This window comes from Pseudomonas sp. LPB0260 (assembly GCF_013388395.1).
Map to the genome: position 1 here is coordinate 3,675,030 of NZ_CP058247.1, position 230,686 is coordinate 3,905,715.

Annotated in this window: 195 protein-coding genes, 4 tRNA genes and 5 pseudogenes (2 of these 204 only partly in view); 109 read left to right on the top strand and 95 right to left on the bottom strand. The window is 64.3% G+C overall.

Features of this window, described 5'->3' with window-relative positions; translation table 11 throughout:
• Together LPB260_RS16455 and LPB260_RS16460 are read right to left on the bottom strand one after the other, a co-directional pair.
• A protein-coding gene (locus tag LPB260_RS16455; protein WP_208706884.1) for a hypothetical protein crosses the window boundary here: on the bottom strand, positions 1 to 566 show its 5' portion. 136 nt of this gene lie to the left of the window's left edge; 566 of the gene's 702 nt are visible here — the first part of the coding sequence; its start codon is at positions 564 to 566; its stop codon lies beyond the left edge, outside the window.
• A 223-nt stretch (positions 567 to 789) separates the two neighbouring features.
• Positions 790 to 1,620 (bottom strand): tetratricopeptide repeat protein, encoded by an 831-nt coding sequence (locus tag LPB260_RS16460; protein ID WP_208706885.1) that lies wholly within the window; start codon positions 1,618 to 1,620, stop codon positions 790 to 792.
• A 178-nt stretch (positions 1,621 to 1,798) separates the two neighbouring features.
• Here LPB260_RS16460 and LPB260_RS16465 point away from each other — a divergent pair, with 178 nt between their 5' ends.
• The 5 genes from LPB260_RS16465 to umuC all read left to right on the top strand — a co-directional run bounded on the left by LPB260_RS16465 (position 1,799) and on the right by umuC (position 6,317).
• Complete coding sequence (locus LPB260_RS16465; protein WP_208706886.1) at positions 1,799 to 2,800, top strand: YafY family protein; 1,002 nt, start codon at positions 1,799 to 1,801, stop codon at positions 2,798 to 2,800.
• Positions 2,801 to 2,856: 56 nt separating this feature from the next.
• Positions 2,857 to 3,021, top strand: a complete 165-nt coding sequence (locus LPB260_RS16470) for a hypothetical protein (RefSeq protein WP_208706887.1) — start codon at positions 2,857 to 2,859, stop codon at positions 3,019 to 3,021.
• A gap of 14 nt (positions 3,022 to 3,035) precedes the next feature.
• The gene (locus LPB260_RS16475) at positions 3,036 to 3,899 is read left to right on the top strand and encodes a hypothetical protein (protein ID WP_208706888.1); all 864 of its coding nucleotides are present in this window, start codon (positions 3,036 to 3,038) and stop codon (positions 3,897 to 3,899) included.
• A 713-nt stretch (positions 3,900 to 4,612) separates the two neighbouring features.
• On the top strand, positions 4,613 to 5,050 hold the full coding sequence (locus tag LPB260_RS16480) for a LexA family transcriptional regulator (protein WP_208706889.1): 438 nt from the start codon (positions 4,613 to 4,615) through the stop codon (positions 5,048 to 5,050).
• On the top strand, positions 5,043 to 6,317 hold the full coding sequence (umuC, locus tag LPB260_RS16485) for a translesion error-prone DNA polymerase V subunit UmuC (RefSeq protein ID WP_208706890.1): 1,275 nt from the start codon (positions 5,043 to 5,045) through the stop codon (positions 6,315 to 6,317). The genes LPB260_RS16480 and umuC overlap by 8 nt, the downstream gene beginning before the upstream one ends.
• Before the next feature lie 95 nt (positions 6,318 to 6,412).
• Here umuC and LPB260_RS16490 read toward each other — a convergent pair whose 3' ends face one another.
• Together LPB260_RS16490 and LPB260_RS16495 are read right to left on the bottom strand one after the other, a co-directional pair.
• Positions 6,413 to 7,366 (bottom strand): inovirus-type Gp2 protein, encoded by a 954-nt coding sequence (locus LPB260_RS16490; RefSeq protein WP_208706891.1) that lies wholly within the window; start codon positions 7,364 to 7,366, stop codon positions 6,413 to 6,415.
• Positions 7,367 to 7,738: 372 nt separating this feature from the next.
• Positions 7,739 to 7,936: an AlpA family transcriptional regulator gene (locus tag LPB260_RS16495; protein ID WP_208706892.1), complete on the bottom strand. Its 198-nt coding sequence runs from the start codon at positions 7,934 to 7,936 to the stop codon at positions 7,739 to 7,741.
• Between the two features lie 688 nt (positions 7,937 to 8,624).
• Between LPB260_RS16495 and LPB260_RS16500 the strand changes: the two genes are divergently transcribed.
• Positions 8,625 to 9,482, top strand: coding sequence for a hypothetical protein (locus LPB260_RS16500; RefSeq protein ID WP_208706893.1), 858 nt, complete (start codon positions 8,625 to 8,627; stop codon positions 9,480 to 9,482).
• A 558-nt stretch (positions 9,483 to 10,040) separates the two neighbouring features.
• On the opposite strand, the gene LPB260_RS16510 is transcribed toward LPB260_RS16500, so the two are convergent.
• Positions 10,041 to 10,130: transfer RNA gene (locus tag LPB260_RS16510), tRNA-Ser, on the bottom strand.
• A 133-nt stretch (positions 10,131 to 10,263) separates the two neighbouring features.
• Here LPB260_RS16510 and LPB260_RS16515 point away from each other — a divergent pair.
• The 7 genes from LPB260_RS16515 (at position 10,264) to LPB260_RS16545 (ending at position 14,495) form a co-directional block, all read left to right on the top strand.
• Positions 10,264 to 10,929 (top strand): Bax inhibitor-1/YccA family protein, encoded by a 666-nt coding sequence (locus LPB260_RS16515; RefSeq protein ID WP_208706894.1) that lies wholly within the window; start codon positions 10,264 to 10,266, stop codon positions 10,927 to 10,929.
• Positions 10,930 to 11,039: 110 nt separating this feature from the next.
• Positions 11,040 to 11,432 (top strand): sulfurtransferase complex subunit TusD, encoded by a 393-nt coding sequence (tusD, locus tag LPB260_RS16520; protein ID WP_208706895.1) that lies wholly within the window; start codon positions 11,040 to 11,042, stop codon positions 11,430 to 11,432.
• 1 nt (position 11,433) lies between these two features.
• Positions 11,434 to 11,793, top strand: a complete 360-nt coding sequence (tusC, locus tag LPB260_RS16525; protein WP_208706896.1) for a sulfurtransferase complex subunit TusC — start codon at positions 11,434 to 11,436, stop codon at positions 11,791 to 11,793.
• Complete coding sequence (tusB, locus tag LPB260_RS16530) at positions 11,793 to 12,092, top strand: sulfurtransferase complex subunit TusB (RefSeq protein ID WP_208706897.1); 300 nt, start codon at positions 11,793 to 11,795, stop codon at positions 12,090 to 12,092. Before tusC ends, tusB begins: the two co-directional genes overlap by 1 nt.
• The gene (locus LPB260_RS16535; RefSeq protein ID WP_208706898.1) at positions 12,089 to 12,424 is read left to right on the top strand and encodes a TusE/DsrC/DsvC family sulfur relay protein; all 336 of its coding nucleotides are present in this window, start codon (positions 12,089 to 12,091) and stop codon (positions 12,422 to 12,424) included. The genes tusB and LPB260_RS16535 overlap by 4 nt, the downstream gene beginning before the upstream one ends.
• Positions 12,421 to 13,404 (top strand): glycosyl transferase family protein, encoded by a 984-nt coding sequence (locus tag LPB260_RS16540; RefSeq protein WP_208706899.1) that lies wholly within the window; start codon positions 12,421 to 12,423, stop codon positions 13,402 to 13,404. Before LPB260_RS16535 ends, LPB260_RS16540 begins: the two co-directional genes overlap by 4 nt.
• A gap of 89 nt (positions 13,405 to 13,493) precedes the next feature.
• The gene (locus LPB260_RS16545) at positions 13,494 to 14,495 is read left to right on the top strand and encodes a glutathione S-transferase family protein (RefSeq protein ID WP_208706900.1); all 1,002 of its coding nucleotides are present in this window, start codon (positions 13,494 to 13,496) and stop codon (positions 14,493 to 14,495) included.
• A 27-nt stretch (positions 14,496 to 14,522) separates the two neighbouring features.
• Here LPB260_RS16545 and cysG read toward each other — a convergent pair whose 3' ends face one another.
• The 6 genes from cysG to ftsK form a co-directional block, all read right to left on the bottom strand.
• Positions 14,523 to 15,917, bottom strand: a complete 1,395-nt coding sequence (gene cysG / locus LPB260_RS16550; protein WP_208706901.1) for a siroheme synthase CysG — start codon at positions 15,915 to 15,917, stop codon at positions 14,523 to 14,525.
• Positions 15,918 to 16,021: 104 nt separating this feature from the next.
• Positions 16,022 to 17,302 (bottom strand): serine--tRNA ligase, encoded by a 1,281-nt coding sequence (serS, locus tag LPB260_RS16555; protein ID WP_208706902.1) that lies wholly within the window; start codon positions 17,300 to 17,302, stop codon positions 16,022 to 16,024.
• Between the two features lie 16 nt (positions 17,303 to 17,318).
• Positions 17,319 to 17,693, bottom strand: a complete 375-nt coding sequence (gene crcB / locus LPB260_RS16560; RefSeq protein WP_208706903.1) for a fluoride efflux transporter CrcB — start codon at positions 17,691 to 17,693, stop codon at positions 17,319 to 17,321.
• Entirely contained in the window at positions 17,690 to 19,015 is a 1,326-nt protein-coding gene (locus tag LPB260_RS16565) for a replication-associated recombination protein A (protein WP_208706904.1), read from the bottom strand. The genes crcB and LPB260_RS16565 overlap by 4 nt, the downstream gene beginning before the upstream one ends.
• A 19-nt stretch (positions 19,016 to 19,034) precedes the next feature.
• Positions 19,035 to 19,661 carry an outer membrane lipoprotein chaperone LolA gene (gene lolA, locus LPB260_RS16570; protein WP_208706905.1) on the bottom strand — a complete coding sequence of 209 codons (627 nt, stop codon included), beginning with the start codon at positions 19,659 to 19,661 and terminating at the stop codon, positions 19,035 to 19,037.
• Between the two features lie 30 nt (positions 19,662 to 19,691).
• Positions 19,692 to 22,094: a DNA translocase FtsK gene (gene ftsK / locus LPB260_RS16575; RefSeq protein ID WP_256625440.1), complete on the bottom strand. Its 2,403-nt coding sequence runs from the start codon at positions 22,092 to 22,094 to the stop codon at positions 19,692 to 19,694.
• Positions 22,095 to 22,337: 243 nt separating this feature from the next.
• On the opposite strand from ftsK, the gene trxB reads away from it, so the two are divergent.
• The 4 genes from trxB to infA all read left to right on the top strand — a co-directional run bounded on the left by trxB (position 22,338) and on the right by infA (position 25,103).
• Positions 22,338 to 23,288 (top strand): thioredoxin-disulfide reductase, encoded by a 951-nt coding sequence (gene trxB, locus LPB260_RS16580; RefSeq protein ID WP_208706907.1) that lies wholly within the window; start codon positions 22,338 to 22,340, stop codon positions 23,286 to 23,288.
• Between the two features lie 53 nt (positions 23,289 to 23,341).
• Positions 23,342 to 24,022: a leucyl/phenylalanyl-tRNA--protein transferase gene (gene aat / locus LPB260_RS16585; RefSeq protein ID WP_208706908.1), complete on the top strand. Its 681-nt coding sequence runs from the start codon at positions 23,342 to 23,344 to the stop codon at positions 24,020 to 24,022.
• Between the two features lie 54 nt (positions 24,023 to 24,076).
• Complete coding sequence (locus LPB260_RS16590) at positions 24,077 to 24,784, top strand: arginyltransferase (RefSeq protein ID WP_208706909.1); 708 nt, start codon at positions 24,077 to 24,079, stop codon at positions 24,782 to 24,784.
• A gap of 100 nt (positions 24,785 to 24,884) precedes the next feature.
• A complete protein-coding gene (infA, locus tag LPB260_RS16595) occupies positions 24,885 to 25,103 on the top strand; it encodes a translation initiation factor IF-1 (RefSeq protein ID WP_002553999.1) in 219 nt (72 codons plus the stop codon).
• A gap of 56 nt (positions 25,104 to 25,159) precedes the next feature.
• On the opposite strand, the gene clpA is transcribed toward infA, so the two are convergent.
• Positions 25,160 to 27,430: an ATP-dependent Clp protease ATP-binding subunit ClpA gene (gene clpA / locus LPB260_RS16600; RefSeq protein WP_208706910.1), complete on the bottom strand. Its 2,271-nt coding sequence runs from the start codon at positions 27,428 to 27,430 to the stop codon at positions 25,160 to 25,162.
• 29 nt (positions 27,431 to 27,459) lie between these two features.
• Positions 27,460 to 27,822: an ATP-dependent Clp protease adapter ClpS gene (gene clpS / locus LPB260_RS16605; protein WP_208706911.1), complete on the bottom strand. Its 363-nt coding sequence runs from the start codon at positions 27,820 to 27,822 to the stop codon at positions 27,460 to 27,462.
• A gap of 228 nt (positions 27,823 to 28,050) precedes the next feature.
• On the opposite strand from clpS, the gene cspD reads away from it, so the two are divergent.
• A complete protein-coding gene (gene cspD / locus LPB260_RS16610; RefSeq protein ID WP_208706912.1) occupies positions 28,051 to 28,314 on the top strand; it encodes a cold shock domain-containing protein CspD in 264 nt (87 codons plus the stop codon).
• A 70-nt stretch (positions 28,315 to 28,384) separates the two neighbouring features.
• Here the strand turns inward: cspD and icd are convergent, their stop codons facing one another.
• Entirely contained in the window at positions 28,385 to 29,641 is a 1,257-nt protein-coding gene (gene icd, locus LPB260_RS16615; protein WP_208706913.1) for an NADP-dependent isocitrate dehydrogenase, read from the bottom strand.
• Positions 29,642 to 30,004: 363 nt separating this feature from the next.
• Between icd and LPB260_RS16620 the strand changes: the two genes are divergently transcribed.
• From LPB260_RS16620 to nuoN, 25 genes are all read left to right on the top strand, one after another.
• Positions 30,005 to 32,230: an NADP-dependent isocitrate dehydrogenase gene (locus LPB260_RS16620; RefSeq protein ID WP_208706914.1), complete on the top strand. Its 2,226-nt coding sequence runs from the start codon at positions 30,005 to 30,007 to the stop codon at positions 32,228 to 32,230.
• 116 nt (positions 32,231 to 32,346) lie between these two features.
• Positions 32,347 to 32,787 (top strand): NUDIX hydrolase, encoded by a 441-nt coding sequence (locus tag LPB260_RS16625; protein ID WP_208706915.1) that lies wholly within the window; start codon positions 32,347 to 32,349, stop codon positions 32,785 to 32,787.
• Between the two features lie 70 nt (positions 32,788 to 32,857).
• On the top strand, positions 32,858 to 33,991 hold the full coding sequence (mnmA, locus tag LPB260_RS16630) for a tRNA 2-thiouridine(34) synthase MnmA (protein ID WP_208706916.1): 1,134 nt from the start codon (positions 32,858 to 32,860) through the stop codon (positions 33,989 to 33,991).
• On the top strand, positions 33,988 to 34,608 hold the full coding sequence (gene hflD / locus LPB260_RS16635; protein WP_208706917.1) for a high frequency lysogenization protein HflD: 621 nt from the start codon (positions 33,988 to 33,990) through the stop codon (positions 34,606 to 34,608). Before mnmA ends, hflD begins: the two co-directional genes overlap by 4 nt.
• Positions 34,609 to 34,611: 3 nt before the next feature.
• Positions 34,612 to 35,469, top strand: a complete 858-nt coding sequence (locus tag LPB260_RS16640) for a DMT family transporter (RefSeq protein ID WP_208706918.1) — start codon at positions 34,612 to 34,614, stop codon at positions 35,467 to 35,469.
• Positions 35,470 to 35,556: 87 nt separating this feature from the next.
• Complete coding sequence (purB, locus tag LPB260_RS16645) at positions 35,557 to 36,927, top strand: adenylosuccinate lyase (RefSeq protein WP_208706919.1); 1,371 nt, start codon at positions 35,557 to 35,559, stop codon at positions 36,925 to 36,927.
• Positions 36,928 to 37,005: 78 nt separating this feature from the next.
• Complete coding sequence (locus LPB260_RS16650; RefSeq protein WP_208706920.1) at positions 37,006 to 38,172, top strand: cupin domain-containing protein; 1,167 nt, start codon at positions 37,006 to 37,008, stop codon at positions 38,170 to 38,172.
• Positions 38,165 to 38,596, top strand: a complete 432-nt coding sequence (locus LPB260_RS16655) for a GNAT family N-acetyltransferase (protein WP_208706921.1) — start codon at positions 38,165 to 38,167, stop codon at positions 38,594 to 38,596. Before LPB260_RS16650 ends, LPB260_RS16655 begins: the two co-directional genes overlap by 8 nt.
• A 7-nt stretch (positions 38,597 to 38,603) precedes the next feature.
• On the top strand, positions 38,604 to 39,245 hold the full coding sequence (locus LPB260_RS16660) for a histone acetyltransferase HPA2 (protein ID WP_208706922.1): 642 nt from the start codon (positions 38,604 to 38,606) through the stop codon (positions 39,243 to 39,245).
• Positions 39,242 to 40,051, top strand: a complete 810-nt coding sequence (locus tag LPB260_RS16665) for a secretin N-terminal domain-containing protein (RefSeq protein ID WP_208706923.1) — start codon at positions 39,242 to 39,244, stop codon at positions 40,049 to 40,051. The genes LPB260_RS16660 and LPB260_RS16665 overlap by 4 nt, the downstream gene beginning before the upstream one ends.
• A gap of 489 nt (positions 40,052 to 40,540) precedes the next feature.
• Positions 40,541 to 42,136 (top strand): isocitrate lyase, encoded by a 1,596-nt coding sequence (locus tag LPB260_RS16670; protein ID WP_208706924.1) that lies wholly within the window; start codon positions 40,541 to 40,543, stop codon positions 42,134 to 42,136.
• 219 nt (positions 42,137 to 42,355) lie between these two features.
• Positions 42,356 to 44,362: a PhoX family phosphatase gene (locus LPB260_RS16675; RefSeq protein ID WP_208706925.1), complete on the top strand. Its 2,007-nt coding sequence runs from the start codon at positions 42,356 to 42,358 to the stop codon at positions 44,360 to 44,362.
• A gap of 244 nt (positions 44,363 to 44,606) precedes the next feature.
• Positions 44,607 to 45,020: an NADH-quinone oxidoreductase subunit A gene (locus tag LPB260_RS16680; protein WP_208706926.1), complete on the top strand. Its 414-nt coding sequence runs from the start codon at positions 44,607 to 44,609 to the stop codon at positions 45,018 to 45,020.
• Between the two features lie 10 nt (positions 45,021 to 45,030).
• Complete coding sequence (locus LPB260_RS16685) at positions 45,031 to 45,708, top strand: NADH-quinone oxidoreductase subunit B family protein (RefSeq protein ID WP_208706927.1); 678 nt, start codon at positions 45,031 to 45,033, stop codon at positions 45,706 to 45,708.
• A 64-nt stretch (positions 45,709 to 45,772) separates the two neighbouring features.
• A complete protein-coding gene (gene nuoC, locus LPB260_RS16690; RefSeq protein ID WP_208706928.1) occupies positions 45,773 to 47,554 on the top strand; it encodes an NADH-quinone oxidoreductase subunit C/D in 1,782 nt (593 codons plus the stop codon).
• A 1-nt stretch (position 47,555) separates the two neighbouring features.
• A complete protein-coding gene (nuoE, locus tag LPB260_RS16695; protein ID WP_208706929.1) occupies positions 47,556 to 48,056 on the top strand; it encodes an NADH-quinone oxidoreductase subunit NuoE in 501 nt (166 codons plus the stop codon).
• Positions 48,053 to 49,408 (top strand): NADH-quinone oxidoreductase subunit NuoF, encoded by a 1,356-nt coding sequence (gene nuoF / locus LPB260_RS16700; protein ID WP_208706930.1) that lies wholly within the window; start codon positions 48,053 to 48,055, stop codon positions 49,406 to 49,408. Before nuoE ends, nuoF begins: the two co-directional genes overlap by 4 nt.
• Before the next feature lie 94 nt (positions 49,409 to 49,502).
• Complete coding sequence (nuoG, locus tag LPB260_RS16705; RefSeq protein WP_208706931.1) at positions 49,503 to 52,232, top strand: NADH-quinone oxidoreductase subunit NuoG; 2,730 nt, start codon at positions 49,503 to 49,505, stop codon at positions 52,230 to 52,232.
• Positions 52,229 to 53,221 (top strand): NADH-quinone oxidoreductase subunit NuoH, encoded by a 993-nt coding sequence (nuoH, locus tag LPB260_RS16710; RefSeq protein ID WP_208706932.1) that lies wholly within the window; start codon positions 52,229 to 52,231, stop codon positions 53,219 to 53,221. The genes nuoG and nuoH overlap by 4 nt, the downstream gene beginning before the upstream one ends.
• A gap of 11 nt (positions 53,222 to 53,232) precedes the next feature.
• Positions 53,233 to 53,781 (top strand): NADH-quinone oxidoreductase subunit NuoI, encoded by a 549-nt coding sequence (nuoI, locus tag LPB260_RS16715; protein ID WP_208706933.1) that lies wholly within the window; start codon positions 53,233 to 53,235, stop codon positions 53,779 to 53,781.
• Between the two features lie 10 nt (positions 53,782 to 53,791).
• A complete protein-coding gene (gene nuoJ, locus LPB260_RS16720) occupies positions 53,792 to 54,301 on the top strand; it encodes an NADH-quinone oxidoreductase subunit J (protein WP_208710009.1) in 510 nt (169 codons plus the stop codon).
• Positions 54,298 to 54,606 carry an NADH-quinone oxidoreductase subunit NuoK gene (gene nuoK, locus LPB260_RS16725; protein ID WP_208706934.1) on the top strand — a complete coding sequence of 103 codons (309 nt, stop codon included), beginning with the start codon at positions 54,298 to 54,300 and terminating at the stop codon, positions 54,604 to 54,606. Before nuoJ ends, nuoK begins: the two co-directional genes overlap by 4 nt.
• Positions 54,603 to 56,450: an NADH-quinone oxidoreductase subunit L gene (gene nuoL / locus LPB260_RS16730; protein WP_208706935.1), complete on the top strand. Its 1,848-nt coding sequence runs from the start codon at positions 54,603 to 54,605 to the stop codon at positions 56,448 to 56,450. The genes nuoK and nuoL overlap by 4 nt, the downstream gene beginning before the upstream one ends.
• A 39-nt stretch (positions 56,451 to 56,489) precedes the next feature.
• A complete protein-coding gene (gene nuoM, locus LPB260_RS16735; protein WP_208706936.1) occupies positions 56,490 to 58,019 on the top strand; it encodes an NADH-quinone oxidoreductase subunit M in 1,530 nt (509 codons plus the stop codon).
• A 22-nt stretch (positions 58,020 to 58,041) separates the two neighbouring features.
• Positions 58,042 to 59,520, top strand: a complete 1,479-nt coding sequence (gene nuoN, locus LPB260_RS16740; RefSeq protein WP_208706937.1) for an NADH-quinone oxidoreductase subunit NuoN — start codon at positions 58,042 to 58,044, stop codon at positions 59,518 to 59,520.
• 66 nt (positions 59,521 to 59,586) lie between these two features.
• Here the strand turns inward: nuoN and LPB260_RS16745 are convergent, their stop codons facing one another.
• A complete protein-coding gene (locus LPB260_RS16745) occupies positions 59,587 to 60,906 on the bottom strand; it encodes a Na+/H+ antiporter family protein (protein WP_208706938.1) in 1,320 nt (439 codons plus the stop codon).
• Between the two features lie 490 nt (positions 60,907 to 61,396).
• Between LPB260_RS16745 and LPB260_RS29425 the strand changes: the two are divergent.
• The 4 genes and pseudogenes from LPB260_RS29425 to LPB260_RS16760 form a co-directional block, all read left to right on the top strand.
• Positions 61,397 to 62,464, top strand: a pseudogene (locus tag LPB260_RS29425) (HAMP domain-containing protein); the annotation flags it as partial.
• 345 nt (positions 62,465 to 62,809) lie between these two features.
• Positions 62,810 to 63,322: pseudogene (locus LPB260_RS29430) on the top strand (methyl-accepting chemotaxis protein); the annotation flags it as partial.
• A 221-nt stretch (positions 63,323 to 63,543) separates the two neighbouring features.
• Positions 63,544 to 64,623: a patatin-like phospholipase family protein gene (locus tag LPB260_RS16755; protein ID WP_208706940.1), complete on the top strand. Its 1,080-nt coding sequence runs from the start codon at positions 63,544 to 63,546 to the stop codon at positions 64,621 to 64,623.
• 72 nt (positions 64,624 to 64,695) lie between these two features.
• On the top strand, positions 64,696 to 65,541 hold the full coding sequence (locus LPB260_RS16760; protein WP_208706941.1) for a hypothetical protein: 846 nt from the start codon (positions 64,696 to 64,698) through the stop codon (positions 65,539 to 65,541).
• 127 nt (positions 65,542 to 65,668) lie between these two features.
• Here LPB260_RS16760 and LPB260_RS16765 read toward each other — a convergent pair whose 3' ends face one another.
• Entirely contained in the window at positions 65,669 to 66,340 is a 672-nt protein-coding gene (locus tag LPB260_RS16765) for a hypothetical protein (RefSeq protein WP_208706942.1), read from the bottom strand.
• Positions 66,341 to 66,909: 569 nt separating this feature from the next.
• Between LPB260_RS16765 and LPB260_RS16770 the strand changes: the two genes are divergently transcribed.
• The 3 genes from LPB260_RS16770 to LPB260_RS16780 all read left to right on the top strand — a co-directional run bounded on the left by LPB260_RS16770 (position 66,910) and on the right by LPB260_RS16780 (position 68,904).
• Positions 66,910 to 67,179, top strand: a complete 270-nt coding sequence (locus tag LPB260_RS16770; protein WP_208706943.1) for a hypothetical protein — start codon at positions 66,910 to 66,912, stop codon at positions 67,177 to 67,179.
• A 176-nt stretch (positions 67,180 to 67,355) separates the two neighbouring features.
• A complete protein-coding gene (locus LPB260_RS16775) occupies positions 67,356 to 68,351 on the top strand; it encodes a GlxA family transcriptional regulator (RefSeq protein WP_208706944.1) in 996 nt (331 codons plus the stop codon).
• Between the two features lie 43 nt (positions 68,352 to 68,394).
• Positions 68,395 to 68,904 carry an HPP family protein gene (locus tag LPB260_RS16780; RefSeq protein WP_208706945.1) on the top strand — a complete coding sequence of 170 codons (510 nt, stop codon included), beginning with the start codon at positions 68,395 to 68,397 and terminating at the stop codon, positions 68,902 to 68,904.
• A 72-nt stretch (positions 68,905 to 68,976) separates the two neighbouring features.
• Here LPB260_RS16780 and LPB260_RS16785 read toward each other — a convergent pair whose 3' ends face one another.
• The 3 genes from LPB260_RS16785 to nfuA form a co-directional block, all read right to left on the bottom strand.
• Entirely contained in the window at positions 68,977 to 69,939 is a 963-nt protein-coding gene (locus LPB260_RS16785) for a sensor domain-containing diguanylate cyclase (protein ID WP_208706946.1), read from the bottom strand.
• 2 nt (positions 69,940 to 69,941) lie between these two features.
• Positions 69,942 to 70,943: a response regulator gene (locus tag LPB260_RS16790; RefSeq protein ID WP_208706947.1), complete on the bottom strand. Its 1,002-nt coding sequence runs from the start codon at positions 70,941 to 70,943 to the stop codon at positions 69,942 to 69,944.
• Positions 70,944 to 71,083: 140 nt separating this feature from the next.
• Positions 71,084 to 71,668: a Fe-S biogenesis protein NfuA gene (gene nfuA / locus LPB260_RS16795; RefSeq protein WP_208706948.1), complete on the bottom strand. Its 585-nt coding sequence runs from the start codon at positions 71,666 to 71,668 to the stop codon at positions 71,084 to 71,086.
• A 143-nt stretch (positions 71,669 to 71,811) separates the two neighbouring features.
• Between nfuA and LPB260_RS16800 the strand changes: the two genes are divergently transcribed.
• Complete coding sequence (locus tag LPB260_RS16800) at positions 71,812 to 72,567, top strand: thioredoxin family protein (RefSeq protein ID WP_208706949.1); 756 nt, start codon at positions 71,812 to 71,814, stop codon at positions 72,565 to 72,567.
• A 122-nt stretch (positions 72,568 to 72,689) separates the two neighbouring features.
• Complete coding sequence (locus LPB260_RS16805; RefSeq protein WP_208706950.1) at positions 72,690 to 73,106, top strand: universal stress protein; 417 nt, start codon at positions 72,690 to 72,692, stop codon at positions 73,104 to 73,106.
• A 16-nt stretch (positions 73,107 to 73,122) separates the two neighbouring features.
• Here the strand turns inward: LPB260_RS16805 and LPB260_RS16810 are convergent, their stop codons facing one another.
• Positions 73,123 to 75,402: a fatty acid cis/trans isomerase gene (locus tag LPB260_RS16810; protein WP_208706951.1), complete on the bottom strand. Its 2,280-nt coding sequence runs from the start codon at positions 75,400 to 75,402 to the stop codon at positions 73,123 to 73,125.
• Positions 75,403 to 75,525: 123 nt separating this feature from the next.
• Here LPB260_RS16810 and metH point away from each other — a divergent pair, with 123 nt between their 5' ends.
• Complete coding sequence (metH, locus tag LPB260_RS16815) at positions 75,526 to 79,287, top strand: methionine synthase (RefSeq protein WP_371926103.1); 3,762 nt, start codon at positions 75,526 to 75,528, stop codon at positions 79,285 to 79,287.
• Positions 79,288 to 79,449: 162 nt separating this feature from the next.
• A complete protein-coding gene (locus tag LPB260_RS16820; RefSeq protein ID WP_208706953.1) occupies positions 79,450 to 79,815 on the top strand; it encodes a RidA family protein in 366 nt (121 codons plus the stop codon).
• A gap of 71 nt (positions 79,816 to 79,886) precedes the next feature.
• Here LPB260_RS16820 and LPB260_RS16825 read toward each other — a convergent pair whose 3' ends face one another.
• The gene (locus tag LPB260_RS16825) at positions 79,887 to 82,010 is read right to left on the bottom strand and encodes a tetratricopeptide repeat-containing sulfotransferase family protein (protein ID WP_218281498.1); all 2,124 of its coding nucleotides are present in this window, start codon (positions 82,008 to 82,010) and stop codon (positions 79,887 to 79,889) included.
• Positions 82,011 to 82,408: 398 nt separating this feature from the next.
• Between LPB260_RS16825 and LPB260_RS16830 the strand changes: the two genes are divergently transcribed.
• Complete coding sequence (locus LPB260_RS16830) at positions 82,409 to 86,002, top strand: autotransporter outer membrane beta-barrel domain-containing protein (RefSeq protein ID WP_208706955.1); 3,594 nt, start codon at positions 82,409 to 82,411, stop codon at positions 86,000 to 86,002.
• Between the two features lie 147 nt (positions 86,003 to 86,149).
• Here the strand turns inward: LPB260_RS16830 and LPB260_RS16835 are convergent, their stop codons facing one another.
• Together LPB260_RS16835 and LPB260_RS16840 are read right to left on the bottom strand one after the other, a co-directional pair.
• Positions 86,150 to 88,051 carry a hypothetical protein gene (locus tag LPB260_RS16835; RefSeq protein WP_208706956.1) on the bottom strand — a complete coding sequence of 634 codons (1,902 nt, stop codon included), beginning with the start codon at positions 88,049 to 88,051 and terminating at the stop codon, positions 86,150 to 86,152.
• Between the two features lie 60 nt (positions 88,052 to 88,111).
• Positions 88,112 to 88,768, bottom strand: a complete 657-nt coding sequence (locus LPB260_RS16840) for a Fe2+-dependent dioxygenase (RefSeq protein ID WP_208706957.1) — start codon at positions 88,766 to 88,768, stop codon at positions 88,112 to 88,114.
• A 97-nt stretch (positions 88,769 to 88,865) separates the two neighbouring features.
• Between LPB260_RS16840 and LPB260_RS16845 the strand changes: the two genes are divergently transcribed.
• Complete coding sequence (locus LPB260_RS16845) at positions 88,866 to 89,519, top strand: hypothetical protein (protein ID WP_208706958.1); 654 nt, start codon at positions 88,866 to 88,868, stop codon at positions 89,517 to 89,519.
• Here the strand turns inward: LPB260_RS16845 and LPB260_RS16850 are convergent.
• The gene (locus LPB260_RS16850; RefSeq protein WP_208706959.1) at positions 89,509 to 90,894 is read right to left on the bottom strand and encodes a phenylacetate--CoA ligase family protein; all 1,386 of its coding nucleotides are present in this window, start codon (positions 90,892 to 90,894) and stop codon (positions 89,509 to 89,511) included. The two genes, LPB260_RS16845 and LPB260_RS16850, sit on opposite strands and share 11 nt — an antisense overlap.
• Positions 90,888 to 92,093: a cytochrome P450 gene (locus LPB260_RS16855; protein WP_208706960.1), complete on the bottom strand. Its 1,206-nt coding sequence runs from the start codon at positions 92,091 to 92,093 to the stop codon at positions 90,888 to 90,890. The genes LPB260_RS16850 and LPB260_RS16855 overlap by 7 nt, the downstream gene beginning before the upstream one ends.
• Positions 92,094 to 92,156: 63 nt before the next feature.
• Here LPB260_RS16855 and LPB260_RS16860 point away from each other — a divergent pair, with 63 nt between their 5' ends.
• Positions 92,157 to 94,655: an autotransporter domain-containing protein gene (locus LPB260_RS16860; RefSeq protein WP_208706961.1), complete on the top strand. Its 2,499-nt coding sequence runs from the start codon at positions 92,157 to 92,159 to the stop codon at positions 94,653 to 94,655.
• Positions 94,656 to 94,890: 235 nt separating this feature from the next.
• Here the strand turns inward: LPB260_RS16860 and LPB260_RS16865 are convergent, their stop codons facing one another.
• The 4 genes from LPB260_RS16865 to LPB260_RS16880 all read right to left on the bottom strand — a co-directional run bounded on the left by LPB260_RS16865 (position 94,891) and on the right by LPB260_RS16880 (position 97,782).
• The gene (locus LPB260_RS16865) at positions 94,891 to 95,745 is read right to left on the bottom strand and encodes an alpha/beta fold hydrolase (RefSeq protein WP_256625441.1); all 855 of its coding nucleotides are present in this window, start codon (positions 95,743 to 95,745) and stop codon (positions 94,891 to 94,893) included.
• On the bottom strand, positions 95,745 to 96,251 hold the full coding sequence (locus tag LPB260_RS16870; protein ID WP_208706962.1) for an invasion associated locus B family protein: 507 nt from the start codon (positions 96,249 to 96,251) through the stop codon (positions 95,745 to 95,747). The genes LPB260_RS16865 and LPB260_RS16870 overlap by 1 nt, the downstream gene beginning before the upstream one ends.
• 133 nt (positions 96,252 to 96,384) lie before the next feature.
• On the bottom strand, positions 96,385 to 97,314 hold the full coding sequence (locus LPB260_RS16875) for a ZIP family metal transporter (protein ID WP_208706963.1): 930 nt from the start codon (positions 97,312 to 97,314) through the stop codon (positions 96,385 to 96,387).
• A 165-nt stretch (positions 97,315 to 97,479) separates the two neighbouring features.
• A complete protein-coding gene (locus LPB260_RS16880) occupies positions 97,480 to 97,782 on the bottom strand; it encodes a DUF1883 domain-containing protein (protein ID WP_208706964.1) in 303 nt (100 codons plus the stop codon).
• Positions 97,783 to 97,978: 196 nt separating this feature from the next.
• On the opposite strand from LPB260_RS16880, the gene LPB260_RS16885 reads away from it, so the two are divergent.
• A complete protein-coding gene (locus tag LPB260_RS16885) occupies positions 97,979 to 98,857 on the top strand; it encodes an alpha/beta fold hydrolase (protein ID WP_208706965.1) in 879 nt (292 codons plus the stop codon).
• 255 nt (positions 98,858 to 99,112) lie between these two features.
• Positions 99,113 to 100,108, top strand: a pseudogene (locus LPB260_RS16890) (RNA methyltransferase); the annotation flags it as partial.
• 89 nt (positions 100,109 to 100,197) lie between these two features.
• Here LPB260_RS16890 and LPB260_RS16895 read toward each other — a convergent pair.
• Entirely contained in the window at positions 100,198 to 103,440 is a 3,243-nt protein-coding gene (locus LPB260_RS16895) for a DUF1631 family protein (protein WP_208706967.1), read from the bottom strand.
• Positions 103,441 to 103,642: 202 nt separating this feature from the next.
• Between LPB260_RS16895 and LPB260_RS16900 the strand changes: the two genes are divergently transcribed.
• Positions 103,643 to 104,110: an OsmC family protein gene (locus LPB260_RS16900; protein WP_208706968.1), complete on the top strand. Its 468-nt coding sequence runs from the start codon at positions 103,643 to 103,645 to the stop codon at positions 104,108 to 104,110.
• 110 nt (positions 104,111 to 104,220) lie between these two features.
• Complete coding sequence (locus LPB260_RS16905) at positions 104,221 to 104,445, top strand: DUF2970 domain-containing protein (protein WP_208706969.1); 225 nt, start codon at positions 104,221 to 104,223, stop codon at positions 104,443 to 104,445.
• On the opposite strand, the gene LPB260_RS16910 is transcribed toward LPB260_RS16905, so the two are convergent.
• Positions 104,446 to 105,498, bottom strand: coding sequence for an ABC transporter substrate-binding protein (locus LPB260_RS16910; protein WP_208710013.1), 1,053 nt, complete (start codon positions 105,496 to 105,498; stop codon positions 104,446 to 104,448).
• 533 nt (positions 105,499 to 106,031) lie between these two features.
• On the opposite strand from LPB260_RS16910, the gene LPB260_RS16915 reads away from it, so the two are divergent.
• Complete coding sequence (locus LPB260_RS16915; protein ID WP_208706970.1) at positions 106,032 to 107,690, top strand: nitrite/sulfite reductase; 1,659 nt, start codon at positions 106,032 to 106,034, stop codon at positions 107,688 to 107,690.
• Entirely contained in the window at positions 107,674 to 108,171 is a 498-nt protein-coding gene (locus LPB260_RS16920) for a DUF934 domain-containing protein (RefSeq protein WP_208706971.1), read from the top strand. The genes LPB260_RS16915 and LPB260_RS16920 overlap by 17 nt, the downstream gene beginning before the upstream one ends.
• Before the next feature lie 252 nt (positions 108,172 to 108,423).
• Here LPB260_RS16920 and LPB260_RS16925 read toward each other — a convergent pair whose 3' ends face one another.
• Positions 108,424 to 109,416: a YhdH/YhfP family quinone oxidoreductase gene (locus tag LPB260_RS16925; RefSeq protein ID WP_208706972.1), complete on the bottom strand. Its 993-nt coding sequence runs from the start codon at positions 109,414 to 109,416 to the stop codon at positions 108,424 to 108,426.
• A 27-nt stretch (positions 109,417 to 109,443) separates the two neighbouring features.
• Positions 109,444 to 110,463, bottom strand: coding sequence for a protease SohB (gene sohB, locus LPB260_RS16930; RefSeq protein WP_208710015.1), 1,020 nt, complete (start codon positions 110,461 to 110,463; stop codon positions 109,444 to 109,446).
• A gap of 212 nt (positions 110,464 to 110,675) precedes the next feature.
• Here sohB and LPB260_RS16935 point away from each other — a divergent pair, with 212 nt between their 5' ends.
• From LPB260_RS16935 to LPB260_RS16950, 4 genes are all read left to right on the top strand, one after another.
• The gene (locus tag LPB260_RS16935) at positions 110,676 to 111,386 is read left to right on the top strand and encodes a histidine phosphatase family protein (protein ID WP_208706973.1); all 711 of its coding nucleotides are present in this window, start codon (positions 110,676 to 110,678) and stop codon (positions 111,384 to 111,386) included.
• A 58-nt stretch (positions 111,387 to 111,444) separates the two neighbouring features.
• Positions 111,445 to 111,756, top strand: coding sequence for an SCP2 sterol-binding domain-containing protein (locus tag LPB260_RS16940; protein WP_208706974.1), 312 nt, complete (start codon positions 111,445 to 111,447; stop codon positions 111,754 to 111,756).
• Between the two features lie 208 nt (positions 111,757 to 111,964).
• Complete coding sequence (locus tag LPB260_RS16945; protein ID WP_208706975.1) at positions 111,965 to 113,032, top strand: phosphotransferase family protein; 1,068 nt, start codon at positions 111,965 to 111,967, stop codon at positions 113,030 to 113,032.
• Positions 113,033 to 113,066: 34 nt separating this feature from the next.
• A complete protein-coding gene (locus LPB260_RS16950; protein ID WP_208706976.1) occupies positions 113,067 to 113,834 on the top strand; it encodes an SDR family oxidoreductase in 768 nt (255 codons plus the stop codon).
• A gap of 63 nt (positions 113,835 to 113,897) precedes the next feature.
• On the opposite strand, the gene LPB260_RS16955 is transcribed toward LPB260_RS16950, so the two are convergent.
• Positions 113,898 to 114,545, bottom strand: a complete 648-nt coding sequence (locus LPB260_RS16955; protein WP_208706977.1) for a hypothetical protein — start codon at positions 114,543 to 114,545, stop codon at positions 113,898 to 113,900.
• 100 nt (positions 114,546 to 114,645) lie between these two features.
• Between LPB260_RS16955 and LPB260_RS16960 the strand changes: the two genes are divergently transcribed.
• Positions 114,646 to 115,431: a TSUP family transporter gene (locus LPB260_RS16960; RefSeq protein ID WP_208706978.1), complete on the top strand. Its 786-nt coding sequence runs from the start codon at positions 114,646 to 114,648 to the stop codon at positions 115,429 to 115,431.
• Here the strand turns inward: LPB260_RS16960 and nudC are convergent.
• From nudC to LPB260_RS16980, 4 genes are all read right to left on the bottom strand, one after another.
• Positions 115,399 to 116,229 (bottom strand): NAD(+) diphosphatase, encoded by an 831-nt coding sequence (nudC, locus tag LPB260_RS16965; RefSeq protein WP_208706979.1) that lies wholly within the window; start codon positions 116,227 to 116,229, stop codon positions 115,399 to 115,401. The two genes, LPB260_RS16960 and nudC, sit on opposite strands and share 33 nt — an antisense overlap.
• Positions 116,230 to 117,909 carry a ferrous iron transporter B gene (locus tag LPB260_RS16970; RefSeq protein ID WP_208706980.1) on the bottom strand — a complete coding sequence of 560 codons (1,680 nt, stop codon included), beginning with the start codon at positions 117,907 to 117,909 and terminating at the stop codon, positions 116,230 to 116,232.
• A gap of 50 nt (positions 117,910 to 117,959) precedes the next feature.
• Positions 117,960 to 118,772, bottom strand: a complete 813-nt coding sequence (locus tag LPB260_RS16975) for a crotonase/enoyl-CoA hydratase family protein (RefSeq protein ID WP_208706981.1) — start codon at positions 118,770 to 118,772, stop codon at positions 117,960 to 117,962.
• Positions 118,773 to 119,011: 239 nt separating this feature from the next.
• A complete protein-coding gene (locus LPB260_RS16980) occupies positions 119,012 to 121,279 on the bottom strand; it encodes an arginine/lysine/ornithine decarboxylase (RefSeq protein WP_208706982.1) in 2,268 nt (755 codons plus the stop codon).
• Between the two features lie 251 nt (positions 121,280 to 121,530).
• Between LPB260_RS16980 and LPB260_RS16985 the strand changes: the two genes are divergently transcribed.
• Entirely contained in the window at positions 121,531 to 122,628 is a 1,098-nt protein-coding gene (locus LPB260_RS16985) for a saccharopine dehydrogenase family protein (RefSeq protein WP_208706983.1), read from the top strand.
• A gap of 118 nt (positions 122,629 to 122,746) precedes the next feature.
• On the opposite strand, the gene LPB260_RS16990 is transcribed toward LPB260_RS16985, so the two are convergent.
• From LPB260_RS16990 to LPB260_RS17010, 5 genes are all read right to left on the bottom strand, one after another.
• Complete coding sequence (locus LPB260_RS16990) at positions 122,747 to 123,208, bottom strand: Lrp/AsnC family transcriptional regulator (RefSeq protein ID WP_208706984.1); 462 nt, start codon at positions 123,206 to 123,208, stop codon at positions 122,747 to 122,749.
• Positions 123,209 to 123,413: 205 nt separating this feature from the next.
• The gene (locus LPB260_RS16995; RefSeq protein ID WP_208706985.1) at positions 123,414 to 124,103 is read right to left on the bottom strand and encodes an ABC transporter permease; all 690 of its coding nucleotides are present in this window, start codon (positions 124,101 to 124,103) and stop codon (positions 123,414 to 123,416) included.
• Complete coding sequence (locus LPB260_RS17000; protein WP_208706986.1) at positions 124,100 to 124,795, bottom strand: ABC transporter permease; 696 nt, start codon at positions 124,793 to 124,795, stop codon at positions 124,100 to 124,102. Before LPB260_RS17000 ends, LPB260_RS16995 begins: the two co-directional genes overlap by 4 nt.
• 58 nt (positions 124,796 to 124,853) lie before the next feature.
• Entirely contained in the window at positions 124,854 to 125,606 is a 753-nt protein-coding gene (locus tag LPB260_RS17005; RefSeq protein WP_208706987.1) for an ABC transporter substrate-binding protein, read from the bottom strand.
• 17 nt (positions 125,607 to 125,623) lie between these two features.
• The gene (locus tag LPB260_RS17010) at positions 125,624 to 126,397 is read right to left on the bottom strand and encodes an ABC transporter ATP-binding protein (RefSeq protein ID WP_208706988.1); all 774 of its coding nucleotides are present in this window, start codon (positions 126,395 to 126,397) and stop codon (positions 125,624 to 125,626) included.
• A gap of 359 nt (positions 126,398 to 126,756) precedes the next feature.
• Between LPB260_RS17010 and gfa the strand changes: the two genes are divergently transcribed.
• Positions 126,757 to 127,335: an S-(hydroxymethyl)glutathione synthase gene (gfa, locus tag LPB260_RS17015; protein WP_208706989.1), complete on the top strand. Its 579-nt coding sequence runs from the start codon at positions 126,757 to 126,759 to the stop codon at positions 127,333 to 127,335.
• A gap of 231 nt (positions 127,336 to 127,566) precedes the next feature.
• Here gfa and LPB260_RS17020 read toward each other — a convergent pair.
• The 6 genes and pseudogenes from LPB260_RS17020 to LPB260_RS17045 form a co-directional block, all read right to left on the bottom strand.
• Positions 127,567 to 128,421: pseudogene (locus tag LPB260_RS17020) on the bottom strand (universal stress protein); the annotation flags it as partial.
• Positions 128,422 to 129,170: 749 nt separating this feature from the next.
• Positions 129,171 to 130,592 (bottom strand): VOC family protein, encoded by a 1,422-nt coding sequence (locus LPB260_RS17025; RefSeq protein ID WP_208706991.1) that lies wholly within the window; start codon positions 130,590 to 130,592, stop codon positions 129,171 to 129,173.
• 308 nt (positions 130,593 to 130,900) lie between these two features.
• On the bottom strand, positions 130,901 to 131,608 hold the full coding sequence (locus LPB260_RS17030) for a CTP synthase (protein ID WP_208706992.1): 708 nt from the start codon (positions 131,606 to 131,608) through the stop codon (positions 130,901 to 130,903).
• A 108-nt stretch (positions 131,609 to 131,716) separates the two neighbouring features.
• Positions 131,717 to 132,601 (bottom strand): sterol desaturase family protein, encoded by an 885-nt coding sequence (locus tag LPB260_RS17035; protein ID WP_208706993.1) that lies wholly within the window; start codon positions 132,599 to 132,601, stop codon positions 131,717 to 131,719.
• Positions 132,602 to 132,748: 147 nt separating this feature from the next.
• Complete coding sequence (locus tag LPB260_RS17040; protein ID WP_208706994.1) at positions 132,749 to 133,480, bottom strand: NAD(P)-dependent oxidoreductase; 732 nt, start codon at positions 133,478 to 133,480, stop codon at positions 132,749 to 132,751.
• A gap of 117 nt (positions 133,481 to 133,597) precedes the next feature.
• Positions 133,598 to 134,035 carry a GFA family protein gene (locus tag LPB260_RS17045; RefSeq protein WP_371926104.1) on the bottom strand — a complete coding sequence of 146 codons (438 nt, stop codon included), beginning with the start codon at positions 134,033 to 134,035 and terminating at the stop codon, positions 133,598 to 133,600.
• Positions 134,036 to 134,184: 149 nt separating this feature from the next.
• Here LPB260_RS17045 and LPB260_RS29075 point away from each other — a divergent pair.
• Positions 134,185 to 134,328 (top strand): annotated as a pseudogene (locus LPB260_RS29075) (IS110 family transposase); the annotation flags it as partial.
• Positions 134,329 to 134,425: 97 nt separating this feature from the next.
• On the opposite strand, the gene LPB260_RS17050 reads toward LPB260_RS29075, so the two are convergent.
• Positions 134,426 to 135,754: a mechanosensitive ion channel family protein gene (locus tag LPB260_RS17050; RefSeq protein WP_208706996.1), complete on the bottom strand. Its 1,329-nt coding sequence runs from the start codon at positions 135,752 to 135,754 to the stop codon at positions 134,426 to 134,428.
• A gap of 540 nt (positions 135,755 to 136,294) precedes the next feature.
• Positions 136,295 to 137,167: a hypothetical protein gene (locus tag LPB260_RS17055; protein WP_208706997.1), complete on the bottom strand. Its 873-nt coding sequence runs from the start codon at positions 137,165 to 137,167 to the stop codon at positions 136,295 to 136,297.
• Between the two features lie 152 nt (positions 137,168 to 137,319).
• Between LPB260_RS17055 and LPB260_RS17060 the strand changes: the two genes are divergently transcribed.
• Entirely contained in the window at positions 137,320 to 138,363 is a 1,044-nt protein-coding gene (locus LPB260_RS17060; RefSeq protein WP_208706998.1) for an IS110 family transposase, read from the top strand.
• Between the two features lie 270 nt (positions 138,364 to 138,633).
• Here the strand turns inward: LPB260_RS17060 and LPB260_RS17065 are convergent, their stop codons facing one another.
• From LPB260_RS17065 to LPB260_RS17085, 5 genes are all read right to left on the bottom strand, one after another.
• Positions 138,634 to 139,002 carry a hypothetical protein gene (locus LPB260_RS17065; protein WP_208706999.1) on the bottom strand — a complete coding sequence of 123 codons (369 nt, stop codon included), beginning with the start codon at positions 139,000 to 139,002 and terminating at the stop codon, positions 138,634 to 138,636.
• A 269-nt stretch (positions 139,003 to 139,271) separates the two neighbouring features.
• A complete protein-coding gene (locus tag LPB260_RS17070; RefSeq protein ID WP_208707000.1) occupies positions 139,272 to 139,769 on the bottom strand; it encodes a DinB family protein in 498 nt (165 codons plus the stop codon).
• Between the two features lie 276 nt (positions 139,770 to 140,045).
• Positions 140,046 to 141,278, bottom strand: a complete 1,233-nt coding sequence (locus LPB260_RS17075; protein ID WP_208707001.1) for a DUF3422 domain-containing protein — start codon at positions 141,276 to 141,278, stop codon at positions 140,046 to 140,048.
• Positions 141,279 to 141,421: 143 nt separating this feature from the next.
• Complete coding sequence (locus tag LPB260_RS17080; protein WP_208707002.1) at positions 141,422 to 142,672, bottom strand: aspartate aminotransferase family protein; 1,251 nt, start codon at positions 142,670 to 142,672, stop codon at positions 141,422 to 141,424.
• Between the two features lie 204 nt (positions 142,673 to 142,876).
• A complete protein-coding gene (locus LPB260_RS17085) occupies positions 142,877 to 143,788 on the bottom strand; it encodes a LysR family transcriptional regulator (RefSeq protein WP_208707003.1) in 912 nt (303 codons plus the stop codon).
• 156 nt (positions 143,789 to 143,944) lie between these two features.
• Here LPB260_RS17085 and LPB260_RS17090 point away from each other — a divergent pair, with 156 nt between their 5' ends.
• Positions 143,945 to 145,435: an aldehyde dehydrogenase family protein gene (locus LPB260_RS17090; RefSeq protein ID WP_208707004.1), complete on the top strand. Its 1,491-nt coding sequence runs from the start codon at positions 143,945 to 143,947 to the stop codon at positions 145,433 to 145,435.
• 656 nt (positions 145,436 to 146,091) lie between these two features.
• On the opposite strand, the gene dnaQ is transcribed toward LPB260_RS17090, so the two are convergent.
• The 3 genes from dnaQ to LPB260_RS17105 all read right to left on the bottom strand — a co-directional run bounded on the left by dnaQ (position 146,092) and on the right by LPB260_RS17105 (position 148,212).
• Positions 146,092 to 146,835: a DNA polymerase III subunit epsilon gene (dnaQ, locus tag LPB260_RS17095; protein WP_208707005.1), complete on the bottom strand. Its 744-nt coding sequence runs from the start codon at positions 146,833 to 146,835 to the stop codon at positions 146,092 to 146,094.
• Positions 146,828 to 147,280 (bottom strand): ribonuclease HI, encoded by a 453-nt coding sequence (gene rnhA / locus LPB260_RS17100; RefSeq protein ID WP_371926105.1) that lies wholly within the window; start codon positions 147,278 to 147,280, stop codon positions 146,828 to 146,830. The genes dnaQ and rnhA overlap by 8 nt, the downstream gene beginning before the upstream one ends.
• Before the next feature lie 170 nt (positions 147,281 to 147,450).
• Entirely contained in the window at positions 147,451 to 148,212 is a 762-nt protein-coding gene (locus LPB260_RS17105) for a class I SAM-dependent methyltransferase (RefSeq protein WP_208707006.1), read from the bottom strand.
• Positions 148,213 to 148,287: 75 nt separating this feature from the next.
• On the opposite strand from LPB260_RS17105, the gene gloB reads away from it, so the two are divergent.
• The gene (gene gloB, locus LPB260_RS17110) at positions 148,288 to 149,061 is read left to right on the top strand and encodes a hydroxyacylglutathione hydrolase (RefSeq protein WP_208707007.1); all 774 of its coding nucleotides are present in this window, start codon (positions 148,288 to 148,290) and stop codon (positions 149,059 to 149,061) included.
• A 100-nt stretch (positions 149,062 to 149,161) separates the two neighbouring features.
• Positions 149,162 to 150,730: a LysM peptidoglycan-binding domain-containing protein gene (locus tag LPB260_RS17115; RefSeq protein ID WP_208707008.1), complete on the top strand. Its 1,569-nt coding sequence runs from the start codon at positions 149,162 to 149,164 to the stop codon at positions 150,728 to 150,730.
• Here the strand turns inward: LPB260_RS17115 and LPB260_RS17120 are convergent, their stop codons facing one another.
• Positions 150,731 to 152,176: an HDOD domain-containing protein gene (locus LPB260_RS17120; RefSeq protein ID WP_208707009.1), complete on the bottom strand. Its 1,446-nt coding sequence runs from the start codon at positions 152,174 to 152,176 to the stop codon at positions 150,731 to 150,733.
• A 146-nt stretch (positions 152,177 to 152,322) separates the two neighbouring features.
• Here LPB260_RS17120 and LPB260_RS17125 point away from each other — a divergent pair, with 146 nt between their 5' ends.
• Genes LPB260_RS17125 through fabI form a run of 6 tightly spaced genes read left to right on the top strand, consistent with a single transcriptional unit; the run spans position 152,323 to position 160,529 of the window.
• Positions 152,323 to 154,152 carry an extracellular solute-binding protein gene (locus LPB260_RS17125; protein ID WP_208710019.1) on the top strand — a complete coding sequence of 610 codons (1,830 nt, stop codon included), beginning with the start codon at positions 152,323 to 152,325 and terminating at the stop codon, positions 154,150 to 154,152.
• Positions 154,149 to 155,993 carry an extracellular solute-binding protein gene (locus LPB260_RS17130; protein ID WP_208707010.1) on the top strand — a complete coding sequence of 615 codons (1,845 nt, stop codon included), beginning with the start codon at positions 154,149 to 154,151 and terminating at the stop codon, positions 155,991 to 155,993. The genes LPB260_RS17125 and LPB260_RS17130 overlap by 4 nt, the downstream gene beginning before the upstream one ends.
• A 1-nt stretch (position 155,994) precedes the next feature.
• Positions 155,995 to 157,068, top strand: a complete 1,074-nt coding sequence (locus tag LPB260_RS17135; protein ID WP_208707011.1) for a microcin C ABC transporter permease YejB — start codon at positions 155,995 to 155,997, stop codon at positions 157,066 to 157,068.
• 1 nt (position 157,069) lies between these two features.
• A complete protein-coding gene (locus tag LPB260_RS17140; protein WP_208707012.1) occupies positions 157,070 to 158,089 on the top strand; it encodes an ABC transporter permease in 1,020 nt (339 codons plus the stop codon).
• Between the two features lies 1 nt (position 158,090).
• Complete coding sequence (locus LPB260_RS17145; RefSeq protein ID WP_208707013.1) at positions 158,091 to 159,704, top strand: ABC transporter ATP-binding protein; 1,614 nt, start codon at positions 158,091 to 158,093, stop codon at positions 159,702 to 159,704.
• A 30-nt stretch (positions 159,705 to 159,734) separates the two neighbouring features.
• Positions 159,735 to 160,529, top strand: a complete 795-nt coding sequence (gene fabI, locus LPB260_RS17150) for an enoyl-ACP reductase FabI (protein WP_208707014.1) — start codon at positions 159,735 to 159,737, stop codon at positions 160,527 to 160,529.
• A gap of 62 nt (positions 160,530 to 160,591) precedes the next feature.
• Here the strand turns inward: fabI and LPB260_RS17155 are convergent, their stop codons facing one another.
• The 9 genes from LPB260_RS17155 to LPB260_RS17195 form a co-directional block, all read right to left on the bottom strand.
• The gene (locus tag LPB260_RS17155) at positions 160,592 to 162,457 is read right to left on the bottom strand and encodes a SurA N-terminal domain-containing protein (RefSeq protein WP_208707015.1); all 1,866 of its coding nucleotides are present in this window, start codon (positions 162,455 to 162,457) and stop codon (positions 160,592 to 160,594) included.
• Between the two features lie 224 nt (positions 162,458 to 162,681).
• Positions 162,682 to 162,954: a nucleoid-associated protein HU-beta gene (gene hupB, locus LPB260_RS17160; protein WP_003239952.1), complete on the bottom strand. Its 273-nt coding sequence runs from the start codon at positions 162,952 to 162,954 to the stop codon at positions 162,682 to 162,684.
• Positions 162,955 to 163,091: 137 nt separating this feature from the next.
• A complete protein-coding gene (lon, locus tag LPB260_RS17165; protein WP_208707016.1) occupies positions 163,092 to 165,488 on the bottom strand; it encodes an endopeptidase La in 2,397 nt (798 codons plus the stop codon).
• Positions 165,489 to 165,633: 145 nt separating this feature from the next.
• On the bottom strand, positions 165,634 to 166,914 hold the full coding sequence (clpX, locus tag LPB260_RS17170; RefSeq protein WP_208707017.1) for an ATP-dependent Clp protease ATP-binding subunit ClpX: 1,281 nt from the start codon (positions 166,912 to 166,914) through the stop codon (positions 165,634 to 165,636).
• Between the two features lie 107 nt (positions 166,915 to 167,021).
• Positions 167,022 to 167,663 carry an ATP-dependent Clp endopeptidase proteolytic subunit ClpP gene (gene clpP / locus LPB260_RS17175; protein ID WP_208707018.1) on the bottom strand — a complete coding sequence of 214 codons (642 nt, stop codon included), beginning with the start codon at positions 167,661 to 167,663 and terminating at the stop codon, positions 167,022 to 167,024.
• A gap of 91 nt (positions 167,664 to 167,754) precedes the next feature.
• On the bottom strand, positions 167,755 to 169,065 hold the full coding sequence (gene tig / locus LPB260_RS17180) for a trigger factor (protein WP_208707019.1): 1,311 nt from the start codon (positions 169,063 to 169,065) through the stop codon (positions 167,755 to 167,757).
• A gap of 124 nt (positions 169,066 to 169,189) precedes the next feature.
• Positions 169,190 to 169,274: transfer RNA gene (locus LPB260_RS17185), tRNA-Leu, on the bottom strand.
• Between the two features lie 54 nt (positions 169,275 to 169,328).
• Positions 169,329 to 169,404, bottom strand: a tRNA-His gene (locus tag LPB260_RS17190).
• 33 nt (positions 169,405 to 169,437) lie between these two features.
• Positions 169,438 to 169,514, bottom strand: a tRNA-Arg gene (locus LPB260_RS17195).
• A gap of 271 nt (positions 169,515 to 169,785) precedes the next feature.
• Between LPB260_RS17195 and folD the strand changes: the two genes are divergently transcribed.
• Positions 169,786 to 170,640, top strand: a complete 855-nt coding sequence (gene folD / locus LPB260_RS17200; RefSeq protein WP_208707020.1) for a bifunctional methylenetetrahydrofolate dehydrogenase/methenyltetrahydrofolate cyclohydrolase FolD — start codon at positions 169,786 to 169,788, stop codon at positions 170,638 to 170,640.
• A 60-nt stretch (positions 170,641 to 170,700) separates the two neighbouring features.
• Here folD and LPB260_RS17205 read toward each other — a convergent pair whose 3' ends face one another.
• From LPB260_RS17205 to LPB260_RS17230, 6 genes are all read right to left on the bottom strand, one after another.
• Positions 170,701 to 172,443: an ABC transporter substrate-binding protein gene (locus LPB260_RS17205; RefSeq protein ID WP_208707021.1), complete on the bottom strand. Its 1,743-nt coding sequence runs from the start codon at positions 172,441 to 172,443 to the stop codon at positions 170,701 to 170,703.
• Positions 172,444 to 172,527: 84 nt separating this feature from the next.
• The gene (locus tag LPB260_RS17210) at positions 172,528 to 172,800 is read right to left on the bottom strand and encodes a DUF2160 domain-containing protein (protein WP_208707022.1); all 273 of its coding nucleotides are present in this window, start codon (positions 172,798 to 172,800) and stop codon (positions 172,528 to 172,530) included.
• Between the two features lie 11 nt (positions 172,801 to 172,811).
• Positions 172,812 to 173,612, bottom strand: a complete 801-nt coding sequence (locus LPB260_RS17215) for a carbohydrate ABC transporter permease (RefSeq protein ID WP_208707023.1) — start codon at positions 173,610 to 173,612, stop codon at positions 172,812 to 172,814.
• Positions 173,613 to 173,620: 8 nt separating this feature from the next.
• Positions 173,621 to 174,487, bottom strand: coding sequence for a carbohydrate ABC transporter permease (locus LPB260_RS17220; protein ID WP_208707024.1), 867 nt, complete (start codon positions 174,485 to 174,487; stop codon positions 173,621 to 173,623).
• On the bottom strand, positions 174,484 to 175,596 hold the full coding sequence (locus LPB260_RS17225) for an ABC transporter ATP-binding protein (RefSeq protein WP_208707025.1): 1,113 nt from the start codon (positions 175,594 to 175,596) through the stop codon (positions 174,484 to 174,486). The genes LPB260_RS17220 and LPB260_RS17225 overlap by 4 nt, the downstream gene beginning before the upstream one ends.
• Entirely contained in the window at positions 175,596 to 176,690 is a 1,095-nt protein-coding gene (locus LPB260_RS17230; RefSeq protein ID WP_208707026.1) for an ABC transporter ATP-binding protein, read from the bottom strand. Before LPB260_RS17230 ends, LPB260_RS17225 begins: the two co-directional genes overlap by 1 nt.
• A 282-nt stretch (positions 176,691 to 176,972) precedes the next feature.
• On the opposite strand from LPB260_RS17230, the gene LPB260_RS17235 reads away from it, so the two are divergent.
• Together LPB260_RS17235 and LPB260_RS17240 are read left to right on the top strand one after the other, a co-directional pair.
• Positions 176,973 to 178,847, top strand: a complete 1,875-nt coding sequence (locus tag LPB260_RS17235) for a sigma-54-dependent Fis family transcriptional regulator (protein ID WP_208707027.1) — start codon at positions 176,973 to 176,975, stop codon at positions 178,845 to 178,847.
• Between the two features lie 127 nt (positions 178,848 to 178,974).
• The gene (locus tag LPB260_RS17240) at positions 178,975 to 179,376 is read left to right on the top strand and encodes a hypothetical protein (RefSeq protein WP_208707028.1); all 402 of its coding nucleotides are present in this window, start codon (positions 178,975 to 178,977) and stop codon (positions 179,374 to 179,376) included.
• A gap of 45 nt (positions 179,377 to 179,421) precedes the next feature.
• On the opposite strand, the gene LPB260_RS17245 is transcribed toward LPB260_RS17240, so the two are convergent.
• The gene (locus LPB260_RS17245; RefSeq protein ID WP_208707029.1) at positions 179,422 to 180,339 is read right to left on the bottom strand and encodes a LysR family transcriptional regulator; all 918 of its coding nucleotides are present in this window, start codon (positions 180,337 to 180,339) and stop codon (positions 179,422 to 179,424) included.
• Between the two features lie 141 nt (positions 180,340 to 180,480).
• On the opposite strand from LPB260_RS17245, the gene LPB260_RS17250 reads away from it, so the two are divergent.
• On the top strand, positions 180,481 to 181,917 hold the full coding sequence (locus LPB260_RS17250) for an MFS transporter (RefSeq protein WP_208707030.1): 1,437 nt from the start codon (positions 180,481 to 180,483) through the stop codon (positions 181,915 to 181,917).
• A gap of 415 nt (positions 181,918 to 182,332) precedes the next feature.
• Here the strand turns inward: LPB260_RS17250 and LPB260_RS17255 are convergent, their stop codons facing one another.
• Both LPB260_RS17255 and LPB260_RS17260 read right to left on the bottom strand, forming a co-directional pair.
• The gene (locus LPB260_RS17255) at positions 182,333 to 182,794 is read right to left on the bottom strand and encodes a hemerythrin domain-containing protein (RefSeq protein ID WP_208707031.1); all 462 of its coding nucleotides are present in this window, start codon (positions 182,792 to 182,794) and stop codon (positions 182,333 to 182,335) included.
• Between the two features lie 483 nt (positions 182,795 to 183,277).
• Complete coding sequence (locus LPB260_RS17260) at positions 183,278 to 184,165, bottom strand: LysR family transcriptional regulator (RefSeq protein ID WP_208707032.1); 888 nt, start codon at positions 184,163 to 184,165, stop codon at positions 183,278 to 183,280.
• A gap of 96 nt (positions 184,166 to 184,261) precedes the next feature.
• Between LPB260_RS17260 and LPB260_RS17265 the strand changes: the two genes are divergently transcribed.
• Complete coding sequence (locus LPB260_RS17265) at positions 184,262 to 184,762, top strand: lactoylglutathione lyase family protein (RefSeq protein ID WP_208707033.1); 501 nt, start codon at positions 184,262 to 184,264, stop codon at positions 184,760 to 184,762.
• An 84-nt stretch (positions 184,763 to 184,846) separates the two neighbouring features.
• Here the strand turns inward: LPB260_RS17265 and cysS are convergent, their stop codons facing one another.
• A complete protein-coding gene (gene cysS, locus LPB260_RS17270) occupies positions 184,847 to 186,232 on the bottom strand; it encodes a cysteine--tRNA ligase (RefSeq protein WP_208707034.1) in 1,386 nt (461 codons plus the stop codon).
• Positions 186,232 to 187,902, bottom strand: coding sequence for a glutamine--tRNA ligase/YqeY domain fusion protein (locus LPB260_RS17275; RefSeq protein ID WP_208707035.1), 1,671 nt, complete (start codon positions 187,900 to 187,902; stop codon positions 186,232 to 186,234). Before LPB260_RS17275 ends, cysS begins: the two co-directional genes overlap by 1 nt.
• 119 nt (positions 187,903 to 188,021) lie before the next feature.
• Here LPB260_RS17275 and LPB260_RS17280 point away from each other — a divergent pair, with 119 nt between their 5' ends.
• The gene (locus LPB260_RS17280) at positions 188,022 to 188,516 is read left to right on the top strand and encodes a peptidylprolyl isomerase (RefSeq protein WP_208707036.1); all 495 of its coding nucleotides are present in this window, start codon (positions 188,022 to 188,024) and stop codon (positions 188,514 to 188,516) included.
• The gene (gene lpxH / locus LPB260_RS17285; RefSeq protein WP_208707037.1) at positions 188,513 to 189,235 is read left to right on the top strand and encodes a UDP-2,3-diacylglucosamine diphosphatase; all 723 of its coding nucleotides are present in this window, start codon (positions 188,513 to 188,515) and stop codon (positions 189,233 to 189,235) included. The genes LPB260_RS17280 and lpxH overlap by 4 nt, the downstream gene beginning before the upstream one ends.
• A gap of 14 nt (positions 189,236 to 189,249) precedes the next feature.
• On the opposite strand, the gene LPB260_RS17290 is transcribed toward lpxH, so the two are convergent.
• The gene (locus tag LPB260_RS17290; protein ID WP_208707038.1) at positions 189,250 to 190,128 is read right to left on the bottom strand and encodes a LysR substrate-binding domain-containing protein; all 879 of its coding nucleotides are present in this window, start codon (positions 190,126 to 190,128) and stop codon (positions 189,250 to 189,252) included.
• Positions 190,129 to 190,259: 131 nt separating this feature from the next.
• On the opposite strand from LPB260_RS17290, the gene LPB260_RS17295 reads away from it, so the two are divergent.
• Positions 190,260 to 191,474 carry an MFS transporter gene (locus tag LPB260_RS17295; RefSeq protein WP_208707039.1) on the top strand — a complete coding sequence of 405 codons (1,215 nt, stop codon included), beginning with the start codon at positions 190,260 to 190,262 and terminating at the stop codon, positions 191,472 to 191,474.
• Between the two features lie 54 nt (positions 191,475 to 191,528).
• Here the strand turns inward: LPB260_RS17295 and LPB260_RS17300 are convergent, their stop codons facing one another.
• Positions 191,529 to 192,131: a tRNA-(ms[2]io[6]A)-hydroxylase gene (locus LPB260_RS17300; RefSeq protein WP_208707040.1), complete on the bottom strand. Its 603-nt coding sequence runs from the start codon at positions 192,129 to 192,131 to the stop codon at positions 191,529 to 191,531.
• Positions 192,132 to 192,295: 164 nt separating this feature from the next.
• Between LPB260_RS17300 and LPB260_RS17305 the strand changes: the two genes are divergently transcribed.
• Positions 192,296 to 193,159, top strand: coding sequence for a universal stress protein (locus LPB260_RS17305; protein ID WP_208707041.1), 864 nt, complete (start codon positions 192,296 to 192,298; stop codon positions 193,157 to 193,159).
• 238 nt (positions 193,160 to 193,397) lie between these two features.
• Complete coding sequence (locus LPB260_RS17310; RefSeq protein ID WP_208707042.1) at positions 193,398 to 194,303, top strand: universal stress protein; 906 nt, start codon at positions 193,398 to 193,400, stop codon at positions 194,301 to 194,303.
• A 23-nt stretch (positions 194,304 to 194,326) separates the two neighbouring features.
• On the opposite strand, the gene LPB260_RS17315 is transcribed toward LPB260_RS17310, so the two are convergent.
• Entirely contained in the window at positions 194,327 to 194,791 is a 465-nt protein-coding gene (locus LPB260_RS17315) for a DUF1289 domain-containing protein (RefSeq protein ID WP_208707043.1), read from the bottom strand.
• A gap of 407 nt (positions 194,792 to 195,198) precedes the next feature.
• On the opposite strand from LPB260_RS17315, the gene acnB reads away from it, so the two are divergent.
• The 5 genes from acnB (at position 195,199) to alaC (ending at position 202,705) form a co-directional block, all read left to right on the top strand.
• Complete coding sequence (acnB, locus tag LPB260_RS17320) at positions 195,199 to 197,799, top strand: bifunctional aconitate hydratase 2/2-methylisocitrate dehydratase (protein WP_208707044.1); 2,601 nt, start codon at positions 195,199 to 195,201, stop codon at positions 197,797 to 197,799.
• A gap of 181 nt (positions 197,800 to 197,980) precedes the next feature.
• Complete coding sequence (locus LPB260_RS17325) at positions 197,981 to 199,198, top strand: CmpA/NrtA family ABC transporter substrate-binding protein (protein ID WP_208707045.1); 1,218 nt, start codon at positions 197,981 to 197,983, stop codon at positions 199,196 to 199,198.
• Positions 199,199 to 199,219: 21 nt separating this feature from the next.
• Complete coding sequence (locus tag LPB260_RS17330; protein ID WP_208707046.1) at positions 199,220 to 199,798, top strand: ANTAR domain-containing response regulator; 579 nt, start codon at positions 199,220 to 199,222, stop codon at positions 199,796 to 199,798.
• A 350-nt stretch (positions 199,799 to 200,148) separates the two neighbouring features.
• A complete protein-coding gene (locus LPB260_RS17335) occupies positions 200,149 to 201,345 on the top strand; it encodes a pyridoxal-dependent decarboxylase (RefSeq protein WP_256625446.1) in 1,197 nt (398 codons plus the stop codon).
• Between the two features lie 121 nt (positions 201,346 to 201,466).
• On the top strand, positions 201,467 to 202,705 hold the full coding sequence (alaC, locus tag LPB260_RS17340) for an alanine transaminase (RefSeq protein ID WP_208707048.1): 1,239 nt from the start codon (positions 201,467 to 201,469) through the stop codon (positions 202,703 to 202,705).
• A 51-nt stretch (positions 202,706 to 202,756) separates the two neighbouring features.
• Here alaC and LPB260_RS17345 read toward each other — a convergent pair whose 3' ends face one another.
• Positions 202,757 to 203,149 carry a hypothetical protein gene (locus tag LPB260_RS17345; RefSeq protein ID WP_208707049.1) on the bottom strand — a complete coding sequence of 131 codons (393 nt, stop codon included), beginning with the start codon at positions 203,147 to 203,149 and terminating at the stop codon, positions 202,757 to 202,759.
• A gap of 201 nt (positions 203,150 to 203,350) precedes the next feature.
• On the opposite strand from LPB260_RS17345, the gene LPB260_RS17350 reads away from it, so the two are divergent.
• The 12 genes from LPB260_RS17350 to cobA all read left to right on the top strand — a co-directional run bounded on the left by LPB260_RS17350 (position 203,351) and on the right by cobA (position 218,616).
• Positions 203,351 to 203,668 carry a transcriptional regulator gene (locus tag LPB260_RS17350; protein ID WP_208707050.1) on the top strand — a complete coding sequence of 106 codons (318 nt, stop codon included), beginning with the start codon at positions 203,351 to 203,353 and terminating at the stop codon, positions 203,666 to 203,668.
• 402 nt (positions 203,669 to 204,070) lie between these two features.
• On the top strand, positions 204,071 to 205,459 hold the full coding sequence (locus tag LPB260_RS17355; protein ID WP_208707051.1) for a CmpA/NrtA family ABC transporter substrate-binding protein: 1,389 nt from the start codon (positions 204,071 to 204,073) through the stop codon (positions 205,457 to 205,459).
• A 60-nt stretch (positions 205,460 to 205,519) separates the two neighbouring features.
• Positions 205,520 to 206,509: an ABC transporter permease gene (locus LPB260_RS17360; RefSeq protein ID WP_208707052.1), complete on the top strand. Its 990-nt coding sequence runs from the start codon at positions 205,520 to 205,522 to the stop codon at positions 206,507 to 206,509.
• A 23-nt stretch (positions 206,510 to 206,532) separates the two neighbouring features.
• Positions 206,533 to 207,327: an ABC transporter ATP-binding protein gene (locus LPB260_RS17365; RefSeq protein WP_208707053.1), complete on the top strand. Its 795-nt coding sequence runs from the start codon at positions 206,533 to 206,535 to the stop codon at positions 207,325 to 207,327.
• Between the two features lie 86 nt (positions 207,328 to 207,413).
• Positions 207,414 to 207,857: a thioesterase family protein gene (locus LPB260_RS17370; protein ID WP_208707054.1), complete on the top strand. Its 444-nt coding sequence runs from the start codon at positions 207,414 to 207,416 to the stop codon at positions 207,855 to 207,857.
• Between the two features lie 60 nt (positions 207,858 to 207,917).
• Positions 207,918 to 208,400, top strand: a complete 483-nt coding sequence (locus LPB260_RS17375; RefSeq protein ID WP_208707055.1) for a cytochrome C — start codon at positions 207,918 to 207,920, stop codon at positions 208,398 to 208,400.
• Positions 208,401 to 208,842: 442 nt separating this feature from the next.
• Entirely contained in the window at positions 208,843 to 210,054 is a 1,212-nt protein-coding gene (locus LPB260_RS17380) for a NarK/NasA family nitrate transporter (protein WP_208707056.1), read from the top strand.
• Between the two features lie 197 nt (positions 210,055 to 210,251).
• Entirely contained in the window at positions 210,252 to 211,919 is a 1,668-nt protein-coding gene (locus LPB260_RS17385) for a bifunctional protein-serine/threonine kinase/phosphatase (RefSeq protein WP_208707057.1), read from the top strand.
• 294 nt (positions 211,920 to 212,213) lie between these two features.
• Positions 212,214 to 214,670, top strand: a complete 2,457-nt coding sequence (gene nirB, locus LPB260_RS17390) for a nitrite reductase large subunit NirB (protein WP_208707058.1) — start codon at positions 212,214 to 212,216, stop codon at positions 214,668 to 214,670.
• On the top strand, positions 214,667 to 214,993 hold the full coding sequence (nirD, locus tag LPB260_RS17395) for a nitrite reductase small subunit NirD (protein WP_208707059.1): 327 nt from the start codon (positions 214,667 to 214,669) through the stop codon (positions 214,991 to 214,993). The genes nirB and nirD overlap by 4 nt, the downstream gene beginning before the upstream one ends.
• A 95-nt stretch (positions 214,994 to 215,088) precedes the next feature.
• Positions 215,089 to 217,806 carry a nitrate reductase gene (locus LPB260_RS17400; protein WP_208707060.1) on the top strand — a complete coding sequence of 906 codons (2,718 nt, stop codon included), beginning with the start codon at positions 215,089 to 215,091 and terminating at the stop codon, positions 217,804 to 217,806.
• A gap of 72 nt (positions 217,807 to 217,878) precedes the next feature.
• Positions 217,879 to 218,616 carry a uroporphyrinogen-III C-methyltransferase gene (gene cobA, locus LPB260_RS17405; protein WP_208707061.1) on the top strand — a complete coding sequence of 246 codons (738 nt, stop codon included), beginning with the start codon at positions 217,879 to 217,881 and terminating at the stop codon, positions 218,614 to 218,616.
• A 105-nt stretch (positions 218,617 to 218,721) separates the two neighbouring features.
• Here the strand turns inward: cobA and LPB260_RS17410 are convergent, their stop codons facing one another.
• From LPB260_RS17410 to ppsA, 9 genes are all read right to left on the bottom strand, one after another.
• The gene (locus LPB260_RS17410) at positions 218,722 to 219,702 is read right to left on the bottom strand and encodes an OmpA family protein (RefSeq protein WP_208707062.1); all 981 of its coding nucleotides are present in this window, start codon (positions 219,700 to 219,702) and stop codon (positions 218,722 to 218,724) included.
• A 110-nt stretch (positions 219,703 to 219,812) separates the two neighbouring features.
• Positions 219,813 to 220,403, bottom strand: coding sequence for an RNA polymerase sigma factor SigX (gene sigX, locus LPB260_RS17415; RefSeq protein WP_208707063.1), 591 nt, complete (start codon positions 220,401 to 220,403; stop codon positions 219,813 to 219,815).
• Positions 220,404 to 220,495: 92 nt separating this feature from the next.
• Positions 220,496 to 221,320: a mechanosensitive ion channel domain-containing protein gene (locus LPB260_RS17420; protein WP_208707064.1), complete on the bottom strand. Its 825-nt coding sequence runs from the start codon at positions 221,318 to 221,320 to the stop codon at positions 220,496 to 220,498.
• Position 221,321: 1 nt separating this feature from the next.
• Positions 221,322 to 221,567 carry a CrfX protein gene (locus LPB260_RS17425; protein ID WP_208707065.1) on the bottom strand — a complete coding sequence of 82 codons (246 nt, stop codon included), beginning with the start codon at positions 221,565 to 221,567 and terminating at the stop codon, positions 221,322 to 221,324.
• 54 nt (positions 221,568 to 221,621) lie between these two features.
• Positions 221,622 to 222,617: a zinc transporter ZntB gene (locus LPB260_RS17430; RefSeq protein ID WP_208707066.1), complete on the bottom strand. Its 996-nt coding sequence runs from the start codon at positions 222,615 to 222,617 to the stop codon at positions 221,622 to 221,624.
• Between the two features lie 31 nt (positions 222,618 to 222,648).
• The gene (rraA, locus tag LPB260_RS17435) at positions 222,649 to 223,137 is read right to left on the bottom strand and encodes a ribonuclease E activity regulator RraA (protein WP_208707067.1); all 489 of its coding nucleotides are present in this window, start codon (positions 223,135 to 223,137) and stop codon (positions 222,649 to 222,651) included.
• A 34-nt stretch (positions 223,138 to 223,171) separates the two neighbouring features.
• Complete coding sequence (locus tag LPB260_RS17440; protein ID WP_208707068.1) at positions 223,172 to 223,471, bottom strand: Rieske (2Fe-2S) protein; 300 nt, start codon at positions 223,469 to 223,471, stop codon at positions 223,172 to 223,174.
• A 52-nt stretch (positions 223,472 to 223,523) separates the two neighbouring features.
• Positions 223,524 to 224,543 carry an alpha/beta fold hydrolase gene (locus LPB260_RS17445; protein ID WP_208707069.1) on the bottom strand — a complete coding sequence of 340 codons (1,020 nt, stop codon included), beginning with the start codon at positions 224,541 to 224,543 and terminating at the stop codon, positions 223,524 to 223,526.
• A 138-nt stretch (positions 224,544 to 224,681) separates the two neighbouring features.
• The gene (gene ppsA, locus LPB260_RS17450) at positions 224,682 to 227,054 is read right to left on the bottom strand and encodes a phosphoenolpyruvate synthase (RefSeq protein WP_208707070.1); all 2,373 of its coding nucleotides are present in this window, start codon (positions 227,052 to 227,054) and stop codon (positions 224,682 to 224,684) included.
• A gap of 178 nt (positions 227,055 to 227,232) precedes the next feature.
• Between ppsA and LPB260_RS17455 the strand changes: the two genes are divergently transcribed.
• Complete coding sequence (locus LPB260_RS17455) at positions 227,233 to 228,051, top strand: pyruvate, water dikinase regulatory protein (protein WP_208707071.1); 819 nt, start codon at positions 227,233 to 227,235, stop codon at positions 228,049 to 228,051.
• 60 nt (positions 228,052 to 228,111) lie between these two features.
• Here the strand turns inward: LPB260_RS17455 and prpD are convergent, their stop codons facing one another.
• The gene (gene prpD, locus LPB260_RS17460) at positions 228,112 to 229,596 is read right to left on the bottom strand and encodes a 2-methylcitrate dehydratase (RefSeq protein ID WP_208707072.1); all 1,485 of its coding nucleotides are present in this window, start codon (positions 229,594 to 229,596) and stop codon (positions 228,112 to 228,114) included.
• Positions 229,597 to 229,707: 111 nt separating this feature from the next.
• On the bottom strand, positions 229,708 to 230,686 hold the 3' portion of the coding sequence (prpF, locus tag LPB260_RS17465; protein WP_208707073.1) for a 2-methylaconitate cis-trans isomerase PrpF. It continues 221 nt past the right edge of the window; 979 of the gene's 1,200 nt are visible here — the last part of the coding sequence; its start codon lies off the right edge, out of view; it ends in the stop codon at positions 229,708 to 229,710.

The following is a 230,686-nucleotide window of genomic DNA, read 5'->3' on the forward strand; positions in this document are numbered from 1 at the left end:
GTATCATCACGACTGACACGCCTCCAGCCTGCTCCCACAAGTGATCTGACTTTAAATGGCTCTTGGTATACAAAGCCTGCCTTCTTGCCAGCATGACCAACTATATTGTTTCTCCCGCTTACATAATTGAAAGCAACACCTGACGAAGTACCAAAATTCCACTGCACCGCATTTAGACACGCCGCAACCCTAGCATCATATATCGCATACTTATCCATATTAGCGATAGAATATAACTTCGAGTAGCTTGCCACGCCCTTTAGCGGCATCGCAGGGCTTTCCTTTCCCAACTCATCAACATACGACCTTAATGTCTCTTCCTTGTTTGCACGCACTCCTCCCCAGTCGACCACTACTTCCTTAGACAACTCATATCTGGCCTGAGCGTCCGACTCCAACCATCGCCTATTAAAATAACACTTCAACTCAACATTCGGACCATAACCTCTTTTACCCGAATAAGGAAACCCTGCTATTTTTTTCGGAATCTTCCACGAATAGACACTTCCAAGCCTTGGAACCTCACTCTTAAAATATTCAACCAAGATGCTAATACAGTCATCCATAGACACCCTCTGCCAGCTTGTAAGTTTATAGCGAGCCTTATCTTCATCGCTTGTAGAACGAGCAAAAATTCTAATATAAAAATAACGCTGCTGGTCTCGGGTCACCGGGACGAGGCGTGTATCCTTATAGCTCTGTCACCCTGCCTCAACACACAAAATGATCATGGTTTTCTCTAGAGGCGTCCCCAGCACGACGCAGCTAGGCCGATTACTCAACCCAGTCTCATGCAAGGCCTTGACGCACTCTAGCGGTCTCATCTAGCCAGAAACCACCTAACCGCGTCGAGCTCTCGCCATAGCTCATATTTGTCTGGAAGTACTCCGCTAGCCGTTCTGCTGCTAGGCAATCCCCCCGCAGAGCCACATGCTGAAGCCAATACAGCGCAGTCGGCTCATCATGAGTTGGGAGGTCACCCCTGAGCAAGTAGCAGCCCAGTTCGTACCCAGCGTCAGGATCGCCGTCCTCAGCGCCTTTGCGAAACCATTCAGCTATCAACTGAGGGTTAACGGACTCATGCTCCGACAGTTCTAGATACAGTGACCCGAGCATTCTTGCCGCCGGAATGATTCCTTGGCTGTACGCTTGTTGGTAGTAATCAGCGGCAAGATTCAGGTCCACAGGGACGCCTTTCCCGTAGTAGTGCTGTTCTGCGAGATTGAACAAAGCTTCGGAGCATCCAGACGCTGCTGCCAGCCTAAAAAGACGGCGGGCCAGTGAATGGTCAGTGGGCAGCATCCGCCCGTTGAGCCAGAGCCATCCCAGGTCATTCATGCCTTCGTAATCACCCTCAAGGGCCTCTGCTCGAAGAAGGCGATAACGCTGAAGGAACTCGTCAATTTCTACCACACGCCGCAATGGGGAACGATGACTGATCTGGCGAAACATCTCGCCGAACGGCATAAAGCCTAGGGGCTCAATCTCGTTCGCCCGCAATGAGGGCATTCCGACACCTGCGTAGAGGCTCCTAAGCTCCGCCATCGGCTCTAATTCGAGGTCTTCAACGGGTGGTAACAGCGCTTCCAAAACATTGATCACACTTGGCGATTCGGACATCCTGCTCCCTCTCGACTATCCGCATGGTTACGCTTGGCAAGCCGCTAATGCGTCGCCTGATTCGAGATCTATCCTTCCACGGAGCGGCGACAACACCTGTCGTTAAGGACCAAATGAAATGCCGAGCAACGCTGACCAACCTAGGGCCATGACTACCCTGGAGCGACGGAACCTCGTCTTGGAACTGGTTCCGTATGCCGGTAAAGGGACAATCACACAAAGTGAGGTGCATCAGAGGGTATTGAAACTCCTGCCTGGAGGCACCTTCAGTGAGCGCACCATCGAGCGAGATCTCAAAGCATTCAGTGAGTCAGGCAAGATCGAAAATGTTGGACGGGCCGACGATGGTTCCTATCAGTGGCAACGGATAGATGAGGCTCCGTCGAGTGCCCCGAAGGACGGACGACTTAAATCGGCCAAAGTCGCGCTGGGCATGGTCATGCTGATTGAACATGCCAGCCACCTGATCCATGGTGCCGCCCTGAAGGACCTGCAGGAACACTACCGGCAGTCCAAACAACTGTTGAGCAAGCTCCACCCCCTGGAAGGCCGCTGGCTGAACAAGGTAGTCACTGGTACGCAACACCTACAACTGTTATCCGCGCCAATTAACGAACGCTTCCTGCACGAAATCCAGCGCGCCTTGATCGAAGGCTATCAACTGGAAATTCGCTATTACTCAAGGCGCAGTCGGGCGGAGAAAACCAAGGTCATCAGTCCACTGGGGTTGTCCTACCAGGACTCCAGCATCTATGTGGTGTGCTTGGAGGAAAATGCGCCTGAGGTGCGTACCCTCCCCCTGCATCGTTTCCGTGCGATCAAACCCCTTGAGGCCCGGCAGGTCAGAGAACCTAGCAATTTTGACCTGCGCCAACATGTCCAGCGAATCTTGGTCGAGGATCAACCCGTCCAGCTCAAACTACGGATTAGCCCCAACTTGCGTGATCGACTAGACGAGACTGAAACGCCCCTTTCCAGACAGCAGCGCCTGACTCTTCAGGCAGACGGCTGGTGGCTTCTCGAATGCCAAATGGAGTACACCCAGGGGCTGAAGTGGTGGGTACTGAGTCATGGCGCCACGGTTGAGGTGCTAGAGCCACCTTCACTGCGCCAATTCATCGCCGACACGGCTCGTGAGATGGCCGGTTTCTACGCGGAACTCAAGCCAGCAGCGACATAACCTGTCGCACCGAAGATTCACGCTGCACTCTCAACACATCGGGAGTGCAAAAGCTCATGAATACCTACTCGGCTTTCCTGCAGCGCGTTGTGCCTGGGGCCGGCCCACAGGCCAATTTCACCATTACCGTTCGGGCAGTGACGTCAGCGATGGCCAAGGCCACTGCCGAAGCGCAATACCCTGGCTACAAGTGCATCAATGCGCCCACCCAGGTTCGCTGATACGGGAGCGATGTATGGATACCAAATTCAGCAAGCTACGCCTGCGACAGACGGCCCGCCCCGACGACTACCTGTACGCAATGATTGAAAGCGGTGAGCTTTTTAGCCGCGGCCATCAGCACGAGGGGTTCCAGCACCCTGGCTTTCTTCAGGAGTACATGCCGCCTCTGGATATAGGGATAATCGCCGCGACTCGCGAAGTGGCTCGAGCTTGGGAGCAGCGAATACTGGCGAGTCATGAACCCCCGAGTCGGCCAGTAGGCAGCGATTTCGAGAGCATCACACTGCATACACTCGGCTGGGCTGACCCTACCCCTGCAGGTGTGAACTTTCATGAGGTCCACGTCTTAGACGCTGGCCATATTCCAGTGGATCGGCTTGAAGCATTGCGTCCGCAGACTGAGCTCTTCAGCCTTCACTATCTAGGAGGGCAGCCCGCACATAGCCACATGAACCTGCGTAGCTACATATGGCCTGACGAAGTGGAACTACCCGGCCGTTTCTTAGCGAGCCTGTTTGCCACTCTGGATAAGCCCGATGCGATGAGCCTGGATTGGGCAGCATACGCCAGCTTGCCTTTTGTCCATGGGCGGTGGCTGGTCTTTCACGGCGAGGAGCCCCTTGCCGAAGCAGTCATGATTAGTCTGCGAACGCCAATGCTCCCTGACCCAGCAATGCCTATACGAAGCGCCCTCTTGCTCATCGAGTACGATGAATCTCTTACCTTTGGCGAATATGCCGATGTCAATGATGCGCTGACGACCCAGCTACCCCAAGACACCCGAGTTGATATCTCGCTCCGGCATGTGCCAGGCCTACACGCCAGCAGGTACTGGCTTCTGCTAAGCGACGAGCAGACCAAACAGGAGCCCGGCTAACGCCGCCTGCTCCAGGCACCGATGCTTTAACCCTCAGCCAAGAATGCGAAACAGGGGGCATCACATGCGGATACGTGACGGAAAACCACTTCTAGAATGGCTATCTCACCGGCCGATGGGCTCGAGTCAAGGAAAAAGCCAACAGCCTGCGACTGTTGTTGAAACGCCCGCCTCGCCGCTGGATAAGGAAAGCGGGGTACTGACCGCAGCAGAGCAAAGGTGCCTCGGTGACTGGCTGAAGAGGCTCGACGATCGGAAGTGCGCCCCTACTGCGGTCGATAGCAACCCGGATTGGCTTGTGAACTAGCCGCGTATCGTGCGGCACAAGATCGAGCTAGTTACACAGCAGCCCCCATGACAGAGCCAGCCAAGCCGACTCAATAGGTCAGTGCAGTGCAGATCGCCTATTCCCTGAGGCTGGGCCTACTGTGCCCCACCGTAGGTCAGTCGCGCCAAGCACAGCAGAAAGGGCAGCAATGCGGCCAGCACAACGAAATCAATCAGCGTGTTCATCATCAACATGACCAACCTCATTCAATAGTGACGGTGCAGACACATTAGTTTCTCGGCGAGGCGCGGTCGATCTGTAAGCTTTTCGCATGTAAAGAAACCGAACAGACCTATTCCGCTCATGACCGAACCGGACGAATGCCGCTTGTAGGCAGCCTGGCTGGACCATTACTGTATATGCATACAGTTTTGAGTTCAGCCCCATGAGCAATGCCGTTTTACTCGGTTCCATCCTGCAAGCATCAGCACCACTCGCACTGTTCGATGTCCATGTGCCAGCGGGCTTCCCCAGCCCCGCCCTAGACCACATGGACCAGAAAATCTCCCTGGATACCCTGCTGGATGTGGCAGCACCGCACACCTACATCGTCCGCGTATCCGGGGATAGCATGCAGGGCGCAGGGATCTTCGACGCCGACCTGCTGATCGTCAGTCGCGCGCTGCCTGCCAGGCCTGGCGATGTGGTGGTGGCCAGCCTAAACGGCGAAGTCTTCGTGAAGCGTTTTTGCCGGGAGAGCGAGCAGCTGATCCTGCGCTCGGAGAACCCACGCTATGCCCCGCGTTACATCCTCGAAGGCGATGAGCTGCTGATCTGGGGCGTGGTGACGCACAGCATTCGCGGGCACCGCCAGCATGGCTGAGCCCGCCTTCGCCCTGATCGACTGCAACAGCTTCTACGCCAGCTGCGAGCGGGTGTTTCGTCCCGACTTGTTGCGTACGCCCATCGTGGTGTTGAGCAACAACGATGGCTGCGTGATCGCCCGCTCGGCCGATGCCAAGCCGTTCGTGAAGATGGGCGCCCTCTTCCATGAGATTCGTAATGACCTCAAGCGCCATGGAATCGTTGCCTTCAGCAGCAACTACGCGTTGTACGGCGACATGAGCGAACGGGTGATGGCCATCCTAGAGTCGCGCTTTCCAGCGGTGGAGGTCTACAGCATCGATGAAGCCTTTGCCGACGTCAGCGGCCTTACCGAACAAGCCGAGCCCCTGGCTCGGTCGGTCCGCGCGGAGGTTCAGCAGAAAACTGGTATCCCGGTAGGCATCGGCATTGCCGGCACCAAGACGTTAGCCAAGCTGGCCAATCACGCCGCCAAGCGCTGGCAGGCGCAAACCGGTGGGGTGGTCGATATCCGCGACCCCAGCAGACGCGACAAATTGCTCAAGGCACTGCCGGTAGCGGAGGTCTGGGGCATCGGTAGGCGTATGCAGGCTCATCTGGAGGCCATGCAGGTCAAGAGCGCTTGGGATCTGGCACAGACGGACGCGTGGACGCTGCGTAAGCGATTCAGCGTGGTGGTTGAGAAAACCTCCCGCGAACTACGCGGCATCCCTTGTCTTGACCTAGAAGATTGCGCCCCGCCGAAGCAAGAGATCTGCTCCAGCCGCTCATTCGGCAAGCGCCTGCGCGAACTCCCTCCCATTCAGGAGGCTGTTGCCGCCTACGCGACGAGGGCCGCAGAAAAGCTGCGCAACCAGCACTCGGTTTGTCAGCAGATCAGAGTCAGCCTGCGCACCGGACTGTTCAACCCGGACGAAGCCAAATACGCCAACGGCATACTCTGCCAACTGCCCTACCCGACCGATGACACGCGCCTGATCATCCAGGCAGCACAGGACGGTATCGCTCGGCTTTACCGTCCTGGATTCGCCTACGCCAAAGCACAGGTACTGCTACTGGGCCTATGCCAACGCAATGAATACACCACTGACCTGTTCACCCCCGAACAGCCGATACGCGTCGACCAGCTCATGTCCGTATTGGATCAAATCAATGGCAAGTGGGGACGCGGCACGCTGCGCCCAGCCCGGCTGAAGGCCGATCCAGACTGGGGTATGCGCCGGGAAATGCTCAGCCCTGCTTACACCACCAAGCTTGGGGAGCTGTGGACGGTGTCGGCTAGCTAGACCAGTACGGCATTAGTCAGCAGAGCTGTTTAAATGCATGCCCCGTCTATCAAGCCCTGCGGTTAACTCAACCCAGGCAGAGCAGCGCGCTGACGTTAGACCTGCCCCATACGAAAGGCCCTGGCACCTGCAGGCTTAAAACGGAGATGCTGGCCGTCTTTTGCAAGGTAGTGCATCGCCTTGATGACCTTGCTGCGGACCGAGTCATCAGCACGCTTGACGGTCCCGATGCCGAGCTCATCACCGTAGCTGTCCTTCTCATCGTTGCAGCTGAAGAAATAGCCGGCCCCACGCGTGACCTGCTCCACCCACAGCTCACCAATCTGTCTCGCCTTGTTGCAGTCGCAGCGCACCTCAGCGCCGTTGAAGAAGAACGCAGCATGAATGTGGAAGCCCTTGTCCTCGCCCTGCTCGACCGAACAGACATAACCTGTGGCGTCCCTGAAGACTGGATGCCGTTCACGTGCCTCGATCAGCTGATCCAAATCCTCAAACACATGCTCAACCCGCAGCCGCCCACGTGCAGCCGCCCGATAGTGGAAATCGACCCGAACCACAACCGTCCGGGAGTAGCGATTCAGCACCCAGTTCACGTACTTGGTAATCGTGGCCTGCTTCTGCTTAGCCTCGTAACGACGATCGCCAGCCTTACGCCGGTACTTCTTACTGCAAATCAGCTGACGAATACGATCCACCAATAAGTTCATGGTCTCGTGGCTGCTCAGATAGCGCGTACCGCTGTCATTGAGGCAGGTCAGCCCCACAGGACTGCGCTCCAGGCCGATGTCCTGACAGGCTTCCTTGAAAGCCTGCAGATCCTCGCTGTAGGCATAGCAGTAGCGGTCATCGAAGACATCCAGCAACTGCTGGATGGACTGGAAGTGCCTGCTAAGCCGGGTCTCCCGTATCCGCTGGTCACCGGATCGCGTGTGGGTGATATCGAAGGCTGGCTTGTCCGTCCGCGCGATTGCCCGTACGAGCTGCTCGATCCTGATGGAGGCTCCGGACTGGGAGAGATTGGTCTGGGTGAAGGTGTTGCGAGGGCTCATGGTCGGTACCTGGTGTGGTTGATTCATACCAGATACCGGTTGGATATTTTTTTACTGCTCGACTGCCATGCACTTGTCTATGGTCATGCATGACGTGACGGGTAGTGAGTATGTTTAATGTCTATTTTTCTATATAACTTAATCCAGCCCGGATACCGGCACCAATTCCCGCGCAGGCTGAGCAATCGGGCGTTCAGTACCAAGTAAGGAAGGCGATAGGTCAAAAGCAATTTCGTGGGAGTTAGCTGAGCCCTCAACCCGCCAAAGTATGTGCCGATGTAGCACGGCATAGCAGCATAATGGCCAGGAACTCCCGACCATTATGCTCGCGAACTTAGATGGCGGAGGCTTGCTTAACGGGGTTGTATTGAATCATACAGCGCCCTCCTGCAAATCACGCTCTTCAATCTTGGCCAGGATCCAATCGTGCACCTCACTTTCGACCCAACCCACGCATCGCTCTCCCAGCGGCACTGGCTTGGGGAAAGTCCCTTCAAGGATGTACTTATAGATGGTCGACCGAGCCAGACCGGTCGATTCGATGACTTCTTTCAGACGGATGATCCTCATGAACGGGCTCCTGTAGTTCGTTCAGAGGATTGGCGGAGCTTGTAGAAAAATACGTTCCATGACCACACAATGCCTGCGCTCAGGCTGGGCATCATTTAAACCTCCAACCGTGCAGCACAACTTTCCCACTGCTTAACACGAACTAGACGCCATTCGATAGCCCCCTCGGTACAACTTCAGCGATAGTCAATCCAAGGTGAAGCAGTGGTGGTAGGGATTGGAAACCCAAGAAGTCGACATACATCTACTGCTGGCAACAATGTAACTGGAGCGAGGTCAACTTCATGTTTTATCTCGAAAGAACAACTAATCTACTGCAGCAAGTGTCTGATAGCACGGCTCAATACCCCTTACGCCAATGACATCGCCACATCCTGAACCGGCACGGAAACGAAATGGGCCACACATGCTAGGCGACCGGGAAATGGCCCCACATGCACCCATCTACTGAACGCCTCTAGAAATTTATACTCTTGAGCAGATCATGATTCCTTGATAAATTGGAACAAACATACCCACACCTCCTTTAAAGCCTGGAACGTTTAACAAAATTGATTCCTAGAATACCTATATATCCACCATAGATCCCAGATAGGATTTCTCTAGAAATCCATTAGAAGCGTCTTATAATTCATCTAGAATTGATAGCTACCAACTATCGATTAACTTATCATTATAGAGTTTATCAATGGTATTAACTGAGATTGATTACCCAGACGAACTGGGACAACTACTCAAAGAGCATCAAAAGGTAAATCGCCATGACGTGTGGTTATGGCTCTACTTATATTACAGAGAGCAAGTAAACCTTGACCCCACTACATGTAACGGCCTCACCATGCGGGAAGAGATCGCTCACCACCTGAAAACCAGGACTCGTACAATTGAGCGCCTTGCCTTAGAGAAAGACCGCTATTTAGTTAGTTACCGTCACATAAGCTGGATTGAAAAGAGGAGTACTCGACAGTACGAGTGGCTACTTCCTAGGATTGAAGAGATCACCGACTTGAAACCAGGTCGAGGTCTACCGAGGGGACTGGCACATCTCACAGGCCAGACCCACCTAATTGCCATGCTTGACTTATGGGATTTAGATAGCACGGATAAAGCAAACAAAATCGCACAACTTCACAACGATTGGCTCAGACACAAGGAACAAGACAGTGCCTTTGACTGGTTCGCAGACAAAAAGGAAGGAACGAAACGCTGCGTTTGCGCCTGGGAATGGTTGAAGAAAAACAAACCGATCTTAGCCCGGGTGCCGCTGCATTTCAGCGATTACGAAGGGCTGCTCATATACTTCGACAGAGCAGATTTTGGCCCAAATGAGCAGAAAGCTATTATCCAGCAAATCAAGAAGCGCTGGAACCGCCAGCAGTTTGACGAGCGAGCATTAGACAAAAAGCAGTTCAACGTCATGCTATCGATAACGGCAATCGACTTGCTAAAAAATTTAGCTGACACTCACAACCTGAAACGGGCTCAAGTTTTGGAGCGCCTGATAACGATGGAATCTGAAAGCGGCATCTATCTAGATGATGGATGACAATCGACAGATGCCCCCATTTAGGGATGGCCTGAATTGGCGCGGTATTTCTGGCCGACTTCCGCCTCCGCCGACTGTAAAAGCAGGTAACTCGATCAAAATCTCCCAGCTTTTCCACACACTCAGGTGTTCTGGGGCGGACGAGAGCAGCTCGCAGCGGCCATTTGCCGAATTACAGGCACGCCTCTCCCGCATGCGCCAGCAAACGTCGCCGCGTCATCCTTAGGCTCGACAGAGCTAACAGCGTCACCAGTTGCGCGGTGTTATGAGCCAACACACGGAATCGCCCCTTGAATTAGGCAAACTGGCGCTTGATCACCTAAGACGAGTGATCGCCATGGCATAGGTCTGGACTCTAGGCGTCTCAAGCTTGCGAATCGGCTCGCACAATGCGCTGCGCTTTCCATTCGTCTTGTAGGTGCTGCTCCGGGCGGCAGCCCCCCCCAGATGACCTCATACCTCAACGCCATCGATCCAGCCAAAGTGTGGACTAGGGTGTGGACTGAGGAAGCCCAGAAACAAAAAAGCCCCGATTCACGGGGCCTTGATGCTCTTATTTGGCGGAAGCGGTGAGATTCGAACTCACGGAAGAGTTTCCCCTTCGACGGTTTTCAAGACCGTTGCATTCAACCGCTCTGCCACGCTTCCGGCTTCTCGCGGGCGGCAATCTTACCCGAACGCAACACACTGTCAAACTCTCTGGGTTGGCACCGTCAAATGCTCTGTTATGATCCATCTCAACGCTGTTCACGGATCCCCTAGCCATTGAAGGAGTGTCGCCATGCGCGAACAAGATTACGCACTCAGCCACTCACAGGTTGAGCAACAAGAAGTCAGCCGCGTGCTGCGCAACACGTACGGCCTGCTGGCCATCACCCTGGCCTTCAGCGGCCTGGTCGCTTTTTTCGCCCAGCGCGCCAACGCCCCTTACCCGAACATTTTCGTGGTGCTGATCGGCTTCTACGGCCTGTTCTTCCTCACCGCGAAGCTGCGTAATTCGCCCTGGGGCCTGGTGTCCACCCTCGCCCTGACCGGTTTCATGGGCTACACCCTGGGGCCGATCCTCAACCGCTACCTGGGCATGGCCAACGGTGCGGAAGTGGTCAGCTCGGCGTTCTCCATGACCGCGCTGGTGTTCTGTGGCCTGTCCGCCTACGTACTGACCACGCGTAAGGACATGAGCTTCCTCAGCGGCTTCATCACCGCTGGATTCTTCGTCCTGCTCGGCGCCGTGGTGGCCAGCTTCTTCTTCCAGATCAGCGGCCTGCAACTGGCGATCAGCGCCGGCTTCGTGCTGTTCTCCTCGGCCTGCATCCTGTTCCAGACCAGCGCGATCATTCATGGCGGCGAGCGCAACTACATCATGGCCACCATCAGCCTGTATGTATCGATCTACAACCTGTTCGTCAGCCTGCTGCAACTGTTCGGCCTGATGGGCGACGACTGATCCAGCCACGCTCAGCGAAAGCCCGCTTCGGCGGGCTTTTTCATGCCTGCGGCGAGCATCTTGCGCGCGCAGGCTTTATCATTCCGGCAGATTTCCCGCTTGGCTCCTCTATGAAATTCGCCATCGCCCTGTTTTCCGCCCCCCACGCGCCCTCCTCCCGCCGCGCCCTGCGCTTCGCCCAGGCGGCCTTGGACGGTGGGCACGAGATCGTTCGGCTGTTCTTCTATCAGGACGGCGTGCACAGCGCCTCGAGTACGGTCGTCAGCGCCCAGGATGAGCTGGACCTACCTGGTGAGTGGCGCGAGTTCGTGCGCGAGCGGCAACTGGACGGCGTCGTCTGTATCGCCGCCGCCCTGCGCCGCGGGGTGCTGAATGAAGAAGAGGCCCAGCGCTATGAGCGCAGCGCCGCCAATCTGAGCGCCCCCTGGGAGCTGTCCGGCCTCGGCCAGCTGCATGAAGCCACGCAGATGGCCGACCGCCTGGTGTGTTTCGGAGGCCCATGACATGAGCAAGTCCCTGTTGATCATCAGCCGCCAGGCGCCGTGGGCTGGGCCGAGCGCCCGCGAGGCGCTGGACATCGCCCTGGCCGGCGGCGCCTACGACCTGCCGATCGCCCTGCTGTTCCTCGATGACGGCGTATTCCAGCTGGCCAGTGCCCAGCAGCCCAAGGTCCTGCAGCAGAAGGACCTGGGCGCCAACCTGCAGGCGCTGCCGATGTTCGGCATCGAGTCGCTGTACGCCTCGGCACCCAGCCTGCGGGAGCGCGGCCTGGCCGATCAGGCGCTGGCACTGCCCGTCGAGGCACTGGATGACGAGGCACTGAGGGCACTTATCGACCGCTACGATCAGGTGATTACCCTCTGATGGCTACCCTGCACGTCCTTTCCCATTCGCCCTTCGGCGACAACCGCCTGACCAGCTGCCTGCGCCTGCTCGGCCCCTCCGACGGCCTGCTGCTGTGCGGCGATGCGGTGTATGCCCTGCAGTCAGCCAGTGCACCGTACGAAGCGCTGCAACAGGTACCCGAATGCGTCGGCCTGTTCGCCCTGCTCGAAGACCTCGAGGCCCGCGCAATCAAGCCTGCCGAGCGCGTACAGGTGGTGGATTACCTGCAGTTCGTCGACCTGAGCTGCCGCTTCGACAAGGTCAATAGCTGGCTATGAAGCACTTGATGGTCGACGGCCGCGACATCGCGCTGGACAAGGATGGCTACCTGGTCGAACTGGCGGACTGGTCCGAAGCGGTAGCCGAGGCCCTGGCCCGGGAGGAAGCACTGCACCTGGGGGCCGAGCACTGGGAAATCCTCCATCTGCTGCGTGCCTTCTACGCCGAGTTCCAGCTGTCGCCGGCCAATCGCCCGCTGATCAAGTACGTGGCGCTCAAGCTCGGGGCGGAGAAAGGCAACAGCCTGCATCTGAACCTCTTATTCAAAGGCGCTCCCGCCAAACTCGCCGCCAAGCTGGCGGGCCTGCCCAGACCGACGAACTGCCTATGAATCTAGTCGCCCCACCGGAACACCCCTTCGCCCAATTCGTCCGCATCCTCGGCAAGGGCAAGCGCGGCGCGCGCAACCTGACCCGCGCCGAGGCCCGCGAGGCCATGGGCATGCTATTGGACGGCAAGGTCGAGGACACCCAGCTCGGCGCCTTCCTGATGCTACTGCGGCACAAGGAGGAAAGCGCCGAGGAGATGGCCGGCTTCGCCGAGGCGATCCGCGAGCGCCTGCAACCTCCTTCCATAGCCGTGGACCTGGACTGGCCCAGCTATGCCGGCAAGAAGCGCCACCTACCCTGGTTCCTGCTGGCCGCCAAGGCCCTGGCACAGAGTGGTGTACGCATCCTCATGCACGGCGGCGGCGCCCACACCGCAGGTCGGCTGTACAGCGAGCAGTTCCTCGATCTTCTGGACATTCCCCTGTGCCACGACTGGGCCGCGGTCGAGCAGGCCCTGGAGCACAGGCGACTGGCCTTTATGCCACTCGGCGCCTGGATGCCGCAGCTGCAAAGGATGATAGACCTGCGCAACACCCTCGGCCTGCGCTCGCCGATCCACTCCCTGGCACGGATTCTCAATCCGCTTGGCGCGCGCTGCGGCCTGCAGAGCATCTTCCATCCTGGCTACCAGGCGGTGCATCGCGAGGCCAGCCAGTTGCTCGGCGACAGTGCCCTGGTGATCAAAGGCGAAGGCGGCGAGATCGAGGTCAACCCCGACGCCACCAGCCACCTCTATGGCACCGCCGATGGAGTCAACTGGGACGAGGACTGGCCACCGCTGTCGGCGCAGCGCCACGTCAAACCGGAGCGCCTGGAGCCCGCACATCTGCAGGCGTTCTGGCGTGGCGAAGCGGACGATGCCTATGGCCGCCTGGCCGTTCTGAGCAGCATGGCCCTGGGCCTGCGCGCTTTGGGGATGGCGCGCGAGGAGGCCTTCGTAGAGGCCGAGCGCCTCTGGGACGCACGACAAGTATCTAACTGACCGATAGATAATGGCAGTTATTTGCGCTTTTATATCGAGACTAGCTCGATAGACTGAGCCTCTACTTTCCAGAGAAGAGGACGCGAGCGATGGGTCTGCTGATCGAGGGACGCTGGCGCGACCAGTGGTACGACACAGGCGAAGACGGCCAGTTCAAACGCGAGAAGGCCCAGCGGCGCCACTGGATCACCGCCGATGGCGCCCCTGGACCGAGTGGCGAAGGCGGCTTTGCCGCCGAAGCCGGGCGCTACCACCTGTATGTATCCCTGGCCTGCCCCTGGGCCCATCGCACCCTGATCCTGCGCAAGCTCAAGGGCCTGGAGGCGCTGGTCGACGTTTCCGTGGTCAGCTGGCTGATGCGCGACAACGGCTGGACCTTCGACCCTGAGCATGGCTCCACCGGCGATACACTTGATGGTCTCGAGTTCTTGCATCAGCGCTATACGACCGACAATCCGCGCTACAGCGGACGGGTCACCGTGCCGCTGCTGTGGGACAGACAGCAGCAACGCATCGTCAACAACGAATCGGCGGAAATCATCCGCATGTTCAATTCGGCATTCGACGACCTCACCGGCAACCCCCTGGATCTCTACCCGCCGGCGCTGCGTGGCGAGATCGATGCACTCAACCAGCGCATCTATCCAGCCGTCAACAATGGCGTGTACCGCGCCGGCTTCGCCACCAGCCAGCAGGCTTACGAAGAAGCCTTCGATGAGCTATTCGGTGAACTGGATCGGCTGGACGCGCTACTCGATGAGCGCCGCTACCTGGCCGGCGAATACCTCACCGAAGCCGACTGGCGCCTGTTCACCACGCTGATTCGCTTCGATGCCGTGTATCACGGCCACTTCAAGTGCAACCTGCGGCGCATCGAGGACTACCCCAACCTGTCCCACTGGTTGCGCGAGCTGTATCAGTGGCCGGGGGTCGCACAAACCGTGGATTTTCGCCACATCAAGCAGCATTACTACGCCAGCCACACCACCATCAACCCGACCGGCGTGGTACCCAAAGGACCGATGCTCGACCTCGAACGCCAGCATGACCGCGCTCGCCTGCCCGGCAGAGGGATCTGGCAGCGCCCCTGAGGCATGTGCTGCAAACAGTGCCCAGGCTCAAACCTGAGCCTGGGCACCTTCGAACCACGCCAGCTTGTCGCGCAACTGCACGACTTCGCCGACGATCACCAGGGTTGGCGCATGCACCTCGTGGTGGGCAACCAGCTCCGCCAGGTTGCCCAGGGTGCCGGTGAACACCCGCTGATTGCTGGTCGTGCCCTGCTGGATCAGCGCCGCCGGCGTACCCGCCGCCCGACCATGGGCGACCAGTTGCTCGCAGATCAATGCCAGCCCGACCAGGCCCATGTAGAACACCAGGGTCTGGCTCGGCGCCGCGAGCTCGGCCCAGGGCAGGTCGCAGCTGCCATCCTTGAGGTGACCGGTGACGAAGCGCACCGATTGCGCATGGTCCCGGTGGGTCAGCGGGATACCGGCGTAAGCCGCGCAACCGCTGGCCGCGGTGATGCCGGGTACGACCTGGAAGGGTATGCCCTCGGCCGCCAGCTGTTCGATTTCCTCGCCGCCGCGACCGAAGATGAAGGGGTCGCCGCCCTTCAGGCGCAGCACCCGCTTGCCCTCCTTGGCCAGGCTCACCAGGCGCTGGTTGATCTGCTCCTGGGGCAACGCATGCTCGGCGCGCCGCTTGCCGACATAGATGCGTTCGGCATCACGCCGGCACAGCTCGATGATCGCCGGTGCAACCAGCCTGTCGTAGAGCACCACGTCGGCCTGCTGCATCAGGCGCAGGGCGCGGAAGGTCAGCAGGTCCGGGTCGCCAGGACCGGCACCGACCAGGTAGACCTCGCCGAGGGCCTGGGGCGCGGCGCCGGCGATCTTGTCCTCGAGCAGGCGCTCGCCTTCGTGCAGCTTGCCGGCAAACACGCTCTCGGCGACCTGGCCCTGGAACACGTCCTCCCAGAACACCCGGCGCTGCTGCACATCGGGGAACAGCCCCTTGACCTGTGCACGAAAGCGCTTGGCCAGGCCGGCCAGCTGGCCGTAGGTGGCCGGAATCCAGGTTTCGATCTTGGCGCGGATCAGTCGTGCCAGCACCGGCGCATCGCCGCCACTGCTGACCGCGACAATCAACGGCGAGCGATCGACGATCGCCGGGAAGATCACGCTGCACAACTTAGGCGCGTCGACCACGTTGACCGGAACGCCGAGGGCCTGGGCCTGGGCGGATATCTGCGCATTCAGCGGCTCATCATCGGTGGCGGCGATGACCAGTGCCATGCCGTCCAGGTCATCGGCCTGGTAGCCACGCTGCAGCAGCCGATGGGCGCCCTGCCCGGCCAGCTCGCGCAACTCGTCACGCACCTGCGGCGCGACCACCCGCAACGTCGCGCCGGCATCAGCCAGCAGGCGCGCCTTGCGCACGGCCACCTCGCCGCCGCCAACCAGCAGCACGGTGCGGCCCTGAAGTTTATGGAACAGCGGAAGGAAATCCATCGCAGCCTCGGCGAGCAGGAAACGTAGGGTGGAAAACCGCGAAGGCTTTCCACCGAGGGAGGCATCCGGTGGAAAAGACCTGCGGTCGTTCTCCACCCTGGGGATCAGCCGATCACTTCGATACCGCCCATGTAGGGCTTCAACACGTCCGGCACACGAACGCTGCCATCGGCCTGCTGGTAGTTCTCCAGCACCGCCACCAGGGTACGCCCCACGGCCAGGCCGGAACCATTGAGGGTGTGCAGCAGTTCCGGCTTGCCGGTCTCCGGGTTGCGGAAGCGCGCCTGCATGCGCCGTGCCTGGAAATCGCCACAGTTGGAGCACGAGGAGATTTCCCGGTACTTGTCCTGGCTCGGCACCCAGACTTCCAGGTCGTAGGTCTTGGTCGCGCCAAAACCCATGTCGCCGGTGCACAGGGCCAGCACGCGATACGGCAGCTCGAGCAGCTGCAGGACCTTTTCGGCGTTGCCGGTCAGCTCCTCCAGCGCCTGATAGGAAGCGCTCGGCTCGACGATCTGCACCATCTCGACCTTGTCGAACTGGTGCTGGCGGATCATGCCGCGGGTGTCGCGCCCGGAGGCGCCGGCCTCACTGCGGAAGCACGGGGTGTGGGCGACGAACTTCAGCGGCAGCTGCTTGGCCTCGAGGATCTCCCCGGCGACTATGTTGGTCAGCGACACCTCGGCGGTGGGGATCAGGTACAGGTCGGCCTCGTTCTCGCGGCCAATCTTGAACAGGTCTTCCTCGAACTTCGGCAGCTGGCCGGTGCCCTGCAATGCCGGGGCCTGTACCAGGTACGGGGTGTAGGCCTCCTCGTAGCCGTGCTCGCGGGTGTGCAGGTCGATCATGAACTGCGCCAGGGCGCGGTGCAGGCGGGCGATCGGACCGCGCAGCAGGGCGAAGCGCGCGCCGGACAGCTTGGCGGCGGTCTCGAAGTCCAGCCAGCCATGCTGCTCGCCGAGACTGACGTGGTCCTTGATCTCGAAATCGAAGGCCTTCGGCGTACCCCAGCGGCGCACCTCGACGTTGTGCTCTTCATCCTCGCCCACCGGCACCGATTCGTGCGGCAGGTTGGGGATGCTCAGCAGCAGGCTGTCGAGCTCGCGCTGGATGGCATCGAGCTCCTGTTTGCCGGCCTCCAGCTCGTTGCCCATGCGGTCGACGTCGGCCAGCAGCGGGACGATGTCCTCGCCGCGCTGCTTGGCCTGGCCGATGGCCTTGGAGCGGCTGTTGCGCTCGGCCTGCAGCTGTTCGGTGCGGGTCTGCACGGTCTTGCGCTGGGCTTCCAGCGCCTCGAAGCGCGCCACATCCAGCTCATAGCCGCGGGTGGCGAGGCGCTGGGCAATTTCCTGCAGTTGGGTGCGCACCAGTTTGGAGTCGAGCATGTCAGGTTCTCGTCAATCAGAGTTTGGTGAAAGATAGGCCGGCCCAGGTCGCGAGCAGGCCACCCGACACGCTGAGCAGCACATAGCCAATGGCCAGTGGTGCCTGCCCGCTTTCCAGTAGGCGCAGGGTGTCGAGGGAAAAGGAAGAAAAAGTGGTCAGGCCGCCGAGGAAGCCGACGATCACGCCGGCGCGCACTTCCAGCGGCACCTCCGGACGCAGCAGGAACAGCCCGTAGAGGTAGCCGATCAGCAGGCAGCCGAGCAGATTCACCGCCAGGGTGGCGATATTGAAGTGCTGCGGCCAGTGGGCATTGATCCAGTTCGCCGTGGCGAACCGCAGCAGGCAGCCCGCCGCCCCGCCTGCCGCCACGGCCAGGGTTGCGCCGATCATGACTTTCTCCGCTGGCGAACACTGGCCCGGTCCTGCTCGGCCAGGTGCCTGAGCTTGTCGCCGATCTTCAGCTCGAGCCCACGGGGCACCGGCTGGTAATAGCGGCGCGGCGCCAGCTGCTCGGGGAAATAGTCCTCGCCGGCGGCGTAGGCGTCGGGCTCGTCGTGGGCGTAGCGATACTCGTCGCCATAGCCCAGTTCCTTCATCAACTTGGTCGGCGCATTGCGCAGGTGCAGCGGCACCTCCAGCGAGCCATGCTCCGCCGCTTCGCGCATCGCCGCCTTGAAGGCGTTGTACACCGCATTGCTCTTCGGCGCGCAGGCCAGGTAGACGATGGCCTGGGCCACCGCCAACTCGCCCTCGGGGCTGCCCAGGCGCTCCTGCACGTCCCAGGCATTCAGGCACAGGGTCAAGGCCCGCGGATCGGCGTTGCCGATGTCCTCGCTGGCCATGCGTACCACGCGGCGGGCGATATACAGCGGGTCGCAACCGCCATCGAGCATGCGCGCGAACCAGTACAGCGCGCCGTCCGGGCTGGAGCCGCGCACCGACTTGTGCAGCGCGGATATCTGGTCGTAGAAGGCCTCGCCGCCCTTGTCGAAGCGCCGCCGACTGTCGCCAAGCAGGTCCTGCAGCAACTCGACGCTGATCTCGCCGCCATCCTCGGCCAGGTCCGCGGCATTCTCCAGGAAGTTCAGCAGGCGCCGGCCGTCACCGTCCGCGGCGGCCAGGAGCACCTGAAAACTGGCGTCCGGCAGGCTCAGGCGGCGCTCGCCCAAGCCCTTGGCATCGCTCAGGGCGCGCGTCACCAGCTTGCGCAACGCCGCCTCGTCGAGGCTCTTGAGCACGTACACCCGAGCCCGGGAGAGCAAGGCGTTGTTCAGTTCGAAGGAAGGATTCTCGGTGGTGGCGCCGATGAAGATCAGCGTTCCGTCCTCCACATAGGGCAGGAAGGCATCCTGCTGCGACTTGTTGAAGCGGTGCACTTCGTCGACGAACAGGATGGTTCGCCGGCCGTACTGGGCGGCGTGCTGCTGGGCGACCTCGACCGCCTGGCGAATCTCCTTGACCCCGGAGAGCACCGCGGAAATCGTCTCGAAGTGGGCGTCGGTGACCTGGGCCAGCAGCCGCGCCAGGGTGGTCTTGCCGACACCCGGCGGGCCCCAGAAGATCATCGAGTGCAGCGCGCCCTGCTCCAGCGCCTCGCGCAGCGGCTTGCCGCGCGCGAGCAGGTGCTCCTGGCCGACGTACTCGTCCAGGCTGGCCGCGCGCAAACGGGCGGCCAGGGGTTGTGCGACGGGAGCCTTGCTGAACAGGTCCATGGAGCCGGGTCGTGGCCTCTTACTCTTGAATGACGTCCGCGCCCTCGGGAATGTCGAAGCTGAACTGCCCGTCATCCAGGCTTTCGTTCATCTGCACATTGAGGAACAGGATATTGGTGCGCTGGCCGATGCTGTCGATCAGCTGCATGTCGTTGAGCACACCGCTGCGGAACGACAGGCGCAGGCTGTCGAACAGGCTGTCCTTGGACTTGGGCTTGAGCATGAAGTCGACCACGCTGCCGCCTTCCTTGTGACTGATCTCGAAGTTGTCCTGGATCTTCGACACGTCGCCGGACAGCAGCAGCGCCGGGGTGTGGGTCAGGCGCTGGTCGAGGGTCTGAATGGTGACCTGCTCCAGGTCCGGGTCATACAGCCAGACCTTCTCGCCGTTGGACACCAGCAGTTGCTCCATCGGCTCGTCGGTGTGCCAGCGGAACAGCCCCGGGCGCTTGAGCGCCAGCTGGCCGGCGGTTTCCTGCAGCTGGGTGCCGCCGCCATCCAGGGTCAGCTGGGAGAAGCGCGCGGTAATGGTCTGGGCCTGGTTGAGCAACTGGGTCAGGCGCTGCACCGAGGCCTGCTCATCGGCCAGGGCGGCGCAGCTGGTGACGCTAAGTGCTGCCAGTAACAACATGCGAATCAGGCGCATGGAACTCCTCATCAGGTCGGTTTCCCGGTATCAGTCGCGGACGGGCCCGGGCGCTATCACTTCGCGCGAGCCATTGGTGTTCATTGAGGTCACCACGCCGGCCATCTCCATGGCCTCGATCATCCGTGCCGCGCGGTTGTAGCCGATCTTCAGCTTGCGCTGCACGGCGGAGATCGACGCGCGCCGGCTCTCGGTGACGAAGCGCACCGCCTCATCGTACAGCGGGTCCTCCTCGCTGCCCTCGCCGCCGCCTTCGCCGCCACCGTCGAAGCCGCTGCCGGCCTCTTCGGCGCCGGCCAGGATGTCTTCGATATAGTCCGGCGTACCGCGCTGCTTCCAGGCCTCGACCACACGATGCACCTCGTCGTCGGAGACGAAGGCGCCATGCACGCGAATCGGCAAGCCGGTGCCGGGCGGCAGGTAGAGCATGTCACCATGACCGAGCAACTGCTCGGCGCCGCCCTGGTCGAGGATGGTGCGCGAGTCGATCTTGCTGGACACCTGAAAGGCCATACGGGTCGGAATATTCGCCTTGATCAGACCGGTGATCACATCCACCGACGGGCGCTGGGTAGCGAGGATCAGGTGAATGCCGGCTGCCCGGGCCTTCTGTGCAATCCGGGCGATCAGCTCTTCAACCTTCTTGCCGACGATCATCATCATGTCGGCGAACTCGTCGACTATGACCACGATGGTCGGCAAGGGGTTCAACAGCGGCGCCTCGTCTTCCATGCTCTGGCGCTTGTACAGCGGGTCGGGCAGGGGCGTGCCCGCCTCGATGGCGTCCTTGACCTTGCGATTGAAGCCGGCCAGGTTACGCACGCCCATCGCCGCCATCAGGCGGTAGCGCCGTTCCATCTCGGCCACGCTCCAGCGCAGGGCGTTGGCCGCCTCCTTCATGTCGGTGACGACCGGGCACAGCAGATGGGGAATGCCCTCGTAGATCGACAGTTCGAGCATCTTCGGGTCGATCATGATCAGCCGCGCGTCTTCCGGCTTGGACTTGAACAGGATCGACAGGATCATGGCGTTGACCCCGACCGACTTGCCCGAGCCGGTGGTACCGGCCACCAGCAGGTGCGGCATCTTCGCCAGGTCGGTGATCACCGGTTTGCCGCCGATATCGTGGCCCAGGGCCAGGGTCACCGGCGACTTGGCGTCATCGTACTCGCTGGACGACAGCACCTCGGAAAAGCGCACGATCTGCCGGTCTTCGTTGGGGATCTCGATACCCACGGTGGTCTTGCCGGGAATGACTTCCACTACCCGCACGCTGATCACCGCCAGCGAGCGCGCCAGGTCCTTGGCCAGATTGGAGATGCGGCTGACCTTGACGCCGGCGGCCGGCTGGATCTCGAAACGGGTGATCACCGGCCCCGGGTGCACCGACTCGACGATGACCTCGACGCCGAACTCCTTGAGCTTGATCTCCAGCAGTCGCGACATGGCTTCCAGCGACTCGGGGGAAAACTGCTTCTGCTTCTTCTCCGCCACATCCAGGATGGAAATCGGTGGCAGCGAGCCCTCCACCGCGGCATCGACGAACAGTGGCGCCTGCTTTTCCTTCAGCACGCGCTTGCTCGGTTCGGCGGGTTTCGGATCGGCTGGCGGAGTGATGATCGGTGCCACGCGCTTTTCGCGCTCGCTCATGTGCTTGCTCAGCGCTTCCTCGCGCTCGATCAGGCGCTCCTTGACCTTGGCCTGCTCGCGGCGGTCATGGACCACCGGGGCGGCAACCTCGCTGACCCGCTCATCGGCCTCGCGCAGCTTGGCAACCAGTTGCTTGCGCTCCTGCCGCGCGCTCCACCAGCGATTGACCAGGCCGTGGATCAGCTCGACCAGGTCCAGGGTGATCTTGCCGGTCAGGTCCATGACCTTGAACCACGACAGGTCGGTGAACACGGTCAGGCCGAAGAGGAACAGCGCGATGAACATCAAGGTACTGCCCTGTACGTTCAGGGCATTGACCGCCAGTTGGCCTAGGCTCTCGCCCAGTGCGCCGCCTGCCGAAGCGGGCATGCTGGCACCGGCATTGAAGTGGATATAGGCCAGGGCCGCGCCGGACAGCACCAGGAACACCAGGCCGATCAGCCGCCAGGAGAACAGCCAGCCGCTCCACTGCCAGGGTTGGTGGCGGGCACGAAAGACCTGCAGGGTCTTGACGCCCAGCAGCAGCGGAAACAGGTAGGCGAAGTAACCAAGCGCCATAAACAGGATGTCGGCGAACCAGGCGCCGGCACGTCCGGCCGCATTTTGCACCTGCTCGACGTTGCTGGTGTGGGTCCAGCCCGGGTCGGCGGCGTCGTAGGTCAGCAGCGCCATCCACAGGTACAGGCACAGCGCACCCAGGGCGATCAGCGCGCCTTCCTTGAGCCGGTAAGGCAGTTGCTGGCGCCAGAGCGGCGCCTGAGCGGTAGAGCTAGAGTTCTTCAAACGCATTCATTCCTGCGTCGGCAACACGCCGATTCTTAGGTTAACGGCGAAAAGTGGCCTATTGTACGGGTTTGCCCGAGTGATGCCACGCCACCCAAGCAGTGACGCGAAGCGCTGGCCGCGCTCTGGACCGCTGGCTCCCGCTTCCCCCACGCTTCGGTGTAGCATAGCCAGCAACAACTTCCGTGCAGCTCAATTGGAGCATGCATTCTCTTTTGTGACAAAGGCTTATGAGGTGTTTTTATGAGCGAAGTCAAGCATTCGCGCTTGATCATTCTGGGTTCCGGACCGGCCGGATACAGCGCTGCGGTCTACGCCGCCCGCGCCAATCTCAAGCCCGTGGTCATCACCGGTATCCAGCCCGGCGGCCAGCTCACCACCACCACCGAAGTGGACAACTGGCCGGGTGATGTCGAAGGCCTGACCGGACCGGATCTGATGGTGCGCATGCAGAAACATGCCGAGCGCTTCGACACCGAGATCGTCTACGACCACATCCATACCGCCGAGTTGCAGCAGCGCCCCTTCACCCTCAAGGGCGACAGCGGCACCTATACCTGCGACGCCCTGATCATCGCCACCGGCGCCAGCGCCCAGTACCTCGGCCTGCCTTCGGAAGAAGCCTTCGCCGGCAAGGGCGTTTCGGCCTGCGCCACCTGTGACGGCTTCTTCTACCGCAACCAGGTCGTTGCCGTTGTGGGCGGCGGCAACACTGCCGTCGAAGAGGCGCTGTACCTGTCCAATATCGCCAAGGAAGTCCACCTGATCCACCGCCGCGACAAGCTGCGTGCCGAGAAGATCCTGCAGGACAAGCTGTTCGACAAGGCCGAGAACGGCAATGTGGTCCTGCACTGGAACCACACCCTTGACGAAGTGCTGGGCGATACCAGCGGAGTCACCGGCGTGCGCCTGAAGGACACCGCAAGCGGCGCGAGCAAGGAGCTGGCCTTGGCCGGCGTATTCATCGCCATCGGCCACAAGCCCAACACCGAGCTGTTCCAGGGCCAGCTGGAAATGCGCGACGGCTACCTGCTGATCAAGGGCGGCAGCGAAGGCAATGCGACGGCGACCGCCATCGAGGGCGTGTTCGCCGCCGGCGACGTGGCCGACCACGTCTACCGCCAGGCCGTGACTTCGGCGGGCGCCGGCTGCATGGCGGCACTGGATGCCGAGAAGTTCCTCGACGACATCTGATCGCCCAGGGGCGGGCGCCCGGCGCCCGCCCTACCCTCTTGCGGCCTTACTCGATGCTGACCTGGCTCCAACGCGACTCGCTAAGCTTCCCTCCACTCGAACGCGCCCTGCACGAGCCCAACGGACTGTTGGCCGCCGGCGGCGACCTCGGCGCTGAGCGCCTGATCCAAGCGTACCGCCACGGCTGCTTTCCCTGGTTCCAGGACGGCCAGCCCATTCTCTGGTGGTCCCCGGACCCACGCACCGTGCTCCCCCCCAAGGAGCTGCATGTCTCCCGCAGCCTGGCAAAGCTGCTGCGCCAAGGTCGCTACCGAGTGACCTTCGACAAAGCGTTCGCCGATGTCATCCAGGCCTGCGCCGCCCCCCGACCTTACGCTGAGGGCACCTGGATCACCTCCGACATGCAGCGCGCCTACCTGGAACTGCATCGGCGCGGCATCGCCCACTCGGTCGAGGTATGGCAGGAAGAGCGCCTGGTCGGCGGCCTCTACGGGCTCGCCATGGGCCAGCTGTTCTTCGGCGAATCCATGTTCAGCCGAGCCGACAACGCCTCCAAGATTGGCTTCGCGACTTTGGTCAGACACCTGCAACGCTGGGGCTTTGCCCTGATTGACTGCCAGATGCCGACCCAGCACCTGGAAAATTTCGGTGCCCGCTCGATCCCTCGCAGCGAGTTCGCCAGGCTGCTGTCTGAGCACCTGGATCAGCCCAGCGGCGCCGACTGGCTCGCCTAGGCGAGCACGGTCGCCTGGCATACACTTACTCAAGGTTTACCCCGAGAGTCGACCATGACCGAGCTGGCCCGCTTAAAGTTCTATGCCACTCAGCCCCATCCATGCAGCTACCTGCCCGCAGAACAGGCCACGACCCTGTTCCTCGACCCCAGCCAGCCCATGGATGCGGAGGTCTACGCCGAGCTTTCGGAAATGGGCTTTCGCCGCAGCGGCGATCACCTCTACCGCCCCCACTGCCAGCACTGCAACGCCTGCATTGCCGCGCGCATCCCGGCCAACCTGTTTCATCCCAATCGTCAGCAGCGGCGCATTTTCAAGCGCAACCAGGACATCCAGGTTCGCCCGGTACGGCCGGTATTCAGCGAGGAGTATTACGCCCTTTACGTGCGCTATATCGAGCAGCGCCACGCCGACGGCGACATGTACCCGCCCAGCCGCGAACAGTTCGCCACCTTTCTGGTTCGCGACCTGCCGTTTTCCCGTTTCTACGAATTTCGCCTCGACGGTCGATTACTGGCGATCGCTGTCACCGACGTACTGCCCAACGGCCTTTCCGCGGTCTATACCTTCTACGAGCCGAGCGAGGAGCGGCGCAGTCTGGGCCGCTTCGCCATTCTTTGGCAGATCGCCGAGGCAGCACGCCTGGGCCTACACGCCGTCTACCTCGGCTACTGGATAAAGAACTGCCGCAAGATGAACTACAAGACGCAGTACCGCCCGATCGAGCTGTTCGTCAATCAGCGCTGGATAACGCTTAGCTGAAGACCTTGGCGGAACCCCCTGTTTTCGGGCACAATGCACGCCGCTTTTGCCTGGGGCCAGTTGCGCCGGGCCATTCTTTGGATACCGAGGGCTTTACTGCATGTCGAAAGAAGACAGCTTCGAAATGGAAGGCACTGTCGTCGACACCCTGCCCAACACCATGTTCCGTGTGGAGTTGGAAAATGGGCACGTCGTTACCGCGCACATCTCCGGAAAGATGCGCAAGAACTACATCCGCATTCTGACTGGCGACAAGGTTCGCGTAGAGCTGACACCTTATGACTTGAGCAAGGGTCGCATCACCTACCGCGCCCGCTAAGCCAAGCACCAGTAAAAACGCCCGGCATTGCCGGGCGTTTTTGTTGCAACTCAACCTCAGGCCATCTCGGCCGTGGTCTCGAAGCTGAAGGTCAACTCACCTTCGGCAAGCTCTACGTGCACGACGCCGCCATGCTCGGCCAGTTCACCGAACAGTATCTCCTCCGCCAGCGGACGCTTGATCTTGTCCTGGATCAGTCGCGCCATCGGTCGAGCCCCCATCTGCACGTCGTAGCCCTGCTCTGCCAGCCAGTCGCGCGCCTCATCGCTGACCTCGAGCATGACGCGCTTGTCCTCAAGCTGCGCCTGCAGCTCGGTGAGGAACTTGTCGACGATGCTCTTGATCACCTCGTGACTCAGGCGACCGAACTGGATGATGGTGTCCAGGCGATTGCGGAACTCCGGCGTGAAGCTCTTCTTGATCACCTCCATCGCATCCGATGAGTGATCCTGATAGGTGAAACCTATCGAGGCCCGGGCAGCAGTCTCGGCTCCGGCATTGGTGGTCATGATCAGGATGACGTTGCGGAAATCGGCCTTGCGCCCGTTATTGTCGGTCAGGGTGCCGTGGTCCATCACCTGCAGCAGCAGGTTGAAGACCTCCGGATGCGCCTTTTCGATCTCGTCAAGCAGCAGCACGCAATGCGGCATCTTGGTGATCGCCTCGGTCAGTAGGCCACCCTGATCGAATCCGACATAACCCGGCGGCGCACCGATCAAGCGCGAAACCGTGTGTCGCTCCATGTACTCGGACATGTCGAAGCGCACCAGCTCGATCCCCAGCGCCTTGGCCAATTGGCGTGCCGCCTCGGTCTTGCCGACACCAGTAGGGCCGGCGAACAGGAACGAACCGACCGGCTTGTCCGGCGCCTTGAGGCCCGCGCGCGACAGCTTGATCGCAGTGGAAAGCGAGTCGATTGCCGCATCCTGACCGAACACGGTGAGCTTCAGATCACGCTCCAGATTGCGCAGCAGCTCCTTGTCCGAGCTACTGACATGCTTGGGCGGAATCCGCGCGATCTTGGCGACGATGTCCTCGACCTGGGGCACATCGATACGCTTCACGCGCTTATCTTCCGGCTGCAACCGCTGATAGGCGCCGGCCTCGTCAATTACGTCGATAGCCTTGTCGGGCATATGGCGATCATTGATGTAGCGAGCAGCCAGCTCGGCCGCGGCACGCAGGGCCTCATCGCTGTACTCGATGCTGTGATGCTGCTCGAACTTCGACTTCAGACCACGCAGGATGCCAACGGTGTCTTCGACGGACGGCTCGACCACGTCAACCTTCTGGAAGCGCCGCGCCAGAGCGCGATCCTTCTCGAAGATCCCGCGAAATTCCTGGAAGGTAGTCGAGCCAATGCAACGGATTTCGCCCGAAGACAGCACGGGCTTGAGCAGATTGGACGCATCCATCACGCCGCCGGACGCCGCGCCGGCACCGATGATGGTATGGATTTCATCGACGAACAGGATCGCATGAGGGCGCCGGCGCAGCTCATTGAGCAGCGCCTTGAAGCGCTTCTCGAAGTCGCCCCGGTACTTGGTACCAGCGAGCAGCGCCCCCAGATCCAGCGAATAGACCACGCTGTCGGCCAACAGATCAGGGACCTGCTCGTCGACGATGCGCTTGGCCAGACCCTCGGCGATAGCGGTCTTGCCTACACCGGCCTCGCCGACCAGCAGAGGATTGTTCTTGCGCCGACGCGCGAGGATCTGCGCCACGCGCTCAACCTCGAGTTCGCGACCGACCAAGGGATCGATGCGCCCCAGTCGCGCCAGCTCATTCAGGTTGCTGGCGTAGGCATCCAACGGGTTACTGGAGGTGGAAGACTCACCGCCTTCCTCATCCTGCAACTCCTGCTCAGACTCCGAATGCCCTCCATGCCCCGGCACCTTGGAAATACCATGGGCGATGAAGTTGACCACATCGATCCGGGCAACGCTCTGCTGCTTGAGCAGAAACACCGCCTGGCTTTCCTGCTCGCTGAAGATAGCCACCAGCACATTGGCGCCTGTAACCTCGCGCTTTCCGGAGCTCTGCACATGGAACACCGCGCGCTGCAATACGCGCTGAAAGCCCAGGGTAGGCTGCGTCTCGCGCTCCTCATCGTGTTGCGGGATCAGGGGTGTGGTGGAGTCTATGAACTCCAGCAGGTCGTGCCGCAACTTGTCCAGGTTGGCGCCACAGGCGCGCAACACGCTGGCCGCTGCCTCATTGTCCAATAGTGCCAGCAGGAGGTGCTCAACCGTCATAAATTCATGACGCTTGGTGCGAGCCTCTTTGAAGGCCAGATTGAGGGTGACTTCGAGCTCTCGATTTAACATAGCTTCACCTCATGCCCAAGCGGCCGGCGTTAACCGTCCTTCTCGATCTCACAGAGTAATGGATGCTGGCTTTCTCTTGCGTATTGGTTGACCTGCATAGCCTTGGTTTCAGCTATATCCCGGGTGAACACCCCGCATACGGCCCGTCCCTCTGTGTGGACGGTAAGCATGATCTTGGTCGCCAGCTCCCGGTTCAGATTGAAGAACACTTCGAGCACCTCGACCACGAAGTCCATGGGCGTGTAGTCATCATTGAATAAGACCACCTTATACAGCGGTGGTGCCTGCAACGCCGGCTTGGATTCCTGTACGGCAAGGCCGGTGGAGTCGTCCTCGTGCGTTTCAGGGCGGTCCTGATTGAATGTTAGTCGAATCTGGCTACTTGCATGCATGCTGAAAATTAGCTTCGTGGTTGGGCGAATACGGATGCTAGAAGGAGTTTGAACGGCTTCGCAGCTGGTTGCAGCATTGCCTTGACTATCGGCAAAACGGTGTTACAAACAATGAATACCCACTACGGGTAGAGGGATTCCGCGCCTTCGCCCAACCCGGTCGTTTCATGCGCGGAATCGAAGTGGATGATACTCCAGTGATGGAGTCCTTTGCAGAGGGATATGAGCATGCTTAGCGGTAAGGTCAAGTGGTTCAACAACGCCAAAGGCTATGGGTTCATCCTCGCCGACGGCCGAGATGAGGACCTGTTCGCCCACTACTCGGCTATTCAGATGGATGGTTACAAAACGCTCAAGGCCGGCCAGCCGGTCAACTTCGACATTATCCAAGGCCCCAAAGGGCTCCACGCCGTGAACATCCGCGCAGCTTCGGCCAGCGCCGAGACGCCCGCTGTCATCAGCCAGCCGCAGGGCACGACGATCGAGGCCTGACAACAGGGCTGCCACCCAGCCATGAAAAAGTCCGGTCAATCGACCGGCCTTTTTCATGCGCTCAACCCGCTTACATGTGCGCGATCATTGCATCGCCGAACTGCGAGCAGGACATGAGGGTTGCACCCTCCATCAGGCGCTCGAAGTCATAGGTCACCGTCTTCGCCGCGATGGCGCCGTTGGTGCCCTTGATGATCAGGTCCGCCGCCTCGGTCCAGCCCATGTGGCGCAGCATCATCTCGGCAGAAAGAATCACCGACCCCGGGTTGACCTTATCCTGGCCAGCGTACTTCGGCGCGGTGCCGTGGGTCGCCTCGAACATGGCGATGGTATCCGACAGGTTGGCGCCGGGGGCAATGCCGATACCGCCCACTTCCGCGGCCAGCGCGTCGGACAGGTAGTCACCATTGAGATTCAGGGTGGCGATCACATCATACTCGGCCGGACGCAGCAGGATCTGCTGCAGCATGGCATCGGCGATGGCGTCCTTGACCACGATCTTCTTGCCGGTCTTCGGGTTGCTGAACTGCATCCATGGACCGCCATCGAGCAACTCGGCGCCAAATTCATCGCGCGCCACTTCGTAGCCCCACTCCTTGAAGGCACCTTCGGTGAACTTCATGATGTTGCCTTTGTGGACGAAGGTCACGGAGCTGCGATCATTGTCGACTGCGTACTGCAGCGCCTTGCGCACCAGGCGCTTGGTGCCTTCCAGGGACACCGGCTTGATGCCGATGCCGCAGTTTTCGGTGAAGCGGATTTTCGTGACGCCCATTTCCTCGGTCAGGAACTTGATGACCTTCTCGGCTTCAGGCGAACCGGCCTTCCACTCCACGCCGGCGTAGATGTCCTCGGAGTTCTCGCGGAAGATCACCATATCCACGTCGCCGGGCTTCTTCACCGGGCTCGGGACCCCCTCGAACCAGCGTACGGGGCGCTGACAGACATACAGATCGAGCTCCTGACGCAGGGCCACGTTCAGCGAGCGGATACCGCCACCGACAGGGGTGGTCAGCGGGCCCTTGATGGACACGACATAGTCGCGAACGGCTTCGAGGGTCTCTTTCGGCAACCAGGTGTCCTGGTCGTAGACCTGGGTGGCCTTCTCACCGGCATAGACCTCCATCCAGGAAATCTTGCGCTGGCCGCCGTAGGCCTTCTCCACGGCCGCATCGACGACCTTGATCATCACCGGGCTGATATCGACGCCAATGCCATCACCCTCGATGAACGGGATGATCGGGTTGTTCGGCACATTGAGCGACATATCGGCATTGACGGTGATTTTGTCACCGGTTACTGGCACCTGGATCTTTTGGTATCCCATGCTGGACTCCGTCTTGTGGTTAAACAGCGGTCAACGACCGAGAGTAGCGCACTTGAATCGACCGAAACCATATGTTCGTTGGTCTCATGCACAAGAGCGTTCTGCGTCACTAGGACGCAGTGATATACTGCGCGGATGACTACTAAGTCATCAGAGCCGGCTTGTCTTGAACGAGACGAGCGCCTCTTGGAACCGACGCATTGCCACCGCGATTCGCCGGCTCGAATTGCTCGACACTCTACTGGTGCATCCATCATCACTGCGGCGAGTTCTCGACTCCTGGCCCAAACGGAGGGCCCTGGCGCCTACCCGCGCACGTCGAGATTCTGTGTACGCTCAGCAAAGAAGAGAGTTAACTCTAATATGTCCACCCGTTCGAAGATTATCTACACCTTCACCGACGAAGCTCCAGCGCTCGCCACCTATTCGCTCCTACCCATTGTAGAAGCCTTCGCCGCATCCGCTGACATAGCCGTCGAAACACGCGACATCTCTCTTGCAGGGCGTATTCTTGCGAGCTTTGCCGACCAGCTGGGTGCCGACAAGCAGGTCAGCGACGACCTCGCCGAGCTGGCCGTTCTGGCCACCACGCCGGACGCCAACATCATCAAGCTGCCCAACATCAGCGCCTCGGTACCCCAGCTCAAGGCCGCGATCGCCGAGCTGCAGGCCCAGGGCTACAACATCCCCAATTACCCGGAAGACCCGCAGACCGACGCCGAGAAAGACGCCCGCGCCCGCTACGCCAAGGTGCTCGGCAGCGCGGTGAACCCGGTCCTGCGCGAGGGCAACTCCGACCGTCGCGCACCGGCGGCGGTCAAGGCCTACGCGCGCAAGCATCCGCACTCCATGGGCAAGTGGAGCATGGCCTCGCAGTCCCACGCCGACTACATGCGCGACGGCGACTTCTTCTCCAGCGAGCAGTCCATCACCATGGACAAGGCCGGCGACGTGCGCATCGAGTTCGTCGGCAAGGACGGCAAGGTCGAGGTGAAGAAGCAGCTCGCCCTGCAGGAAGGCGAAGTGTTCGACAGCATGTTCATGAGCTGCCGCAAGCTGCGCGACTTCTTCGAGAAGACCCTGCAGGACTGCAAGGAAACCGGCGTCATGTGGTCGCTGCACGTCAAGGCGACCATGATGAAGGTCTCCCACCCGATCGTCTTCGGCCACGCCGTCAGCGTCTACTACAAGGAAGCCTTCGATAAGCACGGCGAGCTGTTCAAAGAGCTGGGCGTGAACCCGAACAACGGCATCAGCAGCGTCTACGACAAGATCAAGGTACTGCCGGCTTCGCAGCAGGAAGAAATCCTCCACGACGTTCACGCCTGCTACAGCGGTCGCCCGGAAATGGCCATGGTCGACTCGGTCAAGGGCATCACCAACCTGCACATCCCCAGCGACGTGATCGTCGACGCCTCGATGCCGGCGATGATCCGCAGCTCCGGGCAGATGTGGGGCAAGGACGGCAAGCTGAAGGACACCAAGGCCGTCATGCCGGAAAGCACCTATGCGCGCATCTACCAGGAGATGATCAACTTCTGCAAGACCAATGGCGCCTTCGATCCGACCACCATGGGCTCGGTACCGAACGTCGGCCTGATGGCGCAGAAGGCCGAAGAGTACGGCTCCCACGACAAGACCTTCGAGATGACCGCCGACGGCACCATGCGCGTGGTCCTGGCGGACGGCACCGTACTGATGCAGCACGAAGTCGAAGCCGGCGACATCTGGCGCGCCTGCCAGACCAAGGACGCGCCGATCCGCGACTGGGTCAAGCTGGCCGTGACCCGCGCCCGTCAGTCCGACACCCCGGCGATCTTCTGGCTGGACCCGGAGCGCGCCCACGACCGCGAACTGCAGAAGAAGGTCGAAACCTATCTGCAGGACCATGACCTGAGCGGCCTGGATATCCGCATGATGGGCTACAACGAAGCCATCCGTGTGAGCATGGAGCGCATGATCCGCGGCCAGGACACCATCTCGGTGACTGGCAACGTGCTGCGCGACTACCTCACCGACCTGTTCCCGATCATGGAGCTCGGCACCTCCGCCAAGATGCTCTCCATCGTCCCGCTGATGGCTGGCGGCGGCATGTACGAGACCGGCGCCGGCGGTTCTGCGCCGAAGCATGTGCAGCAGCTGATCGAAGAGAACCACCTGCGCTGGGACTCCCTGGGCGAGTTCCTGGCCCTGGCGGTATCCCTGGAAGAGACCGGCATCAAGACCGACAACCCGAAGGCCAAGCTGCTGGGCAAGACCCTCGATGCGGCCACCGGCAAGTTGCTCGACAACAACAAGTCGCCATCGCGCAAGACCGGTGAACTGGACAACCGCGGCAGCCACTTCTACCTGGCGCTGTACTGGGCTCAGGAACTGGCCGCGCAGAGCGAAGACCCCGAGCTGCAGGCGCAGTTCGCGCCGCTGGCCAAGGCCCTGGCCGACAACGAGGAAACCATCGTTGCCGAGCTGGCCGCCGTCCAGGGCCAGCCGGTCGACATCGCCGGCTACTACCGCGCCAACCCGGAACTGACCAGCAAGGTCATGCGTCCGAGCGCCACCTTCAACGCTGCCCTGGCAGCGCTGGCGTAAGGCGTAGCACCCGCCCCACGGAAACCCCGGCCAAGTGCCGGGGTTTCTGCTTTTCGCACAGGCAAAACCGCGAGTCGCGCCTGCTATGATCGCCCCTTCCTCACGAGACGCCCGCTATGGACTGGAACCCACACATCACAGTTGCCACCATCGTCGAAGATCGCGGTCGGTTCCTTATGGTAGAAGAAGCCAAAGGCGGGGGCCTGGTGCTCAATCAGCCCGCCGGCCATCTCGAAGCCAACGAAACCCTGCGCCAGGCCGCCGTGCGCGAGACGCTCGAGGAGACCGGCTGGGAAGTCCAGCTCACCGGCGTCGTGGGCATCTACCTGTATACCGCCCCGAGCAACGGGGTGACCTATCAGCGCGTCTGCTTCGCCGCCAAGGCCCTGCGCCACGACCCACAACGCCCGCTCGACAGCGGGATAGTCGGCGCCCCCTGGCTGAGCCGCGCCGAGCTGGCCGCCCAGCCCGAACGCTGGCGCAGCGAACTGGTGCTGCGCTGCATCGACGACTACCTCGCCGGTCCGCTGCACGCACTGGACGTAGTCCGCGACTGAACGTCGGCTTCGCCTTGCCATGGCCGGCCTGTTAGAATTTCGTCCTTTTGCAGACCCACTCCGAATTCCTATGCACGATCCAGCCCGTCCATCCCCAGAAAAGCCACGCGTCATAGTCGGCATGTCCGGCGGCGTCGACTCGTCCGTTTCCGCTCTGCTGCTGCTGGAACAGGGCTATCAGGTCGAAGGCCTGTTCATGAAGAACTGGGACGAGGACGACGGCACCGAGTACTGCACGGCCATGGACGACCTGGCCGACGCCCAGGCCGTCTGCGACAAGATCGGCATCAAGCTGCACACCGCCAACTTCGCCGCGGAGTACTGGGACAACGTGTTCGAGCACTTCCTCGCCGAGTACAAGGCGGGCCGCACGCCGAACCCGGACATCCTGTGCAACCGCGAGATCAAGTTCAAAGCCTTCCTCGACTACGCCCTGGCCCTGGGCGCCGACCTGATCGCCACCGGTCACTACGTGCGCCGCCGGGATATCGACGGCCGTACCGAGCTGCTCAAGGGGCTGGACCCGAACAAGGATCAGAGCTACTTCCTGCATGCCGTCGGCGGTGAGCAGATCGCCAGGACCCTGTTCCCGGTCGGCGAGCTGGAAAAGCCCCAGGTACGCGCCATCGCCGAGAAGTATCAGCTGGCCACCGCGAAGAAGAAGGACTCCACCGGCATCTGCTTCATCGGCGAACGGCGTTTCAGCGACTTCCTCAAGCAGTACCTGCCGGCCCAGCCGGGGAATATCGAGACCACCGCCGGCGAGATCATCGGCCGCCACCACGGTCTGATGTACCACACCATCGGTCAACGCCAGGGCCTGGGCATCGGCGGCTTGAAGGACGCCGGCGACGAGCCCTGGTACGTGTTGCGCAAGGATCTGACGCGCAACGTGCTGGTGGTCGGCCAGGGCAATGCGCACCCCTGGCTGTTCTCCCGCGCGCTGCTGGCCTCGGAGATCTATTGGGTCAACCCGATCGACCTGCACAGCCCGCGCCAGCTCACCGCCAAGGTGCGCTACCGGCAAGCCGACCAGCGCTGCACCCTGGAGAAGACCGCCGACGGCTATCGTGCACTGTTCGACGAGCCGCAACGCGCGGTGACGCCCGGGCAGTCGGTGGTGTTCTACGATGGCGAGGTCTGCCTCGGCGGCGGCGTGATCGAAACGGCCGAGCCCTGGAGCCCTGAGGAAGTGCAAGCATGACCCCGACGCAGGAGCAGCTGGTCGCCCTGGGCGCCGTCTTCGAATCCGCCGTGCTGGTCGACAAACTGGCCAGGACCGGCCAGATTGGCGAGCCGGCCCTGGCCTGCATGCTTGGCAGCCTGCTGGCACGCAACCCGCAGAGCACCCTGGATGTCTATGGCGGCGATGACCTCGGTCTGCGCGATGGTTATCGCGCCTTGGTCGGCGCCCTCGAGCGCGACCCGAGCAGCCTGCAACGCGACCCGCTGCGTTACGCCCTGGCCCTGCTCGGCCTGGAGCGCAAACTGGACAAGCGCGACGACCTGCTGCAGATCATGGGCAGCCGCCTGGACCAGGTCCAGCAGCAGACCGAGCATTTCGGCGTGGTACACGACAACGTGATCGCCTCCTGCGGAAGCCTGTACCAGGACACCATCAGCACCTTCCGCCAACGTATCCAGGTGCAGGGCGACATGCGCCACCTGCAGCAACCAAGCAATGCCGCGAAGATCCGCGCCCTGCTGCTGGCCGGCATCCGCGCGGCGCGGCTGTGGCGTCAACTCGGCGGCCATCGCTGGCAGCTGGTATTCAGCCGCGGCAAACTGCTCAAGGAACTCTACCCGCTGCTGCGTGGCTGACCGATGCAGACGCGCCTGGTCCGCCCCGTTCAAGGCGCCGCGCTGCTGGCCTGCTCGGCGCTGCTGTTCTCCCTGATGGGCGTGGGCATTCGCGAGGTTTCCACCAGCGTCAACAACGAGTCGGTGGTGTTCTTCCGCAACCTGGTCGGCGTGCTGTTCTTCCTGCCGCTGATCCTGTTCAAGGGCTGGCGCCCGCTGCAAACCGCGCGCATCCGCTCGCACCTGTGGCGCTCCGGCTACGGCCTGGCGGCGATGTATTGCTTCTTCTACGCCATCGCCCACCTGCCCCTGGCCGACGCCATGCTGTTCACCTACTCGGCGCCGCTGTTCACCCCGCTGATCGCCTGGTGGTGGCTGAAGGAGCCGGTGACCCGACGCATGCTGCTCACCAGTGGCGTCGGCCTGTGCGGCGTGCTGCTGGTCGCCAAGCCCTCCGCCGCCCTGCTCGACGCCCAGGCGCTGATCGGCCTGGCGGCAAGCATCCTGGCGGCGTTCGCCTTCGTCTCGATTCGCGAGATGAGCGACACCGAGCCGGCCTTTCGCATCGTCTTCTATTTCGCCCTGTTCGCCACCCTGGCCTCGGCCATTCCCCTGACCTGGGCCTGGCAGCCCCTGAGCGAGCGACAGCTCGGCTCGCTGCTGACCATCGGCCTGCTCGCCACCGTCAGCCAGATCATCATGTCCAAGGCCTACGGCCTGGCGCCACCGGGGCTGATCGGCCCATTCGCCTACCTGGCCATCGTCTTCGCCGGGCTGCTGGCCTGGCTGCGCTGGGGCGAAACGCCGGACCCCAGCTCGCTGCTGGGCGCCGCGTTGATCTTCGCCGCCAGCCTGCTATCGATCCGCCGACCAGGCCGCTGAACGGCGTCACGCCGATCGCGGCCCGGCCCGCGATTTCATGTATGATATGCGCCCTTTTCAACGCCCGACTGTCCGAGAACGCCTCCCATGCAGCTTTCTTCGCTCACCGCGGTTTCCCCCGTCGATGGCCGCTACGCCGGCAAAACCAGCGCCCTGCGCCCCATTTTCAGCGAATACGGTCTGATCCGCTTCCGCGTCCTGGTCGAAGTCCGCTGGCTGCAGCGCCTGGCCGCCCATGAGGGCATCGGCGAAGTGGCGCCCTTCTCCGCCGAAGCCCAGGCAATCCTCAACGAACTCGCGGAGAACTTCGCCCTCGAGCACGCCGAGCGGGTGAAAGAGATCGAGCGCACCACCAATCACGACGTCAAGGCCGTGGAATACCTGCTCAAGGAACAGGCCGCCAAGCTGCCGGAACTGGAGAAGGTCAGCGAGTTCATCCACTTCGCCTGCACCAGCGAGGACATCAACAACCTGTCCCACGCCCTGATGCTGCGCGAGGGCCGCGACAGCGTGCTGCTGCCGCTGATGCGCCAGACCGCCGAGGCGATTCGCGAGCTGGCGGTGAAGTTCGCCGACGTGCCGATGCTGTCGCGCACCCATGGCCAGCCGGCCTCGCCGACCACCCTCGGCAAAGAACTGGCCAACGTGGTCTACCGCCTGGAGCGGCAGATCGCCCAGGTTGCCGCCGTGCCGCTGCTGGGCAAGATCAATGGCGCCGTGGGCAACTACAACGCCCACCTCTCGGCCTACCCGCAGGTCGACTGGGAAGCCAACGCCCGCGAGTTCATCGAAGGCGATCTGGGCCTGCAGTGGAACCCCTACACCACCCAGATCGAGCCGCACGACTACATCGCCGAGCTGTTCGACGCCATCGCCCGCTTCAACACCATCCTCATCGACTTCGATCGCGACGTCTGGGGCTATATCTCCCTCGGCTACTTCAAGCAGAAGACCATCGCCGGCGAGATCGGCTCCTCGACCATGCCGCACAAGGTCAATCCGATCGACTTCGAGAACTCCGAAGGCAACCTGGGCATCGCCAACGCACTGTTCCAGCACCTGGCCAGCAAGCTGCCGATCTCGCGCTGGCAGCGCGACCTGACCGACTCCACGGTGCTGCGCAACCTCGGTGTCGGCTTCGCCCACAGCGTCATCGCCTACGAGGCAAGCCTCAAGGGAATCAGTAAGTTGGAGCTCAATGCTCAACGTATTGCTGAAGACCTGGATGCCTGCTGGGAAGTGCTCGCCGAGCCGATTCAGACCGTGATGCGCCGCTACGCCATCGAGAACCCCTACGAGAAGCTCAAGGAGCTGACCCGCGGCAAGGGCATCAGCCCCGAGGCCCTGCTGAGCTTCATCGATGGCCTGGACATGCCGGCTGCGGCCAAGGCCGAGCTCAAGCAGCTGACCCCGGCCAACTACATCGGTAATGCGGTGGCCCAGGCCAAGCGCATCTAAACGGCGACAGCCCATCGGACGCCCGGCTGTGCCGGGCGTTTTTATTTATGGGTATTTATTACTTTCAAGGGCTTACCGATGAATCCTGATACTCCGCTGCAACTGCTGGGTGGCCTCACGGCCCGCGAATTTCTGCGCGACTACTGGCAGAAGAAACCCCTGCTGGTGCGCCAGGCCATCCCCGACTTCGAAAGCCCGATCTCGCCCGACGAGCTGGCCGGGCTGGCCCTTGAAGAAGAAGTCGAGTCGCGCCTAGTCATCGAACACGGCGAGCGCCCCTGGGAGCTGCGTCGCGGCCCCTTCGCCGAGGATGCCTTCTCCACCCTGCCCGAGCGCGACTGGACCCTGCTGGTGCAGGCCGTCGATCAGTTCGTCCCGGAAGTCGCCGAACTGCTCGAGCAGTTCAAGTTCCTGCCCAAGTGGCGCATCGACGACGTGATGATCAGCTTCGCCGCGCCCGGCGGCGGCGTCGGTCCGCACTTCGACAACTACGACGTGTTCCTGCTGCAGGGCCACGGCAAGCGGCGCTGGCAGATCGGCCAGCAGTGCAACTCCGACAGCCCGCTGCTGGCCCACGCCGACCTGAAGATCCTGGCCGAATTCGAACAAACTGAAGAATGGGTGCTGGAGCCCGGCGACATGCTCTACCTGCCGCCGCTCCTGGCCCACTGTGGTACCGCTGAGGATGACTGTATGACGTATTCCGTAGGCTTCCGCGCGCCGAGCGCCGCCGAAGTGCTGACCCATTTCACCGACTTCCTGGGCCAGTTCCTGCCCGAGGAGGAGCGCTACAGCGACGCCGGCGCCGAGCCGACCAGCGACCCGCACCAGATCCAGCGCGACGCCCTCGATCGCCTGAAAGCGTTGCTCAACGAGCACATGGGCGACGAGCGCCTGCTGATGACCTGGTTCGGCCAGTTCATGACCGAACCGCGCTATCCGGAACTGGTCAACGGCCTGGAGATCGACGAGCAGGCCTTCCTCGGCAACCTGCAGGACGGCGCCGTGCTGATCCGCAACCCCAGCGCCCGCCTGGCCTGGTCCGAGGTCGGCGAGGACCTGGTACTGTTCGCCAGCGGCCAGAGCCGGCTGCTCTCGGCGAACCTGCGCGAGCTGCTCAAGCTGGTCTGTTCAGCCGACGCGTTACATATCGACAATCTTGGCCAATGGTTGGCCGACGACGAGGGGCGTAATCTGCTCTGGGAACTGGTCAAGCAAGGAAGTCTGGAGTTTGCCGATGAGTGAGATCCACGTTCGCCTGGCCGATTGGCAGAAGGACAACGCCGAGCTACGGCGCATTCGTGAAACCGTGTTCATCGCCGAGCAGGCGGTGCCGCCGGAGCTGGAATGGGATGCCGAGGACGCCGAGGCCATGCATTTCCTCGCCTATGAAGGCGACTATCCGATCGGCACCGCGCGCCTGCTGCCCGACGGCCATATCGGCCGGGTGTCGGTGCTCAAGGACTGGCGCGGGCTGAAGGTCGGCGACGCGCTGATTCGCGCGGTGATTGCCGAGGCGGAAAAACGTGGCCTGCGCCAACAAATGCTCAGCGCCCAGGTGCACGCCACCGCCTTCTATGAAAGGCTAGGCTTTGCCATAGTCAGCGGCGAGTACCTGGACGCCGGCATTCCCCACGTGGACATGGTGCGCCATAGCCCAACCCCCTGAGGTTCCGATGAACGACGAAAACGCCCCGCCAGACAGGATCGACAGCGACGAGCCCCACGCGCTTCCCGCTATCGAATTCGAGTCGCCGGGGCGTTTCGCCGTGCATAACCCCGAGCAGCCGGCAGCAGATGTCCAGCGCTGCGAACCGGCGCCGTTCAAGCTCGGCGAACACCTGCCGCTGGAGCGCTTCACCCTGCCGGAACAGGCCCGCGCCCACGCCCTGGCCCTACTGCAACAGGCCCGGCGCAACCTGTGCATCTTCAGCGACGACCTCGAGCCCTGGCTGTATCACCACAGCAGTGTGCAGGACGCCTGCACGGCCTTTCTCCTGGCCAACCCGAAGAACCGCCTGCGCATTCTGCTCAAGGACGCCACGCGAGCGGTCAAGCAGGGGCATCGCCTGCTCACGCTGTCGCGGCGCCTGTCGAGCAACCTGCACATCCGCAAGCTGCACCCGGATTACCCGGCCGAAGAGCTCGCCTTCCTCCTGGCCGACGACTGCGGTCTGCTGCTGCGCCCGGAACTGGAGCAGTTCTCCGGCTATGCCCTGTATCAGGACCCGGCGCGCGTGCGCCTGCGTCAGGCACAATTCGATCAGGCCTGGGAGACCAGCGTCACCGACCCGGATCTACGGAGTTTCCTGCTATGAACCTGCGCACACTGATCGCCGGCCTGCTGCTCGCCGCCAGTGCCGCGGCGAACGCCGCCACCGAAGTCATTGCCCTGAACTACCGCAGCGCCGACGAGGTCCTGCCGGTGGTGCAGTCGGTGCTGGGCCAGGATGGCCGCGTCAGCCCCTATGGCAATCAACTGGTGGTCAACGCCTCGGCGGAGAAGATCAAGGAGATCCGGCAGCTGCTCGAGCAACTGGACACCCGTCCACGCCGCCTGCTGATCAGCGTCGACAGCAACGAATCGAGCCAGCAGACCGATCGCGGCTACCGCGCCGATGGCACCATCAGCGCCGGAGGCGCAGAGCTGGTGATCGGCGAAGGCGAGATCAACGGCCGCGATCAGGTGCGCATCATCCGCCGCAGCACCGACAGTCACGGCGGCGGCACCCAGCAGGTGCAGGCCACCGAAGGCTATCCGGCGCTGATCCAGGTCGGTCAGAGCGTGCCGCTCACCACCACCAGCCGTGGTTACTACGGGCAGGAGTACAGCAACACCCAGTACCGCGATGTGACCCGCGGCTTCTATGTCACCGCCAGCCTGAGCGGTGAAATGGTGCATATCAGCATCAGCAGCAACCGTGATCGACTGAGTCCCGGCCAGCCTGGGGTCATTGACCTGCAGAGCACCGATACCCGGGTCAGCGGTCGACTCGGCGAGTGGATCAGCATCGGCGCGGTCAACGAGCAGACCCAGGCCGAGCATGGCGATTTTCTCCAGCAGCGCTCGACCCAGGGTCGCGAAAACCTGACCCTGCGGGTCAAGGTCGAAGTGGTCGAATGAAGCCCCTGAAACATGACCGATCGGTCGTTCCGAGAATATGTAGTAGCGAAAAAAAAGCACTACAAAACGTTTGACGAACCCTTTCCTCGGAGGCATCATGGCCTCGCTCCCGCTAATCAGGGGCCCTAGAAAGGGCCTCCGGATCGCTCTCCAGACTTACCGTCCGAGACGATGCGTGTTGTAAAGCCCACAAGGCAGTTCGACGAGATTGCGACTGGAACGAAGTTGTCCTGAGGGACGGGGAAGCGTTTAAAGCATCAACCTGCCAGACAGTCACAGTCAGTCTGCCCAACGGCATCCACGAGCCGGCAAGCAGTCGAGTCGAATGTCAGCGCTCGGTGCACTCGTCACCCCCTCCTCCCGGTTTCAACGCCGTCCTGGTCAATATTTCGCCGCATTGCAGTGAGCCCCACAACCATAGCCTTAGCTTTGCAGGTTCTGCGTGGGAAAGCCGGTGCTCAACCAAACACATACATTGAAGGATTGACCATGTCCGCATATCAAAACGACATCAAGGCAGTCGCTGCGCTGAAAGAAACGTTCGGCAGCACCTGGAGCGCGATCAACCCGGAATCCGTGGCTCGTATGCGCGCTCAGAACCGCTTCAAGACTGGTTTGGATATCGCCAAGTACACTGCCGCCATCATGCGCAAGGACATGGCCGAGTACGACGCCGACTCTTCCGTCTACACCCAGTCCCTGGGTTGCTGGCACGGCTTCATCGGTCAGCAGAAGCTGATCTCGATCAAGAAGCACCTGAAGACCACCAACAAGCGCTACCTCTACCTGTCGGGCTGGATGGTCGCCGCCCTGCGTTCCGACTTCGGCCCGCTGCCGGACCAGTCGATGCATGAGAAGACCGCCGTTTCCGGTCTGATCGAAGAGCTGTACACCTTCCTGCGCCAGGCCGACGCCCGCGAGCTGGACCTGCTGTTCAGCGCCCTGGATGACGCCCGCGAAGCCGGCGACAGCGCCAAGGCCGCCGAAATCCAGAACCAGATCGACAACTACGAGACCCACGTGGTCCCGATCATCGCCGACATCGACGCCGGTTTCGGTAACCCGGAGGCCACCTACCTGCTGGCCAAGAAGATGATCGAAGCCGGTGCCTGCTGCATCCAGATCGAGAACCAGGTGTCCGACGAGAAGCAGTGCGGCCACCAGGACGGCAAGGTGACCGTGCCTCACGAGGACTTCCTCGCCAAGATCAACGCAGTTCGCTACGCCTTCCTCGAGCTGGGCGTGGATGACGGCGTGATCGTTGCCCGTACCGACTCCCTGGGCGCCGGCCTGACCAAGCAGATCGCCGTGACCAAGCAGCCGGGCGACCTGGGCGACCAGTACAACTCCTTCCTCGACTGCGAGGAAATCTCCGAAGCCGAACTGGGCAACGGCGACGTGGTAATCAAGCGCGAAGGCAAGCTGCTGCGTCCCAAGCGTCTGCCGAGCAACCTGTTCCAGTTCCGCGCTGGCACCGGCGAAGACCGCTGCGTACTGGACTGCATCACTTCGCTGCAGAACGGTGCCGACCTGCTGTGGATCGAGACCGAGAAGCCGCACGTTGGCCAGATCGCCGGCATGGTTGACCGCATCCGTCAGGTGATCCCGAACGCCAAGCTGGTGTACAACAACAGCCCGTCGTTCAACTGGACCCTGAACTTCCGCCAGCAGGTGTTCGACGCATTCGTCGCCGAAGGCAAGGACGTCTCCGCCTACGACCGCGCCAAGCTGATGAGCGTCGAGTACGACGAGACCGAACTGGCCAAGGTGGCCGACGAGAAGATTCGCACCTTCCAGCGCGACGGTTCGGCTCAGGCCGGCATCTTCCACCACCTGATCACCCTGCCGACCTACCACACGGCCGCACTGTCCACCGACAACCTGGCCAAGGGCTACTTCGCCGACCAGGGCATGCTGGCCTACGTGAAAGGCGTTCAGCGTCAGGAACTGCGTCAGGGCATCGCCTGCGTCAAGCACCAGAACATGGCTGGCTCCGACATCGGCGACAACCACAAGGAGTACTTCGCTGGCGAAGCCGCTCTGAAGGCCGGTGGCAAAGACAACACCATGAACCAGTTCCACTAAGCGGAACCGGTGCAGACAGCGGGAACCCCGCATTCCCACTGAGCACGGTGTAAGGAAACCCCAGCAGAAATGCTGGGGTTTTTCTTTTTCCGCCGCTTGGCGCTCGCCCGGGTGACTGCAGAAGCCTGGTTTTGTCGACCGGGCCACAAGGGCTGTCATCGTTCCGTCGTTTTCCTTGGTTAGCTTCTGGGCTCCGTCGATTAGCCCCAAGGAGCCTCCATGCGCCAGGAAGATGACAACAGCGTGCTGTTCGGTAATGGCGATGAGCTGCCCAGCAACCACTCCAGCAACCCGCACTTCAACCAACTGATCGAGACGCGTCTCGCGCGCCGGCAGGTCCTCGCCGGTGGCGCAGCGCTCGGTGCCCTGGCCTTCTTCGGCGCCGCCGTGCCGGGCATCAGTAGCGCCGCACCAGCGGCCGGCCAGCCACAGTCGACGCCACCATTCAGGCAGCGCAGCAAGCTGCCGTTCAGCGCCGTGGCCGTCAGCCGCGGCGATGACATCAGCGTGCCGGATGGCTACAAGGCCAGCCCGTTCATTCCCTGGGGCACCCCCATCACCGGCAGTTACCCGGCATTTCTCGAGGATGCCAGCAACAGCGCCGAAGATCAGGCGCAGCAGACCGGCATGCACCACGATGGCATGCACTTCTTTCCTATCGATGCCCAGCGCGGCCCCGGTCGCGACAGCGAGCACGGCCTGCTGGTGCTCAACCACGAATACATCGACGTCGGGCTGATCCACCCCAAGGGCCCGACCGTCGTCGATGGCAAGCGGATCAGCGCCGAAGAGGTGCGCAAGGAAATCAACGCCCATGGCGTCTCGGTCGTGGAAATCCGCCGCAACCCGCAAGGCGACTGGGAGGTCCTGCCGAGCGCGCGCAACCGGCGCATCACCGCCGCCACGCCGATGCAGATCCGCGGTCCCGCCCGTGGCCATGCCCTGCTGCGGACCCGCTACAGCCCGGACGGCACGGCCACCCGTGGCACCCAGAACAACTGCGCCAACGGCTTCACCCCCTGGGGCACCTACCTCACATGCGAGGAGAACTGGGCCGGCTACTTCGCCTCCCGCGACACCCAACTGCCGCGTGAGCTGAGCCGCTACGGCCTGCGTGACAGCAGCCGCTACGGCTGGGAGACCCTGGCCGGCGATGAGTTCGAGCGCTTCGATGCAACCCGCAAGGCAGCTAGCGCCGAAGGTGACTACCGCAACGAACCGAATCACTTCGGCTGGATTGTCGAGATCGACCCCTTCGCGCCCGAGTCGGCGCCGGTCAAGCGCACCGCCCTGGGTCGCTTCGCCCACGAGGGCCTGGTGTTCGCCCCGGTCAAGCCGGGCCGGCCGGTGGTGTGCTACTCCGGCGACGACTCGCAGAACGAGTACATCTACAAGTACGTCAGCCGCCACAAGTACCGCCCCGGTCGCAGCGATGGCAGCCTGCTCGATGATGGCACACTCTACGTCGCCCGCTTCGATGGCAACGGCAAGGGCAAGTGGCTGGCCCTGGATATCCACGACAAGCACTTCCAGAGGGCCTGCCTGGCCGCCGGCGTAAGCTTCGCCGACCAGGGCGAGGTGCTGATCAACACGCGCCTGGCGGCCGACATCGTCGGCGCCACCAAGATGGACCGTCCCGAGTGGGGGGCGGTCAACCCGGACAACGGCGAGGTGTATTTCACCCTGACCAACAACAAGTCGCGCAGTGAAACGGACGCCGCCAACCCCCGCCCGGCCAATGCCTATGGCCATATCATCCGCTGGCGAGAGCGCAGCTGGAACTCGGCCGGACGGCGCTTCTCCTGGGACCTGTTCCTGCTCGCCGGTCCGGAAAACGACAGTGTCGGGCCCAACGGCCAGCCACTGGGCGCCGACAACCTGCTGGCCAGCCCGGACGGCCTGTGGTTCGACCCGGAAGGTCGCCTGTGGATCCAGACCGACATGAGCGGCAGCCAGTTGCACAGCGGTCCCTTCGGCAACAACCAGATGCTCGTCGCCGATCCGGCAAGCGGCGAAATGAAGCGCTTCCTGGTCGGCCCGCAGGGCGCCGAGGTCACCGGCATCAGCGCCACCCCGGACTTCCGCACGCTGTTCGTCAATATCCAGCATCCCGGCGAAGGCTCGACTGCCGACAAGCTGCTCAGCACCTGGCCGGACGGTCCCGGCAAGCGGCCGCGCTCGTCCACCCTGGTGATTACCCGCGAGGACGGCCGGCGCCTGCTTTGAGCCACCCTTCGCCACCCGCGATGACCGTCCGGTCATCGCGCCCCGGCGTCCTCCTGCATCAGGGCCGATCGCCGCCCTGCCCACTCGCTGGATCGCCGTCAGCTATCAGCCAAGAAAATCCCCCTGGCAGGCGAAGCAGGCAGAAAGCAACTACCCTTGGCCCATTGGCTGGGATTTTTGCCTGACAACAAGACCGCTGCTCAACCTGCGTATGAACGCCGTTCCTTTCTCTGGGGGTACCGGCATGTCGGAAGCAAGCATCATTTTGTCCCACAACTGGGCGCTGGCCGTCTTTCTCCTCGGCATCGCCGGCCTCTGCGCGTTCATGCTCGGCCTTTCCAGCCTGCTGGGCGGCAAGGCCTGGGGGCGCAGCAAGAACGAACCCTTCGAAGCCGGCATGTTGCCCACCGGCAGCGCCCGCCTGCGTCTCTCGGCGAAGTTCTATCTGGTCGCGATGCTCTTCGTGATCTTCGACGTCGAAGCCCTCTTCCTCTTCGCCTGGGCCGTTTCCGTTCGCGAAAGCGGCTGGGCCGGCTTCATCGAAGCGACTGTTTTCATAGCGATTCTGTTGGCCGGCCTTGTCTATCTTTGGCGAATAGGGGCACTCGACTGGGCGCCCGCGGGACGTCGCGAACGGCAGGCAAAGCTAAGACGATGAGGTTTTGGCGATGCAATACAAACTTACTCGGGTCGACCCGGATGCGCCCAACGAGCAGTATCCGATCGGTCAGCGGGGGAGCGTCTCCGATCCGCTGCTGGACGACCAGGTTCACAAGAACATCTTCATGGGCAAGCTCGAAGAGGTGCTCAATGGGGCGGTGAACTGGGGGCGCAAGAACTCCCTGTGGCCCTACAACTTCGGCCTGTCCTGCTGCTACGTGGAAATGACCACGGCCTTCACCGCCCCCCATGACATCGCCCGCTTCGGCGCCGAGGTCATTCGCGCCTCGCCCCGCCAGGCTGACTTCATGGTCATCGCCGGCACCTGCTTCATCAAGATGGCGCCCGTCATCCAGCGCCTGTACGAGCAGATGCTGGAGCCCAAGTGGGTCATTTCGATGGGTTCCTGTGCCAATTCCGGGGGCATGTACGACATCTATTCCGTGGTCCAGGGCGTGGACAAGTTCCTCCCGGTCGACGTCTACGTGCCCGGCTGCCCGCCCCGTCCCGAGGCCTTTCTGCAGGGCCTGATGCTGCTGCAGGAGTCCATCGGCCAGGAGCGCCGGCCGCTGTCCTGGGTGGTCGGCGACCAGGGGGTCTACCGCGCCGACATGCCCTCGCAGAGAGAGCAGCGGCGTGCCCAGCGCATTGCCGTGACCAATCTGCGCAGCCCCGACGACGTTTGAATCCGGCGGGCCTGCGCCCGCTTAACCGGCTCTTTCCTTGGCTTGACCGATAGCGACCGAGACCATGACTGCAGACAGCGCCCTGTCACCTCCGCCCTACCAGGCCGACACTCAAGACGTCGTCGCCGAGCTGCAAGCGCGCTTCGGCGTCGATGACCTGACGCTGCAGGCGACTCGCACCGGCATGCCGGTGGTGTGGGTGCCGCGTGACAAGCTGATCGAGATGCTCGGCTTTCTGCGCACGCTGCCGCGCCCCTACGTCATGCTCTACGACCTGCACGCCGTCGACGAACGCCTGCGTACCCAGCGCCGCGGCTTGCCACAGGCGGACTTCACGGTGTTCTACCAGCTGTTGTCGATCGAGCGGAACAGCGACCTGATGGTCAAGGTGGCGCTGGCCGAGAACGATCTCGAGCTGCCGACCGCCACCTCGATCTGGCCGAACGCCAACTGGTACGAGCGGGAAGTCTGGGACCTGTTCGGCATCAGCTTCCGCGGCCACCCCCATCTCAGCCGCATCATGATGCCGCCGACCTGGGAAGGTCATCCGTTGCGCAAGGACTACCCGGCGCGCGCCACCGAGTTCGACCCCTTCAGCCTCACCCAGGCCAAACAGCAACTGGAGGAGGAAGCCGCGCGCTTCAAGCCCGAGGACTGGGGCATGCAGCGCCATGGCGAGCACGAGGACTACATGTTCCTCAACCTCGGGCCCAATCACCCTTCGGCCCATGGCGCCTTCCGCATCATCCTGCAACTCGACGGCGAGGAAATCGTCGATTGCGTGCCGGACATCGGTTATCACCACCGCGGCGCCGAAAAGATGGCCGAACGCCAGTCCTGGCACAGCTTCATTCCCTACACCGACCGCATCGACTACCTCGGTGGGGTGATGAACAACCTGCCCTACGTCCTCGCCGTGGAAAAGCTGGCCGGGATCAAGGTGCCGGACCGGGTCGACTTCATCCGCGTGATGCTGGCCGAGTTCTTCCGCATCACCAGCCACCTGTTGTTCCTCGGCACCTATATCCAGGACGTCGGCGCCATGACGCCGGTGTTCTTCACCTTCACCGACCGCCAACGCGCCTACAAGGTGATCGAGGCCATCACCGGCTTCCGCATGCATCCGGCCTGGTACCGCATCGGCGGCGTCGCCCACGACCTGCCCAGGGGCTGGGACGGCCTGGTCAGGGAATTCGTCGACTGGCTGCCCAAGCGCCTGGACGAGTACGAGAAGGCCGCCCTGCACAACAGCATCCTGCGCGGTCGGACCATTGGCGTGGCCCAGTACAACACCCAGGAGGCCCTCGAATGGGGCGTCACCGGCGCCGGGCTGCGCTCCACCGGGCTCGACTTCGACCTGCGCAAGGCCCGCCCCTACTCGGGCTACGAGCACTTCGAGTTCGAGATCCCGCTGGCCCAGAACGGCGACGCCTATGACCGCTGCATCGTGCGGGTCGAAGAGATGCGCCAGAGCGTGCGGATCATCGAGCAGTGCCTGAAGAACATGCCGGCTGGGCCCTACAAGGCCGATCACCCGCTGACCACGCCGCCGCCGAAGGAGCGCACCCTGCAGCACATCGAGACGCTGATCACCCACTTCCTGCAGGTCTCCTGGGGGCCGGTGATGCCGGCCGGCGAGTCCCTGCAGATGATCGAGGCGACCAAGGGCATCAACAGTTACTACCTGACCAGCGACGGCAGCACCATGAGCTACCGCACGCGGATTCGCACCCCGAGCTTCCCCCACCTGCAGCAGATTCCCGCGGTGATCCGCGGCAGCATGGTGGCGGACCTGATCGCCTACCTGGGCAGTATCGACTTCGTCATGGCCGATGTGGACCGCTGATATGAGCCAGAGCGACCTGATCCAAACCGACCGTTTCGCCCTCAGCGCCGGCGAGCGCGCGGCCATCGAGCAGGAGATGCACCACTACGAGGACCCGCGGGCGGCCTCCATCGAGGCACTGAAGATCGTGCAGAAAGCACGCGGCTGGGTGCCCGACGGCGCGGCCGAGGCCATAGGCGCGGTCCTCGGCATTCCGGCCAGCGACGTGGAGGGCGTGGCCACCTTCTACAGCCAGATTTTCCGCCAGCCGGTGGGGCGGCACATCATTCGAGTGTGCGACAGCATGACCTGCTTTATCGGCGGCCATGAGTCGCTGCTGTCTAGTATTCAACAACAACTGGGCATCGGCCTTGGCCAGACCAGCGCCGACGGTCGCTTCACCCTGCTGCCGGTGTGCTGCCTGGGCAACTGCGACAAGGCGCCGACGCTGATGATCGACGACGACACCTTCGGCGATGTGCAGCCCGAGTCCGTCGCCAAACTGCTGGAGGGCTATGCATGAACGCCAAGCTGCTGGCCTCGACCGGCCCGGCCAATCGCATCGCCCGCCCGGAAGCGACCCACCCGCTGACCTGGCGCCTGCGCGACGACGCCCAGCCGGTGTGGCTCGACGAGTATCAGCGCAAGAACGGCTACGCCGCCGCGCGCAAGGCGCTGGGCAAGATGGCCCCGGCCGACATCGTACAGACGGTCAAGGAGTCCGGGCTCAAGGGCCGCGGCGGCGCCGGCTTCCCCACCGGCGTGAAGTGGGGGCTGATGCCCACCGACGAGTCGCTGAACATCCGCTACCTGCTGTGCAACGCGGACGAGATGGAGCCCAACACCTGGAAGGACCGCCTGCTCATGGAGCAGCTGCCGCACCTGCTGATCGAGGGCATGCTGATCAGCGCGCGCGCGCTCAAGGCCTACCGCGGCTACATCTTCCTGCGCGGCGAGTATGTCGACGCGGCGCACATCCTCGAGCGCGCCGTGGCCGAAGCCAAGGCCGCCGGCCTGCTGGGCCGGAACATCCTGGGCAGCGATTTCTCCTTCGAGCTGTTCGTGCACACCGGCGCCGGGCGCTACATCTGCGGCGAGGAAACCGCGCTGATCAACTCCCTGGAGGGGCGTCGCGCCAACCCGCGCGCCAAGCCGCCCTTCCCGGCCGCGGTCGGCGTCTGGGGCAAGCCCACCTGCGTCAATAATGTCGAGACCCTGTGCAACGTGCCGGCGATCATCGGCAACGGCGTCGACTGGTACAAGGGCCTGGCCCGCCCGGGCAGCGAGGACCACGGCAGCAAGCTGATGGGCTTCTCCGGCAAGGTGAAAAATCCGGGGGTGTGGGAACTGCCCTTCGGCATCAGCGCCCGCGAGCTGTTCGAGGACTACGCCGGCGGCATGCGTGACGGCTACCGCCTGAAATGCTGGCAGCCCGGCGGCGCCGGCACCGGCTTCCTGCTGCCGGAACACCTCGAGGCCAGCCTGTATGCCGGCGGCATCGCCAAGGTCGGTACCCGCATGGGCACCGGGCTGGCCCTGGCGGTGGACGACAGCGTGAGCATGCTGTCGCTGCTGCGCAACCTGGAGGAGTTCTTCTCCCGCGAGTCCTGCGGCTGGTGCACCCCCTGTCGCGATGGCCTGCCCTGGAGCGTCAAGCTGCTGCGCGCCCTGGAGCGCGGCGAGGGCCAGGCGGGCGACCTCGAGACCCTGGAGCAGCTGTGCAACTTCCTCGGCCCCGGCAAGACCTTCTGCGCCCACGCGCCGGGGGCCGTCGAGCCGCTGGCCAGTGCCCTGAAGTATTTCCGCGGGGAATTCGAGGCCGGCATTGCCGGCCAGAACACGCCGGCGGGCAGCGCGCAGCTGACCCCGGCATGAAGTTTTTGCGTCGCCCCGGCCACTCACCTGGCCCCGCGACAAACCGTGACGTCCTTAGCCAAGCCCGCTGCGGTGGGTGAGAAGACACGAGACCATGGCCACTATCCACGTAGACGGCAAAGATCTGCAAGTCGACGGCGCTGACAACCTGCTGCAGGCCTGCCTGTCCCTGGGGCTCGACATCCCCTACTTCTGCTGGCATCCCGCCCTCGGCAGCGTCGGCGCCTGCCGCCAGTGCGCGGTCAAGCAGTACAACGACGAGAACGATACCCGCGGCCGCCTGGTGATGTCGTGCATGACCCCGGCCAGCGACAACACCTGGATTTCCATCGAGGATGAAGAGGCCCGGCAGTTCCGCGCCAGCGTGGTGGAGTGGCTGATGACCAACCACCCCCACGACTGCCCGGTATGCGAGGAAGGCGGCCACTGCCACCTGCAGGATATGACGGTGATGACCGGGCACAGCGCTCGGCGCTATCGCTTCACCAAGCGCACCCACCACAATCAGGAACTGGGCCCCTTCATCGCCCACGAGATGAACCGCTGCATCGCCTGCTACCGCTGCGTGCGCTACTACAACGACTACGCCGGGGGCACCGACCTGGGCGTCTACGGCGCCCACGACAACGTCTATTTCGGGCGGGTCGAGGACGCCCCCCTGGAAAGCGAGTTCGCCGGCAACCTGGTCGAGGTCTGCCCGACAGGCGTGTTCACCGACAAGACACACTCCGAGCGCTACAACCGCAAGTGGGACATGCAGTTCGCCCCGAGCATCTGCCACGGCTGCGCCGCCGGCTGCAACATCAGCCCCGGCGAGCGCTACGGCGAGATCCGCCGCATCGAGAACCGCTTCAACGGCTCGGTGAACCAGTACTTCCTCTGCGACCGCGGCCGTTTCGGCTACGGCTACGTCAACCGCCAGGACCGCCCGCGCCAGCCGCTGATGGTGCTGAGCCAGATGAAGATGAGCCTGGACTCGGCCCTCGACCAGGCCGCCGCGCTGCTGAAGAAGCGCAGGGTGATCGGCATCGGCTCGCCCCGCGCCAGCCTGGAGAGCAACTTCGCCCTGCGCCAGCTGGTCGGCGCCGAGCAGTTCTACGCCGGCGTGGACGCTGACGAACTGCAACTGCTGCAGCTGATCCGCGAGGTGCTGCAGAACGGCCCGTTGCCGGTGCCGACCCTGCGCGAGGTGGAAGGCCACGACGCGGTATTCGTCCTCGGCGAGGACCTGACCCAGACCTCCGCACGCCTGGCCCTGACGCTGCGCCAGACGGTCAAGGGCCGGGCCAGGCAGATGGCCGCCGCGATGAAGATCCAGGACTGGCACATGGCCGCAGTGCAGAACGTCGCCCAGGATGCGCTGAGCCCGCTGTTCATCGCCAGCGTCTGCAGCACGCGACTGGATGATGTCGCCCGCGAATGCGCACAGGCCGCACCAGCCGACCTGGCCCGCCTCGGCTTCGCCGTGGCGCACGCCATCGACCCGAACGCACCGGCCGTGGCCGGCCTAGACGCCGAAGCCGCCGCACTGGCCCGGCGCATCGCCGAGGCCCTGCTGGCGGCCGAGCGCCCGCTGATCGTTGCCGGCGCCTCGCTGGGCAGCCGGGCGCTGATCGAGGCCGCCGCCAATATCGCCAGCGCCCTGAAGAACCGCGAGAAAAACGGCTCCATCAGCCTGGTGCTGCCGGAAGCCAACAGCATGGGCCTGGCCCTGCTGCAGGGCGAGGCCCTGTGCAGCCAGTCGCTGGACGCCGCGCTGCAGGCCCTGACCAGCGGCGAGGCCGACGCCCTGGTGGTGCTGGAGAACGACCTCTACCGCCGCGCCGACGCCGCCCGGGTCGACGCCGCCCTGGCCGCCGCCAGGGTGGTAATAGTCGCCGATCACCAGTGGACACCGACCGCCGCCAAGGCGCACCTGTTGCTGCCCGCCGCCAGCTTCGCCGAGGGCGACGGCACCCTGGTCAGCCAGGAGGGCCGCGCCCAGCGCTTCTTCCAGGTCTTCGATCCCACCTATCACGACGGCGACAACCTGGTGCGCGAAGGCTGGCGCTGGCTGCATGCCCTGCACAGCACCCTGCAGAGCCAGGCGGTCGACTGGACCTTGCTCGATCAGGTCACCGCGGCCTGTGCCGCCAGCGTCCCGGCACTGGCCGGCATTCGCGACGCCGCGCCGGACGCCAGCTTCCGCATCAAGGGGCTCAAGCTGTCGCGCGAACCCCATCGCTACAGCGGCCGCACGGCGATGCGCGCCAATATCAGCGTGCACGAGCCGCGCCAGCCCCAGGACCAGGACTCCGCTTTCGCCTTCTCCATGGAGGGCTACTCCGGCTCCGCCGAGACCCGCCAGCAGATTCCCTTCGCCTGGTCGCCCGGCTGGAACTCGCCCCAGGCCTGGAACAAGTTCCAGGACGAGGTCGGAGGCCACCTGCGCGCCGGCGATCCGGGCGTGCGCCTGGTCGAGGCCGCCGGCGTTGCCCTGCCCTGGTTCGCCCCCTGCGCCGCCTTCGCCCCGGCCCAGGGCACGCTGCAGGCGGTGCCCCTGCACCACCTGTTCGGCAGCGAGGAGACGTCCGCCCTCGCCGCGCCGATTCAGGCCCGCGCCCCGGCCCCCTACGTCGCCCTGGCCCGCGAGGAGGCCACGCGCCTGGGCCTGGCGGACGGCGCCCTGCTCAGCCTGAGCCTCGACGGTCGGCCCCTGCGCCTGCCGCTGCAGCTGCGCGATGGCCTCGCGCTCGGCCTGGTCGGCCTGCCCGCGGGGCTGCCCGGGATTCCGCCATCGATCGCTGGCGCGGTGGTGACGGCAATCCGGGAGGCCGGGCAATGAACTGGCTGACGCCCGAGTCGACCGAGATCCTGGTGGCGGTGCTCAAGGCCGTGGTCATCCTGCTCGTGGTGGTGGTCAGCGGCGCCCTGCTGAGCTTCGTCGAACGCCGCCTGCTCGGCTGGTGGCAGGACCGCTACGGGCCCAACCGCGTCGGGCCGTTCGGCCTGTTCCAGATCGCCGCGGACATGCTCAAGATGTTCTTCAAGGAAGACTGGACGCCGCCCTTCGCCGACAAGGTGATCTTCACCCTGGCGCCGCTGATCGCCATGAGCGCCATGCTGATGGCCTTCGCCATCATCCCCATCACCCCGACCTGGGGCGTGGCGGACCTGAACATCGGCATCCTGTTTTTCTTCGCCATGGCCGGGCTGTCGGTCTACGCCGTGCTGTTCGCCGGCTGGTCGAGCAGCAACAAGTACGCCCTGCTCGGCGCCCTGCGCGCCTCGGCGCAGACGGTGTCCTACGAGGTGTTCCTGGCCCTGGCGCTGATGGGCGTGGTGGCCCAGGCGGGCTCGTTCAATATGCGCGAGATCGTCGACTATCAGGCCCAGCACCTGTGGTTCATCGTTCCGCAGTTCTTCGGCTTCTGTACCTTCTTCATCGCCGGCGTCGCGGTCACCCACCGCCATCCCTTCGACCAGCCGGAAGCCGAGCAGGAACTGGCCGACGGTTACCACATCGAGTACGCCGGGATGAAATGGGGCATGTTCTTCGTCGGCGAATACATCGGCATCATCACCATCTCGGCGCTGCTGGTGACCCTGTTCTTCGGCGGCTGGCACGGCCCGTTCGGCCTCCTGCCGCAGATCCCGTTCTTCTGGTTCGCCGCCAAGACCTGCTTCTTCATCATGCTCTTCATCCTGCTGCGCGCCTCGATTCCACGGCCGCGCTACGACCAGGTCATGGCGTTCAGCTGGAAGTTCTGCCTGCCGCTGACCCTGCTCAACCTGCTGGTGACCGGCGCCCTGGTGCTGGCCGCGGCCCAGTAAGGAGGCCCCCCATGTTCCACTACATCAGGCATGTGATCCACGGCACCTTCACCCAGCTGCGCAGCCTGGCGATGATCTTCGCCCACGGCTTTCGCCACCGCGACACCCTGCAGTACCCGGAGGAGGCGGTGTACCTGCCGCCGCGCTACCGCGGGCGCATCGTCCTGACCCGTGACCCGGACGGCGAGGAACGCTGCGTGGCCTGCAACCTGTGCGCGGTGGCCTGCCCGGTCGGCTGCATCTCCCTGCAGAAGGCCGAGGCCCAGGACGGCCGCTGGTATCCGGAATTCTTTCGCATCAACTTCTCGCGCTGCATCTTCTGCGGCCTGTGCGAGGAGGCCTGCCCGACCACCGCCATCCAGCTGACCCCGGACTTCGAGATGGGCGAGTTCAAGCGCCAGGACCTGGTGTACGAGAAGGAGGACCTGCTGATCTCCGGCCCGGGCAAGTACCCCGACTACAACTTCTACCGCGTCGCCGGCATGGCCATCGCCGGCAAGCCGAAGGGCGCCGCGCAGAACGAGGCCGAGCCGATCAACGTGAAAAACCTGCTGCCTTAAGGACGGAATGATGGAACTGGCTTTCTACTTCGCCGCCGGGGTCGCCGTGATGGCCACCTTGCGGGTGATCACCAGCAGCAACCCGGTACATGCCCTGCTGTACCTGATCATCTCGCTGCTGGCGGTCGCCATGGTGTTCTTCAGCCTCGGTGCGCCCTTCGCCGGCGCCCTGGAGATCATCGTCTACGCCGGCGCCATCATGGTGCTGTTCGTCTTCGTGGTGATGATGCTCAACCTCGGCGCCGCCGCCGTCGAGCAGGAAAGACGCTGGCTCACCCCCGGCATCTGGCTGGGCCCGGCCCTGCTTTGTGCCCTGCTGCTCGGCCAGCTGCTCTACGTGCTGCTCGCCGCGCCGAGCAGCGCCGCCATCGGCCAGGTCACGGTGGATGCCAAGACCGTTGGCATCAGCCTGTTCGGGCCCTACCTGCTGGCCGTCGAGCTGGCCTCGATGCTGCTGCTGGCGGCGCTGGTGGCCGCCTATCACCTCGGCCGCCACGAAGCCAAGGATGCGACCCCATGAGCGCGATTCCGATGGAACATGGCCTGGCCCTGGCCGGCGTGCTGTTCAGCCTCGGCCTGGTCGGCCTGCTGGTGCGCCGCAACATCCTCTTCGTGCTGATGAGCCTGGAAGTGATGATGAACGCCGCTGCCCTGGCCTTCGTGGTCGCCGGCGCGCGCTGGGGACAACCCGACGGCCAGGTGATGTTCATTCTGGTGATCAGCCTGGCGGCGGCCGAGGCCAGCATCGGGCTGGCGATCCTGCTGCAGCTGTACCGCCGCTTCAATACCCTGGATATCGACGCTGCCAGCGAGATGCGCGGATGAACCTACTCTTCCTGACCTGCCTGTTCCCGTTGCTCGGCTGGCTGACGCTGGCCTTCAGCCGCGGCCGTTGCTCGGAGAATACCGCGGCGCTGATCGGTGTCGGCTCAGTCGGCCTGTCGGCCCTGACCGCCGCCTGGATCATCTGGCAGTTCGCCAGCGCGCCGCCGCCGGGCGGTGTCTACAGCCAGTTGCTCTGGCAATGGATGGCGGTGGACGGCTTCACGCCCAGCTTCACCCTGTACCTGGACGGCCTGTCGCTGACCATGCTCGGCGTGGTCACCGGGGTCGGCTTTCTCATCCACCTGTTCGCCAGCTGGTACATGCGCGGCGAGGAAGGCTATTCGCGCTTCTTCGCCTACACCAACCTGTTCATCGCCAGCATGCTGTTCCTGGTGCTCGGCGATAACCTGCTGTTCCTCTACCTGGGCTGGGAAGGTGTGGGCCTGTGCTCGTACCTGCTGATCGGCTTCTACTTCAAGCACAGGGCCAACGGCAATGCGGCGCTCAAGGCCTTTATCGTCACCCGCGTGGGCGATGTGTTCATGGCCATCGGCCTGTTCATCCTGTTCTTCCAGCTCGGCACCCTGAACATCCAGGAACTGATGGTGCTGGCGCCACAGAAATACGTCGCCGGCGACACCTGGCTGTGGCTTGCCACCCTGATGCTGCTCGGCGGCGCGGTGGGCAAGTCGGCGCAGCTGCCGCTGCAGACCTGGCTGGCCGACGCCATGGCCGGCCCGACCCCGGTCTCCGCGCTGATCCACGCCGCCACCATGGTCACCGCCGGGGTCTACCTGATCGCCCGCACCCATGGCCTGTTCCTGCTGACCCCGGAAGTTCTCCAACTGGTCGGCATCGTCGGCGGCGCGACCCTGGTGCTGGCCGGGTTTGCCGCCCTGGTGCAGACCGACATCAAGCGCATCCTCGCCTACTCGACCATGAGCCAGATCGGCTACATGTTCCTCGCCCTGGGCGTCGGCGCCTGGAGCGCCGCGATCTTCCACCTGATGACCCACGCCTTCTTCAAGGCCCTGTTGTTCCTCGCCTCCGGAGCCGTGATCAACGCCTGCCATCATGAGCAGAACATCTTCAGGATGGGCGGCCTGTGGCGGAAATTGCCGCTGGCCTACGCCAGCTTCCTCGTCGGCGGCGCCGCCCTGGCCGCCCTGCCGCTGATCACCGCCGGCTTCTATTCCAAGGACGAGATCCTCTGGGAAGCCTTCGCCAGCGGCCACCAGGCCTTGCTCTACGCAGGGCTCACTGGCGCCTTCCTCACCTCGCTGTACACCTTCCGCCTGATCTTCATCGCCTTCCACGGCGAGGCCAAGGTCGAGGCCCATGCCGGCCATGGCGTCGCCCACTGGCTGCCCTTGTCAGTGCTGATCCTGCTGTCGACCTTCGTCGGCGCGCTGATCAGCCCGCCCCTGGCCGGGGTGCTACCGCAGAGCGTCGGCCACGCCGGTGGCGAGGCCAAGCACAGCCTGGAGCTGGCCTCGGCGCTTATCGCCCTGTCCGGCATCGTGCTCGCCGCCCTGCTGTTCCTCGGCCAACGGCGCCTGGTCGGTGCCCTTGCCGCCAGTGCCCCCGGGCGCCTGCTCGGCGCCTGGTGGTTCGCCGCCTGGGGCTTCGACTGGCTCTACGACAAGCTGTTCGTGCGCCCCTATCTGCTGGTCTGCCGGCTGCTCGGGCGCGACCCGATCGACGCCAGCATCGGCGTGCTGCCGCGCCTGGCCCGTGGTGGACATGGCGTCCTGAGCCGCAGCGAAACCGGACAGCTGCGCTGGTACGCGGCGTCCATCGTCGGCGGCGCCGTGCTGGTACTCACCGTCGTGCTGCTGGCCTGACCCGAGCATGAAACTACTGCGAAAGGAACCCCGCCCATCATGATTCTGCCCTGGCTAGTCCTGATCCCCTTCATCGGCGGCCTGCTGTGCTGGCTGGGTGAGCGTTTCGGCAACACGCTGCCGCGCTGGGTCGCCCTGCTGACCATGGCCCTGCTGTTCGGCCTGAGCCTGTGGCTGTGGTCCAGCGCCGATTTCAGCCTGGCCCCGGCGCCCGGCGTCGAGCCGCGCTGGGCCTACGAGTTCCAGCTGCCGTGGATCGAGCGCCTGGGCATCAGCCTGCACCTGGCGCTCGATGGCCTCTCGGTGCTGATGATCAGCCTCACCGGACTGCTGGGCGTACTCTCGGTGCTCTGTTCCTGGCATGAGATCCAGAACCGCGTCGGCTTCTTCCACCTCAACCTGATGTGGATTCTCGGCGGCGTGGTCGGGGTCTTCCTGGCCATGGACCTGTTCCTGTTCTTCTTCTTCTGGGAAATGATGCTGGTGCCGATGTACTTCCTCATCGCGCTCTGGGGCCACAGCGGCAGCGCCGGCAAGACCCGCATCACCGCCGCCACCAAGTTCTTCATCTACACCCAGGCCAGCGGCCTGATCATGCTGGTGGCGATCCTCGCCCTGGTGTTCGTCCACTTCAACGGCAGCGGCGTGCTGACCTTCAACTACGCCGACCTGCTGAAGACCGAGCTGGAACCGGGCACCGAGTTCCTGCTGATGCTCGGCTTCTTCATCGCCTTCGCCGTGAAATTCCCGGTGGTGCCCTTCCACTCCTGGCTGCCGGATGCCCACGCCCAGGCGCCGACCGCCGGCTCGGTGGACCTGGCCGGCATCCTGCTCAAGACCGCCGCCTACGGCATGATCCGCTTCGCCCTGCCGCTGTTCCCCAACGCCTCGGCGGAGTTCGCCCCGGTGGCCATGGGCCTGGGCGTGTTCGCCATCGTCTACGGCGCCCTGCTGTCGTTCGCCCAGACCGACATCAAACGCCTGGTGGCCTACTCGAGCGTGTCGCACATGGGCTTCGTGCTGATCGCCATCTACTCGGGCAGCCAGATCGCCCTGCAGGGCGCGGTGGTGCAGATGCTCGCCCACGGCCTGTCCGCCGCCGCACTGTTCATCCTCTGCGGCCAGCTCTACGAGCGCCTGCATACCCGTGACATGCGCGAGATGGGCGGGATCTGGGCGCGCATGCCCTGGCTGCCCGCCCTCAGCCTGTTCTTCGCCGCGGCGGCCCTCGGCCTGCCCGGTACCGGCAACTTCATCGGTGAATTCCTCATCCTCATCGGCACCTTCCCCGCCGCACCCTGGGTCACCGTCCTCGCCGCCAGCGGCCTGGTGCTCGGTTCGGTCTACTCGCTGATCATGATCCACCGCGCCTACTTCGGCCCGGCCAAGGAAGAAGGCGCGCTGCTCGGGCTAAAGCCCCGCGAGCTGGGCATGGTGCTGGGCCTGGCCGTGCTGCTGACGCTGCTCGGCATCTACCCACAACCAGTGCTGGACACCTCGGCGGCCAGCATGCAGGGCGTGCAGCAGTGGTTCAGCACCAGTCTCAGCCAATTCGCCTCGGTTCGGTAAGCGATCTATGGAAAGCAGCGACATGCCCTTTACCCTGCAACACCTCATCGCCCTGCTGCCACTGCTGGTGACCAGCGCCACGCTCATCGTGGTGATGCTGGCGATCGCCTGGAAGCGCAACCACAGCCTGACCTTCGTCCTCTCGGTAGTCGGCCTGAACCTGGCCCTGCTGGCGATCATCCCGGCGCTGGAGGTCGCCCCGCTGCAGGTGACGCCGCTGCTACTGGTGGACCGCTTCGCCTGCTACTACATGGCCCTGATACTGGCGGCCACCCTGGCTTGCGTGACCCTGACCCACGCCTACCTGGGCGAGGCCACCCTGGGCGCCGGACAAACCAGCCGCCAGGGCTATCCCGGCAATCGCGAGGAGATGTACCTGCTGATGCTGCTGTCGGCCGCCGGCGGCCTGGTGCTGGCCGGTGCACAGCACCTGGCGGGGCTGTTCATCGGCCTGGAGCTGCTCTCGGTGCCGATCTACGGCCTGGTCGCCTATGCCTTCTTCGACAAGCGTTCGCTGGAGGCCGGCATCAAGTACATGGTGCTGTCGGCGGCCGGCAGCGCCTTCCTGCTGTTCGGCATGGCCCTGCTCTATGCCGACTCCGGCAGCCTCGGTTTCGCCCAGATCGGCGCCAGCCTCGCCGCCGGCGGCAGCCAGCTGGTGCAGATCGGCATCGGCATGATGCTGGTCGGCCTGGCCTTCAAGCTGTCGCTGGTGCCCTTCCACCTGTGGACGCCGGACGTCTACGAGGGCGCGCCGGCGCCGGTGGCGGCGTTTCTCGCGACCGCCAGCAAGGTCGCGGTATTCGCCGTGCTGCTGCGCCTGTACCAGATATCCCCGGCCACCGCCGGCGGCTGGCTGAATGACCTGCTGACGCTGATCGCCATCGCCTCGATCCTGGTCGGCAACCTGCTGGCGCTGCTGCAGAGCAACCTCAAACGCCTGCTGGGCTATTCCTCGATTGCCCATTTCGGCTACCTTCTGGTGGCCCTGGTGGCCAGCAAGGGCCTGGCGGTGGAGGCCATCGGCGTCTACCTGGCCACCTACGTGCTGACCTCCCTGGGCGCCTTCGGCGTGATCACCCTGATGTCGACCCCCTACAACGGCCGTGATGCCGACGCCCTGTACGAGTACCGCGGGTTGTTCTGGCGCCGACCCTACCTCACCGCGGTGCTCACGGTGATGATGCTGTCGCTGGCCGGCATTCCGCTCACGGCCGGCTTCATCGGCAAGTTCTACATCATCGCCGCCGGCGTGCAGGCGCAGCTGTGGTGGCTGCTCGGCGCCCTGGTGCTGGGCAGCGCCATCGCTGTGTTCTACTACCTGCGGGTGATGGTCACCCTGTTCCTCAACGAACCCAACCTGCACCGCCACGACGCGCCCTTCAACTGGGGCCAGCGCGCCGGCGGAATCATGCTGCTGTTCGTGGCGCTGCTGGCGTTCGCCATTGGCATCTACCCGCAGCCGCTGCTGGCCATGCTCAGCGGCATCAGCCTGGGCTGAAACGCAGGCGGGGTTGCCGAATGACCGGCAACCCCGCTGATGAGCCCTCTCCCCGCGCCGTTGGGGCTACAGCACCATCGCCGCCAGCCAGCCGAACGCCAGCAGCGGCAGGTTGTAGTGCAGGAAGGTCGGCACCACGCTGTCCCAGATGTGATTGTGCTGGCCATCGACGTTCAGGCCCGCGGTCGGCCCGAGGGTCGAATCGGAAGCCGGCGAGCCGGCATCGCCCAGGGCCCCGGCGGTGCCGACGATGCTGACGATGGCCAGCGGGCTGAAACCCAGTTGCAGCCCCAGCGGCACGAAGATCGCGGCGATGATCGGCACGGTCGAGAAGGACGAGCCGATGCCCATGGTCACCAGCAGGCCGACCAGCAGCATCAGCAGCGCGCCGATGGCCTTGTCGTGGCCGATCAGCTGCGCAGCGCCGTCGACCAGGGTGCTCACCTCGCCGGTGGCCTTCATCACCTCGGCGAAGCCGCCGGCGGCGATCATGATGAAGCCGATCATCGCCATCATCTTCATGCCTTCGGTGAACAGGCCGTCGGCCTCCTTCCAGCGCACCACCCCGGACAGCGAGAAGATCACGAAGCCCACCAGGGCGCCGATGATCATCGAGTCCAACCACAACTGCACGACAAAGGCGGCGGCGATGGCCACACCGGCCACCAGCAGGCTCAAGGGGTTGTAGCTCACGTCCACGCGCTCGACCCGCTCGATCTTCGCCAGGTCGTAGACGCGCTTGCCGCGGTAGCTCAGCAGCACCGCCACCAGCAGCCCCAGCAGCATGCCCAGCGCCGGAATCGCCATCGCCTGGCTCACGCTGATGCCACTGGTATCCACCCCGGCCTTGGCCACGTTGGCCAGCAGGATCTCATGCAGGAAGATCCCGCCGAAGCCCACCGGCAGGAACATGTAAGGGGTGATCAGGCCGAAGGTCAGCACACAGGCGATCAAGCGGCGATCCAGTTGCAGCCTGCTCAGGACATAGAGCAGCGGCGGCACCAGCAGGGGAATGAAGGCGATATGGATCGGCAGGATGTTCTGCGAGGCGATGGCCACGGCCAGCAGCAGGCCCAGCAGCAGCCACTTGAGCCAGGCCCCGCCCGCGTCCTGCTGCCGACCGACCATGGCCAGGGCCTTGTCGGACAGGGCATGGGCCAGTCCGGACTTGGCGATGGCCACGGCGAAGGCGCCGAGCAGGGCATAGGACAGGGCCACGGTAGCGCCGCCGCCCAGGCCCTGGTTGAAGGCATCCAGCGTGCCCTCCACCCCCAGGCCACCGAGCAGGCCGCCGAGCAATGCACCGATGATCAGGGCGATCACCACATGCACCCGGCACAGGCTGAGGATCAGCATGACGCCGACCGCTGCGATTACTGCATTCATGAAGCACTCCTCGATGTTTGCGCACGTCTGGCGATGGCCACAGGGGGCGTGGCTGGCGCAAAAAGCCGCGCACTCTGCCGCAACCCAGCACTGCTGTCAAAAATAGCCGTGCGAAATAATGATCGAGGCGTGCATAATTTCACCGCACCCTATGGCCGAGCGTCCGAAGTTGCCGGCGAATCCAGCGCGCCAGCCGATTAGCGTTCAAGAAAAGTCGACGCCCGCCGATGGTCAACGAATAAGCCGTTTTACGAATAATAAGGAGCGCCGCATGTCGCCCAGCCGCCTGTCCATTCAGCTGAAGATCACCCTATTGGCGGGACTCTGCCTGGTTCTCATCGTCACCCTGCTGGTGGGCGCCTCGCTCTACCAGTCGACCAGCACCGCCGAGCTGGTGCGCAGCTCCAGCAGTGACATGCTCAAGAACAGCGCCAAGTTGCGCCTGCAGGCCCGCGGCGAACTGCAGGCGATCCGCATCCAGCGCTACTTCATGGACGCCTATCAATACGGCACGGGCTTTTCCCGGCAGATCCTGTTCCTGCGCGACCAGGCGAAGAAACGCTTCCTCGACGCCTTCGACCTGCGCGAGGACCTGACCCGGCAGGTACGCAGCAGCCTGGAGGCCAACCCCGACCTGCTCGGCCTGTATCTGGTGTTCGAACCCAATGCCCTGGACGGCAAGGACGAGCTGTTCGTCGACCAGCCCGCGCTGGGCAGCAACGAGCAGGGGCGTTTCTCGCTCTACTGGTCGCAACCCTCGCCGGGCACGCTGGAATCCGAGTCGATGAGCGAGGAGATGCTCGGCGATACCAAGGTCGGCCCCAGCGGCGATCCCTACAACGCCTGGTACACCTGCCCGCGCGACAGCCGCAAGGCCTGCGTGCTGGAGCCCTACTACGACGAGGTCGGTGGCCGCCAGGTGCTGATGACCAGCATCGCCTTCCCCCTCGAGTTGGAGGGCAAGGTGATCGGTGTCATGGGTGTGGACATCAGCCTGGACAGCCTTCAGCAGTTGAGCCTGCAGGCTAATCAGGAGCTCTACGCCGGCGAAGGCCATATCAGCATCTTCAGCCCGGCGGCCCTGCTCGCCGGCCACAGCCGCGACGCCAAGCTGCTCAGCGCCGCAGTCGACAAGGCCTACGGCGAGCATTCCGGCGAGTTGCGTCCGCTGATCAGCAACGGCCAGGCCGCGGAGTTGCAACACGGCGAGATGATGCGCGTGCTGCAACCCTTCAAGCCGATTCCCGAGGCGAAGAACTGGAGTGTGCTGCTGGAAGTGCCCGAGCAGGTCCTGCTCGGCCCGGCCCGGCAGCTGGAGAACCAGCTCGACAGCCGCCGCACCGCGGACAGCAGCCTGAGCCTGCTGATCGGCCTGGTCGCGGTTCTCGCCGGCCTGCTGCTGATGTGGCTGACGGCACGCGGGGTCACCCGGCCCATCCTCGGAGTGGCCGCCATGCTCAAGGACATTGCCAGCGGCGAAGGCGACCTGACCCGCCGCCTGGCATACGCCAAGCAGGACGAACTGGGCGAGCTGGCCGGCTGGTTCAACCGCTTCCTCGACAAGTTGCAGCCGGTCATCGCCGACGTCAAACGCAGCGTGCAGGACGCCCGCAGCACCGCCGACCAGTCCGCGGCCATCGCCAGCCAGACCAGCGCCGGCATGCAGCAGCAGTTCCGCGAAGTCGACCATGTGGCCACCGCCTTCCAGGAAATGAGCGCCACCGCCCAGGATGTCGCGCATAACGCCGCCCAGGCCGCCGAGGCGGCGCGCACGGCCGACCAGGCCAGCCACGAAGGGCTCGGGGTGATCGGCCAGACCACCTCCTCCATCGAGCTGCTGGCCAACGAGATGAACGTGGCCATGCAGGAGGTCGAGGGCCTGGCCAGCAGCAGCGAACAGATCGGCTCGGTGCTGGAGGTGATCCGCTCGATCGCCGAACAGACCAACCTGCTGGCACTCAACGCCGCCATCGAGGCGGCCCGCGCCGGCGAGGCCGGGCGTGGCTTCGCCGTGGTCGCCGATGAGGTGCGCAACCTGGCCAAGCGCACCCAGGACTCGGTGGAAGAGATCCGCCAGGTGATCGAAGGCCTGCAGAGCGGCACCCGCGAGGTGGTCAGCACCATGCACAGCAGCCACCGCCAGGCCCAGGGCAGCGTTGCCCAGGTCGAACAGGCGGTCGCCGCGCTGCAGCGCATCAGCCAGGCGGTCAGCGTGATCACCGAGATGAACCTGCAGATCGCCAGCGCCGCCGAGGAGCAGAGCTCGGTCGCCGAGGAGATCAACCGCAATGTCGCCTCGATACGCGACGTCACCGAAGCCATCTCCGGCCAGGCCGACGAGTCCGCCCAGGTCAGCCAGAACCTCAACCGCCTGGCCAACCATCAACAGAGCCTGATGGATCAGTTCCGCGTCTGAGACCCGCCGGAAGGCGTCGCGCCGCCGGCCCCGGTGTCCGAGGGGCGCGACAGCTTCCAGGTTCCGCCGCGCCGGATTGACGCGCTTGCGGCGCCCATGACCGGGACGACCGGACCTTCGCCGATACCCTGTGACGCCGGGTCCCATCATTCAGCCGGTGAAGTGCCCGGGGATCGACCGCTACTAGCCGTATAATCACGCCCCCGACGACGGAGGCGAGCATGAGCGCGATTCACATCAAGTCCCCTGCCCTGACGATCAAGGCCGGTTCCCGGGCCATGGCGCGCATTCGCCAGCATGGCCTGCAACCGGCGGACGTCGGCATCCTGCCCGGCGCCGCCGGTGGCCCCAAGGCCCTGGGCATTCAGGGCCTGGACCTGGCGCTGTTCGGTGACTGGCTGCCCCGCGCCCCGCGCGAGCGCGCGCTGATCGGCGCCTCGATCGGCTCCTGGCGCTTCGCCAGCGCCTGCCTGGACGATGCCGCCGCCGGCATTCGCCGTCTTGGCGAGTTGTATACCCAGCAGCAGTTCGCCAAAGGCGTGAGCATGGCCGAGGTCTCGAACAGCTGCCGGCTGATGCTCGAGCAGCTGCTCGAGGGTCGCGACGCCCAGGTGCTGAACAATCCCCACTATCGCCTGAACATCGTGCTGGTGCGCAGCCAGGGGCTGCTGCAGCACGATCACCGTGCCGCACTGGGCCTCGGCCTGTCGGCGGTCATCGGCAACAACCTGCTCGGCAGGCCACGCCTGGCCCGGCATTTCGAACGGATCATCCTGCATGACGACCGCCAGGCCCCGCCCTTGGCGCCGCTACGGGACTTTCCTTCGCGCTGCCTGCCACTGGGCCCGCACAACCTGCGCCACGCCCTGCTCGCCTCCGGCTCGATCCCCATGATCATGCAAGGCGTGCGCGACATACCCGGGGTCGGCCCCGGCACCTACCGCGACGGCGGCCTGCTCGACTACCACCTCGACCTGCCGTACAGCGGCAACGATATCGTGCTCTACCCGCACTTCACCGATCGGATCATCCCCGGCTGGTTCGACAAGGGCATGTCCTGGCGGCGTGGCGACGGCGGGCGCCTGCAGGACGTGCTGCTGCTCGCTCCATCGGCGGACTACCTCGCCCGCCTGCCCCATGGCAAGCTGCCAGACCGCAAGGATTTCAGCCGTTACCTGGGCGACGACGGTGGTCGCCGACGCTGCTGGCGCCAGGCCATGGACGAAAGCCGCCGGCTTGGTGACGAGTTCCTCGAACTGGTGGAGGGCGGCACACTGGCCGAGCGCATGGTGGCGCTCTAAGGCGCGCCGCGATTGCCAGGGAGGGCCGCAGACGGCTAGTTTTACGCGCCACGCAACCAAGGACGGATCTGTATGAAACTGGCGGTCGCCATCATCCACGGCATCGGCACCCAACCCGACATTCGCGACGGCGACGGCCAGCACGCCTTCGCCCAGGAGCTGATCGCCGGCCTGCGCCAGCGCCTGGGCGTCGACGCCGACCAGGTGGCCTTCCAGAGCCTGTACTGGGCGAGCGTGCTGGACAAACGCCAGCTGGCCTACCTCGACCAACTGCGCGGGCAGCCAGTGCGCTGGCGCTGGTTGCGGCGCATCGTCACCCTGTTCCTCGGTGATGCCAGCGGCTACCGCCAGGTCAGCCAGGCCTATGACACCACCTACGAGGAGGTCCACCAATGCCTGCGCAACGGTCTCAACCGTCTGCGCGCCCGGGTCGATGCCCATACCCCGCTGGTGGTGCTTGCCCACTCCCTGGGCGGGCACATCTTCTCCAATTTCGTCTGGGACCAGCAGCGCATCAACCGCACCGCGTCCTGCCCCCACGACCCCTTCCTGGGCCTGGAAACCCTGGCCGGCCTGGTCACCTTCGGCTGCAACATCCCGCTGTTCACCTTCGCCTACGACCCGGTGGTACCGATCCGCTTCCCCGGCCACTGCCTGAGCGAACCCGTGCGCGATCAGGCGCGCTGGCTCAATCTCTACGCGCCAGCGGACATTCTCGGCTATCCGTTACGGCCGATACCGGGCTATGCGAGCGTGGTCCACGAAGATCGCGCCATGCCCGTCGGGCCCTGGTACAAACGCCACACGCCGCTGAGCCACCTCGCCTATTGGCAGGATCGGCGCTTTCAGCGCTATGTCGCGCAGTACCTGCAGCGGGTCCTGAACGCCTGCACTGCGCCGAAAGCCTCCGGCGGCTGAGCGGCCAAACAAAACGCCCCGGAACCCATGGCAACCCTCGAGGGTTGCCTGTGTTCCGGGGCGTCCTTCCGGCACGCTTCAATCAGCGCGGGGAGCGGCCAAACCTGCGTGGTTCAGCGATCAGCGATTACCACGCCGCCAGCGCCGGGTTGCGCACCACCTCGCTGCCAGCTGCCTGAGCCGCGCCAGCTTCCTCGCGCTTCTTCGCCCACTGGGTGAGCAGCACCATCGCGATGAAGCCACCGACGATCATCACCGGATAGGCGGCGAGAATCTCGGTCAGCGAGTACTTCCAGGACAGCGGACGACCGATGCCCAGCATCGCCGCGTAGAACCAGGACACACCCGACAGCGCGCCGGCAAACAGTGCGAACATGCGCATGCTGAACTTCAGTTTGAGCAGCGAGCCGGCCTTCTGCAGCGCCGGCAATACCAGGCCGTGCAGCAGCATGCCGTTGAAGGTCAGCAGCATGACGATGGCGATCTTGGCCTGCAGCTTGGGGTTGAGCAGGTAGGACAAGCCACTGGCACTGATATCCAGCCAGATGATCGCCACGCCACTGACCCAGAGCACCGCCAGGGCAATGGAAACGGACTTCTGCAGGCTTTCCATATGCTGGCTGTCCTGCAGATGGGAGTTTCCGCCCTTGAACAACTCTTTGATCATGGCGAAGTCGCTGGTCAGTACCATGCCGATGGCGACACAGCAGGCGATCAGGTGCGCGTACACAATCCCTAGGCGCATAAACTCCATGGTTGCTTGCTGCTCAAAGAACGCGGCGATAGTGCTCAGGTCCATGGGATACCTCTACTTCTTGCTGGGTGAACCAAACAGATCGATCGACTTGGTTCAGCGAGTTTCTACATTTGCAGTGAAGAAATGACTCCAATGCTGCTTTGCGGTTTCTGTGGCGAAACATCAAATGCACTACTACTTGGCGAATGAACTGCTCATCATTCGATTTCCTCTTTCAAAGGTAAAAAGCTCCCCCGCACCTGATGTCGTGCATCCGAGAAAGAGCTCCTGATTGGGTGAGGTCGACGCTAAGTCGGCCGTCCTCAAATGGCTACTCTCTGAGCGAGCGAAGTTGAAATCGTTCACTTTTCATACAGCAACGCCGACGAACGGCAGCCTTCCGAAACACGCACAAACGCTAGCGATTGGCCATCTTCCGGGCTCGAAGCCGGGAGAATATTGGTGATTTCCGACATTGCCGAACAGTTGAGCGACAGCTTCCGTGAACCAGTTGAACTTTTCGCTTCGGCCATGTGACTTATTAGTCAGGGTCGGTCATCAACAGCTATGACCGGCCAGCGCGCACTCATGCCGCTGTCCCTACACACTTTGGGATCACCTCGGAGAACCCCATGGACGCCCCGCTGCGTTTCAACGAAGCACTGCTCATCGCCGATCGCGCCTTCAAGCCCTTCCAATGCGTTGCCTGGTCGCCGCAAGACGGCACCGGCGAGCTGAGTCTGACGGTCATCGACCGCACCAGCACTCGCCTGCTCGGTAGAACCCAGCTGCCCAGCAGCATCTACAGCGACCCGGACAAGCTGGCCAAGGTGCTGGAACAGTCCCGCCAGGAGCTCAGTAAGCAGGGTTTCAACCTCGCGCCCTGGAGCATGCCGGAGTAAATCGCCCGGCGACTGGCTCCCCGGTCCGCGCGGCGCCCAACGCCGCGCGTACGGATCACTGCTGGCACCTCGTGCTCGGGCCAGCCCACGAACTGGCATTATCCGTGGGCTTAGTGTCCTTGTTGCCATCCCCTCGCTGAGCGCAGACTGCATCCATTGCTCACCGAGACCTCCCCATGGATGCGCCGAAAACCATCGCCTGCCTGATCTACCCGGACGTCATGAGCCTCGACGTGACCGGCCCGCTACAGGTATTCGCCTCCGCCAACGACGAACGCCAACGCCAGGGGTTGCCGCCCAGCTACAGATTGCTGGTACTCGGTCCCCAGGCGGGCGCGATCGCCACCTCGGCCGGCGTCCAGCTACTCGCCGAACAGGCCTGGGAGCAGACCGACGCGACCCACATCGATACCCTGCTGATTCCCGGCGGCGCCGGCGAACAGCAGCAGTGTCAGAACCCGCAACTGCTGAGCTGGCTGCGCGCGGCGGAACCTCGGGTACGCCGTCTCGGCTCGGTCTGCTCCGGCGCCCTGATCCTGGCGGCCGCCGGACTGCTCGATGGCCGCCGCGCCACCACCCACTGGGCCGATGTGGGCAGGCTGCGCGAGGCTCATCCGCAGGTCGAGGTGCAGGGGGATTGCCTGCACACCTACTCAGCCGATGACCCGGGCGGCGATGCGCACATATTCACCTCAGCCGGCGTAACCGCCGGTATCGACCTGGCCCTGGCGCTGGTGGAGGCCGATCTCGGCCGCGCCATGGCCCTGACCGTGGCCCGCCGGCTGGTGATGTTCCTGCGCCGACCCGGCGGCCAGGCCCAGTTCAGTGCGCTGCTTGCCCCCGACCCCAGTCGCATACCGCGCCTGGCCGCCCTGCTCGACTGGATTCCCGCTCACCTGGCCGATGACCTTTCGGTGGAGGCGCTGGCCGCCCAGGCCTGTATGGCACCGCGCACCCTGTCGCGGGTATTCGTCGAGGAGCTGGGCATGGGACCCGGTCGCTATGTCGAACGCATCCGCCTGGAGACCGCCCGTCACCTGTTGCAGAACGCCAACGCCTCGATCTCCACGGTGGCGCGCCTCACCGGCTTCGGCCACCCGGAGAACCTGCGTCGGGCCTTCCACAAGCATCTATCCGTCAGCCCCCAGGCCTACGCCGAGCGATTCGCCTGATGCCAACGAGCACAATCTGCAACCCCACCACCGAGAGCCCCCGATGACGCCTTACCTTCACACACTCCGCAGCCAAGCCAGCGCCCTGCCACCCCGCGCACCAGCCCGGCAGATAGCGCTGGCTTGGCTCGGCGGCGCTCTGGCCATAGCCTGCGTGGCCAACGTCGCCGAGTTGCTATCACTCGGTCTACTGCTGGGATCCTTCGGCGCATCCTGCGTGCTGGTATTCGGCTACCCCGAATTGCCCTTCTCGCAGCCACGCAATGTGCTGGTCGGGCACCTGTTGAGTAGCCTGACCGGTCTGCTGTTTCTGCATCTGCTTGGCCCGCAGTGGTGGTCGCTTTCGCTCGCAGTAGGCAGCGCCATCGCCCTGATGATGCTGACTCGCAGCGTCCACCCGCCGGCGGGTTCGAATCCGGTGATCATCTTTCTCGCCCTGCCGGGCTGGGACTTCCTGCTGTTCCCCACGCTGTTCGGAGGGCTACTGCTGATCGCAGTGGCGCTGCTGTACAACAACGCCACGCGCGGCGGTCGCTATCCGCAGTACTGGTAACGACGGTGTGCTGACGGCCGTTTAGGCGGGTCGGGCTCAGCGCCTGAGACCGACCCGCAGGTGTAACCGAGCCTAGACGGGAACCTGGTGAAGGCTGGTGCGGTTGCGCCCGCCTTTCTTGGAAGCATAGAGGGCGTGATCGGCCCACTCGATAAGTTGCTCGTGGCCAGTGCTGGGCGGAGCAAGGTCGGCAACCCCAAGACTGATGGTCACCGGGATGACCACGCCATCGTGCTCCACCCGCATGGCCTCGACGGCCAGACGCAAGCGCTCGGCGAACAGCTGTGCACCCTTGGCATCGGTGTCCGGCAGCAGCACGGCGAACTCTTCGCCACCGTATCGGCCGGCGATGTCGTTGGTGCGCACATGCGCCAACACCAGGTTGGCAACGCCCTGAATCACCTTGTCGCCGGCCTGATGGCCATAGGTGTCGTTGACCTTCTTGAAGTGATCGATATCGAACATCACCAGGGAAGCCATGGTCCGGTAACGCTGGTGGCGGGCATATTCGAGGCGCAGGGCTTCTTCCCAGTGCCCGCGGTTGTTCAGGCCGGTGAGCCGATCGGTGCTGGACAGGCGTTTGAGTTCCAGGTTGGCGGCCTGCAGCTGACGCTTGTTGGTCGCCACCTCGGTGACGTCGTAGATGATCACGCAGATGTGCGCGACCTCGCTGTTGGTGGCCCGCAGCGGTATCAGGGTGACGTTCTGATACATGTGGTCTTCCTGCCCGGTGATCGGCTGGTAGTTCTTGAAGCGCACCAGGTAGGGTCGCTGCTCCCAGATGGTGAAGGCAGGCGTTCCCAGCAGCGCGACGGTCTCCAGCTTGTTGCGGAACCAGTCCTCGTCCACTTCGGGGAAGACCTCGAAGAAGGACTGCTGATGAACCTCGCTGGGCGGGCGCCCGGAGTGGTTCTCCATGAAGCTGTTCCAGATCTCGACCCGGTATTCGCGATCGAGCATGATCACGCCGACGTCGATGCTCTGCACGGTCGCCATCAGCCAGTGAAACTCGTTGAGATCCAGCAGTGCGCTCATGATCAGCTCATCAGATAGGCGGTTTTAAGGGAAAGTCGGGCCACCGAGTCCTCGGTGAAGAGCAGCAGCAGGTCGAAATGAATGTCGTGCCCTTCCAGGCTGTAGCTGAGCTCGACCGCCAGGGTCTTCCTCCAGCGGCGCTGGTTGACGCGAATCAGTTCCTCGATGGGCGAATGCTGGCCGAGTACCACCGGATGGCCCTGGGAGAAGCTCACATCGAGCTGCGCGGCGATGCCGCTCAAGCAGGCGCCGATCAGGATGCTGGCCAGGTCCAGCAGCATCTCCAGCTCGCCAGCCTGATTGACCGGCTTCCAGCGCATCAGCTTGGCCATGTCACGCACTTCGGAGTCGTGGAAGATCAGCAGCGCCTCGCCGGCGATGCCGCTGCCGATATAGCCCTGACACACCGCCGACAGCTTGTCGCTCTGCTGCGCGTTGGCCAGGGCCATGTGCAGTTCGCCGACTTCGAGGATATTGACGTTGGGGATAGGCAAGCGGACGAACACATCCAGCTGCCTGGCCAACAAGGCGGCCGCCTGGCCCATCGCCACGTTCACCACTTCGCGGAAAGCATCGCGAAACTGCACATTGGGCTCATCGGCGTCGATCTCGGCAGCCGACTCGGGCGAAGGCTCGCCGAGCAGGCCGAAATCGAGCAGGGTGCGCCGCAACAGCTCGGGGTCGACGGGTTTCTTCAGGAAGGCCAGGGCGCCGAGTTCGGCCACCCGCTTGATCGCCTCGTCCTGAACGTCACCGGACACCACGATGACCTGGGTATCGAGCGCCTCGTCGCGGATGGCGGCCAGGACCTCATAACCGTCCAGCTCCGGCATCGTCAGATCGAGCAGCACCAGGCCTATGCCGCCGCGGCGCAGGGCTTCGAGCCCTTCTCGGCCGTTGACGGCCTGGACCACGGCGACCGGCCAATCCGCGGGCAAGGCTCGGATCAGCTGCTTACGCGCCATATTGGAGTCATCACACACCAGCAGCGAGGAAATCGACAAGGTCGCAGACTCTTTTTGGGAAAACATATTGTTATTTTCGGCCAGCATAGCAGCACCTTGCCCCAAGATGCACAGCCCAGGTGTGTGCGGGCCATAAACGAAAAAGGCGACCCGTAGGTCGCCTTTCTTGCTCTGCTGCCTCAGTAGTAGGCATTTTCCTTGTTGCTGTGGTCGGTCACGTCGCGCACCCCTTTGAGTTCGGGGATGCGCTCGAGCAAGGTCCTCTCGATGCCTTCCTTGAGGGTCACGTCCGCCTGGCCGCAGCCCTGGCAGCCGCCGCCGAACTGCAGTACGGCGATGCCGTCATCGACCACGTCGATCAGGCTGACCTGGCCGCCATGGCTGGCCAGGCCCGGATTGATCTCGGTCTGCAGGTAGTAGTTGATACGCTCGTTGATCGGACTGTCTTCATTGACCATAGGCACCTTGGCGTTCGGCGCCTTGATGGTCAGCTGGCCGCCCATGCGGTCGGTGGCGTAGTCCACCACGGCATCTTCCAGGAACGGCTCGCTGACCGCATCGATCCAGGCGGTGAAGCTGGCCAGGGCCAGGGCAGTATCCTCGGCCTTCTGCTCGCCCGGCTTGCAATAGGCGATGCAGGTTTCCGCATATTGGGTGCCCGGCTGGGTGATGAAGATGCGGATGCCGATGCCGGTGGTGTTCTGCTTGCTCAGCAGATCGGCGAGATAATCGTGTGCGGCGTCAGTAATGGTGATGGTGCTCATGGCAACTCCTCGCAAACATGGGCGCAGTGTACGCCAACCAGCGCGCTTGGTTAAAGCCTGAGCGTTTCTGTCGGATAAGCAGCCGTGTAACGATCGCCGGCGCCGCGGGTCCACTGACTAGGTCACCGCGTGAGCGCTCCACCATGAACCTGCTGCTGCCTGTCCTTTCGCTCGCCTTGCTGCTGTCGGGTCCCATCGCCCTGGGGGCCGAGCTACTGCGTTTCAGCAGCGGCGCGGCGCCCACACCGGTGCTGGAACTGTTCACCTCGCAGGGCTGCAGTTCCTGTCCGCCCGCCGACCGCTGGTTGTCCCGGCTGCGCGAGCATCCGCAGCTGTGGCAGGGCCTGATTCCCCTGGCCTTCCATGTCGATTACTGGGATCGACTGGGATGGCCCGACCCCTTCGCCAATCCGGCTCACAGTGCGCGGCAGCGTGGCTATGCACGCAGCAGCGCCAGTCGAAGTGTCTACACCCCGGGTTTCATCCTGGCGGGACGCGAGTGGCGCGGCTGGTTCCGGGGCGAGCCACTCGACCTGCCCAGCGGCGCCGAGGTTGGCACACTGACGTTACGGCTGGACGGCGACAGCCTGCGGCTGGCCTTCGACGCCAGCGCAACTGCGCCGGCGGGGCTCATCGCCCACGTCGCGCGCCTGGGGTTCGGCCTGCACACCCGAGTCAGCCGGGGCGAAAACGCCGGCAGCCTGCTGACCCATGATTTCGTAGTGCTGAGCCTGCAACAGATCGCCGCCAGAACACCGAACCGCTGGATCACTCGCCTGCCACACGAGCCGCGCGGTGAGCGCCAGGCCATAGTCGCCTGGCTCAGTGCCCCCGGGGATTTGGCCCCCTATCAGGCTGTCGGCGGCTGGCTACCCAGGCAACGCCCCGGTGCCCGCTGAAGCATCGGGCCAACCGGCAAGATCCGCACTCGACCGCGCCCAGGCCATTCATCTGCAATACTTGCTGGAGAGTCGCGGCTTTAGCAGGTGAAGCCACCCGCCATCAGCAAGGAGTGTCCCTGATGTATCGCCAAATCATGATTCCGGTCGACCTAGACCATGTCGAGCGCCTGGAAAAGGCCCTGAATACCGGTGCCGACCTGGCCAAACTCTACGATGTGCCCGTGTGCTACGTCGGCGTATCGGGCAACACCCCCAGTGCCATCGCACACAACCCTACCGAGTTCGCGGCCAAGATGCAGGCCTTCGGCGAGGCTCAGGCGCAGAAGTACGGACTGAGCAAAGTCGGCACCGCCACCTATATCAGCCATGACCCGGCCGTAGACCTGGACAAGACCCTGTTGAAGGCGGCCAAGGAACAGGGCGCCGACCTGGTGGTCATGGCCTCCCACGTGCCGGGGTTGGCAGAACACCTGTTCGCCTCCAACGCCGGGTATTTCGCCTCCTACTCCGACGCCTCGGTGCTGGTCGTGCGATAGACCCGAGCGGCGCCCGCTACAGGTTTTCGTAGCGATTCATATCCAGCACCGCCGCCTCGATGGGCTCGGTCTCGCGGATATAGGCCGCGAGATCGTGGAAGTAGCGCCAGAACTCGGGATGGCTGCGGCGGATGCCCCAGCGTTCTACCACAGGCTCGAACGCCGTGGGATCACTCGCCCGCTCCAGCGCCGCAACGAACGCGGGGACCTCTGCGGCCCTAAGGCTGAACATGAAGTTGGGATAACTGCTCAGCACGCCGGGATAGAGGGTCAGGGTGTCGCGCTCAGGCTGGTAGCGCAGCGCCTCGCCGAGCATGAAGGCCACGTTGCTGTGCGTACGATTGCGCAGCAGGCTGTAGACCTCGCGCCGCCCGTTTGCCTGCTCGACCCGCAGCAAGGTGGTCTCAGGGAGCTGGTTGATCACCTTGAGCTCGGCGGCCGGCCTGCTCGCCAGGCGGCTCAGCGCCTGCTCGACGCCCTGCAGCTCACTGCCGATTCCCTCGCGGAAGCAGCGCGAGCCGTTGCAGCGATTGATCGGGTCCGGTCGCGCATTCAAGTCGGCGTAGCGCAGCAGGAGCGACTCGGCGAAGCCGCCCTTGGGGTCCGCAAGCGGCAGCAACAGCCCACTGGCCGAGCGACTGTCGATTCCCGGGTAGTCCAGCCACAGCTTCAACTTGCCACTCTTCTGGTACCAGTCGTCCAACAACCCCAGGCGTGATTCGGCCGGCATCAGGCGCAGGAAGTTCTGCTCGGCGCCATTGCGGATCAGGTCGAAATACAGGCGGGTCTGCGCCTGGTGGGAGACGTTGCCATACACGTCGAAATTCACCACCAACTGGTAATAGGTGCGCTCCAGCAGCGGGAAGTCCATCCACCACAGGGTCTGCGGAACCGCGCCGATCAGGCCCTTGCGCACCGAGGCGCTGTCGTGTTGGCGGAAGATCGACAGCAGCGCGTTGTCGTTGCCGCTCCAGATGTGCGACCAGTCCGGTGCCGGCGCCGTGGCATAGGCCTGCATGCGTAGCCTTTCATATTCATTGCGCTTGTCGCGGTAATCGAGCCAGAGCCCCAGCAGGTCGCCGATGGCGTCGAACTGGCCGGGCATGGCCAAGAGCGGCGTGGCCCTGGCACGGTAGGCAGCATCGGTCAGATAGAGGTCGTGGCGCGGGTCCTGGAACAGGGTCCAGAAGTTGTCGCGGATCACGTCGGTGGCGATCTGCCCGCGGCAGACCGGGCCGCGGATAAAGGTGCGCACGAAGTACTCGGCGTCATCGAGCATGAACTGGTAACGCGCCTGCGGCGGAATCGCCGCGAAGGTCGCGAAGGGGTTGGCGCGGCGCTGGGCGCCATAACCCGGCAGGCTGTCCACCTGCCAGTCATCGGCGAAGAACAGCGCCTTGACCCGGGCCAGCTTGGCAGCGCTCAGGCCATAGGTGATGTGGGTCTTGTGCACAATCACGCCCTGCACCGGCGCCAGACGGTAATAGAAGGCGGTGCCCGGGTCCTCGTTGGGGCGGCGCGTGGCGATCGGATCGACCGACTGGCCGCTCGGTGTCCGGGAGCGCAGCAGCTGAAAGAAGTGCCCCGGCTCGCCGCCGGCAACATGCAGGTGGGCGAGGAACAGATGCTCGTACAGCCAGCGCGCGACCAGCGCCTCACGGTCGCCGTCGGCATTGAGCAAGCCTTCCCACGCGGCGATCTGCCGGGCTTCGGCGGCGCTCGGCCGCAACACCTGCTGGTCGATCGCCGCGCCTTCGGCCAGCCAGCGTTGCAGGGTCCGGTAGTCGTCCGAGGCCAGGCCGGTCACGGCAAAGGGCATGCCGGCTTGCGGGTTCTCCCGGGCGTAGGTCGAAAACTCATCCGGCAGCGGACACCGGTTGCTGCGCTTGATGCCGATCTCCAGACTTTCCGGCAGCCTGGCATTGGCCGGCAGCGGCGTCTGGTGCCCCAGTTCGAGCAGGCGCGCCATCAATGCGGCCTGGCTGTCCTGGCCCTCCACCACCGAGAAGAAGCCCTTGCGCCGCCAGGCCTGCGCTCCCTGGGCGTCGAGAAACAGCCGGGTGGCGGCCTGCGCCTCGGTACGCACGCCGTCGTACACCGGCAGCTTGTGGGCGCCGCGGGCGGTGCCTTCGCCGCTGCCCAGGTTGAGCTGGCAGGGCGAGTCGTAGCACGCGTGGCAAGCGACGCAGTAGCGACTGAAGATCGGCTGCACATCGCGGCCATAGGACACCGGCTCCGTCGCCCAGGCCGGGCAGATGAACAGCAGGCAGGCGCTCAGCAGTGCACGGTACGGCATATCCCTGTTCCCTCTGTGGCCATCCCCGGATTCTACGCGTCGCGACTGCACCCAGGGGGCCAGGCCAACATGAGCATCATTCATGCAAATGACCGACCTGCTCCAAAAGCGCACAGCTTTGCTATGATCGCCGCCCACAGTTTCCGCTTTGCTCAGGTAGTACCGTCCATGCCCTCGTCCGATCGCAGCGCCCGCCTCCAAGCCCTCCAGAACGCCCTGAAGGAGCGCATCCTGATCCTCGATGGCGGCATGGGCACCATGATCCAGAGCTACAAGCTGGAGGAAGAAGACTACCGCGGCGAGCGTTTCGCCGACTGGCCCCAGGACGTCAAAGGCAACAACGACCTGCTGATCCTCAGCCGTCCGGACGTCATCAGTGCCATCGAGAAGGCCTACCTGGACGCCGGCGCCGACATCCTCGAGACCAACACCTTCAACGCCACCCAGATCTCCCAGGCCGATTACGGCATGGAAGCGCTGGTCTACGAGCTGAACGTACAAGGCGCACGCCTGGCCAGAGCGGTGGCCGACGCCAAGACCACCGAGACCCCGCACCGCCCGCGCTTCGTCGCCGGCGTGCTCGGCCCGACCAGTCGTACCTGCTCGATCTCCCCGGACGTCAATGACCCCGGCTACCGCAACGTCACCTTCGACGAGCTGGTGGACAACTACACCGAGGCCACCCGCGGCCTGATCGAGGGCGGCGCCGACCTGATCCTGATCGAGACCATCTTCGATACCCTCAATGCCAAGGCGGCGATCTTCGCCGTACAGCAGGTGTTCGAGGAAGACGGCGTCGAACTGCCGATCATGATTTCCGGCACCATCACCGATGCCTCCGGCCGCACCCTGTCCGGGCAGACCACCGAGGCCTTCTGGAACTCGGTGCGCCATGCCCAGCCGATCTCCGTGGGCCTGAACTGCGCCCTGGGGGCCAAGGAACTGCGCCCCTACCTGGAGGAGCTGTCGACCAAGGCCGAGACCCATGTCTCCGCCCACCCCAACGCCGGCCTGCCCAACGCCTTCGGCGAGTACGACGAGAGCCCGGCGGAAATGGCCGCGGTGGTCGAGGAGTTCGCCGCCTCGGGCTTCCTCAACATCATCGGTGGCTGCTGCGGCACCACACCGGCGCATATCCAGGCGATCGCCGAGGCCGTGGCCAAGTACCCGCCGCGCGCCCTTCCGGACATCCCCAAGGCCTGCCGCCTGTCGGGCCTGGAGCCCTTCACCATCGATCGCAACTCGCTGTTCGTCAACGTCGGCGAGCGCACCAATATCACCGGCAGCGCCAAGTTCGCCCGGCTGATCCGCGAGGAAAACTACAGCGAAGCCCTGGAGGTGGCCCTGCAGCAGGTGGAAGCCGGCGCCCAGGTGATCGACATCAACATGGACGAGGGCATGCTCGACTCCAAGGCGGCGATGGTGAAGTTCCTCAACCTGATCGCCGGCGAGCCGGACATTTCCCGCGTGCCGATCATGATCGACTCCTCCAAGTGGGAGGTGATCGAGGCCGGCCTCAAATGCATCCAGGGCAAGGGCATCGTCAACTCGATCTCCATGAAGGAAGGCGTCGAGCAGTTCAAGCACCACGCCAAGCTGTGCAAGCGCTACGGCGCCGCCGTGGTGGTGATGGCCTTCGACGAAGCCGGCCAGGCCGACACCCAGGCGCGCAAGGAAGAGATCTGCCAGCGCAGCTACGACATCCTGGTCAATGAAGTGGGCTTCCCCCCGGAAGACATCATCTTCGACCCGAACATCTTCGCCGTGGCCACCGGCATCGAGGAACACAACAACTACGCGGTCGACTTCATCAACGCCTGCGCCTATATCCGCGACAAGCTGCCCTACGCGCTGAGCTCGGGCGGGGTGTCCAACGTGTCGTTCTCGTTCCGCGGCAACAACCCGGTGCGCGAGGCGATCCACTCGGTCTTCCTCTACTACGCGATCCAGAACGGCCTGACCATGGGCATCGTCAACGCCGGCCAGCTGGAGATCTACGACGAGATTCCCAAGCAGCTGCGCGACGCCGTGGAGGATGTCGTGCTCAACCGCAACGCCGGCGCCACCGAGGCGCTGCTGGCCATCGCCGACCAGTACAAGGGCGACGGCAGCGTCAAGGAAGTGGAAAACGAGGAATGGCGTTCGCTGCCGGTCAACCAGCGCCTGGAGCACGCCCTGGTCAAGGGCATCACCGCCTTCATCGTCGAGGACACCGAGGAATGCCGCCAGCAGTGCGCGCGGCCCATCGAGGTGATCGAGGGGCCGCTGATGAGCGGCATGAACATCGTTGGCGACCTGTTCGGCTCGGGCAAAATGTTCCTGCCCCAGGTGGTCAAGTCGGCGCGGGTGATGAAGCAGGCGGTGGCCCATCTGATCCCCTTCATCGAGGCGGAGAAAGGCGACAAGCCGGAGGCCAAGGGCAAGATCCTCATGGCCACGGTCAAGGGCGACGTGCACGACATCGGCAAGAACATCGTCGGCGTGGTGCTGGGCTGCAACGGCTACGACATCGTCGACCTCGGCGTGATGGTGCCGGCGGAGAAGATCCTCCAGGTGGCCAAGGAGGAGAAGTGCGACATCATCGGCCTGTCCGGGCTGATCACACCCTCGCTCGACGAGATGGTGCACGTCGCCCGCGAAATGCAGCGCCAGGGCTTCAACCTGCCCCTGATGATCGGTGGCGCCACCACCTCCAAAGCCCACACCGCGGTGAAGATCGAGCCCAAGTACCAGAACGATGCGGTGGTCTACGTCACCGACGCCTCCCGCGCGGTGGGCGTGGCCACCCAGTTGCTGTCCAAGGAACTGAAGGCCGGCTTCGTCGAGAAGACCCGCGCCGACTACGTCGAGGTGCGCGAGCGCACCGCCAATCGCAGCGCCCGCACCGAGCGCCTGCCCTACGCCAAGGCCATCGAGAACAAGCCGAAGTTCGACTGGGCCGGCTACCAGCCGCCGGTGCCGAGCTTCACCGGGGTCAAGCTGCTGGACGACATCGACCTGGCGACCCTGGCCGAGTACATCGACTGGACGCCCTTCTTCATCGCCTGGGACCTGGCCGGCAAGTACCCGCGCATCCTCACCGACGAGGTGGTCGGCGAGGCTGCCACCGCCTTGTTCGACGACGCCCAGGCGATGCTGAAAAAACTGATCGACGAGAAGCTGATCAAGGCCCGCGCGATATTTGGCTTCTGGCCGGCCAACCAGGTCAACGACGACGACCTGGAGGTCTACGGCGACGATGGCCAGCCCCTGGCCACCCTGCACCACCTGCGCCAGCAGACCATCAAGCCGGACGGCAAGCCGAACCTGTCGCTGGCCGATTTCGTCGCCCCGAAGGACAGCGGCGTTCGTGACTATGTGGGCGGCTTCATCACCACCGCCGGCATCGGCGCCGAGGAAGTGGCCAAGGCCTACCAAGACAAGGGCGACGACTACAACTCGATCATGGTCAAGGCCCTGGCCGACCGCCTCGCCGAGGCCTGCGCCGAGTGGCTGCACGCCGAGGTGCGCAAGCACTGGTGGGGCTACCAGCCGGACGAGCAGCTGGACAACGAGGCGTTGATCAAGGAGCAGTACGTCGGCATCCGCCCGGCCCCCGGCTACCCGGCCTGCCCGGATCACACCGAGAAGGGCACCCTGTTCGACCTGCTCGACCCGACTGCCGAGGAAGGCAAGCCGGGCCGCAGCGGCGTGTTCCTCACCGACCACTACGCCATGTTCCCCGCCGCTGCGGTCAGCGGCTGGTACTTCGCCCACCCCCAGGCGCAATACTTCGCCGTCGGCAAGGTGGACAGGGATCAGGTGCAGAGCTACACCGCGCGCAAGGGCCAGGAACTGGCGGTCAGCGAGCGCTGGCTGGCACCGAACCTGGGCTATGACAGCTGAGTAGAAGCAGGTAGAAAACAAGGCCCGCCCCTGCGCGGGCCTTGTCGTTTAATCGCGGCTTGAAACCAGCGCGTGGCAAAGGCACCCTGCCCGGCCAGTGCCATCAGGCCCTTTGCCGCGCTTCAAGGCGGGCCGGCATTTCCGTATCAGAGGAGAACATTCATGAAGATCCACCGCATCAACCCAACCAAGCGCTGGTCGGACATCACCGTGTTCAATGGCATCGCCCACTTCGTCGAGATAGCGGACACCGACACCAAGGCCGATATCCGCGGACAGGTCGAGCAGATCTTCGCGCAAGCCGAACAGTCGCTGGCAAAGATCAACAGCGACAAATCCCGCATCCTGTCGACAACCATCTATCTCACCGACTTCGCCAATCTCGCGGCGCTGAACGAGCTGTGGGACGCCTGGTTCGAGGACGGCACGGCGCCGAGCAGGGCCTGCGTAAAGGCGGAACTGGCAAACCCCGACTATCTGGTCGAGATGACCTTTGTCGCGGCGGCGGGGGATGGTTTTACCGAGTAGCCCCGGGCCTGTTGCAGGCTATCGGCACACTGCCCGGCGAACCAGGCAGCGTGCCGCGCGAATAACGCCGGTCAGCGCTCGATCAGGTCGCCCAGCACATCGAGCAGCGGCCCCAGGTGCTGCTCGTAATGGCGCCACTTCTCCACCGAAGTCTTGTAGATCGGCTGGCGCACCTGGGTCACGCTGGCGGTGCGGATGCTGCGTTCGGTCTTGTGGAAGTCCAGGCAGGCCTCTTCCCACTCCAGGCCACAGTAGTCCAGCATCGCCCGCGCCTGGCCTTCCTGATCGGCCACCAGCTCTTCGTACTGGATCTCGTAGAAGGCATCGGCCGGCAGCACCGCGCGCCAATGCTCCATCAGCGCCGCGTAGTGGCGGTAGTAGCGGCCGAGCTCGACAAGGTCATAGCTCTGGTACTGGCTCTTGTTGAACAGCCGGGTGAAGTTGGACAGGCAGGTGTCCACCGGATTGCGCTTGACGTGGATGATCTTGGCCTTGGGCAACATCAGGTGGATCAGCCCCAGGCACTGGAAGTTCGCCGGCATCTTGTCGGTGATCCGTGCGCTGCCGGGCGCGCGCTTCTGCAAGCCGGCCACGTAACGCTCGCCCATGATCTGCAGCTCGGCCTGGGTGATACCTTCCAGGCTGGCCGGATAGGGCTGCGCCGACTGCCCGCGGGGATGGTTGGCGATCTCCAGGATGTCGTGCAGCTCGCCGGCGCCGTATACCGCCGAGTGGCTGGCCAGGATGGTCTCGGTCAGGGTGGTGCCCGAACGCGGCATGCCCAGCACGAAGATCGGCAGCTCGGAGCTGCAGCCGGCACCGCGCAAGCGATCAATGTTCTCCTGGCTGAAGAAGCCGCGGATATTCTGGTTCAGCCGGTCGGTCGCGTCGGCGCTGTAGTCGATGCGCTTGCGCTTCAACTGGCAGCCCTGCTGGTAATGCTGGAACGCCAGGTCGTACTCGCGGGTATCCTCATAGCACTTGCCGAGGGCGAAATGCAGTGGCAGGGCCTTGATCTCCGGCAGCGATTCGAGCTGCTGCGCGCTGGCCACCAACGCCGCCATGTTAGCGTCGCCCTCCTTGACCTTGTCCACCTGTACCAGCGCCAGGCGCGCGCCGAGGTTTTCCTCATCCAGGCTCAAGGCGTGCTCGAAATCGGCCCGCGCGCCCGCCATGTCGCCGTTCTCCATGCGCAGATGACCGCGGCCGAGATAGCCGGTGATCAGCTTGGGATCGAGGCTCAGGGCCTGCCGATAAGCGGCCTCGGCCTTCTCCGGGTAGCCGGATTCGGTGAGGATGCCGCCCAGTACGCTGTGCAGTTCGGCCTTGTCCGGGGCGATCTGCAAGCCCCGCAGGGCGCTGGCCTCGGCCTCGGCCAGGCAGCGCTTCTCCTGCAGCACCTTGGCCAGGCCGATACAGGCCTCCGGATACTCGGGTTTGAGCGCCAAGGCGCGGCGGAAGCCGAACTCGGCCTTGTCCAGCTGTTCCTGCAGCAAGAAGGCGGTGGCTAGGTTGCTGTGCGCCTCGGCGTAGTTCGGCCGCGCCTTGACCAGCGGCAGCAGCACCTTCAGCGCCTCCTCGGGCTGCTCGCTCTCGCAGAGCACACTGCCCAGGTTGCTCGCTGCCTCGGCATGGTCCGGGGCAATCGCCAGCACCTGGCGGTAGCAGTCGATCGCTCCGGGCTTGTCCTTCTCATCACGCAGAATGCTGCCCAGGTTGTTCAGCGCCGCCGGCATCCGCGGATTCAGCGCCAGGGCCCGCTGCTGGCAAGCCTTGGCCCGCGCCAGGTCGCCCTGATCGTAATAAGCGATGCCCAGGTTGCTCTGCGCCAGCGCCGACTGCGGCGCCAGGGCGATCGCCTGCTCACCGTGGCGTACGGCTTCCTCGAGCCGACCCAGGCGACGGCACATCTCCGCCAGGTTGCTGAGAAACTGCGCTTCCCCGGGGGCCAGCTGCACCGCCTGCTGCAGCAACTGCACGCCCAGCTCCAGGTTACCCGCCTGCTGGGCGATCACCCCCAACAGATGCAGGGCGGTCGCATGCTGCGGTGCCACTTGCAGGATCTTGCGCAGCAGCCCTTCGGCTTCGGCCAGGCGACCTGCGCCGTGGTGCTCGAAAGCCAGCTGCATGGCCTGGGGAATGCTGAGCGACTGCTGCGCCCCAGGCGCTGGGGTGTTCTGCGTAGGGGTATTCAAAGGGCAACTCCAGAAACGTGCCGGAAGGGGGCGCAACACACGCCACTTTGCATGCATGACGCCAGCTGCCGGCTGAGCGCGGCAGCGCAATGGCTGGAAAAAGCCAGCTAACGGCAGAAAAGTCAAGCCGCGCCGCCAGAAGGCCAGGCGCAGGTCGCTTCCGAGCACCCGGATGCGTCAGTCCCGACGCCATTGTCCAACAATCCGACCACTGACGCATTTGGCGCCAAATATCTGCTTTGTCACACTTGTCACGGGATTGGCGCCAATGCAATATCGCGCCTAGGATCGTCCAGAGTGGCCATCTGCCAGGAGTGCTGGATCACCTAAGAACCTACGCTGCCGCGACGCCCTACAAAAACTAAAAAAACCAATCGTCAACACACTGGACATCCTCTATGCACACACCCAAGCCCGTTCACTGGAAACGCCACGCCCTGGCCAGCGCCATCGCCCTGGCGGCCATGACAGCCCATGCCACGCCTTCGGCCAACCATCACACCGTCTCCACCTATGAGGCCCCGCTCCCCCATGTTCCGCACTACGAGACATGGGGCACCTGGACTGGCCCGACGCCCAATTACAGGCTGAACGGCACCGACAGCCTCACCGTCACCAGCAGCGGCACCATCGATGGCGGTGATGCAACAGCGGTACAGGTCGAGTCTGGCAGCACCGGCGTGGTGATCGACAACAGCGGCACCATTACCTCCAACACCGCGGGCATAAGCTCTACCAGTGGTGAAGTTGACATCGTCAACCAGGCCGGCGCGGTGATTCGTGGCACACAATATGGCGTGCGGTTTAACGAAGGTAGCGGCCTGAGCCGCAGCCTGGTCAACCATGGCTTGATCGAGACCGGTAACCGCGATGACGACCCCGTTTACGCCATCTACACCGACGGCGACTTGTCCGGCTCATTGATCAACAGTGCCAGTGGCCAGATCATCGGCCGGAACGTCGAAGAGAGTTCGCTATCGGCCTGGGGCGTACGCATTGGTGGCGGCCTGACCGGCACCCTGAGCAACCAGGGCCTTATCGAGGCCCACGCCCACGCCACAGACGACCACGAGGCCAATGCCTATGCCATTGAAATCCGCAATGCGCTGACCGGCAGCCTGAGCAACTCCGGCACCATTCGCGCCAAGGCCATCAGCGCCACCAGTTCGGCCAGCGCCTTCGGCGTGTATATTCGCGGCGCTCTGGACGGCAGCCTGAACAACTCCGGCACCATCAGTGCCGACGCCGACGCTAACGACAGGGCCGCCGCCTATGGCATCCGAATCAATGACGGCATCAGCGGCGAGCTGATCAACTCCAGCATCATCAGCGCCACCGCCGGCGCCGGCGCCCAGAAACCCAGGAGTGCCTACGCCTATGGCATCAATAACCATGGGCAACTCACCGGCAACCTGACCAACTCCGGCACCGTCAGCGCCACCGCCGAGGCAGAGCGCTGGGCCGAGGCTTACGCCATCAAAACCGGAAGCATCGCTTCCAGCCTGACCAACCAAGGCAGCATTCGCGCCAGCGCCATCAGCACCGACTCCGAGGCCAGCGCCCTCAGTGTTTATGTTACCGGCAACATAGCCGGTAGCCTGAACAACTCCGGCACCATAAGCGCCGACGCAGCGGCCTACGATAACGCCTATGCCTACGGCATCCTTATCGGCGGCAACCTCACCGGCGAGCTGAACAACTCCGGCACCATTAGCGCCAACGCCACGGGCAACTATGCCAGCGCCTATGGGATACGACTGAACGCACTGCACGGCAGCCTCACGAACTCGGGTAGCATCAGCGCCCGCGCCATCAGCCCCAACGACAGCGTCTCGGCTTACGGGATCTACATCCGCAACGGTCTGCACGACAGCGCCACGCTGACCAATAGCGGCACCATCTCCGTGCTCGGCTCTGCCGCCCAGGACAGTGTCTATGGCGGCGTGGGCATCCATGTGAACGGCGACATTGCCAGCGGCGCGCGCCTGAGCAACAGCGGCATCATCGACGTAGAGCTCGATGCACTCGTGGCGCAGACGGGCGCCGGCATCTACGTCAGTGGCACAATGGCCGGCGAACTGGTCAACAGTGGCACGATCGGGGTCCGCGCCACGCTCAAGGGAACCTCATCGAGCAACCTGCACGGCGTTTACGTGAACGCCCTCAGCGGCAGCCTGACCAACACCTCCACCGGCACCATCAGCGCATCCCTGACCATGCAGGGGGGCGATCACGAAGAATCTGTCTATGGCCTGTTCGTACGCAACCTCAGCGGCAGTTTGCTGAACCAGGGGTATATCGGTGCGACAGCCAACAGCATCGACTCGACCTCCTCCGCTTATGCCATCGCCCTGTTGCTCGACAATGTCAGCGGCACCGTCAGCAACAGCGGCACCCTGGAGGCCAGCCTGGTTGGTGCCGGCTCGTCCCAGGCCCTGTGGGCCAGGGGCACCGGCACCATCAACAACAGCGGCAAGATTCTCGGCGCGGTCAACCTGCACGGCATGAGCCTGCATAACAGCGGTCTGCTCGCCCCCGGCCTGCACAGCGAGGGTGCCGCCTCCAGCTGGATCGGCGGCGACTACACCCAGACCGCCGACGGCACGCTGCGCATCGCTGCCATGAGCGCCAGCGACTTCAGCCAGCTCAATGTCTCCGGCACCGCCTATCTGAGCAGCAACGCCAAGATCGACGTGGATGTGCGCAAAAGCAACACCCTGGCCATCGGCGAAACCCTGACCAGCGTGCTGTCGGCCGGCACCCTGGACAGCGACGGCACCTTCAAGGTCACCGACAACTCCGCCCTGTTCAACTTCCAGGGCGTGAAGAACGGCGACAGCGTCGACCTGCTGGTCAAGAAGGGCATGACTGCGCTCGACGCCGTCACCTCGACCAAGACCACTCCGGCCACCGGCGCCGCGCGCACCTTCGACCGCATCATCGACCAGGGTGCCAGCGGCGACATGCAGAGCGTCGTGGATACCCTCGGTCGCCTGGAAACCGAGCAGGAAGTCTCCGACGCCGTCAGCCAGACCCTGCCGCTGTTCACCGCCGGCATGAACCTGGCCACCAACAACGCCCTGCGCGGCGTCAGCGGCGTGGTCCAATCGCGCCAGGCCAGCCTGCAGGGCCGCGCCTCCGGCGATGCCTTCTACGGTGACGAGAAGCTCTGGCTGAAACCCTTCGGCAGCTGGGTCGAGCAGGATGACCGTGGCGGCGTGGCCGGCTACGACGCCAACATCCATGGCCTGGTCATCGGCGCCGATGCGGCCGTTTCCGAAACCGACCGCCTGGGCCTGGCCTTCGCCTACTCACGCAGCGACATCGACGGCAACTCGGCCGTCAGCCGCCAGAGCGGCGTGGTCGACAGCTACCAGCTGGTGCTGTTCGGCAGCCACAACCTGGATGCCGCCACCAGCTTCGACTACCAGCTGGATGTCGGCCACCACAACAACGAGGGCCAGCGTCACATCAACTTCGGCGGCCTGAACCGCACCGCCGAGGCCGACTACGACAGCTGGAGCGCCCACCTCGGCGGCGCCCTCTCCCACAGCCTGCAGCTGAGCGAGCAGACCCGCCTGACCCCGTCGGTGCGCGCCGACTACACCTGGATCAACGACGAGTCCTATCGCGAGAAAGGTGCCGGCGCGCTCAACCTCAACGCCGACAGCCGTACCACCGAGGCGCTGGTGCTGGGCGTCGGCAGCGAACTGGCCCACGACCTCAGCGACCGCCTGACCCTCACCGCCAAGCTGGGCGTGGGCTATGACGTGCTCAACGAGCAGGCCAGCATCACCACCGCCTTCGCCGGCGCGCCTTCGGCCAGCTTCACCACCGAGGGTCTGGACCCCAGCCCCTGGATCGCCACCGGCGGCCTGGAGCTGAGCTTCCAGGCCAACGAGCAGACCCAGCTGAGCGTCGCCTACGATGTCGAAGGCCGCGAGGACTTCACCCACCAGACCGTTTCCGCCAAGGTCCGCTGGGGGTTCTAAACCGGGTTCGGCACGCAGCAGTAACGAAAAAGCCACGGTCCTGACCGTGGCTTTTTCGTTACTGCATACCGGCAGCCGAATCCAGGCAACCCAGGCGGCCATGATGTGAACACATGGAGGCCGACCACTGGCCGCGGATTGCGCCCCTCAGGTCGCCAGGCTCAGGGCGTTCTCCACCTGCGGACAGCTAACAGCGGGCTCGATACGGATCGGCTCGGCTCCACCTGACAGCGTCTGCAGAAACCCCAGCACCTCATCGACTCGCGCCGCCCCGTCGCTTGATGCCCCCTTATAGAGAGGGAGCAACGGCTCGCCACTGACCATCAGCCGATCCAGGCGGTCCACCGGCAAACCGTTGTAGAGCACCTCATCGGTCTGCACCACCAGCACCAACGCGGCCACCGCCTTGTTCGCCAGGAGCGCCATGCCGCGGGCGAACAGCCCCTCCTGCGCCATCGGCACCACACCCCCCAAAGCGTCTAGCGTGAGGCCGTGACTGGTCACATAACAGGCAACGCCCTGCTCCATCCATTCTTGCTGGCGCTGGCGCGCCATCTGCAGCGCCTGACTGGCACCGACGCAGACTTCGACCGGGATACGCCCCTGGCCCGAGAGCAGAAGCTTCAACACCCGTGGCAGAGTCCGCCTGGAACTGTCACTTTGGCCCAGCATGGGCGCCGAGTTGACCTCGTTGATGATCGCGCCATTCTCGTGCCAAGGCCGGGTAATGTCCGGCGAAATGATGTCGATGCCCGCCACGTCGAGCCCGAACAGCGCAGCCGCCTGACAGGCAATCGCGGCGTTGTCGGGGTGCAAGCGGACCGAGTAGTCCTCGGCCAGCCCGCCCCATTGGGTGGACTCGACGCGCCGCAGGCGCGCCCAGGCACCCGCAGGCGGCACACTCGCAAGAGACCAGCCGCCCTGCTGCAGGCAGGCCAGGGCCAACGCATCGCTCGGATAAAGCGGCTCCCGCGCCCAGTTCGGCAGCGCCTGCTGGACGGCATTGGCGGCAGTGATCAGTTCGCTGATCGTGCGCTGGCCGTCGCCCTGCACCGCTACCGGCATGCGCTTTAGCGTGTACAGCACCTCGCCGCGCACCACCAGCAGGCGGTGGCACGTCCCCGCGACCTGTCGCTCCACCAGCACCTGCGAGGACAGGCCAGCCGCCTCGCGATAAGCGCTGCGCAACGACGCTTCGCTGGTGATATCCACCGTGACGCCCTCGCCCCGATCACAGTCCGTCGGTTTCACCACCAGTGGCCAACCGAACGCGGCCTGCGCCGCGACGGCCTCTGTTTCGTTGCCAACCATGCGGTGCTGCGGTGCCGGCAGGCCGGCGCGGCGCATCCATTCGCAGGCGATCCATTTGTTCTGCGCTACCGCGACTCCGAGCGCCGAATCGGAACCGACCTTGCTGTGCTGGACATGCATACGATTCGCGCCCCAGCCCAGCTGGAACAAGCCGGCACCGAGATGTCGCCAGGGAATGCCGCGCTCATGGGCACAGGCCAGCAACGGCAAGGCCGAGAGACCCACCTGCATCACCGCGCGCAGCGGCTGCAGCACCTTGACCTCCAGTTGCTGGTAGAGCGACTCTAGCGTGGTGAAGCTCTCGGGGTCTGCAGCCACCCCGAGCACCAGCAGCGTGGCGGCGTCGTAGACCAGGCAGGTGGATTGCGCAGGCACATAGTCGATATGGGCGACAGCGACCTCAGCCAACCAGCCACCCGGCCGTAGCTCGTCCGCCTGCACGGCGAGAATCCGCCCCGGTTCGAAGACCGGCATGCGCGCCGCCCGCTGCAACTCCGCTGCCACCTGCAAGATCCGCCAGCACAATGCGCCAGCCACACCGGCCGGACTCTGTTCAGCGGCGAACGGCAAAGCCGGTAGCGGGGATTGCAGTGCCAGCCCCAGTTTGTCGCGCAACCAGGCATCCAGCGCCGGCCAATCTATAACCTGTGGGCAATGGCTCAACTGCAGGCGCAGGGTTTGTTCGGGCTGGCGCAAGCGGCCACGGAAAGCGGCAGCGGAGAAGGTGGTCTGAGTCATGCGCAGTATTGATTCCGGCTAGCAATGATTAGAAAGGGTCAACTCAAGCAGCCAGGCGACTCAGTCGCCCCACATGCGCACCAGTTCCTGGACGCACTGACCGGCCTGGGTGGCCAGCTCCGCGTATTTTTCATCCTGAGACAAGGTTCGCGGGATCAGACTCAGCTTGGCGATGATTTCACGCTGGTGGGCATCGCGTACCCGGCTCTGTATCCAGCCGACCACGGCGTGGCGCGTGCCAGCGCTGACCGGCGTGACCCGGTGCAGTTCGCCGGCCGGGTAGAGCACCATGCTGCCCGCCGGCAGCTTGAAGGTGAAGGTTTGCGCGGTCGTCTGGACCACCAACTCGCCGCCTTGATAAGTGCCGGGGTCATCGAGAAACAGGGTGAAGGACACATCGGTGCGCACATCATGGATGTAGGCACCATCGGAATGCATCCCGTACTCCATGCCGACTTCATAGCGATTGATCAGCGGCCGGCCGACCATTCGCGGCATCGCGAAGGCCTGAACCACCGGATGGGAGTAGATCGCCAGCGCCAGCCTGTCGAGCAATTGCCCATGGACCGCGGCGGATAGCTGCAGATTGTGCTTGGCGGCCCTGGCCATGCCCTGGGCCGTGCGCTTGCCACTCTCGAAGGGGCCGGCCTGGATGGCCGCGGCGACGCCGGCGAGGACTTCGGCTGGCAGGGCGTTCTCGATGATCAGGTAGTTCAAGGCGGTGACCTGTAGGTAGACTGGCGCTGCGTCGGGATTCTACCCGCCCGGGCAACAGTCTCGACTGTTTTAATCACATCCTCGACGAGGAGCACCCTTGCTTACCATCAGGCCCGCGACCCCGGACGACCTTCCCGCAATCCTCAGGGTGGAAGACAGCTGGCATGAGCAGGGCCGTGCAGGGGCCGACAAGTTTCTCGCGCGCCTGGAGCGATTCCCCCAGGGGTTTTTCCTGGCCTGCGTCGGCGACTCCGCCGAGCAGGTGGTCGCGACCATCACGGCCATGCCGATCCGCTACCAGGCCGATGACGTGAGTCACTTCAGCAACTGGGATGCGGTTACCGGCAATGGCTACCTCGCGCCTTTCGACCTGGCGGCCTGCAATGCGCTCTATATCGTCTCCGGGGTGATCGACCAGCGCTACCGCGGCCAGGATATCTTCGCCCCCATGGTCCTGCGTGAGGTGGCCCTGGCGCAGAGCCTCGGCCTGCGCTACGTGCTGGCCGGCGCGGTACTGCCCGGCTATGCCAAGCACTGCCAACGCCACGGCGAGTGCCCGGCCCACGACTACTGCGCCAGCCGGCGAGGCCAGCACCTGCTCGACCCGCTGCTGGCCATGTACGAAGCCATTGGCTTTGCCGTGCCCGACGCGCGCCATGTCATCGCCGAGTACTTCCCGGACGATGCCAGCCGCAACCATGCCGCGCTGGTGGTCCGTGACCTGCACGCCCGGCCGCTGCTCAACCGCTAATCAGACTGACGAAGTCCTCGTATTTGCCACTGGGGCCGCGCGGAATTTCCGCCGGGAAACTGAAGCGCACGCGGAAGGGATGGCCCAGATTGCGCTGCATCAAGGCGCTGACGGCGGCCTGCTCGGCGGCATCCAGCGGCCGCTCCAGCACCAGCTTGAGCTCGACCTCCTCCAGGCTGTGCTGCACACACTGAAACTGATGCACCTTGACCCCGGTGGCGCGGGCGATATCGCCGTGCTCGCCCAGGTAAGGGAACAGGCTCTCCCCGCTCGGCAGCTGCAGGCGATTGCGTTTGCGCCCATGAATCCGGCGGATCACCGGCAGGCCGCGGCCACAGCCACAGGCTTCGCCAAACTCGGCCATGTCACCGACCTCGTAGCGAATCAGCGGGGTGGCGAAGTTGTGCAGGCTGGTGATCAGCACCTGGCCGATCTTCCCCGGCGGGCACGGCACGCCCTGCTCGTCGACGATCTCGAGGATGACGTTCTCGGCCTGCACGTGATACTCGCCGCTGACCGGGCATTGCAGCGCCAGGTAGCCGGCCTCCTCGCAGGTATAGATGTCCACCACCTTGGTCTGCCAGGCGGCCTCGATCTGCCGGCGCTGGGTCTGCCCCAAGGTTTCGCCGATCGTGCGGATCTCGCGCACCCCGGGTAGCTCAACGCCCTGCGCCTGGGCATAGCCTGCCAGCGCCACCAGGTTGGAGGGGAAGGACACCAGATAGTCCGGCTGCTCGCGGCGCAGCCAGTCGAGCTGCTGGGCCAGCGTCGCCGCCACGTTCAACGAGCAGGAGGGTCCCGTGGCAAACAGCGGCGCGACGATGACGCCCCAGTTGGGCTCGCTGGCGCCGCCAGGCGCCTCGGCCACGCCACGGGAATACCAGCGAATGGCGCCGAGCTTGCCGGCGAAGTCACGGCCATGCCAGAGGTGATCGCGCAGGGCGAAGGCCAGCCAGAACGTGCGGGTTACGGCGGTACGGGCAAAGCGCACGGCGCGGCCGGTCGAGCCGGACGTCTTGCCGAACTCCATGGCGCCATGCTCGGGCGGCAGCGCCCCGCTTTCGATGGCCTGTTCGGCCTGCTGAATCGCCTGGCGAGTGGAGATGGGAATCTGCCGGAAAAATTCGGCATCGATGCGCTCGGGAATCTGCAAACCGTGCTCGCCGAACAGGCGCCGATAATAGGGCACGGTGGCGGCCGCATGCCCAAGCAAGGCCCGCAGCTGCTCGAACTGGTGGCCCTGCAGGCGCTCCGGCGACCACCATTGCGATGCCTCCAGCTGATACTGCAGAGCCAGTTGCATGGCACCGTGGCCGTCGGCGATCGCCGGGAAGCGAATCCCGCTCAGGCGGGACAGTGGCAGCTGATTCAACATTTAAGTTCCACCTTCATCTCCAGCGACTCCAGGCTGCGAAAGGCCGACAGGTCGCGCCAGCGATAGTCGAGCACTTCCAGGTGCCGAATCCGGGGCAGCAGCTCACCGAAGGCAATCCGCGCTTCCAGGCGCGCCAGCCATACGCCCAGGCAATGGTGAATACCGGCACCGAAGGCCATGTGACGATTGTTGCGGCGGGCGATATCGAAACAGTCCGGGTCGGTGAAGACCGCCGGGTCGCGATGAGCCGCGCCGATCAGCGCGGTAACCAGGGTGCCCGCCGGCACCGGGTAGCCGGCGAACTCGGTATCCACGGTGCTCCAGCGGCTGAGTTTCTGCAGCGGGCTTTCGACCCGCAGCATTTCTTCCAGCGCACCGTCCAACAGCTCCGGCTGCGACTGCAAACGGGCCAGCTGCCGCGGGTGCTGCGCCAGCAGCAGCAGGCCGCTGGCCAGCCAGTTCTTGGTGGTTTCGTGCCCGGCCCACAGCAGGAACATGCAGCCGCAGAGGAACTCTTCTGCACTCAGGTTCGCGCCCGCCGTGGCGGCCACCCTGTTGATCAGGCAGTCGTCCGGCAATTGCTCGCGCCGGGCGATCAGCCCCCTGAAGTACTCGGCCAATTCGCGGGCCACCCCCTCCCCCTCACCCAGCGCCTCCGGCGTGCCACTGTCCAGCGCCGTGGTCAGCCCCAAGGCCCAGGCGTGGATGCGCGGTATGTCCGCCAGCGGCACACCCAGCACGAGCGCGATGACCCGCACCGGCAGCGCGAAGGCAAAGTCGTCGACCACCTCCAGGCGCCCATCGGCTGGCCAGCACGCCAGCAAGTCGCGCACCTGCCGACGAACCAGAGACTCCAGTGACTTGACCGCCGCCGATCGGAAGGGAGCGGCGAAGGCTTTGCGTACCCGCCCATGGTCGGGAGGGTCCATAAAGACCATCCAGCGACCGATCATGCTCTCCAACACCCCAGGAGCTTGCTCGCCTGCTGAAAAGGGCAAGTCACTGCCCGGCGCCGTGCGGCTGAAGGCCGGATCGCTCAACAGCCGCAGACAGTCCTCATGGCGGGCGAGATAAACCACCCCGTCCTCATTGCGGAACACCGGAGTGCCGCGCTGCAGGTCGCGGTAATACTCATAAAGCCCAAGGGAACAAGTATTCAAGGTGACAACCGAATCTAGTGGTGGTGGGAGGAATGGCATATCGATAGTATTGGGTAATTTTTGCGAACCTTATCGCAATAAATAATCAAGGATGCCCTTTTTATGCCAAACGGTCACTCGCCCCGCCCGCAGTGGAAAACCACCGCCCTGCACAGCGCCATTGCGGCCCTGTGCGCCAACGGTCTGTTCGTCAACCAGGCTCAGGCTCTTCCCAGTTGCGGCCCGACCGTCAATGAAAGCCAGAGCAGCCAGTGCATACCCTATGGCTGGGATGACGTGACCGTCGCGACGGGTGTAGAAATCACCACCAGCAACGAGGCCGCCGTGCTGTACTTCGACGATCTGGGTGGGTACTCCGAGGAGAACCTAATCGGGAGCCTGACCAATAACGGCAGCATTTTTGGCGAGGATGCTGCTGGCGTTTACATTGGTCACGACCTAATAGGCGGCCTAACGAACAATCGCGGGATTATTTCGAACAGCTTTGGTGAGGACGCTGTTGGGGTTTATGTTGGCCGCAACTTGATGGGCAGCCTAACCAACCATGGCGATATTACTGCCAACGCCGACGGCGGCGAAGGCATAGGGATCCGCATTGACGGCGCGCTTAACGGCAGATTGATCAACAACGGCACCATCTCAGCCGCCGCTGACGGCGGCGAAGGGATCGGGGTGAGTGCGGAGTTTGTCGGCGCCAGCGGCACACTGGACAACGGGGCCGACGCGATCATCGCGGCCACCGGCCAGTGGGCGGCAGGTATATTTTCCTCTGGCCTCAGCGGCACCCTGAACAATAGCGGGCTGATCAGCGCGGGGCAGGACGGTAATGCTGAGTTGGCAGAGGCGGTGGTGGTCGAGTACTTTTCCGGCACGCTGAACAACCTTGGTCAAATCAGCGCACGTGCCAATGGCGGCCTGGCTGTCGGCTTTTTGTTCGGCAACATGAATAACAGCACGTTGAACAACTACGGCACCATCGAAGGCCTTGCGACAAATGGTGGTGGGGGCTTTTCGCTGGCCGGATTCGGTTCAGAAGGTCTCAACAGCAACATCACCAACCATCAAGATGGCGTGTTGCGCGGCGGCATCTACCTCGGTGGCTCGAGTATCCATCTCAGCAACGCCGGGCTGATCGACCTCTCGAATATGGGCTACCGTAGCGAAGTGGCCGGCAACTTCACCCAGACCGAAACCGGCACCCTGCGCATCATGGCCGCGGGCGACGGCGAGAATGAATACAGTCAGCTTTATGTTGGCGGCACGGCCACTATCGCCGGCAAGGCCTTTGTCGATGTCCAGGACGTCAAGAAGAAACTGTCCTTCGGACAGACCCTCTACAATGTGGTCTACACGGATTCCGAGACGGGCTACTTAACCGGCAACTTCTCGACGGTCGAGGACAACAGCGCGCTGTTCAACTTCCAGAGCCTGGCAACCGAAGGCGAAGACGGCCATATCGACTTCAAGATCGTCAAGGCCATGACCGCCGTCGATGCGGTGAATGCCAACAACAATCCCAAGGGCCTCGGTGCCGCAGGCGCGCTGGACCGGATCATCGACCGCGGCGCATCCACCCCGAACATGCAACGCGTTGTCGATGCACTGGGCAGACTCGGCACCGAGCGGCAGGTTTCCGACGCGGTCTCCCAGACCATGCCGCTACTGGCTGGCAATAGCGCCATCGCCTCGAACTCGGCACTGACCGGCATCAACCGGGTCATCCAGTCGCGTATCGAGTCCAACCGCGGCATGTCCTCGGGCGACGCGTTCTACGGCGACCACAAGGTCTGGCTCAAGCCGTTCGGCTCGCTGGCCGACCAGAACGATCGCAACGGCGCGACCGGCTTCGAGGCCAACACCGCCGGCCTGGCGCTGGGGGTCGACGGCACCGTGTCCGACGCCACCCGTATCGGCGTCGCCTTCGCCTACGCCAAGGCCGATATCGACGGCAACTCCAAGGTCGCGCCGAACAGCGCCGAGGTGGATGTCTATCAACTGCTCGGTTACGGCAGCCACAGCCTGGACCGGGACATGGAACTGAACTTCCAGGCCGGTATCGGCCAGAACAACACCGCGGGCAAGCGCGACATCCTGTTCCTGGGCGAGACCGCCAAGGCCGAATACAGCAGCCTGGTGGCCACCGCCGGCGTCGGCCTGGGGCGTACCTACGCACTGAGCGAGAGCACCGACTTCACCCCGTCGGTACGCGCCGACTACACCTGGATCAAGGACGAGGGATACACCGAGAAAGGCTCGAGCGCCAACCTCAAGGTGGATTCGCGCAGCACCGACGAGCTGATCCTCGGCCTGGACGGTAAGCTCAGCCACGAGTTCATGCCAGGCATGCGCGTCAGCGCCAACCTGGGCGTGGGTTATGACGCCCTGAACAGCCAGTCCAGCATCACCGCCAGCTTTGCCGGCGAGCCAGGGGCAGCCTTCACCACCCGTGGACTGGAGCCGAGCCCGTGGCTGCAGCGCGCCGGCCTGGGCTTGACCAGCAACACCGATAACGGCATGGAAATCTCGCTGCGCTACGATGCCGAGCACCGTGAGAGTTTCCTGAACCAGACCGCTTCTCTGAAGCTGCGCTGGGATATCTAAGCCCTCATCGGCAACAGCAAGAATCCCCGTACTGGCTCGCCAGTGCGGGGATTTCTTGTTTCAGGCAGCAAGAAAAGTCGGGCCAGGGGGCGCAACGCGGCGGCCCCGGCCGGCATCTGAAGATAACTAGCCAGCGGTGCTCAATCCGCCGACAGGGGGGCTCAGTCTCGAATGCCTCGCCCCTGCTCTGCGCGCCTGCACGAAGGGCATCGATGCCCATCAACGCGCATCACGCTCAGGGCGCGACATCCCGCAGCAAGTCAGGCCACTGCTCGACCCAGCAGCAATGATGGTCGAACGTCGGCATGACCTTGATGGACAACGGCGCGTCCGGGGCAAAGCGCCCGGCATAGGCACGCGCGACCGCCGCCCCGATGATCCGATCCTGGCCGCCGACAAAGTGGGTTTGCGGCAGCGCCTGCAGCTGCGCCGAGGCGTCCGCCGGATTGAGCGAGCCCTCCAGCGGAGACAGACGCTGATCGGTGGTCCAGGTACGGTGGTCGAGGTTTCCGGCAACGGTGACCAGGCGCTCGACATCGCGGCGCTGCGCAGCCACCAGACTCGCCACCGCCGCCCCACCGGAATAACCGACCAGCACCAGTCGCTGCGCGCCGAAACGCTGCTTGAGCTGCTCGATGGCGCGGGCACTGGCGTCCACCACCTCGGGGGCGAAACGTTGGCCGGTCCAGTATTTGCGCTGGCAGCCATGCCTGGCGGCCCCCGCGACGAACTGACAGGGTCGAGCCAGATAGACCGCGGCTCCGGAAGGGTCGCGCAGCGCCAACTTCAAGGCCAGCGGATTCAGCGGCGTGGGGTCGAGGGACGGCGTGGAGGCATTGATCCAGGCCAGGCCATCGCCTTCGATATAGACGGTCAAGCTGTCCGTCTGGCGCAGTCCAGGCGGAACGAAGGCGGCCAGCACGAATGCTCCTGCGTCGAGATCGAGCCGTTGCCAGCCGGCTTCCGTGGCGGTCATCGCCGAGGCCGCGCGGCGCGCCTGCAGGTCACCACCGATGCAGGCGCTCAGCAGGGCACAGAGGAGGATTGCGGCCAGCCCCTTGCCGCCTCGGCCAACGACTGTCGGCAGCATCACTCGAGCCCGGCCGCCTTGATGCCCGCCGCCAGTCCCTTCAGCGACCCGGTCAAGGTGATCGGCCGCTTGCCGCCCGCGACACTGAAGCTGACCGCGATCTTCTGCCCCGCCTTCAGACGCTTGATCGTGTCCTTGTCGGTCTTGAACCTGGCGATGCAGCCTTGCTGGGTGCAGGTCTGCAGGGTCAACGGGAATGCCTTGCCCTGGTCGATGCTGCCCTGCACGCCTTGTGGCAGATGGATGCCCAGCGGCAGCAAGGCGGTCAGCAGCACCTCGTTGTTCTTCTCATTGCGCGCCAGGCTGAACTTGACCAGGCGGCGGTTGTCCTGCTGGGAAACCAGGCTTTGGCTCAGGGCACAGAGCGTCTTGCCTTCGGCGAGCGCCATGCACTCGAACACCCAGTCGCCAAAGACATCACCCACCTTGGGTGCGGCGCTCGCCGCCACGGGAACGAGAAACAGCGCCAAGCTCGCATTGCGCAGCCATACCCAGGTCTTCTTCATATTCTTCCCCTCCAATAATGTAGAGACTGCCCCACCGCAGCCCGATGACAACAGAGCCGCGCCATGATGCCTTGCCTCATGCCCCGCTGTCGCTGGCGGCGCCCCGTTCGAGCGGCAAGCTACTGCCTGCCGATCAGCCCAGGGCGGTATCGAGGAACATCATCACCGCAAAGCCGCCCATCAATCCCAGGGTGGCCGGGGTCTGGTGGCCATTGCGATGGGTTTCGGGAATGATTTCGTGGGAGACCACGAAGAGCATGGCGCCGGCCGCCAGCCCCAGGCTCAGTGGATAGGCGATCGCGTAGCCACTGGACATGCCGAGCCCGACCAGGGCACCGAGCGGCTCCATCAGGCCACTTGCCGCCGCCACGAGCGCCGCCCTCAGCGATGACAAACCCGTGCTGCGCAGCGCCATCGCCACGGCCAGGCCCTCGGGAATGTCCTGAATGGCGATGGCGCTGGCCAGGGGGATGCCCACGCCAAGATCACCGCCGGCGAAGCCGACACCGATGGCCATCCCCTCCGGCAGGTTGTGCAGGGTGATGGCGAAGACGAACAGCCAGACCCGATTGAAGCGTTCGCAGTCCGGACCGCACGGGCCGACGCTCTCGTGCTCATGGGGAGTCAGGTAATCCAGTCCGAGCATCAACAGCACCCCAAGCCCCAGGCCGAGCGCCACGGTGCCGGCCGCCAGGTAGCTATTGCCGGCGATCGTCTCGGCCGCGGCCAGCCCAGGCAGGATCAGCGAGAAGCAACTGGCAGAGAGCATCATGCCTGCCGCGAAGCCGAGCATGACATCCTGGGTACGGGTAGAGATGTTGCGCAAGCCGATGGCCAGCAGCGCCCCCAGGGCGGTGCAGGCGAAACCGGCGCCGCCGCCGTAGAGCGCATAGCGCAGCCGCTCGCCCCGGCCGCCATCGAAAGCACCGACACCGCTGGTGGCCAGCAGCCAGAGGATCATCAGTAGCGAAACCCCGAGGCCCAGGGTTATCCGCGGATGGGCCTTGGCCTCGGCCAGCCAGGCGCGCCAGAAGGAAGAATGATCGCTATGCGCCGTCTCCATGCGGTGACTCCTCGACAACTCTGGCCTCGGAGCCCCAAGGCCGACTATTTGATAGATCGCGCCGCGCTGAGGCCCCATGCGCAAGCCTTGGCGGTCCGGCTCATCGCGCGGATGCGCCGCGCCGACGCCGCACTCCCCACCTGCGGGCCGGGTGCCCGGCCGACCTCAGCTCAGGCGCGAGTCCGAGCGGCGAATGATCTTGATGGAATGCTTCAGCGTCGGCTTGCGGGTCACGCTGATGGCCTTGCGCGTCACCGTGTCGATGGTGATGTTCCAGAATCCGCTGCTGGGCACGGTGATCTTGGCCGGAAACTTCTCGAACGCACCGCCGTGATAGGTGTGCCGGCCGCCGTTCTTGAAGCTGCGAAAATTCGCGTCGTTCATCAGGCGGATGTTGCAGGTCTGCGAGCACTCGATGACGACGATGTCGTCCTCGTTGAGGTGTTCGCGCTGGTGTATGAATTTCATCTACCGCTCCACGCAGTGTGTAAGCCAAAACAAAACGACAGCTGACATCGGCAGGGTCGCAGTGACTGAAGGTTGTTCGCTTGGATCTGGCCTGAGCCATGCAGCTGTGTGCGGCTCGCCGCTCATTGCCACTGGCAAATGCACTAAGCGGCGCATTATAAACTGATCCCTCGCGCCCCCAGGAACGCCCGGCACCATGTTCGCAGAAGATTTCCAGACGCTTTCCCTGCAAACCAGCGGCACCACCATTCACCTTACCCATGGTGGCGCGGGCGACCCCCTGCTGCTGCTGCATGGATATCCGCAGACCCATGTCATCTGGCACGCCATGGCCGAACGCCTGGCGCGCCACTACCACATCATCTGTCCGGACCTGCGGGGTTACGGCGACAGTGGCAAACCGCCAAGCGCGGCGGACCATTCGCCCTACGCGAAGCGAGCGATGGCCCTGGACATGGTCGAGATCATGGAGCAGCTGGGCTACCGGGACTTCTTCGTGGCCGGACACGACCGCGGCGCCCGCGTGGCGCATCGCCTGGCCCTGGACCACCCACAGCGGGTCAGGAAACTCTGCGTGATGGACATCGTGCCGACCCGGCACATGTTCGCCACGACCGACCAGCACTTCGCCAGCGGCTATTACCACTGGTTCTTCCTCATCCAGCCCGACGGCCTGCCGGAGCGCATGATCGGCGCCGATCCAGGCTACTACCTCAGGGAAAAGCTCAAGCGCTGGAGCGCCCCCGGCGCGCGATTCGCCGAGGACGCGGTAGCGCAGTACCTGCGCTGCTTCAGCCGTCCGGAAACCATTCACGCCACCTGCGAAGACTACCGCGCAGCGGCAAGCATCGACCTGCAGCACGATGAAGCCGATCGCGACCGTAAGGTCAGCTGCCCACTGCTGGCCTTATGGGGCAGCAAGGGCTTCGTTCACCGCACCTACGACGTGCTTGGGGTATGGCGTGACTATGCCAAGCAGGTTGAAGGCGGGCCCATCGATTGCGGCCACTTCCTTCCCGAAGAGGCTCCGGAGCAAGTCGCCGAGCAGTTGCTGCGGTTCTTTGGCACTCGGTAGAAGCTGGCCTGAACAAGACCAGGGCCTCGCACGCTCCGACAGGTTTCGCGCTGCCGATCATCGGCAGCGCCATGGATGCACTGGCCACGGTCGCAACCCTGGACGCCGTCCTGCACCTCCATGGCCATTGCGCCTCATACCGCCAAGGCACAGCCGCGGCCGGCCAGGTTGCCCGTACCTTGCGGCCAATCCGTGGCAAGCCTGGCGATAAACAACCTACGCGCCGGCGCTGCCCGGTGGTAGCATTCGCGCGCCATGCATATCCACGACCTCAGCCAACAGCTCGCCGACCTCGGCGCCAAGCCCCAGCATTCCGGGCGGATCATTCGTGCCTGGCTCCAAGGCAAGCCGCTGGACAGCGGTACGCGTAATCAGCCCAGCGAGAACTTTCTGCCGCTCAGCGTGCGCCAAGGCTTGCCGGAGCTGACTCAGCGGCTCGCAGCGCTGGCCCGGCTGAGTTCCGAGCATCCGGGCGGCGACGGCTCGGCGCGGCTGCTGGTGGAGCTGGGCGACGGCCAGATGGTGGAAAGCGTGCTGTTGCCCCGCGATGGCCTGTGCGTCTCGAGCCAGGTCGGTTGTGCGGTTAGTTGCGTGTTCTGCATGACCGGCAAGAGCGGCTTGCTGCGCCAGCTGAGCAGCGCCGAAATCGTCGCCCAGGTGGCGCTGGCCAGGCGCTTTCGCAGCGTCAAGAAGGTGGTGTTCATGGGCATGGGCGAGCCGGCGCACAACCTCGACAACGTGCTGGAGGCCATCGACCTGCTCGGCAGCGAAGGCGGCATCGGCCACAAGAACCTGGTGTTTTCCACGGTCGGCGACATGCGAGTATTCGAGCGCCTGCCCCAGCAGCGGATCAAGCCGGCGCTGGCGCTTTCCCTGCACACCACCGACGCCGAGCTGCGCCGACAGTTGTTGCCGCGGGCGCCGCAGATCGATCCTGAGGAGCTGGTCGAACTGGGCGAGGCTTATGCCCGCACGGTCGACTATCCGATCCAGTACCAATGGACCCTGCTCAAGGGCATCAATGACAGCCAGGAAGAAATGGACGGCATCCTGCGCCTGTTCAAAGGCAAGTTCGCCGTGCTCAACCTGATCCCCTACAACAGCCTGGAAGCCGACGAGTTCCAGCGCCCCGAAGGGGATCGCATCGTACAGATCGTCCGCTACCTGCACAGCCGGGGCGTGCTGACCAAGGTGCGCAACTCGGCCGGTCAGGATATCGACGGCGGCTGCGGCCAGCTTCGCGCCCGGGCCGCAGCGCTGCCCCCCGCCAGCGACGCTCAGACTGAGTCGAACCGCCCGCCTCGCGGAACACCTCAAGGCGCCTGGAGCTCTTGCTTCGCTCAACAGGGGGCGAGTACCCGCGCCTCCTCCTCCAGCCAGTCATGCAACTGCCTCGGCATCTGTACGCCGTAGCCCTGCACGTAATCCACGCCCATCTCCGCCAATCGAGCACGTATCGAAGGGGTCTCGACGTACTCGGCGACCGTTCGCCGCCCAAGGGCATGGGCGATCTCGTTGATCGAGCGGACCATGGCCAGATCGCTCGGCGAGCGCTCGATTTCCTTGACGAAGCTGCCGTCGATCTTCACGTAGTCCACTGGCAGGCGCTTGAGGTAGTCGAAGGAGGAGAACCCGACGCCGAAGTCGTCGATCGAGAATGTGCAGCCGGAGCGCTGCAGATGGCGTACCAGGTCGGCGGTCTTGGCAAGGTTGGCGACGGCGGCCGTCTCGGTCAGCTCGAAACAGATGCGGCGCGGATCGACGGCGTAGCGCTCGAACAGGCTTTCGATGAACCCCAGCAACCTGTCGTCGTTCAAGCTGCTGCCAGACAGATTGATAGAAAGGCCAGAGCAACGCTCCCACAGCTGCGGATGACGCTCCAGCTCGATGAATATCCGCCTGAGCACCCAGCGATCGACCTTGGTCATGCGATGGTAGCGTTCGGCCGCCGCGATGAAATCCTGCAGGGACAGCTCGTTCTGCATTACCAGCAGCAACTCGTAATGCGGCAGCTCCTGGGAGTCGGGCGACGCCGGGGCAATCTGCTGCACGCGCAGCGAGAGATCCTCGCGCTCGACGATATCATCGACCCGCGCGGCAATCGCCAGCAGGCCGGCATGACTATCGTCTTGCGCCGAATTGAAACAATGCACACGGTTGCGCCCGCCCTCCTTGGCACTGTTGCAAGCACTCTGCAGGTCGAAGAACAGATTGGCGACATCGTGCCGCTCGGCGGCCTCGACTACGCCGATGCTCAGCGTCAAACCATGCTTGTGACCCTGCCATTCGAAGCCCTCGGCTTCGATACCCAGCCGTAGCGCCTCGCCAAGCTCGGCGGCGCGTTTCTCTGCGCAAGCCGGCAAAACCGCGGCGAACTCCACCCCGCCGACACGCGCCATGCAGCTGGCAGCAGGCAGATATTCACTCAGTCGGCTGGCGATCTGCCGCAGGCAGGCGTCCCCAGCCACAGGCCCGGCATGGCCATTGATCAGGCTGAACTGGTCGATATGCGCCATCAGGAAGGACGGCGCCACGCTGGCGGACAGGCTTTCCGCCAGCGCCCCTTCGAAGCTACGCCGATTGAGCAGACCGGTGAGCTCGTCATGACTGCGGGCATGGGCTATCTCGCGATAGAGCTTGCCCACCATGTCCTGCAGGGTACGCTGGACCAGGCCCTCATCCGCCCCACCCTTGTCGCCGACCAGCAGCGCACCTTCGGCGAGCTCCCTGGCCAGGCCGGCCAGGCCATAGCTGCCCTTCTCGCTTCCCTGTGCGTCGACGAGTACATAGTGATCCATCTGCGCATTGCGCCAGATCAGCTGCAGAGGCTGGCCGTCAGCGGTACGCAGCCAATCGCCCTGCTTCAACCCCTCGATCTGCTCACGCCAACGCAGCAAGGCGCTGGGCATCGCCGGTTTAGGCTTGGACAAGCGAGGGGGCGCAACCAGCTCCACAGGTTTCATACCGAACAGTTGCTCACGCATCCGCACCAGTACCGAGGCGTGCTGAAAATGCCCGACGCTGAACTCGTCCATGCGCCGACGCAGCACCTTCAGCAAGTGCTCGATCTCATAGGCCCAGCCCGCCTGACTGGCATCACCTTGCGCAGCTTCGGCCTCGCGCAGGCGCTGCATGAGCAACTCCGTGAGGGCCGAATCGCCCCTCCAGGTGTCCTTGTCACTGCCTGCGCTGAGCTCTTCGTGAACCAGCAAATCGCGCCAACCGACGTCCAGCCACTCCAGCATGACCTTGGGAACCTGTTTGCCGCATAGCCGGGCCAGCTTGATGGCTACCTTGCGCTGCGCGGTCTCCAGAATGTCGCGACCGCGATGCGACTGCATCACGCGCTCGGCGCTGCGGCGATAGGCACGTTGCTGCATGTTCAGCAGCTCATCCAGCTCGGCATCGCAGGCGGTGAATGCCGCTAAATCTCCGCGATATTCACCTGCGATGCGCTCCACCAGCTGTTCCAAACGGGCCTCGAGCACCTTGTTCGGCGGCTCACAGTAATCACACAGGCGCAAGATGCGATCGAGTGACGCCCGCACCGGATGCCCGGCATCGGCGATAGCCCCAGGCTCCTGCAAGGTGGCGGTCAGGACCGGCAACAGCAGACGCTGCAACACCGGCTGCAGTGTCGGCGCCACCTCGGCCTGTCGACTCAGCGCCTGGAACACCTCGCTTACCAGATGGGCATCCTCGTGCTGACGAGGGGTCAAAGCGCAGCCTTGCTGGTCGAGCCGCGCCAACACTGCCTCGGCCGCCCAACCACCTTTCGGGGCTCGCTGACTGAGCAGCCCGGTCAGCGCTTCCACGACCGGGACGGGGCTTACCTCTTGTTCCAGCTCCATCGCGCCCGACAGCTCTGTCGAAACCGCACGGCGCAGGTGCCGAATGGCCCGGTAGGTGGCCTCGGAATCTGCGGTGGAAATCGTACGCGGTGCCTGAGGCACAGCTACCAATAGTTTTGGTTGCGCCAGCGGCTGCACCTGGGCGGCGTCGAACTCGGCTACCAGGGCCTGCAGGTATGGCAACAGAGCCGTGGCTAAAACGCGACTGGCCTCCGCCTGGAACAGGACTCGAACGGGCAAAGGCTGTATGCGCATCTGGAGTCCGGCCTGAAGCTGGCGCAGCAGGAATTCCAGCGACAATGGGTGGTCGGCATCCGCCACATAATGGCCGACCAGACGATTGAAACAACCACAAACGCGCCCTTCGAGCTCGCCAACATTCTCCCGCAAGCGGCCGACGACACGTCGAGCCATCAATAGGTCCTCGACCTCCTCGTCGTCCACCAGGCGCCATGCGCTGAGATTGCCCGGCATCGTCGACTCATCCGCGCTCTCCGGTGACAGGCAGCGAAGAACCGACGAGCAAGTGCTCACCAGTACTTGCTTGCCCTGAACCTTGCAGTAGCGCAGGAAGTCCTCGCAGGCCTGCACGTCCTGATTGGACAGCTCCCTGCAGTCCTGATCGACCAAGGCCTGGCTGAGCGCCTGAAGCAACTCGCGCAATGCCTCGGGAAGATGGCGGCGAATGATCGATTCAAGCGCTGACGCTAGCGGAGTGGAAATCAAACGCACGCCCCCTGCATGTCATAGCGTTCCGGCTGAGACTATAGCTGCTTCCAGGCGTCTAGCAGAGCCCTCTGCGAAAGCATAGACGCGCCTCGACCTGCTCGCGACCAGCCTGGCCAGCGTTTCCGCCAACTGAGGATCGACGGCTGGCAAAGCCTCCGATCCCTGGCAATAATGACCGCCCGCAATGCTCATGAAGGTACAGGGAATGACCGAATACAGTGTCCAGGTCGTATGGGAACGTGCCGACCAAAGCTTCCTCGATAATCGCTACAGCCGCGCCCACCGCTGGCACTTCGATGGTGGCCTGGAGGTGCCCGCGTCCTCTTCGCCCCACATCGTGCCGCTGCCCTGGTCTGACGCCCGGGCGGTTGACCCGGAAGAGGCCTTCGTTGCATCACTATCGAGCTGCCACATGCTGTGGTTCCTGTCGCTGGCCGCCGCCCAGGGGTTTCAGGTAGATCGCTACGAAGACCAGCCCCTCGGGATCATGGCCAGAAATGCCGAGGGTCGACTGGCCATGACCGAAGTCGAGTTGCGCCCACGCACCACCTTCGCTGGCGAACAGCAGCCGAGTATCGAGCAACTTCTGGCCCTGCATCACAAGGCCCATGACGAATGCTTTATCGCCAACTCGGTAAAGAGCGAAGTACGCTGTAATCCGGTGATTGGTTAGGGCCGCGCAGCTATCCGGAATTGCGCCCGGCACGCCCAGGCGCGCCGGCTGCGCAAAGGCGCGACGATGGCTCAGGGCGCAACACCCATGCTGGATACCGGGAGGGGACCATGACCGACAAGCACGACCAGGACGCACGACCTCTGACTTGGCGGGAAATGCTGCGCAGCGTGTTGGCCGCCGCCTTTGGCGTTCAGAGCAGCAAGCAGCGGGCCCGGGACTTCAGTCGCGGCAAACCGAGCCACTTCATCATCCTCGGCGTGCTCTGCACTCTGGCATTCGTACTGCTGCTGGTTGCCGTCACCAAGTTGGTGCTGCACTTCGCCGCCCCATGATCACTCCAGCAACGGCTGCACCGAGAAGCTGTAGTTGGTCATGCCGGGCTGCTGGAGGGCACTGAACTTGCGAAAATCGATTCCGTAGCCCGGCACCTGCAGTCGCTTCGACAGGACCGCAGCCTGCTCGGCGTCGAGCAGGCTGAACACCGGATCGACGCGGTCCTTGCCGCCCCGCTGCGCGAAATCCTCTCCGGCATGGTAGTCATGCAGCAGCACCATGGCCCAGCCGCCCAGGGTGAAATGCCCGCCCACCAGCGCCGCCAACTGGCCCGAAGCCCGCGCCTGGAGCACCTCCTGCGAGTTGTTCAATGCGGAAAAATGCAGGTCCTTGCCCGGCTGCCGGCCAAGCTCCTGCGCCGCGCGCATCGCGCCGAAGGCCATTTCATCATTTGCGGCCCACACCAACTGCGTATCGGCGTAACGCGGCAATAGCAACAACGCCTGCTGGTAAGCACGCTGACGGGCCCACTCGCCGTAGACCAGTTGCCGCAGCTTGACTTCAGGATGCTCCGCCAGGGCCCGGTGCAGCCCTTCCTCCCGCAGGGTGGCGGAAGGGGTATGGCGGACACCGGAAAACGCCAGCATCTGCGCGGGACGGCCATCGAGCTTGGCGATCAAAGCCTTGCCCATGAGGTAGCCGGCCTCGCGATCATTGGGGATCAGGCTGCCGATCCAGTGCCGGTAACGCTCGCGCGTACCGCCCATCAGCCCCTGTTGCTCGGGCGTCAGAGTGCTGTGCAGGGCGAACAGCCTGACGGGGCTGTTTGCGAACAGTCGGAGCAACTCCGGCCCGGTATACATTTCATTGACGAAGATCAGGTAGTCCGGTTGCTCGGGTTCGGCCAGCACCTGCCGCGCGTTGTTCAGCAGTCGCTCGCGATCTCGTTCGCCGTAGATCACGCGCAGGCGCATACCAAGGCTGTCGGCAGCCGCCTGCATGAAATCGCTGTAGCCGACCCAGAACGGTTCCTTGGAATAGCCCGGATTGAGAAACACGACGGAGGCATCCGATCCCCCGGAGCCGCCTTTCTCGGTTGCAGCTTGCGCCATGCCCAGCACAGCGGCCAACGCGATGACGAAGAAAACCCTCACCCCTGATACGACCATGCTGCGCGCCCCAAAAATAACCGCGCTCAGTATAAAGGCAGGGTTGGAGGCAGCGTGCCACCTCCCGTCAGACGCGCCAAACAGGGCTGGCTGCCAAACCCGGAAACCCGCCCTGCCCCCACGACAACTATTGCTGGCTGACCCAGAAAACCGCAGTACCGACGACTATCAGGATCAGGACGAAAATGGCCCTGGCGTCGACGACGCTGTCGCGGTTGTCCGGCTGGGTGTGTTCGGTCATTGGCTAGCCCCTTTTTGTGCTTATGGTCGGTTTGCCCCTGCAGTTAAGACCAGCGCAACGCCATGCTCAAGCGGTGGGGTTATGCTCCCCCTCTACTTAGCGTTAAAGGTTCTTTCCATATACTCAAACATCACTTTTGCGCATAACCCTGAGCTGGTATCTTCCCCCGACTCCTTACGGAGAGCGCGGCCGTGCGCGCTGATTTGCTGCAAGCAGCCTGATAACAGGACCCTTCATGTACGTATACGACCAGTACGACCAAACCATCATCGAGGACCGCGTCAAGCAGTTCCGTGATCAAACCCGCCGTTATCTGGCTGGCGAGCTGAGCGGCGAAGAGTTCCGCCCGCTGCGCCTGCAAAATGGCCTGTACATTCAGCGCTATGCGCCGATGCTGCGCGTCGCCGTGCCCTACGGCCTGCTGTCCTCGGCGCAGGTGCGCATGATGGCCAAGATCGCGCGCGACTACGACAAGGGCTACGCCCATATCAGCACCCGGCAGAACGTCCAGTTCAACTGGCCGGAGCTGGAAGATGTGCCGGAGATTCTCGCCGAGCTGGCCACCGTGCAGATGCACGCGATCCAGACCAGTGGCAACTGCATCCGCAACACCACCACCGACCAGTTCGCCGGCGTGGCCAAGGACGAGATCGTCGATCCGCGCCCCTGGTGCGAGATCATTCGCCAGTGGTCGACCTTCCACCCCGAATTCACCCACCTGCCACGCAAGTTCAAGATCGCAGTGAACGGCGCCGTCAGCGACCGCGCCGCGATTGAAGTACATGACATCGGCCTGGAAGCGGTGAAGAACGACGCCGGCGAGCTGGGTTTCCGCGTGTCGGTCGGCGGCGGCCTCGGTCGTACCCCGGTGGTCGGCAGCTTCATCAACGAGTTCCTGCCCTGGCAGCACCTGATCAGCTACCTCGATGCCATCCTGCGGGTCTACAACCGCTACGGTCGCCGCGACAACAAGTACAAGGCGCGCATCAAGATATTGGTCAAGGCCCTGACGCCCGAGGTGTTCGCCGAGCGCGTCAACGCCGAGTGGGCGCACCTGAAGGACGGGCCCACCACCCTGACCGAAGCCGAAGTGGCCCGCGTTGCCGCCCATTTCGTCGACCCGGACTACCGGGACCTGCAGGACCAGGAGGCCAGCCTGGCACAGCTCGACAGCGAGCACCCGGGCTTCGCCCGCTGGCGCCAGCGCAATACCTTCGCCCACAAGAAGCCCGGCTATGTCGCCGTGACCCTGTCACTCAAGCCAACCGGGGTCGCTCCGGGCGACGTCACCGACAAGCAGCTGGACGCCATCGCCGACCTGGCCGACCGCTACAGCTTCGGCGAGGTGCGCAACAGCCATAACCAGAACATCATCCTCGCCGATGTCGAACAGGCGCAGCTGTTCACCCTCTGGGGCGAACTGCGCGAGCAGGGCTTCGCCACGCCGAACGTCGGCCTGCTGACCGACATCATCTGTTGCCCGGGCGGCGACTTCTGCTCCCTGGCCAACGCCAAGTCGATCCCGGTAGCCGAGGCCATCCAGCGCCGCTTCGACGATCTCGACTACCTGTTCGACATCGGCAACATCGACCTGAACATCTCCGGCTGCATGAACGCCTGCGGCCATCACCATGTCGGCCATATCGGCATCCTCGGCGTGGACAAGAAGGGCCAGGAGTTCTACCAGGTCTCCCTCGGCGGCAGCTCCGGTCGCGACGCCAGCCTGGCGCAGATCCTCGGCCCGGCCTTCGCCCAGGACGACATGCCGGACGTGATCGACAAGATCATCAAGGTCTATGTCGAGCAACGCAGCGAAGAAGAAAGTTTCCTCGACACCTTCCGTCGTGTCGGTGTCGCACCGTTCAAGGAGCGCGTATATGCAGCGAATCATTAAGAACGGCCAGATAGTCGACGAAACCTGGCACCTGCTGCCCAAGGACGCCAGCTTCGACGAACTGCCCAACTGCGACGACCTGATCGTGCCCCTGGCCATGTGGGTCGATCATGGCCATGCCCTGAAGGCCCGCGACGGCGGCCTGGGCGTATGGCTGGAAGCTGGCGAGGAGATCGAGGAGATCGCCGATCAGCTGGACAACTTCCAGGTGATCGCCCTGAACTTTCCGGCCTTCACCGATGGCCGTCACTGCTCCACTGCCTACCTGCTGCGCACCCGCTATGGCTACAAGGGCGAAGTACGTGCCATCGGCGACATCCTGCGAGACCAGCTGTTCGCCCTCAAGCGCTGCGGCTTCGATGCCTTCGCCTTGCGTGAAGACAAAGACCCGCAGGATGCCCTGAAGGCGTTCGAGGAGTTCAGCGAGGTGTATCAGGCCTCCAGCGACCAGCCGCTGCCGCTGTTCCGCCGCCGCGCCTGATCGATCCGCCATACGAAGAAGCCCCGCCTTGCGGGGCTTCTTCGTTTCAGGCCCTGACGCTGCCCCGCATCGCGTCGCAATTGGTCGACTTTCGCCCTGGCAACACCATGGCCCGGCGCGGCTCGCAAAGGCTCTGGGCACTGCCTATGCCAGCGATAAAACGGTATCTCGCGGCGACATCACGCCGCACATCAGCCAGGCCTGAAACGCAGAGGCCCGGTCGAACCGGGCCTCTTTTCTTCACGGCATCAATCAGTCGAGCTTGACCAGCACACGGCCAACCTGCTGGCCGCCGAGTATCCGCCCGATGGCTTCCGGCAGTTGCGCCAGGCTGACCTCTGTGACCAGTTGCTCCAGGCCCTCGAGCTTCCATTGCAGCGACAGCTTGTCCCACATGGATGCCTTGACCACCAGGGGCAACTCCACCGAGTCGACACCGAGCAGGTTGACCCCGCGCAGGATGAACGGCAGCACGTTGCCCTTGAAGGCGACTCCGGCCGTCAGGCCGCAACAGGCGACACTGCCGCCGTAGCGCAAGGCCTTGACCACATTGAACAGGATGTCGCCGCCCACGGTATCCACCGCGCCGGCCCACTGCTCCTTGAGCATCGGACGCTCGCCGCCCTCCTGCAGCTCGCTGCGCAGCACGATGCGCTCGGCGCCCAGCTTCTTCAGGAACTCACCTTGCTCCGCCTTGCCGGTGGATGCCGCCACCTGGAAGCCCAGCTTGGCCAGCAGGGCCACCGCGACGCTGCCCACGCCCCCAGTGGCGCCGGTGACCAGAATGGGCCCGGCATCCGGGCTGACGCCTGCCTGCTCCAGCTTGTCGACACACAGCGCCGCGGTCAGGCCGGCGGTACCGAGCACCATGGCCTCGCGCAGAGACAGACCCTTGGGACGCTTGAGCGCCCAGGCCGCGGGAATGCGGATGTACTGGCCGAAGCCTCCCGCCGTATTCATACCCAGGTCGTAGCCGGTGACAATCACCTCATCGCCAGCACCGAACTCGGCGACGCTGGATTCCTCGACCACGCCGGCGGCATCGATGCCCGGCGTATGGGGGAACTGCTTGGTCACCCCGCGATTGCCGCTGGCGGACAACGCATCCTTGTAGTTCAACGAAGAGTACTGGACCCGAATCAGCAGCTCTCCGGCGGGTAACTCGCTGGTGTCACGCTCGACTATCGCCTGCTCGAACTCACCCGCCAGGCCTTCGCAAGCCTGCAATGCCAAGAACTTACCCATGTCGATACTCCTGTGACAGAAAATGGATTACCAGAAGCGCTGCTGGTTGAGGCGACTGAGCCAGTTCAGCAGGAAACGATCCAGGGCCATGCCGGCCGCCAGGCCGATGCGCTCCTGCAGGCTCTTTCTGGCGACGAAGTGCAGGTGGTACAGCTCGGCCTCCCTGGCCCGTGCGGCGAGGTATTCATCGCTGGTCTTGAGCTCATCGACCAGTTCCTTCTCCAGCGCCGCCAAACCCAGCCAGACTTCGCCCGTGGCGACTTCGTCGATCCGCAGTTGCGGGCGATAACGGGAAACGAAGCCCTTGAACAGCTCGTGGATGCTTTCCAGGTCGTCCTGGAACTTCTCCCGCCCCTTCTCGGTGTTCTCACCGAAGACCGTCAGGGTGCGCTTGTACTCACCAGCGGTAAGCACCTCGAAGTCGATGTTGTGCTTCTTCAGCAGGCGGTGCACGTTGGGCAGCTGCGCCACCACGCCGATCGAGCCGAGAATGGCGAAGGGCGCGGAGATGATCTTCTCACCGACGCAGGCCATCATGTAGCCGCCGCTGGCCGCGACCTTGTCGATGCACACGGTCAGGGGCACCCGCGCCTCGCGAATCCGCGCCAGTTGCGAGGCGGCCAGGCCATAGCTGTGCACCATGCCCCCGCCACTCTCCAGGCGCACAACCACCTCGTCCTGCGGCTTGGCCATGCTCAGCACGGCGGTGACCTCATGCCGCAGCTGGTCGACGGCAGAAGCCTTGAGGTCTCCATGGAAGTCCAGCACGAAGACCCGCGACTTGTGCCCGGCGGATTTCTTCGCCAGTTTCTCCGCCTTGGCCTCGGCCTTGTGCAGGCTCTTGAGCTGGTCCTTGTCCAGCACCGCCTGCTCCAGGCGCTGGCGCAGCTCCTTGTAGAAGTCGTTGAGCTTGTCCACCTGCAGCTGCCCGGGAGCCTTGCGCCCTTTGCCGCGCAACGCGACGCCTGCCGCCAGCAACACCAGCACGGCGACCACCAGGGTCACCACCTTAGCCAGAAAGCCCGCGTAATCAGCCAGAAACTCCACGTCCATCCCCCTCGTTGTCCATTCCAGTGCTTGGCCTCGCGCCGCGCCCGTGACGCTCAAGCATACCGACGCCGCCAGCCGCCGGCCACCTGCCTCGCCCGAGCCTCGACGACGCAGCGGACAATTCAAACAAGCGTATGTTTTTTCGTTGACAGCCCCCTGCGTTCCCCATAACCTCGCGAGACTTTCACCGCACCGGGACAGCAGCGGACGTGGGCAGCATCTACCTGATCCGACATGGTCAAGCCTCGTTTGGCGCCGACGATTACGACGTGCTGTCGCCCATCGGCATCCGCCAGGCCGAAGTGCTGGGCGCGCACCTTGCCGAGCTTGGTTTGCGCCTGGACCGCAGCATCAGCGGTGACCTGCGCCGGCAACAGCATACCGCCAACGCCGCCATGAGCCGATTGAGCGAAGCGGGAATCGCCGTACCGCCGCTGGAAATCGATGCAGCATTCAACGAGTTCGATGCCGATGCGGTGATCCGCGCCCTGCTCCCCGACTTGCTCCCCGAACAACCCGAAGCCCTGCAGGTGATGCGCAACGCCGCGCAGAACCGCGCCGAGTTCCAGCGCCTATTCGCTCTGGTGATCGGCCGCTGGCTTTCCGGTGACTACGACCAGCCCGGCCTGCAGAGCTGGCCAGGCTTTGTCGAGCAGGTGCAGGCCGGCTTTGCCCGCCTGCTGGAAAAGGCCGAGCGCGGACAGAACATCGCCCTGTTCACCTCCGGCGGTACCATTACCGCGCTGCTGCACCTGGTTACCGGCGTGGCGCCGGACAGGGCCTTCGAGCTGAACTGGCAGATCGTCAATACCTCCCTGAGTTGCCTGAAATTTCGCGGCAACCAGGTGAGCCTGGCTTCCTTCAACAGCCATGCGCACTTGCAGCTGTTGAAGGCGCCGGAACTCATCACCTTTCGCTGAGTACCGGCCCACTGCGCCCGACAGGGCGCGAGAAAAACTGAAAACAAAGGAAGAAACCATGAGCGTTGCAGACATCGTCCAAACCATGCAGTCCAAGTTCAACGCCGGTGCCGCCGCGGGCCTGGACCTGGTATTCCAGTTCAACATCGAAGACGGCGAGAACCACTACCTGGTGGTCAAGGACGGCACCTGCGACGTGCAGCAAGGTGACGCCGAGAACCCCAACGTGACCCTGATCATGGACACCGAGACCCTGAAGGGCATCACCAGCGGCGAGACCGATGGCATGCAGGCCTTCATGGCCGGCAAGCTGCGCGCCGAAGGCGACATGATGCTGGCGATGAAGCTGGGCGAGCTGTTCCCGGTCTAAGCCTGGGCACTTATCCAGTCGCACGAGAAACCGGAGTCCATGGCTCCGGTTTTTTTTGCCTGGCGTCCAGCCGCTTGCCGCGAATCAGGCAGCTTGATTGCCCGGCAACACGCCCGCCTATAAAGGCGTGTCGCGCTTGAGGCGGCCGAGACACAGCATTAGATTAGCCAATGATCCAGGCCAACGATTATAAGCAGAAGGGATGAACATGGCGCTTACTGACCAGTCGACCGGTATCCGTGAGGGCGAAGAGCTCGACGCCGGCATCATCGACCCTTACCTCAAGGCGCAGATTCCTGGCCTGAGCGGCACGCCACGGATCAGCCAGTTTCCCGGCGGCGCCTCGAACCTCACCTACCTGCTCGAATACCCGGAAAAGGAACTGGTCCTGCGTCGCCCGCCGTTCGGTCACAAGGCCAAGTCGGCCCACGACATGGGCCGCGAATACCGTATCCTCAATCGTCTCAATGCCGGCTTCCCTTATTGCCCGAAGGCCTACCTGCACTGCACCGACGAATCGGTGATCGGCGCCGAGTTCTACGTGATGGAGCGGGTCAACGGCATCATCCTGCGCTCGGACATGCCGGCCGAGCTGAACCTCGACGCCGACAAGACCCGCACCCTGTGCAAGAGCTTCATCGACAAGCTGGTCGAACTGCACAACGTCGATTACCAGGCCTGCGGCCTGGCAGACCTGGGCAAGCCCGAAGGTTACGTGGAACGCCAGATCCGCGGCTGGAGCGAGCGCTACGAGAAAGCCCTGACCCCCGATGCCCCGCTATGGCAGCCGGTCATGGCCTGGCTTAAGGAAAAGCGGCCGGCCGACCATCACAAGCCGGGCATCGTGCATAACGACTACCGCTTCGACAACGTGATTCTCGACCCGCGCAACCCCATGCAGATCATCGGCGTGCTGGACTGGGAACTCACCACCATCGGCGATCCACTGATGGACCTGGGCAATACCCTGGCCTACTGGATTGAGGCCGACGATCCAGCCCCCGTTCAGTTGATGCGCCGCCAGCCGAGCAACGCCCCCGGCATGCTCAGCCGCCGGGAGTTCGTCGAGTACTACGCCGAACGCGCCGGCATAAAGATCGACTGCATCGACTTCTACTACACCTACGGGCTGTTCCGCCTGGCCGGCATCGTCCAGCAGATCTACTACCGCTATTACCACGGCCAGACCAGGGACCCCCGCTTCGCCCAGTTCGTTCAGATGAACAAACTGCTGGAGCAAATGAGCCTGCAAGTCATCAACCAGTCGCAGCTGTAATCCGCCTCGGCACCTTTAGAAGAAGGGAAAGCGCATGTCCAAGACCCAACTGTTCGACCTCGACGGCAAGATCGCCTTCGTCTCCGGCGCCAGCCGCGGCATAGGCGAGGCCATCGCCAAGCTGCTGGCCCAGCAAGGCGCCCACGTGATCGTCTCCAGCCGCAAGCTCGACGGCTGCCAGGCGGTCGCCGACGCGATCATCGCCGACGGCGGCCAGGCCACCGCCATCCCCTGCCATATCGGCGAGATGGAGCAGATTCAAGGCGTCTTCGCGCAGATCCGCGAGCAATTCGGCCGCCTCGACATCCTGGTCAACAACGCGGCCACCAATCCGCAGTTCTGCAACGTGCTCGACACCGACCTGTCGGCCTTCCAGAAGACCGTCGACGTGAACATCCGCGGCTACTACTTCATGTCGATCGAAGGCGGCAAGCTGATGAAACAGAATGGTGGCGGCAGCATCATCAACGTCGCCTCGATCAACGGCGTGTCGCCCGGCGAGTTCCAGGGCATCTATTCTGTGACCAAGGCCGCGGTGATCAGCATGACCAAGGTGTTCGCCAAGGAGTGCGCGCAGTTCGGCATCCGCTGCAACGCCTTGCTGCCTGGCCTGACCGATACCAAGTTCGCCTCGGCGCTGACCCAGAACGACGCCATTCTCAATATCGCCCTGCAACGCATCCCGCTCAAGCGCGTCGCCGCTCCCAGCGAGATGGCCGGCGCCGTTCTGTACCTGGCCAGCGATGCTTCCAGCTACACCACCGGGGTGGCGCTCAATGTCGATGGCGGCTTCCTCTCCTGAGCTGATTCCAAGCCACGAAAAAAAGGGACCCTAGGGTCCCTTTTTCGATTCCTGCTCAGGAGTCTACTGCCAGTCCTGCAACGCCTGTTTGGCTGCCTGGTTCAGCGGCTCCGCCAGCAGACCGGTCGACGTCAGGCTGACGGCGTACACCGCGCCGTCAGCCACCGGCAGGTAGGTCACGCGCAGCGCCTGGGGATCGAACATGAACAAGTCATGTTGGCCCAGCCGCAGCCAACGCCACAGGTCCACCCCATAGGGGCTGCGCGCCAATTCGACCCGGGCATGCTGGGCCTGCGACTGCTGCTCGATGGTGAGGAAACGTCCCGACAGCTTTTCCAGGCGGTAGCCCGGCTGCAGGCCGATCAACGCAGCCAGCCCCTTCCACTGCAGGAGCCGCGCATCCAGCTGCCACAGATCGCCCTGGAAGGTGAAACTGCGCTCGCGACGGCCCTCCAGCAGGCTGGCCCGATAGGCCGCCCCATCGGCCTGGAATGTCAGCGTCACCAGGGGCTTGCCTTCCGCGATCGGCTCGTAGCTGGACAGGTCATAGGCCACCAGGCCGACCACCCCGGACAAGGCGACGAACGCCAGGCCGCAGGTGCCGCGTAACCAGCCGAGCAACCAGCGTCCGCCGAACAGGATGCGCACGGCCACCGCTATCGCCAGCAGCGCCAGTAATGCGGTCGCCCATGCCAGACCGTCGTACTGCATAGATTCCATTCCTTCTACCGGGAAATGCCGGCATTATGCGCTGCCGGGCCGCGTCGCGAACAGCGCGCGCGCCGCACAATAGGACACAGGTCGTCTTTTTATGCCCCTTCCATTCGAGCTGGCCGTCGACCCGAGCGTACTGGCCATTCTCGCCCTGGTCGCCTTCACCGCCGGCTTTATCGACGCCATCGCCGGTGGCGGCGGCCTGCTGACCATCCCGGCCCTGCTGACCGCCGGTCTGCCGCCCCACCTGGTGCTGGGCACCAACAAGCTGTGCGCCACCTTCGGCGCGGCCACGGCCAGCTACACCTTCTACCGGCGCAAGCTGTTCGCCCCGGCGCAGTGGCGCAACGCCCTGATCGGCACGGCCATCGGCGCCCTGCTCGGCGCCGCCGTCGCCCACTGGATGCCGGCGGCCTGGCTGAATCAGCTACTGCCTGCAGTGGTGTTCGCCTGCGGACTCTATCTGCTGTTCGGCCGAGCGCCGGAGGCCTCGGGGGACGCCCCGGCGCCACCGGCCCGCGGTCGTCAGTGGCCACAGGGCCTGGGACTGGGCTTCTACGATGGCATAGCCGGCCCGGGCACCGGTGCCTTCTGGACGGTCAGCAACCTGCTGCTCTACCCCCTGGACCTGCTGCGCGCCAGCGGCGTGGCGCGCAGCATGAACTTCGTCAGCAATGCCTGCGCCCTAGTGGTCTTCATCGGCACCGGACAGGTGGCCTGGGTGCTCGGGCTGAGCATGGGCGTGGCGCTGATGGCCGGCGCCTATCTCGGCGCGCGCACGGCGATCGGCGGCGGCTCGAAGTTCATCCGCCCGGTGTTCATCCTGGTGGTGTTGGCGCTGACCGCGCGCCTAGCCTGGCAGCACTGGTTCGGGCAGGCCTAGACGGCGAGCGACGTAGAGGTCGATCAGGTAGCGGGCGATGGAGCGTGGCGCCGGCAGGGGTGGCAGGCTGTGCACACTGAACCACTGGGCGTCCTCGATCTCCTCCACCTGCATGACGATCTCACCGCCGGCGTACTCGGCGTGGAAACCCAGCATCAGCGAGTGCGGGAAAGGCCAGCCCTGGCTGCCCAGGTACTGCAGGTTGCGGACCTCGACACCGACCTCCTCGCGCACCTCGCGGGCAACGCACTGCTCGACCGACTCGCCAGCCTCGACGAACCCAGCCAGGGTGCTGTAGACGCCGCTGACGAAGCGTGGCGAACGGGCCAGAAGCACTTCGTCGCCGCGGGTGACCAATACGATCATGCTCGGCGATAGGCGCGGGTAGTGCCGCACCTCGCAACGCGGGCAATGCATCGCCCGCTCCCCCGCCAACGCCTGCATGGCTCCGCCGCAGCTGCCGCAGAAGCGATGCTGACGGGCCCAGGTGCCGATCTGGGTGGCGTAGCTGAGCAGGCGGAAGATGTCCTCCTCGCCTTGCAGCATGACCTGGCGCAGGCTCTGCCAGGCACAACCGGGCAGTAGCAGCGGCTGCTCCAGCTCCAGCAGGTAGACCGCCTCACCATCGAAATGACCGATGCCATGTTCGGCGACAATGGGCAGATCCTGCTGCTTCAGCCAGTGACGGGGAAACAGCAGGCCGTTGCTGTCGCCGAGGAACTGCTGCTGGCAGTGCAGCAGCGCCCAGCCGCCGGGCTGCCGACTGTCGAGCAGGGCCGGCTGCCAGTGCCGGCTCATCTAGACGGCCACCTTCATGCCAAGGGCGCGAACGCTGTCGGCAGCCAGGTCGAGCACGCTCGGCTGGGTCTCCGGGCGCAACACTGCGCCGGCTTCCAGGTAGTACTCCAGGCTGCTCAGGGCGTCGGCCAGGGTTTCCAGCATCTGCTCGGATGGCATCTGCGGGGTGTCGAGCATCTGCCGCTGAATGTACTCGGCGCAGGCGCCGACCAGTTCTGCAGCGCGCTCCTGACCGAGGAACCACAGCCCCCCGCGCACCGCCTGCAGGCTGAACGGCACATTGGACAGGTGCATGCGGTCGCCGCTCGACTCCAGGTAGGCGGTGATCGCGCGCTTGGCCAGGGCCAGGCCGGCACGGGCCTCGTCCACCACCACGATGCGCGCCTCGTTGAGCTGGTGCAGGGCGAAGGATTCGGCCTCGTGCCCCGGTTTCGCCTGGGCCGGACGGCTGTCGCGGCGTTCGCCGCTCTCCAGGCTGGCCACCATGCCTTCGACATAGAGCACCGCTTCGGCCAAGCGGTTCAGCTCGGCAGTCGGCGGCACCACCTCCTCGCGCCAGCCGGCAACCGTCTGCAGTTGCGCCGCCAGCGAGTTGCCGGCCGAGCTGAGGCCGACCATGGCGAGGGTCTTGCTCAGCTTGCCGAGCAAGGCGTGCAGACTGCTTAGGCTCTCGGCCTGCACCGTGCCGCGCTCGATCAGATCGAGCATGTCCTTGAGACCGGTCAGCTCTTCGCGAATCGCCGAACTGAGCGAGCGCATCACCGCCTGACCGGGACCGGCCAGGCGCCGGTACTCCTCCTCCAGCAGGTGATCGGTGAATGGCAAGGGCGTGAGGCCGAAGACTTCCCGCACCGGCGTGACTGTGGGCCCACGACTGTCGCCCAGGGCGACCAGATAGAGCAGCTCCTTGAGCAGGCTGCGTGAGGTCTCATGCTGCTCGTTGGCCAGCATCGACTTGAGTTCGCGGTCGACTCTGGAGAACAGCTGCTTGCGCGACTTTCGCGCCAGCATGCGGCCGTCGACCTGGGCCTCCAGGGCCGCCGCGGCGATCCAGCACAGACGCCCGCGCGGCTCACCGCCATACAGGCCGTCCAGACGGTTCATCGCACGCGCCATGAGTTTCAGGCTGGCCTTGGGATTCTGCTCGCGGATGAAGCCGAGCAGGCCCACTTGGTACATATGCCGCAGACGCTTGGCCTCGACGGCCCTGGCCGCCGCATCGAGGGCTGGCGCGTCACGATGCGGGCGCTGCTGGTCGAGGCGCACGCTGAAGAAGAAGCTCTCGGGCAGCCCGGGCTGACCACCGGCCTGACGCAGGTCGTTGATCGCCGGCAACAGCAGCTCGGGCATCTCCTGGCGGTTGGCGTCGACGCTCTCCAGATAGCGGCGCAGCACGTGCAGGGCATTGCTCAGTGCCGAAAGCTGCACGTCGCGCTCGCTGCCGGCGCCGGCGGGAATATCGGTGGCCTGGTCGAGCACTTCCTGGGCCAGCAGCTCCGCCCCGGTCAGTTCGATCAGGTTGAGCGCGCCGCGCACCTGCTGCAGGCCCTCCACCGCCTGCTGCAACAGGCTGCCGTTGTCACGCTCGGCGATGAACTGCTCCAGGCTGGACTCGGCCTCCTCCATGGTGGTGAACAGCTCATCACGCACCAGGCTCAGCGACGTGGCTCCTGAAACCATGGGCTAATGCGCCTCCCGCGCCGATAGAGAAGAGGATCGCGGACAGCGCATCAGTCGGCGAACTCCGGCTTCTGCTTGCTCATGTGGGCGGCCATGGCCACCCGCAGGTCGACGGACTGCAGCATCGCGGCGTTCCAGGTGGCGACGTACTCCAGGCCATCGTCGACCCGATGGTCACGCATGTAGCGGATCATCTCCTTGGTACCGCGCACGGCGATCGGCGACTTGGCGGCGATCTCGCGGGCGATGTCCATCACCCCGTCGAGCAGCGCCGAGGCATCACCGAAGGTGCGGTTGACCAGGCCGATGCGGTGGGCCTCTTCGCCGTCGATGGTCCGCCCGGTGTACGCCAACTCGCGCATCATGCCGTCGCCAATGATGCGCGGTAGGCGCTGCAACGTGCCGACATCGGCGGCCATGCCGATGTCGATTTCCTTGATCGAGAACTGCGCATCGACGCTGGCGTAGCGCATGTCGCAGGCGGCGATCAGGTCGATGGCGCCGCCCAGGCAGTAACCCTGGATCGCCGCCAGCACCGGCTTGCGGCAGCGGTCGACGGCATTGAAGGAGGCCTGCAGTTCGAGGATCTTGCGGCGCAGCGCCTCGGCATTGCGACCGACGTCCTTGCCCAGCTGACTGCCGACCTGGGCCAGCAGCATCAGGTCGATGCCGGACGAGAAATGCTTGCCGGCCCCTGACAGGACCACCACCCGCACCTCGTCGGTGGCATCGGCCCAGCGGAATATCTCGATGATCTCCGACCAGAAATCGGCGTTCATCGCGTTGACTTTTTCCGGGCGATTGATCACGACATGGGCGATCTTATCTGCCAACTCGACGCGGAAGGCTTTGTAGTCGGACACGGCAGTCATCCTCAAGCAGAAGGCGCGGGCGCGCTTAGAAAGATTCTTATGATATGAACCGGCCAACTATAACAAGGACAGTGTCAATGTCGATGCCATCCACTGTGACGCAGGGCACGCCATGCAACTTCAGTCGGAATTTGAGTCCCGGCGTTAAGCATTTGATCTGTCGAGGATACTAGCACCGGTCAGCGCGCCGCACCGGCGCCGCTTGAGGGCCCTGGCGCGGCAGGCGGCGCCTAGGCCTTGATGCAGTCCACCGTGTACAGGGCGCCCTGCGGGCCGTCCTGGCGTTGCAGCCCATGCACGTCCGCATCGAAGCCGGGGAAGCTGTGGTCGAAGGTACGGGCGAACTCCAGATAATCGATGATCGCGCGGGTGGCCGGGGTGAAGCGCTCGCCCGGCATGATCAAGGGGATGCCGGGCGGATAAGGCACCAGCATCACTGCGGCGATGCGGCCGTCGAGCCGGTCGATCGGCACCGCCTCGACCTCGCCGCGCACCAACTGGTCGTAGGCATCGGCCGGTTTCATCGCCACCTCCGGCAGCACCGTGTACATGCGCTTGAGCGCCTTGGCCGTGGCGTTCTCGCGGTAGCAGCCGTGCAACGCGTCGCACAGGTCGCGCAGGCCCATGCCCTGGTACTGCGCGCCGCCTGCCCTGGCGATGGACGGCAGGGCATCGGCCAGTGCCAGGTTGGCGTCGTAACTGCGCTTGAACTCCAGCAACTCGGTCAGCAGGGTGCTCCACTTGCCCTTGGTGATGCCCATGGAGAACAGCACGAGGAAGGAGTACAGCCCGGTCTTCTCCACCACCAGGCCACGCTCCCAGAGGAACTTGCCGACCACGGCAGCGGGTATCCCGCACTGGTCCAGCTTGCCGCCGGCGGTCAGCCCCGGCGTGACCAGGGTGACCTTGATCGGATCGAGCAGCACATAGTCCTCGGCCACTTCGCCGAAGCCATGCCACTCGGCCTGCGGCTGCAGCAGCCAGTCGCCGGTCGCCACCTCCTCGGCGCCCTCGGCCCGCGGCGGCTGCCAGATGCTGAACCACCAGTCGTCGGCCTTGAGGTTCTGCCGCAGATGGGCCAGGGCGCGGCGAAAGCTCAGCGCCTCATCGAAGGTCTCCTGGATCAGCGAGCGCCCGGCCGGCCCCTCCATCATCGCCGAGGCTACGTCGAGCGAGGCGATGATGCCGTACTGCGGCGAAGTGGAGATGTGCATCATGAAGGCTTCGTTGAAGCGGTCGCAGTCCAGCTGACGGCTGCCGCTGTCCTGCACGTGGATCATCGAGGCCTGGCTGAAGGCCGCCAGCAGCTTGTGGGTGGAATGGGTGGTGAACACCAGCGGGCCCTCGGCCTCACGCGAGGTGCCCATGCCGTAGCGCCCGGCATAGAACTCATGGAAGGCCGCATAGGCGTACCAGGCCTCGTCGAAATGCAACACCTCGACACTGTCGCCCAGGACCTGCTTGATCAGCTCGGCGTTGTAGCACAGGCCGTCGTAGGTCGAGTTGGTCACCACGGCGAGCTTGACCTTCGCCGCCGCGCCACCCGCGCGCGCCTGGGCCAGCGGGCTGGCGGCGATCTTGGCGCGGATAGACTCGGCGGAGAACTCGCTGAGCGGGATCGGCCCGATGATGCCCAGCTCGTTGCGTTCGGGGCTCAAGTACAGGGGGATGGCCCCGGTCATGATGATCGAGTGGAGGATCGACTTGTGGCAGTTGCGGTCGACCAGCACCAGGTCGTCGCGGGCGACCATGCTGTGCCAGACGATCTTGTTCGCCGTCGAGGTGCCATTGATCACGAAATAGGTGTGGTCGGCGCCGAAATTGCGCGCCGCACGCGCCTCCGCCTCGGCCAGGGGGCCGGTGTGGTCGAGCAGCGAGCCCAGCTCCGGCACCGACACCGACAGGTCCGAGCGCAGCGTGTTCTCGCCGAAGAACTGGTGGAAGGCCTGCCCCACCGGGCTCTTGCGGTAGGCCACGCCACCGCCGTGGCCGGGCGTGTGCCAGGAGTAGTTGGACTGCGCGGTGTGCTGCACCAGGGCCTTGAAGAACGGCGGCAGCAGGCCGTCCAGATAGTTGCGCGCGGCGCGGGCGACCTGGCGGGCGAGGAAGGGCACGGTGTCCTCGAACAGGTAGAGGATGCCGCGCAGCTGGTTGAGATCGTTCATCGCCTCGGCCGGCGCGTTCTCGATGGTGACCTGCTCGCCGAGGGCGAAGATCGGCAGCTGCGGCGCGCGCGTGCGGGCGATGCGGATCAGCTCGACCATGTCCTCCAGCAGGTGCTTGTTCTCCCCCGCCCCCTCGGCCGTCACCAGGATGCAGGCCAGGCCGTGGTGGGTCGAGGCGACGATGCGCCCTTCGGCGGCACTGGCGGTGGAGACGATGCTGAAGCCGTCCTGCTCCAGCTCCCGGGCGATCGCGCGCACCCGCTCGCCGGCCACGGTGTCGGCCTTGATGTCGCGGTGCACGATGAGCACGGGGAACTTGAGGTCTTTGTACATGGCGGTTCCTGCTCGGCTATGGCGCGCTTGCCTGTCCCTCAGGGTAGAAGGTCCAGGGTGCCATGTGACAAGAAAGTTATAAGACCCGCCGCGTACTGCCGTCCGCAGTCACGACCGGATTCGACTAAACGCATCACAAGCACGTCATATCGACTCACAAGCCAATCTTTTTGATGTTTTATGAGTCTTATTGTCGAACCAACTGCCCTTTAGACTGGCCACATCTGAACGCAACCTTGGAGATAACAACAATGAACGTCCTCCTGCTCGGCGCGGGCCACATCGGCTACACCATCGCCCAACTGCTGCACAAATCCGGCGACTACCGGGTGCTGGTAGCCGACCGCGACGCCACCTCGCTGAAAGCCATCGCCGACCTGGGCATCGCCACCCGCGAACTCGACTCGGCCGACAGCGGCGCCCTGGAAGCCGCCATGCAGGGCCAGGATGCGGTGCTCAACGCCCTGCCCTACCACATGGCCATCGGCGTGGCCAAGGCAGCCAAGGCCACCGCCACCCACTACTTCGACCTGACCGAAGACGTGCACGCGACCAAGACCATCATGGAGCTGGCCAAGGACGCCAAGACCGCGTTCATGCCGCAGTGTGGCCTGGCCCCGGGCTTCATCGGCATCGCCGCCCACTCCCTGGCGCGTCACTTCGACAGCGTGCGCGAGGTCAAGATGCGCGTCGGCGCCCTGCCCGAGTTCCCCACCAACGCCCTGAAGTACAACCTGACCTGGAGCGTCGACGGCCTGGTCAACGAGTACTGCCACCCCTGCGAGGCGATCCGCAACGGCAAGCTGCAGATGGTCCAGCCGCTGGAAGGTCTGGAGCACTTCTCCCTGGACGGCGTCGAGTACGAGGCCTTCAACACCTCCGGCGGCCTCGGCACCCTGTGCGAGACCCTGCAAGGCAAGGTCGAGGTGCTCGACTACAAGACCGTGCGCTACCCGGGCCACCGCGACCTGATGAAGTTCCTCCTGGAAGACCTGCGCCTGTCGGCCAACCAGGACAAGCTCAAGGACATCCTGCGCGGCGCGGTGCCCAGCACCATGCAGGACGTGGTGCTGGTGTTCGTCACCGTCAATGGCCTGCGCGGCGGCAAGCTGGTGCAGGAAGTGTTCAGCCGCAAGATCTTCGCCGCCGAACAGAACGGCCGCCTGACCAGCGCCATCCAGATCACCACCGCCGCCGGCATCTGCGCCGCCCTGGACCTGTTCCGCGAGCAGCGCCTGCCGCAAGCGGGCTTCATCAGCCAGGAGCAGGTGTCCCTGGAGGACTTCCTGGCCAACCGTTTCGGTCAGGCCTACGAGGAGCAAGAGGTGCAGACTCAAGAGGCCGCCTAAGCCTCGGCGAGTCACCGATCCCCGGTCGCCGGCAGCTCTGCCGGCGACCGGGGATTTTTCGTTTGGTCATCCGTTTCCCAGCCCGGCGCAGGCCAGGCGCCCGCCCAACCATTCCTGCCTAGAGCTTCTGTCCGCGATCCAGCTTGCACGACAGGATGATCGAGGTGGTGGTCTTCTCCACCCCGTCGACTTCGCCGATCTCGTCCAGCAACTGGTCGAGGCGCTCCGGCGAGTCGGCCCGCAGCCAGGCGACGAAATCGAACTCCCCACTGACCGTACACAACTGCTGCACCTCGGCCATGCTGGTCAGGCGGCGCAGCACTTCCTTGCCCGAGCGCGGCTGCAGGGTGATGCCCACGTAAGCCTGCAGGCCGCCATCCAGCACACGCTGGCCCAGACGCAGGCCGTAGCCGGTGATGACCTTGTGCTTTTCCAGGCGGGCGATGCGCGAGATCACCGTGGTGCGGGCGATCCCCAACTTGCGCGCCAGCATGGCCACGCTCTCGCGGGCATTGAGTTGCAACGCGGCGATCAGCTGACGATCGATGTCATCCAGGCGCAGCGGGTTCAAATCAGACATTCAGGACCAACCTCAAGAACTCACAAGACAACGAAACGCCGCCCGGCAAGGCCGGCCAGCGTTGGCAAATTACTGATTCCGCTACGACTCGGGCGCCTTCCTAAGGAGGCGCCCGAGTCGTCCTGGCTGACGGCCAGGGCGCCACTGCAGTCTGCTTATCCGCCGGCGCCGCGTAAAGGCACCGGCCGCACCGGGCGCGAGCGGCTCAACGACCCTGACAGGCATCCACCCGCAGACGCCGTTCCAGCAGGCGGAAGGCGTGCACCAGCAGATAGGCCGCCAGCAGGTAGAACATGCCGGCGGCGAAGAAGATCTCCACCGGCTGGTAGGTGCGGGCGATGATGGTGCGCGACATGCCGGTCAGCTCCAGCAGGGTGATGGTGCTGGCCAGGGCGCTGGCCTTGAGCATCAGGATCACCTCGTTGCTGTAGGCCGGCAGGCCGATGCGCGCCGCCCGCGGCAGGACGATGTAGAGCAAGGTCTGCCAGCGCGCCATGCCCAGCGCTCGCGCCGCCTCGATCTCCCCCGGCGGCACGGCCTGGATGGCGCCACGCAGGATCTCGGCGATATAGGCCGCGGTGTGCAGGGTCAGGGTGATGATGGCGCACCAGTAGGCATCACGCAGGTAGGGCCACAGCGGCCCCTCGCGCACCGCCTCGAATTGCGCCAGGCCGTAGTAGACCAGGAACAGCTGCACCAGCAGCGGCGTGCCGCGGAAGAAGAAGATATAGCCGTAGGGCAAGGCGCGCAGCCACCAGTGCCGCGAGGCCCGCGCTATGCCCAGGGGCAACGCCAGGATCAGCCCGGCGATCACCGCGATGCCGACCAGCTCGAGGGTCAGCCAGGCGCCCTCGAGAATCCGCGGCAGCCATTTGATGATCAGTTCCCAGTTCATGCGGCAGCCCTCAGGAAGCCACGGCTGGCACGCTTCTCGAGCAGGTGCAGGCCGATCATGGCGAGGATGGTCAGGCTCAGGTAGATGAACGCGGCCACCAGAAAGAAGGTGAAGGGTTCCTTGCTCGAGGTCACGGCGATCTGCGAACGGCGCATGATCTCCTCCAGGCCGATCACCGAGACCAGCGCGGTGTCCTTCATCAGGATCATGAACAGGTTGCCCAGCCCCGGCAGGGCGATGCGCCACATTTGCGGCAGGATCAGGCGCCAGAAGATTCGTGGCTTGGACAGGCCGAGGGCCTGCCCCGCCTCACGATGGCCCCTGGGGATGGCCAGGATGGCGCCACGGAACACCTCGGTGGCGTAGGCGCCGAAGCACAGGCCGAGGGCGATGGTACCGGCGGCGAAGGGCGACAGCTCCAGGCTGGCCACGCCGAGCAGGTCGGCCAGGCTGCGCATCAGGCTGACCGTGCCGAAGTAGATCAGCAGCACCCAGAGCAGCTCGGGCACGCCGCGCACCAGGGTCGAATAGGTGCCGCCCAGCCACTGCAGCGGCTTGTACGGCGAAGTCTTGGCCAGGGCGCCGAGCAGGCCCAATACCAGGCCCAGGGACAGCGACGCGAGCGCCAGCTTGATGGTCATCAAGGCACCGGCGAGCAGCGCCGGGCCGAATCCGTAGAGATCGAGAGTCATGATTCAAACCACCGCAGGGGGCTGGTACGGCAGCGGCGGCCGCACCAGCCGGTGCCGATCAGTAGATGCTGAAGGGGAAATACTTGTCGTTGATCTGCTTGTAGGTACCGTCGGCGACGATCTCCTTCAAGGCAACATTGAGCTTCTCGCGCAGCGGCTCGCCCTTGCGCACGGCGATACCGATCTTGTCGTTGTCGAACACCGGCTCGCCCTTGAACTCGAAGCCCTTGCCGGCATCGCTCTTGAGCCATTCCCAGTTGACGAAGGTGTCGGCCAGCACACCGTCGAGGCGACCGGACGTGAGGTCCAGGTAGGCGTTCTCCTGGGTGTCGTAGAGCTTGATGTCGACCACGCCGTCGAGGTTGTCTTCCAGCCAGGTACCGGCGATGGTCGCGCGCTGGGCGCCGATCACCTTGTCCTTGAGGCTGGCCTCGTCGGTCTTGAACTCGCCGCCCTTGGGCGCGATGAACTGCAGCTTGTTGGTGTAGTAGGGCTCGGTGAAGTCGACTGCCTGCTGGCGCTCCTCGGTGATCGACATCGAGGCCACCAGGAAGTCGAACTTCCTGGCGTTCAGCGCCGGGATGATGCCGTCCCAGTCGGAGGTGACCACTTCGCATTCGGCCTGCATCTTGGCGCACAGGGCCTGGGCGATCTCGATGTCGAAGCCGACCACCTGGCCATCGGCGTCGATCAGGTTGAACGGCGGGTAGGCGCCTTCGGTGCCGATCTTCAGCTTGTCGGCGGCCACGGCGCTGGTGCCGAAAGCCAGGGTGGCGGCCGCAGCCAGCAGGATCTTCTTGTAGTTATGCATGCGATGTAGCTCCATTTTCAGTGGTTACTGGACATGAACTGCTTGCAGCGTGCCGACTGCGGGTTGTCGAACACCTGTTCCGGCGGGCCCTGCTCCTCGACCAGGCCCTGGTGCAGGAACACCACCTCACTGGACACCTGGCGGGCAAAGTTCATCTCGTGGGTCACCAGCAGCATGGTGCGCCCCTCTTCGGCCAGGGCGCGGATCACGCTGAGCACTTCCTGGACCATTTCCGGATCGAGGGCCGAGGTCGGCTCGTCGAACAGGATCACCTTTGGCTCCATGCACAGGGTGCGGGCGATGGCCGCGCGCTGCTGCTGGCCGCCGGACAGCTGGTTGGGGTAGACATGGCGCTTGTCGGCGATGCCGACCTTGGCCAGCAAGGCCTCGGCGCGCTCGGTGGCCTCGGCCTTGCTCAGGCCCAGTACCCGGCGCGGCGCCTCGGTGATGTTGTCGAGCACGCTCATGTGCGGCCACAGGTTGAAGCTCTGGAAGACGAAGCCCAGCTCGCTGCGCAGGCGGTTGATCTGCTTGCTGCTGGCCGCCTGCAGGTCGCCGGCTGCGCCCTTCTTGAGCAGCAGCTCCTCGCCATTGACGATGATCTGCCCGCGGTGAGGGTTTTCCAGCAGGTTGATGCAGCGCAGGAAGGTGCTCTTGCCGGAACCGGAGGAGCCGAGGATGGAGATCACGTCACCGTCACGGGCATTCAGCGAGATGCCCTTGAGCACCTCGTGATCGCCGTAGCGCTTGTGCAGATCACGGATCTCCAGGGCGAACGGGGAGCTGGTCATGCAGTACCTCTTATTATTCTTTTTAAGCCTGGCAAATACTGCCGGCCGTCACGGCCATCCACCTAACACTCAGGCGTCATCGACGGCCTTAATGGCGTCATTCTTGCCCCGCGAAAGCACTGCTGCAGCCTTTCCAGACCCATCCAGCAGCGCCGCTGGCTACCGATCTAAACAAGGATGGGTACGCGCCTCAAACGAAAAGAAGGACTCGGTTCATTCCAAAATCTATGGAACTGCAAGGACTGCGGCGGTGCCGCCAGAGGCCGGCCAAGCCCTGCCGATCGACGGTAGCAGGCTGGCGAGCACGGGGGCTGCCCCGCGCTACGCTCATAGTGTTGGCATCGTTAAGGAGGTGAGAAATGACCAGCGCATTCTCGATTCACCCATCGGTGGACAACGGCATCCAGCCGGGCGCCGATGACTTCGCCGGCGGCACGCTGGCCTGTCACTGTTCCCAGAATCCGGTCAAGGTCAGGGTCGACGCCCAGTCGGCGCACAATCACGCCTGTGGCTGCACCAAGTGCTGGAAGCCCAGGGGCGCGCTGTTCTCCCTGGTAGCAGTGGTGCCGCGCGACAAACTGCGGGTCAGCGAGCATGCCGAGAAGCTCGAAGTGGTCGACCCCGGCGCTACCATCCAGCGCCACGCCTGCCGCGAGTGCGGCGTGCACCTGTACGGGCGCATCGAGAACAGCGCCCACCCCCTCTACGGACTGGACTTCATCCACACCGAACTGTCGCCGGACAAGGGCTGGTCGGCCCCGCAGTTCGCCGCCTTCGTCTCCTCGATCATCGAGTCGGGCACCGATCCGGCGTTGATGGGCGAGGTCCGCGCCCGCCTCAAGGCGCTCGGCCTGGAGCCCTACGATTGCCTGTCGCCGCCCCTGATGGACGCCATCGCCACCCACCTGGCCAAGGCCTCCGGCGCGCTGAAGAGCTGAATTCGGCCTACCGGCCCGAGGCCGCGGGACGGGCTCGCGGCATTGGCCGGTACGCCGGCAGGTAGCCAAGGCACGGACAGCTCGCGCCCCTCAGCGCGCCTGCAGCCCCGGCCCGCTGGGCTGCGGCTCGGCTTCGTCCGGGCCTTCCTCGGGCTCGACCTGCTTGCGTACGCGTGCAGCATGGCTGTAGGGCCAGGAGTGTATCGCCGAGTCCAGCTCCGGGCTCACCGGCGCCGCCAGTTCTTCCAGATGATTGATCACGTCGGCGGGCTTGAGCACCAGCACGTCGCACTCCAGGCTGTCGAGCACGGTTTCCGCCGTGTTGCCGATCAGCGCCCCCGACAGGCCGCTGCGCGCCACGCTGCCGATCACCGTCAGTGACACGTCCAGCCTATGGGCGACCGCGGGGATCAGCACGTCGGCGGGGCCCTCCTCGATGTGTAAATGTTCGTCGTCGATGCCGTACTCGGCCTGCAGCACCCGGCATTGCTTGCGGTACAGGGCCAGGATGCTGTCCTTGACCTGGAACACCGGATCGGGCGCCAGGAGCTCGGGACAGGGGTGGGCCGACATCAGGTGCAGGGTGCCGCCGGTCATGTTGGCGATGTCATGGCCGTGACCGACGATCCCGGCATGCAGCACGCGGTGATCGACGTCGTCGTTGCCCGCATCGATGGCGGCGAGAATACTGCCGCCCTGCCAGGACGCGGTCGTCTTCACGATCAGCACCGGGCAGGGACAGAAGCGCAGCAGCTTCCAGTCCTCGGAGGGCAGCAGGGTCTTGCTCAGGCGGGTATCGCGCCGGTGCTGCTTGATCACCAGGCCGCAGCCCTGGGCCTGCTGCACGGCGATGATGGTCCGGTGCTGACCGCCATGCCAGGCCTGCTCGGCGCTGACACTGAAGCCCTGGCCCTGCAGGGCTTCGCGGGTCTCGCCAAGGAGGGTCGAATAGTCGTTCTTCTTGTCGCACACCAACACGTGCAGGTGCGACTGCGTGGTGTTGGCGATCAGCTTGGCTCGGTCGAGGACCAGGGCCGGGGACTGCTCTGGATCCATCACCACCAGGGTATTGCGAATGGTTTGCATGACTAACGTCCTGTGCGTAAGGGGATCTGTAGCGCTCGGCGGCAGGTAGCGTCCGGGCCTTGACTCGGGCGCAGCCGCTTGCCGCTTCGTCGAGCGATCTACGGGTCACTGGTTCGGCGAGGACGGCCAGGAAACGACTTCGATGAAATCTGCTTTGAATGCTTGGGCTGGCGAAGCCTACCGCGCGCTCGTCCCGCGGATTCGGGGCGTCGCTACTGGATGTGGATGCCGTCACTCAGGCGCCGCTCTCGCGAACCAGCGCTGTGCTGCGGTGCATCGACTTATGACGTGAAAGAGCGCTGTGCAGTCCATCTGCAGGCACCCTCGGCATGATTCGCGTGCCTGGGCGGTCGGCTGGCGTTGAGTGGAGCGGATTGACCATTCGTCAGGCGTCGCCCGTCGGCGTCCTCAAGCCAGCTTCCGAAGACACCCCGGAGTCAAACCCGGGTATCGATCACGGCGCTCATCGGCGACTGCATTGCAAAACGATGGTTCGTGGGCACGGGTCTGTTTACCCGCCCCACGTTTCAGTGTGGTCGCTGTGCCGCAGCCCGCCACCACCGCTAGTCGATTGGCGCGCTGGCGAGGTGCCACCGGACGGGCCATGAAGGCACTCGCCCGACCCTGTTGCCACGCCTGTCGGCTTTACGCATCCAGGCCGCGCGCCGGGCGCAAAGCGCCCGGCCAGAGGCGCCGACAGGTAGGCGAAGGGCCACGCGTTGTGATCGACGGCGGGCCTCGTCCGCGGCTCAGGCGAGTGCCGGCAGGCCCAGCGCCTCGGCGCATTGCGCCAGCGAGCGCTGCTGGGTTTCGGCGTACAGCGCCAGCTCGTCGAGCACCGGCGCGCCCAGGTCGCGCTCGAAGGCTTCGCGGTTGGCGCTCGCGCCATAGCTGTCGCGGGCGTTGTCGCCGAGGTTGGACTGGAAGATGCCGGCGGCGCTGACCGGCAGGAAGTCCTCGTAGACCAGTGGCTCGCACTGCAGGTGGCCGGCGGCCAGCAGCGCCTCGAGTTCCTGGGCCAGCTCGCCCCGCGCCTTGGCAGCCAGGCCCTGCTCGGTGACGAAGTAACGGAAGTAGGCCAGCCCCTGCCGGCGCAGGCTGGCGTAGTCATCGGGGAACGCCTGGAATTGCTGGCTGAGCGTGGCCATATAGGCCGCCGCGCCCTCCTCGTTCGGCGCGCCACCAGCCACCTTGCGGGTGGCCTCGAGCAGGCGGTCATACAGCGCCCGGCCCCGCGGGGTGAGGGCCACGCCACGCTGCTCGATCTCGCCGAAGCGCGCGGTGTGGCTGCCCAGCGCACCGCTGCCGTCCGCCTCGACGAACGTCACCGCCTCCTGCAGGGCCTTGAAGCTGGTCTGCCGCAGCAGGATCGGGCAGCGCCGCGGTGGCGGCCCTTCGATCACCGCCTTCGGGCTGATGCCGCGACCCTGCATGCCGGCCTGCACCGCGTCGATATCCAGGGTGCGCGGAGTCAGGTGATTGATGTGCGGCCCCTTGAACGCCACCACATCGGCGATCAGCCGGTGCTGGTCGCTCAACTGCTGGTACAGCGCGGCACCGACGGTGGCCTCGCGGTGCCAGCGGAAGGTCTCCAGGGCCTGCTGGACGAACTCGTCCGCCTCGCCCGCGTTCAGGCCGCCGGCCGCCTCGGCCCGCTCGATCAGCTGCAGGGCGCGGGGGGTAAAGATATTGCGCCGCGCGAGGATGCCCGCGGCCAGTTCGCGCAGCTCGCGGTTCTCGATCAGCTCCAGGCGCAACAACGAGGTGAACACGCGGAACGGGCTGTGTTGCAACGACGCCTCATGGGTGGCGCGAAACGCGGTGGAATGTACCGGCACGCCGGCACAGGCCAAATCGTAATAGCCCACCGGATACATGCCCATGACCGCGAACAGGCGGCGCATGGTGGCCAGTTCGGCGGCGCTGCCCAGGCGAATGGCGCCGTGGCGCTCCATGTCCAGGCGCTGGATCTCGCCGGTGGCGCTGAGCCGCGCGGCCAGCTGCCGGTCCTGCGCCAGGGTCTGGGCGTTGACCTCCCCCACTAGCTCCAGCAGCGCGCCGTACAACGGCACCTCGGCCTGGTACATGGCCGACATGGCGCGGGAGAACTGCGCGCGGATCTCATCGGGACTAACCAGCGCATCCGGGTTAGCGGCAGCTTGAACGCTCATGGGAACTCGACTCCTTGCATCGCCTGGACAGGGTGGCCGGCAACCCCCAGGGGGTTGGTATTCCAGCCATTCATGGGAAACATTCTGGCGAGCGGAATAGGCCGTTTCAAACGACTAATCCTCAGCTGTTCATTCCCTTAAAGAATCCACCGGCAGGCGCTGGCAGGCCCAGAAAGCCCGCCGGAAAGTGGCGCAGCCTCGGCGCGTCGCAGCGTGCGCCAATCGCGGACGCCGTGGTGCCCTTGACCGACAGCGAGTCGCCCTCGCCCGCCTAGGTCAGCCGAGACCGGAGCGAACTGACCCCGGCCTCAGCGCCCCGCACCGGACATGCAGGCACGCAGGAAGGCAACCACCAGCGGAACCGGATCGCCCCGCAGCGCCCTGCGCTCGGGTTGAAACAGGGTCGCGACGAAGAAGGGATGGCCCTCGAGCTCGACCGCGCGGACCTCGCCCGCCCCGTCATAGGCCGTAGCTCGCAGCGGACCGGAGACAAGCGCCGCGCGGAACGCTGGATTCAGCCCATAGCTGCATCGATACCCTTCGGTAATCTCATCTGCAGCGTAGGCGGACGCGGCACGGGTATTGGCCTGCAGGCGAATCAGGTCACTCACCTCCACCAATGCGCACGCCAACGGGGCAATCACCTGGCGCGGCGCATCGGGGGCGGTTTCGCCATGCTCGGCGTCGTGCCAGCCCAGCACATTGCGCGCGTACTCCAGCAGCGCATGCTGAAACCCGCCACATGTCCCCAGGAAGGGCATGCCATTGCTGCGTGCATGGCCAATGGCGAGCAGCGCACCGTCCATGTTCCGGTAAGGGCTGGCAGGCACACACCAGAGTCCGTCGAAGCGGCTGATCGAGGCGGCAGAGGTGATCGTTTCGGTCCCGATCCACTCGAACCCCACCTCGACTTCCAGCCCCTGCGCCGCCTGCTGCAGCGCCGGTGGGATGGCCTGATGGGCCGGAACGGCGGCGTCGTAGTCGCCGATCAAGCCGACTGTGATGGTTGCGGGCATGTCCGTGTACGTTCCTTGTCAGTGGCAAACTTCAGCTTCGGGGCGCCCAGTACGGGCGCCCATCAGCGAGTGACGCAGCGAAAACCGAACGTTCTCCGGGCAATCTGCCTATCCCACGCAGCACCCAGGGGAAAACATCGAGCGCAACTGGGAGAAGTAGCCAGACCGCCCTGGGTAGGCGGCGCTGTCGGCGAACAGGCCAACCTGCACCGGCGCCCTGTTGTTCCCGCCCAGGTAGAACGTCTTGAATACCTGATCCCAAATCACCAGGGCACTGCCAAAGTTGACATGGCCTTCGCGCGCGTCACTGGAATGATGCCAGCGGTGCAGTTCGTTGCTGCTGAAGATGAAGTTCAGCCAGCCGCTCTTAAGGTCGATATTCGCATGCTGCAGCATGAGCACCGGCTGGGTGAGCGCCAGATACCCCAGCAGCGCCTCGGGCGAGAACCCCAGGAGCATGGCCGGCAGCATGCCGACGATAAAATTCGTCGCGTGATTGAGCGGATGGAATCGAAAGTTGTTCAGGCTATACAGGCGTTCACTGCTGTGGTGCATGGCGTGCAACCACCAGAGCGGCTTCGCCATGTGATGTAGCCGGTGCGACCAATAGCGCCCAAGCTCGATGAGCAGGGTCGCCGCCAGTATCTGCAACGCAAGGGGCAGGCTCGCCAGAAAGGCCTCGCTTGGCGCGATCGATGCCGCCCCCAGTAATGAGACAAGGGCGACAGGCCCAGCCGCCTTGAGCAACGGCTCCACCATGCCGACCAGCACCACGGCGCTGATGACATCGGTCCCGACATCCCCCCGGTTGCGGCGCCAGTCCTCTCGATAGGGGGCGAAACGCTCGAACAGCATGCCGGCCACCAGCGTCGCGACAGTAGCGGCAACAACCGTCACCTCGAGGTCCAGCCCGGCGTGATAGGCGAAAAAGAAGGCAGCCAGGCTGGCGCAGACGCTGATCAATAAAAAGGTGCGATTCAACAGCTGTTGCATAGTGCGCTCTCCGATCCATGGTGACGGGGCTAACGCGTCGCGTCAGCGCCCAGTTAAGTTGACGAGCGAAATCTCGCTCAACCGCATCCACTTGCCCTGTACATAGAGTCCCGCGCCGCCCCCTGCACGATGCGTTGAACGCAGGGTCTACAAGGAGCCGTCGACGTTATAGACCACCGGCATCTGCCCCTTCCATTTAAGCCAGCCGCCATTGTCGGTGATCAGGTCAGCCATGAAATGTGCCACGTTGATGCGACTGGTTTTGCCTGCATCGAATATCGCGCTTCGGATCGGTGAAGGGTGAACCGCGTATTCGGTTACAACGCTCTCATCAATCAAGGTATCGGGACGAACCACGGCCCATTCGATCACCCCGTCGCCCTGACCAATGCGGGTGCGCAGAAAATCTGCGGCCTGCTCATTATCCAGGTGCGGCGGCAACAACAGGCGAATCAGCCCCATGACCGCTTTCTGGGCCAGGGAAACCGGCTCAGACAGATCGCGATTGCGGTTACCGGTGGTGTTCATCAGCACGAACCTGACCGGTCTAGCCGGCTGGCTTTCGCCGATGGCAGTGCATAAGCGGTTGACCGCCTCGGTCACCAGCCTGCGAGGCTCGCCATAGATCCCCTTCAAGCTCAGGTTGTGCCCCAGGCACGATGCCACTGCCTCACACCCATCGACGTGGCGCGCCAGTTCGCCATCGCTCAACTCCAGGATGCTGCCGGGGATAACCGAGAGGTTTTCGTTGTTCTCAAAGAGCCGGCGAAATGGCTCCGGCGCTCTCACAATCGCCCGGACCTGCTGTCCTCGACTGAGCAACTGCTCGACCAACAACCGCCCCGTCGCGCCACTTGCGCCTACCACCAATGTGGCCATGTCTTGTCTCCTTCCCTGTATCTGGACAACCAAGCGCACAACGATCAAGCCGAGCGACGGGCCATATCCGCTGTCCCTACGCTGAGGCCCTGCACGCCTTCGACCAGGCGCGAACAATCAATCAATTTCGCGGCACTGCGGCAATGTATCCGTTATATCGAACCAGGGTGCCTTACTGCCGACATAAACGTGTCGAGCAGGCTTCACCTTGGGATCATCATCCAAGGTGCCCAGCGGAAAGCCAAGTACCTCAGGTGCCGCATCGAACCTGGTGAACAAGCTGGAACCGCACTCGGAACAAAATCCTTTGTGCTCCCCCTTTGACGACTCATAGAACTTAATGAACCGCTCTCCAGACAACGTTCTCCAGTCTTTAGCCGCTACCCTGGCCCGGGTTCTGAAAGCTGACGCATGCAGCTTTCGGCACATCGAGCAGTGGCAATTGAGTACATCCAGCAACTCGCCAGTAATTTCATACTTCACTCGCTGGCAAAGACAACTTCCCTTCAACACCATTGATCCCTCCTTGAACAAGACCGCGGATGCTGTCCTCATAACAGTTGATGCGTGTACTTTCGGGGCGGAATTCAGCCCGCCCCACCTAACGAGCTATAAGCCAGATCCGGAAAAAAACGCCGCCTCACGCCCCTGAGACCGAGCGGTGACGACTACACATTGAACGAACGGTGCTGGTGCGCTTAGCGATGGATCTGGGCAAGTCCGTTCGCCAAATAGCCGAGAGTGTCCATGTCGGCCGGATGAGTCAGCACAGGCGGCTGCATCGTGAGGCGTATGCCCGATGTATACAGGAGCAGGTGCAGCCGGTCGAGTGGCTGGTGGCGGCCTGTGACAGAGGCCAGCTGGATCGCACCACCCCGCTGAGAACATGCGCCCCATGGGAGCCGGATCGGCGGCGCCCCGCAACGATGGCGCGCCACAGACTCCTTAATCGCCCCGCTTTCTTTTGGCGGAGGGGCGTTCGTTCAGGACACGCACCTCTCTCTGCGGGAAAGGTATTTCGAAGCCATGCTCCTGCAGCGCCTCCAGGATCATCAGCAAGAGGTCACCCCCAACGCGGTTCTTGCCGTCGTCGACGCCCTCCATCCAGAACTCCACGAACATATTGATGCCGGAGTCGCCAAAGCTGTCTATCTCACAGTCAGGCCGCTCCTCGAACGGTACATCCTCACCGCTGAATACCTGCGGGTGGCTGGCCACCACTTCCTTGATGATCTCCACCAGCTTCCTGACATCGGAGTCATAGGAGACCGAAAAGTCCACCCGGTAACGCTGGCTTTTGTCCTTGTGCGTCCAATTGGTGAAGATCTCGGCGATGAACTTTTCGTTCGGTACCACAACATCCTTGCCATCGAAGGTTTCCAGCGTGGTCGAGCGCATATTCAACTCACGCACGATACCGGTGCGGCCGTCTTCGAGTTCGACGTAATCACCAATGGACACCGAGCGGTCGAGCAGGATGATGATGCCGGAGATGAAATTGGAGGCGATGGCCTGCAACCCGAAGCCAAGACCAACACCCAGCGCGCCGCCAAACACCGCGAGCGTGGTGAGGTTGATGCCCATGATCTGTAGCAGCAGCAGGAAAATGAAGAAGAATATCGCCACCTCGAAGAGCTTCGCGGCCACTTCCCGGGTGCGAGCGTCCAGGTTCTCCTGATGGGAAATGAAGTCCCGCCCGGTTCTGCTGCTGACGCGGCCGAGCCAGAACAGCATCGAGCCGAAGATCGCGACCCGGGCGATGCCATAGACCGAAATCTCGATATTGCCGAGACTGACGGAAATCGATTCGAGTATCCCGATCAATCCGTCCAGAAGGCCAACCAGATGCAGAAATAACAACGGGATGCCCAGCCACTTGAAGGTCGAGGCAAGAAACCTGTTGCGGATAAAGTTACGGATGATCGAGTAAAAGATAAGCAGGATGGAAATGGTAAGCGCCGCCTGCACCAGCCACCCCTGACTCAGCAGGTTCTCGCTCACTTCAACGGATATTCGCAACAACAAAATCGCGAGTATCGGGAAAATCAAGCCGCCCAGCCTGCCGATAAATTTACGAAACGGATGAGCGCCCGCCTCATCACCCCCTGCATTCAAAAACGGGGCGTATTTCCTGATGCGATTGGCAACTACCCAGGCGATCGCATAAATCGCAACGACCATACCAATTTGCGTATAGGTTTCCGGCTGGGAGAGCACCGCGCTTACTGTATCAAGAGCCTGTTCTAATTGTTGATCGAGATTACCCAGTTTCATTTTGGAAACCCCACATACCACCCCGATAGGTAGTTCAGGCCATTTAAGTCAACACCAGCAGACAGCCCTCAGCGCAACTACGTCCCCGAGACGCCATAGTAGTATAGGCTCGATTTTCCACCCTGCCCCTCTCATCCGTAAGACCGTGAGTCATTTTCACTACAGCGCTATAAGCGCTTGCTAACTAGATACTGACCCTTATAGCCCGGCATCAGCGGAACTCCGAACAAGCAGGAGCGGCGCAGCAAAGTGCGGCGAGTTCAGCACGCCCCCCGCACAGGGCCAAGTAACCAGAATATGATTTTAGATGGTTGCAACGACTGCTCAGCACTGTCGAAACGGACGAGTCCTACAACAAAACAAGGCCGATAACAATGCTGATCTGTGTGATCGATTGAACGCTGGGCCCCCGCTGTGCGAACTACAGAGTGGCCAGGGCGATGCTGCCCATGACAGGCCGGATATACGAATGCAACCGCACTGACGACAGGCTTGAAAAGCGATTCCTCATCTACTAGCGGGGAGCGTCCATATACATTGTTAGACATGAACTCCCTTGTGCTGATGGAAGTACCCTCTAAGCCAAGTGTAACGCAGGGCTAGCTTGCTGTTTTTTCTGGATTTATGTAGCTCATACTGCTCGCAAATATACGCATAAGCTTGGTTGTAAAGGTCTTTACTCTCGTCGTGGAATACGCTGTTTTTAAATTCTTCTCCGAGGTAGTTGAGGATGTGATAGCCGTCTTGGTCGATAGCTGTCATGTTTATGCACTTGACGGCAAGGTTGTAGTTATAAAGATGAAGCTTGTCTTCAATGTTTGGAGTGTCTTGAAGATAAGTGTTTAAGTAGTTCATGGTGTGCTCGCCAATTACGATTCTTGGGTACTGAGCTACGCTACTTTCTAGAAGATAACTGTTGGCAACGACAGCGCCGTAAAGCTCGTTGTCATGTAACTCCACGCCCCATGATGTTTCTATTGCGCCTCTAATTGGTTGCTTGTCTGCTAAGCCAAGTAAACATAAAGCTCCCGCAAGCATGAATATTTCGATGACTGCATTCATTGGGCACTTGGCATGCTGGGTGTTTAAAGAGTGATAGAAGACCAACCCGTCTGACCAGCGCTGTTGCTTTGCTTTAGGTAGTTTCATTTCGTCATAAAGCTTTTGATCTTCAGGAGATAGTGAGACCCTAAAGGTTGTAGGGTTTTCAGCCTCCTTTCTGAAGTGTTCTGCGTGCAATTGCAGGCGGCCAATGGCTCCGACAGATTGCCTGACTATATCTAGGAATTTTTCTTTGCTGATATCGTCATCAAGAGAGGGCATTAGGTCCTGGCCCTTGAGGGCGTCTCTTTGACCGAGTAAATCAATAAAGCAGGCGCAGAAGTTTGAAATGCTTAGATCTTTGTTGTTCATCGATCTCTCTTGAATGTCTAACGATTAAGCTAAGGGGCGGGCTTTAGCCCGTCCCAGTGAGCGAAGCGAACGGTTTGAATGCTGTAATGGACGCTCCCCGCGCCACGGTTCTATACCCACAACGGTGGTGACTGTGCATTGGGAGAGGTGTGATGAAACGCATAGCAGTTGATCTGGCCAAGTCCGTTTACCAAGTTGCCGAGAGTGTCCGTGCCGGCGTGGTGAGTCAGCGCAGGCGGCTGAGTCGTGAGGCGTTCGGGCGATATATACAGGAGCAGGCCGAGGCGGTCGAGTGGCTGATGGAGGCCTGTGGCACGGCGCACTACTGGGGGCGGCTGATGCAGGCCCGTGGGCACCGGGTGATGCTGCTGCATCCACGCTATGTGCGATCGTACCGGCGGCGTAACAAGACCGACCGCAACGACTGTGAGGCGATGCTCGAAGCGGCGCGCTGTGCCGGCCTGCATCCGGTGCCGGTGAAGAGCCACGAGCAGCAGCAACTGCAGCAGTTGCACGGCCTGCGCGAGACCTGGAAGAAGAGCCGCACCCAGCGTATCAACCTGCTGCGTGGCATCCTGCGCGAAGCGGGTATCGAGGCGCCAGCCAGCACCGCGGCCTTCCTGCGCCGGGCCAACGAACTGATCGAGCGCCCGGAGCTGGCGCGCCTGCGCGGCCTGCTGCAGATCGTCCTGGGTGAGATCAATCTCTATCAGCAGTGCATGGCGGACTGCGAGCGGCAGCTGCAGCAATGGCATGCCGAGGATGAAATCGTGCGCAGGCTGGACGAGGTCAGCGGCATCGGCCTGCTCACCGCCAGCGCCCTGAAGACCGCGGTCGGCAATCCGCAGCGCTTCGCCAGCGGCCGCCAACTCAGTGCCTGGCTGGGCCTGACCCCACGCGAGTTCAGCAGCGGCAACCGGCGCAAGCTGGGCCATATCAGCTGCCAGGGCAACGTCTATGTGCGTACCTTGCTGGTCCACGGCTCCCGCGCCGCCTTGTTGGCGGCCCAGCGCTGCCTGGCCAACACGCCGGAACGACTGACCGCATTACAGCGCTGGGCCACGCAAACGGCGGCGCGCATCGGCCACAACAAAGCGGCGGTGGCGTTGGCCAACAAACTGGTACGAATCTGCTGGGCGGTGTGGTGCCACGAACGACGTTTCAGCGGCAACTGGCAGAGCGTAAGGCCCGCCTGACGGCGGGAGTAACCAGGAGGGAATGAGGGTTTTCGGGTGGTTGTGGTGAGACGCGAGACTGTCGGAACAGGCGAGTCCTGCAGCGGAACAAGGCCGATAACAATCATGATCCACGTGATCGATTGAACGCTGGGCCCCCGCTGTGCGAACTACAGAGTGGCCAGGGCGATGCTGCCCATGACAGGCCGGATATACGAATGCAACCGCACTGACGACAGGCTTGAAAAGCGATTCCTCATCTACTTGTGGGGAGCGTCCATATACGCATTGTTATGTCCCTGCGCACGATGCTGCCTGGGGGATTTTTATAAACTCGCCTTTGTTGTTTTCAAAGAACAACTCTTTGTTTTTATAAGCGACCTTAAGAGTGGAGCTGAAGGCTCCAGGAATAAGCACATTTTCAGGGATTGGCCAAGCTAGAAAGTATTGAATTTCATTGTCGCTCTTTACCGTGATGCACTCTTGATACCAGCTCACTTCTTCTTCAGATCCGGGGCCAATTATCCAGCTAAACTCTGTTTTGAAGGGTGGAACAATAATAACTATATTTTCAGACTTGTTCTTGATGAGGCCGTTGATGCTGACAGGACATCCTGTAAGCGTGAGTGATACGAGTATGATGAGTAGTATGCGATTCATGGCTGGTAGGACATAACTAAAATTAGACACCAAGCGGTGCGTTTAAACGCATCATTTGGTGGATAACATTCCCTGTCGCCTTTGGCTTTCCCTGTCTATTCCGGGGTTCCAGCGGGTCGCTGGGGTCAGAAGGACGTTATGCACCATCGACGGCAAGCCTGGATGCCTCGCCCGCGCTTGGCATTTTCCGGCCGACGCTACTGTTTTGCCATGATCCTGTCCAGCGACTGAGTCTGCCGGCGTCCCCGCGTGGCTGGCGTCCTGCCCGCCTAGCCAGCCTGGGATGCTTCGATCTTGCCGAGTAGCCACTGTAGGCCCGCAAGGTGCTGCTGATCATGGCTGCAGAGATAGTGCACCAGGCTGCGCATCGTTAACGGCCCGTAGCCCTCAAATACCGCAGTTCGACTGAACTGGTAGGGACCAAGGGATTCGATAAGCCTTACCGTCTCGTCCCGCGCGGCACGAAACGCCGCGAAGACCTCCTTTGCGTCGGCGCTCGCATACGCGCGTTCCTTGGCCAGGCTCTCACCGTCGACCGACGCCAGCGTGGGCTCGAACTCGGTTAACGTGCGCCGGAAACGGACGTGATAGCCGTCGATCTCAATGTCACGAACGTGGCAGATCTGTTCGATGGCCGTGAACGGCTCGCTGGGGACACCGGCCCATGAGTCTGGCGCCCAGTTTCTGAACGCCGTGGGGATGGCGTGATAGTAAGTTTCAAGCTGTTCCGGGAAAGTGCGCAAGGCATTGAGCGTTGTACTGAACATTGCCGTCTCCAGTTCGGCCAGGGTTAGCTCCCGGGTAAAGCGGCCGTACACTTTATTCCCAGCGAGGATTCGGGCTCTACTTAGTCCCCATTGGTGACCGCTTCTACCAGAGCACATCTGTATATACAGGCACGGACCGCGGTGGTCGAGGGTTTCGTTGTACTGAAACAGCCATCCCTCGCGCGGCGGCGCAGCCTGCGTCGCAATCCATCGCCCCCCCGCCCGTTGGCAGCTAGTTCCGCCCAAGGGACGTGCACACCACTGCGCCCTGCCCGCCTAGTGCCGGGCCGCTTGCTTCAGGCGCCGCGCCAACAGCAGCAGGGTCAGCAGGAAAAGCGGCGCCAGCAGGGCGAACAGCACCTTTCCGGACAGCGGCGAGCCCAGGGCGCCCAGCCCCTCCAGGGTCATCTTCAGCAGGCCGATCAGGTAGTAGCTGATGGCGATCAGCGAGAAGCCCTCTACCGCCTTCTGGATCTTCAGCTGGGTGTGGGTGCGGGCGTTGAGGCTTTCGAGAATCTTCGAGTTCTGCTCCTCCACTTCCACCTGGGCCTTGGCCTGCAGCAGGTCGCCGAGGTTGGCGATGCCATCGGCCAGGCGGTCCAGGCGCTGTTCGGTGGCGGCGCAGTAGCGCACGCTGGGCTTGAAGCGCCGCTCGAGGAAGATGCCGAGGCGCTGGTGCTCGCCGACGTGGCTTTCGCGCAGCTCGGCGATGCGCTCGAAGACGATCTGCGCGTAGGCCGCGGTGGCGCTGAAGCGCGGCCGGCTGGTGGCCGAGCAGCGCATCAACCGGGCCGACAGCGCGGTCAGGCCATCGAGCAGGGCCTTGGCCTGGTCGTTGTCGGCCTCGGCGTTGCGCTCGGCGAGGCGGATCAGTTCGCGGTCCAGTTCCTGCAGCGTATTGCCCAGCTCCTGTGCCGTGGGCAGGCCGAGGCACGCCAGCATGCGGTAGGTTTCGATCTCCACCAGGCGGCGCACCATGCGCCCGAGGCGGTAGGCATTCAGGCCGCGGTTGACCAGCAGCAGGCGATTGTAGCCCTGGGCCGAGAGGCGGAAGTCGCCCCACACCGTGGCGTCGCCACCGCCGATATGGGAGCCGGCCGGGTCCTTGAAGCCATAGCCGGCCGGCGCCTGCGTCGCGTCCTGCTGATTCTCGACGAGGATCACCAGGGCATCGATGATCAGCTCGCGGTGGGCGTCGAGCAGGCCGCGCAGCGGTTGCGGCACCTCGGCCCAGCGCGTGCCATCGGCCGCCAGCGGCACCACCCAGGTCAACGAGAGGAATTCGCTGTGGCGCTCCCACTTGAAGGCGCAGCCGGCGATGCGCAGCAGGCCATGGCGCTGCACGCCGCGGCCCGGGTTGTCGGCCAGCTCGTCGAGGCGGCGGACGATGGCGTCCAGTGACTGGCCATCGTCCAGCAGGGCGAAATGATAGACATGGGCCGGGCCGTCGAAATAGAGCGACGGGCGCGCGTGCAATTCATCGTGCAGGCTTGCTCTCAGCGGGTGCATCACAGGCTCCAAGACAGAGGGCGCCGCCGCTCGGCCGGCAGCGCCTGAATCTACTGGACTGCCGCCAGCCTCGCCGAGGCACAGGGTGCCGCCGCCGCTTTGCCACTTTCGCCGTGGTGCTGCGCAAGCGGGCGCCGATCGACTCAGTCCAGTTGCGCCAGGCAACGCTCGAAGATGTCGAAACCCTCGCCCAGCCGCTCAGGCTCGGTGGTCAGCGGCGCCAGCAGGCGGATGATGTGGCGCTGCTTGCCGCTGGGCATCAGCAACAGGCCCTGCTCGCGGGCGTTGCCCAGCAGGCTGGCCAGGCGCTCGCTGCCGGGGCCACCGTCGGCGCTGCGCAGCTCGATGCCGCGCATGGCGCCCACGCCGGTCAGGCGGCCGATGGCAGCCGCCCAGGGCGCCTGCTGCCAGCTGCTGTAGCGGGCGAGGATGGTGCGTTCCTGCAGCTCGCCCCAGGTCGCCAGGTTGGCGTCGCTCATCTCTTCCAGGGTGGCCAGGGCCGCGGCGCAGGCGATCGGGTTGCCCGAATAGGTGCCGCCCAGGCCGCCCTTGGGCAGCGCGTCCATCAGCTCGCGGCGGCCGACCACCGCCGCCAGCGGCAGGCCGCCGGCCATGCTCTTGCCCAGCAGCAGCAGGTCCGGCTCGATGCCCAGGCGGCTGAAGGCGAAGCGCTGGCCGCTGCGGCCGAAGCCGGACTGGATCTCGTCGATGATCAGGAGGATGCCGTGGGTATCGCAGAAGCGCCGCAGGTCCTGGGCGAAGGCCGCATCCAGGGCCTGGAAGCCGCCCTCGCCCTGCACCGGTTCGACGATGAAGCAGGCCACCTCGGCGCGGTCGATCTCCACGCTGAACAGCCGCTCCATGGCCGCCAGGGCCTGCTCGCGGCTGACCCCGTTATCGGCACTGGGGTACGGCAGGTGATAGACCGGCCCCGGCAGCACGCCGACCTTCTGCTTGTAGGGCGCCACCTTGCCGTTGAGGTTGAGGGTGGCCAGGGTACGGCCGTGGAAGCCGCCGTCGAAGGCGATCACCGCGGTGCGACCGGTGGCCGCGCGGACGATCTTCAGGGCGTTCTCCGCCGCCTCGGCGCCGCTGTTGGTGAGCATGCCGGAGAGCGGGTAGCTGACCGGAATGAAGCGCGTCAGGGCCTCCATCAGCCGGCCGTAGCCCTCATGGGGCACGGCATTGAAGGCCGAGTGAGTCAGCCGGCCGGCCTGCTCGCGCACCGCCTCGACGATGCGCGGGTGGCAGTGGCCGAGGTTGAGCACGCCGATGCCGCCGACGAAGTCGATGTAACGCTTGCCGGCGCAGTCCCAGACCTCGGCGTTGCGGCCGTGGCTGAGGTTGATGGGGTGGACGATGCCCAGGGCGTTGCTGATCGGTGCCTGGCTCATGGGCGAATATCCTCAGCGCGGCGAAGGTTCGAAGGGCGTGGGCAAGCATTCTCGCGGGCGGGCATGGGGCGTCCTCGTGGCCAGGTTGACTGAGCCACTATGAAAGCGAGAGATGAAGCTAGCCGACAAACGAAAAAAAACGCGCCTGTCATTCCTTTTTTTCCGCCTTGTGCCCACCTCGGCGTGTCGCCCGCTGGGGACGACTCAGCGTGCGGCGTCGCCGTGTTCGAGGCGTACCTGCGCCTCGATCCACTTCACGAAGGCGCGAATCTTCGGCACTTCGGCGGCGTGTTCGGCGTAGGCGAGAAAGTGCCGGCCACTGCTGGGCTGGGCGTGATCCCAGGGCATCACCAGCTTGCCCTCGGCCAGCTCGTCCTCCACCAGAAAACGTGGCACCAGCGCCACGCCGCAGCCGGACTGGGCCGCGCGGATGCACATATAGAAGGTCTCGAAGCGCGGCCCGTGGTAGCTGTGCTCGGTCTGCAGGCCCTGGGCCTCGAACCACTCGTGCCAGGCCTCGGGCCGCGAGGCGCACTGCAGCAGCACCCGCTCACTGAGCTGCAGGGCGCTGTCCAGCGGCGTGGCCGGGAGGATGTCCGGGGCGCACACCGGCACCATTTCCTCGCCGAACAGCTCGAGACACTCGGCCCCCGGCCAGGTGCCCTGGCCGAAGAAGAACACCACGTCGGCCCGCGCCTGGACCAGGTCGAAGGGTTCCAGTTCATTGCGGATGTCCAGGTGGATGTTCGGGTTGGCCGCGCCGAAGCCCTTGAGATGAGGGATCAGCCAGCGCGCGCCGAAGGTCGGTTGGGTCGCCACCTTGAGCACCTCGGTCTCGCCACCGTAGGACAGGATGTAGTGGGTGGACATCTCCACCTGCTTGAGGATCTTGTTCACCTCGGTCAGGTACAACGAGCCGGCCGGGGTCAGCTGCAGGCGCCGGCGGATGCGGCGGAACAGCAGGTGCTGGAGCATCTCCTCGAGCTGCGCCACCTGCTTGCTCACCGCGCTCTGGGTGAGGAACAGCTCCTCCGCGGCGCGGGTGAAGCTCAGGTGGCGCGCCACCGCCTCGAAGCACTGCAGGGCGGCCATGGACGGCATCAGGCGTTTGGACATGGGGAAATCTCGCGAAGGCGTGGGGCGGCGAACAGGGGCGAACGATGAATCCTAGGAATGACATGGCGAATAATGCTCGCTTGCTGCCCTCCAGGCGGAAGATTAATACTGACCCCGAGCATAATTTTCAACCACGACCAGATACAGGAGAGAGCCATGGTTGACGGACTTCTGAGCCGCCTCGGGGTTAGCGCCCACGCAGTAGAGAATGGCAACTACCCGGTACACACCCCGATCGACGGCAGCCAGATCGCTTCGGTCAGCCTGGAAGACCGCGCCGCGGTGCAGGCCAAGATCGCCCGCGCCGAGCAGGCCTTCCTGGCCTGGCGCAGCGTGCCGGCGCCGCGTCGTGGCGAACTGATCCGTCTGTTCGGCGAGGTGCTGCGCAAGCACAAGGCCGACCTCGGCGAGCTGGTGTCCTGGGAAGCCGGCAAGATCACCCAGGAAGGCCTGGGCGAAGTGCAGGAGATGATCGACATCTGCGACTTCGCCGTCGGCCTGTCGCGCCAGCTCTACGGCCTGACCATCGCCTCCGAGCGCCCGGGCCACCACATGCGCGAGACCTGGCAGCCGCTCGGCGTGGTCGGCGTGATCAGCGCCTTCAACTTCCCCGTGGCGGTCTGGGCCTGGAACACCACCCTGGCCCTGGTCTGCGGCGACGCCGTGCTGTGGAAGCCATCGGAGAAGACCCCGCTCACCGCCCTCGCCTGCCAGGCACTGTTCGAGCAGGCGCTGGCCGCCTTCGGCGACGCCCCCGAGGGCCTCAGCCAGCTGATCATCGGCGACCGCGAGGCCGGCGACGCCCTGGTCGAGGACCCGCGCGTGGCCCTGATCAGCGCCACCGGCAGCACCCGCATGGGCCGCGAAGTGGCGCCCAAGGTGGCCGCCCGCTTCGGTCGCAGCATCCTCGAACTGGGCGGCAACAACGCCATGATCCTGGCCCCCAGCGCCGACCTCGACATGGCCGTACGGGCCATCCTGTTCGGCGCCGTGGGCACCGCCGGCCAGCGCTGCACCACCCTGCGCCGGCTGATCGCCCACGAGTCGGTCAAGGACGAGATCGTCGCCCGCCTCAAGGTCGCCTACAGCAAGGTGCGCATCGGGCACCCGCTGCAGGGCAACCTGGTCGGCCCGCTGATCGACAAGCACAGCTTCGAGGCCATGCAGGCGGCGCTGGACAAGGCCCGCGCCGAGGGCGGCAAGGTCTTCGGCGGCGAGCGCCAGCTGGCCGAGCAGTTCCCGAACGCCTACTACGTCAGCCCGGCCATCGTCGAGATGCCGGCGCAGAGCGAGGTGGTGCGCCACGAGACCTTCGCGCCGATCCTCTACGTGATGAGCTACAGCGACTTCGACCAGGCCCTGCGCCTGAACAACGAAGTGCCGCAAGGCCTGTCGTCCTGCATCTTCACCACCGACATGCGTGAAGCCGAGCAGTTCCAGAGCGCCGCCGGCAGCGACTGCGGCATCGCCAACGTCAACATCGGCACCAGCGGCGCGGAAATCGGCGGCGCCTTCGGCGGCGAGAAGGAAACCGGCGGCGGCCGCGAGTCCGGCTCCGATGCGTGGAAGGCCTACATGCGCCGGCAGACCAACACGGTCAACTACTCCCGCGAGCTGCCCCTGGCCCAGGGCATCGTGTTCGACTGACACAAAGCCAGGCCAGAACGAAAAAGCCCCGAGGCCTAAGGTCTCGGGGCTTTTTCATTAGGACGCCGCCCGTAGGGTGCGCCATGCGCACCGAACACCCTGCAACGGCTACTGCGTCAAAACGCTGGTGCGCGCGGCGCACCCTACCGCTCTCAGTGTTCGACCGACGCGAAGCAGGCCTGAACGACAAAGCCTCGAGACCTGCGCTCTCGGGGCTTTTTCATTTGGGCGCTGCCCGTAGGGTGCGCCCTGCGCACCGAACACCCTGCAACGGCTACTGCGTCAAAACGCTGGTGCGCGCGGCGCACCCTACCGCTCTCAGTGTTCGAACGACGCGAAGCAGGCCTGAACGACAAAGCCCCGAGACCTGCGCTCTCGGAGCTTTTTCATTAGGACGCCGCCCGTAGGGTGCGCCCTGCGCACCGAACACCCTGCAGCGGCTACTGCGTCAAAACGCTGGTGCGCGCGGCGCACCCTACCGCTCTCAGTGTTCGACCGACGCGAAGCAGGCCTGAACGACAAAGCCCCGAGGCCTGCGCTCTCGGGGCTTTTTCATTAGGACGCCGCCATAGGGTGCGCCCTGCGCACCGAACCACAATGGCTACTGCGCCATAGCGCTGGTGCGCGCGGCGCACCCTACCCGCGCATGGCGCACCCTACTGCTCTGCTTTTGGCTGTTCCAGCTGCACCCACAGGGGCGGCGCGCCGGCCGACTTCTCGATCACCGCCAGGCGGGCGGCATGGGCGGCCAGCTCGTCTTCGCTGGCGCGGATCACCAGGGTGCGCGCACGCTCGGCGGGCAGGCGGCGGATCGGCGTGGGCTGCCGGCGACCGCTGCTGTCGCCTTCTGAGCCGTCGCCGGCCAGGGACAGGTTGGTCTGCCCGCCGGTCATCGCCAGGTAGACATCGGCGAGAATCTCGGCATCGAGCAAGGCGCCGTGCAGGTCACGCCCGGAGTTGTCGACGTCGTAACGCTTGCACAGCGCATCGAGGTTGTTGCGCTGGCCCGGATGGCGCTCGCGGGCCATCAACAGGGTGTCGAGAATCGAGCAGTGCTCGCCAATGTCGGCGCGCTCCTGCTGCCCCAGCAGGGCGAACTCGTTGTTGATGAAGCCCACGTCGAACGCCGCGTTGTGGATGATCAGCTGGGCGCCCTTGATGAATTCAAAGAACTCCTCGGCCACGTCCTTGAAGCGCGGCTTGTCCTGCAGGAACTCATTGGTGATGCCGTGCACCGCGATGGCGCCTTCGTCGATCTCGCGGTCCGGCTGCAGGTAAACGTGGAAATGCCGGCCGGTCAGGCGCCGGCCCATCAGCTCGACGCAACCGATCTCGATGATCCGGTGACCATCGGTGACCGGCATGCCGGTGGTTTCGGTATCCAGAACGATGCTACGCACGCTTCAACCCCCTCACTTCATCGACGCCACGGTTGGCCAGCTGGTCGGCCCGTTCGTTGCCCGGATGGCCGGTATGGCCGCGTACCCATTGCCAGGTCACGTTGTGGCGATTGACCTGCTCATCCAGCTGCTGCCACAGGTCGGCATTCTTCACCGGCTGCTTGGCGGCGGTCTTCCAGCCGCGCTTCTTCCAGTTCGGCATCCAGTCCTGGATGCCCTGCATGACGTACTGGGAATCGGTGACCAGGCGCACTTCGCAGGCCCGCTTCAGCTCGGCCAGGGCGCGTATCGCCGCGGTCAGCTCCATGCGGTTGTTGGTGGTCTCGGCCTCGCCGCCCCAGAGCTCCTTCTCCACCCCCTTGAAGATCAGCAGCGCGCCCCAGCCACCGACTCCCGGATTGCCCTTGCAGGCACCATCGGTGTAGATCTCGACTTGTTCAGACATGCACAGCCTTTCTCTCAGTAAATATCGCCGGCAGGCTCTAGTGCCCGGTACGGATGATGGGTTGTCGCCAGTTCGACCGGTCAGGTGCTTCTGCGTCGGGCCATGACGAGCAGCGCACCAGCGCGACTGCAGGCGCCGGCATGGGCTGAACGATGCCGCCGCTGGGGCCCCTAGGGCTGCTCGGAATCGCGCCGGCTGACCTTGGCCACCGGCATCGGCACCAGCTTGCCCATCAGCGCGCGCTGGCTCTGGCGCAGTGGCCGCAGGCCGACCACCAGCTTGCGCGCGACCAGCAGGTAGAAGCCGCCACCCGGCGATTGCCAGGCATCGCCCCAGGCCTCCAGCGGCGCCAGGCGAGCCTGCCAGGCATTGGAAGCAAGCGGCGGACGATAGCATCCGAAGCGGCGTTTCTCCAGCGCGAAGCCCAGCAAGTGCAGCCAGTCGCTGACCCGCCCGGGCGCGATGCAGCGGGCCCGGCGCAGGGCGTCGCGGCTGTACAGGCGACGCACGCCCCAGGCGCTCACGGGGTTGATGCCGACGATCAGCAGGTGACCACCGGGCCTGACGCTGCGCGCCGCTTCGCGCAGCAGACCATGGGGCGACAGGCTGAAGTCCAGGCCGTGCTGCAGCAGCACCAGGTCCGCGGCATGCTCGCTCAGCGGCCAGGCCTGCTCCTCGCAGACAATCTCCACACCCTGGAACGGCGCGCCGAGGCGCACGCTGCGCTGGATCTGCACAGCCCCTGGCACCGCCTGCGCCGAGGGCCCGTAGTGCACCAGATAGCCGCCGAAGAAGCGCGCCAGCTCGTGCTCCAGCAGGCGCTGCTCCTCGGCCAGCAACAGCTGTCCGTGAGGGCCGTTGAACCAGTTGCGCGCCTCGCCGATCAGCGCAAGCCAATCGGCATCGGCCTGAGCGAAAGGATGATCCGCCATAAGGTTTGCCTGCGTAGCCGTCATTGCCAATGAGGCCTAAGATGCACCTTTGTGACCCGCTTAGCGACCCACTCCATGATAAAGATCGATGCCCTTCCCGCCTTTACCGACAACTATATCTGGTTGTTGCAGGATCCCGAGACGCGCCGCTGCGCGGTAGTCGACCCCGGTGACGCCGCGCCGGTGCTGGCCTGGCTGGACGAACATCCCGACTGGCAGCTGAGCGACATCCTGATCACCCATCACCACCCCGACCATGTCGGCGGGGTGGAGCGGCTGAAATCGACGAGCGGTGCCCGCGTGCTCGGCCCGGCCGCGGAGCGGATCCCCGGACGCGACCTGGCCCTTGGCGAAGGCGAGCAGGTCGAGGTGCTCGGCCAGCGCCTGCGCGTCCTCGAGGTCCCCGGCCACACCCTTGGCCATATCGCCTACTACCAGGCCGAGCAGCACTGGCTGTTCTGCGGCGACACCCTGTTCGCCGCCGGCTGCGGCCGCCTGTTCGAAGGCACCCCCGAACAGATGCATGACTCGCTCAGCCGCCTGGCGGCGCTACCCGGCGAGACCCAGGTGTACTGCACCCATGAATACACCCTGAGCAACCTGCGCTTCGCCCAGGCGGTCGAGCCCGACAACCGGCAGATCGCCCAGCGCCTGGAGCAGGTCAGCGAATGGCGACAGACGGGGCGGATCAGCCTGCCCTCCACGCTGCAACTGGAACGCGCCACCAACCCCTTTTTGCGCAGCGACCAGCCCTCGGTGCAGGCCCGCATCGCCGAGCTCGAGGGCGAAAAAACGCGTTCGCCCAGCGAAGTGTTCACCAGCCTGCGCGCCTGGAAGGATCGCTTCTAAAAAGTCGACGACGGCGCAAAAGGGGCGCCGCAAACTTGACCCCCCCGGTCACGGTTTCTAGAATCCCTCGCTCTTTTGCCTGGGAAGTGCGCGCCGACCAATGCCTATACCACCACGCAAGCCATTGATTTGTAAGGCATTAGCACAAGGCGCCGCGGCGCTCGTGGTGGTGTTCAGCCTGCTCCTGAGCGGCTGCCAGAGCAGGGGCGGCGCCGAGGACGACGGCCGCGACACGGACCGAACGATCAGCCTCGAGCGGGAGCCGGAATGGTTGACCGCCAGCATCCAGCCGGACGAGCCGGTCGATATCTGGGAACGGGTCCGCGACGGTTACCAGCTGCAGGACGAGATCGGCATCAACCCGCGCATCGAACAGCAGCGCCTGTGGTTCGCCAGCAACCCCGCCTTCGTCGAGAAGGCCGGCGAGCGCAGCAGCCCCTACATCCATTACATCGTCGAGCGCCTGGAAGAACGCGGCATGCCGATGGAGCTGGCGCTGCTGCCGATGATCGAAAGCGCCTACAACCCCTTCGCCTATTCACCGGCCGATGCCGTTGGCCTGTGGCAGTTCATCCCCTCCACCGGTCGCCATTTCAACCTGCGCCAGACCAGCTGGTACGACGGCCGTCGCGACGTTTTGGCCTCGACCAACGCGGCGATGAACTACCTGTCACGCCTGCATCAGATGTTCAACGGCGACTGGCTGCTGGCCCTGGCCGCCTACAACGCCGGCGAAGGTCGGGTCAGCCGCGCCATCGAGCGCAATCAGCAGCTCGGCCTGCCGACCGACTACTGGAACCTGCCGCTGCCGGACGAGACGCGCAACTACGTGCCCAAGCTGCTGGCCTTGTCCCAGGTGATCATGAGCCCCACGGCCTATGGCGTCAGCCTCGCGCCCATCGCCAACGAGCCCTATTTCGAAAAGGTCAAGCTCAAGCAACGCATGGACCTGTCCCGGGTCGCCACCCTGGCCGAGCTCGACGAGGAGGAGCTGTATCAGCTCAATCCGGCCTTCAAGCGGCGCATCACCCTCGACGGCCCGCAGCATCTGCTGGTGCCGACCGACAAGGCCGAGATACTCACGGCCAACCTGGCCCTGATCAAGCCCCAGGAGCTGGTCGACTGGCAGCAATACCGCGTGCGCAGCGGCGACAGCCTGCACGCCATCGCCAATCGCCACCAGGTCACGGTGCGTACGCTCAAGGACATCAATCGACTCAGCAGCAATCGGCTGAGTGTCGGCCAGGTCCTGAGCATCCCCGCGCAGCCCGGTGCGCACGCGCCGCAACCGCTGTTCCAGAAGGTCGCCAGCCGAACGCCGAACGCGGCACCGGCCGCGCGCAGCTATCGGGTGAAGAACGGCGACACCCTGTGGCAGATCGCCAGGAGCCACGGTGTTTCGGTCAAGGATGTGCAGCGCTGGAACAGGCTCCAAGGCAACAGCCTGCGGGTCGGCCAGACGCTGGCGCTGCAATCGCCCAGCGCCAGTACCGGCAGCGCCGCGCAACAGCGTGATGCCGCCACCTACTACAAGGTGCGTCGGGGCGATTCGCTGTACCTGATCGCCAAGCGCTTCAAGGTGCAGATGGAACACCTGCAGCGCTGGAACCCACGCACCGGTAGCGCCCTCAAGCCGGGCCAGACCCTGACCCTGTACCTGCCGCGCTGATCAGCCGCGCCGGCTCAGCGCTTCCAGGCAGCGCCCGGTGAGCTGGGTAAAGCGCTGAAAGGCGACGAACTGCTCATGACTCAAGGCACGCCCGGATAGCCGGCTGTCGGCATACAACACGCCTATTTCGCGCTTGCCCGCCACGAGCGGGGCGATGAAGAACATGCCCTGGCCGAGCAGCTGGCGAATCGGCTCGGTCACCAGTTCGCTCAGGCCATAACTGGCGGGCACGCCCATCCAGACCGGCTCCTTGTGGCGCAGCACATAGCTGAAGATGTGGCTCTGCGCGCCGGCTCCGGCCGGCAGCTCGAAGCCATGCATCCAACCGCCGGTGCCTTCGCCGACGACCCGCTTGGCGCGGAAACAGCGCTGCCCATCGGCCAGCACCACCAACATCACCCGCTCCAGGCCGGCCCCGCGGTGCACTCCGCTGAACAGAGCGTCGAGAATCAGGCCAAGGTCGCCCTTGTGCTGCGCCATCTCGCCAAGCTCCTGCAGGGCGCGCTGCAGCGTCTGCAGGTCGGGCTGCAGCAGCCGCGCCTTGCGTTGTTCCTGCTGCAGGCGAATCTGCTCCGGGTCGGTGTCGGGGATCAGCCGGGACAGCTGGCTGGCACCGAAGGTGGCGGCCACCCTGACCGCCTCATCGGCGCTGTCCAGCACCTGCTGCATCGCCTCCTCGCGACTGATGCCGACGAAACTGGCCAGCTGCCCGACCAGTTGCTCCATCGGCGGCGATTCCCAGCCCTCCAGCGCCGCCTCGCTGATCCGCGTACCGAGCGTGACGGCATACACCGCCGGATCATTCTGCGTGGCATTGCCCTGCGCCAGGCTGGCGATCTCGCCGAGGTTCCAGGTCCTGACCAGGCCCTGGGTCAGCTGGCGAAAGCTGGTGCCGAGCACCGTGCGCACGGCCGTTTCGGCATCGGCGCCTGGTTGCGCCAGGGCATGGGCCAGTTCATCGGCCTGCTCGCCGCCGCAGCCCCAGAATGCCAGCTCGCCCAGGTGGAACAGCAGGGCGGCGATGAACACCTCTTCCTGGTGCCGCGAGAGCACGTAACCGGCGATGTTGCGCGCCTGCACCGCGGCATGGAAGGAGCGCGCCAGCAACGCCTGCACCTGCTCCCGCGGCGCCTTGGTCAGCAGACCGTCGATCAGCGTCACCGCCAGGCCGATCAGCCGCACATTGTCGAAGCCGATCAGCACGATGGCCCGTGAGATAGTGCGGATGGTCTCGCGCGAAGGGTTGTAGTATGCGCTGTTGCCGACCCGCAGGACCTTGGAGGTCAGCGAGGCATCGCGCAACAGGACATCGGCCAGTTGCTTGACCGACGAGTCATCCGAATGTGCCAGCCGGTGCAAATCCTGCACCACCGAGGCCACCGCAGGCAGCTCGGCCTCGTTCAGGCGCTCAATCCATGACTGCAAACCATGACTTCTTGTACCCAAGATCGAGGCCTCGTTATGCGTTGTCCAGATGTCGTCGATAAGCGTCCAGGCCCTGCTCCCGGGCCCGGCCTTTTTCCAGCGGATACAAGCTGTTACTGTACCGGACAAGAAGCCCAAAAGCCGCCACGGATCGGATAATTCACTTGATACGTCCCCTCCTCTCGTTACTACTAGGCCTGGTCATCAGCCTGCCGGCCTGGGCGGCCATCCGCGAAAGCCATGGCTACGCGCAATTCGGCCTGCTCAAGTACCCCGCCAGCTTCAGCCATTTCGACTGGGTCAATCCCGACGCCCCCAAGGGCGGCACCATGCGGATGATGGCGCTGGGCTCGTTCGACACCCTCAACGCCTACACGCTCAAGGGCACCAGCCCGATCTCCACCGCCAACTTCCTGCAGTACGGAATCACTGGCCTGAACGAGCCGTTGATGGTCGGCACCGACTCCTACGACCCCTCCGGCGACGAACCGGCCTCCAGCTACGGCCTGATCGCCAAGTCGATCGAATACAGCGACGACCGCAGCTGGGTGGTGTTCAACCTGCGTCCGGAGGCGCGCTTTCACGACGACAAGCCGATCACCGCCTACGACGTGGCGTTCTCCTACCGCTTGCTGCTCAAGGATGGCCACCCGCAGTACCGCACCCACCTGCAGGAGGTGAAGCGGGTCGACATCCTCAACCGCCATCGTATTCGCTTCGTCTTCAAGCGCTCCGGCAACCCGCTGCTGATCCTGCGCCTCGGTGAACTGCCGGTGCTGCCGCAGCACTACTGGAAGGATCGCGAGTTCAAGACCACCACCTTCGAGCCACCGCTGGGCAGCGGTCCCTATCGCATCACCCAGGTCAACCCAGGACGCAGCCTGACCTTCGAGCGAGTCGAGAACTGGTGGGGCGAGAAGCTGCCGGTCAACCGCGGCAAGTACAATTTCGACCGGGTCGAAGTGGAGTTCTACCGCGACAGCCACGTCGCCTTCGAAGCCTTCAAGGCCGGCGAGTTCGACTTCTATATCGAGCAGCAGGCGAAGAACTGGGCCAGCGGCTACCGCTTCCCGGCGGCGGAACGGGGCGAGGTGATCCAGGCCAATATTCCGCACCAGATTCCCACCCAGACCCAGGCGCTGTTCATGAACACGCGGCGTGGGACCTTCGACGATCGCAAGGTTCGCGAGGCCATCGGCCTGATGTTCGATTTCGAGTGGACCAACCGCGCGCTGTTCAACAGCGCCTACACCCGGGCCCAGAGCTACTACCCGAACAGCGAGTTCTCCGCCCGCGGAAAACCCCAGGGTGCCGAGTGGCTGCTGCTGTCCCCGTACCGCAAACAACTGCCGGCGCGGCTGTTCACCGAACCTTTCAAAATGCCGCAGACCAACGGCCGCGGCATCCCGCGCGACACCCTGCGCCGCGCCCTGACATTGCTCGGCGAGGCGGGCTGGAAGCCAAGCGGTCAGCGTTTGCTCGACCGCGATGGCCATCCGCTGCGTTTCGAGATCCTGCTGGTCAACCCCAGGCTGGAGCGGATCCTCCAGCCCTTTACCGAAAACCTTGCGCAAATAGGCATAGAAGCCCAGCTACGCACCGTCGACCGCGCCCAGTACAAGCAGCGCCTGGATCAGTTCGACTTCGACATGATCCTGCTGACCCTGCCGCAGACCCTGAGCCCGGGGCTGGAGCAGTGGCTGTATTTCCACTCCAGCCAGGGCAAGGTCAAGGGTGGCAAGAACTACGCCGGGATCGACCACCCGGTGGTCGACGCCCTGCTCGACAAGCTGCTGGCCGCCCAGACCCGCGACCAGCAGGTGGCCGCGACCCGCGCCCTCGATCGCGTGCTGCTGTGGCAGCACTACACAATACCCAACTGGTACATCAGCCATCATCGCCTGGCGTACTGGAATCGCTTCGCCTTCGTCGCCACGCCGCCCTACACCCTGGGCCTGCGCACCTGGTGGCTGAAATCCCTGGAGACCACTCGATGACGCATCCACTGCGCTCATTCCTCGCCCACGGCAGCGGCCTGTTGCTGCTGGCCCTGGCCGGCCTCGGCCAGGCCGCACCTCAGCATGCCCTGACCCTGTATGACGAGCCGCCCAAGTATCCGGCCGACTTCCAGCACTTCGACTATGTGAACCCCGATGCGCCCAAGGGCGGAACCCTGCGCCAATCCGGTTCTGGCGGCTTCGATAGCTTCAACCAGTTCATTATCAAAGGGGTTGCCGAAGAAAACATCGGCCTGATCTATGACACCCTGACCCGCCACAGCCTGGACGAGCCGTTCACCGAGTACGGCCTGCTCGCGGAGAAGATCGAGAAGGCCCCAGACAACGCCTGGGTGCGCTTCTATCTGCGCCCCGAGGCCCGCTTCCACGACGGCCAGCCGGTTACCGCGCAAGACGTCAAGTTCACCTTCGAGACCCTGATGAAGGACGGCGCCCCCGCCTACCGCGCCTACTACGCCGATGTCGACAGGGTCGAGGTGGAAGGCCCGCGCCAGGTGCGCTTCGTCTTCAAGCACAGCGGCAACCGCGAACTGCCGCTGATTCTCGGCCAGCTCCCGGTACTGCCCCAGCACTGGTGGGCGGAACGCGACTTCGCCAAGGGCAGCCTGGACATTCCCCTGGGCAGCGGCGCCTACCGCATTGCCGAGATGCAGGCGGGTCGCACAATCCGCTACGAGCGGGTCGAGGACTGGTGGGGCAAGGACCTGCCGGTGAACCGCGGCTTCTACAACTTCGACAACATCCGAATCGACTACTACCGCGACAATACGGTCGCCCTGGAGGCGCTGAAGGCCGGGCAGTTCGATTTCTGGCTGGAGTCCAGCGCGAAGAACTGGGCCACCGCCTATGACATCGACGCGGTGACCAATGGCCAGCTGATCAAGGAAGAGCTCGCCAACCACAACCCTACCGGCATGCAGGGCTTCATCTTCAACACCCGCCGGCCGCTGTTCCAGGACCGCCGGGTGCGGGAGGCGCTCGGCCTGCTGTTCGACTTCGAGTGGGCCAACAAGCAGCTGTTCAATGGCGCCTACACGCGCACCCGCAGCTATTTCGACAACTCCGAGCTGGCCTCCAGCGGCCTGCCGGACGAGGCCGAACTGAAGATCCTCGAACCGCTGCGCGACAAGGTTCCGCCCGAGGTCTTCAGCAAGGCGTTCAGCGTGCCGGTCACCGATGCCAGCGGCATCATCCGCGAACAGCAACGCCGTGCCTATCAGTTGTTGCAGGAAGCCGGCTGGCGGATCGAGGGCGACCACATGCTCGACGCCGAGGGCAAGCCGGTCAGCATCGAGTTTCTCCTCGCGCAGGCCGAGTTCGAGCGGGTGCTGCTGCCATTCAAACGCAACATGGCCGACCTGGGCATCGAACTGGTACTGCGCCGGGTCGACGTGTCGCAGTACATCAACCGCCTGCGCTCACGGGACTTCGACCTGATAGTCGGCAGTTTCGGCCAGTCCAATTCGCCAGGCAACGAGCAGCGCGAGTACTGGCATTCGAGCAGCGCGGACAAGCCCGGCAGCCGCAACTTCATCGGCCTGCAGGATCCGGCCATCGACCAACTGGTCGACGGCCTGATCAACGCCGACTCGCGGCAGAGCCTGGTCACCCATACCCGCGCCCTCGACCGGGTACTGCTGTGGGGCCATTACGTCATCCCCAACTGGCACATCAAGACCTGGCGCGTAGCCTACTGGAATCGCCTGGCCCACCCGCAGACCACGCCGCTCTACGACATCGGCCTGCACACCTGGTGGGTTCGCGAGCAAGCGCCAGACGAGCCGCCAACCGAGGCCGAAGCGCCGAGCACGGAGCCTTAACATGCTGGCGTATATCATTCGTCGCCTGCTGCTGATCATCCCAACGCTGTTCGGCATCCTGCTGCTCAATTTCATCATCATCCAGGCCGCCCCCGGCGGCCCGGTGGAACAGATGATCGCCCAGCTGGAAGGCTTCGAGGGCGCCACCAGCCGCATCGCCGGCGGCGGCGCCGAGGTCGCCGTGGCCAGCTCCAACTACCGCGGCGCCCAGGGCCTCGACCCCGAGCTGGTCGCCGAAATCGAGCGTCTGTACGGCTTCGACAAACCGGCGCCGGAACGCTTCTGGATCATGCTGAAGAACTATGCCCAACTGGATTTCGGCGAGAGTTTCTTTCGCGATGCCCAAGTGATCGACCTGATCATCGAGAAGATGCCGGTTTCGGCATCCCTCGGGCTGTGGAGCACCCTGATCATGTACCTGGTGTCCATCCCCCTGGGCATCGCCAAGGCGGTGCGCCATGGCAGCGCATTCGACGTCTGGACCAGCTCGGCGATCATCGTCGGCTATGCCATTCCCGCGTTCCTGTTCGCCATCCTGCTGATCGTGCTGTTCGCCGGCGGCAGCTACTTCGACTGGTTCCCCCTGCGCGGCCTGACCTCGAACAACTTCGACCAGCTCAGCCTCGGTGGCCAGATACTCGACTACTTCTGGCACCTGGCCCTGCCGGTCACCGCCCTGGTGATCGGCAACTTCGCCACCCTGACCCTGCTGACCAAGAACAGCTTCCTCGACGAGATCAACAAGCAGTACGTGACCACCGCCCGGGCCAAGGGCCTGTCGAAGAACGGCGTGCTCTATGGCCATGTGTTCCGCAACGCCATGCTGATCATCATCGCCGGCTTCCCCTCGGCGCTGATCGGCATCTTCTTCACCGGCTCCTTGCTGATCGAGGTGATCTTCTCCCTCGACGGCCTCGGCCTGATGAGCTTCGAAGCCGCCATCAACCGCGACTACCCGGTGGTCTTCGGCACCCTGTTCATCTTCACCCTGCTGGGGCTGGTCTTGAAACTGATCGGCGACCTCACCTACACACTGGTCGATCCACGCATCGACTTCGAAAGCCGGGAGCATTGAGATGGCCTTGTCTCCTATCAATCAACGGCGTTTCGAACTGTTCAAGGCCCACAAGCGCGGCTGGTGGTCGTTGTGGATCTTCCTCGCCCTATTCGTCCTGACCCTGGGTGCCGAGCTGATCGCCAACGACAAACCGCTGGTGGTGCAGTACGACGGCCAATGGTACTTCCCGGTGCTCAAGCGCTACCCGGAGACCACCTTCGGCGGCGAGTTCCCCTTGCAGGCGAACTACAAGAGCCCCTATATCAAGGGCTTGATCGCCGAGAAGGACGGCTGGATGCTCTGGCCGCCCATCCCCTTCAGCTACTCCAGCATCAACTACGACCTGGAGGTGCCTGCCCCCGCGCCGCCTTCCGCGGCGAACTGGCTGGGCACCGACGACCAGGGCCGCGACGTGCTCGCCCGGGTGATCTATGGCTTTCGCATCTCGGTGCTGTTCGCCCTGACCCTGACCGTGCTCAGTTCGATCATCGGTGTGCTCGCCGGCGCCCTGCAGGGCTTCTACGGCGGCTGGGTCGACCTGCTCGGCCAGCGCTTCCTCGAGGTCTGGTCGGGCCTGCCGGTGCTCTATCTGCTGATCATCCTGGCCAGCTTCGTGCAACCGAACTTCTGGTGGCTGCTGGGCATCATGCTGCTGTTTTCCTGGATGAGCCTGGTCGACGTGGTGCGCGCCGAATTCCTTCGCGGCCGCAACCTCGAGTATGTGCGGGCGGCCCGCGCCCTCGGCATGGAGAACGGCGCCATCATGCTGCACCACATCCTGCCCAACGCCATGGTCTCGACCATGACCTTCATGCCCTTCATCCTCACCGGCGCCATCGGCACCCTGACCGCCCTGGACTTCCTCGGTTTCGGCCTGCCCCCGGGCGCGCCGTCGCTGGGCGAGCTGGTCGCCCAGGGCAAGTCCAACCTGCAGGCGCCCTGGCTCGGCATCACCGCATTCTCCGTGCTGGCCCTGATGCTCAGCCTGCTGGTGTTCATTGGCGAAGCGGCGCGCGACGCCTTCGACCCGAGGAAATGAGATGAACGACTCAGCCCCCCTGATCGAAGTCCGCGACCTCGCCGTCGAGTTCGTCATTGGCGAGCAGAAACAACGCGTGGTCGAAGGCGTCAGCTTTTCCATCAAGCGCGGCGAGACCGTCGCCCTGGTCGGCGAGAGCGGCTCCGGCAAGTCGGTCACCGCCCACTCGATCCTGCGCCTGCTGCCCTACCCCCTGGCGCAGCACCCGAGCGGCAGCATCCACTACGCCGGGGAAGACCTGCTCAAGCTCGACGAGAACCGTCTGCGCGGCATCCGCGGCAACCGCATCGCCATGGTCTTCCAGGAGCCCATGACCTCGCTGAATCCGCTGCACAGCATCGAGAAGCAGATCAACGAGGTCCTCGCCCTGCACAAGGGGCTCACCGGCAAGGCCGCCACCGAACGCACCCTGGAACTGCTCGATCTGGTCGGCATTCCGGAGCCGCACAAGCGCCTCAAGGCCTACCCCCACGAACTCTCTGGCGGCCAGCGCCAGCGCGTGATGATCGCCATGGCCCTGGCCAACGAGCCGGAACTGCTGATCGCCGACGAGCCGACCACCGCGCTGGACGTCACGGTGCAGCTGAAAATCCTCGAACTGCTCAAGGAGTTGCAGGCCCGCCTGGGCATGGCGCTGCTGCTGATCAGCCATGATCTCAACCTGGTGCGAAGAATTGCCCATCGGGTATGTGTCATGCAGAGCGGAAAGATCGTCGAACAAGCGTCGTGTGAAAAGCTGTTCCGTGCACCGCAGCATGCCTATACCCAGGAACTGCTCGGCGCCGAGCCCAGCGGCGACCCAGTCGCCGTCAGTGCCGGCGCGCCATTGCTGGAGGTCGACGACCTGCGTGTGTGGTTCCCGATCAAGAAGGGGCTGCTCCGGCGTACCGTCGACCATGTGAAGGCCGTGGACGGAATCACCTTCAGCCTGCCTCAGGGCCAGACCCTGGGCATAGTCGGCGAGAGTGGTTCCGGCAAGTCGACCCTGGGCTTGGCTATCCTGCGGCTGCTCGGCAGCCAGGGCGCCATCCGTTTCCAGGGCCAGGAATTGCAAGGGCTGTCGCAAGACGGCGTGCGCCCCCTGCGTCGACAGATGCAGGTGGTGTTCCAGGACCCGTTTGGCAGCCTGAGTCCGCGGATGTCGGTGGGCCAGATCGTCGGCGAAGGTCTGCACATCCATCGCATGGGCACGCGGGAGGAGCAGGAACAGGCGATCATCGACGCGCTCGTGGAGGTGGATCTGGATCCGGAGACCCGGCACCGCTACCCCCACGAGTTCTCCGGCGGGCAACGGCAGCGGATCGCCATCGCCCGCGCGCTGGTGTTGAAGCCGGCGCTGATACTGCTGGACGAGCCGACTTCGGCGCTCGATCGCACAGTACAGCGCCAGGTAGTGGAGCTGTTGCGATCGCTGCAGGTCAAATACAACCTGACGTATCTGTTTATCAGCCACGATCTGGCGGTGGTTCGGGCATTGAGCCACCAGCTGATCGTGGTCAAGGAAGGACAAGTGGTGGAACAGGGATCGGCGGAGCAAATCTTCGCCGCTCCGCAACATATTTATACTCAGCAGCTACTGGAAGCCGCCTTTCTGGCTCCGGGCACTGCTGACTAATCCTTGAAAGCAGGAAGAGGAAGAGCACACATGGGTTTTCTAACCGGTAAGCGCGTACTGATCGTTGGCGTTGCCAGCAAATTGTCCATCGCCTCGGGTATCGCCGCGGCCATGCACCGCGAAGGCGCCGAGCTGGCCTTCACCTATCAGAACGAGAAGCTCAAGGGCCGTGTCGAGGAATTCGCCGCCGGCTGGGGCTCGGGCCCCGAGCTGTGCTTTCCTTGCGACGTGGCCAGCGATGACGAGATCGTCAGCGTGTTCGAGGCCCTGAGCAAGAAGTGGGATGGCCTGGACTGCATCGTCCACTCGGTCGGCTTCGCCCCGGGCGACCAGCTCAACGGCGACTTCACCGATGTCACCACCCGCGAAGGCTTCAAGATCGCTCACGACATCAGCGCCTACAGCTTCGTCGCCCTGGCCAAGGCCAGTCGCGAGATGATGAAGGGCCGCAACGGCAGCCTGCTGACCCTGTCCTACCTGGGTGCCGAGCGCACCATGCCCAACTACAACGTGATGGGCATGGCCAAGGCCAGCCTGGAAGCCGGCGTCCGCTACCTGGCCGCCAGCCTCGGCCCGGAAGGCACCCGCGTCAACGCCATCTCCGCCGGCCCCATCCGCACCCTCGCTGCCAGCGGTATCGCCAGCTTCCGCAAGATGCTCGCCGCCAACGAGAAGCAGACCCCGCTGCGTCGTAACGTGACCATCGAGGAAGTCGGCAACGCCGGCGCCTTCCTCTGCTCCGACCTGGCCTCGGGCGTGAGCGGCGAGATCATGTACGTCGACGGTGGCTTCAACACCACGGCCATGGGCGCCATGGAAGACTGATCGGCGAAACGCCGACAATAAAAAAGCCCGCTTTCGCGGGCTTTTTTATTGTCGGTCGGCTATCAGAATCGCTCGATATCCGCCCGGGCTTCCAGCTGCTTGCGGAACGCGGCGAAGTCCTGCTGGCCGCTGCGCGACGCCAGGAACTGCCGATACATGGACTTCTCCTCGTCCGCCAAGGGCTCCTGGGGCTCGCTCACGCCACTGAGGCGAATCAGCACGAAGTCGCCATTGCCGAGGCCTACGCCGGCAAAAGTCGGCTGCCCTGCATCGACGGGCTTGGGCATGCGGAACACCGCCTGCAGCACCGATGGCTCGACGCCTTCCTGGCTGCGTGTGGCCGCCTCGACCGGTTGCCAGGTCTGGGCCTGCTCAGCCGGCGTCTGGCCGTCGCGCAACGCCGCCAACAGCTCCTCACCCTTGGCTTTCGCCGCCTCGCTGGCGCGAACCTGAGTCAGGTGCGCACGGATGCTGTCGGACACCTGATCCAACGCCAACTGCTCGGGCTTCTTGTGCTCTTTGACACGCACCACAACGACCGTATTGGGGTCGAGCTCAATGGTGCTGCTGTTGCGCCCGTCTTCCAGCGCGTCCTCACTGAACGCTGCCTGAATGACCTGGCGGTTGGCGGTCAGTCCTTCGCCGCCCTCGCGACCGAAGGCCTCGCTGGTCTTGATCTCAAGCCCCAACTCCTCCGCCGGCTGATCCAGGTCGGAAGCCTCGAAGGCCAGGTCTTCAAGTTGCTTGGCGGCTTCGACGAAACGCTGCTCGACCTGCCGGGCCTTCAAGTCCCGCACCAGCTTATCTTTCAGGCTGGCAAGGCTCGGCACCTCAGGTGCCTGCACGCCCAACAGCTTGATCAAGTGCCAGCCGAACTCGCTGCGTACCGGCGCCGAGACCTGATTCTCGCCCAGCGCATACAGCGCTTCCTCGAAGGCCGGGTCGTAAACACCCTGCCCGGCATAGCCCAGATCACCACCCTCGCCGGCCGAGCCCAGGTCATCGGAAAACTCTTTGGCCAGCGCCGCGAAATCTTCGCCCTGCTGCAGACGCTTCTGCACGCCCTCGATCTTGGCCTTGGCCTGCTCATCGCTTAGCGAATCGCTCACCTCTACCAGGATATGCGCGGCCCGGCGCTGCTCAGCCAGGTTGGCGATCTCGCTCTGGTAGGCGCTCTGCAGATCCTCGTCAGACACCTCGACCTGTTCGAAGAAGGCATCCTTGGTCAGCTCGACATACTCCAGGACTACCTGCTCCGGGCTCATGAACTGCGCCGCCTGGGCTTCGTAGTACGCCTTGACGTCATCTTCGCTCAACTGCACCGCCGCGGTATCGGCCGGCACCTTCAGCATGGCGAAATCACGGGTCTGCTTCTCCAGACGGGCAAACGCCTCGACCTGGGCATCGGTGACGAAAGCGCTGCCGGCAAGTCCCGCACGCAACTGACCGATGAGCATTTCCTGCGCCAGCATCTGGCGGAACTGCAGGCGGCTGTAGCCCAGCTGGCGAATGACCTGATCGAAACGCTCTGCGCTGAACTTGCCCTCGACCTGGAATTCCGGCGTTTGCAGGATCAGCTGGTCAAGCGCCTGCTCGGAGAAGGCAAAGTCGGCATCGCCAGCAGCCTGAAGCAGCAAGGTGCGCTCGATCAGCCCCTTCAGCGCCGCCTCGCGCAGCAGCTTCTCGTCCAGCAAGGAGGCGTCGAAGTCCTTGCCGAGCTGCTGCAGCAACTGACGGCGCTGCATCTCGACCGCCTGTACCAGCTGATTCAAGCTGACCTTCTCGCCGTTGACCTCGGCGGCATTCTGACTGTTGCTGGTACTGGTGAAAATGGCCTCGACGCCGGTAAATGCCAGCAGCACGACGATGAGGCCGATAATGGTTTTGGCGATCCAACCCTGTGAGTTGTCCCTGATGTTCTGCAGCATGCGTCCCCCAGAACGGCTGTACTAAAACAAGCAGCCGCGCAGCGTGGGTAATATCCGGATAGAAGAAAGGCGCATCCTAGGATGCGCCTTCGCGTAACTGGCGGAGCGAACGGGGCTCGAACCTGCGAACCCCGGGTGACAGACCGGCATCCAAGCAGCCGGTTACCGCTCCGCTGCCAGATCAACCTCACGGCCGACCTGGTAGGGCAAGGCCCGAAGGACGCTTAGTTGACGGCGTCTTTCAGGGCTTTGCCAGCTTTGAAACCTGGGATCTTAGCGGCGGCGATGCTGATCGGCTTACCGGTCTGCGGGTTGCGGCCGGTGCGAGCGGCGCGCTCCTTGACTGCGAAAGTGCCGAAACCAACCAGTACAACGGAGTCGCCAGCCTTGAGAGCACCGGTGACGGATTCAATCACTGCATCCAGCGCACGGCCGGCAACAGCTTTCGGGATATCAGCAGATGCAGCGATGGCATCGATCAGTTCCGACTTGTTCACTCTTAAGTCCCCTTAATTTCTGTTGAGTTTGTTTCTTGATTTTTAGTGTAAGCAAAGCGGGTGCTGGGTGGCGTGCCGACACAATAAGAGCCGCTTTATAACAAGGGCCCTAAAATTGTGTCAAGGAAGCCCCCCGGCTAATGCGTGCTGATTCGCTCCTTGGAGTCAGAATCGCGCTTCTCATCCTTTGCAACCAGCTCGGGAGCCGCATCGGGCAAGGGCTCCGGGGCGTATTGCAGCGCAATTTGCAGGACTTCGTCAATCCATTTAACCGGCTTAATCTGCAGGTCCTGCTTTATATTTTCTGGAATTTCTTTCAAGTCCCGCACATTTTCTTCGGGAATGATCACAGTTTTGATTCCGCCGCGGTGTGCCGCCAGCAACTTTTCCTTTAGGCCGCCAATAGCGAGAACCTGACCGCGCAGGGTGATTTCGCCGGTCATGGCCACATCCGCGCGCACCGGGATCTGGGTCAGCGCCGAGACCAGCGCGGTGCACATGCCCACGCCTGCACTGGGACCATCCTTGGGCGTCGCGCCCTCCGGCATGTGGATATGAATGTCCCGCTTCTCATAGAAATCCAGCGCCACGCCCAGGCTCTTGGCCCGACTGCGTACCACGGTCTGCGCGGCGGTAATCGATTCCACCATCACATCGCCCAGCGAGCCAGTTTTGATCAACTGGCCCTTGCCAGGCACCACCGCCGCCTCGATGGTCAGCAGCTCTCCCCCCACCTGGGTCCAGGCCAGCCCGGTCACCTGACCGATCTGATCCTCCTGCTCGGCCAGGCCATAGCGATGCTTGCGCACCCCGAGGAAGTGCTCCAGCGACTCGGCGGTCACCACGACCTCGAAGCGCTTCTCGCGCGCATGCTCCTTCACCGCCCGACGGCAGACCTTGGCGATCTGTCGCTCAAGACTGCGCACACCCGCCTCGCGGGTGTAGTAACGAATGATGTCGCGGATCGCCGCCTCCTCGAACGCCAACTCGCCTTTCTTCAGGCCATTGGCCTGGATCTGCTTCGGCGCCAGGTACTTGATGGCGATATTGACCTTCTCGTCCTCGGTGTAGCCGGGTAGGCGAATCACTTCCATGCGATCCAGCAGGGGCGCCGGGATGTTCATGGAGTTGGCGGTGCAGAGGAACATCACGTCGGAGAGGTCGTAATCGACCTCCAGGTAATGGTCGTTGAAATTGTGATTCTGCTCCGGATCGAGCACCTCTAGCAGCGCCGAGGCAGGGTCGCCACGCATGTCCTGCCCCATCTTGTCGATCTCATCGAGCAAGAACAGCGGATTGCGCACGCCCACCTTGGTCATCTTCTGGATCAGACGACCGGGCATCGAGCCGATATAGGTACGACGGTGACCGCGGATCTCCGCCTCGTCCCGCACGCCACCCAGGGCCATGCGCACGAACTTGCGGTTGGTCGAATGGGCAATGGACTCGGCCAGGGACGTCTTGCCCACCCCCGGCGGCCCGACCAGGCAGAGCACCGGCCCCTTGATCTTCTTCACCCGCTTCTGCACGGCGAGGTACTCGAGGATGCGCTCCTTGACCTCTTCCAACCCGTAATGGTCGGCATTGAGAATGGCCTCAGCCCGAGCGAGGTCCAGACGCACCTTGCTATGCGCCTTCCACGGCACATTAACCAGCCAGTCGATATACGAACGCACCACGGTGGCTTCGGCCGACATCGGCGACATCTGCTTGAGCTTGTTTAGCTCGGTCTGGGCCTTGTCGTAGGCCTCCTTGGTCAGCCCGGCGCTCTCGATGCGCTTTTTCAGCTCGTCCAGCTCGCTGTGGCCTTCGTCGATGTCGCCGAGCTCCTTCTGAATGGCCTTCATCTGCTCATTCAGGTAGTACTCGCGCTGGCTGCGCTCCATCTGCTTCTTAACCCGGCCGCGGATGCGTTTTTCCACCTGCAGCAGGTCGATCTCTGCATCCAGCAGGGCCAGCACGTGCTCGACCCGCGCGGACAGGTCGGTGATCTCCAGGATTTCCTGCTTCTGCTCGATCTTCAGCGCCATGTGCGCCGCCATGGTGTCGACCAGGCGGCTGGGCTCGTCGATGCTGTTGAGCGACGACAGCACCTCGGCCGGCACCTTCTTGCCGAGCTGCACATACTGCTCGAACTGGCTGAGCAGGCTGCGCACGAAGACCTCGGACTCGCGCTCGGCGGCCTCCACCTCGTCGAGCAGCTGTACCTCGGCGCGGCAATGGCCATCGGCCTCGATGAAGCGCTCGATCTCGCCGCGCTGCTCGCCTTCGACCAGCACCTTGACCGTGCCATCCGGCAGCTTCAACAACTGCAGCACCGTCGCGACGGTGCCGACCCGGTAGAGCCCCTCCTCACCCGGATCATCATCCGCGGGGTTCTTCTGGGCGAGCAGCAGGATCTGCTTCTCCCCGGTCATCGCCGCCTCGAGGGCTTCGATGGATTTCTCGCGCCCGACGAAAAGCGGGATCACCATGTGCGGATAGACCACGACATCGCGCAGCGGCAGGAGAGGCAATTCGATGGTTGTCTTCATGATTTCGGCTCTACGGCGGCCATACGGCCGTAAACAGTTGGGATTACCCTTGGCCCTAAGATGGGGGTAGCCCCAGCAAAAAACAAGCGTTAGCACCGGAAATGCAAAGGGGCCCGCAGGCCCCTTTGCATTCAGGATGAAACGATCACGCGTCAGGCGCAGCCTTGGCAGGCGGCTCGCTGTTCTCGTAGATCAGCAGCGGCTTGGACGAACCGTCGATGACGCTTTCGTCGATCACCACCTTGCTGACTTCCGACTGCGAAGGGATCTCGTACATGGTGTCGAGCAGGATACCTTCGAGAATCGAACGCAGGCCACGGGCCCCGGTCTTGCGCTCCAGCGCCTTGTGCGAGACTGCTTTCAGGGCGTCCGGACGGAACTCCAGCTCGACCCCTTCCATCTCGAACAGCTTGGCGTACTGCTTGGTCAGAGCGTTCTTCGGCTCGGTCAGAATCTGCATCAGCGCCGCCTCGTCCAGCTCTTCCAGCGTCGCGATGACCGGCAGACGGCCGACGAACTCCGGAATCAGACCGAACTTCACCAGGTCATCAGGCTCGACCTCGCGCAGCGACTCGCCGACCTTCTTACCCAGGTCCTTGCTGCGCACCTCGGCATTGAAGCCGATGCCACCCTTGGTCGAACGCCCCTGGATGACCTTCTCGAGGCCGGAGAAGGCACCGCCACAGATGAACAGAATGTTGCGTGTATCGACCTGCAGGAACTCCTGCTGCGGATGCTTTCGCCCCCCCTGCGGAGGCACCGAAGCGACCGTGCCTTCGATCAGTTTCAGCAGAGCCTGCTGCACGCCCTCACCGGAAACATCGCGGGTGATCGAGGGGTTGTCGGACTTGCGCGAGATCTTGTCGATCTCGTCGATGTATACGATGCCCATCTGGGCCTTCTCTACATCGTAGTCGCACTTCTGCAGCAGCTTCTGGATGATGTTCTCGACATCTTCCCCGACATAACCCGCCTCGGTGAGGGTGGTGGCATCGGCGATGGTGAACGGCACATTGAGCAGGCGTGCCAGGGTCTCGGCGAGCAAGGTTTTACCCGAGCCGGTCGGACCGATCAGCAGGATGTTGCTCTTGCCCAGCTCGACGTCATCCTTCTTGTCACGCTGGTTGAGACGCTTGTAGTGGTTGTATACCGCCACCGACAAGACCTTCTTCGCACGCTCCTGACCGATCACATACTGATCCAGGATGGTGCTGATCTCCTTTGGCGCAGGCAGCTTGTGCGCGCTGCTCTCGGCCTGGGCTTCCTGCACCTCCTCGCGGATGATGTCGTTGCACAGGTCGACGCACTCGTCGCAGATAAAGACAGAGGGGCCGGCAATCAATTTGCGCACTTCGTGCTGGCTCTTGCCGCAGAAGGAGCAATAAAGCAGCTTGCCGTTGTCCTCGCCGTTGCGGGTATCAGTCATTCGATCAATCCAATACGGTAGGCTTGAAACACAAGATGAAGGCAAATGCGGGCGTTTTCAAGCCCGCGCAGCGGCCGGGATCTCCTGCCGCTGCCTGGTTAAGCCGCTTAGCCCGCCAGCTGACGCTTGCTCAGCACCTGATCGATCAGGCGATACTTCACCGCGTCTTCACCGCTCATGAAATTGTCACGATCAGTGTCGCGGGCGATCACCTCGATCGGCTGACCGGTGTGGTCGGCAAGAATCTTGTTCAGGCGCTCGCGAATGGTCAGGATCTCGCGGGCGTGGATCTCGATGTCCGAGGCCTGGCCCTGGAATCCGCCCAGCGGCTGGTGAATCATCATCCGCGAGTGCGGCAGGCAATAGCGCTTGCCTGCAGCGCCGCCAGCCAGCAGCAGAGCACCCATGCTGCATGCCTGACCGATACAGATGGTGGAAACATCCGGCTTGATGAACTGCATGGTGTCGTAGATCGACATGCCCGCGGTAACCGAGCCACCCGGGGAGTTGATGTACAGGTGGATATCCTTGTCCGGGTTCTCAGCCTCGAGGAACAGCAGCTGAGCGGCAACCAGGTTGGCCATGTAGTCTTCGACCGGACCGATCAGGAAGATCACCCGCTCCTTGAGCAGGCGCGAATAGATGTCGTAGGCGCGCTCACCGCGGGCCGACTGCTCGATCACCATCGGCACCAGGCCGCCGGCCGCTTGAATATCAGGCATGTGTTGCATAAAAGGATTGCGGGACATGTCTTGCACTCGCTCCCTAAATAGTCATGTCACAAATACGCATAAGCCAGCGCGGAGGCTGGCTTATGGCGTGTTCGAACGAGGTAAAGAATCAGTCGGCTTTGGGCGCTTCCGCCGGCTTGACAGCTTCTTCGTAAGAGACCGATTTATCGGTCACGTTGGCCTTCTGCAAAACAGTATCTACAACTTGCTCTTCCAGCACAACCGAACGCACTTCGTTCATCTGCTGGTCGTTCTTGTAGTACCAGGCCACAACCTGCTCGGGCTCCTGATAAGCCGAAGCCATCTCCTGGATCAGCTCGCGCACGCGCTCTTCGTCCGGCTTCAGCTCGAACTGCTTGACCACCTCGGCGACGATCAGGCCCAGCACCACGCGGCGCTTGGCCTGCTCTTCGAACAGCTCAGCCGGCAGCTGCTCGGGCTTGATGTTGCCACCGAACTGCTGGACGGCCTGAACGCGCAGGCGGTTGACCTCGTTACCCAGCAGCGCCTTCGGCACCTCGATCGGGTTGGCAGCCAGCAGACCGTCCATGACCTGGTTCTTCACCTTGGACTTGATGGCCTGACGCAGCTCGCGCTCCATATTCTTGCGAACTTCGGTGCGGAAACCTTCGAGACCGCCCTCCTTCACGCCGAACTGCGCGAAGAACTCTTCATTCAGCTCAGGCAGCTGCGGCGCGGACACGCTGTTCACCGTCACGGTGAACTCGGCCACTTTGCCGGCCAGATCCAGGTTCTGGTAATCCTCGGGGAAGGTCGGATTGATCACACGCTCTTCACCAGCCTTGGCGCCGATCAGGGCGTCCTCGAAACCAGGGATCATGCGGCCGGAACCGAGCACCAGCTGAGTCGCCTTGGCGGAACCGCCGGCGAAGGCTTCGCCTTCGATCTTGCCGACGAAGTCGATGTTCAGCTGGTCGCCATTTTCGGCGGCGCGCTCGACGACTTCGAAGCGAGTGTTCTGCTTGCGCAGGATGTCCAGCATGTTGTCCAGATCGGCATCAGCCACTTCGGCCTGCAGACGCTCGACTGCGATCGACTCGAAACCCTGAACCTCGAACTCCGGGAACACCTCGAAGGTGGCCACGTACTCCAGGTCCTTGCCCTTCTCGAAGGTCTTCGGCTCGACGGCCGGCGCGCCGGCAGGGTTCAGCTTCTGCTCGACAACGGCTTCATAGAAGGTTTCCTGGATCAGGTCACCCAGGGCTTCCTGACGCGCCGAGGCTTCATAGCGCTGGCGAATCACGCTCATCGGCACTTTGCCGGGGCGGAAGCCAGGAACCTTGGCACGACGGGCAGTCTGCTGCAGACGCTTGTTGACTTCAGTCTCGATGCGCTCGACGGGAACGCCGACGGTCATGCGGCGCTCAAGAGCAGAAGTGCTTTCAACAGAAACTTGCATGGATATTCCTCGTTGCACAGACATAAGCCGGCCGTTTCCGGCCCCAGATCAAGGGCATGCATTCTAGAGGGTCAATTTGCAGAAGTCACCCTAGATGCAGGCGGCAATCGGGAGGGAAAGAAGATGGTGCGGACGGAGAGACTCGAACTCTCACACCTTGCGGCGCCAGAACCTAAATCTGGTGTGTCTACCAATTTCACCACGTCCGCGTGGTCAGACTATAAAACAAAAACGCCAGGCTTTTGGCCTGGCGTTCTGGAATATGGGGTGGACGATGGGAATCGAACCCACGACACCAGGAGCCACAATCCTGTGCTCTACCAACTGAGCTACGCCCACCATATTACTTTTGCTTGTGCCAAAGCTGCCAAATGGCACGCCCGGCAGGACTCGAACCTGCGACCATCCGCTTAGAAGGCGGATGCTCTATCCAGCTGAGCTACGGGCGCCTATCCATCTGCAAGCGCAGACTTAAAGCTTTCGGCTTCGGCGGCAATCTTTCGACCGCTGCTTTTGCCGTCTTACCCAGCGACTGGCTGTGCTCGACAAGCGGGGCGCATGTTATAGAGGCGACCATGGGTCGTCAACACTAAAATCAAAAAAAATTCAGCGAGATAAAGGGGTTACGCGAAATTCCTGGGCTGGCGCCTTTGCCGTACCGTTTCGCCATGCGAGAATGCGCGTCCTTTTTCAATCCTTTGCAATGGTTAACCAAGCGCAATGACCGCACAATTGATCGATGGCAAAGCGATCGCCGCCAGCCTCCGCTTGCAGATCGCCCAACGTGTCGCCGAGCGACGCCAACAGGGCCTGCGGGCTCCCGGCCTCGCGGTGATCCTGGTCGGCAGCGACCCGGCCTCCCAGGTCTATGTCTCGCACAAGCGCAAAGACTGTGAAGAAGTGGGCTTCCTTTCCCAGGCTTATGATCTGCCGGCCAGTACCAGCCAGGCCGAGCTCCTGGCCCTGATCGACCGGCTGAACGAAGACCCGAGCATCGACGGCATCCTGGTACAGCTGCCGCTGCCGGAACACCTCGACGCCTCCTTGCTGCTGGAGCGTATTCGCCCCGACAAGGACGTGGATGGCTTCCACCCCTACAACATTGGTCGCCTGGCCCAGCGCATGCCGCTGCTACGCCCCTGCACGCCGAAGGGCATCATGACCCTGCTGGAAAGCACCGGCGTCGACCTCTATGGCCTGCACGCAGTGGTCGTCGGCGCCTCCAACATCGTCGGCCGACCGATGGCCATGGAGCTGCTGCTCGGTGGCTGCACCGTCACCATCACCCACCGCTTCACCAAGGACCTGGCAGCCCATGTGGCGCAGGCCGACATCGTCGTGGTCGCGGCTGGCAAGCCCGGGCTGGTGAAGGGTGAATGGATCAAGCCGGGCGCCATCGTCATCGACGTCGGCATCAACCGCCAGGACGACGGCAAGCTGATCGGCGACGTGGTCTACGAGACCGCCCTGCCCCGCGCCGGCTGGATCACCCCGGTTCCGGGCGGCGTAGGCCCGATGACCCGCGCCGGCCTGCTGGAGAACACCCTGCACGCGGCGGAACACCTGCACGACTGAGCGCGAAGCAGCATGAAAAACGGCACCCGAGGGTGCCGTTTTTTATTGCCTGGCTAGACCTTAGCCACGACCTTGCTCCCAGGACTTCAGCAGCTCGTCGTAGTTGATGGTTTCGCCCTTGGGCTTCTCATTTGCCAGCTTCGGCTTCGGCGCTCCCGGCTGGTCCAGCCAGTACTGCGGATCACGCGCTTCGTTCAGCTTCGGCCCACACTCGCCCAACACCCCAGAACGCTCCAGGCGCCCGAGCATGGTGTCCTGAGCGGCTGCAAGGCCGTCCAGGGCCTGCTGCGGGGTCTTGTCGCCACTGGCCGCTTCGGCGATGAACTGCCACCACAGCTGCGCCAGGCGCGGGTAGTCCGGTACGTTGGTGCCGGTCGGCGTCCACTGCACCCGTGCCGGGCTGCGATAGAACTCGACCAGCCCGCCCAGCTTGGGCGCCACGTCGGTCATGGCCTGGGACTGGATGTCCGACTCGCGGATCGGCGTCAGGCCGACCAGGGTCTTCTTCAGCGACACGGTCTTGGAGGTGACGAACTGGGCGTACAGCCAGGCCGCCAGGCGCTGCTTCTCCGGCGTCGACTTGAGGAAGGTCCAGGAACCGGCGTCCTGGTAGCCGAGCTTCATGCCCTCTTCCCAGTACGGCCCTTTTGGCGACGGCGCCATGCGCCACTTCGGCGTGCCGTCCTCGTTGACCACCGGCAGGCCGGCCTTGGTCATGTCCGCGGTGAAGGCGGTGTACCAGAAGATCTGCTGGGCAATGCTGCCCTGCGCCGGTACCGGGCCGGCCTCGGAGAAGGTCATGCCCTGAGCTTCAGGCGGTGCGTACTGGCGCATCCAATCGACGTACTTGGTGGTCGCATATACCGCGGCCGGGCCGTTGGTGTCGCCACCACGGGCGACGCTGGAGCCGACCGGACGGCAACCGTCGACCCGGATGCCCCACTCGTCCACCGGCAGGCCGTTGGGCAAGCCCTTGTCGCCACCACCGGCCATGGAGAACCAGGCATCGGTGAAGCGCCAGCCCAGAGACGGGTCCTTCTTGCCGTAGTCCATGTGGCCATAGACGCGCTGGCCGTCGATTTCCTTGACGTGCACCGAGAAGAACTCGGCGATGTCCTCGTAGGCCGACCAGTTGACCGGCACACCCAGATCGTAGCCGTAGATTTCCTTGAACTTGGCCTTCAGCTCCGGACGCTCGAACCAGTCGGCGCGGAACCAGTAGAGGTTGGCGAACTGCTGGTCGGGCAGCTGATAGAGCTTGCCATCGGGCCCGGTGGTGAAGGAGGTGCCGATGAAGTCTGGCAGGTCCAGGGTCGGCAAGGTGTAGTCCTTGCCCTCGCCGGCCATCATGTCACTGATCGCCACCGCCTTGCCGTAACGGAAGTGGGTACCGATCAGGTCGGAGTCGTTGATGTAACCGTCGTAGATGTTCTTGTCGGACTGCATCTGGGTCTGCAGCTTCTCGACCACATCGCCTTCCTGCATCAGGTCATGCTTGAGCTGGATGCCGGTGATCTCGCTGAACGCCTTGGCCAGGACCTTGGACTCGTACTCGTGGGTGGCGATGGTTTCCGAGGCGACGCTGATGCTCATGCCGCGAAACGGCTCGGCCGCCTTGATGAACCACTGCAGCTCGGCCAGCTGCTGTTCCGGGGTCAGGGTCGAGGGATTGAACTCCTCGGCTATCCACTTCTTCGCCGCCTCTTCGTAGGCATCCGCCCAGGCCGCACCACTGAGCCCGGACAACGCCAGCAGGGCGGCCAGCGCCATGCTACGTCGAGTTTTGTTGTTATTTTCGAACATAGAGACCTCCATCTCAGGTTTTATAAGAGGCAACACGACTGCCACGCCACAACGCCGGACGGCGCTTGACGCCTGCAGCACACATCAACCCCAACGCATCACTGCAAACAGCCACAGCAAAGACAGCAACGAGGCTATCCAGACGCTCCAGTCGGTCGCGCCTACCACCAGCAAGTGCAGGTAGGCACTACCAAGCAGACCGATAAACAGCCGATCACCACGGGTCGTGCTGATCGGCAGAAACCCTTTGCGCTCGACGCAGGGCGAGCGTATTTCCCAGACCGTCATGCCCGCCAGCAGCACGGCGATCGCGCCGAAGAACAGGCCGGTGGGCAACGTCCACGCCATCCAATCCATATGCCTTCTCCTTAAACCCGACCGAGGGCGAAGCCCTTGGCCACGTGGTTGCGAACGAACCAGATCACCAGCATCCCCGGCAGGATGGTCAACACCCCGGCGGCGGCCAGCACCCCCCAGTCGATGCCGGAGGCCGATACCGTGCGGGTCATCACCGCGACGATGGGCTTGGCGTCCACCGAGGTCAGGGTGCGCGCCAGCAGCAGCTCGACCCAGGAGAACATGAAGCAGAAGAACGCGGTGACGCCGATGCCCGAGCCGATCAACGGAATGAAGATCTTCACGAAGAACTTCGGAAAACTGTAGCCGTCGATATAGGCCGTTTCATCGATCTCCTTGGGCACCCCGGACATGAAGCCCTCGAGAATCCACACCGCCAGCGGCACGTTGAACAGGCAATGGGCCAGGGCCACGGCGATATGGGTGTCGAACAGGCCGATCGAGGAATACAGCTGGAAGAACGGCAGCAGGAAAACCGCCGGCGGCGCCATGCGGTTGGTCAGCAGCCAGAAGAACAGGTGCTTGTCGCCGAGGAAGCGGTAGCGCGAGAAGGCATAGGCCGCCGGCAACGCCACGCTGAGGGAGATCAGGGTATTGAGGGTGACGTAGTACAGCGAGTTGAGGTAGCCCTCGTACCAGCTCGGGTCGGTGAAGATCACCCGGTAGTTGTCCAGGGTGAAGCCGTGCGGCCACAGGCTCAGGCCGCCGAGGATCTCGGTGTTGCTCTTGAACGACATGTTCAGCAGCCAGTAGATCGGCACCAGCAGGAACAGCAGGTAGCACAGCAGCACCACGCGTTTACGCATAGTCATGGTCGGCCTCAGCGGTTTTTGTCGTCGTGGGTCATGGCGGTATAGAACAGCCAGGAAACCAGCAGGATGATCAGGAAATAGACCAGGGAGAACGCCGCAGCCGGCCCCAGGTCGAACTGGCCGACCGCCATCTGGGTCAGGGTCTGACTGAGGAAGGTGGTGGCGTTGCCCGGCCCGCCGCCGGTGAGCACGAAGGGCTCGGTGTAGATCATGAAGCTGTCCATGAAGCGCAGCATCACGGCGATCAGCAGCACGCTCTTGAGCTTCGGCAGCTGGATATGGCGAAACACCGCCCAGGCCGAGGCGCGGTCGATGCGCGCCGCCTGGTAATAGACGTCGGGAATCGCCCGCAGGCCGGAGTAGCAGAGCAGCGCCACCAGGGAAGTCCAGTGCCAGACGTCCATGATCAGCACCGTGACCCAGGCGTCCGCGGTGTTGGAAGCGTAGTTGTAGTCCACCCCCAGCTCGTTGAGGCTCCAGCCGAGCAGGCCGATGTCGGCGCGGCCGAAGATCTGCCAGATGGTGCCGACCACGTTCCACGGGATCAGCAACGGGATGGCCATCAGGATCAGACACAGCGAGGCCCAGCGCCCCTTGGTCGGCATGGTCAGGGCGATGCCTATCCCCAAGGGAATTTCGATCAGCAGCACGCAGCCCGAGTAGATGAACTGGCGCAGCAGCGAGTCGTGCAGGCGGGTGTCCTGCAGCACCTGGCGGAACCAGTCGACGCCGACGAAGTAGCGGCTGGACTGGTCGAAGATGTCCTGCACCGAGTAGTTGACCACGGTCATCATCGGCACGATGGCGCTGAACGCCACCAGCAGGAACACCGGCAGCACCAGCCACCAGGCCTTGTTGTTATGCACCTTGCTCATGGCGCCACCTCCAGCTGGCCTTCATCGACCAGATAGTCGTCGGCGTAGAGCATCAGCCACTGCGCCGGAAAGCTGATATAGGCCTGTTTCTGCGGCACCTGCTGGTCCTCCTGCAGGCGCACCTTGATCGGCTGGCCGTCCAGTTGCAGGCTGAGGATCTTGTAGGTCCCCAGGTCCTCGACATGCAGCACCTCGGCGCGCAGGGCGCCCTCGTAGGGGCCGTCCCAGACATGCACGAACTCGGGGCGGATGCCGACCTTGAGGCTCTTCCAGGTCATCCCGGCCAGTCGGCGGGTCAGCGCCGCGCTGAGCGGCAGCTGGGTATCAGCGAAGCTCACGCCGCCCTCGCAGGGGCTGACCTCGATCAGGTTCATCCCCGGGCTGCCGATGAAGTAACCGACGAAGGTGTGGCTGGGGCGCTCGAACAGCTCCCGGGGCGTGCCGAACTGGACGATCTGGCCGCCGTACATCACCGCGATCTTGTCGGCGAAGGTGGAAGCCTCCAGCTGGTCGTGGGTGACGTAGACCATGGTGATGTTGAACTGCTCGTGGATCTGCTTGAGCTTGCGCCGCAGCTTCCACTTCAGGTGCGGGTCGATGACGGTCAGCGGCTCGTCGAAGAGGATCGCCGAGACGTCGTCGCGCACCAGGCCGCGACCCATGGAGACCTTCTGCTTCTCGTCGGCGGTCAGGTTGCGCGCCTTCTTGTGCAACAGCGGGTGCAGCTCCAGCACCTCGGCGATCTCATGCACCTTGCTCATCACCTGAGGCTCGGCCATGCCCTGGTTGCGCAGGGGAAACGCCAGGTTGTCGAACACCGTCATGGTGTCGTAGACCACCGGAAACTGGAAAACCTGGGCGATGTTGCGCTGCTCCGGGGGCAGTTCGTTGACCGCTTTGGCGTCGAACAGCACCTCGCCGTGGGACGGCTTGAGCAGGCCGGAGATGATATTGAGCAGGGTCGACTTGCCGCAGCCCGAAGGCCCCAACAACGCATAGGCACCGCCCTGCTCCCACACATGATTCATCTCGCGGATGGCGTAGTCTTGCGCGCCGGAGGGCTCGCGACTGTAGCTGTGCGCTAGGTTCTTCAAACGTATCTCGGCCATCAGGCACTCCTCCCTGTGCGCCGGGTGGGCGCCTGAACCAGCTGCCCTTGGGCATCGAAGACGAACAGTTTGTGCGTGGGAATGTAGATGAGGATCGGCGCGTCCACGTCGTACTCATGGACGCCCGGCAGGTGCAGGACCAGGACGAACTGCTCGTTGCGCACGTGCAGGAAGGTTTCCGAGCCGCTGATCTCCGCCAGCTCGACGGTCACCGCCAGCTCCAGGTCGTCGTCGTTGGACGGCACCAGGCCGATATGGCTGGGGCGCACGCCGAAGCGATAGTCGCCCACGGCGATGTCCTTGAGGTCCGGGTTCAACGGGAAATGCACGGCGTCGGCGAAGCTCACCTCGGTTTCGCTGATGCGCCCGGGCATGAGGTTGATCGCCGGCTCGGAGAACAGCTCGGCGGCCAGCACCTGCTGTGGCCGGTGATAGACCTCTGCCGTGCGGCCGCTCTGCACCACCCGCCCCTCATGCAGGATGGTGGTGGTGCCGCCCAGGGCCAGGGCCTCGTTCGGCTCGGTGGTGGCGTAGATGGCGATGGTGTGGCGCGCCTGGAACAGCTCGCGCATCTCCTGGCGCAGCTCTTCGCGCAGCTTGTAGTCGAGGTTGACCAGCGGCTCGTCGAACAGGATCAGCGAGGCGTCCTTGACCAGGGCACGGGCCATGGCCGTGCGCTGCTGCTGGCCGCCCGACAGCTCCAGCGGATAGCGCTTGAGCAGGCCGTCGATGCGCAGCATCTGCGCGGTCGCCTGGACCTTGTCAATGATTTCGGCCTCGGCCACGCCGGCCTGGCGCAGCGGCGAGGCGATGTTCTCGAACACCGTCAGGGTCGGGTAGTTGATGAACTGCTGATAGACCATCGAGACGTTGCGCTGACGCACCGGCACACCGGTGACGTCCGCACCATTCATCAGGATGCGCCCCTTGTCCGGGCGGTCCAGCCCGGCCATCAGGCGCATCAGACTGGTCTTGCCCGCCAGGGTGCGACCCAGCAGGACATTGAAGGAACCGGGTTCGAAGCTCAGGCACGCATCGTCGATATGCACCTGGTTGTCGACGGTACGGCTGACATGTTCCAGCGTAAGCGACATGGCCTGTCCTTTTGTTGTTGTGCCATTTGCGGCATTAAGCCGTTTGCGCTAACAAAGCCAGTTTTGTGCCAGAATCCATCAAAACAACTTAAGCCATTGTTTTAATTAGCTCTTTATCAAACAAGAAACAGCCGGGCTATTTGCGACTGAACAGTTCTGAACAGGGTTAGATGAACAAATGAACAATCGCGCTGTTGACATTGAACAGTCATCAACGACACTGGCCACTGCCCGGCACAGACCGGAGTCGATAACGACAAGAACAACAACGGAACACTTGGCATGCCCGAAGCGGATTCTTCACTGTCCCATGACAACATCATCCAGGAGTCCTGGTCGCGCTGCCGCGACTTCGGCCTGACGCACCAGAGCACGCCCAGCTTCGGCCTGCCGGGCAAGGGCGAAGTCTCGACGCTGCTGGAAAGCCAGCACGCCCTGGTGCAGACCACCCAGCGCGAAGTACTGCCCTATTACGGCGACATCCTCGCCAACTCCAACTGCCTGATCATGCTGGCCGACAACCAGGGCCAGCTGCTGCAGTCCTGGGGCGACCAGCGCTTCGTCGACCCCAGCCTGGCCAGCGGTTTCCGCCCCGGCGCCAGCTGGCTGGAGCGCTTCACCGGCACCAACGCCATCGGCACCGCCCTCAGTTGCGGCCAGGCCGTGCACATCCAGCACGACGAACACTTCCTCAAGGCCAACCGTTTCATGACCGGCTCGGCCTCGCCGATCTTCGACGAGCAACGGCAGATGATCGCGGTGCTGGATGTCTCCAGCGACAGCTACCTGCCGCCGGCCCACACCCTGGGCATGGTCAAGATGATGAGCCAGTCGGTGGAGAACCGGCTGATCCTCAACCTGTTCAGCGGACGCTATTTCCAGCTGACCTTCAACACCAGCCTGAACAACCTCGACAGCCCCTGGGCGGGGCTGCTGGTCTTCGACGAGCAGGGCCAGGTGGTCTCGGCCAACCGTCGCGCCGACAGCCTGCTCGGCGTCGGCCTGGCGCGGGTGAACATCGACAGCCTGTTCGACATTCCTCTTCAGCGGCTGCTCAACCAACCCCAGGCCCAGCCCTTCAAGCTGCGCTCGAGCGGCGGCTTCAGCTTTCACGCGCAGCTCAAGCGCCCCCAGCAACCGGTGCCGATCCAGGCCCGCGACTTCCGCCCCGCCGCCCCGGCCGAGGAGCGCGCCAAGGGCTTTACCCTGGCCTCGATCAACCTCGGCGACCCCCGCGTGGCCAAGGCCGTGCGCCAGGCCGAACGGCTGCTGGAGAAGGACATTCCGATCCTTGTCCACGGCGAGACCGGCGTCGGCAAGGAGGTCTTCGTCAAGGCCCTGCACCAGGCCAGCTCGAGGGCCAACCAGGCATTCATCGCGGTCAACTGTGCGGCCATCCCCGCCGAACTGGTGGAGTCCGAGCTGTTCGGCTACGAGAAAGGCGCATTCACCGGTGCCAACCAGAAAGGCAGCATCGGCCTGATCCGCAAGGCCCATAAGGGCACGCTGTTTCTCGACGAGATCGGCGACATGCCGTTGCGGGTGCAGGCACGCCTGCTGCGCGTGCTGCAAGAGCGTTGCGTGCAGCCGCTGGGCAGCTGCGAGCTGTTTCCGGTGGATATCCGCCTGATCTCCGCCACCAACCGCCCGCTGCGCCAGGACGTCGACAGCGGCCTGTTCCGTCAGGACCTCTACTACCGGATCAACGGCCTGAGCCTGGCACTGCCGCCGCTGCGCGAACGCAGCGACAAGGCAGCGCTGTTCCAGCGCGTCTGGGACTACCACCGCGAACCCCACCAACGGGCGGGCATCAGCCGCGAGGTCGAGGCACTGTTCCTGCGCCATCCCTGGCCGGGCAACCTGCGCCAGCTCAGCAGCGTGCTGCAGATAGCCCTGGTGATGGCCGACGATGAGCCGATCCGCGCCGAACACCTGCCGGAGGATTTCTTCGACGACCTGCAGCAGGCTCCGGCGGCGGCCGAACCAGCCAGCGCGCCCCAGCCACTCGAACAGCAGGCGCCCGGCGCTGGCGAAAACCAGGATCTGCTCGGCCAGTACCAGGCCTGCGGCGGCAATATCTCGCACCTGGCGCGCAACTTGGGCGTAAGCCGCAACACCCTGTACAAGCGGCTGCGCGAGCAGGGGCTGAAAATCTAGGGGAAGGCGCCATGCGGCCGATCGACACCCGGCGCGCCGGCGAAGTCACGCGCCACTCATGGCGCAGGACGAGGCCTGCAAGATCCCCATGGGCAACTGCGCCCCGGGATCGCTATGATCGGTGCCCATGACGCCTTCCTTTCCGATCCGCCAACCCTGCCCGCCTGGAGTCTGCGACTGCCAGCGCGAACAGTTGCTGGACAGCCCCGACAGCGACCTGCGCATCCTGCGCCTGACCCGCCAGGAGGAGAAGCGCCTGCTCGAGCGCCTGGAGAACATTCAGAGCCTGGGCGATCTCGAGCACATGCAGCGGCGCCTCCACGAGCAGCTGGGCATCCGCCTGGCAATCGCCCCCGGCTTCAACGAAGTGCGCAGCATGCGCGGCATCGCCATTCGTATCGACGACCTGCCAGGGCTCTGCCGCAAGACCCGCCAGGCGATTCCGGCGGCGATTCGCCGCGGTCTGGAGAAGCACCCGGAAATCGCCTACGACCTGCTCAACGCCCACGACCTGTTGCGCGACGCCTGACGCAGGCAGCGGACCGGCGCACAGGGCAACGTCAGTCTACCGGTCCTATTCTCCCGTCGACGCCTCACCGAGCTGCTCCGCGCACACCTCCCGAACGCAGCCACGCAACCAGCGATGCGCCGGGTCGGCATGCAGCCGCGGGTGCCAGAGCAAGGCAACGCTGATCTCCGGCGTCGCGAACGGCAGAGCAAAACTGTGCATACCGAGGCGCAGGTTTCCGCTATGGCGTTCGGGAACACTGGCGATCAAGTCAGAACCCCTGGCGAGCGCCAAGGCCGTCGAGAAACCCTCGACCAGCGTGACGACCTGCCGCTTCAACCCCAGGGGCTCCAGCGCTTCATCGATCGGCCCCTTGTCGAGCCCGCGCCGCGAGACAGCGACATGCCGGCCGGCCGCATAGCGCGCGGGGCTAATCTCGCCCTGGCTCAGCGGATGTCCCAGGCGCACGACGCCGATGAAGCGGTCACGGAACAGCCCCTGCACCCGCAACTCCGGAGCGGTCGCCTTACCCACCACACCGGTTTCCAGGTCGACGCTGCCATCGCGAAGTGCGGCGCCGTCCTTGTCCGCCTTATGCACGAAGCGCAGCCGCACGCCAGGCGCCTGCTGGCAGACCCTGGCGATCAGGGCCGGGCCGAAGTTCTCCACGAAGCCCTCGCTGCTGCGCAGCGTGAAGGTACGGGACAGCCGCTCGAGGTCGAGATTCTCCACGGGACGCAGCACCGCCCCGGTGTCCCGTACCAGCTGGCTGACCTGCTCACGGAGCTCAAGCGCTCGAGGAGTGGGCACGAGGCCACGCCCGGCCCGCACCAGCAACGGGTCTCCGGTCGTCTCCCGCAGTCGCGCCAGCGCCCGGCTCATTGCCGACGGGCTCAGGCGCAATCGCTGCGCGGCTCGGGCAACGCTGCCTTCGGCGAGCAACACATCCAGGGTGACCAGCAGGTTGAAATCGGGATTCGACATGCCTCGACCATAGCACGGCCACGGGCTGACATGGCGTCGGACGCACGTATTCAGTGCAACTGCTGCGCCTTCCGCCTTATCAGGCGCAAGCCTATGGTTTCGACAGCAGCGTTTGCCGGCCAACCAGAGGGGACGAAGTGGATGTCGACGCCAACCACCGCGAGACACGATGAGATAGACCCGGGACGCACCGAACAGGCCGCTTCGTTTCGCTGGAGGCTCGTCAGCCTCGCACTCCCCATGTTGCTGGCCTCGCTCGGCAGCAGCATCGCCACGGTCGGCCTGCCGACGCTGGCCCAGGCGTTCGGCGCCTCCTTCCAGGCGGCCCAGTGGATCGTCCTCGCCTACCTGCTGGCCATCACCACGCTGATTGTCGGCGCGGGACGTCTCGGCGACATCATCGGACGCCGACGACTGCTGCTGGCCGGGGTGCTTCTGTTCACGGCGGCCTCGCTGCTGTGCGGCGTCGCTGCGTCGTTCTGGCTGCTGATCGCCGGCCGGGCACTGCAGGGCCTCGGAGCCGCGATCATGATGGCGCTGACCATGGCCTTGGTCGGTGACATGGTAGCGAAGGAAAGGACCGGCCGGGTCATGGGGCTACTCGGCAGCATGTCCGCGATTGGCACCGCACTAGGGCCGTCCCTCGGCGGCGTGCTGATCGCCGAACTTGGCTGGCGGGCGATCTTTCTGCTCAACCTGCCCCTGGGTGGCCTGACACTGCTGCTCGCCCATCGCTATCTGCCCGCTGAGCGCCAGGCGCCGCAGGCGGATAGCGGCGGTTTCGACATGCTCGGCACCCTGTTGCTGGCGTTGACGCTCGGGGCCTACGCGCTCGCCATGACACTCGGGCGCGGCGGCTTCGGCCCGCTCAACATGGCGTTGCTGCTGGCAGCCGTGGTTGGCGTCGGCTTGTTTCTGCGCGTCGAATCCACCGCGGCCTCGCCCTTGATTCGCCTGGCCCTGCTCCGCGATCCAGTGCTGAGCGCCGGCCTGGCCATGAGCATGCTGGTCTCGACTGTGCTGATGGCGACACTGGTCGTCGGGCCCTTCTATCTGTCGCGGGCGCTCGGGCTCGATGCCCTTGGGGTCGGGCTCGCCCTGTCCAGCGGCCCGTTGCTCGCTGCGCTGGCCGGCGTGCCCGCCGGCCTCATCGTCGAGCGCCATGGTGCAAAGAGGATGACCCTGGCCGGGCTCTGCGCGATGGCAGTCGGCTGCAGCCTGCTCGCCCTGTTGCCCGAGACACTGGGAGTCGCCGGCTACGTCATCCCCATCTTGCTCACCACCGCCAGCTACGCGCTGTTCATGGCGGCCAACAACACCGCCGTCATGAGCGATATCCGGAATGAGCAACGTGGCGTCATCGCCGCACTGCTCAGCCTCTCGCGCAATCTGGGGCTGATCACCGGCGCGTCCGTCATGGGTGCGGTGTTTGCGTGCGCCTCAGCCACGAACGACATCACGATGGCACAACCCGCCGCCGTCGCCGCCGGCATGCGCAGCACCTTCGCCGTCGCCCTGCTGCTGATCGCCGTCGCGCTGGCCGCCGCGGCTGCTGGCCGCGCTCGGTCTTGGCAATAGTCGGTCGCGGGACTGGATGGCGCGGCCAGCCGGGGGGCCGGTGCCGCGCTGGCAACGAGTAGGGCGAGAACCAGATTCACCAGCGCTCCGGTAAAGCGTGTTACTCCGAGCCTGAACTCGAACATCGGCGCGGGCCCCACGCTCGGCCTGGAGAGGCGAATGGCAGGAGGCCGCGCACCTTTCTCGCTCGGCCGCTACTGATGCCCGACTGGATCAGCCCCATGGCCTGCACTCAGCGAGCTTGAAGCTAAAACTGCTGGGCAGACCCGTCGCGCCCTTGAAACGACCCGTCGGGCCAACGCCGGCAGCCTTGTTTCACGCACAAGCGCAATCGGCAGGCAGGAAGACAGGTTCACCATCTCACGCGCAGAAATACCTACTGAAACCAGAGCCATACGGCCATGGCCGCGGCATCCTATTGTTGCCAGTGCTGCTTAATGTCCTGCCATTGCTCATCCATGATCCACTCGTCCGCCATCGGAAAGAATATATTCTCCTCGCGATCCATGTGGTCATAGTACTTCCTAATATAGTCCTCGACGAAAGCGGCTATTTCCTTTGAGTTAAGCCCCGATTGTTCCAGGGCCCCGAGTTGCTTGGCGATTCGCTCGAACCCTTGATGATCACGCTCTATATCTCTCACGCACTGATGCAGCGGCGCCTCGGTTGCCAACAACTTCTCACGAATCAGTTCTTCATTCTGATGGTGTTTTGTTTCCGCCTCACCATGCAGAGACTCCAGCATCCTGTAGAGCTGCTCGCAGTCGGCCGCTTCATCCACGCCACTGCCAAGCACTTTCAGCAGTTGCTTTATTCGGTCGATAGTGGCGGAAACACCGCGATGGTAGACGTGAAGTTCCTCCAGTAACGGGTGCATAGCAAACCTCTCTGACATAAAGCCGGAGTATTCCCAGTAACCTTTAGACTAGTACGGGAAGCTTGCCCTCCTGTTGATCTGCATCAATGAAGCCTAGCGCCCAGATGATGCCAGCAAGTCCAGTTCGGCCTTGCGCCGCATCTTAGGTCCATAAATCGCTAATGCGCGCTTGGGATATGCAATCAAAGTCTTTAACTTGAACGTATCCACCACCCTGCCCCGCCACCACAACTTTCTTCCGCCAGAGCAACAACAGGGAGATAAGCGCCGCCCCCTGCAGTTATCGAAGGTTATTTCATTAGGGTCGCAAATTGCCCGAGCCGCGTGGATCAGCGCCGACGGTGATCGATGCCGGGTAGCGCTCGCCAGAACAGCGCCGGCCGAGGCCGCTGCGTTCGCTTGAATCGCAAGCTCAACAGCAAGCGGCCAACGATCTTTCGCTTCGGCGCGGCTCGACTCGCGGTCGACAGGTGCGGTGCCAGATCAGCCTGCAGCCGATAGGCTCGGAAAGCTCGCCTTGATCCGCTGCAGGAGCAGCTCGGCGCGGGCCGATAACGGCCATTCGGCGCGGTGCAGCAGCCACAGGCTATCGACCACCGCAGGCGTCCCCTCGATGACCTGGATGGCCTCTGGCCGGGCGAAGGCCAGGCGGGCGAAGCGCGGAATCACCGTGAATCCCAGGCCGCGGGCCACCGGCTCGAGGATCAGGCCGATCTGGTTGGTGAAGCCGCGGCACGACAGGCTGCGCACCCCGGGCGCGCCGGGAAACCGCCGACTGAGCAGGCGCCCGGCCATGGCCTGGCCATCCGGGTGATCGATAAAGCCGAGGCGCTCGAGATCGCGCCAGTCGCGGACCCGCTCGCCGGCCGGCACCACCAGCTCCAGCGGCTCCTCGGCGAAGCGGCTGACGCTCAGACGCGGATCGTCCGGCTTGAGGGTCACCAGACCCAGTTCGAAGCGGTTCTCCAGCACGGCGTCCAGCACCTCAGGGTCCGGGGCGAAGCGATGGCGGATGCTCAGGCCCGGGTGCGCCTGCTGCAGCGCCAGCAGCTGCGGGTAGAGCGCCAGGCCGATGCTGCCGGGGCTGATCAGGCCGATCTCGCCCTGCTCGGCGTCGGCCTCGGACAGCCGCTGCTGCAAACGCTGGTCGGCGGCACCGACCTCCATGCAGTAGTCGAGCAGGGCGTGGCCGGCGGGCGTCAGCTCGAGCTGGCGCGGGCGGCGGATCAGCAGCGGGCCCAGGCGCTCCTCGAGACGCTGCACATGCTGGCTGACCGCGGCCTGGGTGAGGTCCAGACGCTCGGCGGTGCGGGTGAAATTGCCCTGCTCGGCGAGCGTGACAAAGGTACGCAGCCATTGCGGATTTAGCATAACGATCTCTTATTGGAATCATAACCTGAAGATTGTTTTGATTATGACTATGCACACCTAGACTGGCCACACTTCAGCCAACACGAGGTTTTGCTCATGTCCAGCGTCTACCCCCGCAGCTTTTCCCACATCGGCCTGTCGGTCACCGATCTCGACGCCGCCGTCAAGTTCTACACCGAGGTCATGGGCTGGTACCTGATCATGCCGCCGACCACCATCAGCGAGGACGACTCGGCCATCGGCGTGATGTGCACCGACGTGTTCGGCGCCGGCTGGGGCTCGTTCCGCATCGCCCACCTGTCCACCGGCGACCGCATCGGCGTGGAGATCTTCCAGTTCCGCAACGCCGAGAAACCGCAGAACAACTTCGAGTACTGGAAAACCGGAATATTCCACTTCTGCGTACAGGACCCGGACGTCGAAGGCCTGGCCGCCAAGATCGTCGCCGCCGGCGGCAAGCAGCGCATGCCGGTGCGCGAGTACTTCCCGGGCGAGAAGCCGTTCCGCATGGTCTACATGGAAGATCCCTTCGGCAACATCCTGGAGATCTACAGCCACAGCTACGAGCTGACCTACTCCGCCGGCGCCTATCAGTAAAGCGCGACCCCGGCAGCGGCTAACGCCGCCCACACAAACAAAAAGGCCGCAAATGCGGCCTTTTTTTGTTGTCTCCCAGTCCGGCTATTCGGCCAGGCGCCAGGTGGTGCCGCCCCTGCCGTCTTCCAGCACCACGCCCATGGCGCCGAGCTGGTCGCGGATGCGGTCCGACTCGCCCCAGTTCTTCTCGGCGCGGGCCTGCAGGCGCGCGGCGATCAAAGCCTCGACTTCGGCAGCGTCGACCTTGCCTGCGGCCCCGGCCTGGAGGAAGGCGTCCGCCTCCAGCTGCAGCACGCCGAGCAGCCCGGCCAGCTCCTTGAGCCGCGCGGCCAGGCCGGCCGCGGCCTGCAGGTCGCTGTCGCGCAGGCGGTTGACCTCGCGCACCATCTCGAACAGCACGGCGCAGGCTTCCGGGGAGTTGAAGTCGTCGTCCATCGCCGCGGCGAAGCGCTCGGCGAAGTCCTCGCCGCCGGCCGGTGCCGCCTCGGGCAGGCCGCGCAGCGCATGGTAGAAACGCTCCAGGGCGCCCTTGGCTTCCTTGAGGCTGTCCTCGGAGTAGTTGATCGGGCTGCGGTAGTGGCTGGACACCAGCAGGTAGCGCACCACCTCGGGGTGGTACTTGTCCAGCACCTCGCGGATGGTGAAGAAGTTGCCCAGGCTCTTGGACATCTTCTCGCCGTCCACGCGCACCGCGCCGGCATGCATCCAGGCCTTGGCGTAGAGCTTGCCGGTGGCCGCCTCGCTCTGCGCGATCTCGTTCTCATGGTGCGGGAACACCAGGTCCGGGCCGCCGCCGTGGATATCGAAGGTCTCGCCCAGGCAGCAGGTGGACATCACCGAGCATTCGATGTGCCAGCCCGGCCGCCCCTTGCCCCAGGGCGAATCCCAGCTCGGCTCGCCCGGCTTGGCGCCCTTCCACAGGACGAAGTCCAGCGGGTCCTGCTTGGACTCGTCGACCTCGATGCGCGCGCCGACGCGCAGGTCCTCGATCTTCTTCCTCGACAGTTTGCCGTAGCCGACGAACTTGCCGACCCGGTAGTAGACATCGCCATTGCCCGGGGCATAGGCGAAGCCCTTGTCGATCAGGTTCTGGATCATCGCGTGCATGCCGGCGATGTGGCCGGTGGCGCGTGGCTCCTGATCGGGGCGCAGCACCGACAGGCGTGCCTCGTCCTCGTGCATGGCGCTGATCATGCGCTCGACCAGGGCCTCGAACGGCTCGCCGTTCTCTTGTGCACGCTTGATGATCTTGTCGTCGATATCGGTGATGTTGCGCACATAGTTCAGCGCATAGCCGCTATGGCGCAGCCAGCGAGCGATCACGTCGAAGGCCACCATGACCCGCGCATGGCCGATGTGGCAGAAGTCGTAGACGGTCATGCCGCACACGTACATGCGCACCTGGTTGCCTTCCAGCGGCTGGAAGGCTTCCTTGGTCTTGCTCAGGGTGTTGTAGATCGACAGCGCCATTACTGACCTCCCCAGGAGTCACGCAGGGTCACGGTGCGGTTGAACACCGGGGCGCCCGGTTTGGAGTCCTTGAGGTCGGCGCAGAAGTAGCCTTCGCGCTCGAACTGGAAGCGCTCCTCCGGCTGCGCCTGGGCCAGCGACGGCTCGGCGCGGCAGCCCTTGAGCACCACCAGGGAATCGGGGTTGATGTTGTCGAGGAAGCTGGCGCCCTCCTCGACCTTCTCCGGGTTGGCCGAGCGGAACAGGCGGTCGTACAGGCGCACTTCGCACTCGACGCTCTCGGCGGCCGGCACCCAGTGGATCACGCCCTTGACCTTGCGGCCCTCGGGGTTCTTGCCCAGGGTGTTCTCGTCATAGCTGCAGCGCAGTTCGACGACATTGCCGGCGGCATCCTTGACCGCCTCGTCGGCGCGGATCACGTAGCTGCCGCGCAGGCGCACCTCGCCCCCCGGTACCAGACGCTTGAAGCCGGCCGGCGGGTTCTCCTCGAAGTCGCCGGCGTCGATGTAGATCTCGCGGCTGAACGGCAGCACGCGCACGCCCATGTCCTGCTTGGGGTGGCGCGGCAGCTCGAGGTTCTCCACCTGGCCTTCGGGGTAGTTGCTGATCACCACCTTGAGCGGCTTGAGCACGCACATGGCGCGCGAGGCGTTGGCATCCAGGTCTTCGCGGATGGCGAACTCGAGCATGCCGATGTCCACCACGCCGCCGGCGCGGTTGACCCCGATCATGTCGCAGAAGGTGCGGATCGACGCCGGGGTGTAACCCCGACGGCGGTAGCCGGACAGGGTCGACATGCGCGGGTCGTCCCAGCCGCTGACGTGCTTCTCATCGACCAGCTGCTTGAGCTTGCGCTTGCTGGTGATGGTGTAGTTCAGGTTGAGCCGGGCGAATTCGTACTGGCGCGGCTGCGCCGGCACCGGCAGGTTGGCCAGGAACCATTCGTACAGCGGGCGATGGTCCTCGAACTCCAGGGTGCAGATCGAATGGGTGATGCCCTCGATGGCGTCCGACTGACCATGGGTGAAGTCGTAGCTGGGGTAGATGCACCACTTGTCGCCGGTCTGGTGATGATGGGCGTGGCGGATGCGGTAGAGGATCGGGTCGCGCAGGTTCATGTTCGGCGAGGCCATGTCGATCTTCGCCCGCAGGGCGCGAGCGCCGTCCGGGAACTCACCGGCCTTCATGCGGGCGAACAGATCGAGGTTTTCCTCCACCGAGCGCTCACGGAACGGGCTGTTCTTGCCCGGTTCGGTGAGGTTGCCGCGATACTCGCGGGCCTGGTCCGGCGACAGGTCGCAGACATAGGCCTTGCCCGCCTTGATCAGTTCGACGGCCCAGTCGTGCAGCTGATCGAAATAGTTGGAGGCGTAGCGCTCCTCGCCGGCCCACTGGAAGCCCAGCCACTGCACGTCGCTCTTGATCGCGTCGATGTATTCCTGGTCTTCCTTGGCCGGGTTGGTGTCGTCGAAGCGCAGGTTGCACTCGCCGCCGAACTCCCTGGCCAGGCCGAAATTCAGGCAGATCGACTTGGCATGGCCGATGTGCAGGTAACCATTAGGCTCCGGCGGGAAACGGGTGATGATCTTCGTGTGCTTGCCCGCTTCCAGGTCGGCCTGGACGATGGGACGAAGAAAGTTCGTAGCGGCTGGAGTCTCTGGCTTGCTCATGGGGTCCTTGATCATGCAGGTGCGGCGCAGGGTAGGCCGACTAAAACAAAGCGCTTATCATAGCCGAAGCTGTCAACCCCCTGACAGGCCTTCGAATTTCTCGACAGAGCGAATCCCACATGATCAAGCTGCACACCAACCACGGCGTCATCACCCTCAACCTGTTCGAAGACAAGGCCCCGGAAACCGTGGCCAACTTCAAGGAATACGTAAAGGCCGGCCACTACGACAACACCGTGTTCCACCGCGTGATCAGCAACTTCATGATCCAGGGCGGCGGCTTCGAGCCGGGCATGAAGCAGAAGCCGACCCGCGCACCGATCAAGAACGAAGCCAACAACGGCGTCTCCAACAAGGTCGGCACCGTCGCCATGGCCCGCACCATGGAGCCGCACTCGGCCTCCGCGCAGTTCTTCATCAACGTCGCCGACAATACCTTCCTCGACCACAGCGCGCCGACCGTGCAGGGCTGGGGCTACGCGGTGTTCGGCGAAGTGAGCGAAGGCATGGACGTGGTCGAGAAGATCAAGGGCGTGGCCACCACCATGAAGTCCGGCCACCAGGACGTACCGGTCGACGACGTGATCATCGAGCGTGCCGAGATCGTTGAGTGATCCTGCTGATCTCCGACCTGCATCTTGAAGAGGAGCGCCCGGACATCAGCCGGGCGTTTCTGCATTTCCTGCAGACGCGCGCCACCCAGGCCGAGGCGCTGTACATCCTCGGCGACTTCTTCGAAGTGTGGATCGGCGACGATGCCATCAGCCCCTTTCAACGCTCCATCGCCCAGGCCCTGCGCCAACTGAGCGACGGCGGCACACGCATCTACCTGATGCACGGCAATCGCGACTTCCTGCTGGGCCAGGCGTTCTGCCGCGAGGCCGGCTGCACCCTGCTGAGCGATCCGAGCCTGGTCGAACTGGCCGGGGAGCAGGTCCTGCTGATGCACGGCGACAGCCTGTGCACCCAGGACGAAGCCTATATGCGCATGCGCCGCTGGCTGCGCAACCCGCTGAGCCTGTTCATCCTGCGCCACCTGCCCCTGGCCACCCGCCACAAGCTGGCGCGCAAGCTGCGCAAGGAAAGCCGCAGCCAGACCGCGATGAAGGCCAACGACATCGTCGACGTCACCCCCGCCGAGGTGCAGCGGGTCATGGCGGCCCAGGGCGTGCGCACGCTGATCCACGGCCACACCCACCGCCCGGCGGAGCATGAGCTGCAGGTCGAGGGGCAGGCGGCGCGGCGTATCGTCCTGGGCGACTGGGATCGCCAGGGCTGGGCCCTGCAGATCGACGCCCGGGGCTGGCAGCTGGCGCCCTTCCCCCTCGCCTGAGCTGCACCGCCGATCTAGCGCTGCAGGGCGGCCTGGCGCTCGTGACGCTGAAACTGCGGACTCGCCTCGATGGTCTGCGCCAGGCGCAGGGTCGCCTCGTTGACCTCCTCGGCGACGAACAGGGTGATGTCCGTACCCGGCAGAGCCGGCAGGCCCTCCTCGATCACCTGCAGGCCGGGCTCCAGGGTCGAGCGCGGAATGATGCCGACGCCGATGCCCGCGCGCACGGCGGCCAGGACCCCGGCCCGACTCTGGCTGGTGAAGGCGATCCGATAGGGAATCTGCGCCTCGGCCAGCACCTTGCCCGCCGAATCGCGGTGATAGCAGCCCTCGACGAACACCGCCAGCGGCAGTGGCTCGCGCTCGTGGGTCGAGTGGGCCTCGGTGCGCACCCACACCAGTTCGTCGCGAAACAGCCGGCGGCCGCCGTCGGACGCCGCAGGCATCTCGACCAGGGCCAGGTCCAGCTTGCCCTCGGCCACCAGCGACGCCAGGTAGTGGGGCCGATGGTCGCAGACCACCTCCAGGCAGGCCTCGGGATAACTCAGCACGAAGGCCTCCAGCAAGGGCGTAAGGCTGCGCGTGGCGTACTGATCATGGGTGCCGAAGCGCACCTGGCCGGCCACGTCGGCATGCTGGAAGGTACCGAGGATACGGTCGTGCAGGTTCAGCAACTGTTGGGCATGGCCCTTCAGCTGCTCCCCGGCTGGCGTCAGGCGGACGCCGTACTGACCACGTTGCAGCAGTTCGGTCGCGACCAGGGCCTCCAACCGGCCGAGCTGCATGCTGATGGTCGAGGGCGCGCGGTGCAGGCGCGCGGCCGCGGCGGTCAGGTTGAGCGTGTCGGCGACCACGACAAAGGTTCGCAGCAGAACGATGGGCAGGTCGCGCATGGCAGAATTCAACCTTCTTGAAAGTGGTGATCAATATTTATCGTTTTGCCGAATCCTGGCAAGCCTCTATGTTAGCCAGCATCCAGCTCACCCCTTGCCGATCCCCTGCGAGCTGTCCCGGAGCCTGAATAATGCGGATGCCCACCACCTTCGGCCTGAACCAGATCGTCAGCCACGGCTTTGGCATGTTCCTGTTCGCCGCGCTGATGCCGTTCATGCGCGACTCCATCGAGATCAGCCCGTGGCAGTTGGCGACCATCGGCGCCCTGACTCAGGTGGCCTACCTCGCCGGCGCCATGCTCCTGGGTACGCTCGGCCACCGCCTGGGTACCGGCCGCCTGGCCCTGCTGACCGGCATCACCTCCAGCAGCCTGTTGCTGCTCATGTCACAGCTGCGCGATCCGCTGTTGATCACCCTGACCCTGACCTGCCTGGCCGCCAGTGCGGCGATCAGCTGGGGCTGCATCGTCGAGATCGTCAGCCGCTGCGCCCGCCCCGAGTCGCGCTCCACCTACCTCTCCTGCGCATCCAGCGGCACGGCCTGGGGCTATGCCCTCAACGGCCTGCTGATCCTCGTGGTGGTGCCGCTGCTCGGCTGGCAGGCCAGCTGGCAGGTGGCCGGGCTGTTCGGCCTGGTGGTGCTGGCCCTGACCTGGCACATGCTGCGCGACCTCAAGGCCGCCCCCGTCAGCCCGACTGCCGGCCTTGGCCCGGTCGACGCGGCGATCCCCACCTCCAAGCTGTTCGCCACCATCATCGGCGAGCGCACCGCGCTGTTCGCCTGCCTGATCTGCCTGCTGGTGGGCTTCACCACCATGCCCTTCTCCTACTGGCTCAACACCTACCTGGATGAGCTCAGCCTGCCGGCGGCACTGGGCGGCTATACCTGGGCGACGGTGGGGGGCACGGGCATGGTGGCCGGCTTCATCACCGGCAAGCTGGCCGATCGCCGCGGCCATGGCACCGCGCTGATGGTGATCTTCAGTGGCTTCGCCCTGGGCCTGCTGGCGTTTATCGCCGACCCGGGCAAGTTCGCCCTGGTCGCCGGCTTCGGCTATGGGCTGATGTACTTCCCGATGTGGGGCATCGTCGCCGGCTGGGTCAACCAGCACTACTCCTCGACCGCCACCATGCAGATCAGCGGCATCTGCATGGTCACCTTCGGCCTGGGCGGGACCCTGGGCAATCTGCTGGCCGGCTATATCCGCGAGACCACCGGCTCGCTGCACGACGTGTTCTACGTGCTGACCGCCGCATCCCTGCTGCTGGTGGCCCTGGCCATCGTCATCCTGCGCGGCAATCGCAAGGTGCTGCCGATCATCCCGCCGGCGGCTGGCGCCTGCTGACGCCCGCCCTGTCTCTGCCGCCCAGCGAAGGGGCGGCAGCCCGCCAGATACGGCTCAGGCAGCCGCGCCGCTGTGGAAGCGGAATTCCTTGTCCGGCGTGAGGATCGCCTCGCGCTCCACTTCGGCGAAGTACGCCACCCGCTCATCGATCGACTCGCCGGCATAGTCCCGGGCCATCTTCAGATAGCCCTGGTAGTGGCGCGCCTCGGACTTCAGCAGGGAGCGGTAGAACTGCCCCAGTTCCTCGTCCAGATGCGGCGCCAGGCGGAAGAAACGCTCGCAGGAGCGCGCCTCGATAAAGGCACCGACGATCAGGGTATCCACCAGCTTGTGCGGCTCGGAGGTGCGCACGTGCTTGTGCAGGCGCTGGGCATACAAGGCCGCGCTGACCGGCCGGTAGGCGATCCCGCGCCGCTGCATCAAGGCCGCCACCTGCTCGAAATGGCGCAACTCTTCGCGGGCCAGGCGCGACAGGTTGTATTGCAGATCGGCCTTCTCGATATAGCGAAAAAGCAGGGTCATGGCCGTCGACGCGGCCTTCTTCTCGCAGTTGGCGTGGTCGATCAGCATGATGTCCTGGTGCTGCAGGGCCTGGGCGATCCAGGCATCCGGCGTGGGACAGAGGAGAAAGGCTTCGATCTCGGGTAGCAGTTGCATAGGCTCACGATTGGGGTGGCGGCGCCGGCAGGCGGGCAAGGCCGGCCATTATACGAATGACACCGGGAACAGCCAGCCGCGGCGTTGATACCGGTCAAAAACACGAGGCGCCTGCACCATCTATAGTTGTCTGGCCGCAGCAACCATTTCGCAGGGAGACGTACATGCAAGCCATTCGCAGCATTCTGGTGGTGATGGAGCCGGAGCAACCAGAAGGACTGGCCCTCAAGCGGGCCAAATTGATCGCCGGCGTAACCCGGTGCCAGCTGCACCTGCTGGTCTGCGACAAGAAGCATGACCATTCGACCTACCTGCACGACCTGAGCAGCACGCTGCAGCAGGAAGGCTTCAGCGTCTCCGGCCAGCAGGCCTGGCACGAGAATCCGCACCAGACCGTGATCGCCGTGCAACAGGCCGAAAGCTGCAGCCTGGTGATCAAGCAGCACTTTCCCGACAACCCGCTGAAGAAGGCCCTGCTCACCCCGGACGACTGGAAACTGCTGCGCTACTGCCCGGCTCCGGTGCTGATGGTCAAGAGCGACAAACCCTGGGCCGGCGGCATCGTCCTGGCCTGCGTCGATGTCGGCAATGCCGACGCCGAGCACCGCACCCTGCACGCCAGCATCATCAGCCACGGCCATGACATCGCCGCCCTGGCCAAGGCCAACCTGCATGTGATCAGCGCCCACCCGGCGCCGATGCTGTCGGCCGCCGACCCGACCTTCCAGCTCAAGGAGACCATCGAGGCGCGCTACCGCGAAGAGTGCAAGGCGTTCCAGGCCGAGTACCAGATTGCCGACGACTGCCTGCACATCGCTGAAGGGCCGGCCGACGCCCTGATCCCGCAGACCGCACGCAAGCTCGGCGCGGTGGTCACGGTGATCGGCACGGTCGCCCGCACCGGCCTGTCCGGCGCGCTGATCGGCAACACCGCCGAGGTGGTTCTCGACTCGCTGGAAAGCGACATCCTGGTGCTCAAGCCCGCGGACATCATCGCCCACCTGGAAGAGCTGGTCGGCCAACGCTGAAAGCGTGCGACGCTGCCGCCTGCGGGCGGCAGGCCATTTGCGGCGGCCAGGCGCCGCTCCGACCGCGCATCCCTGCCCCGACTGCAACTGACATACGGCCTGGCGAAGGCTGTCTTTAGCGGCCATGCTGCTATGGCTGCGCAGCCGATCAGCGGCACCGCAAGACCCTCCACGCATCCCGAGACAGACCCAGATCGCCGCTGCGCGGCCTCACGGTTCAACGCCTAGGGAGATAGCCATGCAAAGCATTCACCGAATTCTGGTCGTGCTTAATCCGGTGCACTCCGACAGCCTCGCGCTCAGGCGAGCCAAGCACATCGCCCGCGGCATCAGCGCCCACCTGCACCTGCTGCTCTGCGACCAGCGGCAGGACCATGGGGCGCTGCTCGGCAGCCTGAATGCCCAGCTCAGTGGCGAAGGTTTCAGCGTCACCACGCAACAGGCGCGCTGTGACCACCTGCACCCGACGGGCGCCATCCTCGCCGCGCAGCAGGCCAACGCCTGCGACCTGGTGGTCAAGCAGCACTACCCGGACAACCCGCTGACCAGATCGATCATGCCGCCCGAGGACTGGCGCTTGCTGCGCGACTGCCCCGTACCGGTGCTGATGACCAAGACCGAACGCTCCTGGGAGGGCGGCCTGGTCCTGGCGGCCATGGACGTCGACAATCACGAAGGCGATCACCTGGACCTGCAAGGCAGCATCATCGGCCATGCGGTGGACCTGGCCGCCCTGCTCCACGGCACGCTGCACGCCGTCACCGCCTATTCCAGCGGTTTCGACCTGGCCGCCGATCCCTGCGCCCCCCAGCTCGACGGCAAGGCGGCGCAGTGCTGGGAAGGCAGCCGCTGGTTCCAGGAGGAGTACGGCCTGCGTGACCACCAGCTGCACCTGGCCGAAGGCTCGGCGAGAACGGTGATCGCGCAGTACGCCCACGAGCTGGAAGCGGCCATTACGGTCATCGGCACGGTGGCACGCAAGGGACTGGCCGGGGTGATCATCGGCAACACGGCGGAAGCCGTGCTGGATCGGGTCGACAGCGACGTACTGGTGCTCAAGCCCCACGATGCGGACGTGCACCTGCTCGAACCCCTGGCGGAGCAAGCGAATCCGCCGCACGTGCGGCAGGCCGGCTCCCGCTAGGAGGGACAGCCGAAGGCCCGCGACTACTGGCCCTCGCGCAGGAACCGGGGGGCGATATAACGGCCGTAGTGCGCCTCGGACAACAGGAAGAACTCGCGGTCGATGGCGTCACGCAACTCGGGCAGGGCCCAGTCGCGAAACTCCGGCAACAGCGCGATGCCGTAGGCGTCGAGTTGGTTGATCACCCGTGCGCCACGGGCGATCAGCTGGTACGCCCAGCAGTAGGGCGACTGCTGCGCCACGAAGCGGATCTGGCGCTGTTCCAGTTGCGTGCGCAGACGCCCCTCATCGAAGACCTCCAGCTTGGCCACCATCACCTGCTCCAGCAGCAGTTCCAGGCGCCGCCAGACCGCCTGTTTTTCCTCCTCGCTGTAGCCGTTCCACTGGATCACTTCGTGGTGGAATCGCTTGCACCCGCGGCACACCAGGTCGCCGTAGACGGTCGAACACAGGCCTACACAGGGGGTCTTGATGCGTTGATTGGACATGGCGAGAACAGCGTCGAAGGCGAAACGGCCTGGCATCTTAGCCCTTTGTCCAAGCCAGATCATCCCCACCCGGCCGACGGCAATCGCTTAACTTTGCCCGCGCTTTGCAGTAGTATCGGCGCGCCTTTTATAGGCGCTAATGTCCGTTGGAAGCTGTTTTCAAAGCGTCACGAGCACAGTCGATCCTGCAGGTACGATGTTGGCGCCGGCTCTTGAACCCCCCTTCAAGCGTCTGCGCCAGCCCTCATCTACCCCGTCCTGCCGGCGTAAAACTTTGAAAGCAGCTTCTGGAAGAAATCCCTGAAATCTCGGCCGAGCGGCTCAAAAAGCCACGAAGCGCTTGATTCGGAGTTTTCTGGATACGCGTCCCGGACAACCCTTTGGGACCACTGATGAGGGTAATAACTGTGCTTGAAGCCTATCGCAAACACGTAGCAGAGCGTGCCGCTCAGGGTATCGTGCCCCAGCCGCTGAACGCCGAACAAACCGCAGGCCTGGTCGAGCTGCTGAAAAACCCGCCGGCTGGCGAAGAAGAATTCCTCGTTGACCTGATCACCAACCGCGTGCCGCCAGGCGTCGACGAAGCCGCCTACGTCAAGGCCGGGTTCCTCTCTGCCGTGGCCAAGGGCGAAGCCGCTTCTCCACTGATCAACAAGCAGCGCGCCGTCGAGCTGCTCGGCACCATGCAGGGCGGCTACAACATCGCCACCATGGTCGAGCTGCTGGATGACGCCGAGCTGGCCAGCGTCGCCGCCGAGCAACTGAAGCACACCCTGCTGATGTTCGACGCCTTCCACGACGTCGCCGAGAAAGCCAAGGCTGGCAACGTCCACGCCAAGGCCGTGCTGCAGTCCTGGGCCGATGGCGAGTGGTTCACCAAGCGCCCGGCGATCGCCGAGAAGTACAGCCTGGCGGTATTCAAGGTGCCCGGCGAAACCAACACCGACGACCTGTCCCCGGCGCCCGACGCCTGGTCGCGTCCGGACATCCCGCTGCACGCCCTGGCCATGTTGAAGATGGCCCGCGACGGCATCGTGCCCGAGCAGCAAGGCGCCATCGGCCCGCTCAAGCAGATCGAAGAAGTCAAAGCCAAGGGCTTCCCGGTCGCCTACGTCGGCGACGTGGTCGGCACCGGTTCCTCGCGCAAGTCCGCCACCAACTCGGTGCTGTGGTTCTTCGGCGACGACATCCCCTTTGTTCCGAACAAGCGCGCCGGTGGCTTCTGCTTCGGCTCCAAGATCGCCCCGATCTTCTACAACACCATGGAAGACGCCGGCGCCCTGCCGATCGAGTTCGACGTGTCGAACCTCAACATGGGCGACGTGATCGACGTCTACCCCTACGCCGGCAAGGTGTGCAAGCACGGCACTGAAGAAGTCATCACCACCTTCGAACTGAAGACCCCGGTGCTGCTCGATGAAGTCCGCGCCGGCGGCCGTATCCCGCTGATCATCGGCCGCGGCCTGACCGAGAAGGCCCGCGCCGAACTGGGTCTGGGCAGCTCCGACCTGTTCAAGAAGCCGGAACAGCCGGCCGACAGCGGCAAGGGCTTCACCCTGGCGCAGAAGATGGTCGGCAAGGCCTGCGGCGTGACCGGCGTGCGTCCGGGCACCTACTGCGAGCCGAAGATGACCACCGTCGGCTCCCAGGACACCACTGGCCCGATGACCCGCGACGAGCTGAAGGACCTGGCCTGCCTGGGCTTCTCCGCCGACCTGGTGATGCAGTCCTTCTGCCACACCGCGGCCTACCCGAAGCCGATCGACGTCACCACCCACCACACCCTGCCGGATTTCATCCGCACCCGTGGCGGCGTGTCCCTGCGTCCGGGCGACGGCATCATCCACAGCTGGCTGAACCGCATGCTGCTGCCGGATACCGTCGGCACCGGTGGTGACTCGCACACCCGCTTCCCGATGGGCATCAGCTTCCCGGCCGGTTCCGGCCTGGTGGCCTTCGCCGCCGCCACCGGCGTCATGCCGCTGGACATGCCGGAATCCATCCTGGTGCGTTTCAAGGGCAAGATGCAGCCCGGGATCACCCTGCGTGACCTGGTCCATGCGATCCCCTACTACGCCATCCAGAAGGGCCTGCTGACCGTCGAGAAGAAGGGCAAGAAGAACGCCTTCTCCGGCCGCATCCTGGAGATCGAAGGCCTCGACGAGCTGACCGTCGAGCAGGCGTTCGAGCTGTCCGACGCCTCCGCCGAGCGTTCGGCCGCCGGTTGCACCATCAAGCTGCCGGAAAAGGCCATCGCCGAGTACCTGAAGTCGAACATCACCCTGCTGCGCTGGATGATCGGCGAAGGCTACGGCGATGCCCGCACCCTGGAGCGCCGCGCCCAGGCGATGGAAGCCTGGCTGGCCAAGCCGGAGCTGATGAGCGCCGATGCCGACGCCGAATACGCCGAAGTCATCGAGATCGACCTCAACGAGCTGAAGGAGCCGGTGCTCTGCGCACCGAACGATCCGGACGACGCCCGTCTGCTGTCCACCGTGGCCGGCGACAAGATCGACGAGGTATTCATCGGTTCGTGCATGACCAACATCGGTCACTTCCGCGCTGCCGGCAAGCTGCTGGACAAGGTCAAGGGCGGCATTCCGACCCGTCTGTGGCTGTCGCCGCCGACCAAGATGGATGCCCACCAGCTGACCGAGGAAGGCTACTACGGCATCTACGGCAAGGCCGGTGCGCGCATGGAAATGCCGGGCTGCTCGCTGTGCATGGGTAACCAGGCACGGGTCGCCGCCAACTCCACCGTGGTCTCGACCTCGACCCGTAACTTCCCCAACCGTCTGGGCGATGGCGCCAACGTGTACCTGGCCTCTGCCGAACTGGCAGCGGTCGCCGCGATCATCGGCAAGCTGCCGACCGTCGAGGAGTACATGGTCTACGCCAAGGACATCGACAGCATGGCTGCCGACGTCTACCGCTACCTGAGCTTCGACCAGATCGCCGAGTTCCGCGAAGCCGCTGCCAACGCCCAAATTCCGGTCGTTCAAGCCTAAGCGTTACCCGCGTCGAAAAAGCCCCGCCCCGTGCGGGGCTTTTTTATGCCTGGCGTTCGCCATCCGTGGCATATCGCTTGCTTATGGATACTCAACAGGATCGCAATCGATCCGCACGCGCCCCCTGCCCCCGACGGTGATGGGACCGGCGACCTTTGAAGTTGAGCAAGGAAAAGGTGCAATGAGCGAGCAAGATATTCCCCGCAGCGACGCGCTGGCCTGGGTCAACGGCAGCGACGCACCGGAGAAGAGCGCCCTGGAGATCGGCTTCATGGCCCTGACCGACTCGGCCTCGCTGATCGTCGCCGCGACCCAGGGCTTCGCCCAGCCCTACGGCCTGACGCTGAACCTGCAGCGCCAGGCGTCCTGGGCCACCCTGCGCGACAAGCTGCTCAGCGGCGAACTGGACGCCGCCCAGGGCCTGTACGGCCTGCTCTATGCGGTGCACCTGGGCATCGGCGGCACGCCGCCGGTGGACATGGCCGTACTCATGGGCCTGTCGCAGAACGGCCAGAGCATCAACCTGTCCCAGCCCCTGCAGGAAGCCGGGGTGACCAATGCTGAGGCGCTGCGCGCACGCGTGCGCCAAAACAGTGCAAAGCTTACCCTGGCGCAGACCTTCCCCACCGGCACCCACGCCCTGTGGCTCTATTACTGGCTGGCCAGCCAGGGCATCCATCCCCTGGACGACGTGAATACCGTCGTCGTACCGCCTTCGCAGATGGTCGCCCACCTGCAGGCCGGACGCATCGACGGCTTCTGCGCCGGCGAGCCCTGGGGCGCCCAGGCGATTGCCGAAAGAAAGGGCTTCACCCTGGCCACCAGCCAGTCGATCTGGCCGGATCATCCGGAAAAGGTCCTGGGCTGCACCCAGGCGTTCGTCAGCGCCTACCCGAACACGGCCCGCGCCCTGGTGATGGCGGTGCTGGAGGCCAGCCGCTTCATCGATCAGAGCGAGGAGAACAAGCGCAGCACCGCGCATCTGCTCAGCGCCGGCGAGTACCTCGACGCGCCGCTGAACGCCATCCTGCCGCGCTTTCTCGGCCAGTACGAGGACGGCAACGGCCACGCCTGGCTGGATGCCCATCCGCTGCGCTTCTTCGACGAGGGCAAGGTGAACATGCCCTACCTGTCCGACGGCCTGTGGTTCATGACCCAGTTCCGCCGCTGGGGCCTGCTGCGCGAAGACCCGGACTACTTCGCGGTGGCGCGCCGGGTCCAGCAGCTTAAGCTTTATCATGAGGCTGCCGAGGCGCTGGGTATCGCGCTGCCGGCATCGCCCCTGCGCAGCGCCACGCTGCTCGATGGCAAGCCCTGGGATGGCGCCGACCCCGCCGGCTATGCCCGCAGCTTCGCCCTGCACGCCCTGGCCGACGTCCGCCAGGCCTCAGCCCTCTGACCCCTGGAAACCGATACCACCATGCTGCGCATCCTCCTGATCAACGACACGCCGAAAAAGGTTGGCCGACTGCGGGCCGCCCTGATCGAGGCCGGCTTCGAGGTGGTCGACGAATCCGGCCTGACCATCGACCTGCCCGGGCGCGTCGAGGCGATCCGCCCGGACGTCATCCTGATCGACAGTGAATCCCCCGGCCGTGACGTCATGGAACAGGTGGTCCTGGTCAGCCGTGACCAGCCTCGGCCCATCGTCATGTTCACCGACGAGCACGACCCCAAGGTCATGCGCCAGGCCATCCAGTCGGGGGTCAGCGCCTACATCGTCGAAGGCATCCATGCCGAGCGCCTGCAGCCGATTCTCGATGTAGCCATGGCCCGCTTCGAGAGCGACCAGGCCCTGCGCGCCCAGCTGCAGGCACGCGACGCGCAACTGGCCGAGCGCAAGCGCATCGAGCTGGCCAAGGGCCTGCTGATGAAGATGAAGAGCTGCAACGAGGAAGAGGCCTACACCCTCATGCGCCGCCAGGCCATGAGCCGTCAGCAGAAGCTGATCCAGGTCGCCGAGCAGATCATCGCCATGCACGACATGCTCGGCGGCTGAGGCTCACGCAGGCGCCCGCCCTCGTCTGCGCGCAACTGTACTGCCAGAAAAGCCACTGTGCTCCCTGCTTCGAGCCACGCCGGGCGAGCTGTACGGCCATCTCGGGGCCGGGTTGTGCCTGCTGCGCCGCCGCGGGCCTGGCTATGCTGATGGCCCTGCACAGTTCTCGACGACGAGGCCCGTATGACCAGTACCCTTGACGAGCGCCAACTCCTGGCCGAGGCGGACCGCCGCGCCCTCGACTACTTCGACGGCATTCCAGGCCGCCCGGCCTTTCCCGGGCCGGCTGCCATCGCCGACCTGAAAGCCCTCGATCAGGCGCCCCCGAGCGAGGCATCGAGGCCGCCGAGGTGCTGCGACGCCTGGATGAGATCGGCTCGCCGGCCACCGTCGCCTCCAACGGCCCGCGCTATTTCGGCTTCGTCATCGGCGCCACCCTGCCCGCCGCCGCAGCGGCTGAGCGCATGGTGCTGGCCTGGGACCAGTGCGCCTCATCGTTCGACAACTCGCCGGCGGCCGATACCCTGGAACGCATCGCCGGCCGCTGGGTCTGCGAGCTGCTCGGTCTGCCGAGGGAAAGCGCCGTGGGCTTCGGCACCAGCGCCACCGCCTGCACCCTGGCCTGCCTGTCCGCCGCGCGGCGCCAGCTCCTGGCCCGCCAGGGCTGGGACTTCGACGGCGACGGCCTGGTCGGTGCCCCGGAAGTGCGCGTGGTGGTCTCCGCCAGCTGCCACATCACCGTGAAGAAGGCCCTGCGCATCCTCGGTTTCGGCATGAACCGGCTGATCGTCGCGCCGACCGACGCCCATGGCCGCGTCGATCCGCAGCAGCTGCCGCCCCTGGATGAGCTGACCATCCTCTGTCTGCAGGCCGGCGAGGTGAACACCGGCGAGTTCGACCCCTTCGCCGAGCTGATCCCCAAGGCCAAGGCGGCCGGGGCCTGGGTGCACATCGACGGCGCCTTCGGCCTCTGGGCCCGCGCCTCCTCCTCGGCCGAACTGGCCACCGGGGTCGAGCTGGCCGACAGCTGGACCACCGACGGCCACAAGTGGCTGAACACTCCCTACGACAGCGCCATGGCCATCTGCCGCGACGCCGACGCCCTCGCCAGCGCGATGAACAGCGATGCGGCCTACGCCACGGCGTCACGGGATGCGCAGAAGAACCTCACCCTGGAGTTCTCCCGCCGCGCCCGCGGCGTGGCGGTCTGGGCTGCGCTCGCCAGCCTCGGCCGCGACGGCCTGCGCGAAATGCTCGACCGGCATATCCGCCAGGCCGGCCACCTGGCCGCGAGCCTGCGCGCCCTGGGCTATCAGGTGCTCAACCGGGCGGTGCTCAACCAGGTGCTGGTGCGCGCCGACAGCGATGAGCAGACCGTGGCCATTCGCCAGGCGGCGCAGGCCTCCGGTCAGGTGTGGTTCGGCCCGACGATCTGGCAGGGACGCCCGGCCTTTCGCCTCAGCCTGTCCTCCTGGCGCACCCGCGATGCCGACATCCAGGTGCTGATCGAACTGCTGGGCGAGCTCAAGCGCAACACCCCGGCCTGAGCACGGCATCCCGACAAGCCTCTCGACAAACCCCAGGCGCTGCGCTTATCGTCGCCGCCTGGCCAGCGCACTGGCCAACGTCGCTCGGACGGTTCCGGGCGCTTACGTTTTCGAGGACAGCATGGCTGATCAAGCTTCGCGCCGCTTTGCGCGCATCGATCGACTCCCCCCCTACGTTTTCAACATCACCGCCGAACTGAAGATGGCCGCCCGCCGCCGTGGCGAGGACATCATCGACTTCAGCATGGGCAATCCGGACGGCCCCACGCCGCCGCACATCGTCGAGAAGCTCTGCACCGTCGCCCAGCGCGAGGACACCCACGGCTACTCCACCTCGCGCGGCATCCCGCGCCTGCGCCGCGCCATCTCGCGCTGGTACCAGGAGCGCTACGCGGTGGACATCGACCCGGACAGCGAAGCCATCGTCACCATCGGTTCCAAGGAAGGCCTGGCCCACCTGATGCTGGCCACCCTGGACCATGGCGACACAGTGCTGGTGCCCAACCCCAGCTACCCCATCCATATCTATGGCGCGGTGATCGCCGGCGCCCAGGTGCGCTCGGTGCCCCTGGTGCCCGGGGTGGACTTCTTCGCCGAACTGGAACGGGCCATCCGCGAGTCGATCCCCAAGCCGAAGATGATGATCCTGGGCTTCCCCTCCAACCCCACCGCACAGTGCGTGGAGCTGGACTTCTTCGAGCGCGTGGTGGCCCTGGCCAAGCAGTATGACGTACTGGTGATCCACGACCTGGCCTATGCCGACATCGTCTACGACGGCTGGAAGGCGCCGTCGATCATGCAGGTGCCGGGCGCCAAGGACATCGCCGTGGAGTTCTTCACCCTGTCCAAGAGCTACAACATGGCCGGCTGGCGCATCGGCTTCATGGTCGGCAACGCCGAGCTGGTGAACGCCCTGGCGCGGATCAAGAGCTACCACGACTACGGCACCTTCACCCCGCTGCAGGTCGCCGCCATCGCCGCCCTGGAAGGCGACCAGCAATGCGTGCGCGATATCGCCGAGCAGTACCGCCAGCGCCGCAACCTGCTGGTCAAGGGCCTGCACGAGATTGGCTGGATGGTGCAGAACCCCAAGGCCTCGATGTATGTCTGGGCGAAGATTCCCGAGCAGTACGCGGCGCTCGGTTCGCTGGAGTTCGCCAAGAAGCTGCTGCTTGAGGCCAAGGTCTGCGTCTCTCCAGGCCTGGGCTTCGGCGACTACGGCGACGACCATGTGCGCTTCGCCCTGATCGAGAACCAGGACCGCATCCGCCAGGCGCTGCGCGGCATCAAGGCGATGTTCCGTGCCGACGGCCTGCTGCCGGCCGCGCCGGCCAAGCCCCGCAAGGCGCCAGAGGCCTGATGCCTTGAACCGTCGCGCGCGGTAGCCAGGCCGCCGCGCGCAACGGTCCCCTCATCCCGAATAGTCCAGCACCGTCCACACCCGGCTCAGGCCCTCGCCGATCACACAGCCGGACTCGCCCAAGCGTTTGTTGTCGTGCAGCGACATCAGGCTGGTCACGCCATCCGCGGCATCGCGCCGCTCGCTCAACCATTGCAGGCGCCCGCAGTTCGGCGTCTCGATCACGTAGCTGGCGGCCACCGGCGCGTGCTCGCTGGGCAACCTGATCGCATCGACCACCGTGCCGCGCTCCTCGCTGCGCTTGCCATCGGACACCAGCACCGCCCAGGCCTGGCCGTTCTCGATCACCAGGTAGCTGCCATTGGCCCTGGGTTGCTCGATCTGCGGCTGAGCGCAGCCGCTCAGCAGGACCAACAGCACAATCGTCATCAAGGTCTGTTGCATTGCTACTTGCTCCTCTGCAGTGCACCGCAATCCGGCTAGGGCGGACCAGGCGAATGAGTGAGTTCAGGAAGACACGGTCTTACTATTGCCCAATACTGGTTATATGTACAGTGTTTTTCCAGTAGACTGTTTTCCGTCATCGGTCAGCCCTCGACTGCCTCATGGGCCGGCCAATTCAGTGCATCAATCAGGAGCAAAGCGATGCTGGACGTACTGCAACTGAAACACACGGTGAACCGCATGCCGCTGGAGCGGGTTCGCGCGACGGTCGAGGAACTGCAACTCGAAGGCCTGGTCACCGAGGGCAAAACACCCTTCAACCGCGTGCACTTCAATACCTGCTTCGCCGAGATCGAGGCCCTGCTGCAGCGCGCCGGCTACCACAGGCAGCTGGACGTGGTCGGCTATCAGGGCCTGGCCTACGCCATGTTCGACCCGGCGCGCTGGGACGCGGTGGACGTGCTGAGGTGGCTCAAGGAGTTCGTCGAGGAGGCCCGGGCGCAGCCGGCCGTGCGCTAACCCGGCGGCGCCTGCGAAACCGACCCAAAAGCGCTCAGGACATGGCCACGACGCACAGCGATGGCCCAGTAACAGGGCCGCAGGCGCGGCCCCTGGCGGGCCGGCGAGCCCCTCGCTGCGTGCTCTGCAGCCGCCGAAGCAACCCGCAATATCTCCATAAGCCACTGTTTTGGAAGATTTTTATCTCCAGCCCCGAACTTCCGGCGAGGCACCGCGCGCGGGCTCGCAAGGGTCGCCTCGGGAAAGCTGGCAAGCCCCTTGCAATTACCTCCTCAGCAAACGTCTTCGGATCGCCAACGGCGGTGATCGAGACGAATAGACAAAGACGTCTCAGGCATCCAGTTCTCCGGAACCGGCTTGTCCGTGACGTCTTTTTTCGTTTTCGAGACCAGAGGAACCACCATGCGTACATTCACCGCTCGCCGCTCCCTGCTGAAAAAGACCCTCGCTGGCCTGGGCTGCGCCGCCGCCATCTTGCTGTCGCCCCTGAGCCTGCAGATCGCCCAGGCGGCCGATCCGGAAAAGGACGAGCTCAAGCTCGGTTTCATCAAGCTGACCGACATGGCGCCCCTGGCCATCGCCTATGAGAAGGGCTACTTCGAAGACGAGGGGCTCTACGTCACCCTCGAAGCCCAGGCCAACTGGAAGGTACTGCTGGACCGGGTGATCACCGGCGAACTGGACGGCGCGCACATGCTCGCCGGCCAGCCCCTGGGGGCGACGATCGGCTTCGGCACCAAGGCCGAGGTGGTCACCGCCTTCTCCATGGACCTCAATGGCAATGGCATCACCGTGTCCAACGAGGTGTGGCAGGAGATGAAGAAGCATGTGCCGATGGAGAACGGCAAGCCGGTGCACCCGATCAAGGCCGACGCCCTCAAGCCGGTGATCGAGCAGTACAAGGCCCAGGGCAAGCCCTTCAACCTGGGCATGGTGTTCCCGGTCTCGACCCACAACTATGAGCTGCGCTACTGGCTGGCCGCCGGCGGCATCAACCCCGGTTACTACGCGCCGGCCAAGGGCGACATCGCCGGCACCATCAACGCCGACGCCCTGCTCTCGGTCACCCCACCGCCGCAGATGCCGGCGACCATGGAGGCCGGCACCATCGACGGCTACTGCGTCGGCGAGCCGTGGAACCAGCAGGCGGTGTTCAAGGGCATCGGCGTGCCAGTGATCACCGACTACGAGATCTGGAAGAACAACCCGGAGAAGGTCTTCGGCGTATCCAAGGCCTGGGCCGAGGCCAACCCGGAAACCCACAAGCGCCTGGTCAAGGCCTTGATCCGCGCCGCCATGTGGCTTGACGAGAACGACAACGCCAACCGCGCCGAGGCCGTGCAGATCCTCTCGCGTCCCGAGTACGTCGGCGCCGACGCCAAGGTGATCGCCAACTCCATGACCGGCACCTTCGAGTACGAGAAGGGCGACAAACGCGAAGTGCCTGACTTCAACGTGTTCTTCCGCTACCACGCCACCTACCCCTACTACTCCGACGCCATCTGGTACCTGACCCAGATGCGCCGCTGGGGCCAGATCGGCGAGGCCAAGCCGGACAGCTGGTACCTGGACGTGGCCAAGCAGGTCTACCTGCCGGAGATCTACCGCAGCGCCGCCGCCGAACTGGTGGAAGAAGGCATGGCCAAGGCCGACGACTTCCCAAGCGCAGCGGAAGAGGGTTTCCGGGCGCCGAGCAACGAGTTTATCGACGGCCTGACCTACGACGGACGCCAGCCGAACGCCTACATCAACCAGTTCAGCATTGGCCTGAAGGCCGACTCCGCGCTGTAAGCCAGCCATAGCCCAGGGAGCCGGCCCCTCCGGCTCTCCCCCTGCTTCGAGGACCAGACGATGAGCAACCCCGCCGTCGCCCAACCCATACGGGAAACCCTGAAGTCGGCGCGCAGCGCCGCCTTCAAGCGCTGGCTGCCGAGCGTGCTGATGCCGCTGATCGGCGTGCTGGCCTTCCTGCTGTTCTGGCAGCTCGCCGCCGGCAGCATCGACACCAGCCTGGGCAAGTTCCCCGGGCCGACCCAGGTCGCCAGCCAGTTCGGCGCCCTGGTCAACGAGCACCAGCGCGAGCTGGACAAGGCCGACGCCTTCTACGCCCGCCAGGAGGCGCGCAACGCCGCCAAGCTGGCGAACAATCCCGACGCCGAGGTGAAGATTCGCCCCTATACCGGCAAGCCGACCTTCTTCAAGCAGATCTTCACCAGCCTCTACACGGTACTCACCGGCTTCGTCATCGCCTCCCTGCTGGCCATTCCACTGGGTATCGTCTGCGGCCTGAGCAAGCCGATCTACAACGCGGTCAACCCGCTGATCCAGGTGTTCAAGCCGGTCTCGCCGCTGGCCTGGCTGCCGCTGGTGACCATGGTGGTCAGCGCCGTGTACACCAGCAGCGACCCGATGATGGCCAAGTCCTTCGTCACCTCGGCGATCACCGTGGCGCTGTGCTGCCTGTGGCCGACTGTAATCAGCACCACGGTAGGCGTGGCCAACCTCGACCAGGACCTGCGCAACGTCAGCCGCGTGCTCAGCCTGTCGCCGCTGTCCCACGTGCGGCGCATCGTCCTGCCCGCCGCCGTGCCGATGATCTTCACCGGCCTGCGCCTGTCGCTGGCCACCGGCTGGATGGTGCTGATCGCCGCCGAGATGCTGGCGCAGAACCCCGGCCTGGGCAAATTCATCTGGGACGAGTTCCAGAACGGCAGCTCCAATTCCCTGGGGCGGATCATGGTCGCGGTGATCGTCATCGGCCTGATCGGCTTCGTCCTCGACCGCCTCATGCTCCTGCTCCAGCGCCGTGTCAGCTGGGACAAGCACGCCGACCTGCGCTAACCGCCCCTTTTCAGGAGTCCGCCATGAACACTGCCCATCTCGAGCTGACCGGCGTCGGCATCAGCTTCCCCACCGACAAGGGCCTGTACTGCGCCCTGCAGAACGTCAACCTGAAGATCGCCAAGGGCGAGTTCGTCTCGCTGATCGGCCACTCCGGCTGCGGCAAGTCGACCGTGCTGAACATCGTCGCCGGCCTCTACCAGGCCAGCACCGGCGGGGTGATCCTCGACGGGCGCGAGGTCGACTCGCCCGGCCCCGAGCGCGCCGTGGTGTTCCAGAACCACAGCCTGCTGCCCTGGTTGAGCTGCTACCAGAACATCGAGCTGGCCGTGCGCCAGGTGTTCCAGGGGCACAAGAGCAAGGCGCAGATGCGCGAGTGGATCGAGCACAACCTGGCGCTGGTGCACATGAACCACGCCCGCGACAAGCGCCCCAGCGAGATCTCCGGCGGCATGAAGCAGCGCATCGGCATCGCCCGTGCCCTGGCCATGCAGCCCAAGGTGCTGCTGATGGACGAGCCGTTCGGCGCCCTCGACGCCCTGACCCGCGCCCACCTGCAGGATTCGCTGATGGAGATCCACGCCGAGCTCGGCAACACGGTGATCATGATCACCCACGACGTCGACGAGGCGGTGCTGCTGTCCGACCGCATCGTGATGATGAGCAACGGCCCGGCGGCGACCATCGGCGACATCCTCGAGGTCAAGCTGGCGCGCCCGCGCGAACGCATGGCCCTGGCCCACGATGCGCGCTACCACGACTACCGCGCGGCGGTGCTGGAGTTCCTCTACCAGAAGCAGCAGCGCCCGGCGGCCTGAACCGGGCACCGCCGTGGCCGGGCGCGCGCGTATAATGCCGCCGCGCGCCCGAGCGGCGTGAACTCCAGCCGCAACGAGATCCCGCCATGGCCCGCCTGAAACTTGAGTTCCCCGAAGACCAGTACTGCTACAGCACCCACCTCACCGTGCGGGTCACCGACATCAATGCCGCCAACCACCTGGGCAACGACTCGATGATCTCGATGATCTCCGAGGCGCGGGCGCGCTTTCTGTTCGAGTTCGGCGTGGAGGAAACCCGCGAGGACGGCGTCGGCATCATCGTCACCGACCTGGCCACCACCTACCGCGCCGAAGCCCATGCCCGCGACCAGTTGCTGTTCGAGGTCGGGGTGATGGACTTCAACCGCTACGGCGGCGATATCACCTTCCGCATCAGCCGCCCGCTCGATGGCAGCCTGGTGGCGATGGCCAAGTCGGGCTTCGTGTTCTTCGACTACAGGCGCGGCCAGGTGGTGCAGATGCCGGCGACCTTCAGCGACCTGTTTCCCCAGGTCAACTGGCTGGACTGAGCGCCTGCGCTATACCTAGGGACAGCGCCGCTCGATGGCGCCCGCAGTCCGAGGTTCGCCATGTCCGCCAAACGCCGCTTTGCCTTGAACAGCCTGCTCGCCAGCCTGCTTGTCTGCAGCCCCTGTGCATTCGCCGATGAGGCGCAGCTCGAGCGCGGCCGCTACCTGGTCAACATCGGCGGCTGCAACGACTGTCACACCGCCGGCTACCTGATGGCCCCCGGCTCCATCCCCGAGAGCGAGTGGCTCAAGGGCGATCGCCTCGGCTGGAGCGGCCCCTGGGGCACCACCTACCCGAGCAATCTGCGCCTGTTGCTGCCGTACCTGAGTGAAAGCCAGTGGCTGACCCTGGCGCGCAACGCCAACTACCGCCCGCCGATGCCCAACGACAAGCTGCACATCATGACCGACGAGGACCTGCTGGCCATCTACCGGCTGGTCAAACACCTCGGCCCGGCCGGCGAGCCGGCACCGGCCGCGCTGCCGCCCGGGCAGACGCCGCCCGCCCCGGTCGTCCTCTTCCCGACACCACCGGCGGATTGAGCGGTCACCCCAACACCGCCCAGCAACGCCCCGTCTCGGCGCATGATCGGCAACCGCGCCCCATTTTGACTCGCCCGCACGCGCCTGCTGGGCAGGCCCACCCCCGATTCCGCGCGATTCGAAGGGTTGGCGCAGCTTTTGCTACTACCCCTCACAGGTAGCCAATGGCGGCTGCCCATGAACGACAAAGACGTCGCCTGCCCCTGCGCTGACCAGCGCCAGGGGCAGGCGACGTTTTTCGTTTCCGCCCCAGCGTTTGGGGATGGCGATGCCCCTGTGATCCAGGGGCCTTGCGGGCAACTCTCTCAACCCAGCTGTGGCTTCGGCCGCAGGGTGCGGCGCCACAAGTGCCGCGCCTCCCCGGCGGGCTGCGGCCACCGTGTCCACGACCACGGTCTGTCGCGCCCCGACCGGGACCCTTTCTTGCCGATGAGGTGTTCGAATGAATACGAGTTTCTGGAAAGCCGGTCACGCCCCCACGCTGTTCGCCGCCTTTCTCTATTTCGACCTGAGCTTCATGGTCTGGTACCTGCTCGGTCCATTGGCCGTGCAGATCGCCACCGATCTCGAGCTGACCGCCCAGCAGCGTGGCCTGATGGTCGCCACGCCGATTCTCGCCGGCGCGGTGCTGCGCATCGTCATGGGGTTCCTCGCCGACCGCCTGTCGCCCAAGAGCGCCGGGCTGATCGGCCAGGTGGTGGTCATCTGCTCGCTGTTCGCCGCCTGGCAGATCGGCATCCAGACCTACGAGCACGCCCTGCTGCTCGGCCTGTTCCTCGGCTTCGCCGGCGCGGCCTTCGCCGTCGCCCTGCCCCTGGCCTCGCAGTGGTACCCGCCGCAGCACCAGGGCAAGGCCATGGGCATCGCCGGCGCCGGCAACTCCGGCACTGTGCTGGCGGCACTGTTCGCCCCGGGCCTGGCCGCGCTGTTCGGCTGGCAGAACGTCTTCGGCTGGGCGCTGATCCCGCTGCTGATCACCCTGGTGGTGTTCGCCCTGGTGGCCAAGAACGCCCCGGAGCGGCCCAAGCCCAAGGCCCTGGCCGACTATCTCAAGGCCCTCGGCGACCGCGACAGCTGGTGGTTCATGTTCTTCTACAGCGTCACCTTCGGCGGCTTCATCGGCCTGGCCAGCGCCCTGCCCGGCTACTTCAACGACCAGTACGGCCTGGACCCGGTCACCGCCGGCTACTACACCGCCGCCTGCGTCTGCGCCGGCAGCCTGCTGCGCCCCCTGGGCGGCGCCCTGGCCGACCGCATCGGTGGCATCCGCTCGCTGCTGATGATGTACACCGTCGCCTCGCTGTGCATCGCCGCGGTGGGCTTCAACCTGTCCAGCTCGACGGCCGCCCTGGCCCTGTTCGTCGCCGCCATGCTCGGCCTCGGCGCCGGCAACGGCGCGGTGTTCCAGCTGGTGCCGCAGCGTTTTCGCAAGGAAATCGGCGTGATGACCGGGCTGATCGGCATGGCCGGCGGCGTCGGCGGCTTCCTCCTGGCCGCCGGCCTCGGCGCGATCAAGCAGCACACCGGCGACTACCAGCTGGCCCTGTGGCTGTTCGCCAGCCTCGGCCTGCTGGCCTGGGTCGGCCTGTACGGTGTGAAGCAGCGCTGGCGCACCACCTGGGGCTCGGCCGCGGTCACCGCCGCGCGGGTGTAACAGGCTAACGTAGGGTGGATGACGCCTTCATCCACCCTACGGCTTCATGGACTGGAGGATTGAGGCAAAGACGGGGCTGCCCGGCAGGGTGGCAATGCACTGGTCAGGCGAGATGGGGAAGGCCGGCGACGGCCGCCCCCGGCAGCCGTGCCCCGGCCTCGTCTTTGCCTCAGCCCTCCCCCTACAGGACAGCCACGATGGCCCTGCAACTGAGCTTCGGCGACGCCACGGCCACCGGCCCCCGGCAAGAGAACCAGGACGCCCTGCGCGTGGTGACGCCGGCACCGGCCCTGGCGGCGAGCAAGGGCTACCTGTTCGCCCTGGCCGACGGTGTCAGCCAGTGCGCCGATGGTGGCCTGGCCGCCCGCGCGACCCTGCAGGCCCTGGCCCTGGATTACTACGCCACCCCGGAGACCTGGGCGGTGGCGCAGTCGCTGGATCGCCTGCTGGTGGCCCACAACCGCTGGCTGCAGGCCAATGGCGGCGGCCAGCCGCTGCTTACCACCCTCACCGCCCTGGTCCTGCGCGGCCGGCGCTTCACCCTGGCGCATGTCGGCGACTGCCGCGCCTATCGCTGGTACGCCGGCCAGCTCGAGCGCCTCAGCGAGGACCATGTGTGGGAACAGCCGGGCATGCAGCATGTGCTCAAGCGCGCCCTGGGCCTGGACCAGCACCTGGTGGTGGACTACCTGGACGGCGAGCTGCGCGAGGGCGAGAGCTTCCTGCTGGTCAGCGACGGGGTCTGGGCGGTGCTCGGCGATGTCGGCATCCAGCGCATCCTGCACGACGAACCGGACCCCGCGGCGGCCTCGCGGGCACTGGTCAGCGCCGCCCACCTGGCCGGCAGCCAGGACAACGCCAGCGCCCTGCTGGTGCGGGTCGAGGGCCTGCCGCAGAGCGACCTGGCCGATACCCTGGCGCAGCTCGCCGCCTGGCCACTGCCGCCGCGGCTGCGCGAAGGCCAGACGTTCGAGGGCTGGCAGGTCGACCGCCTGCTCGCCGAGTCGCGCCAATCGCTGGTCTACCGGGTGCGCGATGCTCAGGCGCGGCGCTGGCTGCTCAAGACCCTGCCGCCCTCCCGTGCCGACGAGCCGCAGGCCGGGCCGGCGCTGCTGCTCGAGGAGTGGTTCCTGCGCCGCGTGGCCGGTCGCCACTTCGCCGAGGTGCATCCGCTGCCACAGCGCCAGCACCTGTACTACCTGCAACGCGAGTACGCCGGACAGACCCTGGCCGAGCACCTGCGCCTGTCCGGCCCGCTGCCGCTGCCGGAGTGGCTGGACATCGCCCCACGCCTGCTCAAGGCCGTAGGCATGCTGCACCGGCGCAATATCCTGCATCGCGACATCAAGCCGGAAAACCTGCTGTGGGGCGATGACGGCGAACTGCGCCTGGTGGATTTCGGCCTGGCCTACTGCCCGGGGCTGTCGCGCGACGAAGCCGGCAGCCTGCCGGGCACGCCCAGCTATATCGCCCCGGAATGCTTCGGCGGCAGCCCGCCCAGCGCCGGCCAGGACCTCTACGCCGCCGGCGTGACCCTCTACCACCTGCTCACCGGCCACTACCCCTACGGCGAGATCGAGGCCTTCCAGCACCCGCGCTTCAGCACGCCGACACCGGCCAGCCGCTATCGCCCCGACCTGCCGAGCTGGCTGGACGAGAGCCTGACTCGCGCGGTCAGCGCCGACCCGCAGCAGCGCTATGAAACCGCCGAGGAATGGCTGCTGGCCCTGGAACAGGGTGAGCGCCAGGCCCTCAGCAGCCAGCCCCGACCGCTGCTCGAGCGTGAGCCGCTGCTGGTCTGGCGCACGGTGGCGCTGGTTTCCCTGCTGCTCAACCTGGCCCTGCTGGTTCTGCTGCTGAGCTAGGCGCCACGCCGTGACGATGCACCATAAGGGCGCAACTCGCCTTAAACAGGTGCGCCGGCAGCCTCCCGGAGCCGCCCCGGACATGAGCAGAAAGCGCTGCAGCCCCCGGTAACCGAGCATTCGGCAAAGTTGGCACAGAGCCTGCTAAAGCACTCATACAAATCAAAAAAGCGCGACCTTCAACGTGGAAGGCGGCGCTTCCCGAGAGAACGGGACCAGGACAAAGGCGTCCTCGCTAGGTGACTAGCGGGACGCCTTTTTTTGTTTTCCGGTTTTGCGTGACGGTGAGGAACCATGAAAAAACTCAAGTTGGTGATGATCGGCAACGGCATGGCCGGAGTCCGTACCCTCGAAGAGCTGCTCAAGCTCGCCCCCGACCTCTATGAGATCACCGTGTTTGGTGCCGAACCGCATCCGAACTACAACCGCATCCTGCTCTCGCCGGTGCTGGCCGGCGAACAGACCTTCGAGGAGATCGTCCTCAACGACCTGGCCTGGTACGCCGACAACGGCATCGACCTGCGCCTGGGGCGCAAGGTGCTGGAGATCGACCGCAAGGCGCGCAAGGTGATCGCCGACGACGGCAGCGAGGCCGAGTACGACCGCCTGCTCATCGCCACCGGTTCCAACCCCTTTATCCTGCCGATTCCCGGCAAGGACCTGGACGGGGTGATCGGCTATCGCGATATCGCCGACACCCAGACCATGATGGACACCGCCAAGACCCACAAGCACGCGGTGGTGATCGGCGGTGGCCTGCTCGGCCTGGAAGCGGCCAACGGCCTCAAGCTGCGCGGCATGGACGTCACCGTGGTGCATATCGGCGACTGGCTGCTGGAGCGCCAGCTCGACCGCACCGCCGGCGACCTGCTGCAGAAGTCCCTGGAAGACCGCGGCCTGAAGTTCCTCCTGCCCAAGCACACCGCCGAGCTGCTGGACAACGGCGAGGGCCGGGTCTGCGCGGTGAAGTTCAAGGACGGCGAAGTCATCCCCGCCGACCTGGTGGTGATGGCCGCCGGCATCCGCCCCAACACCGAGCTGGCCGAGCAAGCCGGAATCGCCTGCAACCGCGGCATCCTGGTCAACGACACCATGCAGACCTTCGACCCGCGGGTCTACGCCATCGGCGAATGCGCCAGCCACCGCGGCATCGCCTACGGCCTGGTGGCGCCGCTGTTCGAGCAGGCCAAGGTCTGCGCCAACCACCTGGCCCAGCTCGGCTTCTCCCGCTACCAGGGCTCGGTGACCTCGACCAAGCTCAAGGTCACCGGCATCGACCTGTTCTCCGCCGGGGAATTCATGGGCGCCGAGGGGACTGAAACCATCACCCTGTCCGACCCCATCGGCGGCGTGTACAAGAAGCTGGTGATCAAGGACGACGTGCTGGTCGGCGCCTGCCTGTACGGCGACACCGCCGACGGCGGCTGGTACTTCCGCCAGATCCGCGAAAACCACAACGTCAGCGAGATCCGCGACCACCTGATGTTCGGCGAGAACGCCATCGGCGACGTCGGCCACCAGGGCGCCGACAAGACCGCCAACATGCCCGACAGCATGGAGGTGTGCGGCTGCAACGGCGTGTGCAAGGGCACGATCGTCAAGGCCATCCAGGAGAACGGCCTGTTCTCGGTCGACGAGGTCAAGAAGCACACCAAGGCCGCCAGTTCCTGCGGCTCCTGCGCCGGATTGGTCGAGCAGATCCTGATCAGCACGGTCGGCGGCGCCGCCGACGTCAAACCCAAGAGCGAGAAGGCCATCTGCGGCTGCAGCGAGCTCAACCACGGGCAGATCCGCAAGGCCATCCGCGAGCAGCACCTGACCAGCCTCGGCCAGGCCATGGCCTTCATGAACTGGAGCACGCCCAACGGCTGCGCCACCTGCCGCCCGGCGCTGAACTACTACCTGATCTCCACCTGGCCGGGCGAGGCCAAGGACGACCCGCAGTCGCGCCTGATCAACGAGCGCGCCCACGCCAACATCCAGAAGGACGGCACCTACTCGGTGGTACCGCGCATGTGGGGCGGGGTGACCAACCCCTCCGAGCTGCGCCGTATCGCCGACGTGGCCGACAAGTACAACGTGCCCATGGTCAAGGTCACCGGCGGCCAGCGCATCGACCTTTTGGGCATCAAGAAGGACGACCTGCCGGCGGTGTGGAAGGAGCTGGACATGCCTTCCGGCCACGCCTACGGCAAGTCCATCCGCACCGTGAAGACCTGCGTGGGCAGCGAGTTCTGCCGCTTCGGCACGCAGAACTCGACCCAGTTGGGCATCGACCTGGAGCACGACCTGTTCAACATGTGGTCGCCGCACAAGGTCAAGCTGGCCGTCTCCGGCTGCCCGCGCAACTGCGCCGAGGCCGGCATCAAGGACGTCGGCATCATCGGCGTGGACTCGGGCTTCGAGATGTACATCGGCGGCAACGGCGGCATCAAGACCGAGGTCGCGGAGTTCTTCGTCAAGCTCAAGACCGCCGAGGAGGTACGCGAGTACAACGGCGCCTTCCTCCAGCTCTATCGCGAGGAAGCCTTCTACCTGGAGCGCACCGTGCACTACATGCAGCGCGTGGGCATGGAGCACATCAAGAAGGCCGTACTCGAGGACGCCGACAACCGCAAGGCGCTCAATGCCCGCCTGCAGTACGCCCTGTCCTTCGAGCAGGACCCGTGGAAGGAGCGCATCGAAACCCCGAACCTGAAGAAAGAGTTCGACCGCATCAACGTCGTGCAGCTCGAGGAGGCCTCCGTATGAACTGGCTGGATATCTGCGCCCTGGAAGAGATCAACGTGCTGGGCTCGCGCATCGTAAAAGGCCCGAAAGGCGACATCGCGCTGTTTCGTACGTCCGCAGATGAGGTCTTCGCCCTCGACGATCGCTGCCCGCACAAGGGCGGGCCGCTGTCCCAAGGCCTGATCTACGGCAAGCGCGTGGCCTGCCCGCTGCACAACTGGCAGATCGAACTGGCCAGCGGCGAGGCGGTGGCCCCGGATGTCGGCTGCGCCCACCGGCACCAGGCGAAAGTCGAGAACGGCCGAGTGCTGCTGGCCCTGAATGCCGCGAAAGAGTGCGCGTGAGCCGCAGGGTGGAGAACGCCGCGGGCGTTTCCACCGCCACCTACCGGTGGACCCGCACAGCGTCGTCCACCCCACGCCTGTAGGAGCCCCGAACCATGGCCAGCACCAACCAGATCACCGCCTCGACCTGCTGCTACTGCGGCGTCGGCTGTGGCGTGCTGATCGAACACGACGGCGAGAAGATCCTCGGCGTCGCCGGCGATCCCAGCCACCCGGCCAACTACGGCAAGCTGTGCAGCAAGGGCGCGACCCTGCACCTGACCGGCGACCTCGACGCCCGCGGCCTGTATCCCGAACTGCGCCTGGGCAAGGGCCTGGCGCGTAGCCGCACGGACTGGGACAGCGCCCTGGACCACGCCGCCAGCGTGTTCGCCGAGACCATCCGCGAGCACGGCCCGGACAGCGTGGCCTTCTACATCTCCGGCCAGCTGCTGACCGAGGACTACTACGCCTTCAACAAGCTGGCCCGGGCCCTGGTCGGCACCAACAACCTCGACTCCAACTCGCGCCTGTGCATGAGCTCGGCGGTCGTGGGCTACAAGCGCAGCCTCGGCGCCGACGCGCCGCCCTGCAGCTACGAGGACATCGAGCAGAGCGACTGCCTGCTGATCGCCGGCAGCAACATGGCCTACGCCCATCCGGTGCTGTTTCGCCGCCTGGAGGAAGCCAAGGCCAGGCGCCCGGAGATGAAGGTCATCGTCATCGACCCGCGGCGCACCGACACCTGCGAGCTGGCCGACCTGCACCTGGCCATCCTGCCGGGCACCGACGTGGCCCTGTTCCACGGCATCCTGCACATCCTGATGTGGGAAGGCTGGATCGACCGGCGCTTTATCGATGCCCACACCGAGGGCTTCGACGCCCTGAAGAAGCTGGTGCGCGACTACACCCCGGGCACGGTGGCGGAAATCTGCGGCATCTCCCTGGAGCAGCTGCAGGCCTGCGCCGAGCTGATCGGCAGCGCGCCGTCCTTCCTCTCGCTGTGGTGCATGGGCCTGAACCAATCCAGCGCAGGCTCGGCGAAGAACAGCGCGCTGATCAACCTGCACCTGGCCACCGGGCAGATCGGCAAGCCCGGCGCCGGTCCCTTCTCCCTGACCGGCCAGCCCAACGCCATGGGCGGTCGCGAGACCGGCAGCCTGTCCAACCTGCTGCCCGGCCACCGCGACGCGGCCAATCCCGAGCACCGCGCCGAGGTGGCCGGCTACTGGGGCGTCGACGGCCTGCCGCAAAGCACCGGGCTGACCGCCATCGAGCTGTTCGAGGCGGTGCGCGCCGGCAAGATCAAGGCCCTGTGGATCGCCTGCACCAACCCGGCGCAGTCGCTGCCGGACCAGAACAAGGTGCACGAGGCCCTGGCCGCCTGTCCTTTCGTGGTGGTCCAGGAGGCCTTCTTCACCACCGAGACCTGCGCCTACGCCGACCTCTTGCTGCCCGCCGCCAGTTGGGGCGAGAAGCACGGCAGCGTGACCAACTCCGAACGCCGCGTCAGCCACGTGCGCCCCGCCGTGCCGGCGCCGGGCCAGGCGCGGCCGGACTGGGCGATCACCTGCGACTTCGCCCGTCGCCTGGAACCATCCCTGCGCCCCGGCCTGCCCAGCCTGTTCGCCTTCGACGGCCCCGAGGCGCTGTTCGAGGAGTACAAGCAGCTGACCCAGGGACGCGACCTCGACCTCTCCGGACTGTCCTACGCGCTGATCGATGAGCTGGGTCCCCAGCAGTGGCCCTTCCCGGCCGGCGCCCGCCAGGGCACCGCACGGCTGTACGGCGACGGGCGCTTTGCCACCGACAACGGCCGCGCGCGCTTCCATGCCGACCCCTACCGCGCACCCAAGGAGAAGCGCGAGGCGCGCTTCCCGCTGACCCTCAACACCGGCCGCCTGCGCGACCAGTGGCATGGCATGAGCCGCACCGGCACCGCCGCCCGGCTGTTCGGCCATGTCGAGGAAGCCGTGCTCAGCCTGCACCCGGATGAGCTGCGTCGGCGCCGCCTGCAGGCCGGCGACCTGGTCAAGGTGCGCAGCCGCCGCGGCAGCCTGATCCTGCCGATCCAGGCCGACGACGCGGTGCGCTCCGGCCAGGCCTACCTGCCGATGCACTGGGGCAACCGCTTTCTCAACGGCCTGGGAGTCAACGTGCTGACCCTACCGGCCTTCGACCCGCTGTCCAAGCAGCCGGAACTCAAGCACGCCGGCATCGAGGTGGAACAGGCCGAACTGCCCTGGCAGCTGTTCGCCCTGGTCGAGGGCGACGTGCAGAAGCGCTTCGCCGCCCTGCGCCCGCTGTTCGACGGCTTCGCCTACGCCAGCCTGACCCTCACCGGCCGCGAGCGCCCGGCCCTGCTGATCCGCGCCGCCTGCGCAGTAGCACCCGAACCCGCGCTGCTGGCGCAGATCGATACGCTGCTGGATGTCGTCGAGGGGCCGGTACTGGCCTACGACGACCCGCGGCGCACCGTCGGCAAGCGCGTGCGCATCGAGGACGGGCGCATAGTCGCCATCCGCCTGGCCGGCGAAACCGCCGCCCGTGACTGGCTGCGCAACCTGTGGAACGAGGGCCAGGCCGATGCCGACCTGCGCCGCTGGCTGCTCGCCCCCCTGTCCACCCCGCCCGGTGGCGCCGGCACGCAGAAAGCCAGCAAGACCCTGTGCAACTGCCTGAACGTCAGCCAGGACAAGGTCTGCGCCGGCATCGCCCGCGGCCTCGACCTCAATGGCCTCAAGCAGGAACTGGGCTGCGGCACCAGCTGCGGCTCCTGCGTACCCGAGATCAAGCGTCTGCTGGCCACCCAGCCGGTTGCCGTCAATGCCTAACCGTAGGGTGCGCCATGCGCACCAACCCCCACTATTCGGTGCGCACGGCGCACCCTACGCGAGGAATGCCCCATGAGTGGAAAAGTCTGGCTGGTAGGCGCGGGCCCCGGCGACCCGGAACTGCTGACCCTCAAGGCGGTCAAGGCCCTCAATCAGGCCGAGGTCGTGATGATCGACGACCTGGTCAATCCGGCCGTGCTGGAGCACTGCCCCGGCGCTCGGGTGGTGCCGGTGGGCAAGCGAGGCGGCTGCCGTTCCACGCCCCAGGCCTTCATCCACCGGCTGATGCTGCGCTACGCCCGCCAGGGCAAGTGCGTGGTGCGCCTGAAGGGCGGCGATCCGTGCATCTTCGGCCGCGGCAGCGAAGAGGTCGACTGGTTGGCCGCTCACGGCGTCGAGGTGCAGATGGTCAACGGCATCACCGCCGGGCTGGCCGGCGCCACCCACTGCGGGATTCCCCTGACCCTGCGCGGCGTCGCCCGCGGCGTGACCCTGGTCACCGCCCACACCCAGGACGACAGCAGCCTCAACTGGCAGGCCCTGGCCCAGGGCGGCACCACCCTGGTGGTCTACATGGGCGTGGCCAAGCTGGCGGAGGTCCGCGAGAGCCTGCTGGCCGGCGGCATGCGCGCGGACATGCCAGTGGCGATGATCGAGAACGCCTCCCTGCCCCAGCAACGCGACTGCCGCAGCAGCCTGGCGACGATGCAGCGCGATGCCCTGGAGTTCCAGCTCAAGAGCCCGGCGATCCTGGTGATCGGCGAGGTCGCGACCGCCCAGCAGGCCCTGGCCCTGGCGGTGAGTGCCTAACCGCTTCGCTCCTGCGAAGTTGTTCTTGCCCGGTCCCGACCGGGCTTTTTTCTGGGCAAAGAAAAACCCGGCCGAGGCCGGGTTTTTCTCAAGGCTTGGGCTAGATCACTGCTTGATCTGAGCTTCCACTTCGGCTTCCACGCGACGGTTGATCGCACGGCCAGCGTCGCTGGCGTTGTCGGCAACCGGGCGGCTCTCGCCGTAGCCGACCGCGTTGACGCGCTCGCCGGATACACCGTACTGATTGACCAGCACCTGGCGAACGGCGTTGGCACGGCGCTCGGACAGCTTCTGGTTGTAGGCGTCGGTGCCGACGGAGTCGGTGTGGCCTTCAACGGTGGTGCGGGTCTGCGGGTACTGGTTCATGAAGTCAGCCAGGTTCTTGATGTCGCTGTAGCTTTCTTCCTTCACGCGATCCTTGTCGAAGTCGAACTTGACGTCCAGCTCGACGCGGACCATCTCCATCGGCTCCTCGGCCTGAACCGGCGCCGGAGTCGGCTCGACCATGGCGACCGGAGCCGGCGCAGGAGCCGGCTTGCTGCCACCGCCGAAGTTCATGCCGACACCCACGCCAGCAGCCCACTCGGCTTCGTTGGCGTCGATGTTGTACATGCCATCCACACCGGCGCGGGCGAACAGGTTCTCGGTGATGAAGTACTTCACACCGGTGCCCACGTTGGCGAAGGTCGAATGGTCACGACCGGTGCGCGCCGGCACGTTGCTGATGTTCTGGTGGGCGAAACCCGCCGATACGTAAGGACGCAGACCGACGCCCGGCTCACCGAAGTGGTAGGTGGCGTCCAGGCCAGCCATGTTGCCCTTGATGTTCTTGTTACCGGTGCCGTTTTCCGAACGAATATCGTGGTATTCGCCATACGACAGGCCCAGTTCGACGTCATCGGTCAGGTAGTAACCAACGGAACCACCGAACAGATTGCCGTTGGACAGGTCGCGAGAGCTGTCGGTCATGTAACGCTTGCCGAAAGCTTCCACCTCGACTGCGCCTTGGCCTTGAGCCAGCGCGCCCAGAGAGGAGGCGGCAACAAGAGAGCCAATGACTACGCCTAAGGTGTTTTTCAGTTTCATCCGTAAATCCCCACATGGTGATTGATTGAATTGCGTGCAGGTAGACACGCAAAACGGCGGCGAGTTTAACAGAACCGCTTGCTGCGCCAGAGATTTAAAGTTGCCCCGAACTAACTTTCGGTGTCGCCGGCAAACTTCTCACGCAAGCGGTCTAGCGCGCGTTTGTAGCGCATTTTCGTGGCGCTCAGGCCCATGTGCATGATGTCCGCGATCTCCTGGAACTCCAGCTCTGCGACAAAACGTAGCACCAGAATTTCCCGATCGATCGGGTTCACATGCACCAGCCAGCGATCCAATCCCCCGCGATCCTCGACCTTCGGCGTCTTTTCTTCCGACGCCTCTTCCAGAGGATCCAGACTCAGTGCATCCATCAGGCGGCGCTTGCGCCGCTCCTTGCGGTACTGGGTGATGCACTCGTTGTAAGTAATGCTGTACAGCCAGGTCTTGAACTTGGACTTGCCCTCGAAGTTCTTCAGACCGTAAAGAACCTTGAGCATGACCTCCTGACAGACATCGTCGGCGTCGCGATCGTTCCCCAGATAACGTGCGCACACGTTGAACAGGGTGCGCTGGTAACGACGCATGAGCTCTTCGTAGGCTCGGGTGACGTGAAACAACTCGCCATGCGCCCGCGCTACCAGCTCCTCGTCAGAGAGCTCGCGGGGGTCGTATCGCATGGGCAACGGTTGGGCTTTATTCAAAACGAGTCGGGCCGACAGTCGGAACACAAGCCGCCAACGCCCGATGGCTCAGGCGGCGGGTTTGGCGGCATACATTAACAGGGATTGGCGCGTTAGCGGCTGCTTACCCGTTGTTCGAGCAAGGTGCGATTGGCCACCGAGACCAGCTCCCCCGCGTCGGTTAACAGGATAGTCTTGACCGTGCCAATTTCCTCGATCTGCCCTTCGACCTCACCGACCTGCACTTGTTGCCCGACCTGATACAACTCCCTCACATAAATCCCCGCGAGGATCTGCCCGGCGATCTCGCGGCTGCCCAAGCCCAGCGCCAGGGCCACGGCCAGACCGACCGAGATCAGCACGATGGCGATGACATTGTTGAGCAGGTCGGTCTTGACCTCCAGCTGGCCGATGGCCACGGAGATGCTGATGATGATCACCAGGCCCTGGGCGATGCGCCCCAGGCCATGGGCATAGTCCAGCCCCACGCCTTCCGCGGCGCCGCGCACCAGGCCGCTGACCAGATGGGCCAGGAGCACGCCGGCGACCAGCACCAGGGCCGCGCCGAACACCTTCGGCAGGTATAGCGCCAGCACATCGAGGGTGCCGGAAACCCGCTGCAGACCCAGCGACTCGGCGGCCGAGACGAGGAAGATCAACAGGACGAACCAGTAGACGATCTTGCCGATCAGGGTCGACACCGGCGCCTGGATGCCACCGCGGCTGAGCAGCTTGGTCAGGCCGGTGCCGGCCATCAGGCGATCCAGGCCCAGCTTGCCGAGCAGCTTGGACAGCAGGGTGTCGAGCAGCTTGGCCACGACGAAGCCCAGCAGCACCAGGATCAATGCCACGAACAGGTTCGGAATAAAGCCAGCGACCTTGGTCCAGAGAGCGGTCATCGCGGCAATCAGGCTTTGAGTCCAGGGATCGAGTTCCATTTCAGTCAGCCTTATCAGTAGAACGGGTAGAAGAGTGACGACGGGAGACCGGCGCGACGTGCGCCGAACCGTTGTTCAAAGCGATCATCAGGGCGCCGAGCCAGTTGCCCATCAGGCTGAACAGATCGCCCACGCCGACCTGGCGATTGGCGGTCTTCAGCACGCGGTGCAGGCAGGCATCGTCGTCGTGCTCGGAGACGGACGATTTGAGCAAATCGCGCAGGGATTCTTCGAATGGATCGTGCATCAAGCACCTCACAGGACGTCTCGGCTAGACGAGACCAGCCGTCATCGGGTCACATCAGAGCCAGCGCCAGCGCCGGAACAACCACCATTGGCCGAGACCGATGGCCGTCATGATCAGGCAGGCGATGACGAAGCCAAACGGGCTCTCGGCCCCCGGCATGCCGCCCACGTTGATACCCAGCAGGCCGGTCAGGAAGCTCATGGGCAGAAACACCATGGTGATGATGCTGAAACGGTACATGATGCGGTTCATCCGCTCGTCCATGCGCCGATTCTCCGCATCCAGCACCAGGCTGACCCGCTCGCGGCTGAGCTCCAGCTCTTCCAGGTAGCGGGTCAGACGGTTGTTCAGCTCGTTCCAGTAATCGGTATCGTCGGCGACGAACCAGGGCTGCTGGTTGCGCGTGAGCTGGGCGAATATCTCCCGCTGCGGCGCCAGGAAGCGGCGCAGGCCGGCGGCGCGGCGGCGGATCTGCAGGAGCAGGTCATGGTCGGGCAGAACCCGCTCGTCGGCATCGATCTGCTCCTCCTGCTCGTCGACCTGCTCGGCCAGTTCGGCGACCAGGGCATCGACCTTGTCGGTCAGGTAGTCGGCCAGGCTGAGGATCAGTTCCGAGGAGGTCTTCGGCCCCTTGCCCGCCTGCAGGTCGCGAATCAGGTCTTCGCTGGCGCGCAGCGGCCGCAGGCGCAGGGATATGACCCGGCGGGCGGCGGCGAAGATGCGCACCGAGACCATGTCCTCGGGCTCCGCTCCCGGGTTGAGGTTGACCCCACGCAGGAACAGCAGCAACTCCTGATTCGGCAGCGTCAGCAGGCGCGGGCGGGTGTTTTCCTCCAGCAGCAGGTCGCAGGCGAACTCGCCCAATCCGCTGTCGCGGCGCAGCCAGGCCTGGGTCTGCGGGTGACTGCGATCCCAGTGCAGCCACAGGCTCTCGCCCTCCGCCAGTTCGAGGCCGGCCAGCCCGTCATGGGCGACCGCCCTCGCCCCGCCCCGGCCGTCGAGCACCAGCGCATGCACCAGGCCCCACTGGACGTTGTCTTCCACCTGCATCCACGCACTCCAGATCAATCGGCCAGGGCAATCACTCGGGCATCTTCAGGGCACTGGGCGACACGATAATGCCGTTGTTGTCGGCATACAGGTACTCGCCGGGGCGGAAGGTCACGCCGCCGAAGACCAGGGCCAGGTCGAGCTCGCCGACGCCACGCCGGGTGCTCTTCAGCGGATGGCTGGCCAGCGCCTGGATGCCGATCTCGGTCTGCGCCAGCACGTCGACGTCGCGCACGCAGCCGTAGACCACTATGCCTTCCCAGCCATTCTTCACCGCCTTTTCGGCGAGCATGTCGCCGAGCAGCGCACAGCGCATCGAGGCACCGCCATCGACCACCATCACCTTGCCCTTGCCGGGCTGCTCGACCAGTTCCTTGACCCGCGAGTTGTCCTCGAAGCACTTGACCGTGACGATCTCGCCGCCGAAGGAATCGCGGCCGCCGAAATTGCTGAACATCGGTTCGACCACCTGCACCAGCTCGGGGTAGGCGTCACACAGATCGGGGGTGATGTAATGCATGGCTAAGCTCCTTCTAACATTGGGGATTCAGGCTTCACAGGTCGATACCGACACGATCGCCGTCGTAGCTCAACGGCAGCTGTACCAGATTGCCACAGCTGGCGTTGAGCGCGCGCCCACTGGACAGGTCGAACTCGATGCCATGGCGCGCGCAGCGCAGCACCCGGCCGTTGACCGCCGCCGTGTGCAACGGCGCACCGCGGTGCGGGCAACTGTTTTCCAGCAACAGGCGGCGGCCCTCGACGACCAGCAGGAGCAACTCCCGCCCCTGCACCTGAAAAGTCCGGCGATAGCCCTCCTCAAGGTTGAGCAGGCGCTCCAGGGCAACGAACATCGAGCCTCCAGCTACCGCATAAAGTGACCAGGTGAGCGAATTGCGTCACATGTTAACCGGATAAAGGCTCCGTTGATACGCCTGCGCGCGGCTCAAGGGCGATGCTTTGCACGCCGGCGGCGCGCAACGAGCCGTTGTCCAGCCAGTGCTCGACCAGGGGCCACACCTCGGCCTGCGCCTGCCTGCTGACCAGCATCTGCACATGGTCGAAATCCGTGGAGAAGCCCTGCTGCCTGCCCAGGCAGAGGAACTCGCGTACCGCGCTGCCGCACTGCGCCAGCAGTTTGCGGCAGGCCCAGGCCGGGTCCTGCTTGTCGCCCACCGCCGCCACGGCCAGCAGCGGCACCCGCACATCGCGCAAGCCGGCCCACCAGTCGCGCTCGGCATCGCCGAAGCGGCCGAACAGGCCATGCCAGCGCAGGCTCTCCAGAGCCAGGCCGATCGGCTCGTCTTCCGGCCCGCGCTTCAAGCGCGAGCCGGACAACACCGAGAAGCGCCCCAACAGCAGCCGACTGCCCCACTCCACCGGCGGCAGTTTCAACGGCCAGTACACGCGACTGATCTGGCTGCCGAACAACGCGACCGAGGCCACTCGTGCTTCCTCCAGGTAGTGTCCGCCCAGCGCGCCGGCCAGGGTGATCCCACCCAGGGAGTGCCCCAGCCAGTGGGCGGCTTGCGGGTTCTGTTCATGGATGAAGTCAGCGATCGCCGGCAGGTCGTAGCGCACATAGTCGCTGACCCGATTGCGCGAATAGTTGCGATTGCGCGGCGACAGGCCATGGCCGCGCATTTCCGCGATCCACACATCGAAACCGGCGCGCGCCAGGTAGGGCCCCAGGCCGATGCCCTTGGGCGAATACCAGAAGCGGCGATTGGAAAAGCTGCCCGGCAACAGAATCACCGGCACGCCACGCTCGCCCTCGCGATCGAAACGGCCGAGCCGGGTCAGCGCCAGTTCGACACTGGGGTCGGGGCTGTTGCCGGGCTTGAGACGGTAGACATCCTCACTCAGGTCGCCACGGATTTCGGCGCTGATCAAGGCGACGGGAAAAAGCTGACTGCTGCTCTGCATCTACTTCGCTCTGGTACAAAAAATTGCCGGGGCAATTCTTCACGTCGACTGGCGACGGCCCGAAGGGTGGCCGCCAGGGATGGCAAGCCACAAAAAAGGGCGGGATAACCCGCCCTCGTTAACGTGGTTACCGGCAGATCAGGCTGGCTGGCCTTCGGCGAGGAAGAACCAGGTATCCAGTACCGAGTCTGGGTTCAGCGACACGCTCTCGATGCCCTGCTCCATCAGCCAGCGCGCCAGATCCGGATGATCCGAAGGCCCCTGACCGCAGATGCCGATGTACTTGCCGGCCTTGTTGCAGGCGGCAATGGCGTTGCCCAGCAGCTTCTTCACCGCCGGATTACGCTCATCGAACAGGTGGGCGACGATGCCCGAGTCGCGGTCCAGGCCCAGGGTCAGCTGGGTCAGGTCGTTGGAGCCGATGGAGAAGCCGTCGAAGTACTCGAGGAACTCCTCGGCGAGGATGGCGTTGGACGGCAGCTCGCACATCATGATGACCTTCAGGCCATCCTGACCGCGCGCCAGACCGTTGCTGGCCAGCAGCTCGACCACCTGGCTGGCTTCGCCGAGGGTGCGCACGAACGGCACCATGATCTCGACGTTGGTCAGGCCCATCTCGTTGCGCACCTTCTTCAGCGCGCGGCATTCCAGCTCGAAGCAGTCGCGGAACGACTCGCTGATGTAGCGCGAGGCGCCGCGGAAGCCGAGCATCGGGTTCTCTTCTTCCGGCTCGTAGAGCTTGCCGCCGATCAGGTTGGCGTATTCGTTGGACTTGAAGTCCGACAGGCGCACGATGACCTTCTTCGGCCAGAAGGCCGCGGCCAGGGTGCTGATGCCTTCCACCAGCTTCTCGACGTAGAAGCCCACCGGGTCGTCGTAACCGGCGATGCGCTTCTCCACGCTGTCCTTGATCTCCGGCGGCAGGCCGGCGAAGTTCAGCAGCGCCTTGGGGTGCACGCCGATCATGCGGTTGATGATGAACTCCAGGCGCGCCAGGCCAACGCCCTCGTTGGGCAGTTGGGCGAAGTCGAAGGCGCGGTCCGGGTTGCCGACGTTCATCATGATCTTGAACGGCAGCTCGGGCATGGCGTCGACCGAGTTCTTGCGAATATCGAAGCCCAGTTCGCCCTCGAAGATGAAGCCGGTGTCGCCCTCGGCGCAGGAAACCGTCACCCCCATGCCGTCTTTCAGCACCTGGGTGGCGTTGCCACAGCCGACTACCGCCGGAATACCCAGCTCGCGGGCGATGATCGCCGCGTGGCAGGTACGCCCGCCGCGGTTGGTGACGATGGCGCTGGCGCGCTTCATCACCGGCTCCCAGTCTGGGTCGGTCATGTCGGAGACCAGCACGTCACCGGGCTGCACCTTGTCCATCTCGGAAACGTCCTGGATGACGCGCACGCGGCCTGCACCGATCTTCTGGCCGATGGCGCGGCCCTCAACCAGCACGGTGCCGGTTTCCTTGAGCAGGTAGCGCTCCATCACGTTGGCGCTGGTGCGGCTCTTCACGGTCTCGGGACGGGCCTGGACGATGTACAGCTTGCCGTCGTCGCCGTCTTTGGCCCACTCGATGTCCATTGGTCGGCCGTAGTGCTTCTCGATGATCAGCGCCTGCTTGGCCAGTTCGCTGACCTCGGCGTCGGACAGGCAGAAGCGCGCGCGATCGGCGCGCTCGACGTCGACCACCTTGACCGACTTGCCGGCCTTGGCTTCGTCGCCGTAGATCATCTTGATCGCCTTGCTGCCCAGGTTGCGGCGCAGGATGGCCGGGCGGCCCGCTTCCAGGGTCTGCTTGTGCACGTAGAACTCGTCCGGGTTGACCGCACCCTGCACCACGGTCTCGCCCAGGCCGTAGGCGCCGGTGATGAACACCACGTCACGGAAGCCCGACTCGGTATCCAGGGTGAACATCACCCCGGCGGTACCGGTTTCCGAACGGACCATGCGCTGCACCCCGGCGGACAGGGCGACCAGCTTGTGGTCGAAGCCCTGGTGCACGCGGTAGGCGATGGCGCGGTCGTTGAACAGCGAGGCGAACACCTCTTTGGCGGCGCGGATCACGTTGTCCACGCCGCGGATGTTCAGGAAGGTTTCCTGCTGGCCGGCGAAGGAGGCGTCCGGCAGGTCTTCGGCGGTGGCCGAGGAGCGCACGGCGACGGCCATGTTGTCGTTGTCGCCGGCCATGGCGGCGAACGCCTGGCGGATCTGCTTGTCCAGCTCTGCGGGGAACGGCGCGTCCATCACCCACTGGCGAATCTGCGCGCCGGTCTTGGCCAAGGCGTTGACATCGTCGACATCCAGCGCATCGAGTGCGGCATGGATCTGCGCATTCAGCCCGCTTTCTTCGAGGAAGTCACGGTAGGCCTGGGCCGTAGTGGCGAAACCACCGGGAACCGACACACCAGCACCGGCAAGGTTGCTGATCATCTCGCCCAGGGAGGCGTTCTTGCCCCCTACATGCTCAACATCGTGGACGCCGAGCTTATCGAGGGAAACTACGTACTCTACCAAGGTGATCTCTCCACTTAGGTGTTGGAAAAGCTCAAGGGGCTGGGAAAGTTCGGCGGAGCGAATCCGCGCGATTGTGGCCTGGCCCTGGAAAATAAGTAACAATGCCGACCACTTCGGGCCTGCAAAAGCGGGCCTATCATAGCCAAGATTCGTCCTCAGCTTAAGGCCCATGGCGCAAATGAAACGAACCGCTTTTTTCATCTCCGATGGTACCGGCATCACCGCCGAAACCCTGGGTCAGAGTCTGTTGGCGCAGTTCGACACCACCAGCTTCACCAAACTCACGCGACCGTACATCGACAGCGTGGAAAAAGCGCGCGCCATGGTACAACAAATCAATAGTGCTGCCGAGAAAGACGGGGTGCGGCCGATCATCTTCGACACCATCGTCAACCAGGAGATTCGCGACGTGCTGGCCCAGTCCGAGGGCTTCATGATCGACATCTTCTCGACCTTCCTCGCCCCGCTGGAGCAGGAACTGAGCTCGCACTCCTCCTATTCGGTGGGCAAATCCCACTCGATCGGCCACAACTCCAACTACATGGAGCGCATCGAAGCGGTCAACTTCGCCCTGGACAACGACGACGGCGCCCGCACCCACTACTACGACAAGGCCGACCTGATCCTGGTCGGCGTGTCGCGCTGCGGCAAGACCCCGACCTGCCTGTATATGGCCATGCAATATGGCATCCGCGCCGCCAACTACCCGCTGACCGAGGAAGACATGGAGCGCCTGCAGCTGCCGGCGGCGCTGAAGAAATACAAGGACAAGCTGTTCGGCCTGACCATCGACCCCGATCGCCTCACCGCCATCCGCAACGAGCGCAAGCCCAACAGCCGCTACGCCAGCTTCGCCCAGTGCGAGTTCGAGGTGCGCGAGGTGGAGAACCTGTTCCGCCGCGAGAACATTCCCTTCATCAACTCCACGCATTTCTCGGTGGAGGAGATCTCGGCGAAGATCCTCGTGGAAAAAGGCGTCGAACGCCGCCTCAAGTAAGCCTCGCCGATATCGCAAAAAACCGGAGCCCACGCTCCGGCTTTTTTGTGGACGCTTGGTCTAGATCACCCACAAGTCCATGAATTGCTGCACCGGCGTGGACTCGAGCCGCGCCTGGTCCCGGCACAGGGCGACGATCTCGGCGCAGCGCTGGGCGGGAAAGCGGGTTGCCAGGCTGGCCTGGAACTTGGCCTCCAGCAGCGGAATACCCTCGGCCCGACGGCGGCGGTGGCCGACCGGGTACTCCACCTCGACCTTCTCGGTGCAGCTGCCATCGGCGAAGAACACCTGCACGGCATTGGCGATCGAACGCTTGTCGGCCTCCAGGTATTCGCGGCTGTAACGCGGCTCTTCGACCACCTCCATCTTGTCGCGCAGCTCGTCGATCAGCGGATTGGCCGCGTGGAAGCCGTCCTCGTAGTGCTCGGCCGACAGGCTGCCGAACAGCAGCGGCACGGCGGTCATGTACTGCAGGCAGTGATCGCGATCGGCCGGATTGGCCAGCGGCCCGGCCTTGGAGATGATGCGGATCGCCGATTCCTGGGTGCTGATGACGATCCTGGCGATGTCGCCCAGGCGATCCCTGACCTGTGGATGCAGTATCACCGCCGCCTCGCAGGCGGTCTGCGCGTGGAACTCGGCGGGGAAGCTGATCTTGAACAGCACGTTCTCCATCACATAGCTGGCGAAGCCCTGGGAGAAGCGAAAGCGACGCTGGTCCGCCGGCTTGCTCGCCAGGTCGCGGTTGCTGTGGCTGAACGACACGTCGTAGAAGCCCCACTGCGGCGCGCTGAGCACGCCCGGAATGCCCATCTCGCCGCGCAGGGCGATGTCGGCCAGGCGCACCCCGCGACTGCTGGCGTCGCCGGCCGCCCAGGACTTGCGCGAACCGGCATTCGGCGCGTGGCGGTAGGTGCGCAGCGCCTGGCCGTCGACCAGGGCATGGGATATGGCCGAGAGCAGCTGTTCGCGGCTGGCGCCCAGCAGCTTGGCGCTGACTGCGGTGGAGGCCAGCTTGACCAGGACCACATGGTCCAGGCCGACGCGATTGAAGGCGTTCTCCAGGGCGACTACCCCCTGAATCTCGTGGGCCATGACCATGGCCTCGAGCACCGCGCGCATGCTCAGCGGCGCCTCGCCACCGGCCACGCGCCGTTGCGACAGGTGATCGGCCAGCGCCAGGATGGCACCGAGGTTGTCGGAGGGGTGGCCCCATTCGGCCGCCAGCCAGGTGTCGTTGTAGTCCAGCCAGCGCACCAGGCAGCCGATGTCCCAGGCCGCCTTGACCGGGTCGAGGACCAAGCGGGTGCCCGGCACCCGCGCCCCCTGCGGCACCACTGTACCCTCGACGAGCGGCCCGAGCAGCTTGCAGCACTCGGGAAAGCGCAGGGCCAGCAGCGCGCAGCCGAGGCTGTCCATCAGGCAATGGCGGGCGGTGCTCAGGGCCAGCACCGAGTCGACCCGGTAGGTGAGCACGTAGTCGGCGATATCCTGAATCACCTGGTCATACTCGGGACGCTTGTTCTGCTCGACGTTGCCGCTCATTGCCCGCTCCGTTCGCCGGATACCCGGCGCTGTGGCTGCCTGGTGCGGGCCAGCCAGCCCGCAGAAACGACAAAGCCCGCTTGCGCGGGCTTTGCCTGAGTCTAGACCAGACTAGAAGGCATCCCCAGGCACACGCACCCAGCCCTCCATCAGCACCCGGGCGCTGCGACTCATGATCGCCTTGGTCACCGACCATTCGCCCGCGACCTGGGCGGCCTCGGCGCCGACCCGCAGGGTGCCCGAGGGGTGGCCGAAACGCACCGCGCTGCGCGCACCGCCGCCCGCCGCGAGGTTCACCAGGGTGCCCGGAATCGCCGCGGCGGTGCCGATGGCCACCGCGCAGGTACCCATCATGGCGTGGTGCAGCTTGCCCATGGACAGCGCGCGCACCAGCAGGTCGACCTCGCTCGCCGGCACTGTCTTGCCGCTGGACGCCCGATAGTCCTTGGGCGTCGTCACGAAGGCGATTTTCGGCGTGTGCTGGCGAGTGGCAGCCTCTTCCGGCGTCTTGATCAGGCCCATGCGCAACGCGCCAGCGATGCGGATGGCCTCGAAGCGCGCCAGCGCCTCGGGATTGCCATTGATGTCCTCGCGCAATTCGGTGCCCTGGTAACCGATATCCTCGGCGTTGACGAACACGGTCGGAATGCCGGCAGTGATCATGGTGGCCTTGAGCGTGCCGCCCTCTACAACATCAGCGGGAACCTCGAGATCGTCGACCAGATTGCCGGTCGGGAACATCGAGCCGCCCTCCTCGCCGTCGTCGGACGGATCGAGAAACTCCAGCACGATCTCGGCCGCCGGGAAGGTCACCCCGTCGAGCTCGAAACCGCCGGTCTCCTGCACCTGGCCATTGCTCACCGGCACATGGGCGATGATGGTTTTCTGGATATTGGCCTGCCAGATACGCACCACGCAGGTGCCGTTATCGGGGATGCGGGCCGGGTCGACCAGGCCGGCATGCAGGGCGAAAGCGCCGGCGGCGGTCGACAGGTTGCCGCAGTTGCCGCTCCAGTCGACGAACGCCTTGTCGATGGAAACCTGGCCGTAGAGGTAGTCGACGTCGTGGTCGGGCTGACTGCTTTTCGAC

Coding starts and splice junctions, on each gene's coding strand:
- LPB260_RS17130 (WP_208707010.1), top strand. CDS start 154,149: ATGACGCATCCACTGCGCTCATTCCTCGCCCACGGCAGCGGCCTGTTG.
- LPB260_RS16755 (WP_208706940.1), top strand. CDS start 63,544: ATGAGCGCGATTCACATCAAGTCCCCTGCCCTGACGATCAAGGCCGGT.
- tusB (WP_208706897.1), top strand. CDS start 11,793: ATGGCTACCCTGCACGTCCTTTCCCATTCGCCCTTCGGCGACAACCGC.
- LPB260_RS17135 (WP_208707011.1), top strand. CDS start 155,995: ATGCTGGCGTATATCATTCGTCGCCTGCTGCTGATCATCCCAACGCTG.
- LPB260_RS16995 (WP_208706985.1), bottom strand. CDS start 124,103: ATGAACTGGGAACTGATCATCAAATGGCTGCCGCGGATTCTCGAGGGC.
- LPB260_RS17265 (WP_208707033.1), top strand. CDS start 184,262: ATGTCCAGCGTCTACCCCCGCAGCTTTTCCCACATCGGCCTGTCGGTC.
- nirB (WP_208707058.1), top strand. CDS start 212,214: ATGAAAAAACTCAAGTTGGTGATGATCGGCAACGGCATGGCCGGAGTC.
- LPB260_RS16940 (WP_208706974.1), top strand. CDS start 111,445: ATGAGCGTTGCAGACATCGTCCAAACCATGCAGTCCAAGTTCAACGCC.
- LPB260_RS16800 (WP_208706949.1), top strand. CDS start 71,812: ATGAACCTGCTGCTGCCTGTCCTTTCGCTCGCCTTGCTGCTGTCGGGT.
- LPB260_RS16660 (WP_208706922.1), top strand. CDS start 38,604: ATGAACGACGAAAACGCCCCGCCAGACAGGATCGACAGCGACGAGCCC.
- LPB260_RS17055 (WP_208706997.1), bottom strand. CDS start 137,167: ATGAACAACAAAGATCTAAGCATTTCAAACTTCTGCGCCTGCTTTATT.
- LPB260_RS17050 (WP_208706996.1), bottom strand. CDS start 135,754: ATGAAACTGGGTAATCTCGATCAACAATTAGAACAGGCTCTTGATACA.
- nuoC (WP_208706928.1), top strand. CDS start 45,773: ATGACTGCAGACAGCGCCCTGTCACCTCCGCCCTACCAGGCCGACACT.
- hflD (WP_208706917.1), top strand. CDS start 33,988: ATGACCCCGACGCAGGAGCAGCTGGTCGCCCTGGGCGCCGTCTTCGAA.
- LPB260_RS17040 (WP_208706994.1), bottom strand. CDS start 133,480: ATGGCCACATTGGTGGTAGGCGCAAGTGGCGCGACGGGGCGGTTGTTG.
- LPB260_RS16545 (WP_208706900.1), top strand. CDS start 13,494: ATGGGTCTGCTGATCGAGGGACGCTGGCGCGACCAGTGGTACGACACA.
- mnmA (WP_208706916.1), top strand. CDS start 32,858: ATGCACGATCCAGCCCGTCCATCCCCAGAAAAGCCACGCGTCATAGTC.
- LPB260_RS17300 (WP_208707040.1), bottom strand. CDS start 192,131: ATGCAACTGCTACCCGAGATCGAAGCCTTTCTCCTCTGTCCCACGCCG.
- LPB260_RS17370 (WP_208707054.1), top strand. CDS start 207,414: ATGGCCCGCCTGAAACTTGAGTTCCCCGAAGACCAGTACTGCTACAGC.
- nuoI (WP_208706933.1), top strand. CDS start 53,233: ATGTTCCACTACATCAGGCATGTGATCCACGGCACCTTCACCCAGCTG.
- LPB260_RS16960 (WP_208706978.1), top strand. CDS start 114,646: ATGCCCCTTCCATTCGAGCTGGCCGTCGACCCGAGCGTACTGGCCATT.
- nuoN (WP_208706937.1), top strand. CDS start 58,042: ATGCCCTTTACCCTGCAACACCTCATCGCCCTGCTGCCACTGCTGGTG.
- serS (WP_208706902.1), bottom strand. CDS start 17,302: ATGCTCGACTCCAAACTGGTGCGCACCCAACTGCAGGAAATTGCCCAG.
- LPB260_RS17030 (WP_208706992.1), bottom strand. CDS start 131,608: ATGCCCGCAACCATCACAGTCGGCTTGATCGGCGACTACGACGCCGCC.
- LPB260_RS16460 (WP_208706885.1), bottom strand. CDS start 1,620: ATGTCCGAATCGCCAAGTGTGATCAATGTTTTGGAAGCGCTGTTACCA.
- LPB260_RS16535 (WP_208706898.1), top strand. CDS start 12,089: ATGAAGCACTTGATGGTCGACGGCCGCGACATCGCGCTGGACAAGGAT.
- LPB260_RS17325 (WP_208707045.1), top strand. CDS start 197,981: ATGAGCGAGCAAGATATTCCCCGCAGCGACGCGCTGGCCTGGGTCAAC.
- clpX (WP_208707017.1), bottom strand. CDS start 166,914: ATGACTGATACCCGCAACGGCGAGGACAACGGCAAGCTGCTTTATTGC.
- LPB260_RS17410 (WP_208707062.1), bottom strand. CDS start 219,702: ATGAAACTGAAAAACACCTTAGGCGTAGTCATTGGCTCTCTTGTTGCC.
- LPB260_RS17275 (WP_208707035.1), bottom strand. CDS start 187,902: ATGAGCAAGCCAGAGACTCCAGCCGCTACGAACTTTCTTCGTCCCATC.
- rraA (WP_208707067.1), bottom strand. CDS start 223,137: ATGCATTACATCACCCCCGATCTGTGTGACGCCTACCCCGAGCTGGTG.
- LPB260_RS17350 (WP_208707050.1), top strand. CDS start 203,351: ATGCTGGACGTACTGCAACTGAAACACACGGTGAACCGCATGCCGCTG.
- nuoJ (WP_208710009.1), top strand. CDS start 53,792: ATGGAACTGGCTTTCTACTTCGCCGCCGGGGTCGCCGTGATGGCCACC.
- infA (WP_002553999.1), top strand. CDS start 24,885: ATGTCGAAAGAAGACAGCTTCGAAATGGAAGGCACTGTCGTCGACACC.
- LPB260_RS16910 (WP_208710013.1), bottom strand. CDS start 105,498: ATGGCGCAAGCTGCAACCGAGAAAGGCGGCTCCGGGGGATCGGATGCC.
- LPB260_RS16970 (WP_208706980.1), bottom strand. CDS start 117,909: ATGGTTTCAGGAGCCACGTCGCTGAGCCTGGTGCGTGATGAGCTGTTC.
- LPB260_RS16665 (WP_208706923.1), top strand. CDS start 39,242: ATGAACCTGCGCACACTGATCGCCGGCCTGCTGCTCGCCGCCAGTGCC.
- LPB260_RS17225 (WP_208707025.1), bottom strand. CDS start 175,596: ATGGCCGAGATACGTTTGAAGAACCTAGCGCACAGCTACAGTCGCGAG.
- LPB260_RS16985 (WP_208706983.1), top strand. CDS start 121,531: ATGAACGTCCTCCTGCTCGGCGCGGGCCACATCGGCTACACCATCGCC.
- LPB260_RS17070 (WP_208707000.1), bottom strand. CDS start 139,769: ATGTTCAGTACAACGCTCAATGCCTTGCGCACTTTCCCGGAACAGCTT.
- nuoG (WP_208706931.1), top strand. CDS start 49,503: ATGGCCACTATCCACGTAGACGGCAAAGATCTGCAAGTCGACGGCGCT.
- LPB260_RS17060 (WP_208706998.1), top strand. CDS start 137,320: ATGAAACGCATAGCAGTTGATCTGGCCAAGTCCGTTTACCAAGTTGCC.
- LPB260_RS16760 (WP_208706941.1), top strand. CDS start 64,696: ATGAAACTGGCGGTCGCCATCATCCACGGCATCGGCACCCAACCCGAC.
- LPB260_RS17090 (WP_208707004.1), top strand. CDS start 143,945: ATGGTTGACGGACTTCTGAGCCGCCTCGGGGTTAGCGCCCACGCAGTA.
- LPB260_RS16780 (WP_208706945.1), top strand. CDS start 68,395: ATGACGCCTTACCTTCACACACTCCGCAGCCAAGCCAGCGCCCTGCCA.
- clpA (WP_208706910.1), bottom strand. CDS start 27,430: ATGTTAAATCGAGAGCTCGAAGTCACCCTCAATCTGGCCTTCAAAGAG.
- lolA (WP_208706905.1), bottom strand. CDS start 19,661: ATGCGCCTGATTCGCATGTTGTTACTGGCAGCACTTAGCGTCACCAGC.
- LPB260_RS17345 (WP_208707049.1), bottom strand. CDS start 203,149: ATGCAACAGACCTTGATGACGATTGTGCTGTTGGTCCTGCTGAGCGGC.
- nuoM (WP_208706936.1), top strand. CDS start 56,490: ATGATTCTGCCCTGGCTAGTCCTGATCCCCTTCATCGGCGGCCTGCTG.
- LPB260_RS16950 (WP_208706976.1), top strand. CDS start 113,067: ATGTCCAAGACCCAACTGTTCGACCTCGACGGCAAGATCGCCTTCGTC.
- metH (WP_371926103.1), top strand. CDS start 75,526: ATGATCGCCGCCCACAGTTTCCGCTTTGCTCAGGTAGTACCGTCCATG.
- LPB260_RS16900 (WP_208706968.1), top strand. CDS start 103,643: ATGACCGAATACAGTGTCCAGGTCGTATGGGAACGTGCCGACCAAAGC.
- LPB260_RS16475 (WP_208706888.1), top strand. CDS start 3,036: ATGGATACCAAATTCAGCAAGCTACGCCTGCGACAGACGGCCCGCCCC.
- LPB260_RS16495 (WP_208706892.1), bottom strand. CDS start 7,936: ATGAGGATCATCCGTCTGAAAGAAGTCATCGAATCGACCGGTCTGGCT.
- LPB260_RS17210 (WP_208707022.1), bottom strand. CDS start 172,800: ATGGATTGGATGGCGTGGACGTTGCCCACCGGCCTGTTCTTCGGCGCG.
- clpS (WP_208706911.1), bottom strand. CDS start 27,822: ATGCATGCAAGTAGCCAGATTCGACTAACATTCAATCAGGACCGCCCT.
- LPB260_RS17105 (WP_208707006.1), bottom strand. CDS start 148,212: ATGGCGGATCATCCTTTCGCTCAGGCCGATGCCGATTGGCTTGCGCTG.
- LPB260_RS16655 (WP_208706921.1), top strand. CDS start 38,165: ATGAGTGAGATCCACGTTCGCCTGGCCGATTGGCAGAAGGACAACGCC.
- LPB260_RS17220 (WP_208707024.1), bottom strand. CDS start 174,487: ATGAGCAAGGTGCATAACAACAAGGCCTGGTGGCTGGTGCTGCCGGTG.
- alaC (WP_208707048.1), top strand. CDS start 201,467: ATGGCTGATCAAGCTTCGCGCCGCTTTGCGCGCATCGATCGACTCCCC.
- nirD (WP_208707059.1), top strand. CDS start 214,667: ATGAACTGGCTGGATATCTGCGCCCTGGAAGAGATCAACGTGCTGGGC.
- LPB260_RS17375 (WP_208707055.1), top strand. CDS start 207,918: ATGTCCGCCAAACGCCGCTTTGCCTTGAACAGCCTGCTCGCCAGCCTG.
- LPB260_RS16470 (WP_208706887.1), top strand. CDS start 2,857: ATGAATACCTACTCGGCTTTCCTGCAGCGCGTTGTGCCTGGGGCCGGC.
- lon (WP_208707016.1), bottom strand. CDS start 165,488: ATGAAGACAACCATCGAATTGCCTCTCCTGCCGCTGCGCGATGTCGTG.
- LPB260_RS17255 (WP_208707031.1), bottom strand. CDS start 182,794: ATGCACCCGTTACTGGAGGAACTTCACGTCTACCATCGCGGTGTTTCC.
- LPB260_RS16640 (WP_208706918.1), top strand. CDS start 34,612: ATGCAGACGCGCCTGGTCCGCCCCGTTCAAGGCGCCGCGCTGCTGGCC.
- LPB260_RS17240 (WP_208707028.1), top strand. CDS start 178,975: ATGACGCCTTCCTTTCCGATCCGCCAACCCTGCCCGCCTGGAGTCTGC.
- LPB260_RS16515 (WP_208706894.1), top strand. CDS start 10,264: ATGCGCGAACAAGATTACGCACTCAGCCACTCACAGGTTGAGCAACAA.
- LPB260_RS17295 (WP_208707039.1), top strand. CDS start 190,260: ATGCGGATGCCCACCACCTTCGGCCTGAACCAGATCGTCAGCCACGGC.
- nuoK (WP_208706934.1), top strand. CDS start 54,298: ATGAGCGCGATTCCGATGGAACATGGCCTGGCCCTGGCCGGCGTGCTG.
- LPB260_RS17400 (WP_208707060.1), top strand. CDS start 215,089: ATGGCCAGCACCAACCAGATCACCGCCTCGACCTGCTGCTACTGCGGC.
- LPB260_RS16920 (WP_208706971.1), top strand. CDS start 107,674: ATGCAGCGAATCATTAAGAACGGCCAGATAGTCGACGAAACCTGGCAC.
- LPB260_RS17355 (WP_208707051.1), top strand. CDS start 204,071: ATGCGTACATTCACCGCTCGCCGCTCCCTGCTGAAAAAGACCCTCGCT.
- LPB260_RS17000 (WP_208706986.1), bottom strand. CDS start 124,795: ATGACTCTCGATCTCTACGGATTCGGCCCGGCGCTGCTCGCCGGTGCC.
- LPB260_RS17280 (WP_208707036.1), top strand. CDS start 188,022: ATGATCAAGCTGCACACCAACCACGGCGTCATCACCCTCAACCTGTTC.
- LPB260_RS16835 (WP_208706956.1), bottom strand. CDS start 88,051: ATGACTCAGACCACCTTCTCCGCTGCCGCTTTCCGTGGCCGCTTGCGC.
- LPB260_RS17080 (WP_208707002.1), bottom strand. CDS start 142,672: ATGAGCCAGGCACCGATCAGCAACGCCCTGGGCATCGTCCACCCCATC.
- LPB260_RS17420 (WP_208707064.1), bottom strand. CDS start 221,320: ATGGAACTCGATCCCTGGACTCAAAGCCTGATTGCCGCGATGACCGCT.
- LPB260_RS16620 (WP_208706914.1), top strand. CDS start 30,005: ATGTCCACCCGTTCGAAGATTATCTACACCTTCACCGACGAAGCTCCA.
- LPB260_RS16745 (WP_208706938.1), bottom strand. CDS start 60,906: ATGAATGCAGTAATCGCAGCGGTCGGCGTCATGCTGATCCTCAGCCTG.
- purB (WP_208706919.1), top strand. CDS start 35,557: ATGCAGCTTTCTTCGCTCACCGCGGTTTCCCCCGTCGATGGCCGCTAC.
- LPB260_RS17380 (WP_208707056.1), top strand. CDS start 208,843: ATGAATACGAGTTTCTGGAAAGCCGGTCACGCCCCCACGCTGTTCGCC.
- LPB260_RS16980 (WP_208706982.1), bottom strand. CDS start 121,279: ATGTACAAAGACCTCAAGTTCCCCGTGCTCATCGTGCACCGCGACATC.
- aat (WP_208706908.1), top strand. CDS start 23,342: ATGCTGACCTGGCTCCAACGCGACTCGCTAAGCTTCCCTCCACTCGAA.
- LPB260_RS16830 (WP_208706955.1), top strand. CDS start 82,409: ATGCACACACCCAAGCCCGTTCACTGGAAACGCCACGCCCTGGCCAGC.
- LPB260_RS16480 (WP_208706889.1), top strand. CDS start 4,613: ATGAGCAATGCCGTTTTACTCGGTTCCATCCTGCAAGCATCAGCACCA.
- LPB260_RS16565 (WP_208706904.1), bottom strand. CDS start 19,015: ATGGACCTGTTCAGCAAGGCTCCCGTCGCACAACCCCTGGCCGCCCGT.
- gfa (WP_208706989.1), top strand. CDS start 126,757: ATGACCAGCGCATTCTCGATTCACCCATCGGTGGACAACGGCATCCAG.
- rnhA (WP_371926105.1), bottom strand. CDS start 147,280: ATGTCTGAACAAGTCGAGATCTACACCGATGGTGCCTGCAAGGGCAAT.
- LPB260_RS17365 (WP_208707053.1), top strand. CDS start 206,533: ATGAACACTGCCCATCTCGAGCTGACCGGCGTCGGCATCAGCTTCCCC.
- LPB260_RS17045 (WP_371926104.1), bottom strand. CDS start 134,035: ATGAGGACAGCATCCGCGGTCTTGTTCAAGGAGGGATCAATGGTGTTG.
- nuoE (WP_208706929.1), top strand. CDS start 47,556: ATGAGCCAGAGCGACCTGATCCAAACCGACCGTTTCGCCCTCAGCGCC.
- LPB260_RS17230 (WP_208707026.1), bottom strand. CDS start 176,690: ATGTCGCTTACGCTGGAACATGTCAGCCGTACCGTCGACAACCAGGTG.
- LPB260_RS17425 (WP_208707065.1), bottom strand. CDS start 221,567: ATGCACGATCCATTCGAAGAATCCCTGCGCGATTTGCTCAAATCGTCC.
- LPB260_RS17155 (WP_208707015.1), bottom strand. CDS start 162,457: ATGCTGCAGAACATCAGGGACAACTCACAGGGTTGGATCGCCAAAACC.
- LPB260_RS16990 (WP_208706984.1), bottom strand. CDS start 123,208: ATGTCTGATTTGAACCCGCTGCGCCTGGATGACATCGATCGTCAGCTG.
- cobA (WP_208707061.1), top strand. CDS start 217,879: ATGAGTGGAAAAGTCTGGCTGGTAGGCGCGGGCCCCGGCGACCCGGAA.
- clpP (WP_208707018.1), bottom strand. CDS start 167,663: ATGTCCCGCAATCCTTTTATGCAACACATGCCTGATATTCAAGCGGCC.
- nuoL (WP_208706935.1), top strand. CDS start 54,603: ATGAACCTACTCTTCCTGACCTGCCTGTTCCCGTTGCTCGGCTGGCTG.
- prpD (WP_208707072.1), bottom strand. CDS start 229,596: ATGAGCGGCAACGTCGAGCAGAACAAGCGTCCCGAGTATGACCAGGTG.
- LPB260_RS17235 (WP_208707027.1), top strand. CDS start 176,973: ATGCCCGAAGCGGATTCTTCACTGTCCCATGACAACATCATCCAGGAG.
- LPB260_RS16870 (WP_208706962.1), bottom strand. CDS start 96,251: ATGAAGAAGACCTGGGTATGGCTGCGCAATGCGAGCTTGGCGCTGTTT.
- LPB260_RS17010 (WP_208706988.1), bottom strand. CDS start 126,397: ATGACCAGCTCCCCGTTCGCCCTGGAGATCCGTGATCTGCACAAGCGC.
- LPB260_RS17215 (WP_208707023.1), bottom strand. CDS start 173,612: ATGACTATGCGTAAACGCGTGGTGCTGCTGTGCTACCTGCTGTTCCTG.
- tusC (WP_208706896.1), top strand. CDS start 11,434: ATGAGCAAGTCCCTGTTGATCATCAGCCGCCAGGCGCCGTGGGCTGGG.
- LPB260_RS17250 (WP_208707030.1), top strand. CDS start 180,481: ATGTCGACGCCAACCACCGCGAGACACGATGAGATAGACCCGGGACGC.
- LPB260_RS16925 (WP_208706972.1), bottom strand. CDS start 109,416: ATGGGTAAGTTCTTGGCATTGCAGGCTTGCGAAGGCCTGGCGGGTGAG.
- cysG (WP_208706901.1), bottom strand. CDS start 15,917: ATGGATTTCCTTCCGCTGTTCCATAAACTTCAGGGCCGCACCGTGCTG.
- LPB260_RS16625 (WP_208706915.1), top strand. CDS start 32,347: ATGGACTGGAACCCACACATCACAGTTGCCACCATCGTCGAAGATCGC.
- tusD (WP_208706895.1), top strand. CDS start 11,040: ATGAAATTCGCCATCGCCCTGTTTTCCGCCCCCCACGCGCCCTCCTCC.
- LPB260_RS16670 (WP_208706924.1), top strand. CDS start 40,541: ATGTCCGCATATCAAAACGACATCAAGGCAGTCGCTGCGCTGAAAGAA.
- LPB260_RS17085 (WP_208707003.1), bottom strand. CDS start 143,788: ATGTCCAAACGCCTGATGCCGTCCATGGCCGCCCTGCAGTGCTTCGAG.
- LPB260_RS17075 (WP_208707001.1), bottom strand. CDS start 141,278: ATGCACCCGCTGAGAGCAAGCCTGCACGATGAATTGCACGCGCGCCCG.
- LPB260_RS16850 (WP_208706959.1), bottom strand. CDS start 90,894: ATGTTGAATCAGCTGCCACTGTCCCGCCTGAGCGGGATTCGCTTCCCG.
- LPB260_RS16650 (WP_208706920.1), top strand. CDS start 37,006: ATGAATCCTGATACTCCGCTGCAACTGCTGGGTGGCCTCACGGCCCGC.
- LPB260_RS17310 (WP_208707042.1), top strand. CDS start 193,398: ATGCAAAGCATTCACCGAATTCTGGTCGTGCTTAATCCGGTGCACTCC.
- LPB260_RS16880 (WP_208706964.1), bottom strand. CDS start 97,782: ATGAAATTCATACACCAGCGCGAACACCTCAACGAGGACGACATCGTC.
- LPB260_RS16675 (WP_208706925.1), top strand. CDS start 42,356: ATGCGCCAGGAAGATGACAACAGCGTGCTGTTCGGTAATGGCGATGAG.
- umuC (WP_208706890.1), top strand. CDS start 5,043: ATGGCTGAGCCCGCCTTCGCCCTGATCGACTGCAACAGCTTCTACGCC.
- LPB260_RS17065 (WP_208706999.1), bottom strand. CDS start 139,002: ATGAATCGCATACTACTCATCATACTCGTATCACTCACGCTTACAGGA.
- cspD (WP_208706912.1), top strand. CDS start 28,051: ATGCTTAGCGGTAAGGTCAAGTGGTTCAACAACGCCAAAGGCTATGGG.
- LPB260_RS16885 (WP_208706965.1), top strand. CDS start 97,979: ATGTTCGCAGAAGATTTCCAGACGCTTTCCCTGCAAACCAGCGGCACC.
- LPB260_RS16785 (WP_208706946.1), bottom strand. CDS start 69,939: ATGAGCGCACTGCTGGATCTCAACGAGTTTCACTGGCTGATGGCGACC.
- LPB260_RS17140 (WP_208707012.1), top strand. CDS start 157,070: ATGGCCTTGTCTCCTATCAATCAACGGCGTTTCGAACTGTTCAAGGCC.
- LPB260_RS16805 (WP_208706950.1), top strand. CDS start 72,690: ATGTATCGCCAAATCATGATTCCGGTCGACCTAGACCATGTCGAGCGC.
- LPB260_RS17305 (WP_208707041.1), top strand. CDS start 192,296: ATGCAAGCCATTCGCAGCATTCTGGTGGTGATGGAGCCGGAGCAACCA.
- LPB260_RS16770 (WP_208706943.1), top strand. CDS start 66,910: ATGGACGCCCCGCTGCGTTTCAACGAAGCACTGCTCATCGCCGATCGC.
- LPB260_RS17315 (WP_208707043.1), bottom strand. CDS start 194,791: ATGTCCAATCAACGCATCAAGACCCCCTGTGTAGGCCTGTGTTCGACC.
- nuoF (WP_208706930.1), top strand. CDS start 48,053: ATGAACGCCAAGCTGCTGGCCTCGACCGGCCCGGCCAATCGCATCGCC.
- LPB260_RS17005 (WP_208706987.1), bottom strand. CDS start 125,606: ATGCATAACTACAAGAAGATCCTGCTGGCTGCGGCCGCCACCCTGGCT.
- folD (WP_208707020.1), top strand. CDS start 169,786: ATGACCGCACAATTGATCGATGGCAAAGCGATCGCCGCCAGCCTCCGC.
- LPB260_RS16765 (WP_208706942.1), bottom strand. CDS start 66,340: ATGGACCTGAGCACTATCGCCGCGTTCTTTGAGCAGCAAGCAACCATG.
- LPB260_RS16955 (WP_208706977.1), bottom strand. CDS start 114,545: ATGCAGTACGACGGTCTGGCATGGGCGACCGCATTACTGGCGCTGCTG.
- trxB (WP_208706907.1), top strand. CDS start 22,338: ATGAGCGAAGTCAAGCATTCGCGCTTGATCATTCTGGGTTCCGGACCG.
- LPB260_RS16865 (WP_256625441.1), bottom strand. CDS start 95,745: ATGCTGCCGACAGTCGTTGGCCGAGGCGGCAAGGGGCTGGCCGCAATC.
- icd (WP_208706913.1), bottom strand. CDS start 29,641: ATGGGATACCAAAAGATCCAGGTGCCAGTAACCGGTGACAAAATCACC.
- LPB260_RS17025 (WP_208706991.1), bottom strand. CDS start 130,592: ATGAGCGTTCAAGCTGCCGCTAACCCGGATGCGCTGGTTAGTCCCGAT.
- LPB260_RS16875 (WP_208706963.1), bottom strand. CDS start 97,314: ATGGAGACGGCGCATAGCGATCATTCTTCCTTCTGGCGCGCCTGGCTG.
- LPB260_RS16810 (WP_208706951.1), bottom strand. CDS start 75,402: ATGCCGTACCGTGCACTGCTGAGCGCCTGCCTGCTGTTCATCTGCCCG.
- LPB260_RS16905 (WP_208706969.1), top strand. CDS start 104,221: ATGACCGACAAGCACGACCAGGACGCACGACCTCTGACTTGGCGGGAA.
- LPB260_RS17330 (WP_208707046.1), top strand. CDS start 199,220: ATGCTGCGCATCCTCCTGATCAACGACACGCCGAAAAAGGTTGGCCGA.
- LPB260_RS17290 (WP_208707038.1), bottom strand. CDS start 190,128: ATGCGCGACCTGCCCATCGTTCTGCTGCGAACCTTTGTCGTGGTCGCC.
- LPB260_RS16915 (WP_208706970.1), top strand. CDS start 106,032: ATGTACGTATACGACCAGTACGACCAAACCATCATCGAGGACCGCGTC.
- LPB260_RS17440 (WP_208707068.1), bottom strand. CDS start 223,471: ATGTTCGTTGCCCTGGAGCGCCTGCTCAACCTTGAGGAGGGCTATCGC.
- LPB260_RS17245 (WP_208707029.1), bottom strand. CDS start 180,339: ATGTCGAATCCCGATTTCAACCTGCTGGTCACCCTGGATGTGTTGCTC.
- nudC (WP_208706979.1), bottom strand. CDS start 116,229: ATGAGCCGGCACTGGCAGCCGGCCCTGCTCGACAGTCGGCAGCCCGGC.
- LPB260_RS16680 (WP_208706926.1), top strand. CDS start 44,607: ATGTCGGAAGCAAGCATCATTTTGTCCCACAACTGGGCGCTGGCCGTC.
- LPB260_RS16775 (WP_208706944.1), top strand. CDS start 67,356: ATGGATGCGCCGAAAACCATCGCCTGCCTGATCTACCCGGACGTCATG.
- crcB (WP_208706903.1), bottom strand. CDS start 17,693: ATGATCGGCGCAACCCTGGCCGTGGCGGCAGGCGGGGCGGCGGGCTGC.
- LPB260_RS17205 (WP_208707021.1), bottom strand. CDS start 172,443: ATGTTCGAAAATAACAACAAAACTCGACGTAGCATGGCGCTGGCCGCC.
- LPB260_RS17385 (WP_208707057.1), top strand. CDS start 210,252: ATGGCCCTGCAACTGAGCTTCGGCGACGCCACGGCCACCGGCCCCCGG.
- LPB260_RS16685 (WP_208706927.1), top strand. CDS start 45,031: ATGCAATACAAACTTACTCGGGTCGACCCGGATGCGCCCAACGAGCAG.
- LPB260_RS17455 (WP_208707071.1), top strand. CDS start 227,233: ATGAAACGAACCGCTTTTTTCATCTCCGATGGTACCGGCATCACCGCC.
- LPB260_RS17445 (WP_208707069.1), bottom strand. CDS start 224,543: ATGCAGAGCAGCAGTCAGCTTTTTCCCGTCGCCTTGATCAGCGCCGAA.
- fabI (WP_208707014.1), top strand. CDS start 159,735: ATGGGTTTTCTAACCGGTAAGCGCGTACTGATCGTTGGCGTTGCCAGC.
- LPB260_RS17260 (WP_208707032.1), bottom strand. CDS start 184,165: ATGCTAAATCCGCAATGGCTGCGTACCTTTGTCACGCTCGCCGAGCAG.
- LPB260_RS17430 (WP_208707066.1), bottom strand. CDS start 222,617: ATGCAGGTGGAAGACAACGTCCAGTGGGGCCTGGTGCATGCGCTGGTG.
- LPB260_RS17360 (WP_208707052.1), top strand. CDS start 205,520: ATGAGCAACCCCGCCGTCGCCCAACCCATACGGGAAACCCTGAAGTCG.
- tig (WP_208707019.1), bottom strand. CDS start 169,065: ATGCAAGTTTCTGTTGAAAGCACTTCTGCTCTTGAGCGCCGCATGACC.
- LPB260_RS16855 (WP_208706960.1), bottom strand. CDS start 92,093: ATGCCATTCCTCCCACCACCACTAGATTCGGTTGTCACCTTGAATACT.
- LPB260_RS16590 (WP_208706909.1), top strand. CDS start 24,077: ATGACCGAGCTGGCCCGCTTAAAGTTCTATGCCACTCAGCCCCATCCA.
- nuoH (WP_208706932.1), top strand. CDS start 52,229: ATGAACTGGCTGACGCCCGAGTCGACCGAGATCCTGGTGGCGGTGCTC.
- LPB260_RS16490 (WP_208706891.1), bottom strand. CDS start 7,366: ATGAGCCCTCGCAACACCTTCACCCAGACCAATCTCTCCCAGTCCGGA.
- gloB (WP_208707007.1), top strand. CDS start 148,288: ATGATAAAGATCGATGCCCTTCCCGCCTTTACCGACAACTATATCTGG.
- LPB260_RS16540 (WP_208706899.1), top strand. CDS start 12,421: ATGAATCTAGTCGCCCCACCGGAACACCCCTTCGCCCAATTCGTCCGC.
- LPB260_RS16945 (WP_208706975.1), top strand. CDS start 111,965: ATGGCGCTTACTGACCAGTCGACCGGTATCCGTGAGGGCGAAGAGCTC.
- cysS (WP_208707034.1), bottom strand. CDS start 186,232: ATGGCGCTGTCGATCTACAACACCCTGAGCAAGACCAAGGAAGCCTTC.
- LPB260_RS16820 (WP_208706953.1), top strand. CDS start 79,450: ATGAAGATCCACCGCATCAACCCAACCAAGCGCTGGTCGGACATCACC.
- LPB260_RS16500 (WP_208706893.1), top strand. CDS start 8,625: ATGGTATTAACTGAGATTGATTACCCAGACGAACTGGGACAACTACTC.
- LPB260_RS17035 (WP_208706993.1), bottom strand. CDS start 132,601: ATGCAACAGCTGTTGAATCGCACCTTTTTATTGATCAGCGTCTGCGCC.
- LPB260_RS16860 (WP_208706961.1), top strand. CDS start 92,157: ATGCCAAACGGTCACTCGCCCCGCCCGCAGTGGAAAACCACCGCCCTG.
- nfuA (WP_208706948.1), bottom strand. CDS start 71,668: ATGAGCACCATCACCATTACTGACGCCGCACACGATTATCTCGCCGAT.
- LPB260_RS17145 (WP_208707013.1), top strand. CDS start 158,091: ATGAACGACTCAGCCCCCCTGATCGAAGTCCGCGACCTCGCCGTCGAG.
- LPB260_RS17115 (WP_208707008.1), top strand. CDS start 149,162: ATGCCTATACCACCACGCAAGCCATTGATTTGTAAGGCATTAGCACAA.